Here is a 230,686-nt window from a genome sequence, read left to right as displayed (position 1 = left end):
AAATTCATTAAGCACATCTGGGTTGGCAAAATCAAAATCGACTTGGTCATGACTAAAGGTGCACCACACATGTTGCAAACCATCTTTAGTTTCAACTGCCTGTAAAAGAGGCGATGTGCGCGGGCGAACAACTTGAATAAGATCATCACTCGGACTCGCCGTTTTAAAATACCCTTTCCCAGGCTCTTTGCCTTGAATAAAGTTTTCAAACCAAACACTTCGACTTGAACAATGGTTGATCACTAAATCAGCCATCAACCTGACATCCTTCGAAATATCACGAATATGCTGCCAACTGCCTAACGCTTCATTCACTTGCACATAGTTCATCACCGCGAAGCCTTCATCTGAGCTATACGGGTAAAACGGCAAAATATGCAGGGCATTGAGTTCAGGCAAACATTGGTTCTTAACAAAGCGATGTAAGGTATACAAAGGCGGTTCTTCAGGCTTAGCTACCGCATCATCCGTATTAGCATGACGAATGATTGAATCACCGTAGGCAATTAAGATCATGTCTTGCTCATCCCAACGGTTTTTATGCGGCGTCGGGTCGCGGACAGGATCATCACCTTGCATGGTGTTGATTAGCCTGTTTGCGAGTTGTTCAAGGGTTGTTGGTAGTTCAACCTCGCCGTAGATACAGGTTAAATGCTGTATAACCCGTTGTTGTAAAAGCTCTAAAGTCACGCGCCTTCCCCATTAAATGTAATCTTTGTTATCAAGCTCTACGGCTTCTTCTAAGCGCGCAAACACATCTGGCATGGCAGAGGCAACACGGTTCCAGCTCGGCACAAAGGGGGCTTCCATTGGGTACTCTAGAAAGTGCTGACCCGCATTCATAATATTTTGCGCGAACATCTCAACAGCTTTTTCTTCTTGGTGAATATCGAGCGTTAAGCCATTCATGAGCGCATCGTTGTGATAGGTTTCAATAAAATCGAGTGCAATACGGTAATAGGTCGCTTTTAATGAGCGAATTGTTTCTGTTGTAAAGGTCACCCCTTGTGTAGCCAGCTTTCTAAATAAAGCTTTAGTGATATCAATCGACATTTTTGACAATCCGGTTGCTTGATTACTGAGCGATAGGTCTTGGTGTTTATGATCGTAATTATCGGCAATATCGACCTGACATAAACGGTTATGCGAGTAGTTTCGATACATCTCTGATAGCACACCAATTTCTAAGCCCCAATCACTTGGAATACGAATATCGTTGAGTACATCACGGCGAAACGAAAACTCCCCCGCTAGCGGATAACGAAACGAGTCCATATATTCTAAATAATCATTACTACCTAAAATTGTTTTAAATGAGCGCAATAACGGCGTTACCAGCAAACGTGACACGCGGCCATTAATTTTGCCCTCAGCGGTGCGCGGGTAAAACCCTTTACAAAATTCATAGTTAAAACGAGGGTGAGCAACAGGGTAAATTAAGCGTGCTAAAAGCGCTCTGTCGTAAGTCAAAATATCACAGTCATGAAGCGCAATTGACTCAACTTTTGACGTTGCCAACTTATAACCCATGCAATACCAAACATTGCGACCTTTACCTAGCTCTCGTGGTGCAACGCCCAGTTTTTGGAGTTCTTTATCGAGCGCTTGTAAACGCGGGCCATCATTCCAAAGTACTTTATGATGCTGATCAAGCTCAGCAAAAAACTGTAGTGCATGGCGATATTGGCTTTCGTCGGCGCGATCTAGGCCAATGGTAATTTGCGATAAATAAGGCACATGTTTGAGCTCAGCAATAATACTTTGCAAAGCGGGGCCTTCTAACTCACTGTAAAGCGACGGTAAAATCAGTCCCATTGGGCGTTGTTTTGAAAAGCCCAATAATTCTTTTTCTAGCTCTTCTACTGGGCGGTCAGCAATATTGTGTAAGGTCGTGATAATGCCATTTTGATAAAAATCAGCCATGAGATTGCTCCTGTTTTGCTGCAAAACGCGCTTTGATGATAGTTAACGCAGAAACTTCTTGAACCCAACCTGCTGGGGCTGGTTTTTCGCTGAGCTGCCAGGCTTTTTGTAATATTTGTGATTGCACCTGGCTGCCAGGATTATTGATTAGAATGGCGGTGTCGGCCGCTTTTAGCATGGCCACATCGTTTTGACTGTCGCCGAGGGCTATCACAGTAAATGGATTGCGATAGGCTTTTTTAAACTGATTTAACAGCCATTTTTGTGCAAGACCTTTATTGTTACCTTTGGTTAAATGAATAAAACGCCCGCCAACAAGCACTTCGTAGCCTGCTTGGCTCATAGCATCTATCAAGCCTTGCTTTTCTTCATCGTTGCCCGAGAAACAAACCGGATCTGAGTACTGGCGCTGTAAAGCCAGTTCACTTTTACCAACAGGTAGTCCTGTTAACTCGGCTATTTCTGGTGCACTAAATTGGCTAAATAAGCGCACACAATGACTGTAATCACTCGCATATTGCTTAAGATCTTCATGCAATTTATCGGTGCTTTGTGTCATAGCAAAGCGCCAATAACCTTTATATTCATCACAGCCAATCGGTTTTACTTTGAAAGTGTCTTTTGGGATATAAACGGCCGCGCCATTTTCAACAATAAAAGGATGATGATGATTTAAACCTTTTTGAATATCAGTAACTTCAGCAAAAGTTTTGCTGGTGTTAAAAATGACATTGACACCACTTTCATTCAACTTTGCCAAAAAAGGTTTGATTACCTCACACTCGTAACTATCGTGATCAAGTAATGTGCCGTCTAAGTCTGTAAAAATAAGTGGTTGTGCAATTTGGTCAGCCAGTAGTTCCATCTTGGTGATATCACGCTCGGTATCAAGCAATAATAACGCATCCACGCTGTGCGTAAGAGTGGCTAAGTTTTCACGCGTAATTCGTTCAAAATGAGAGATAAAACGCTTTAAACTCACTTCGTCAAAGGTGCCCTGCCCTTGGCCTTTTTTAGCAATTAACTTTTGCTCTTGCTCCAAGCGCCACGCATACACATCTTCAAATGAAGGCGCTTTTAACATAATGGTGTAATCAGCCATCGCGAATACATGTTGATATTCATTCGCTAAGCAACTATTGACACAACGGCGCCAAATGCCGTCGGCATCTTCTTGTTGTTCTAATTCATTAACTGGAGTTTGTAATTGATAAGGTTGCTGCGGTGTACTGGCTACACACCAGCCTTCAAAAAACACGATATCAATCGGCTTTTGGCTACTAGGCCATTGCTCTTTTGGCACTGGATCATCAGTTAGCTTATCAAATTGAGGTAATGGCACATCCACTTTACCTGCCAACAAGGCTGACAAGGTTTGCTCCATTAATTGCGTATCATGCGTCCCTGGTACCCCACGACTTGCAAACAAAGGATGAACGTCTTTAGCAAGCTCAGAGCGAGCATCGCGACTTAAATAAAAGTCATCGATTGATAATGACACGCTATTGAATTCGGTATTACTATTAACCCAGGTCACTAAAAAATCAGCGAGGGTTGTTTTACCTGAGCCTTGGCAGCCGTTGATAGCCACTAGCATAGGTTGGCCAGTTATTTTTGCACTTAAGATATCGTGCGCGAGGGGTATAAAAAACTGCTCACTTAAGTATTGATACTTCAGTGGTAACTGATGCTTCGCTAAAAACGGGGTAATATCCACAACATTTGCCTCTTGCATAATCGCTCCTACCAGTATGACATAGAGATAAATGCAGTTAGTAGACCAGTTTTATAATTCCTTATTTTTTAAATAGTTACAAAAAAAGCGCATATTTAACGCGCTTTTTTGGTGCAATATTCAAGCAGTTTCTAAATTCTAATCAGGTTGTTGCACTGCTTTGGGGAGAACAGCATTTAAGATAATCCCCAAGATTGCGCATAAGCTCACACCTTGCAAACTAAACTCGTTACCACCGATATGCATGCCACCAATACCAAACACTAAAATCAGTGCGATGATAGTCAGATTGCGAGGCGCGGTAAGGTCTTCACCCGATTTTACTAAGGTATTTAAACCAACCACGGCAATAGAGCCAAAGAGTAAAATCATAATGCCGCCCATCACAGGCACCGGAATAGTTTGTAAACCTGCACCCATTTTTGCTACAAACGCGAGCACAATCGCAATAATAGCAGTCCAAAGCATCACCCGTGGATTGAAGTTACGGGTAAGCATTACCGCCCCCGTTACTTCAGAGTACGTTGTATTAGGTGGACCACCAAAAACCGATGCCGCGGAGGTAGCGAGGCCATCACCTAATAAAGTGCGATGTAAACCCGGTTTCTTCAAATAGTCTTTACCCGTTACTTGGCTAATTGCCATCATGTCGCCAATATGTTCTATGGCTGGCGCTATTGCCACAGGTACCATAAACAAAATAGCTTGCCACTTAAACTCAGGGTAGGTAAATGCCGGTACTGCAAACCAGTTCGCTTGAGTGACCGGATTAAATTCAACAATACCTATAAATAACGAAGCGAGGTAGCCTGCGACCACACCGGCAAGAATAGGAATGAGTTTAAATACACCTTTACCCCATACAGCAAAAATCAGCGTAACCAGTAATGATAAAGCTGAAACCCAAATAGCTTGCTCATAAGGGATTAATTGCGCACTGCCATCACCAGCTTTACCCATTGCCATGTTCACAGCGACTGGCGCTAAAGCTAAACCAATGACCATAATCACAGGGCCAACAACCACAGGCGGTAACACTTTATGCAGAGCATTTACGCCTTTAAACTTTACAATTAAACTAAGCGCAAAATAACAAAAGCCCGCCACCATTAAACCGCCCATTGTTGCAGGAATGCCCCACATTTGTACCGAGGCGATAATGGGTGCAATGAAAGCAAAAGACGATGCTAAAAAGATAGGAACTTGGCCTTTGGTAACCACATGAAACAGTAAAGTCCCTAAACCTGCGGTAAATAAAGCCACATTGGGATCAAGGCCTGTCAGTAAGGGCACAAGTACCAGTGCGCCAAATGCTACAAACAGCATTTGCGCGCCGGTAAGAATGGTTTTTAACGAAAATGGTTGATGATTTTCCACGTGAGCGCCTTACACTGTGCCAAAAATCTTGTCACCGGCATCTCCTAAGCCTGGAATGATATATCCTTTTTCGTTTAAGTGACTGTCTAATGATGCGGTGAAAATTTCAACATCAGGGTGTGCCGCAAGGGTTTTTTCTACGCCTTCGGGGGCTGCCACTAATACAATGACTTTAATATCTTTACAGCCTGCTTTTTTCAACATATCGATAGTGGCGATCATTGAGCCACCTGTTGCCAGCATTGGGTCAATAACAAGGCTTAAACGCTCATCAATTTTGCCAACTAACTTTTCAAAATAAGGCACTGGCTCAAGTGTTTCTTCGTTACGTTGAAGACCCACAACACTCACTTTTGCAGCGGGTAATAATTGCATCACGCCATCCATCATGCCAAGGCCGGCACGTAAAATTGGCACAACAGTAATTTTTTTACCTTTAATGTGCTCTACATCTAATGTTGAACCATCCCATCCTGTGATTTGCACGCTTTCTAGTGGTAGGTTTTTAGTTGCTTCGTAAGTAAGCAAAGTACCTACTTCAGACGCCAGCTCACGGAAACTTTTTGTACTAATACCTTCTGCACGCATAAGGCCAAGTTTGTGTTGAACTAACGGATGAGTAATTACATTAATAGACATAAGTAGAACCTAAATGAAATAAATTACGCCTATTTTAGCGTATAATAGCCCGCGCTACCGCAAAAAATGCGTTGTTATTGCATTAATTTCGTTAATAGGTCTAATATTAATCAAAAGGCCGAAATATTAATTTTTTTGCAACAAACTGGTGTGGCACAACATCACAATTTATTTAATTTTTAGGTATCAACGTAGCATGAAAATACATTCGCTCGTTTTTTTAATACTATTTAACCTCGCTTTTTTAAGTCCGACAGCTAATTCTGAGCCTTTAGAAATAAAAGTGATGGATGACTTTATTCCGCAAGCCAGTGGTAAGCCGAGAAATGAAGCAACAATTTTCTTACTCGAAGCTGTAAAAGAAATACAAGATGAAATAAACATCCAGTTTGTTCCCGCAAGCAGATTACGAGAGTGGAAACAACTCAGTATGCTTCCTGATGTTTGCTTATACAATAAGTTAAAAACGCCTGAACGAGAGGCTAACGCCCTATTTACTCGCCACCCAATTATGGCATTTCCTGCAAATAGGCTCATTGTATTTAATATGCCTACCTTACCTGATTCACTGTCACTGGAAAAAGCAATCAATGACTACGACCTCACAATTGGCATAACAAGTGGGCGCTCGTATTCCGTAGATATAGATACCTTTATTAAAAATAATGAAAAACACTTTTTTAAACTTGAAGGCGCAACCAATGCGAGTCGTTTGGGGCAGATGCTCTTTCAAAACAAAATAGATGCCATTATTGAATATAGAGACGTGTTTATAGACAGATATCAACGCGCTACTAGTACGGATAAAATACGTTATTTAACCATTGAGCCTGATCAAGCAGCTGTTTTTGGTTATATAGCATGTTCACCTTCGCCGCAAGGAAGACAAGCCATTGCGTTATTTGACCGTGCTCTTCAAAGTGAAAGAGTCAAAACTCTTATTAGCAAGCGGCTATCGGAGCTGTTTCCAGCTCCTGAGCAAAAAGTCATTATTGAGGCATTTAATAATGCTTATGTGCATTAATTAGCTAAAATGTGTTCCATTACCCAGCTTGTATGAAGTGCGGATTCCCCTGTCGATGGATGTGGCGCCCCTTGGTCAAAAAACCTCGCTATATTTTCAACATGGAACTGTTGAATATGAACGGGGTTTTCGATGGAAAATTTACACTTACCAGCAAGGTTATTGAGCTCAATTGGTTTTTCATCAAATACACTAAAGCGTATTTCACCTTTGCTACCATAAATAACCACGTCATCGAAACGCTTAGCAGAGGCAAAATTCCAACTGCCAACACCTGTCACACCAGAACTGTGCTGCCAATGAGCCGTAACAGCATCAAATGCTGAGTACAACCCCTGTTGATTTGAACTAAAACCATGAACCCGAGTAAACTCGCCCAGTAAGTAAGCGAATAAGTCTAAGCCATGACTCGCTAAGTCATCAAAGTAGCCACCACGAGCAATACGTTTATCAGTGCGCCAATTATATTCACCAGACAAATCAAGCTCACTTGGCACTTTACTTAAGTGCCAACTTACATGGCGTACTTGGCCAATTTGGCCATTTTGAATAAGTTCTTTAACCTTATTAAACCGTGGTAAAGAGCGTCGATAGTAAGCGACAAATAATGGTTGCTTAGCATATTTAAACGCCTCAACAATTGCATAGCTCTCTTCGTAACTAGGAGCGAGTGGCTTTTCTATGCAGCAAGGTTTGCCTGCTTTGGCAACTTCGAGCGCCAATTCTTTATGACTATCGGGTGGCGTTGCTATATAAACAGCATCAACCATTTCATCGTTTATTAGCTCGCTGTTAGTTGCGAATACTTTGGGTACAGTATGGCGTGTAGCATAATCATGCGCTTTGTTTAAATCTCTGCGCGTAACGCCAATAAGTTCAATACCCTTTACTTGCTGATAAGCAGGGCCACTTTTTACCTCAGTTACCGCTCCACAGCCAATAATGGCAAAACGAATAGGCTTATTCATCGTATTCCTTATTTTTGTTCAGGTATTCATTGAATTGGTTTTGCATATAACCATTTATCTTTACATGCTGAGGGCTCCAACCTGCTAAAAACCGATAAAAATCAGCCCATGCATAACACCACAGTTCACGCCAACTACTGATCAAATCGTCTGCGTTTATAGTGCCCTGATACTGTTTAAGTGCTGTATTTAACTCTGCGAAATATCGATTTAGGTAGGTATGCGCATTTAACTTTAGTGCGCTCTCATTTAAACAACTTCCCAAAAAGTACATTACATCGATAACGCCAACCCCTTTTCCAACATATTGAAAGTCATAACCAAGTACATGATTAGTCTGTGAGTTGATAGCAAAATTAGCACGCTTTGCATCCCCATGTATTAGTGTTTGATATTTGCATTTATAAAGTGCGCAATCAATATGTACAGCTGCGGCTTTAAGAGGTGAGTCGGGCATTCGCGCGTATTCATCAGGACGCGTGGCTAAATGCCAATAACTGCCTCTGGGCCATAACCCCTCGCCTGGGGTTGATAAATGAAAAGCATGAAAGTGCGCTAACCATTTAAGTATTGCATGAATATGTTGAGTGTGGTCTTGAGCTTGCTGATAGCCAAACGCTGTAAAATCATCAAAAATTAAAGCAAATTGATTTTGCTTCTGTATCTGATTAAAACAAGGAATGGCGGCAGCTTGGTCTGGTAAAGATGAGCTGTATTGCTTATACCAATTGTATTCAACTAAATAAGATTGCTGCTTTCTGGCTAGGGCAAATTGACTTTGCTCAATTCGCGAGTGTTCAATGAAATCAGGCATAGAAATCAATTTAATGACCCGTGTTTCATCGTCTAATCGACAACGAATAATTTCGCCACAGCCGCTCCATAGAGTGCTAATCACATTAATAACTTCAATATCTTGATAGTTATTTTTTAATAAAGAATAAAATTCTGACATCAACAAACAATATAAAAATACACAGCCAGATTATGTCAGGCAAACCAATAAAAAAATAGGCCTGTTAAGGCCTATTCATTATGTGCTACCACGTGTGGTTTACAGTCAAACTAACGGTACGTGGATCACCCACAAATAACTGCCCGTAACCATAACCACCACTCCAGTGCTGTTTATCGAGTGCATTATCAACAAGCAATGCAGCACTCCAACTTGGTTTCTTGAAGTATATACCTGCTTGCAACAGTGTATACGATGGCAAAACAGCTTCGTCGGTTGTATTGCGCTTATCAACATAGCTTGCCCCCGCCGCTAACTGCCATGTATCGTTTAAGCTATATTTACTCCAGAGTGTAGCTGAATTTTTTGGTGCATTTTCTTTTTGTTTACCAATTAAAAGCGTATTCGTGTCTTCAGTTATTTCAGCCCTATTGTAGGCGTAATTAGCAATCACTAACCAATTATCAGAGAGCTGCCCATTAATATCGATTTCGAAACCTGTGGCTTGCTCCTCACCCCTTTGACGAAAAACTCGGTAACCTAATTGCTGTGAACGAGCAAAATCTTGTACTAACACATTCTGCTTTGTTATTTGATAGATGGACGTTGTTAGCAACACCTTTTCGTCAAATAACTTTGCCTTATAACCAATTTCGTAGAGGTAACTATCGATTGGTCCAAATGGCCCACCTTGCTCTTTGGTATTTAAAAATGTGGATGGGGGTTCAAAGCCAGTTACCCAACTGGCATAGACACTTGAGTCTTGAGTAAGATTATAAACAACACCTAAGCGAGGTAAGAAATCACTGTCTGAACTTTCATTGCCATTTAGATCTGTTAACTTATAATCTTCGCGACGTACACTGGCTAAAATTGACCAGTCATCGAATTTAATATGATCTTGAATGTAAAGGCCGTTACTTTTTAATCCACCACCAAATTCAAAACGGTCGCCTAAATTGTAACTTGCTATATCGGGTTGCTCATAGGTTGGATTTAAAATATCAAATGTACCTGCCGAGCGACTCATTCGTTGCGCATTGAGTTTATGGTTATCAATGTAATCGCCACCAATGACAATATTGTGCTCAACATCACCGATATAAACTTTGCCTGTTATGTAAGCAGTCACATTATCTGAATCGGCATCAATATCCCGGTCTGTATACCAAACATTAAATACGGAGTCTGATCCATCAACATATGTCGCTGCACGATGCTCAACCAGCTTTTGCTCACTATCTAAATGCATGTATTTAAAACCCAATGACCAGTAATCATTAAAATGATGGTCTAAAGTCACACTTGATGATAACGAGGTTGTATCTAGCTTATCCCCTGGCTGATTTGAGGATAAAGATATAGGCACCTGAGATAAATCGGTCGCGTTACGTAAATTGGGCTGACCGCGGTCGAGTAACCCCTTGCTGTCAGAGTAAACCACCTCAACATTAATTTTAGTATCGTCGCTTAGTAAATATGTAAAACTGGGTGAGAGTAATAAACTCTCATTAAAAATATTATCTCTGAACGTTTCTGAATCTTCGTAGCCAGCATTAAATCGATAAAGCCAACGATCATTGCTAGCTACCTTGCCTGTTGTGTCTAATGCGACATATTTATCAGAATAACTACCAAAGCGAGCACTAATGCTATGGCGGCTTTCACCAAGCGGTTTTTTAGTTACTGTATTAACCGTGCCACCAGGGCTTGCATCACCAAATACAGCAGAAGCAGGCCCTTTAATTACTTCGACACGTTCAACATGAGCAATTAAGGTTTGATTCCAAAAGTTATTATGAGTACGCATACCATTGACGCGGCGATCGTCTTGGCTGCGAAACCCCCGAATTGTAATGTCATCATACACAGAGTATTCATTCGCGCCGCTAATAAAAGATGTAACATCGTTTAAGCGCATCATTGCTTGATCCTGTATCACCTCCTTGGTTACTGCGCTTACTGATTGTGGGATCTCAAGAATATCAGCAGCAGTGCGGGTAACTGAATAACTGTAATCAGAGAATGTTGTTTGCGCGCTTCGCCCTAAAACCTCTATCACTTCAATATCAGAAAGTGCTTTTTTGCTTGGCTGCTTTTGAGTTTGCGACACGGCTTGTGTGGTAACAAATGCAGCTGATATTAGTAAAACCAATTTTTTAATTTTCATTTTCCTTCCTTGTACCTATAAAAGAGCAAGAGATTAATTAAAAATAATTATCATTTCAATTGTATTTTAGGTGTGTGAGAAAAAATGAAACCAAAAAATGAACTTAGTTAGTAATAACTTTTATAGAGAAAGTATGGGAAGTCCAAAAAGCAGCCGCGAACCTTTGATATCGGCTTGAGCTGCTACTTCTAGTTTGAACTCTCTACTATATGTAGACATAAAAGACCCCCCAGTGATTGGAATATTCAACTATTGGGGGTCACTTCACTATAAGACTTTGGACTCAATTAAGGTTACTTTAGCTGTGGTTTAGGTTTGCACAGATAAATGTAGCTCAAATACCTTGCATTACTATGTTTCAGAAAAATGTGTGAACTTTTTCAATGACGATATATCAGACAACTTTTTTTGAGATTGCTGATCTATTAATAAGATATTACTAGCTCTATCTTGGCTATCAAAAAAGCCGCCTGAATATTCCTGTAAGATACTAAAATCTTGATAATTCAAATAATTTAGAGGGTATAAGCCCTTAATTGCTCCTTGTTCTATGTCTTCTGGTTGTACTAACCACTTAGCTTCTTCACTTTCAACTGTTACCGATATACCGCCAAATAGTTTTTTTGCACTTTGTTTTCTGTAATAGGTAAATAGTCACTCCGCAAAACTCGACTATAACCATATACTAAATCCCCAGCACTTGAGATATCTTTAAACAGCTGCACTTCTTTTTTAAAGTTTAAATATGTGAATACCTTATTCACTGTCAAGATAGCCCTGCTTTTTACGTCATAAAATCCAAACTTTCTAAATGCTCAGCACACAACGTTACCTTCTTTTGAGAAAAACACTTTATTTCCTTTACTTCCTCATAATTTAAAGAAAATTGTACAACTTCAGAATCGCTATATTGCAGAAAAGTATCAAAGTTATCATACTATCTCAGTAAGCCATGTCACTTTAAAACAGCAGAGCAAGCTACTTGAGCCAGCGCCACTACATAGTGGCACTAACACAGATTGCACAGTCTGCTGCTAGTAAGTGCGCAGTTCTGCTGGGGTTGACTGCGCACTTAATAACTTTTAATTTTCCAAAAGCTTCAAACAATTAATTTTTGGTGAATCTACTAGCCTGAATTCAATAATATGGAGTAAATAGTTTCTAGTACCTCCATCTGATTTCCCTTTTCTGAAAGTCCCTGTCAATATTGCTTCCTGCTCAGTACATTCTGTAAAAAATTGCTCATTACCTTCGCCCTTTATTGAAACAAAAAGGAAGTGATCTCCAAAATTATCATAGTCATTTCTATTACTATAAATAGTGTCAAAACCGAAAAAACCCTCCACCGTTACTTGATGATCATTATACTTATCACGCTTATTGAGTAACTCATTAACAGAAAGAGCTCCTTGACTCTGACAACTTATTAAAACAAAAACAACGATTGAAAATACTAAAAATTTATTCATTTATTGTTTCATTTAGTTGATATTTGAATGCATAAAAACTTCTAACGCCTGAGAAAATAAAAATCAAGATTTTATTAATTCTATCTTTATACTTAAAATGGGATCACTCGGCCACAAACAGCTCGCAGCAAGAATCCTGAGAGCATAGTTTTATCTAGCCTGAGTTAGTCCCACGGCTCTAAAAAGTCTAAGCAATTATTGTTAGGTAAGTCTACCGGTCTAAATTCAGTAATATCAAATAAATAGTTACCCAATTCCCCCTTCAAATCCAATTTGGTATAAACACCTGTAATTAAAACATTTTTTGACTTGCAATGCTTATAGTACCCTTCTTTCCACTCACCAAGTATAGGAACTTTTAAAAACTCTGCGGTGAAGTTCTCATATGCATCTCTATTTTCATAGAAAATCCCAGCACTAAAAAAACCATTTATCGTGACTTTTTTGCCGTTTAACTCTTCAGCTCTTGAAATTACTTCATTGACTGTCAACTCTCCATAGCTTTTACAGCTAATAAAAGTCAGTAAAAAAGTTATAAGTATAATTTTTTTTGTCATTTGTTGCTCCTATCATTTTTTACATCTGAGTGAATAAATACTTCACTTCGTGAGTACATGGATGTTACATATACGGGAGCGTTCAGTCGTTTAGATAATCGCATATAATTTTCATATCGAGCTTTTACTGAACGCACTTTATAAGGGTTATATATAACGATTGCCTTCGCATTTTTAATTGGAACTGGTGATGCATCAATTAAATTCAAATGATTACTTCCAATAGCTTTTCCAGTTGGTACATCTGTACTGGGTCGAGAAGCGGTATACCCATCTCCATCTTGATAAATTGCAACTCCAACTTCCAACCCTAAACGAGCTCTATCTTTATTAGCTTTTGCCAATTCAATTTCTGCTGCAATATCTCCACTAGACCTAAGCAAAATTTTCTGGAATTCTTTATCTCCTGCATTTGGATCTTGGCTATACTTGCCAGTTTTACCTTCTGTAGGTCGTGATTGAATTCGAGTATCAAGAGGCTGGTCTTGAGAAGAGGCACTCATTTGGCCTATGCTATTGCCGCTATTTGAACCTTGAGTTCCTTCCTTGAGATTACCAATATCACTAATTGCTCCTTTATTCTTCGCTGTAATATTTATTGAAAAACTTCCATTCTTTTGTATCAGAGACTTAACTTTTTTAAAAGCAGCCTCAGTCATCTTAACTGCTACTTTCCCGCCACTCTCGGTTGTTACAACCGTATCTATGGGGCACGTCCCGCTAGAAGCACAGACTGCAGAATACCCTGTTGGGTCAGTTCCCGCTAAGGGGTTATTCATAATATATGAATAAGGGTTAATACTCTGGCTATTCGTTGGGCTTTGAATAACAGGGTCAACTGACATAAACCGACCAAGGTTATAATCGTACACCCGACCGTTCATATGAATAAGCTCAATATCATCCAAATGCTCGTGATCAGTAAAGCCACGTCGTGTTTTTGCATCTGCTAAGTCATTTAGCTTTGCGTTTCCAACCGGCATTAAGCCACCACTGGCTAAACGTGGTTTACCAAATGGGTCATAGTTGCGTTGAGTACTCACATAACCATTATAGTCTGTGATTATGCGCGCACTTTGTAAACGGTCTCTATGTGTGTAACGATTCTAATGCTTCTATTCTCTATTTAGCTTACTCAGATTGCGTATATTTTTACGGGAAGTTTAGGCAATAAAAAACCCGTGCTAAGCACGGGTTTTCGAAGATAAAGTCCTAATACTGCTCAGGACTTGCATTGTTGAATTACTCGTTTACCACACTTTTAAGTGGGTTAACTGGCTTTGCATTGTCATCAAGCAAGTTCATATCAAAGTCGAACTCATCAACACGAATCGCTTTTTCACGTTTCTTGTTGTAGTCAATCAATTTTGCATACTCTTCTTCGTTAATAACACTTGCCACAAGTGCATTATCAAGTGTTTCTGCAAAACGAACGCCCGGCTTGATTGTTTTAGCACGCAGTGCTTTTTTAACTTTTGCAAGTAAATCAAGGCATGCCATTTTCGCTTTGTACGCTTGCTCATTGATGTAATGACCATCACCTTCAATTGGTTTAACCAAATGAGTGATTTGCGCTTTAAATGCGGTATCCATTTGCGCTTGAGTCGCAAGTTCACGGATTAAATCATCGCTGATTTTAGGCATTTTCATTGAGTAGTTCATCGTAATGAAACGCATAAACTTACGAGTACCACTTGCAGGGAAGTTATCTAAAAACTTATGCAATGCTTCTTCTGCGCTTTGTAGTGCAAAGCGAGTCGCATAATGGAAGTAAGGTGCGGCTTGCTCACGTTCACTGCTTGCTACTTTTTGCTCGTAGTATTTAATCGACGCCATCGCTGCGTATAAGAAACTCATTACGTCACCTAAACGTGCAGATAACATTTCTGCTTGTTTAAGCTTGCCGCCAAGTACTAATAATGAGAAGTCAGCGTAAACTGCAAGTTTTGCAGATAGTTTATGTGCTGCTTTTTCGTATTCACGTACTTCTGGTAATGACGATTTAGCACCCGCAGTAAACGGTAATACACCTAAGCGGAAAGCACGCAAACTGTTAGATACGCTGTAGCCCACTGTTTTACGTAAGATGCTGTTGAATTCTTTATCTGCATTTTTGTCTTCGCTGTGGATAGACTCAACCATAGTTTGTAGATATGGGTGACAACGCATTACACCTTGACCAAAAATCATTAGATTACGAGTAAGAATGTTTGCACCTTCAACCGTGATTGCGATTGGTTGTGCAACATAACCACTTGCTAATGTGTTTTGTGGACCATTTTGAATCGCTTTACCCGCTTGAATATCCATTGCTGAATCAAGCACGTTACGACCAATTTCTGTCATATGGTATTTAGCAATTGCAGTGACTACAGATGGTTTTAAGCCCATGCCTAAACCTTCTGTTGTTAATACACGCATCGCTTCTTGAAGATACGTTTTACCCGCAATATCAGCGAGCTTTTCTTGGATACCTTCGAATTGACCAATCGCAAGACCGAACTGCTCACGGACTGCTGCGTACTCAGAAGCACCTTTAAATGCAACTTGCGATGAGCTAACACCTAGTGCCGGTAACGAGATACCACGGCCTGCACCTAAACAGCTAACCAGCATTTGCCAGCCACGACCGATATTCTTTTGACCACCAATGATGAAGTCCATTGGTACAAATACTTTTTCGCCGCGTGTCGTACCATTATAAAAACGGATACCCATAGGATCATGACGATTTCCAAGTTCAACACCTGGGTGATCTTTAGGAATAAGCGCACAGGTAATACCTAGGTTTTCTTTGCCACCGAGTAAACCATCAGGGTCAACGACTTTGAATGCTAAACCTAACACTGTCGCAATTGGCGCAAGTGTGATGTAGCGTTTGTCCCAAGTAATTTCTAAACCTAACACTTCTTCGCCATTGAACTGGCCACGTTTAACAACACCGATATCTGGAATGCCACCCGCATCTGAACCCGCTTCTGGGCTAGTTAGTGCGAAACATGGAATATCACGACCATTAGCAAGGCGTGGTAAGTAGTGATCTTGTTGCTCTTTAGTACCAAAGTGCAGTAATAGCTCACCTGGGCCTAATGAATTAGGAACCATCACGGTTACCGCAACCGCAGAACTCTTTGTCGCGATAGTCGCAACGATTGTTGAGTTTGCGTAAGGGCTGAATTCTAAACCGCCGAATGATTTAGGAATGATAAGCGAGAAAAAGCGCTCTTTTTTCAAGAAATCAAGAATGTAATCAGGTAGATGAACACCGTTTTGAATTTCAGAATCATCAATCATTGATAATAATTCTTTCACTGGACCATCTAAGAATGCTTGCTCTTCAGCACTCAGCTTAGCAGCTGGAACATCACGAAGTGCATCGAAATCAGGTTTACCTTGGTAGATTGAACCTTCTAACCAAACATCACCCGCATCTAACGCTTCTTGTTCTGTAATTGAAATACTAGGTAATACTTTTTTTAATTTTGTACGTAAGCTCATAATAAACTCATCCGACCAGATAGTAATACCTACATTACGTCATAAATTGAACAATAGATCAATTGGTCCAACCAGTTTTTTTAACATTTTTTTATATTTAATTTTCTTAATTATGCTAAGCACTTGAATATATTAAACTTACACGTGTACGCTCAACTGGCGTTTTTTATCCCGAAAATGTTAACAACTAAAGTATGAATACAAAAAAGCCCAACTAAAAAAGTTGGGCCGAAGATTAGGTTTGCAGTTATAACTAAAGTTCATCCTCAATCGGAAACAGCGATATAAACCAAACTTGAAAACGCCGCCACGATGAGGTTTGTGGTTCTTTTTCAAACTGTTTGTTGTTTACTGTATCAAGCCAAATTAGCTGGTCATCGTTTGGATTCTTCAATTCTACTTTCCAAGCATAGTCTGGCATTTTTTTATCAACCCAGTGCGCTAAAAAATGACTGAGTTTTTTACTATTAATTAATACGCCCATTTCAGTATTTAGGTCAAAAGAGCGCGGATCGAGATTCATAGTACCAACGAAAATTTTCTTATCATCGACCGTCATCGTTTTTGCATGAAGGCTTGCCTGTGATGAGCCCGTCACCTTACGCCCTGCTTTGCGTTTAATAGCAACTAAGTCGCTAGGTTTTAATTCCCAAAGTTTAACGCCACCACGAATTAAATCTGCACGATACTTCTTGTAACCCGCATGCACAGCAGAAACATCAGTCGCTGCTAATGAGTTAGTCAGTACGGTAACATCTACCCCTTTTTTTACCCAACTGGTTAGCAACTCAACGCCCTGTTCTTTAGGGATAAAATATGGTGAGACTATAATTGCTTTATGCTCTGGTTGGCCCATCTCTTTGAATAAAGATGGCGACATATTAGCTGATTTTTCACTCACATCATTGAGCAGCTTATCAGGGTGGTCGAAGAATAAAGTCGACTCTTGCCAATCAAACTGGATCTCATCGTTTTGTAAACGCTTCACAAACTCACTTTCACGAAGTTGCTCTACATAGTTGCTGTCTTGGTTTTGCAAAACATAGGCTCGTAAGCTTTCTGTGATATTAACAAGAGATTGTTCATCACGACTACCATGCAAATCTTCAACGGGGTACGATAATTGATGATTCCAATATAAATCAAACGCTTTTGATGCTTTGGGTACAATGTCACCTGCGCTCATTACGTCTAAATCAATAAACTCTGAGTGATCTTCCGCGGAAAAATATGCATTACCAATATTTCTGCCGCCAGTAATAAAAACTTTATTATCAACAATAAAGCTTTTGTTATGCATTCGTCTTGAAAGCAGGCTGTAATTACTCACAAAACCCAATGCTCTAAAGCGGCGATTAGGAAACGGGTTAAACAATCTCACTTCGATATTGGGATGGACAGCCAACGCTGCTAAATCAATTTCACTATCGGCTTGAGATAAGTCATCAAGTAGTAATCTTACTCTTACGCCGCGATCAGCCGCTTTGAGTAAAAAAGCGGTGAATAAAATTGTTGTTTGCTGCCTGTGATATAAATAATACTGCACATCAATGGTGTGCTCTGCAGAATCAATGAGCGCCAACCTTGCGACAAAGGCATCGACTCCATCTACTAAAGGATAAAACCCTGATAAACCAGGATGAACATTCCCCACTGCATCTCCTATTGTACTGGGTGTATCAGCTTTAATAGCATAACTTGGTTGGATAGACTCTCGAGAAGGTAATTGCGCACAGCCTGCCACTATCATAAAAAAAATTGCACAAAAAAGATATTTGGGAGAGTCAATTATCATGGCTTCCTACCCGTGACTGTGTGATACACACATTGCTTTGACATAACCCTAATAAATGAGGAGGTTAAAAGCAAATAAAACGCGTACGAAGTAATAAAGATAAGGCAGAAAGGTAAGAAAAATAGTTAAATAAACACGTTTAAGAGCAAGTAATTATGCTACTTGCTCTGTGATGTCTGCGATTTCAATGAGTTTACGGTTAAGAATCTTTTTACAGCAACCGCAACATTTACCACATTGGCTACCCACTTGTAGCTCTTTTGACAGATCGCGCATCGTCATTGCGCCATCATCAATAGTTTGTTCGATTTTTTTATCAGTCACACCATGGCATAAACAGATATACATGAATGCAAACCACTCTCATTTCTCTTGATGGTCAGCATATTAATCTAAACGGTAATAGTTCGCAATAGTGTTTTAGTGAAAATTTGTATAACTTTCATACTGGAACTTCCTAAATGGCATACAGCTGAAAAATTTCTTCTTATATTTTGAGTGGTTAGTTGATGACGAGTACACAAAAAAATTTTCAACGTTTAGATATGTTTTAGCTTATGAAAAAAGAGGTAATCAGGTTTTGTAAAGGATATAACGAATAGCTAAGCTAGAGTGAACAACTTTGAATGACAAAGCATACTCACTTTCAAGGGAGCAGTGTTAAGATAATAAACTCTTTATAAATAACAAACGATAGTTAACACTTTAGTTGATAATAAAACTCTGTTTTTGCTATTTTATCTCAAATGCTTGATTTTTAAACGAGGACACATGGAAGCGCCTACTATTGAATTAACACGCGACAATTTTAAATCCATCTTTTTTCAGACTTTAATAAAAACAAAAGTGCAGCCTGAGATACCGATTTTAAGATGTGCTGTGCCCTTACCTAATGCACAAAGATTAAAAGCAAAAATAATCACAGCTGCTGTATTCATTATTGCATGTCTACTTGTTTGGCAAACACAATCCGGTGCGGTCGCTATTGGCGCCGCGATCATTACCTATCTTAGTTACTTTTTAATTCAGATGTTTATTGCCAATAAACGTTACTTTATTCAAGAGTCCCCACTATGCGAAATTAAAATTAACCAAGAACAAATTTACTTACCAGCTCTTTTATTTGATGACAGAAAAGCACGGACACTTGAAAGAGAGGATTTACTTAATGTTGAAGCCGTATGGAATTTCACACGCTCCAAAAGCGGCTACGATATTAACGACCCAGAGCCAAGACGAGCCTACCTATTTTCTGTTATTTTCAAAACTCGTTATGGTAACTCGATCCCTTTAAATGACTGGAGTATAGAGCATCCTGAACTATTCAAAACACTTGTTGAATATAATTACCCAGTAACCATGATAAGAACAGCCAAACGCGGGTCACCTATAACGATTCACACTAAATGGTTCTTCCTATTTGTTTTTATGTGTATTCTCATACATTCACTTATAAAGTATGTTATTTAGCGAACGTATGAATATGCAATTGGCAAAGCAACTACAAATTACCAGTACTCTGCCTATAGTTATAGCGATAAAATTTTGTAGCTTGATGCTGAAACAATGCTTTCTAACAAAACATATCTGAAAAGACTACCACTTAACTTTAAAACTTATGCTTTATTATTGAACAGCATACCAGAGTGAGTACTGGACGTAGGTGCGAATAAAGAGTTAATCATCGTAGAAACATTCCTTTTTACTGTAAGCTGAACTGCATTGATTTCTTCATCAAGCTGTTTATTAAGTTCAAATAAATCATTTTCTCGTTGTTCTGGAGCTAGCTCTTCGTTACTTTTTAAACTATTAATCTTATTTTGTAACTCCTTTATTTTAGCTACTAGCTCTTGTTGTGTTTGTGATGTTTTCGATTTAGCCTCTACTTCAGGATCAGAATCGACATCAGTTGCTTGTTGTTTTGAGTTTTGAAGGTTTGTTGCTTTTTCACTTGCTGGGTTTAGCTCATTTTTATTCTGCTGGTCCAATTTTTTATTTTGCTGATCCAATAATGGCTCTGTTAGTAATGAAGATGTGTATGAAGTTAACTGCATAGTTTTCCTATCGCGAATTTTTTGACGTTTAACTAAGAAATTAAAAAACTAATGCATAACCCGTACCTATATCAAAACCTATCAGCACTAAATTAAACTGCTATAACTGTTCAAATTATCTTTGCATGTAATTGCTATCTAACTCTTACTTCTTAAATTCGTCAAAAATCAATCCTAAAGGGGTGTGTTTTAACTTTTTAATAACCTTTTGTGATCGCTTTTTAAACACCTGTCGTAAGCCTTATTGAAATGGACACGTCGTACCGTCCGAACATACAAAGATATAAGGAAGAACGATGAAATACATACTCTTGGTAAGCAGCTTACTTCTAGTCACTGCTTGTAGTGATGAGGACGACGATAATGAAGTGATTACCCCTCCCCCAGTACAAGAATTCAGTCCCAGCCAAACCTACTCTGTCACTTTGAGCGGCAAGCAAGAAGTACCAATGAATAACTCAATGCAAACCGCCACAGCAACCGTAGAGCTTGATGAAAGTTTAATGCAATTTCGTGCAACGCTAGATGCAAGCTCAGTAGAAGGGTTTAGTGCTGCGCACATTCATGATGGTGATTTGGGTGAGAATGGCGACGTTGCATTCGCTTTTGAAGCAACAAGTGAAGGTATGTATGAAGTGGCTATTACCGACCTTGATGAAAGCTCGATCGCTGATTTAATGGACGGGGATTGGTATATCAACCTCCACACTGAAGCATTTGCAGACGGCGAGCTCCGCGCACAAATAGTGCCAGATACAACGAGCATCATCACTTTCGCCTTAAATGGTAATCAGCAAGTTCCTATGAACGACACCGATGCGATGGGTTACGGTTACGCATCTTACGATAGTGCAAGTACAGAACTTAAACTTCGCGCAGTCACTATGGGTCTAGATGATGCAACAGCAGCGCACATCCACACAGGCAAATTAGGTTCAAATGGTGATGTGTTTGTGGTTTTAGAACAAGACGATGAAATTATGACTGATTGGGTTGTGCCTGAGGGAACCACCATTGACAGTGATACTCTTGCGGTGCTCTTAGATGGTGGACATTATGTGAACATTCACACCCCTGAATTTGCGAATGGCGAAATTCGCGGACAAATCCTGACTGATAATTACGCTGTGGCAACATTTGATCTTAGTGGTAAGCAAGAAGTGCCTATGGTAAACACCATGGCCAGTGGTGATGGCTACGCATTAGTAGACACAACTGACTACAGCGTAGAACTCACGGTTGTTACTTCAAACTTAGACGATGCAACTGCAGCACATATCCACACAGGTCGAATTGGCACTAATGGTGATGTACTCGTCGCTCTTGAACAATCAATGGGTGACAGTAACGTTTGGATGACTCCTGCAAATACCATGATAAATGCTGACATTTTTGCGGTGCTTGCTTCTGGTGGTCATTATGTAAATGTTCATACACCTGCTAATGCTGGCGGAGAACTACGAGGCCAAATACTTACCAACAACTTCGCGTTCACAAGCTTTACACTCAATGGTGAGCAAGAAGTACCTGCTGTTACCACCAATGCTAGTGGTGAAGCGTATGTTCTTATTAATATGAATAATTACGACCTCGAGCTTCGTGTAAACACAACAGGTGTAGATGACGCAACAGGCGCTCATATTCACACAGGTCGAATTGGCACTAATGGTGATGTACTTGTTGCACTTGAGCAGTCAACAACTGATGCCGGCACCTGGGTAACACCTGCCAATACAATGATAAACGCAGATATTTTTGCGGTACTTGCATCAGGTGGTCATTATGTAAATGTTCATACACCTGCTAATACAAGTGGTGAAATCAGAGGCCAAATTCTGACAGATAATTATCAATTAGTGACTTTCCCATTAACTGGCATGCAAGAAGTACCCGCAGTCGATACCATGGCGTCAGGCAGTGGTTATGCACTAGTCAATATGGATAATTACCACTTAGAGTTAAGAGCATTAACAGAGGGCGTAAGTGATGCAACTGCTGCGCACATCCACACTGGCCGCATTGGTATGAACGGTGATGTACTTGCGGCGTTAGAACAGTCAAGCGATAACATTAACCTATGGCAAACACCTGAAAACATCTTGATAGATGCAGATACTTTTGCAGTACTTTCATCAGGTGGCCACTACGTTAATGTGCACACGCCGGCTAATCCTAGCGGTGAGCTACGTGGGCAAATTTTAACTGATAACTATGTATTTGTGACCTTCCCGCTAAGCGGTGCACAAGAAGTACCAAGTGTTGTGACAAGCGCATCAGGTGATGGCTATGCATTAGTGAACACCCATGATTACAGTGTTGAACTACAAGTACTCACCTCAGGTGTGAGCGACGCCAGCGCAGCGCATATTCATACCGGTGTGACAGGTGAAAATGGCCCGGTATTGGTTGGCCTTGTGCAAGATAGCGATGATATGAATCGCTGGATGAGCAACGCTGGCTTGATGATTGATGCCGACACCTTTTCAGTACTCGCCTCTGGCGGTCATTATGTAAATGTACATACACCTGCTAACCCGAGTGGGGAAATTAGAGGCCAGATCCAGTAATCTATTCCTAATCCTGCTAATCCTAGTTGTTCTGAGGCCAATGTGATTTTGGCCTCTTTTTTTGTATCTGTTTGCTTAAAAGTTAAACTTAACCAATCTTACAATAACACCCTTTGGCATTAGAATTAACGAACTGACTATTAAAACCAGCACGTAAATTTTTAATTACCAACTCAACAAAACCGTTCTGACTCGAGCATGCTAAGCCTTTTGATAATGGCCCTGCATATGCCAACTCTTGATTATCTGAAATAAGTACCGCAGCCGGTTGCGCGGGTATAAGTGAAGACAAAGCCATACTCGGGGCTAGTTTTACTACTTTCACTCCCTGCTCGATAGCGTAGTCTGTTAAGCTCTGAATGTGCGCTTGTGAGCGCGCGGAACAGACACAGGTGTTTTCATCCACAATATACAAAGTATCGCCTTCGACTGCATTAAGCCCAACGGTATTTTGAAACAATGACAGCCAGTTTGGTTGCGACAGCGTGTTATCGGGGTCAAATGTTTCTGTTTGCTGGGTGTAAGCAAAAACTAAAGTAGCAAGCACAGTAACAACCCATAAAAGGGTCGCCACTGTTAATCTTATGCTATTTGAATTTAGCAATACCCTGCTCCAGCACATCAATACTGACATCAATTAACTGCACACGATCGGTTAGCTTTTCAATCATATGGTTATCATTGTCTTGATTAGCAATTAAGGCTTGTGAGTTCTCGGCAATTGCACGGGTGTTACCCGCTTGGTTTTGCACTACATGCGCAACCGATTGTGAGCTAGTGGCAGCACTATTTACTTGCTCCGTCATTTCAGTGATTTGTTGCTTCATTTGTGTGCTAATTGCCGATAGTTGCTCAATCAGAGTGATACTCCCTTGCATTGACTGAGTCGATGAAGCACTATTTTGCATCAAACTTTCAAGGGTTGTCGTTATTTTATCTGTGGTGTGTTTACTACGCGTTGCAAGGTTTCTAACTTCATCTGCGACCACAGCAAAACCGCGCCCCTGCTCACCGGCACGAGCCGCTTCAATAGCCGCGTTTAAAGCAAGGAGGTTGGTTTGCTCAGCAATCGATGAAATCTCATTCAGTAAGTCTGAGATATGGCTACATGCACTTACTAATAGTGCAATATTTTGATCTGCCTCTTTAAGGTTACTAGCAAGCTCAGCGGTTTTGTTGTCTGTATTCGCCACCTCATTTAATGCCTCGCTCGCACTTAAATGAAGCTTTTCAAACTGGGTTTGTAGTTCATTACTTTCTTGCTCAACATGGGCAAAGCCTTCAGCAACGCGCTCACCTGATTGTGCAATATCAGCCGATAACTGCTCTCGGTGCTGTGCTTGTTGGTGCAGTTCATCATGTACTTCAAGCAATTGTTTAGACTGATTTTTTAAAACACTACTTTGACTTTGTACATCACCAATTACACTTGAAACAAAACCAAGAAGACGATTGAAGCCCGCCACCGCTTCACTGTGACTCTCATCGGCTCTTAGACTAATATTAATACTGTTTTCATCCGCCATAATTTGCTCTGTAGTATTACTTAACGAGAGCCCTGCACTGCGTTCACGGTGCAATGTTTTAGCGATGTAGCCCGCAACAATAGCTTCAACAATGGCATATACAGCATGGATAAGTACGGTACTAAAATACAATCTGTCAGGGTCAAAAACATATAAACCCATTTCATTGATTTGTAAAAAATAAAAACTTAAATGATGAACGGCAACAAACGCAAGTGCAGTAATAAACACTCGCCACTCAACAAACATGATTAGCACAGCCATCAATATAAAAATTTCAAAGTGAACTTCAATAAGTCCATAGCTTTGTTGGATGTGTAAAAACGAAAACATCATGCAGCCAGCTGCAACCACATGAGCGGTCAATTTACTACTTGGGAAGCGGTACAGCATCCAAAGCGGCAAAGACAGCAAAAGTAAGCCTGTGACCACACCGGTTAACAAGGTTGAGTAGATAAACCCTAATACCAAAGACTCTACAAATAAAAGAAGAAACAAATAGGTAAAAAGGCGGCGCACACTTGTCATAGTTAAAGCCTTAATTATTAAATTATTTACAAAAATACAATTAACCGAGCCTATACGGTTTGATGCGTATCATGGTTCACTTTATTAATGGCAATAATGCTCTAAATTGTTCAGTTCCTGCTTTTTCTAACCATTGAAATAACACACTTTCGGTACAGGTTATTATAGCTCCAGCCTGCGTAAGTTGCTTTGTTGCTATGTTTTTATGGTGTGAGTTGCGCGATGCAATAGCGTCATCCACAATGAATAATTTAAAATCGGCAGTTAATAAATCTAAACACGTTTGTAAAACACAAACATGCGCTTCTGTCCCTGCAACAACAATTTGGGGACGATTAAAGCGCGATAGCGACTCTATAAAGTTTGGCTCTAAACAGGCACTAAAATGTATTTTTTCTATATTACAGCTTGTTGCCATAAAGTGGGCAAGCGATGGGTCGGTTGCACCCAGTTTTTCAGGATTTTGCTCCGTAAAAACCACTGGAATATCAAAAAGAGATGCCCCTTTTAAAAGCTTTTCGGTATTATTAACAACCTCTGCAAACTCGCTAATAACAGGAGAAAGCCCTGCTTGTTCATCAATGATAAGTAAAATCGTTTGCGTTTTTTGACATATAAATGGATGACGCATAAAAGGCCTTGGGTCATTTTTAATTAATGTATTTATAGCACATAGATACATTTGTGTGCCTTAATTAACATTATGCTAAATTATCTTTTCTTACACGTTAATTACGTGCATATTTGTGCTATATTTTACTAAAAGTTTTGTGCAAATAATCATTTAGGGTTCAACATTCGGTGCCTAAACACTTTCTCCTAATTTTCATTTTTACTCTGTTAGTATTCCCTAACGTTGCGAATGCGCAAAATTATGCTTTGCAAATTCAGCGACTTTCAACAGATGAAGGCTTAACTCAAGGCTCTGTTACTAAAGTTGTTCAAGATGATCTCGGTTTTATATGGATTGGTACTTACCAAGGTTTAAATCGTTATGACGGTTACCAGGTATCTCCATTTTCAGGAGAGCACATACTCGATCAGCGACAAATTGCCTTCATGGCAAAGACTAACAATGGAAAACTATTTGTAAGTACCGAGTTTTCAGGGGCTTTTTTAATTGACCCAAAATCTTTGCATGTTGAAAAAATCTATTCAGGAAAACTAAACCCTGAAGATAATTTTTTCTCACCTATATTGGCTTTCGATGAAAGTGATAACGATTACTTTTTCGCTATAAACCAACACGTTTACTCCTACCACAAGCAATCAAAAAAGTTTTTACATGAATTCTCGATAAATAAAGAGGAACATTTTGTTCGCTCTCTGAAACTCTATGAAAACTCTCTATTTATAGGTACCTCAAATGGGCTGTTTTCTAAGAATCTCGCTGATGAGCATATTTCGTATATTCCATTGGCAAGTCAAAAAACCATCAACGATGACAACAAAAACGTTAAATTTTTGCATATCGATAAACAGCTAGGACTTCTCGTCGGAACGGTGGAAGGAATGTATAACATCCCTTTTAACAACAAAGAGTTACTTGAATATGACAAAGCGAGGTTACTCATTCCAAAGCTCAATATATGGGATTATACCGACAGCCCTTTTGGTGAATATATAGTGACCGAAAAAGGCTTATTTGAATTTAATCGACAAACACTAGACGCTGAATTTGTTTTACGTTTCGACCAAAGCAAATTCAACATGACCGATAACACTATACCAGATGTCATGGTTGATAAAACGGGTCTGCTTTGGCTTGCGTCACGTTCGCAAGGGGTATTCACTTGGTCTACTTTGGCCAAGCGCTTTAAACATATCCAGTTGAAGAATGAACAAAGTTATTACGACAATAACATTTGGTCAATTATCCAAGATGACAATAATACCCTTTGGATTGGTACCGATAACGGCTTAATGAAATACAACCAGTTAACTAAAAAAACTACTGCGTACTTAGTTAACAATGATGAAAAAGCATTTCATGGTGAGCATGGTATTTATGGTATTAGCAAAGCACAACTAGATGATAATAACCGTTACCTATGGCTGATGAAGTATGTTGGATTGACGCTGTTTGACAAAAAAACAGGCAAGACAATACCCATTAACGGCAGTGAAAAAACAAAGGCATTTTTATCTACAGAGCCTAGTTGGGGTTTTCACGTTATAAAACCTGACCAATTTGCCTTTATAACGAATGACGAGTTTTACACTTATAACGGTAAAACTGGCGAATTAAATGTCATTAAAGGGCTTAAAGAGCAAGTAGATATAATCAATGCAAATTCATTTTTAAAGCCTTTCCCCAATTATCCTGATGAGTATGTGCTTAACCTGTCGGGTAAGCTCTATCGTTACAATGAATCCACCCAAAAGTTAACGCTAATATATAAAGTAGAAAACTATAACCCTTTAGCTTTCTTTCTAATAGATGACTGGGTCATCGATCACAATAATATGTTATGGCTAGCTTCATCACATGAAGGTTTAATAGGCTTAGACGCTGAAACCTATGAAGTTAAGCATCGTTTTGGGCAAGCATCTGGCTTACAGGCTAAATCAGTTTTTGGGCTTCAAATAGATCGTTTTGGGTTTTTATGGTTTAGCTCTCAAAACGGTTTATATCGTTTAGATTTGAGCTCATTTACGTTAGATCGCTATTTTATACGAGACGGTCTATCCGTTAACGAGTTTAATATAGATGCAGATACAACACTCGCTAATGGGCAAATAGCATTTGGTTCAACCCGTGGCGTCTTACTTGTCTCGCCAGAAGATTTTCTTTCTTCGCCAGTCAGTACGCAGAAAAACGCAACTGAAATTACCAGTGTTTCACTCTTATCAAGAGAGCTTAACTATCACCCCTATAAATACGCTGATAATGCGCTGCAACTCACCGCAGATGATATAGGCTTAGAGGTCACTTTTTCTAACTTTGACACATTAAATAAAGACACCACACGATATAAAGTGACTTTAGAAGGCCCTACGTCATTACAATACGACAAACTAACGACTAATAAGGTACTTTTTACAAAGCTTCCTCCTGGTGATTATGTGTTGTCGGTTTCATCTACTTCAGAGCTCACTAAAGCTGACACTGCAACCCGCCAGTTAAGGTTCAACGTGGCATATGCAATGTGGTCCTCTCCGTTTGCAATCGCTTGCTACACAGTGATTGTTTTGGCTATTTTATTTATTATTTTTTGGCAGTATCGTGCTCGTCAGCAAACAATCCGAAAAGCGCATGATGAGATCGTAAAATCCCAGCAACAAACTGAGCTTGCACTAAGTAGTAATAACAGTGGTGTATGGGAAGCTAACCTTAAAAATATGACTATACACCATAACCGTATAGCGGCTGAATTAGGTTATAAAGAATACGAGGATACAATTAAACTCACTGAATTTTTAAACCTGATTCACCCTCATGATCGACGCTTATTCATCAATCAATGGGACTCTTTTTCTAAACAGCTCAATCAACAACAGTGGAATGTAACCTACCGTCTAAGACACAAAGCAGGTCAATGGTTATGGTATCAAGATCTTGGCCGTGTCGTTGCAGCGGATGAAAATAATACACCGCTGAAAATATCAGGAATATATAGCAATATTACTGAGCAAAAAGCAAATGCACAGCAAGCCGCCGTGCTTGGGGAAGCCTTCGGTCAAATAAATGATTGGCTACTTATTTTAGATAATCAATTAAAGCCTTTTTCAGCTAATGCCAGTTTCAGCGAAGCCTTTGCCACACCGAATAACATTGCAGACTTGAGCTTAAAAGACTTCTTAGGTGCGATAGGAAAAGCGCACTACGTTGAGTTTTTGACTGTTTTAAAAACCCTCAAACCCAAACAAAACTGGAAGACAGAGGCATTTATCCGCACCTTAAAAAGTCCCGCTCACCCAGTACACATAAGTGTTACAGCCGTAGCAAAAGATCAGCAAACAATTAATTACTACGTTATCGTAATATCAGATCTAACAGAGCAAAAACGTGCCGAAGATGAGCTTAGATACCTAGCTAACTATGACCCTTTAACAGGCTTACCTAATCGTACGTTAATGCATTCTAAAATAAATATCTGTATTAATGAGGCCAGCAAAGAGAATAAATTAGCCGCTCTGTTGTTTATCGACCTAGATAAATTTAAACCTGTCAATGACTCTTTTGGTCATGCGGTGGGCGATCAGTTACTGTGCAACATCACCAGAAGAGTGAGTTTAATTTTACCTGACAATGCAATAATAGGCAGGCAAAGTGGTGATGAATTTTTAGTGCTAGTGCAAGACTTACACTCGCCTCAAAGCTTAAGTACCTTAGTTAAATCACTCACCGATGAACTAGGTAATAAAGTGGTTATTGAAGATTTTTCTATCAATATATCGGCCAGCATCGGGGTTGCTCTGTATCCATTTGATGCAACAACTGCGGATGACTTAATTCGCAACGCTGATATTGCAATGATGCATGCAAAACAGTCTGGCCGTAACAACTTTAAATATTTCACAGAGCAAATGAATAACCAGCTCACTAAAAAGTTGTTACTCGAAAACGCACTAAAAGATGCTTTTAAAGATGACGAGCTATTTAATAACTATCAGCCGATTGTTAATGCTAGGAATAAAACCATCAACGGTGTTGAGCTTTTAATGCGCTGGAAAAACGAGCAAGGATTTGTCTCCCCCGCCGAATTTATTCCTATCGCTGAAGAAATCGGTTTAATTGATGTCTTAACAGAGCAAGCACTTGAGCGCGCATTAACCGAGCTCAAGCCCCTTTTACGTGCAAACCCTCGCTTTTATTTGTCGTTAAATTTATCACCGATGCATATTTTGAAGTCAAACCTTACAGAGCGTTTGTTGATGATACTGAATAATCATTTGGTAAAACCAATTCAGCTGCGCTTGGAGATCACTGAGAGCACCTTACTTGAGGATAAAATAAAAGCATCAAAGCAGTTACAAAAATTAAAAAATGCGGGTTTTAAACTGTTACTGGATGACTTCGGGACAGGCTATTCTTCATTAACCTATTTAAGCCAATTTCCTATCGATGTTATAAAAATAGATCAAAGCTTTGTGCGTAACATTGGCCAAGATAAAAGTAACGAGTCAATCATCAAAACCATTCATGCGCTATCGACAAATTTAGGGCTTTATTGTATTGCTGAAGGTGTCGAAACCACAGAACAAATTAAGTTCTTAGAGAAGATGGGTTGTGAAGATCTACAAGGATATTATTTTGCTAAGCCCATGCTGATCGATGAGCTTAACAAGGAGTCTACCATCCAAGCTATTATTAGCCGTCTAAACGCGCTTTAAACCACTTATTTAGACAATTATATAGCTCATCTTTATTAATAGGCTTAGAAATAAAATCATCCATTCCTGCTTCAATGCAACGCTTTTGATCATCTTCAAAAGCGTTTGCGGTAATCGCAATTATAACAGCTCGCCCATAGCGTTCTGGCGCTAATTTAATCGCTTGAGTGCACTGATAACCATCCATATTTGGCATCTGACAGTCCATTAAAATAATGTCAGCCACAAAGCTCTCTAAGGCTTTAAGTGCTTCTACACCATCACTGGCTTGTTGAATTGTACACTGAGTTTCATGCATCATTTTATTGAGTACCAGTTGATTAACTGGATTATCCTCAACTATCAGTACATTGACACCTGCTAGCTCTGGCTTCTGAACAGATTGATTATCTACAAGCGTGGATTCACTTATTTGAGCAGGTACACAAAGTGTAAACACACTGCCCTTACCTTGTTCACTTTGAAGTTTCAGCTCACCTTTCATTAACTCTATAATACGCTTTGAAATCGCTAAACCAAGCCCAGTACCACCGTACTTTCGGGTTGTAGAAATATCAGCCTGAGTAAACTCAGTGAAAAGTATAGCTTGCTGGTCTGGCGAAATACCAATGCCCGTGTCACGAATACATACTTCAATTATTCCATCTTTGTAACGACTGGATAAAGTAATTTCACCTGAATCGGTAAACTTACCCGCATTACTTAAAATATTATTAATAACTTGGCTGAAGCGAAGCGGATCTAAGCTAACGTAATCGGGAATGTCTTTTGATATATCAAGTTCAAACGAAACGTTAGGCTTCACACACGTATTACTGAACACTTGCGCTAACTTATATAACAGCTTTTTCACCTCTACAGCACGATATTCTAATTTTAGTGCTCCAGCTTCAATTTTTGAAAAGTCTAAAATATCGTTAAGTATCAATAATAAATTGTTGGCACTTTGATGCACCATTGCCAGCTCTTCGCGTTCTTTTTCTGGTAAGGTTTGATTATCAAGAAGCAACTGCGTCATGCCTAAAATACCATTTAACGGCGTCCTTATCTCGTGGCTCATATTGGCTAAAAATTGCGATTTTGTTTTATTGGCATGATTTGCAGTTTTAACGGCCTCTACCAACTCATTTGTTTTATCACTAACTTGGCGTTCCAATTGTGCATTAAAGTCCTTAAGCTTGCTGTTAAGGTGCTCATTTTCATGGTTTACTTGACGTAGGCGGCTAAAGCTCAGTGTTAGTTTATTAGCTAAATTAGCAAACTGTGATTGCAACCTGCTTACTTCAAGCCAAGTATTAGGCAAATATGCATCTGTATTTGCCTGCTCAGGTTCAAATTTATCAATTTGTTCAGCTAACTTTGAAATAGGCGCAACCAACCAGCGGCTAAGCTGGGTTATAAAAATACTGGTCAATAAGATAATAAATACAATCATTACAATTGACTGCCCCCAAGCATGCACTGCAACATTGTTAGCATACTTGCGATTAAGCATAGTCAACACCACCCAGTTGTGCTCTGATGATCGTGCTTGACGAACATAAAACTGCTGCTCACTATCAGGGTTAAGCACCTTAAAGCGAGTCTCATCTGCAAACCCGCTCAACTCATTGTCTTTAATTTCCTGTAATTCAATAAAGTCATCTAAGGAGCTGTAAACCACTTTATTCATTGAATCTAACACGACTAACTCACCTTGATGGCTGAATAAACTAGGTCGTAACTTTGAAAAGTAATCAAACATCAATGAGCCTTCAACAATTCCTGTAAAGGTATCTTTAATATAGATAGGAGCAGAAACAGCCACGATAGGAAGCGCACCAAACCCACGTCCTTTAAAAATAGAAGACACATACCCAAGCCTATGGTTAGGAGCATTAATAAAGTAGTCTCTATCTGAAACATTTGGTTGGATCTTAGATTGCTCTAGGCTAATTGCTAAAGATTTAGGATAAAAATGAGTCACATCAGCAACTGCATTTGTAATGATTTGCGTTCTAAAATCAGGATATAACTGCGCCATGTTCTCTAACATTGCTTGTTTAGGAGCGCCTAAAGCAATACTTTTTGCAGTTAAAAGAACACCTTTTTTATGGTGCTCTAAGTGAGTATCTATGGTCTGCGATATTTCTTGTGCTTTTTCATAAAGTTGAGAATTGATCTCATACTCAATGCGTGAATAGTGATTATTGGTTAATACTATAGACGTTAAAATAACGACCAAAATAATGAGTAAAGTTACTATATAATTGAGTATTTTATATAACGAAGAATAGTATTTATACCATGAGTAACGGCTAAAGAAGAAGCTCAATAAATCAATGACAGACAAGTAAATCGCTGCATTGAGGCTGTATTTTGCCAAGGCTATGGCAATAGTCAAAATTGGCAAGCCCAATGTGAAATGACCAAAACTCCAAAGTAAGGGCAAGCCGACTATAAACCAAAATATCATACCGCGCAGGAACACAGGTCGGGCTTTACTTAAACAAAAAACGTGCAAAAAGATAAGTTCAAGAGCAAATACAACTGAGGGCCATGCATGCCCCCAACGATAAAAAATAAAGCCAGTGCTTATCACAAATGTGATAAGCGCAAATCGCCAACCAAATAGCAGTAAACTTAGGATGACAAAAAATTGCCCTAACAAAAATTCGGAGCTATCTAAGAAAAAGATAGGAAGTAGATTGGTAACACCCGCAACAGCTCCTAACAACACAGCTGCAAAAAAGCTAAAATATGGCGGTTTATGGACTAGCAAAGGCGGTACCCTATCTTATAGTGATACCTTTAAATTAAAAGAAAAAAAGGTAATTTGCCACCTTAATTAATAGGGTGGCATTCATGGCTTTCAATTTGTAAGACACTTTTCGCAACTTTAAAGCGCGAAAGTAAAAGCTTTTCGACTTTTAGGCGACACGCTTCATCATGTTTTTCTACTGTACAGTGTTGTTTTAACACGACATGCGCGCCGACAATGACAGTGTTATCCTGACGAACAACCGTTACATTATGCACATTTTCAACATGCTCAATTGAAGCTATGCTTTTTTCAACCTCAGCCACATTAGGCAGTTTACTATTATTTTCAACTAGGCCTTTAATGCAACGTATTATTACTTTAACACCCGTGAATAAAACGAAAGAGGCAATTAACATGCTCGAAATAATATCGATTTCAGCCCAGCCAGTAAGGTAAATCAAAATTCCTGCAAAAAAAGTTGAAACCGTTGAAATTAAATCAAAAAATGAGTGAAGAAACACCGCGTATACATTAATGCTCGCTTTGCGCCCTTTGTAAAGGACCCAAGCTGCGGCACCATGAAATAAAAAGCCAATAGCTGAAATAACAGACATTAGATAGCTATTAATTTCGAGATGGTTACCTTCATTATGGTGTAGGTATCGCTCACCACCTTCGTATAAAATAACCAAACTAATACTTAAGTACAGAATACCATTGATTAAACCGCCGGTTAGTTCTGCACGTTGATAACCATCATTAAAGTTTTTGGCAAAATGTATCGCCATTGACGACGCTATTAACGCGATAAATAAAGAACTATTATGGACAAACAAATGCCCCGCATCAGCAAGCACTGCTAACGAGTTTGAAAAATACGCACCAATGATCTGAATTACCATAAACGAGCAAGTAATGGCTAAAGCAATTAGCAAGCGACGTCTAGATGCTTGGTGAGTCGTAATATCTGTCATGAAGAAGAGATAAACCTATTCGCTGGAAAAAGAGTAATGATATACAGTCTCAATTGTAATACGTGACGCCACTAAACGCACTAAAAACTTATTTATCTCTTACGCTACGCATGTTTTTAGCTTTCTGATTGAGAGAAAAGAAAATTTTATATCAATATTTTGTTAAAAATTGTAACCTTATACCGTGTATTGGTTTTAGGTCGTTTTTTAATGAGTTCAATTGAGCAAACATGGCAGACTCTCGCAGCATTACCGATAGCTATCATCATGTTTGATCAGCAACACAATCGTTTCTATTTTAACTTACCTGCACAGTCGCTATTCTCAATTGAAGAGCAACTAAGCTCAGATGAACTCAACCTAACTCATCTTGCACTTAATAACGCGCTAAGTAGCGAATCACTAGGCATTACCGACTTATTGCCAAGTTCGTACAACAAATATCCCTTGTTTGTAACCCTCACCAACCGACGTACTCAGTCAGCCAAACTGCTCGACCTAAAATTTGCAACACTTTGTGATTCCCTTTATATCACTGTGTGTGAACCTCGTACATTACCTAGCCAAGCCCAAAGCCAAGACTTCGATGAGCTGATTTCTCAGATTTCAACAGAACTTATCGATATCCAAAACGAAAATATGAGTCAGCAAATAGAAAAAGCACTGCAAACAATAGGCTTAAACTGCCATGCTGACCGTACTTACATTTTTGAATTTAGTGATGACGGATTATCGATGAGTAACACCTACGAGTGGGTAAACGATGGTATTACGCCCTTTAAAGAGCACCTACAGAATATCCCAAAAGATTCTTTACCTTATTTTTTTCAGCAAATGCACACTCAGCATATTTTTAACGCATCAAACACCGCTGAATTACCCCCTGAAGCCAGCGCAGAGAAAATGGAGTTCACTAACGAGGGAATTCAATCTGTTATATGTATTGGCTTAGTCGTCGAAAAAACATTATTTGGCTTCATCGGTTGTGACTGCGTTAATAAAGCCCGTCAATGGTCTCAAACAGATTTGTTAAGAATAAAACTCGTCGGCGACATGATCACAAATGCATTAAAAAATATGCAATATAAAAATAAACTTGAAAAGATACAAAAGCTGTTACTTGCTGCAAATAAAGAGTTGCATGAGCAAGCTCATAGAGACAGTCTGACCGAAATTGCTAATCGTCGACAACTCGATACTACCCTACAACAAGAATTAAAACGCTGTGCCCGCAGCAGACTCTCGTTAAGCTTAATTCTGTGTGATATTGACTCATTTAAATTGTATAACGATACGCTAGGTCATCAACAAGGTGATCAAGCATTAAAGCGCGTTGCTAAAACCCTTGAAGAAAATTGTCAGCGTCCAGGAGACTTAGCAGCCAGATACGGTGGTGAAGAGTTCGCTATTATTCTCCCCGCTACTAATAAGCAAGAAGCCTTTTTATTCTGCCAAAAGTTACAGCTAGCGATTAAACGACTCGCAATTAAACACCCTAATTCTAAAGTGAACCCGTTACTAACATTAAGCTTTGGTATTTACTCATGCCAACCTAATGCGCACAACGTAGCTGATCATACGCTTATTATGGCCGACAAAGCACTTTACCGAGCAAAGCAAAATGGCCGTAACCGCATAGAAGAAATGGCTGAGTAATTTAACTTTGAGTTTTAAATTTTTTTACACTTTAAACTGGTTTGCTTATTATTCTTTTTATACCGATACGCTTAATTAAGCGAGCTATTTTCAGGCAATCAAAGCTCGTAGGTAACAAGGCAAAATTGCGTTCTTTAAATTGTGCTGTGCAATTGCTCCTACATTGCTGTATCTCCTGCATCCATACAACCCAAAATGAGAACTTTTTAACGCAGATAGCGAAAGGTTAACCCCATAAAACAATTAAATATTACTGCGAATTTGGTTTTAATTCTTGCCTGTATGTCTTTGGTGACACGCCATACCAACGATTAAATGCATGATAAAATGCGCTCACTTCTGAGTAACCACATAAAAACGCTATTTCAGTGAGTGATAAGTCTGTTTCAACTAAAAGTGTGGTGCTTCTTTGTTGTCTTAAGTTCGCCAGTTCTTGGCTGAAGTTAGTTCCTTCTTTAGCAAGACGCCGTTGCAAGGTTTTTTCACTCATATTGAGCGCCTTTGCCATATCTTTACAGCCAAACTCCCCTAGGGTTAAATGCTCTTCAAGTAAAATACGCAAAACATGACTGACATTACTTTGTGTAGCAACTTTGATTTGACCCGCAATAAATGGCTGCGCATCGGTTTGCTCACAAAAAAATAAGCTGTGAGTTTTGGCTCCATACTCGACAGGGCAATTAAAATGTTCATTTATTTCAGCAAGATGCTCTTTTCGCTGTAAACAAATACGCGATGGATGCCAGTTTTTTCCTTTTACAGTACGTGCTATTTTCAAACAAAATGCCATTGGTGCCTCATAACTTAACAATGACATATCACGCTCACCATCACTGAAATTAAAGCGCAATTCATACTCAGCACCATGATCAATTAACGACACATTATGCGTATCCCCCATCAACTTTTGATAGCGTAAAATAAGCCGAAAGGCACTGAGTAATTGCGTTGACTGAATAATCGCCATCCCTACCACAGGTATGGCTCGCACATTCATAGTACTACCAACATATATGCCTAAATGAATATCAGGCAACATCGCCTGAGCTTGCTTCCAAAGCGTACTTACACTAGCTTGCGGATAACGAGCTGTTTGGCTGCTTAGATCATTCAGCGATATATGGGCTTGTGAAAATAGCGCATTGATGGGTAAACCTTGCCACTTGAATGACTCAGCCATGGCGCGTAGCCACCAGCTTGATAAGGTACGCATACGTGTCTCTAACAAACAATTTAATGACCTATAATATCAAGTAAGTTAGAAAACAAAAGCCTATTGTTAACCTGTAATTAACAACGGAGACAACAATATGGGCACCGTCGCAAGTAAACGCGAGTTCGCAAACTTTAAAGAGTTTTACCCTTACTACTTACAAGAACACAAAAATAAGGTATGTCGACGCTTACACTTCATTGGCAGCTGGTTTGTGTTGGCTATCTTGTTTGCTGCACTTTACCAACAGCAATACAGTTTGCTCATTTTCTGCCCGCTAATCGGCTACGGTTTTGCTTGGGTAGGTCACTTCTTTTTTGAAAAAAACCGCCCTGCCACGTTTACTCACCCTTTTTATAGCTTTATTGGCGACTGGGTGATGTTTAAAGACATTATTGTTCGTAAGGTCCCATTTTAGGAAGTAACTATGACTATAAAATACACAGTATCAAAGCAAGAATGGCAAGCTCGCCATATTAATCGCCAGTAATAATGATGGGTTATGGCTATTCCTAGCGCTACATATAGCATAGTTATGTTCGTAACAGGCTATGTGTTTTGTACCTTGTTTAATGCCCATCCGAATATGCAAACTCCTATCTTGGGAAAACGCTAAAACTGATCACCTGCCTCTACTCATGCACCTAATTTGGGGTGCATTTACATAAATAAAGCCACATCTATTTTTTCAATATATTTATCTATTTATTTAAGTGCTTACGTTTTTTAGCTATTTAGCTTTAGCGTATTTAAGTAAATACAATTTTTACAACTAGAGCCAAAACTCTATTTTGTTTTTAGCCTGTGTTTGCTATGGTTTGGGTATAAACAGTTTGAAAGCAAGGTAGCTATTATGACAATTAACAAAGCTCTGGTTGTAGAAGGCGGCGCTATGCGCGGTATTTTTGCTACAGGGGTACTTGATGCCTTTTTAGAAGCGCACTATCAACCTTTCAAACAATGTTATGGTGTATCGGCGGGAGCAACAAATATTGCAGCTTACTTATGTGCTCAATACAAACGTAACCATGCCGTTATTACTGATTATTCATGCCGTCCAGAGTTCATTGATTTTGTTCGTTTTATTAAAGGTGGCCATTTATTTGATTTAGATTGGCTATGGCAAGAAACCATGCGAGATATTCGTCTCGATTTAGAAACCTTTGAGAAGCAAGCTGCTGAGTTTTATATTGTTGCCACCAACATAAACACTGGAAAAGCAGAATACCTAAAAGGTCATGCTCAGTCCCTCGAAGAGCAATTAAAAGCATCCTGTGCTTTGCCTATTGCTTATCGCCAATACCCAAGAGTTGACAATCTACAGCTTGCTGATGGCGGTGTTGCTGACTCTATTCCCGTTCGAAAAGCTTATGAGATGGGTAATAAAGATATCACGGTTATTCTCTCTCAACCTTTAGGCTACAAGAAAAAACCATCAAAAGCCCCTTGGCTTGTAAAACGCCTGTACAAAGAAAACCCCGCGCTTGCTATGGCCACGTTACATCGTGCCGAAAACTACAATCAGAGCATTGATTTTATAATGAATCCACCTATTGATTGCCATATTAATATTATTGCTCCGCCACCTACATTTGCTGTCGGCCGCACCACCAAGTCGTTTGCCAAATTATCATCGGGATACAATATGGGCATTGATGCAGGGCAACAATTTTTAACTCAAGCGGCTTAAAAATAAAATCAAAGCCATACAAATTAACCTAGCTTAGTCATATTTTGCGAGGCTGAGCTTACACTTAAGCCATATCATATATAAGGGGCTTAATTAGATGACGTTCCAAAAAGTAAAACTCTAAAAATAGAAGGGTTAGAAGAGATTAAATGAAAAAAATACTGCTTTTAGTATTAACCATGTTATTTCTCTGTGCTTGCGATGCTCAACAAATTGACCTTGATGTACCGAAAAAACCAAGTGCAGTACCAAATAAAGCATTTTGGGTGGGCGGTTTGGATGGCGGCGTATTTGTCTTAATTGCAAAAAATAAAAATTTAGAGCCAGATGAATACGTTGCCAAAATATATTATGCATCCGGAGATATTGCTTATGAGGGAGGAATGAGACTATCCCCTAGAGGAAGTACTGCCATAGACCACATTAACCCCGCGATTTTTCAAGGTTGGGATGGCGATAATTTATACATTGAAGGCAATAAGCAACTTAAAGCTCAAAACTAAAATTAGTACTTGAAGCTTTAGTTACCACCATCTTGTACACCGTCGATTCAACCACTTTCACATTTACTATTGCAAAAACTTGATTAAATACATTTCTCTATTAGCTTTAATAATACGTCCTTATTAAAGTTTGTATTCCTACCATGTTAAATAACTACACCGTTCGTACGCGATTAGCCGTTTTGGCTTTGTTACCGGTTACTGTTTTTGTGATCACTTCATTTTTTGCAATGTCTATAATGTCGAATATGGTCAAAGGGATAGACAGCTTATATGATGACAGGGTCGTCCCTCTTGAGCAGATAAAGTCAGTGTCTGACAACTATGCAGTTAATATTGTTGATTTATTTCATAAATACCGCGCGAATCAAATAGCTAAAAATGAGTTTTTGACTTCAGTTACTGAAGCAAAGAATATCGCTGATAGAAAATGGCAAAGTTACCTAAGTACAAAACTTACGACGGAAGAGACGCGGCTCGTTAGCGTTGTAGAAAAGCGCTTAACTGTGGTCCAACAAAAACTAACGGCTTTATTGAACCAAGTTAAAAATGATGAGTTTAAGGCAATCCCTTCAGATACATTCGTCAAAGAGTTATACGATGTATTTGATCCACTAAGTGCCAGCTACCAAGGGTTAATTGATTTGCAAATTACTGAGGCAAGTAAATTCAGAATGTCTGCAGACAAAGATTTTAGCCAAGTCAGTATTGCGATGACAGCATCCATTACAATACTTATTATTCTCTTATTATTTATAGCCTTTATTATTTATCGTTCGATTCATAATCCACTACTCTCGCTCAGTGAAACAATTGGTTCCATCTCTGAAAATGCCGACTTACGACTTCGCGCACAGCCTCATGGCAGCGACGAAATAGCGCAAGCCGCACACCATTTTAATGCCATGATGGAGCGCATTCACGCCCTTGTAAACGATGTAACAAGCGCAACGCTCACTCTCTCTTCTGCGGCAGAACAGATGAACTCAATCAGCGACCAAGTTGCCAGCACAGCCACTGAACAAGAGCACCAGTCTGCGATGATAGCGACCGCCATTACGCAAATGAGTAGTGCAATTGAACAAGTCGCGGCAAATGCATTGGCAACATCAGAAAAAGCATCTCACACAGATCATACTGCAAAGCTTGGACAAAAGTCGGTGCAAGAGAATATTGACGCAATCAATCATTTATCACATATCGTCAATGCCAACACCCAACTTATCAATGAGTTAAACACACAATCAACCGATATCAATCAAGTTGTTATGATGATTCAGGGTGTCGCTGAGCAAACTAATTTACTTGCTCTTAATGCAGCGATAGAAGCAGCACGAGCCGGTGAGTCTGGTCGAGGCTTTGCTGTCGTTGCTGACGAGGTAAGGCAATTAGCTCACAATACACAAAAAGCAACCGCAAGTATCAATGACATGATCACTAAGTTACAATCTATGGCACAACAAGCTGTTAGTGCGATGGGGAACGCAGATGACAGTGCAAAGCAAAGTGTTGAATATGCTGAACGATCATCACAACTTTTAGCCGAAATAACACAAGAGATGGCCCAAATAGCTGAGATGAATAATCAGGTTTCGACTGCAACCGATGAACAAACCACTGTCGCTAATGAACTAAGTTGTAATATTAACGAGTTTAGTAGTAGTATTTCATTGGTAAGCGAAAGCTCTCAGCAAAATGCGCAAGCAAGCCAAGAATTGGCTTCATTAGCATCGCGCTTACAGCAACAAGTACATGTTTTTAAAGTGTAAATTTAAATAATTTAGAAATCTTAACAAAAGTATAGCCATGAACAGAGCCATTTTATTGTGTATTTTTTATTTTGCTCTGTTCAACTTTTCAGTCACAGCTCACGAAAGGCTTGTTATTCAACTCGCCAAACCCAATTATACCGATGCTACTAAAAACCAATATATCCATGCAATTTTAGAAAAAAGCTTTGCCGTAATGGGTGCTGATGTCGCCTTAATGTATAACGTTAAACCCATGAACAATAAGCGAATTATAGAGCAGTTAAGTCATAATAAGGCGATTACTCTTGCATGGTTATCAATGCCTAATGAACAACCTCACGCGCTTATTAGAACATCAATTCCCTTGTACAAAGGGCTGCATGGAAAACGCTTATTAATTATTCGCAAACAAGACCAAGAAACCTTCAAACACATTACCCACCTTAACGAACTAAAACCATTTGTAGGTTTACAGCAACAAAGCTGGTCTGATTACACTATTTTAAAAGCGAATGGATTGAAAGTTAATGGCGAGTTAGACTACCAAGGAATGCTCAAAGCCTTAGAAGTGGGCCTTGGGGATTACTTCCCCCGCTCGGTGTTGGCTATCGAGTCAGAATTTAACAAATTAAATTCGTTTGATTTTGCTATTGCGCCGCAAATTATGCTGCAATACCCAAGTCACTATTATTTTTATTTAAGTAAAGAGAACGTTGAAGTTAGAGATCTTCTTGAGCAAGGCATGCAAAAACTCGCAAAATCGGGCGAGCTTGAAGCACTCTTCATACAGTATTTTGGTGATGTAGAAAAGCAATTTAAGCTCAATCAGCGACACGCAATAATTCTCACTAATATGGAGTGACAATAATGCTCAAAAAATTACTGATGTTGATAGCTGTCATTATCATTTTTGCAGCCGGTTTTTTCACTGGCATGTACAGCTTACCTATTTTGACTGAAGCACCCGCTCCTAGCTCAAGCACCCTAACGCAACACAAAAACCGTGCTTTATTCAGTGGTGAATTTAAACCTAACTTAGCGGGGTCTGATCGTTTTCACTATGGAAACGGCACAGTCTACTTAACGAATGATGCCATCTCAATGCAAGGTGAGCTATCACCTGGCCCTGATTACCAATTGTATTTTTCGCGCAATTTTATTGATAACGAAGCCGATTTCTTAGCACAAAAAGGCACCATGCAACGTGTTGCAGCCGTGCGTTCGTTTAATGGTTTTAAAGTGCAAATACCGCAAAGTATTAATATTTCTGATTACAATACGGTGATTATTTGGTGTGAAAGTTTTGAAGAATTTATTACTGCAGCGCAGTATCAATAGCTGTATTAATAAAAAGCAAAGCCGCCTTTGGAGAGGGCGGCTTTAAAACGGCAGCTATGGGTGTAAAGCTGCCTAATCAAGAGGCATTATTAATACAACTAATTAAGCTGCATCTTCCGTGCTTTGAGTCTCATCGCTGTGGCGAATTAAGTAATCAAATGCACCTAAACTTGCCGTTGCACCACTGCCCATCGCAATAATGATTTGTTTAAACGGCGTTGTTGTGGCATCACCTGCCGCATAAACACCCGGTAATGATGTTGCACCCTTGCTATCAATCTCGATTTCACCAAAGCGAGTCAATGATAGCTCTGAATCTTTTAACCATTCAGTGTTTGGCACCAAGCCGATTTGCACAAAGATACCTGCAAGCTCAAGTGATTTTTCATCGCCAGAGATGCGGTCAATATAGCTTAAGCCTGTTACTCGTTTACCATCACCAATAACTTCTGTCGTTTGCGCATTTTTGATAATAGTAATGTTGTTTAAACTATTTGCTTTACGAATAAGGACTTCGTCAGCACGTAAGGTATCGGCAAACTCCAGCACGGTGACATGTTCAACAATGTTTGCAAGGTCGATTGCAGCTTCAATACCTGAGTTACCACCACCGATAACCGCTACCGCTTTGCCTTTAAATAACGGACCATCACAGTGAGGACAGTAAGCAACGCCATGACCGCGATACTCTTTCTCGCCTGGTACATTCATTTCACGCCAGCGAGCCCCCGTTGCTAATACCACTGATTTAGCATTTAAAACTGCACCATTTTCTAGGGTGATTTGATAATTACCTTGCTTAGTCAATGATGCCGCACGTTGATTTTGCATCACATCAACATCGTATTCTTTTACGTGCTCTTCAAGTTGTGCAACTAATTTAGGGCCTTCGGTCGCTTTAATTGATATAAAGTTTTCAATGGCTAAGGTGTCTGATACCTGACCACCAAAACGCTCAGCAACCACACCTGTGTTCAAGCCTTTACGTGCTGAATAAATCGCCGCAGAAGCCCCTGCCGGACCACCACCCACAACAAGTACATCGAATAACGCTTTGTCGTTCAGTGCTTCGGCTTGGCGTGCAGCCGCTTTGGTATCCACTTTGTTTAAAATGTCGGTCAGGTTTACAGCACCTTGACTAAATAACTCGCCATTTAAGTAAACAGCGGGTACTGCCAACACATTACGCTCGTTCACTTCGTCTTGGAACAAGGCACCGTCAATCATAGTGGCCGTAATATTTTCATTGTGCGCCGCCATTAAGTTAAGTGCTTGCACAACTTGCGGGCATGTTTGACAACTTAATGAAATATATACTTCAAAGTTAAGCGGCGCAGGTAATGATTTAATTTGTTCAATTTCAGTCTCTGATGCCTTACTTGGATGACCACCTGTGTGAAGAAGTGCAAGGATCAAGCTGGTGAATTCGTGGCCCATAGGCACACCCGCAAATGTAATTTGCGTATTGTTTATAGGTGAAGACACCACCATAGACGGGCGACGCACGTCTTGGTTAGGGTTATCTCGCACCGAAAATTTGTCGCTTAACGAAGCTAAATCGTTTGCTAAGCTTTTAAGTTCTGTTGATTTATTGCTGTCATCCAAGGCGATAAGCAGCTCAACAGGGCTGGTAATAGAAGCAAAGTGGCTTGTTAATTGGTTTTTGATATTCGTATCTAACATGGCTTAGCCCTTGAGTTCAGAATAAATAATCTAGAATAAATTTAGGGATAACTGCCCATCACCCGCTAATGTGCTTAATGTGAGTTGTGATGGGCAATTAAGATTGCATTGGGATAGCAAAGCAAAACTTTGCTATCGTTTAATGCTATGGCAAATTAGATTTTGCCAACTAGGTCTAGTGAAGGAGCAAGTGTCTCTTCACCTGGCTGCCATGATGCAGGACATACTTCACCATCGTGGTCAGCAATGTACTGTGCAGCTTGTACTTTACGTACTAACTCTTTCGCGCTACGGCCGATACCTAAGTCGTGAGTTTCGATTACTTTGATTTCGCCTTCAGGGTTCATTACAAATGTACCGCGAAGAGCAAGACCTTCGTCTTCGATCATCACACCGAAGTTACGTGTAATGCGACCTGTAGGGTCACCAATCATTGGAAATTTGATTTTACCAATTGTGTCAGACGTATCGTGCCATGCTTTATGAGTGAAGTGCGTGTCAGTTGATACTGAGTAAACTTCAACACCCATTTCTTGCAGTTGCTCATAAAAGTCAGCAACATCACCAAGCTCTGTAGGGCAGACGAAAGTAAAATCTGCTGGGTAGAAGAAGAAGATTGACCACTTACCTAGCACATCTTTTTCAGTTAGCTCAACAAAGTCACCGTTGTGGTAAGCTGTTGCATTGAATGGTTGTAATTTTGTGTTAATTAATGAAGTGCTCATATTTTTCCTCATTGATGTATTTAAAAAGTTTAATTAACGCAGCCTTGCGTCTGCTTGATTAATACAATAGAGGTGTGAGCGAACAAAATAAAATTGATTGTTTAGATTAAAACGATTGATTTTTCAGATTAAACTGTAAAAACATAAAAAATAATTGATAATTCAAATAGTTAGATAATAAATAGCTTTGTTACTTCTGTGTAAAATCAGTAAAACCCACACCCATTCTCAGAATCCAGCATCAATGGGTAATGGATCGTTAAAGAAATCTTAATGATTAATAATGTCTGCCATGCCAAGGTCTGCCTCTCCAATGCTTGTTGGTAATGTAGTTTATTGTTGTCGTTGATGCATAGTTTGGCTGGTCACAATTTCGTTATTGTGGTTAGCCCAAACTTTGAAATGGACAGCCATTTGCTATTAATAATACCGATAAGAGTTTATACCCAAACCTTCACTCAGTCTAAGTCGCTAAGCAAATGTTACACAGCTTGGATAGACAAAAATCAATGGTGATCCTAGGCTTACAATCTAGACTAACCTCTATCATGAGGCGTTATTTGCCTAGTTGGATAATGGGTTCTGTAATGGATCGCCTCATCAAACAACAATTAATAAAAACAACACGCTAAGGAATACCCATGAACACACATGCTAATCTCGCGCAATTAATTGAGCATACGTGTAAAACTTATGCCAGTCTCCCCGCTTATAATAGTGATGATAAAACAATCACTTATGCCCAAGTAGAACAACAATCTCGTTACTTAGCACAGTGGTTTCAACAACTAAGTGGCTTAGTTACAGGGGATCGAATCGCCATTCAACTGCCTAATATTGTTGACTACCCTATCGTTACCTACGCAGCATTTCGTGCAGGGTTAATTGTTGTAAATACCAACCCACTTTATACTGCCCGTGAAATGCTGCACCAGTTTAATGATGCAGGCGTAAAAGCGGTTGTTATTCTTGATGCCCTCACCGACAAATTAGCCACCATTATCGATGGCACATCACTAGAAACAGTTATTGTTGCAGCCGCTGTTGCTGAACCGACACTGCAAGAAGGTCAGTTTTCGTTAAATGAACTCATTCGCCTAGGTGAAAGACTCGCACCACTCAACGCTCATCATGCAAGTCGCGATGATATTGCAGTTTTACAATACACGGGTGGTACAACAGGCATAGCCAAAGCTGCGATGCTAAGCCATGGCAATATTTTAGCCAATGCAGAGCAAATGAATGAGCGCTTTGACGACATTTTAAAGCCAGGTGTAGAAACAGGTATTTGCCCGCTACCGCTTTATCATATTTACGCCTTTACTGTGAATATGGTTGGCCTGTTTGCCATGGGGCAATTTAATGTACTGATTCCAAACCCTCGTGATTTAGATGCCTTAGTAAAGCAAATCGAACCGTTTGAAATTAATTACTTTTCAGGCATTAACACCTTATTTATTGGTTTGTGTATGCACCCAAGGTTTAAGGCACTGAATTTTTCGAATCTAAAAATGACAGTGTCAGGCGGCGCAGCCCTTACACATGCTGCTGCCGATGCATGGATGAGCACCACAGGCTGCACTATTACTGAAGGCTATGGCTTATCAGAAACCTCACCTGTTGCGACACTCAACGACTTTAAAAAAGAAGAAATTGGTAGTATTGGCCGCCCACTATCGAACACCACTGTCGAAATTTGGGATGAAAACGACGAGCCCGTTGCAGACGGTGAGTCTGGCGAGATAGTTGTTAAAGGTCCGCAGGTGATGATGGGTTACTGGCAACGCCAAGATGAGACTGATAAATGTATGAAACATGGTTTTTTCAAAACCGGTGATGTAGGTCTGAAACTACCAAGTGGTAATTACAAGATTATAGACCGTCTAAAAGACATGATTATTGTCTCTGGTTTTAATGTTTACCCTAACGAAGTTGAAAATGTGCTGTGTCAGCACCCTGCTATCTGCGAAGCGGCCGTTATTGGTGCGAAAGATGAAAAAACCGGTGAGCGTGTATGCGCCTACATTACCTTAAAAGAGCATATTGATGAGCAACAAGTGAGTGACTATTGCCGCGAAAACTTAAGTGCTTATAAAGTGCCTAAATCAATCATTTTTATGGAGGAGCTGCCTAAGTCAACGGTAGGCAAAATTTTACGTCGTGAGTTACGCCAATAACAAAGCGATCGTTTTAGCCGCATAACTGGTATAAAATAGTTAAAAGATAAAAGCATACCGTTAGGTATGCTTTTTTAATTTAAGCGGTTTTAAGGTCATTATGGAAAAGTTTATTAATCACATTCAACTCGGTTACTTAGGTTTACTGCCGTTTTTAGGCTGCGTAGGCTGGCCACTCATAGCAGGGAGTAATGCTGTCAACTTAGACTTTTTCACTTATTATAGCATTGCTATTTTAGCCTTTATGGCTGGTAACTTATGGCATGCTGGCCAACAGACGCATGCTGATGCCATTAAAGCCATTATCCCTATCTTACCGATTGGCTTTTTAAGCTTTTTACCAGCGACTTGGACACTGACTTGGCTCGCTGCGAGTTTTTGGTTAGTGCTTTTATTCGAAAAAAGCTCACCGCAGTGGCAAACCTATCATGTTGATTACCAAAAGATGCGATTCGTTTTAACCTCAGTGGTATTTGTATGTCATATATTTGTGATTGGCATGAGCATCTATCCTGAGTAGCCCTTTTCTTGCGTTTGCGGTAACATCCGCGGCTCAGATTTTTAAGGACTTGCTATGATAGATCAACTACGCGCCAAGCTAGACCACCTTGGCGAAAATTACGTTGAAAAAGGTGCTCACTTCAAAATTAAAGTGATCCCATTTTTTTGTGCGATTCACATCAAAAAAGACCACAAAAACCAAGGTTCTTTAAAGCTATATTCAAATCAGCTGATTGAAATATTTTTAGCAACCATGTTTTTGCTATTCGGATTAATGCTTTTTGATACAGATGCGGGCTTTACGCATGGTCCTATTCATATCGTTATTGCCGTTTTGATTAGTTTTAACTTAATCTTTAAGCAAATTGCCATTGAAGGTTTAAAAACTCGCTTAGCCCTTTGCCCTGAAATTGCAGTTGAAACACCGCCAGAACAAGGCAAATAACAGCATGTTTTTAAACCCTAGTTGGCGCATTTTAACGGTAGGCGATGGTGACTTGTCTTTTTCGCATGCTTTAGCGAGTCATTTAAAACCCAAAAAGCTTGTTGCTTCAACCTATGATGATGCAAAAACCGTAGAACAAAAATATGCCGACAATGCACTTAGCGCCTTGCAACAACTCGATATACAAACACTCACTGAGTTCGATGTAACAAAACCTAAGTCGTGGCAGCGCTTAGGTGGTGAATGTTTCGATGTGGTTATTTTTCAATTTCCACTTATACCTGCATTTGTAGGTGAAGCCGCATTTAAAGCAAATACAAAACACGGTGGTATGAATGTGCTAAACCGTGCCTTACTGCATCGCTACTTAGACTACGCTAGCCAGTTCGCATTAGATAAAAACGGCCCAATGCTATGTTACATCACCTCTAAGGATGTAAAGCCCTATCGCGAATGGAATATTGAAGGCAGCTTAAATCAAGGGCTCGATTGTCAATACTTGGGGCAAATGCCATTTGATATTAACCTGTTCCCTGGCTATAAGATTCGCAATGTTGACCGCGATAAGCACGTTAAAGACACCAGTGGCATTACCTATGTCTTTAGCGAAAAAACGGACACCGAGATTGCCTCTAAGCTTGCTTTACCTGCTTATTTAGGTGATAAACACTGTGCATTATGCCGCGTTGGTCCTTATATGGCACAAGAAGATGAAGACAAACATTTGTTAAGCAAAAAACATAAGCAAATGGAAAAATTTGAACAGGATTGGCAAGCATGGCTTGCACAAAACAACGAGGAGTAAATATGAACTTTGTGATTGTCGGTACCAATTTTATAAGCGACACACTACTCAGTGCAGCCAAACAAATTGAAGACTTCTCCTTATATGGTGTGTGCTCTCGAGAGCAGCAAACAGGCAAGGCTTTTCTTGCAAAACACGACATTACTGACGCTAAAGTGTTCACTAGTATTGAGCAAGTATGCCAAGACCCATTGGTAGACGCTGTCTATATAGCAGCACCAAATAGCTTACACAAACACTACGCTGTCATGTGTTTAGAAGCCGGTAAACACGTTTTAGGTGAAAAGCCTTCGGCTGCTAATAGCAAAGAGCTTGCGGCAATCATTCAAGCGGCAAAAACCCATCAACGCCTATACATGGAAGCGATGATGACCACGCATTTACCAAATTTTGCACGCTTAAAAAATGCCCTCATAAAAATTGGTACACCGCGCAAATATATTGGTCAATATAGTCAATACTCATCTCGTTACGATAAATATAAAAATGGCGAGCGGCCAAATACTTTCTTGCCAGAATTTGCTAATGGTGCACTGGTCGATTTAGGTATCTATCCGCTGTATATTTTACTCGCTTTATGGGGCGCGCCTCAAAGTGTAAAAGCCAGCGGTGTGTTGCTTGAAACGGGTGTTGATGGCGCTGGCGATGTGTTATTGAATTACGCCGATAAACAAGCAGTGATCAGCTACTCTAAAATCTCGCAAGGTGATAATTTTACTGAAATTCAAGGTGAAAAAGGCCGTATCCGTATCGAAGCAGTATCACTATTAAGACGTATGCAGTTTATTGGTAATGATGGCACGGTTGAAGAGCTCTCAGAACCATTTGATGAACACTTTATGCGCCACGAAGTGAAGCACTTTATTAATGCAGTAAAAGCAGGGCAGATTGAGTCGAGTGTAAATACACATACTTTATCAAAACAGGTTATGGCTGTGCTTGATGAAGCAAGAGCTCAATTAGGTGTTGTGTACCCTGCTGATAAATATAACTAAACTTTCATTTAGGCTTTATAGCTTTTAGTAAGCATTAAGTTTGAAATTATATTTTATTATTGTGATCGTGTTTACTCTCATTATTTTTGCACTATGGTTAATAATAACCGTTGTAAATAAATGAGAGTTTACCTTTGTCTATTAGGTATTTATTAAGAGCTGTTTTTGCAGCAACGATTACCCTAGCAGCTGGACTATTAATCATTATCCTAATGCTAAAGTCAGGTCAAACAGACAGCCAACAGGCAGCACAACAAAGGTATCAATTAAGTCACCTCGCTAAATTATCGTCGTCTAACTCTATCAAGTTAACAGAACTTGCTCGACAGTATGTTGTTACTCTGGAAAGCCAGTATAAACAACAATACTTTGAACTGGTTGGGCAAATACAAGGAGATATAGCTTGGCTCAATGGCGAAAAGAAAAGCTATTTAGCAAGGTTACAAGCCTATAATGTCGATAAATCTGATTTAGCATTACTCGCAGAGTCAAACGAGCTTTCCCTAAAATTGGTCAAAACAGAAGAGCAGGCATTCGCTCTAGTAGATCACCTTGTAGGGCAAGATCCTCATGTAATCAGTGAGAAAGACAAAAGCCAATGGATTGACGCTATCGCATTACTTACCGATGAAAATTACATGGCTGAAGTGGACAAAATCCAACAACCTGTCAGTGCATTTTTGTCTTCAATTGAGCGAAAAAGTGCCGAACAAGTCACACAAAACAATGATAAGGTTTCAACGTTCAGTATTATCAGCATTGCTTTTGTTATTGCAATTATATGCACTTTAATACTTTGCTATATTCAGCTAGAGAAAAAAGTGATTAAGGCCACACAAGGGGCTGATTAGTGAGGCAAACCGAATTTCACAAGGCGATTTATCACGCTATATTGACCATGTCAGCAATGATGAAATTGGTAAGCTTGCTGCCAGCTTTAACTTGATGGTTGATAAACTTTCAAACCTTTTAAAAGAGATTAACAGTCTTTCTGATCAAGCACAGATTTCAGCAGCTAACCTCGATAGCGTATCTCAGCAAGCAAAAATACTTAATGATAGACAAAGCCAAGCTATCGAAGTTATATCTAGCTCCGTTTATGAAAACTCCACAGCTGTGAAAGAAGTATCGCAAAACTGTGCAGAAGCAGCGCAAAGTGCAACAGCTGCTAATAACAAAACGCAAGAAGGCTTAGCCATTGTCGATAAAGGGATAAAGTCTGTTGAGTCCGTTGCCGCAACACTCAATCAATCATTGAATGACCTCAATAACTTAGAGTCATCAGTCAAAGAAGTGACCGTAATTCTGAGTGTGATCAGTAACATTGCAGAACAAACTAATTTATTAGCCCTTAATGCTGCAATCGAAGCTGCTAGAGCCGGCGAACAAGGTAGAGGATTTGCCGTTGTAGCCGATGAAGTGCGCACACTGGCGAGCCGAACTCAAAGCTCGACGCTTGAGATTCAAGATAAAATTGATTCGCTGCAAGCCGCGAGTAATGCCGTAACAAATCGCATACGCTCAAGCGATTCACAGATCAAAGAAGCTGTTGTTAATTCTGAAAATGTGGGGCTTATGCTTGAAGAAATAAGTACCCAAGCTCATTCAATTTCAGATGCAAACTTAACAATAGCGTCGGCTTCTGAGCAGCAATCTCAAGTCACTGAAGATATTGCTCAGCGTTTGAATGATGTTCAAGAAACAAGTAAAGAAGCTCAAATGCAAACTGAAAAAATTTCTGTTTCATCAAGTGAGCTTTCTAAGCTAGCCAGTAGCTTAAATGCACAAATAAACCGTTTCAAATTAAACTAGCCACCCAATGAGACTGGGTGACTAGTTTAATACCATTTAAAATCTATAGGTAACTGAAGCCCCTAAAGTTTGTGGGTTCACAACACCCACATAACCTTGCGGGTAACGACCACTGGCAGGCTCTCTTGCTGTGTACTCTTGCTCATCGAATGCATTATTAATAAATGCGCTCATCAACCATTGCTCAGTATCGTAAGTAATCGTTAAACGAGTAAGGGTATAATCGCCCGCAACGCGCTCTTCTGTGTTTGTTAAGTCACCATAAAACTCATCAACATAATTAGCGCTCAAATTAACTTTTAGGTTATCTGTAAACCAATGCGATAAACCTAAGTTTGCTGTTAATTCAGGAGCTGAGTTAAGGTCATTATCCACAGCTTCAGGAAATGCTGACGATTCATCGATTTTAGTTTTTAATAATCCTAAACCACCATGTAATTGCCATTGGTCGCCCAACATACTGTATGCTTCAAGCTCTAAGCCGTAGCTGTGTGCATCTTCAATATTAGTAATTCTCCGTGCTGCGCTCAGTGCCTGATAACCGTTAAAGTTGTTATAAAACACATTAGCACTAATATTTAGATCGCCATTATTTAAAACACTACGGGAGCCAATTTCATAGGTGTTTACCGTCTCTTCATCGTAGTAGTAATAATCTTCAGCAGTAAAGTCTAATGCGCCACCACCGGCGTTGTAACCTCTGCGAGCACTTGCAAATAACGTTGTTTCTTCGGTAATTTTGTATTGCAGCGCAAGCTTAGGTAAACGTAGAGTATGCGAATCATCTAACTGCTCAACAAGCATGTCACCGTGAAATGCCATATTGAAGTTACGTACTTGTTCTTCACGTTCAATACGCAGCCCTGCTGTTAAAGTAAGTTGGCTGTTTAAATTAAAGCTTGATTCACCGTAAATTGCCGTTGATTTACTGCTATCGTCACCGAAGTAATAGGTAGCCCCTACACTCTCAAAGTCTTGATCACGGTCAAAATAAGCTAGCCCGACAAAACCTGAGTAAAAATCACTATTTAAGCCAAAGTTTAATTTAGTATCTAGGGTTACATTTGATTCATCCATTGATACATCTGATTCCGCACTTTGCTGCGGCTCATAGGCATCAAATGCCCATGTATAATCCATATAGGCAACAAGCACATCCAACGAGAAGTTTTCATTAATTTTGTAGTCAACATTGATCTGTGTTGTATCTGATTCAGTATCCATAATCCGTTGAAAAAGCGGTATATAGTCGGTTGGCTCAGCAGCTTCAAAGTATTTACGACCAGCGTTACCCTTTTCGCTGTATGTTGAATAGGTTAGTTGTACAGATAAATCCTCGAATGGGGTATAAAGAAGCTTGGCACGCGTGCTACTAGTATCCAGCTTATTTAGCTCTTGATCTGTTGGGTTTGTGTCGTACACCGGTGGGTTAGAGAAAGTCTCGCCATCAATATATTGCGTTGATAAGCGAAATGCTAACACATCTTCAACGAGTGCCCCCGATATAACCGCCGCCGTATCAAAATAATTATCTTGATTACGATAACCAACGCGCACTGCACCCTCAAATTCTTGCGTTGGTGCTTTAGTTTTCATGTAGACCGCACCAGCAATACTATTTCGGCCATTGCTTGTAGATTGCGGGCCTCGGTATACTTCGATCTGCTCCATATCCCAAAGACCAGTATCACCCGTAAGATCTGCAACAAAGGGCTGGCTTACCCCATCAATTAATGTTGAGACACGCGCTTTCGAACCACCACTAAACGAGTTAAAACCTGTTGCACCGCCATTGCCAGACACACCCCGCATATCCGGAACTGCGCCAGTTAAAACAACCACATTAGCCATCTCTGAAAGTGCTTCTGATATAGATGCAAGCTGACCATTTTCAATTAATGACGTATCAACAACAGCAACTGATGACATGGTTTCTTTCAATGATTTTTCAGTTTTTTCACCGGTGACAACAATCGTATCCATCGATTTTCGATTACTTTCGTCATCAGCTAATACGGCTGTATTAGTAACAAGTAATGAAGCTGTAATCACAGCTGATAGTGAGTTTAATTTAAATGCAGTGGCCAATTTTCTTTCCCCAAAAAGAGATTATTAGTATTTATGAATGTTTGAGCTAATAGAAAAGCGCGAAAAATCTAGCACAACAAAAACGCTATTGCAATTGAGTTTAATTATCATTTAGAATTAGTGAAAATAACTACAACTAACTACCTATGTTTTTTACTTTATCAACCTTACTGCTTTCGCTCGCGGTGGGGATATTTTATTGCACTCGAAAGCAGCAACGCTTGTTAGTAAAACCTTTGAATAAACGTGTTCGAGGGGTCGCTGTGAGCTTAGTAATCACCGCTACTATTTTAACCTCTCAACAGTTTTCAAACATCGCAACTGTGTTTCTAGTCATTTTTACACTGATGATGATGTTAATGCTGATCCCACTTCTAAGCTTGTTCTATAAAAAGGATAATTCATGACTCGCCCTCAAAAATATCAGCCAACATGGTTAGGTAAGACCTTCGCAGGCGCACTACTAGGATTAGCGCTTGCTTTTATACTTATCGCTTTTTTTGCGTGGTATGGTCCAGGCGGGATTGATGCACGCGATAAAGTACAGTTCAACATGTGGATGATTCCCCCCTTGTGGTTATCTATTTTTAGTTTCACTTACTTATTTAATTCTGCAAAACAGGCATGGCTACTTTTAGGTGGGTTAACTGTACTGCTTTACACAGGCTTTTTTATGCTTAGAGGTGGGCTATGAAAGTAAGGTCTGATATTTTACGTACCTATCAAGGCGTACATACTTGGACAGGGATCATCGCCGGTTTAGTGCTATTTATTGGCTTTTATGCAGGCAGCTTAACCATGTTCAAGCATGAAATCCAACAATGGGCAGCTCCTCTGCAAGCTTCTAAAGTTACAGTTGAGAACTATGATTACCAACCTTTAGTTGATGCTGCAATAGCTGAAAAGCCAGCGCAACTGGCAAAAGGATTTAGTCTCGATTTACATACTGAGAATGCGCCTCTTTCTTGGTATGTGAAAGGTGGCCCACGGGGTATGCACCTGGATAATGAGCTACAAACAGCTTATTTAAGCGCAAAGGGACAGCTCACAATAGAACAACAAACAGAAAACAAACTCGCTGATTTAGTGGACTATTTACATCGCACTGCAGGCATTGCAGGCGAAATTGGTCATGATCAGTCAGGAGTTTATGTGTTAGGTATCGCTTCTGTCTTGTACTTTTTGGCGCTTGTCTCTGGTGTAATTATTTTACTGCCTACCTTAGTGAAAACATTTTTTGCCCTTCGTAAAGAAAAAGGCCCTAGCCGCTTTTGGCTCGATAGTCATAATCTAATCGGCATTGCCAGCTTACCTTTTCATTTAGTGATTGCATTTACTGTTGTAGTGTTTGCTTTTCACGACTTTATTTATGGTGGTCTTGCTCAATTTTATGGCGATAAACCTTTATTTGAACGCACTCCCCCAGCAGCACAAAGCTATCATATTAAAGATTTACCACGTATAAATGAGCAAATTTTAGCTGCTAAAAACTATGCACCAGGCTATACACCGATTCATGTCCGCTACAGTAACCTAAATTCAGCCACTCCATCCGCTGTATTTATGATGAGTAATAAACAAGCCGTCGTGCGCGGCCCAGTAACTGATTACTTGTTTATGAATCCGTATACTTTGGAAGTGGTAAACTCAAGCTACCCGCAAGGTGATGAAAGTATTTGGGGCAATATGGTCGCCAGTATATTTTCTTTACACTTTGGCACCTACGGTGGTGAATGGGGGCGCTGGGGCTACTTTATTATGGGCCTACTGGGCGCATTTTTATTCTATTCTGGTAATTTACTATGGATTGATAAACGTTTTAAAAAAGACCCGACTAAACGCAGTACTTTATTCATGGCAAAGCTTACAATTGGTGTGTGTTTAGGCTCGATGCTTGCTGTGGTAAGTACCTTGATCACCGCCAAATGGCTACCCAGCATTGTTGCGAATACTAATTACGGCACATTAATATGTTATTACGCAGTATTTTTTGTATTTGTTGGATTCACTTTTGTAAAAGGTACAAGTAGAGCAAGTGCTTTGGGCTTATATTTACTTGCAGCCTTATGCGCAATCATGGTTATTTCTAGTTTTGTAATATTGCTGACAACCCATAATGGCTTTGCTCTGTATTCAAGTTATTTAGTGGATGCTGTCGCCATGATATTTAGCGTTATTTTCTTTGCACTTGCTAAGCGAAACCAGCGCAAAGCAGAGCCTGACAGGATCATGCCTAGCTTCAATAAACTTAGTCAAGCTTAAGCTAGCACTTTGCTAGGGTAGTAAAGGAGTTTACTACCCTATTCACACTACTAATAACTGAATTCATTTAACGAAAAACATTTCTTAAAACTAAAAACATCAGTAGAATCGCGGCAAATTCAAGCTTAAAACTCTCATAAGGACAGTGATGCCGCGCACTATACCACCGTTTTTAATTGCTGTTATTTGCGTTCTTCTAGCCATGGTTACGATTCAATCAGGCGCTTCTGTTGCTAAGCAATTATTCCCTTTGATTGGCCCTGAAGGCACAACCGCTTTACGCCTTGGTTTTTCTGCCGCCATTTTATGTTTAATTTTTAAACCTTGGCGTGCCTTTCCTCCTGTTGGCCAAAGGATGCCTGTTATTGTTTACGGGCTGAGCTTAGGCGGTATGAATATTCTTTTTTATTACGCTATAGAGCGTATTCCTTTGGGTATTGGTGTCGCGCTGGAGTTTACCGGTCCACTAGCAGTTGCCCTACTCTCATCACGCAAAAAACGCGACCTTTTCTGGGTTGCCTGTGCGATTGCTGGCATTATTTTGTTACTACCCGATATGAAAGGCGAAGACAGTTTAGATCCTGTAGGTGTTATATTGGCATTAGCTGCCGGTGCTTGTTGGGCGTTTTATATTTTGTTTGGCAAAAAGACCGGTAATCAAGGCTCTGGCGGTATGACTGTAGCAATGGGTATGAGTGTTGCTGCTATTGTGTTAGTCCCCTATGGTGCAGCGTCACAAGGTATGGCCTTATTAAGCTGGGAAGTTCTGCCATTAGGTATTTTAGTTGCCGTTATGTCCAGCGCACTGCCCTATACCCTTGAGATGGTAGCACTAAGAAATATGCCAGCCCAAGGCTTTAGTATTATGATGAGTTTAGAACCTGCCATAGCGGCACTCGCCGGATTTATAATCTTAAGTGAATTTTTAAGTATATGGCAATGGCTTGCTATTTTACTTGTAATAACAGCATCAGTGGGCAGTTCAATGTCTCACAGTGACACTAAGAATTAACTTTACTCATAAGTAAATTATTGAAAAAAGACGCTCAAGAGCGTCTTTTTTGTTCATATTAATCACTCCTTTAAAATCTTTTAGTTTTTACTCTATTTAACAATTGTTAATAATAAGTCTCATTGATACAATGATAACGATTCTTATTACAGTACAAATGGAACCTACAATGCTTATTCTAAGAAAAACAAAGTTAGCTGCCGCTATAGCAAGTTTTTTAAGTGTCTCACTTCTTTCCCATACCGCGCTTGCTGATGAAGCTGATATTGAAAAAATTGTCGTTAAAGGCCAAAAAATAGATCGTACATTACAAGAAACCCCAGCAAGTGTAGCCGTTATTACAAATCAAACTATAGAACGTGAAAACCTAAACGACTTTTACGACGTGCTTGCTCGCACACCAAATGCCTCAGGCATGGACGGTGCAGGTTTCAATATTCGTGGTATTGACGCATTTAATGTTACTGGCGGTGGGTCTGGTGGCTTAGCAAGTGTGTATGTTGATGGTGCTCCTGTGCCTTATCGTATGATGCAACAAGGTGGGTTTTCGACTTGGGATATTAGCCAAGTCGAAATTTTGCGTGGCCCACAATCAACGCTTCAAGGACGTAATTCACTGGCAGGTGCGGTGGTAATGAAAACCCGTGATGCCATGCACGAATACGACTTTAAAGGACGTATTGGTGTTGGCGAATATGGCACACAAGAAGCCGCCGTTGCGTTTGGTGGGAGCCTTATCGAGGACGAACTAGCATTTCGTGTTAGTGGCGAAAAACGCGACTTTGATGGTTACAACACAAATGTAGCAACAGGTGAAGAGCCTGACTTTGATAACAACGAATTTTACCGTGCAAAACTACGCTATACCCCTTCAGCATTGCCCGAATTCGAAGCCCAATTAAGCTTTATGCACGGTGAAAATGAAAAAGGGATTGATTGGGTCATGGTCGAAAGTGGTCACGAGGACTTCCCTATTAACGATATTTATGACGACCGTTATGTATACCTCGACTCACCGACGTATGAATGGGTTGATACCGATTTATATATCTTAAATCTCGACTATGACATTAATGATCAATGGTCATTTTCATCAATCACCACTTATTCTGACGCCAAGTATGGTTATGAGTGGGATGGTGATGCCAGTATGAATCCGCCACAATCAACCCTAACAGATGTGCGAACAGATGAAACAAGCACACAAGAATTTCGACTAACCTACGACGGCGACAAACTTTCGGGATTAATCGGCTTTTATTACTCTGATCTTGATGTATTTGATAGTAGTGGTGGTGAGCGCGGTATTACATTCGCGGATTTAGGTGTGCGTTCGCTCTTAACAGCGCCCACTGAATTTGGAGGTCTAGGTCTACCAGATGCATTAGCGTCGCAAGTCTTACAGTTTTACGCTGGCGCAGATCCTGTCTTTATAGGTCAAAATTCTGATTACATTCAAAAAGTAAAAACAAAAGCTTTATTCGCCGATTTTACCTATGAAATTAACGAGCAATGGGATGTTTTTGCTGGTCTTCGCTACGATAAAGAAGAACAAGCCAACGGAACCATTGCTGATATTTACATCACAGAGCAAACCCAAAACGCTTTACCTAAGCCTGAAGATTTTGCGAGTAACCCAACGCTTGCGCAACTCATTGCAGGTATTAATCAGCAGCTTTTTGCAATGGCCGATGGCGCATCAGGGGATGAACCTGTAGAAGATGCTGATTTTGACTCATGGCTACCAAAACTGGGCGCAACATACCGCTTCAATCAAGATGTTTCTACGAGCTTCACTGTACAAAAAGGCTATCGCTCGGGCGGTGTTGGTACCAACGTAGCAAAAGCGACGCCATTCACTTTTGATCCTGAGTATACATGGAACTACGAATTAGCATTTCGCTCTGTTTGGCTTGATGAAAAGCTGGTAATCAACGCCAATGCGTTTTACTTAGATTGGACAGATCAACAAATTGCTGTGTTTTTATCTGGCAATCAATACGACAGAGAAACTCGCAATGTTGGTAAATCACATGTGCAAGGCTTTGAAACAGAAATTAGTTATGAGTTAACAAATAATCTTAACCTTTACGGCGGGTTAGGTTATTCAAAAACTAAAATTGATGAATTTATCACTGACGTGAATGGTTCAGACGAAGATTATCAAGGCCGTCCTTTTGCAGGGGCACCAGAGTGGACTGCACTTTTTGGTTTAGATTACTTTAATGAACAGGGTTTCGTTGCAAATATCAATGCAAGCTATACAGGAAGTTCACAACGTTTATCTATCCCAAAAGAAACAAGTGATGGCAGCGTTATCGATCCACGAAATGACGCTTATTGGTTAGTCAATACACGTGTTGGCTACCAATGGGATAACTACGGCATTTATGCACTTATAGAAAACTTACTTGATGAGAAGTCCGTGCTTTTAAAACCAGCAGGGCTTGGTAATCAAACTCTTACTTCACCTAGAACAGCGAGTCTTCGTTTCGAAGTAAGTTTTTAATTAAATGCGGCGGCTACGGCCGCCTTTTTCTTTGGGACACAATAATGACAAAAAACCACACATTTACTGCAACCAAGTTCCGCCATTTTATGGCCTGCTTACTCGCACTACTCACAGCAATTGTAATGATCCCAGGGATGACAACCTACCTCCCTTTTGCACTTGAAGAGCAGATCCTTATTCCTATTATGCTGTTTCCGCTAATTTGGGCAGGGTTATTTATTTACGCTTATATGGCTATTAAAACTTGGCACCCTTTTCTATTAATGCTGCTCATATTACTCAGCCATGGTGCTTTAAGCTATTTCGCTGTCTCAGGGGGGCAAGCATGAAATCGATCACGTTAAAAAAGCTATTTTTACTCCATAGTTGGGTAGGAATTATTACCGCTATTTTATTATTTATTGTTTGCTTTACTGGTGCGTTGGCTGTGTTAAGCCGCCCAGAATTAAAGATTTGGGCAAACCCTGAGCTGCATCAACTCAGTACACTTCCTAGCGAAAAAATTACAGAAATAATAAATACATACCATAAAACCGTACCAAAAGAGTTTGGTGAAAATATTCATGTGTATTTACCAACGGGGCACAATACACATTTACTGACCGTATTGTTTGAATCACACCATGGCGATGAAAACTACAGTGAAGCCGCTGCCTATGCTTATCAGTTTGATCCACGAAATTATCAACTAGTTAATGAATATTATGGAACAACGAGTTACTTTTATGAACACAGAAAAACTGATGCTCCATCATTTATCGGGCATTTTCACGCTGACCTGCACTTAGGTAGACCTATTGGCCTAATTTTAACCGGATTTCTAGGATTAACATTACTTGTTTCTACAGTGACTGGTTTATTTATACATAGACAATTCTTTAAAGAGCTATTCACGTTCAGACGCAAAAAGCCGCTTGATGTCATTATTAACGATGGCCATAAAATTATGGGGATTTGGGGCAGCTTATTTCATGCAATCATTGGTTTTACAGGTGCTTTTTTAGGTCTAGCAACTGTTATTTTGCTGCCCGCTGCGGCTTTTGTTAGTTTTGGTGGTGATCAAGATAAGTTAATAGAAAAGTTCACCGCCATACCAGAACCTGTCATAAGTGAGCAATTTCAAGCCACCGATATCAATACCATTTTGCACGATGCACAAACTCGTTATCCAAAAGCTAAAATCGTCGATTTAACAATCATGGCGCACAACGATGCAAATGCAGAAGTCTACATGCGACTAATTGGTGGTGAGCAAGTGGCTTCACAACTGTTGAAGTACCATGGTTCAGGCGAATTTGTGAAGTCGATGAGTCGTTTTGGCGATATACCAGGAACATCGATAAAGGTATTAGAGCTGCTATTCCCATTGCATTTTGGCAATTTTGCAGGGCTATTTGTAAAACTCATCTGGGTATTCTTGGGACTTACAACGGCACTTTTACCCTTGTCAGGCATGATGATGTGGTTATCTAAACGCAGTAGAGGTAATAACCCAACATTAAGCCAACAAGCCTACCAACGCTGGAACAGAATTATTATTGGTACTTGTGGTGGCCTTGTAACCGCTTGCGCAATCCTATTTCCTACTCAAGTAATACTGAATAACTTCGTTGACAGCGCATTACACAATAATTACTTTGCACCACTGTTCTTTTATAGCTGGGTAGCTTGGTGTTTAATTGCCTTTATACCACTAAACTACTATCGTTTTTTACAGCTGACACTACTCACTATAGGCCTAGCATGTTGTGCAATTTTGCCATTAAATTTATTGTTTTCGTCAAGCCATGCATTCACTGCAAATAACCTTTTAATTAGCGTTGTCGATATCAGCTTTTTTGTTATTGGCAGTGTAGTCATTTACTGTGCAATAAGTAAGTTATCGGCTCGACTAACCACTAAAAAAATGGCTAAACAGGGAGTTGTTGTATGAATGTTATTTATTTGCTGATTGCGATGATGCTACTTATCACTAGTAGCTTATTACTTAGAAATACAAAAAAGTCTCACAGTTACATTGCGCTTTGTCTGTTTGTGGGTGCAAATATCCCGCTCATAATACTTTATGGTGCTATTGGTGGTATTTTTATTTCTATTGCAAGTTTTCTCGTTATAGGCCTGTTTACCGCACTTATTATGGGGAAGGCACAATAGCTCAATTTATGCTTGTCTGATTAGGTAAGTTATTCAGCATCGACAATAAAAAGCCAACCATCAAAAAGCCTGGTGGTTGGCATCTTTATAACTTTAGTGCCTAGTTACTAACAATTAAAAACTAAACCCAAGTGATACCCAATAACGGCGACCATCTTCAACATAGCCGTATTCATCTTCAGTGATTTCTTTATCAAACAGATTATAAACACCAAAACCTAACTTAATGCTGCGGCTTAAATCATAGTTACCGCCAATATCAGCCAAGGTGTAATCTGGTGCTATTAGGCTGCTTTGTGATGGCCCTGTTGTTGGCTGGCTTTCTTCACCACGGTAATGAACGCGTAACCACGTGCCTAGCTTATCAACCGGACGCCAATTAACAGAGGTTTGGACAATATGCTTAGGTAATTGGTTAAGTGGACTGCCTTTATATTCACCGGTTTTTTGCTCTGAATCTGTGTAAGTGTAATTTGCACTTACATCAAGCTCACTGGTAATATCGTAAGATACAGATAACTCAAAACCTTGCGTAACGGCTTCATCCACATTGACATAGGTTGTTGGCATCGAACCAAACTGGTTTGGTCCATCGGTACACTGTGTTAATGGGCATGAAATACGGGTAATTTTGTCATCAAATTCGTTGTAGAAGATGGTGCTCGAAAGAGTTAAATCACGATTTGCATCATAATAAATACCCATTTCATAGTTTACTGACTTTTCAGGGTTCAAATCAGGGTTACCGTAAATGTTACCGCCACGGCTCACTTGCCCCCAAGCTGCGGTAGATTGACGAATATTCGGCGCTCTAAAGCCTGTTGAAATACCCCCTTTAAGTGTTATCGCTTTTGATGCAGTGTATACACCATATAATCGAGGGCTAAAGTGGCCTGCAAAGTTACCATCATGATCGTAACGAAGCCCTGTTGTTAGCTTGAAACGCGTGGTCGCACTCCATTCATCTTCAGCAAACACCGACCATTGCTCATTCTCCACATGGGTTAAATCACTAATGCGGTTACTGGTGTAATCGTCCAGCTCTTCTTTCAAGTAAGAAGCACCCAATGCGGCGTTATGATTGGTAAAAGGTAAAGTCCAGCTTGTTTGTGCATCCGTATTTTCAACGTACATTTCGCGAGACGTATTATCGAATTTATCGTACTTTAGGTAACTGCGTGATGAGCCAAAATCATAAAAGCCATTATGACTCAATGAATAGGTCTCTTGCTCATATTCAGTTGTTGATGATTCAGGGCAACCATTGCGCCCACAACTTTCGCCCTCAGCCAACGGCGCGACAGTTTTACCCAATGTTTCATCAAGCTTTTGTCGTGCGCCGCCTATCTCAAGCATCACTTCGTGACTATCTGATGGGGTTAAAATGAACTTCGCTTTTAAGTTACTTTGCTCTTTACCACGAAAACCGGCTTCGAAATCGTCTTCGTCACGCTTTGAAAATTGACCTGATAACTGCATCCCTAATAACTCAGGAATTAAGCCACCCGCAGTAAAGAAGCTGCCTTGATTGATATTACCCGACTCACTTGACTCTTGAATAGTGCTGTCTAAACGCAGTTCGCCATACCATTTTTCTGGTGTTTTGCGGGTAATAATATTGATAACCCCACCAATTGCATCTGAGCCATATAATGACGACATAGGGCCGCGAATAACTTCGATGCGTTCAATTGCCGAAATAGGTGGAGTCCACGCCCCTTCAACACCTGGGCCATCACTGTTTGGACGTGTTTCACGTGATGTTTGACGCTGACCATCAATTAAAATTAAGGTGTATTGGTTTGCCATACCACGCAGGCTAATGTCCTTTCGGTCCCCGCCGCCTGTTACAACAACACCGGGCACGTCAGTCATGGCATCTGTTAAGTCACGATAAAAGCGTTTTTCTAGTTGTTCACGATCAATCACACTAATACTCGCAGGCGCTTCTTTAAGCATTTGCTCATAGCCAGATGCTGATACCACGATGACTTCCATATCTTGTTTTTTATCATCTGCATTTGCGTAGCTAGACAATCCAGTTAACACTGCTGCGCTAAGTGGTAAAAGCGTAGAAACGACCCTCGACATAATAATACTCCGTGACATTTGTTTTATAAATGATAATAATTAGCGTTTGCGATATTAATGAGAAGTCCCTATTTCTACAATTTACGATTTCTTAAAACTGAATTAAGAAGGCCTGAACAATGAACTCAAAACTAGTTAAAACATTACGAGTATTTTCTCGAACAGTTGAAACAGGCAATATGAGCAGTGCCGCAACAGAGCTGGCAATGACCACCTCTGCGGTAAGCCAACACATCAAACATTTAGAACAAGAGGTTGGGTTAAGTTTATTTAATCGAAGCCCAAGAGAATTGACCCTAACAGAAGCTGGGCATGTGTATTATCAAAGCTGTTTGAAAATGCTCACGCTGGCAGAACATGCCAGTAGTCAATTGCAAAATTTGCAAAGAAATCCAAGTGGGGAGCTAAAACTGGTTGCGCCGGTTGGTTTTGGCAGTGGTTTATTGAGCGAGCCATTAAAACAGCTAATCCATCAATTTGATGATTTAAGCATTCAGCTTGTTTTAACAGATGAACCTGTCGATATGATCAAATCTGGCGCTGATTTGGCCATTGCAATCGGCCCTTTAACCGACTCTAATTTAGTGGCTCGTAAACTCGCAACATGGCCACTTAAATTATGCGCCCATAAAGATCACCCGCTTAGCAAACTTCAGCACGCAACATGGAATGATCTTGAATGCCATGCCAGAGTTGCCCATATCAGCGCAGACAGCAATGCATTCAATGCACTTACCCTTGACAGTAAACCATTACCTAAGGCAAAAATTATCGTCAATAATATGCAAGGCCTTACAAAGCTAGTATGTGATGGCGTGGGTTATGGTGTACTGCCTGAGCCTGAAGTGAGAAGTTTATTAAAAAGCAAAGAGCTTATAGAAATTGCTCCTGAGTGGTCTTTACCTGACTACACGGTGTACGCCGTTACACCCGCTAGAGATAGCCTTGCAGCGAAAACAAAAACAGCAATCGAGACACTAAAACAATGCTTTAATCTCGTAACCAACGATAAAGAACTCATTTAATTAGAAAAGTGTATGGTTAGCCCAAAGCTAACCATACACCAACAGCCATCATCAAAGCACCGGCAATACGGTTCAACCACTTAACGTTATCGCCTTTATCTAAAAACACCCGCAAGCTCTTACCACCCGTGGCATAAATAAGCATACAAATAAATTCACTAAGCATAATAATACTCAGCAAAATAGCTAACTGAGGCACAACGGCGGCATCAACATTAATGAAAGGAGGTAAGAGTGAGATCATAAATGCCCACCCCTTAGGATTCGCTATCGCAGTAATAAATCCTTGCGAGAATAATTGGCTACGCGCTATTTTCTGCTCAGCCTCGTTGCCAAGTTTAAAGCTTGTTTTTGCGCGCCACATATTGATGCCAAGGTAAATAAGGTAGGCCCCTCCTAAGTATTTTAAAACAGCAAATAACTCAGGGTAGTTAAGCATTATACTGGCAACCCCAATCACTGCAGCAATAGCAACCACTGCAACACCAAGCACTTCGCCTGCCATCATCCAAAGAGTACGTCTAACGCCTACACTCATACCGAGTGTCATGGCAAGTGTCATACACATTCCCGGCGTAATAGAAACAAAGAAAAAGGTCGGAATAAAAACCGCGAGTACTGCCAAATCGAGCATAAATGCAATCACATGTTCGTTGCTTAAAAAGAGAAAGCGATTAAATCACATTCATTTCAATAAGCAAACAAACACGCGATCACTGACATCACACTAGTTTGAGGATTATAAAAACATGCCACCCGATGCTTCAATACGCTGTCCGGTGACCCAACGATTTTCATCGCCGAGTAACTGCGCAATCATAGGACCGATATCATCCGCTTGACCAACTCGCCCCATAGCGGTAAATGAACTCACTAATTGCGCAACATCTTCATTATCACGCACAACACCACCCCCAAAATCAGTGGCAATTGCGCCAGGTGCAACGACATTCACTGCAATATTACGCCCTGCGAGTTCTTTTGCCATGTATTTGGTCATGACCTCAACAGCCCCTTTCATGGTGGCGTAAGCTGCCTTACCTTGTAAAGCAAACCGTGTCAGCCCTGAAGATAAGTTAATAATGCGCCCGCCACCGCTTATCATCTCATGCAGTGTTTGCGTTAAGAAAAACACTCCTTTTACATGTACATTCATCAAATTATCAAATATGGCTTCACTGGTATCAGCAAATGTACTGTCACTACCATGACCTGCATTATTGATTAAATAATCAAACCGAGATGTTTGCCATTGTGTTTTTAAAATGCTTTCAAGTGATTGTTTAAATTCAGCAAAACCTAAAATATCGCTAACATCAAGTTGCATAGCCACTGCTTTTGCCCCCAGCGCTGCAACTTCCTCTACGACTTGTTGCGCTTCATCTTTATGGCTTCGATAAGTAAACACACAATCAATATTCTTACGTGCCAAACTTAATACCGTATTTTTACCTAAACCGCGATTACCACCTGTGATCACTGCAATTTTGTTGCTCATCGTTGTTACCTTTTTGCTTTGAAGTAATTTTGAGCAACCAGTATATTTACACTGCAAAACTAGATAAACCATGTAAAATTGAAATAACTGTTCGTAAATAGCAAACAATCATGAATGAACTTAATGCTATGAAAACCTTTGTTCAGGTAGCTGAGCTAAAAAACTTTTCAGCTGCAGCACTTGCACTGAGCATGCCTAAGTCGTCTGTCTCGCAGTTAGTTAAACAACTCGAAGATACCCTAGGTGCTCGGCTCCTAAACCGCACAACAAGGCGAGTTACACTCACCAACGAAGGCACTGTTTTTTATCAGCGCTGTAAAGATATGCTTGCTGATATAGACGAACTACAAACTCTATTTCATAAAAATGACGAAGCGTTATCAGGGCGTCTTAGAGTAGATATGCCACAACCAATTAGTCGGCGTTTAGTACTGCCGAATCTAGAGCATTTTTTATCTGCACACCCACAATTAGAGATTGAACTGAGTAGTTCAGACAGGCGTGTGAACTTAATTGAAGAAGGGTTTGATTGTGTAGTGCGAGTCGGTAATTTAGAAGACTCATCGCTGATCGCTAAAAGAATTGGCCACTGCCCGATGATCAACTGTGTAAGCTCAGGTTATATTAAACAGTATGGCAACATCACTAAACTGGCTGATTTAGCCGAGCACTACATTGTTCGCTATAGTCAAACACTCGGTCAACTTGACCCAGGCTTTGAATACCAAGATACACAAGGTGATTGGCAAATTCTAGCCATGAAATCGCAGCTCACAGTTAACAATACGGATGCCTATAAAGCAGCGTGTTTAGCAGGGCTTGGCCTTATTCAAGTGCCACATCATGGAGTTATCGATGAGCTTAGCCGAGGTGAGCTTGTGCAAGTTTTACCTGACTATAACTTGCCGCCCATGCCAATTAATATCGTCTACCCGAATCGACGTCACTTACCAAGGCGTACTCGGGTGTTTATTGATTGGTTAAGCGAGCAATTACAACCTGTTATCGAGCAAAAATGATAAGCGTTCATCAGCTTTAGATGGCGCTAACTCAATGATTTTAGGTTTAACTACATTTTCGATTACAAAAGGATCTTCAGCGACAATTTCTTCGATCTCCTGCTTGGAAACATCGACTGCAATAATGCCGCCGCCTGCGTTAGGCTGTAAGCTTCCAGATAACACAAAGATACCTTTATCAAACCCCGACTGAAGCCATTTTTTATGGCCTTCCATGAAATCTTTAGCTTGAGATTTATTATCTGAGAACGTTAGTTGAATTATAAACATTTTTACTCCTTTTTACGTATTACTTGAATTCACTTTCAAAGTACCAGAACTATTTAAAGCACATAAACATACTAACTTTCATATGATGCTAGTTTGGAAAAACATAATATATTTTGTATATAAACATTACTCATGATACTTACGAATTACCGCAACTTTATCATCTTCTAGTTCAAGCACTTCCATCATTGTTTGAGAATATTCAATCAGCTGTTTACTTTGTGGGTGTACACCTTTTGCATAACTTTTGTATCGAATCGCAATGGCTGATTTGTTAAAAACAAATACGTCTAATAACGTCGCTTCATATTCAGTATGTGCTCCCAAGTAAAAAGTCATCCCCTTTCTCATCGACTCTTTGCCATCAGGTAATCTGGAATCATCAACAACATAAGGTAAATGGGAATGCCCAATATCGTCTGTTAGTAAAGACAGGTATTTTTCTAACTCAACACTAGATGCATTAGGAGACTGAGTAGCTGTCATAAGCTTGAAATATGTTTGTGCGAATTTTTCCAAATCTAACTCTTTAGAAGCTAAAGAAAAAGAAGAGGTTAATAATAAGGTAAGCAATAAAATATATTTCATTAAAACTCCATTTTTTAAATAAACTTAATATCAAGCCAATGGGCTTTTTCCATATCTAGCTCAATTTAATCTCAATATCTTTAACAACTAATTATTAATAACAGAAAATATTACCTCTATCTACAGCAAATAAATGGCAAATTGATATTTGGCTAATGTAGTAACAAAAACAACTGATTAAATCGATTTCTTTACTTTGAAAGAAACTTTACAACCATAAATACAAAAATCCCCGCTTCGAGGGCGGGGATTTTTAATATAAACATTTAACTAATTACTGAGTGACACTTTCAGCGGCAGCTGGCTCTGCAGGCTCTTCTTCACTTAGTAAGTATTTATCAAGCCATTGCTCTTGCTCCCACAGCACATGCAATAGGCTCTTACGAGCGCGGTAGCCATGAGCCTCATACGGCAGCATCACTAAGCGGGCTTCTTTACCAAGGCCTTTTAATGCCGCGTACATACGCTCGCTTTGCATCGGGAATGTACCTGAGTTTGGATCTTCTTGACCGTGGATCATTAGCATTGGCTCATTGATTTTCTCAGCATGGAAAAACGGTGACATAGCCGCATACACATCTTGGGCTTGCCAAAAATCACGCTCCTCACCTTGGAAACCAAATGGCGTTAAGGTGCGGTTATAAGCACCACTGCGAGCAATACCTGTTTTGAATAAATCACTATGAGCTAATAAGTTTGCCACCATGAAAGCACCATAAGAGTGACCAGCAATGGCAATGTTATCTTTATCTGCGATGCCCCTTTCAACTAACACATCAACCGCAGCTTTAGCACTTGCCACCAGCTGTTTACGAAATAAATCATTAGGCTCTTTGCCATCAACACCCACAATTGGCATTTTCGGGTCGTCAAATACCGCAATCCCTTTTGCAAGGTAAGGCATTGGCCCCCAATAACCAATATAGGTAAATTGATAAGGAGACTCGCGTACCTGTGAAGCAACCGCTTTATCTTTATATTCAAGCGGATAAGCCCACATTAATACAGGTAATGTGCCTTGGGTTTTATCATAGCCTGGTGGCAGGTATAAAGTACCGCTTAGCTCAACACCATCATCACGCTGATAACGAATAAGCTCTTTTGTTACCCCTTTAAACTCAGGGTAAGGATGCTCAAACGTCGTTAGTTGTGTCAGCGTATCGTCGCCTAAATCACGGATAAAAAAGTTAGGTTGCTCGGTTTTAGATTCTCTAATGGTAATGAGTCGCTCACCTTCATCATCCAGCATCGCACGAATACGTTCATAATAAGGTGCAGCCGATTGCCAAATACGCGTTTTTGAGTTCGTTTTTACATCATAGCGATCTAAAAATGGGATATTACCCTGTTCTGATGCCCCATTACCACGTAAGAAAATATAACGCCCGCCAACGACTTTGATAACACTTACACCGAGATCGTTTCGCTCATAAATGGGTTTACCTGGATCCTTATAAGCATCGTTATAGCTGCGCTCTGAAAATAACACGCGATTTCGATCAGCATTGCGCGGCTGAATAACGTATGTGCGTAACTGCCTATCACTAAAGCGCCATTCAGATAACAGTGCAACATTATTATTGCCCCACTCTATTGAATCAAAGCGACGTTCGACTTTAGCAAATAATTTTGGGTCACGTTTAAACGGTGCACGCAAGCTATAAAGATAGTCATGATGAGGCACGTCTGTTTTCATATTGCCGCCATCTTGCGCCTGTGCCCAAATAACTTCTGCACCTTGATCTGCACGCCATTGAAACTCACGAGGACCGGTACGAACACTGTCATAACCTTGTGGGATGTTGTCTGCTAGCGGCTGCTTAGCAAGTTCAGCTAAGGTATACCCTCGCATACCCCATATTTGCCATGTGGCTGCAAACCGGCTGTAAGGAACTTGATATGAGAATGGCTCATCAATCATGCCTACTAAAATATTGGTTGAATCAGGTGAGACTGAAAATGATTTAATTAAGCCTGGTTGGCCAATCGGCTGTGCCTGACCACTAAGCGGAATATAGGTAAGTTGGCTTTGTCCATAAAACTTAAATTGCGCCTCATCAAATGGGCTACTAAGTAAATTTTGATACGTACGCACAGGGGCTTTTTCACCGCTACTTTGTTGAATAACGGGTACTGCCCCCGTTGTGTCATTCGAAAGGCGTGCTTTGCCTAAATTAACGGCTGCATTAGCAAGCAAAGCGCTGCTATCAGGTAGCCAACTGTAGGGCGAACGAGTAAGCACTGAGTTTAAAGCAGTGTCACTTAACTGCCTTGCTTGTTTAGTACTGACATTATAAACCCATAAGTTTGCAGCGGACGCTTGTTCTACAACGAACGCTAAATACTGACTATCGCTAGACCAACTTGGCGCGCGAATAATGCCTTGAGGTAATCCTGTTACCTCTATTTCGGTGCCTGTTTCAACATGCTTTAGAACAATGTTTGTAAATTTTGTTCGCTCTCGAGAACGTGAGAAATTAGCAGGGTTAAGTTTTATACCCGCTAACTTAAGCTCCTCTTTTGACAGGTCTTGTAATGTTTCAATGCGTTTCCTATCGAATAACGCCAACCACTGACCATCATTTGATAGGTAGCTACTGGGCGCTAACTTGGCATCAACAACAGCCGCAAGAGCTGGTGACGGGGTTTGGTATCCTTCGTTGGCAAAACTTGAAGTACTCACGGATACGCCAATAACTAGCGCAAAAAGCAATTTAAATGCTTTCATATCGGTTCCTTTTTCGTTTTTATTCTCGATAATCTAGACAGTTTAGGGTAATTCATAAAGAGTTTCGACTCTTTTAGCTGCCAATCAGTGACTTAAACCTGAAAATTACGCTAAAATAAGCGTACTCTTTTCACTACTTCTCGCTAAATATAATGATTAAAAAAACAGGCAAAGTCACGATTTGGGATGTTGCTAAAGAAGCTCAAGTATCCAAATCTACCGTGTCTTTAGTCCTAACAAACAGTGATAAGGTCAGTAAAAAAAGTAAGGATAAAGTACTTAGCGCAATTGAAAAGCTGGGGTATGTATACAATCGTGATGCAGCGGCACTGAGAAGTAAACGCTCAAACTTGGTTGCCCTTGTCATTAATGACTTAACGAACCCCTATTCTGCGCAACTGGCAGTGGGCCTTGAAAAGCATATTTTAGCTTTAGGTATGTTGCCTATGTTGGTTAACATTGCTGAGGATGTTGAAAGGCAAAAACAGGTTGTAAAAACATTAAAAGAATACAATGTCGCTGCCTTTATAATGTGTCCGGCTCCGGGCACTGAGCAAAGCTGGCAAGATGAGCTAATAGAAAGCGGGTTTCCTGTTATTAATATTATGCGTGAAATCCCATTTTCGGCAGCCCCTTGTATTCTGCCGGATAATAAAAAAGGCACGCATGTAGCCACCTCCCATATTCTGTCACAGGGTATTGATGACATTGCTTTTTTAGGTGGTACTAGTGAAATATCTGATTACCATGAACGATTAAGCGGCTTTTTATCGGCTTTAAAACAATTTAACATTCATGATGAAAAATGCGTCATTGAAGCCCACACCAATCGCCAAGGTGGACGCGAAGCATTCGATAAATTGATTACGCAGGCACCCAGTACGCAAGCAATTATTTGTTTTAATGACGTGATCGCTTACGGCGTTATTGAGGCAATGCGCCAACATGGCCTTGAGCCTGGAAAAGACATCAAGGTCGTTGGCTTTGACGATCTTGAAGACTCACGCTTGATGCTCCCCTCTTTATCAACCATTGCTATCAATGCCGATGAAATAGGCAAAAGAACCTGCCAAGTACTCAACGAATTGCTCAATCAGTCGACTCCCCCTGTTCGAACCTTGGTGGACGTCAACCTACAAATAAGAGACTCAAGTAAATGAAAAAAGTGTTAGTGATCGGCTATGTGTGGCCTGAGCCAAACTCCTCTGCAGCCGGCACGCATATGATGTCATTATTGCGGGCTTTTCGCAGTGAAGGTTGGCAGGTTGAATTTGCAAGCCCTGCACAAAAAACAGAACACATGGTCGACCTCAGTGATGATGGCATTAGCACACAGGTTATTGCACTAAATTGCTCAAGTTTTGATGACTATGTGCAGTCTTACAATCCCGATATTGTGATGTTTGACCGTTTTATGATGGAAGAACAATTTGGCTGGCGTGTTGATAAATACTGCCCTAACGCCCTGAAAATTCTCGACACTGAAGACCTTCAATGTTTAAGAAACGCCCGCCACGAAGCACATAAAGCAGGGCGCGAGTTTACCACGGCAGATTTACACAGCGATATTGCAAAACGTGAGATTGCCGCCATTTTGCGCTCTGACATTAGTTTGATCATTTCACACTTTGAAATCCAGTTACTGAATGACGTATTCAACGTTGATGCAGCTTTGCTTCACCACCTCCCCTTTTTAGTTGACTTAACAGCATTGCCCCAAGCCACTAAGTCATTCAGTGAGCGCAAACATTTTATGACGATAGGTAATTTTCGTCATGCGCCAAATTGGGATGCTGTTTTGTACTTACAACAAATTTGGCCGCTTATTCGAAAACAATTGCCTGATGCCGAATTACATATTTACGGCTCTTATCCACCACCCAAAGCCACGGCACTTAATAATCCAAAAACAGGCTTTTTAATTAAAGGCTGGGCTGAAGATGCCTTTAGAGTAATGGAAGAAGCTAGGGTGTGCTTATCGCCACTGCGTTTTGGGGCTGGGATCAAGGGTAAATTACTTGAAGCGATGATTATGCAAACACCGAGTGTCACTACCCCAATTGGCAGTGAAGGCATGCACAAAGATGAACCTTGGCCGGGTGCCCTATGCGAAAGTACCGAGCAGTTTGCCGACGCAGCGGTTGCACTTTACAAAAGCGAAGCGCAATTTACTCAAGCCCAACAACATGGGCAACAGTTACTGCAAAAATATTATGATAAATCAAAGCTTCAAACCCAACTAATCGCTAAAATAAAGGCCGTGAGTGAATCTCTTATTAGCCATAGGCAAGCAAATTTCACGGGGCAAATGCTGAAACATCACACTATGCGTTCAACACAATATATGGCGCAATGGATTGAGGCAAAAAATAAGTAAATTCCTCTTAAATATTACTAGACATAGCGGCGTTTGCCGCTAAAATCGCGCTGGAAAATTTAACCGATATTGTCTTTAGCAATGACTATATCTTATTGAAATTTGGTCTATCCTTAACTGAACAATTTAACCTTTGGTTCAAAACACCTTTGAAAAACGCAACGTTTACTGAAAAACGAAAATTTATCGTTAAGCTGGGTAAAATGCTCCATAAATATGGCACACCTGCTTACCGACTTGAAGCGCACCTAATGGAAGTTGCTACATACCTTGGACTCAAGTCTTCCTTTGTTATGTCGCCCACATCCGTTACTTTTGTGATCTGGACAGACGGCCACGAAGAAGAATACACCCATGTTGCACGTGTAGATCCTGGCGATCACGATTTAGGCTCGCTGGCTGATACCGATGACTTAGTAAACAAAATGCTCAATGGCGAGTTAACATTACAAGAGGTTGATAAACAGCTCGACATTATTTACACCATGCCTAATCCGTACAACAAATTTACCACAGGTGTCGCGTTTGCAACCTCTGGCGGTGCATTTGCAATGTTAATGGGCACCAGCTGGAATGACGTATTTTGGTCAGCATTACTCACGCTCATTGTTTATTTATTTGTACTTTGGTCAACACGTTCTAAACGTGTCGCTCATATGCTCGAACCATTAGTCGCAATCGTTTCAGCAATTTTAGCCTGTGCAATTAGTGTCTATCTTGATGCCGAAATAAACATACGCTTAGTGGTGCTTTCTGCCATTATTGTGTTTATACCTGGGCTTGCCCTTGCCCTTGGGCTCGCTGAACTTGCAGCAAGACACTTAGTATCTGGTACAGCAAGGGTGATGGACTCCTTTATGCTGTTATTTAAGCTTTATTTTGGTGCTTTTATAGGGATTGGAATTGGCTTTGCCCTCTTTGGACAAACAGACTTTATACAACCTGAGCCATTACCCAAGTGGACAGCATGGCTGGCTATTTTTATGCTGTGTAGCAGCCTAATTGTCATTTTTAGAACTAAAATTAAACATGCCGTTTGGTCTATTGCCTCTGGCTTCATTGCTTATGGAACCAGTATCGGCTCGGCAATGTACCTAGATTACACATTAGGTACTTTTGTGGGTGCACTTGCTGTGGGTGTGTTTAGTAATTTATTTAACCGTGTAGCAAATGCGCCTGCTTCTATTGTTGCTATGCAAGGCTTAATTGTATTGGTTCCGGGCAGTAAAACTTATATTGGTCTTAACTCATTAATTGAGGGTCAAGATTTCGTATATGCTGATCACATAGGTCAACAAACCTTTTTGATCTTCATGTCGCTCGTGGCAGGCCTTATATTCGCAAACGTTGCGTTGCCACCGAAAAAGAGCTTGTAACACTATTGAGCCCTGGGTTCCCTAGGGCTTTTTGCCAAAAACAACTCATCAATATCAATACGAATAAAGGTTAAAAATTCTTTCCCCTATCGAGTGCTTCTTTACATTAGTCCATATTACTAGTTTACAAAAGCAGCATTCAATGAAAGTATAAATAAAGTACACATCGTCTTTAAAGATATAGTTATTTGCTTTATTTGCCATGTAACAAGGAGGTTTCATGTTCCCAATCGAGGTTTTTGTAACTTATACACTTGCTTGCTTATTGCTCGTTATCTCTCCTGGGCCAGATAATTTACTCGCGATTGGACGAGGATTAAGTCAAGGTCGAATGGCGGCGGTTATGTCGGGAGTGTCTTCTGGTGCGGGTATTTTATTTCATGTTATTGCCGCTACTTTTGGCCTGACGCTGTTAATTCAAACCTCTGAAGTCGCATTTTATGCCGTAAAACTAGTTGGTGCCGCTTACCTAATTTGGTTAGGTGTAAAAGTGCTACGTACGAAAAACCTCTTTTCATTAGAGCCTGCTAAGAAGCAATCTCTAACAACTATCTTTTCTACCGGCTTTCTTTCAGCTGCATTAAACCCCAAACCTGGGATCTTTGTTCTGGCATTTGTACCCCAGTTTGTGAACCCTAACTTGGGTTCAGTAACGATTCAAATGATTGGTTATGGAGTTTGGTTTGCGATATTAACAGCAATTGGCTTTAGCCTGATGGGTGTTTTTTCATCGCAACTCTTTAAATGGTTGAAAGATAAACCCAAGCTAGTCTCAGGGCTAAATATTGGGGCTGGGGTCACGTTTGTTTCTTCAGGGCTCGCTGTCGCATTTATGAAACAGCGATAAACAATTGGTAAGGAGTTAAAAATGAAATGTCCTGAGGATGGTCAACCATTAAAAGCTGATGAAGCTGAAGCGCATACGGGTTATGGATGTGCATCATGCAAAGGAGCCTGGCTACCCAAAAGTTACGTTCAATCCATTAAATTCACTAAAGAATTTGATCCAAAAGATTTTTTTAGTGCATTATCAATCTCTAAAAGCCAAACGAGCAACAACCAATGTCCCATGAATTGTGGCGCTTTACGTTCAACGAATAATCTTAGCTACTGCCCTTCTTGTCTAGGCGTTTGGTTCAAGCATAAAGCACTTAGAAAGATGCTTAACAACTACCAAACAAAAAGAGATAACGCAAACTCCGCCGATACGCCAATTATGGCTGAAGGTATTTTTTCTTTACTTGGGGCACTGTTTAAATAGCAGCATAGTATGCAGTAAGTTCGCGTAGATAGATTTTTAAAAAGCATCAATGAATCATTAATTTAGCATCTCCATATTATTGGTAATAACTAGCAGTTTTTGCACTTAATGAACGCCAAAATTAGTTCTTGCCGCATAAAAGTAGTGGACGAAGATAAAACAACTAACACTATCTCCACTCTGTCTTTTCATCAGCAAAGGAATTTCAATGAAAACGTTTTTATTAATCATAACCACATTACTTTATTCTCTCCCCTCATTAGCGAATAAAGCGTTAGCTCCCACATTCATCAACGTATTTAATGAAGGCCCGCGCCTTGAGGTCATTGATTATGTTTCTAATAATATGTCTGAAAATGTAATAGAAAGGTTTGGTATTGATGCGCATGTAGGCGACTTTCTAAACTCCCAAAATACCTATGGCAAGCTCAAGCTAATAAAGGTTTTACCACCCGAAGGTAACAATGAAATAGTCGAAGTTATATCCAGCAACAATAAGCTAAAATATAACCTAATTATCAATAAAGAAGAGAACCCTCCTCATAAATTTAATTATTTCACATTACAAGACCCTGAATCGCAGGAAATACCTAAACAGCCGATTTCTAAGCAAGAACTAAAAAAAGCACTGTCTAGCTTTATAAATAACCTAGCTGCTAAAGATGCTTTTTCAGGCTCTGTCTTAGTCGCTAAAGGTCGTGACATCATTTATCAAGACGCTGTTGGCTATGCAAATCGAACATGGAATGAAAAAAATAAAATAGATACACGATTTGCCTTAGGCTCAATCAACAAAATGTTCACTGCAATTGCGGCATTACAGCTAATCGAGCAAGGGAAATTAAAATTTGAAGATAAGCTAATCCAGTATGTTGATAAGAGCTGGCTACCAAAAAAACACGCTGATTTGATCACTATCAGGCAGCTCATGACACATACATCAGGGTTAGGAAACTTTTTTAACGACGAGTTTAATCAAAGTAATAAAGAAATATACAGAGATCTAGCTGCATACAAGCCACTCATATCAAAGAGCGAACTGCTATTCAAGCCAGGTACACGAAACCGCTATAGTAACTCGGGAATGTTAATGCTTGGCTTAGTTATCGAAAAAGTCTCTGGCGAAAGCTATTACGAATATGTTCAAAAAAATATTTACAATAAAGCAAATATGCCTAATTCAGGAAGTTTCGAGCTTGATTCGGTAACAAATAACTTAGCATCTGGTTATTTAAAAAGATCGTATAGCGACCAGTGGGTAGACAGCCGTTACACCAGAGCAGTTAAAGGCAGCCCCGCAGGTGGCGGTTTTTCTACTCTCGAAGATTTACATAACTTTTCTCTGGCTCTAACCGAGTTTAAATTACTCAGTAAAGCTTTTACCGAAGACGCTTACTCTGAGAAGACACAATATAACTCTGCTTTTTGGTATGGCTATGGTTTTTCTGTAAGTGGCGAGCCTAACAATCGTAAAGTAGGACACGGCGGTGCCTATTTAGGGGTTGATGCGCGTTTAGATATTCATCTTGATAGTGGATTCATTGTCGTCATACTAGCAAACCAATCAGATGTAGTCGCCCCAGTGAGAAGAAAAATTGACGAGTTAATCAACCGTTATAATCTATAGGCTAAAGTTTCCAAGGCTCAATATATCTTTCTTAAACTGCTATTGTACTTTGACACCAAACTTGATTAAAAAAGCCATAAGAATAAATAATCCTACGACTGCTAGAGATGAATATTTTATGGCTTTGCATACCCACACTTTATCTTCTCGATAGTATTTAGCTCTGAATAGCTTAAAACCATTATAAATAGCACCTGTTCCACTGTAATAGCTAGTGAAAAGCTCTTTCTCTGCGTATTTTGGAGCTAAAATAAACAAAACCATTAAGAATAAAAATAGAGTCGCTGAAAGTATCATTAGAATACTAAGAAAATAATCTATCATTTCATCTTACCGGTAAGCACCCAACCATTACTCTTGATAAATGGTACTAAAGCCCTTGTATTTACGATTTACCTAGATTTAAAGGCAAACAGGGAAAAGCCAGGCTTATTCAAATTTTAAAGAATTAGCGTAGAATTTGGTTATTTCCGTGTTGTATTCATGCTCAGTTGTGCTGAAACATTGTCATATAACTTTAGCCAACTGGTTTTGTAGCCCCATGTCTTATTAAAGCCTTCATCACTTCTTGAAGCTTCTAGCATCTCTTTGAAATCGAACACATCAGCAAAGTTTTCTTCAGTAACATTAAACCTGCCCCACCCCTTGTTTCCAAACACAATATTTTTTAGGTAACTAGACTTAAATTCATTAATAGCCGATGCTAAAGCTTCTGTGTTGTTTAGCTTGGTTTCTAAAAATTCTTTTTCATTGTCTGTAAGCGCACCCGTTGCTTCTAATTTGCCAGATTGATTAATAGCAATTCCCCAATCTTTATCCGCTAAAGCTGGCTGCTGCTGACTAATATCTGACATCAACCTGTCATAAGGCGACAACATCTTCTCCACAGCTTGTGGTACACTGCCACCTGGCAAATAAAGCTCCCCTAACGCAATCGCTTTTTCTCGCATCGCTTCATCAATTGTTTTGCTCAAATCAATCTTGCTAGCACTCATGGTAAGAGGCTTTGTGTATATTGGTTCTGTTTCAGGTGTTGCGCTTTTTTGAAAAGTATCTGTTGCAAGCTTACTTAACTCATCATTTAAGCGAAGCTCAGTATCGACAGGTGTTGCTAATTTAACTTGTTGATTGCTTTTGCTTTGTTTTAAGTCAAACAACATAGCGTCAGGATTAATCTTCATAATACGTCCTTGATTATATAAGATAGGTCTTTATCGGGGACATAAGCCATTACATTAGCTTATTTAAACTTTTACACCTCACATCACTCTCATAAAACCCATCACTTTTAAAAATACTCCTCCCTGCGTTATGATGTACCGAGCGCATTATTACCTCTTAATCTCATGATAGAAAAAACATTTAATCAGTTACTCGCCGCTTCCATTTCGGCAATTAATTCAGCCACGTTTACGCCTAAGTTAGTGGCTTTTATCAATCATATTGTAAATTTTGATTGTGCTGTTATAACGGGTTTAAGAGGTAATAAACATCCTATTTATTTGTATGACTCAATTAAAGAGTCACGTGAGCTACTTTTTGAGCGCTACTTAACGGCATCGTTTCGTGATGATCCCTTTTATCAGATGATTTTAAGCAACAAAAAACAAGGGGTTCATTCTTTAAAAGATATCATTAACAATAAAGCTAAAATCTCCTCAACCGATTACTCACATTTTTACTTACAAACAGGTTGGCAAGATGAACTTTGCCTCGTTATTGAGATAGAGCCTGAGCGCTGGGTCATTATTTACTTAGGTAAAACCAAAAAAGACCATGTATTTACTCGTGAAGATATAAACACATTAAAGTCACACTTCTGTCTAATTCAGTCACTATGTCAGCAACATTGGCTACAAGCAGAATTTCTTCTTGCTGAATCTTTATTGCAACCTGCGCTTCACACTGAGAAAAAACGCGAATTAATTAAGCGTGCTCTATTCACTTTTGGTCAGCACTTACTTACAAAACGTGAAAAACAAATCGTAACCTTAATTATTCAAGGCCTTGATAGCCAAGAAATAGCAACCCAGCTTGGTGTATCTGAAGGCACTGTTAAAAACCACCGAAAACGCATCTATGCAAAGTTACACGTGGCTTCATTAAGTGAACTTTTCCAACTTTTCTTAAACCACCTCATTACGCAATAAAGCTAAAACTGTCCCTTTTGAGATATACAAATCGCTGTTGTCTATTCGTACTCTGTCAATCTGATAGTAAAAATGAAGACAAGACAGATGACACTTATTCAACAATTAAATGATCGCGGGCTAATTGCTCAAGCCAGTAATCTCGAACAGATGCAGCAGCAACTCAATGATGCACCTCAAACTGTGTACTGTGGTTTCGATCCAACAGCGGGAAGCCTTCATATTGGTCATTTAGTACCACTTATTATGCTTAAGCGCTTTCAAGACGCGGGTCATCAAGCAATTGCGCTTATAGGTGGCGCTACAGGTATGATTGGCGATCCGAGCTTCAAAGCTAATGAGCGCAACTTAAATAGCGAGCAGATAGTCACTGACTGGGTTAAGGCATTAACAAGCCAAATTCAAAATTTATTATCACCTCATTTAGATAAACCCTTACTAACGGTTAACAATGCTGATTGGATAAAGGAAATAGATGTCATCACTTTTTTCCGTGATGTAGGCAAGCACTTTTCTGTCAATAATATGATTAACCGCGAGTCAGTAAAACAACGTCTGCACCGCGCTCAGCAAGGTATTTCGTTTACTGAATTTAGTTATTCTTTGCTACAGGCTTACGACTACGCACAGCTAAATCGTCAGTATGGTTGTAGTATACAAATTGGTGGTAACGATCAATGGGGTAATATTGTCAGTGGCATTGATCTTACTCGCAGGCAAAATAGCGCTCAAGTCTTTGGCTTAACCTTGCCGTTAATTACAAAATCAGATGGCACTAAATTTGGAAAAACAGAAGGAGGCGCGATTTGGCTTGATGCAACAAAAACGTCTCCTTATGCTTTTTACCAATTTTGGTTATCAACAAGCGATGCTGATGTTTACACGCTTTTGCGTTATTACACCTTTTTAAGCTGTGAAGACATTAATGCAATTGAACAACGAGACAAAGCAAGTACAGCTAAACCTGAAGCACAGCTGATCCTCGCAGCAGAAATGACACGCTTTGTTCATGGTGAAAAAGGACTTAAAAGTGCACAGCGCATAACACACGCTTTATTTACAGGTCATGTTCAGCAGTTGAGTTTAAGTGAGCTAAAACAATTAGAACTCGATGGTATGCCTTGCATAGCAAGTGCAACGCAAAACGTGTTAGCGTTATTAGTAGAGGCAGGCTTAGCTAAATCAAAGCGTATTGCGCGGGAGCTAATAGACAGTAACGCCATTAGTGTCAATGGCAATAAAGTAACCTCAGATAATCAAGAGCTTGATTTTGGGTTATTTGATCACTATTGGCTAATCCAACGTGGTAAAAAACACTTTTGCTTAATTAAGCGACAAGGTGCCTAGTAGCCTTCACTAAAATGCGGATAAACGTGCCTAAAGCAAGTTTGTTCGCATCGCCACAGCGCTGTTATTTTTCAAACTACCTGCACATGTTTACTCACAAGCGCCACATTCATAAAGAACTGTTAATAATTGCGAGTTCAAATAGCGAACATTTGCACACTTTTTCCTCTATAAGTTATGAATCGTGTGCTTATTTTTACCTTAAAATTAATAAGTAAATTTAACTTATTAAAGAAACGAAACTTTTTAAAAATTAAAAGCACCGTAAATTCAATAAAATAAAACTAAAATACCATTTAATTTAATCTATTTTTAACATTTCACAACTTTTCATTCAGATTCAAGACTCCCTTGCATTTAAAAGCGTTTAATAGCCTCTCAAACTTAAAATGACAGCGCTGCCTAAAAGCAGAGCAAGAAAAATAAGCAACCATTAAGTTGCGTTAGTTTGACAACAATTCAGTGTTATGTGCATTCACATAAGTACAAACACAAATGATAAGACAACAGTTCGAATTCAAGGGGATCGACGACAATGTTAAGCTTGAACAAAAATAAATTAAGTTTAGCTATCAGCTTGTCATTGGTGGGTGCGGGTATCAGTTTACCTGTATTTGCTAATGAGGCAGATAAAGCTACCACCGATGAAGTAGAAGTTATTCAAGTCCGCGGTATTCGCGGCAGCGTTGTAAAATCACTCAATACAAAACGCTATGCAAACTCAATTGTAGATGCCGTTACATCAGAAGATATTGGTAAGTTTCCTGATCAAAATGTTGCCGAATCGCTACAACGTATAACGGGTGTATCAATGAGTCGTGCGTTTGGTGAAGGTGAGCGTATTAGTATTCGTGGTACCTCAGAAAACCAAAACCGTACTTTATTAAATGGCCAAGCGGTTGGCTCTGCAGATTGGTGGGTTGATTCATCAGCAAGCAGGGGCTTTAACTATACGATGCTTCCTTCTGAAATAGTATCTGGTCTTGAAGTCTATAAATCACCTGAAGCCGACATTGATGAAGGTTCAATCGGTGGTACAGTAATTGTTAGAACACGCAAACCTCTCGATCTCGAAGCAAATAAAATAGCAGGCTCAGTGCTGATGCAACACAGCGAGGTTTCTGGCGAAACAGACCCACAACTTGCAGGCCTTTACAGCTGGAAAAATGACAACGAAACATTTGGTGCACTTGTCTCTGTTTTTAAACAAAAACGTAATCTTCGTCGCGATGGTATTGAAGCATGGAGTTGGACACACCGTGATGTAACCCTAGAAGATGGCTCTGTTATTGAAGATGTGTACACACCTGGTGGTGGTGGTTCAGCCATGTTCACCCAAGAAAGAATCAGAACAGGTTTCAATTTAACACTTCAATACCGCCCAACAGACGATATTGATATTACCTTCAATGCACTTGATTCAACCATGAAGGCCAATAATGCCAACCAAAACTTCCTTTGGTTACCTGGCTATGGTGGTTCACAATACACGTCTTTAGATGTTGTTGATCATGACAAAGTGGGTCGCTTCGCCCAAGCTGGTACCTTTGGTTTATCTGAAACTGGAAATAATGTTCTTGATGAAACAAAAGTTCGTAATTCAGAGCTAAAAACCAATTCATACGATATTAAACTGGTTCATGAAGGCGAAATGTGGAAATCGTCTTACCACATTGGTGTAACAGAAGGTTCAGGAGGAACTCAAACAGACCGAAGCGTTGGCTGGGAAGGTAACACTGTACATAGCTACAACGCGGCAAACACTGAAAGTATTGAAACAAGTTACGCCAACGATCCTGCCGATGGTAGTTTATGGAATTTAGGCTTTTTACGTTATGACTCAAATGATGCACTCGATAAAGAATACTATGCGCAAACAGATTTTGAGCGTGCAATTGATGTTGCAGTATTCAGTAAAATTAAGTTCGGTGTTAAATACCGTGATCACAAGCGTGAAAATGTTCGCTTGCAGTCACAAACTCGCACAGATCTAAACTGGAGCCTAGCCGACTATTCAAACCCTGCACCAAGCGATTTCTTATCGGATATTGGATCAAGCGGTACATTGCGTGATTATGCCATGACGGATCTTGGAAAAGTACGCCGTGATGGTGATGCCCTCGATTGGCAATATAACCTATTGTTCGATAGTAACTTTGCAATAGAAGAAAACATCTTCGCAGGTTATGTGAAAGCAGATATCGATGTTGAAGGTATGCGTGGTAATGTGGGTGTGCGTTTAGTTGAAACCAAACAAACCACAGGTGCTTATGTAGGGCCTGCTGATGCTAAAGTGTGGCAAGAAGAAGAAACCAGTTACTTTGATATTCTTCCAAGCTTAAACTTAGCAATTGACTTAAATGACGACATGTTACTTCGTATTGGCGCTGCACGTGTTATGACGCGCCCAGACTACGCCGCGATGACGAATGCCACAACCTATAACACAGAAACTCGTGTAGGTACGGGTGGTAACTCAAATATCGACCCATACCGTGCAACACAATTTGATGTTGGCTACGAGTGGTATTTCGCTGATGCAGGCATTTTTTCAGCCGCTCTGTTCTATAAAGATTTACAGTCTACTTTAGGCAATAACACTCAAACCGAAATATTTGACGGTGTGGAAATTGAAATAAGCCGTCCGATTAATGGTCCGTCAGGCACATTAAAGGGAATAGAGCTTGGTTTCCAAACAGAAATAACCGAAGGGTTTGGGGTCGCGGCTAACTACACATTTGTGGATGGAGAATCAAAAGACTTAGAAGGCAACGATGTGCTTATTCCTGGTATTTCTGAGCATACGTATAACATCAGCACTTACTACGAAACTGAACGTTTTGGCGGTCGAATTTCTTATAACTTCCGTACTGGTTACGACACAGGTCGTGCATGGCCTGGTTATCAAGATGATTACGGCCAAGTTGATGCCACTTTTAACTTTAATATCACTGAAAACATCACCGCTGTTTTCGAAGCAACCAACCTAACAGATGAGCATACCTTCAGCTATCAAGAGGAAGGCGTTAAGCAAGCACTTACAGGCGTATATGCTGACGGGCGTCGCTTTTCTGCTGGGGTTCGTTTCAATTTCTAGTCGACACACTTGCTAACACAGGTATCCGACTATCGCCATGGATGGTGAGCCTCAATGCCCTGAGGTCTTTGAGCGGTGGACTTTGTTCACCGCTTTTTTTATTGATTAAATAGCATGTGTTGTTCTAGCAATCATGGCTAAAACAAGTACAATCAACGACTAAAGAGCTTTTAAGAATCTTAAAATAAATTACCAGTGTCGCTCATAACCACTCACCCAAAAGATGCAAAACGTGCAACTCGAACCATGCAACTATTTGCATGGCTGGTCACTTATGCTCTTTTATCTTGTAGTGTAAAAGCCGATCTTCTCGATGCCACCTTAGCTTATCATCAAGGCGATTATAACAAAGCTCAGCAGCAGTTTTACGAGCTTGCTCAGTTAGGTAATGTAGATGCGATATATAATATTGGTGTTATGTATTTACATGGTCAAGGCCGTGAGAAAAACCCTGCCAAAGCCTATGCGTGGTTTAATTTAGCCGCAGATTTTGGCCTAGAAGAAGCACGCGATACTGCAAGGCTTATCGCCAAACAAAGTGAACAACAACACCAAGCATTTGAAGATGCATACGCAGCCTTGTTAACGAATATTAGTTATGAAAAGTATGATCAAGAACTGCGCCCAGAACTAACTGCAGAGCCTGTGCATGAACAAAGTGTGTATCGTAGCTATACCGTTGAACCAACCTACCCCGAACACGCCTACAACAATGGTTTAGAGGGTTGGGTTTGGTTAGAGTTTGATATTGATAAAAACGGCGCTGTTGGCGATATTACACTCGTAGACTCTTACCCTAAAAATACGTTTGACAAGCCTCTCATAAATGCCGTCAAACGTTGGCAATATAACGCGCCTAACGAGATAGAGCACGCATATTATAATCGTTCTTTGCTTTATCACTTTACAACCTTCAAAGGTGAGCAATACCAGCAAAGTTTTCAGCGTCAGCAAAAAAGTTACCAAAGTGAAATAAGTGAACTAATAGATGCAGCCGAACAAGGCAATGCGCTAGTTCAATACTATATTGCTAATTGGTTAAGCTCTGATAAGTACAATGCGAGTAAGTTATTGAAATATCATTGGCAAAAAGACACCGCCAGTAGTGAGTTATTACTTACCTCAGCTCGCAATGGTTACGCTAATTCTCAATACCGAATAGGCGCTAATTTGCTGCGCGGTGATTATGGTCGAGTAGACAGACAAAAAGGCTTAAATTGGGTTTTATTAGCCGCGCAAAATGGTTTTGCTAATGCTCAATATCGCCTTGGTCGTGAGTTATTAAACAAACAGTATGTTGATTATGCGCCTAACAAAGCACGAAAATGGTTAATTGCGGCAGCCGCACAAGGCCACTTTAGAGCTAAGCGCGATTTAGCAGCACTTCTTTTTGAATTAAACGAACCCGCCGCTAATATTCAACAGGCATTAGATGATGCATTAAAACTAGATAAAAGCCATCCACAACTATTGTTGCTACAGGCCAAACTCCAACAACAACAAAAACAAATCGAACAAGCTAAGTTCTCTGCACAAGCTGCGCTTAATGAAGCACGCGACAGAAACTGGAGTACTCAAGCCATTTCAGCCTTTTTAACGGTACTTAATTAACCACTTGATGTAACAAAATATCAGTTTCAATACCATCAACCTGACTAAACACCAATTGCGCTCCATCCACAGAGCTACTCATTGTCAAACTAACTCCTATGTCTAACCCATAAGCACCTAGCTTTTTAATAAATATATTTTCTTGTGAAGCAATAACATAACAATACAAAGATAACTGATGGCCTTCACGAAGAATATAATACATCCCTCCGTCAAATAACGCCGGCTTATATAAACTAAGTGATGGCAACAGTTGTGATAAGGGAATATGTTGTTCTAAAGCTGCTGACAGATAAACACGCAATGTGTGCTCATAGTTAATGTAAGACGGATTCAATTGCCACAGAGGCTGAGCTGGCGATAACCTTCGGGGTGTCACATTATTTGCCTTTAATGAGTTACTGCTCAGTTGCAAATCATACTGCCAATCTTGCCATTCCCCCTGCTGCGATTTTGCTTGATAAAAAATAGTTTGGCTATCATCAGACCAACGAACCGCATTCAATTGCTCAAAGCCTGAAATAACGGGGACCAATCGGCGTGAAAAAGAATTTATTAAATGCACATTTTGTCTTTCATCTAGCAACAATAATGTATCGCCATTAGGCGAAAATTGCAGGTATTTTGGCGTAATATGGCTGGGTAATTGAGCCACTCGATTGGCTCCTTTTCGGCGTTGATGTTTAATCCAAATCTCTGCTTGAGAATACCGAGTGACACCAGGACGCTGTACAGAAATAAATGCAACCTGCTCACCATTACTTGATACGGTAGGCATGAAGTCCATACGGGTTGAAGAGGCAAGCTGAGTGGTTTTATCAACACTTATTCCGTCACTGCCTTTATGTAAACTGAGTTGATAGGCATTTATTTGCGCTAACCCCTCTGCATGGGCAACGTCGCCATTAACAGGGTTTACATCTAAACTGGCAATAAACCCCATAGGTTTATGTAATGAGTGTTTTCCCCCCTGTAATGTGCTGCGCATCAGTTCATCTTCCACTGACCAAATATGTTTTGAAAACGCGCCATAGATGGGCTGTTGTTTATACTGCTGACGACTAACAATGCGCTGCTCACTCAGGTTATGCAAATTCACTTCGCTTAGTGTGTACCAAATGCCCTGCTTTTCAACAATCAGCATTTTTCCTTCGGCACTTATATCAAACGCGAGAGGTTTAAACTCCCCTATCAGGGTTGTATCTTGCACTCTAACTTTATCACCCAAACTCAGCGTGTATTTCATCAAACGGGGCTGGTTGTCGTGCCAAACAATGCCAAAAAGTGCATCTGGCTTATACCACTTGAGCCGTGTGGGAGCGCTACTGGGCTGGCACTGTGTTAAGGTATACTCTGGGCTCAAACGCCACGTTTCAATCGCGTTATTAACACCTATTATGCGAATATCACAGCGTAACGGATCATAACGATAATATGCCAACCACTGACCATCCGGTGACCATACCGGTGCTTCTTCGGAATAACCTGAGCTTTTAATATTATGAACTGTTTGGCTTTGTTGATCGAATACAGCTAAGTCAAACTGATTTTGTAATTCGTTTGACTGACTAAAGGCTAAATATCGTCCATCTGGGGAGTAACGTAAAAAAGCCTCAGTGCCTGGTGCAGATGTTACGCGAGCACGGTAATTAAACTCTGTCGGTTTGCCCTTTGACGTGAATAAATACTGTAAAAATAAAGTGCTAATTACACCTACAACAATACCTGTGAGCCCAAACAACGCCATCTTTTTTGGCGAATGTTGACGAGCCTTATCAAACAGTGTTGGCGGTTCACTCACATTGGCAATGAGCTGATAGCCGATGCGAGGAATCGTTCTAATAATTTGCGGTGGAGACTTATTGTCATGAAGGCTTTTTCGAAGTTGAGTGACCAATTGACTAACCGAGTTATCACTGACGATCACATCTCCCCATAGCGCATCCATAATCTGTTCTCGTGAAACAGCTTCGCCCTGTTTTTTTAATAACAAAGACAACAAGGCTAATTGCCTAGACTCTACATCAACCCATTCGTTCTGTATTTTTATTTTCAGGCTCACAAAGTCAACGATGACATCGTTAAGCATTACTTTTTGTTGGGTTGACATCGACATTTGTTCAATTGTTACACAGGTTAATCTATGGTTAAATTAATCGAGAAAGCGTAAAATATAAATAAGGTACAGACAACAAGCAACAAACTCTTGATTTTATTATCATGAGGCAACTTGAAGAACACATTAACCGCTTTATTGGATTTGGCATGGCTTTAATAACGCTCAATTTTATTAACATTTTTACCTATATTGGTTTTATTTTACTTGTATTTAGTTCAACGTACAGCGTTGCTCAAACAAGTGATAAAGAAAAGAACGCTTTAGAAACCATTCAAATTAGGGGTTTTCATGACAGCGCTGTCAAGTCACTCCATGATAAACGAAATAGCCAATCAATTATAGATACTATTAGCGCACAAGATATCGGTAAATTTCCTGATAAAAATGTTGCAGAGGCACTCCAACGTGTGACCGGTATTTCATTATCACGTATTCAAGGTGAAGGTGAGCGAGTGGGTGTTAGAGGAACAACGCCAGAGCAAAACCGTACTTATTTAAATGGTCAATCAATTGCATCAGCCGATTGGTGGATTTCATCGCAACCCAACAGAGGGTTTAACTATACCTTATTGCCCGCTGATTTAGTTGCCTCACTCGAAGTCTATAAAACACCACAAGCGGACCATGATGAAGGCTCATTAGGGGGAGCGGTTAACATAAAAACCATGCGCCCTCTGACAACACCGAATAAGCACTTTGTGATAAATACTCAACTGCAGTATAACGACCTATCAGGTGAGTTTGATCCACAACTAGCGAGTTTCTATAACTGGAAAAATAGTACACAGAGTACTGGCTTACTACTTACTTTTAGTCGCAATGAGCGCTCATTACGTCGTGATGGCCTAGAGTCATGGGGGTGGCACGAACAAAACTACACCTTGAATGATGATAACAGCCTCTCCCCTGTAGACAGGCTAGCCGATATAAATCGAGTTTGGACGCCTGGCGGTGGTGGGTCGGCGCTCTTTAAGCAACGTCGAATTCTTACCACTGCAACATTTGCTTTTGAGCACCAACTTAATTTTGATTGGAATATTCAACTAAATGGCTTGTATTCAGTGCTTGATGCCGACAATAGTAACCAGAACTTTTTATGGCAACCAAGTAGCGTTTTTGCCAGAGGAGGTCGTATTCATGACGCTGAAATCATTAACAATACATTGGCTTTTGCTCGTTATAGCAAAGTCACTGATATAAATAGACCTTATAGCACTGCAATGGAAGCTATTTGGCGAAAATCACAAATCGACACAAGCAGTATACAGTTGGTCGCATCGCAACAGGCTGATTTGTGGCATAATACTTACCAATTAGGCTATACGCATGGCGGTGGAGGCTCAAAGCAAGACTATACCTCTCAATTCTCAGCGAATACGGCGTTTAGTGTCGACACACGGCAACAACAAAATATCATTGCAGATTATGCCATTTCACCCCTTGATGCCGCACAATGGCAACTCACCGAGGCCAGAAACGACAGTCAAGATTCCACTGATCAAGAGCTTTATATACAAACTGACTTTGAACGTGCCGTTGATCATTCAATTATTTCTTCTATAAAATTTGGCGTAAAATATCGCGATCATCAACGTGACTTTATTCGCTTACGCTCAATTAATGGCTCATACGATCAACTAACAGAGCAACTTGCTTGGACACTTGCTGATTTTCCTGCTGCTATCCCAGATGATTTTTTAACCGATATTGGTAATCAGCACACTTTAAAAAACTATAGCTATGTTGATATCAACTTACTTGCAAAGCAATTTAATACACTTAATTTTGTACAGCAGGAAGAAAAAGCCAGTCGTTTTGATATACAAGAAAGAACGACTGCGGGCTATGTTAAGCTCAATTTAAATGGCGATACATACAACGCAAACCTTGGGCTACGAGTTGTTAATACTCGCCAAGATAGCGCTGCTTATGCTCGCATCGCATCGCCTATTGAGCTTCCGGACAGCTACCAATGGCAAACCCACTATAAAAATTACACAGACTTACTGCCGAGTATAAACCTCAACATTGATATTACCGATGATGTGATTTCTCGCTTTAGTGTAGCCAGAGTCATGTCTCGCCCGCAATATAATCACTTAATGCCTTCTACCAACTACAATGTCACCCAAGCACAAGGCCAAGGCGGTAACCCTGATTTAGACCCTTACAGAGCCAATCAATTTGATGCGAGCCTTGAATGGTACTTTGCTGATGCAGGGTTATTGTCTGCTGCTTTATTTAATAAAGATGTTGAGTCATTTATTGAATTTAACCGTGATGTTGAAGTGCATGAAAACATTGCTATGACAATAGACAGACCAATCAATGGCAGTGGTGGTACGATTCGTGGTTTTGAACTCGGTTATCAACAAGAACTATTTTATGGTTTCGGGTTAATTGCAAATTATACCTTTGTTGATGGCGAAAGAAGTAAACGTAATAATGCCAGCCTTAACGCCATTCCTGGTACTTCAAAACATACTATAAACTTAACCAGCTACTACGAAAACGAACGCTTTAGTGGCCGTTTAGCATATAATTATCGCACTGACTTTGCGACTGGCGTGGGTGAAACCATCATGGAAAACTTCGGGCAGTTGGACGGTAATTTAACCATAAAACTAAACAAACAATTCGATATTATTGTTGATGCAATAAACCTTAGCAACGAAACAACCTACACATATGAACGTAATCAGTATGCTCCTACGGGCATCTATAAGAATGGCCGACGGTTTTATTTAGGTATTCGTTACAGCCACTGATCGCATTTGTTACTAATGCGATTCCACACTGCTATAATCACCGCAGAACATAACAAGCGAAGGGAACTACTATGCTAAAAACTGCTTTAGCCTTAGCCGTTGGTCTTTCAAGTACACTTGCTACTGCCAACGACACAATTACAATTGACGACATTCCAACAATACAATCAGTTATCCAAACAAGCGTAAGCCCTGATGGTGACTCGGTTGCGTTTACCCGCTCAGTGCCACGTACACTGTACAAAGATGAAAATGGTCGTAATTACAGCGAACTTTACATTGTTGATGACGAAGGCGTTGAGCGTCCGTACATTACAGGTAACGTTAACATCGGTAGCATTCAATGGTCTAAAGATAGCAAAACCATTTATTTTCTTGCTAAATTAAAAGATGAAAAATTCACTTCACTGTATCAAATACCCGTTGACGGTGGTCAAGCTCAAAAAGTATTGTCTTTAAAAGACACATCAATATCAAGTTACGAGCTAAGCCCTGACAATCAAAAAGTTGCTATTTTAGCACTCCCTGCCAAAGATAAGTCTGAAAAAGAACTAAAGAAATTAGGCTTTATGGCAGAAGTATATGAGCTTGGTCTTGATAATAAACAGCTTTTCATTGTTAGTCTGGCAAAAACAGACACGCCATTAAAGCCAACGGCATTAAACGTTAGTGATTATGTTAGTGATATGAATTGGTCAGCTAACGGTGAAAAACTACTTGTTAAAACTCAACCAACTGCTCTTATTGATGACAAATACACCAAGTCAATGTGGCATTTATATGATGTTGCAAATGACCAAGTAACCCTATCTTTTAAAACCGAAGGTAAGTTAGGCGATGCTGAGTTATCTGCTGATGGTAAATATATCGCGATTTTAGGTGCTGAGGATAAGCATGATCCAGCTACTGGCCGCTTATTTATTGCTGATACAAAAACGGCTGAAATCACAGAGTGGCTACCAAACTTTATGGGCCATATCGTTGATTTTGAATGGTCTCATAAACGCAATACATTAAACTTCATCGCCAATGTTGGTACAGAAAGCTTTGTTGCAAGTATTAAAACGGGCAGTAAAAAATATAAAAAAATCATTGAAGAAGGTCGCTTTATTGCCAGCAACTTAAGTGTGTCTGATTCAGATAAAACCTTAACTGTACGCGCGAATACAGCAAAACATCCAAATGAAGTGTTTATTATCCGTGGTAATAAAGCAACCCGTTTAACTGATTCTAACCCTTGGTTAAATAATAAACGTTTTGCAAAACAAGAGACTATCTCACTTAAAGCACGTGATGGTGTCGATATAGAAGGTATATTGGTTTACCCTCTTGATTATAAAGAAGGTACCCGATACCCACTTATTATGTCTGTCCATGGTGGGCCTGAAAGCCATGATAAAAATGGTTGGGTAACCAATTATTCTCGCCCAGGCCAAATGGGAGCCGCGCGTGGTTATGCGGTTTTCTATCCTAACTACCGTGGTTCAACAGGTAAGGGGGTTGATTACTCAAAACTAGGCCAAAACGACTATGCAGGCAAAGAATTTGACGATTTGGTCGATTTTAAAAATCACCTTGTAGAAATGGGACTTGTTGATACAAAACGTGTTGGTATCACAGGTGGCTCATACGGTGGTTATGCCTCAGCGTGGGGGGCAACAAAGCTGACTGAACACTTTGCAGCAAGTGTGATGTTTGTGGGTGTATCTAACCAACTTTCAAAATTTGGCACAACAGATATTTCTAATGAAATGAATCTGGTTCACGCACGCTCATATCCTTGGGATAAATGGCAATGGTATTTAGAGCGCAGCCCTATTTACTGGGCGGGCCAATCTAAAACACCACTGCTTATCATGCATGGTAAAGAGGATCCACGTGTACACCCTGCTCAATCAATGGAACTTTACCGTTACATGAAAGTACAAGGCAAAGATGTACGCTTAGTCTACTACCCAGGTGAAGGGCATGGTAACCGTAAGGTTGCCGCTCAGTACGATTACAGCCTCCGTCTAATGCGTTGGATGGACAACTACTTAATACAGGGCAATAAAAACATGCCTGAATTTGAGATTGACCATGCAGCTAAACTAAAGGCCGCAAAAGATACAGATAAATAATCTAAACGCCTTGCTTTAAAAGCAAGGCGTTTTTCTTTTTGCCATTGGCTTTACTTACACTCTAAAACTAATATAACTGATTAAAAGTGTAGGCAAAAAGTAAAAGGAATTATTGAATGGTGCGTGTAGTATGCTTTTTTATTGGATTGACTATATTCAATTTACAGGCCGAACCAGAGTGCGCAAACTGCCACCAAAGCCAAGTACAAGATTGGCAGTCTTCGCACCATTTTCATGCAACGGAAACAGCCACTGCCACGACTGTGCTCGGTAATTTCAACGACCAAACCCTCGAATACGAAGGCCAGCAAGCGCGTCTCTACAAAGTAAAATGTACAATGCCGACGTAACCTGTACACAAAGCCAACATTATCAGAACAGGAATGCGTTATCTTATCGATGAATATTTTGGCATAGCTATCTGCGCATGGCCCTGAGCAAAATGCAATTTATATACAAGCTGGATCAACATGGTAATAAAAACACTCTGCTCATGACTCAAACCATCTCAATTTAGAGTATTAATATTAACCTTGTTGAATTCGCTGCTATTATCAAATACTAATAATTATTAACTAATATCAAAGGCTCAGGGATTGAACTAATGCACAGCATAGCCTCAACTAAATATTATCCATACGCAGATTTTAAGCCCCACGGCCTTGTTGAGTTTTATCAACGTCAAAATACACTTTTTACAACCGCAGTCGGCCCATTCAATGAAGAGATTATTGATGCCTTGTCATTTACTCAACACACTTATATTGAAAAAATCATCGCAGAGCATGGTGACTGGTGTGAATTAGTTGAGTTTGAAAACTCGTGCATGGCAACGCCTGGTGCCCTTGAAAAACTAATGATGTATTTAGCTGATTTAAAACGCCAGAATAGTGCACCGAAGAAAACAGCCTTTATCATTAAAGAGGGGCTTGAAGGTGGAAACCTGCTGAGTAATACATACTGCAATTTATATAAAAAAACAGGTATGACTATGCAGATATTTAAATCTAAAACAGCTGCGCTCAACTGGTTATCAAGCGAGACAACCACTGCAATAGCTTAGTTATTTAGCACATGTTTTTCTTCATCACGCAAAGTTAATACTTCCACTCCTCATGCATCACGGCTAGTATGCTCTCGCTGGGCAGAAAGTTTTTTACTTCTCGTAGCAACTATCCAGCCACTCAGCTTTAATTTAACTATTTCTCACTTTACAAAACACTTCGTGCAGCTCATCACTCATTTTTAAAGTGCCTTCAATGCGTGCAAAATACTCATGCACAAATCACATATGACAAGATCCAAAAAGAAAAGTAAGAACTTTTCATTACTTATGGATTGAAATAGCAAGTTTAACTCAGGCTTTTCTCTATAAGTTAAAAAAATTCATCTATCAGGTTTATTTTAATCGTTTGTCGATTTAGAGGGATTACTCTAAAGTTAACTCATCAGCAAACGATGCTGCGATTAACGAGGAAACTAATCATGGTTAAACCACTTTTAAAACGACTTGCTCTTAGCTCATTACTAACATGTTCAGCTTTTGCAATCGCTGAGCAAAGTGACTATAAACTGATGGTAATTAACGACTCAGATTCATCGCAAGCAATTATGCAAGGCCAATACGACGCGGTGTTAAATAGCACAGCGCAAGCAACTGATTTAAATAGTCAATATGAACTTGCATTCAATCGTTGCGCAGCAAGCGTGAAATCTAAAAATTTCAGCCACGCGGAATCTTTGTGTACCGAAGCTATCAAGCTTCTAAATAAAAGCGAAGTACGCGGCTATAAACGTCGAGAGCTTACATCATTCGCTTTAAGTAACCGTGGTATAGCACGCATTATGTCGAAAAACGACACAGCTGCACTATCAGATTTTTATGAAGCGGTAAAAATGTCGGGTAATGATTTAGTTAATCACAACCTCAACCGCGCTAAGAAAAACTTAGCACTTTAATCAAATTGTTGTCACAAAAAGCCTAGTTTGTGTGTTCTCTTGGCTTTTTTATATCCGAAGTCATTGCATACGCGGTGACTCAACCATATTGTTGTCGAAAGCTTAGTTTGTGTGTTCTCTAAGCTTTTTTATTCCGAGTCATTGCATACGCGGTGACTCAACCATATTGTTGTCGAAAGCTTAGTTTGTGTGTTCTCTAAGCTTTTTTATTCCGAGTCATTGCACACGCAGTGACTCAACCACATTGTTGTCGAAAGCTTAGCTTGTGTGTTCTCTAAGCTTTTTTATTCCGAGTCACTGCATACGCGGTGACTCAATCATATTGTTGTCAAAAGGCCCAGCTTGTGTGTTCGCTGGGCTTTTTTATTTCTAGCGCATTTAAATTTTATTAATAAAAATTTTCATTAAAAATCATTAATATGAAAATAATAAAAATGAATTTACCCTATTTAATTAGGCTAAGAGTATTTAAACTAGTTTATAAAATCACACTACATACTTCACATCTTCATCACGCATTAAATATAAAGTAAAACAGGCTGCCCACATTGGCCATGCAGCAAAGAAAAGTAAATTATTAAATCCATCTATATATTGAGCATACGAAGAAAGTGTGGATGCGCCGTGTAATAAAAAGATTAAACCGTAAGTGATTTTTTTCTTAAACCCCACTACAAAAGCAAACACTAAAATTATTTGCAAACTTCCTAGAATATAAGCAACTGTATCTGTTGAGCCGCTCAATCCATAGAAGTGTTCAAACACAATTGCACTGTGACTTGGATTTACAAATTTATCCAAACTCCACATTAACATAACCACAAATACGCCCAAACGTAATGATAAAAGCGACCATTGCAAGCGATTTTGTGTATCCGATGTAGTTGATTGAATCATTATTTTTTCCTTTGAACTATTCACGCTTAAAAACAACAAGACCGAAAATAAAAAGAAACATTACAAAAATAAAATAAAAATGCTTTGAAAGTATTTTTTCCGGCTGTTGGTCTCATTCATCGTCAATAAATTATTTAATCGCAGAGAGAACATTTTGAAATACGCATTTTTAGCGCTGAGTATTTGTGCAAGCTTTGTATCACTTGCTACCGAGAATAATGAGATTGAGGTTATTCAAATATCAGGCGAGCAATTAAAAAATACCCAAATTTCACCTAAAGATACGCCTATAAATGGACCTTTTGGCGATGATCTTTTTCTGCAAGATATTGCACGAAGTGTAACGCCAATCACCAGAGAAATGATCGAACAACTCAATATTACCACCCTGCAAGATATTTTATCTATTACACCTAATAGCTATTCAGCGAGCGGATTTGGTAATCCGAGCTTACCAACTTTAAGGGGGCAGTTAGGTGAATTATTTCAAGATGGCGTCCGCCGACAAGCAGGTAATAATGGTTTTGGCATTCCAATATCCTTCAATGCGATTGAGCAAATAGATGTAGTAAAAGGTGCACCACCCGTCTTATTTGGTAGTAGTCAACGAAATGGGGGCTTTGTAAACCTGAGCTCAAAAAAGGCAAATACTGAACAATCTCAAGGCAAACTAGTGCTTTCGGCTGGTCGCTGGGATCACTACTCGGCACAACTCGATTACACAGCGCCGATAGTAGAAGGTAAAAGTGGCTTCAGAGTAAGTGCTGAACATATTGATACTGGCAGTTTTTATGATTTTTCAGGTTATAAGAGCGATAGTTTATTTGCAGCTGTGCGCTTTTTGCCTGACGCACAAAGTAGTTTAGATATAAATTTCGAGCTCTATCAAGTTGAATTTACAGATAACGCAGGTATCAATCGCCCTACTCAAGCGCTTATTGATGATGGCCTTTATATTACTGGTCAAGGTATACAACCCAATGGCAGTGCTATTGCAAGAGCGGGGGCTATTATTTCACCCACAGGGCAAGTCCGTATACCGCGAAACCGAGTGTTAACAGACCCCGATAATATCAATGAAGCCACGACCTATTTACTTCACAGTATCTATAAACGTGAACTCAATGATAAAACGACGCTTAAAAATACAACTTATTTTCAGCACCTACAACGTGAAGAAGTCGCTCAAAATAGCTTTGTAGAGATCATTGATGGTGCTGACACAGCCCAAAACCGCACTGAGTTAAGCTACCAATGGAATGATAGTCAAAGCTCTATTTTTGCGTTTGATGTTCGCTTTAACAAAGTAAAAGGGTTCAGCCAATTTACCACAGAAGCAGATTTACCCATTGATTTAACAGGCCCGATTGAAAACCGTCGTATCCCGCTCACAACAGAGCAAAAAGCAAGATTAGTTGAATTAAAGCCAGGTGTATTTGTATCTCCAGGAGCCCAATACGATTTAGATAACGATGGTGTTGGAGATTTTTCACTCTCTGATACAACCGATTCGACCAGTTGGCAAACGGGGCTTGCTTTTGTGCATGACAGTCAATGGACTGAAAAATTGCGCACAAGTTTAGGCTATCGCCTTGACTATTATGATGTAGAAGCTCGGGATCCCATTGCACCACAAGGTCAAGTTGCAGCGCGCGATAATATTTATGAAACCCTGCATGCAGGGCAAATTAGTGTTAACTATAAACTCACTGCAGAATTAACCTCCTATATTACAGGGAACTATAACGAAGCGACCTCCAATAGCATGGCTGGCGGCAATGTTTTAGGAAGTGATAACCAAATTAGCGCACAAAATTTTGCAACCGATAACACCCTTGCTGAAATAGGTTTAAAATTTTCACCCACTGACAGCCCTTGGTATGTCGATGCGGCTTTATTTAATCAACGTCGTAGCCTCAGAAATCGTGATGGAAGTAACACGGGTATTCGTACAAAAGGCTTTGAAACGCAGGTGTTTTATGATGCTGGGCAATACTGGTTTAATGCCGGTTACAGCTATATAGATGCCCGCTACGATAATTCAGCAAGTAGCCAAGACTCAAACCAAGTCGCTGATGCATTTGATAATTCTCGTCCTGATATTATTAATGGTACAGGTATTGGCGCACCTAATTTCGCGTCTTTTCCGCCATCGACTAGGCGAGTGCAAGGTATTCCCGAACAATCATTTAGCTTTAACAGTGGTTTTTCTATCACTCCTCAATGGGATATTGGCTTAGGCGGTATATACACCAAAAGCTATCCGCTTGATTTTTTAGCAACCGTGCGTATTCGCGATCAATACACCTTGAATGTGAATACACGATATGCCTTCAGCGAGCAAACGTCTTTACGTTTAGATATTACAAATGTGACTAATCAAGATAACTGGCGTCCTGTTTTTGAAGGCGGTTACTTTGGCTCAACGTTAGTTTTTCCTGAGCTTCCTATTCATGCCAAATTGACCTTTCAACATACCTTTTAAGTAGGGCTACTCATGTTAAAGAAAATAATCTTACTCGTCGGCGTCTTGGTTGCCGTTACTGCATTTTTCTATTTCGATTTACATCAGTTATTAACACTGAATGGCTTAAAAGGTTCGATGGATCAATTTAGTCAGTGGCGTGAACAATCACCACTATTAGTGATAGGCGCGTTTTTTTTACTTTATGTTGTCGTTACTGCACTGTCACTGCCAGGTGCAACAATTTTAACGCTGGCAGCGGGTGCGTTATTCGGCCTCATTGAAGGTCTACTTATCGCTTCATTTGCTTCAACTGTGGGTGCAACAATCGCATTTTTGGTTTCTCGTTACTTACTGCGTGACGCAATAAAATTGCGTTTCCCAGAACGCCTTACAGCCATAGATGCAGGTGTTAAAAAAGAAGGTAGCTTTTATTTATTTACGCTACGTCTTGTACCTATTTTCCCTTTCTTTCTCATTAACCTTTTAATGGGTGTAACGGCGATTAAAGCTTGGACTTTCTTTTGGGTAAGTCAGCTAGGCATGTTGGCAGGCACGTTTGTCTTTGTAAACGCGGGTACACAACTCGCGCAGATAGAAAGCTTATCTGGAATCTTATCGTTTAACTTAATTTTGTCTTTTACTCTATTAGGTGTTTTTCCTTTTATAGCCAAAGCGTTATTAAATACCATCAAAAAGCGCAGAATCTATAAGAACTTTTCAAAACCAAAGCAATTTGATCGCAACATGATTGTCATAGGTGCCGGTGCCGGCGGATTAGTAACCAGTTATATTGCAGCTGCCGTAAAAGCAAAGGTGACATTGATTGAAGCAGGTGAAATGGGTGGTGACTGCTTAAACTACGGATGTGTGCCCAGTAAAGCGATTATAAAAAGCGCTAAAATTGTTGAACAATTTCAACAAGCTGACAAGTATGGCTTAGAAAAAAGCAGTGCCACCTTTTCATTCAAAAAGGTGATGGCTCGAGTACACCAAGTTATTGCCGATATTGCTCCTCACGACAGTGTTGAAAGATACACTAAACTGGGCGTTGAAGTTATTAAAGGTTATGGCAAATTAATCGATCCATGGACGGTTGAAATTGCTTTAAGCACAGGTGGTACACAAACTCTTAGTGCACGAACAATTGTGATTGCTACAGGTGCTCGTCCGTTTGTTCCACCTTTACCAGGCTTGGAAGAGGCAGGTTATGTCACCAGTGATACGCTTTGGAGTAAATTTGCTCAGTTAGATGAGCCGCCCAAAAAGCTCGTTGTTTTAGGCGGTGGGCCAATTGGTTCAGAGCTTGCGCAGAGCTTCGCTCGACTTGGTTCGCAGGTCACACAAGTAGAAATGGCTGAGCGGATCATGATAAAAGAAGATTTAGAAGTCTCTGAATTTGCTACTCAAGCACTGAAAAGCAGTGGCGTTAATGTATTAACCAACCACCAAGCACTTCGTTGCGAAGTTCGTAACAACAAAAAATACTTGGTTGTTCAGCATCAAGAGAAAGAGTTCGACATTGAGTACGATGAGTTACTATGCGCTGTGGGTCGAAGTGCTCGCTTAACAGGTTACGGCCTTGAAGAGTTAGGCATTGAAACCAACCGCACTATTCAAACCAATGACTATCTCGAGACCCTTTACCCTAATATTTTTGCCGCGGGTGATATTGTTGGTCCATATCAGTTTACCCATGTTGCTGCGCATCAAGGTTGGTATGCCGCGGTTAATGGTTTATTTGGCCACTTTAAAAAGTTCAAGGTCGATTATCGTGTTATCCCTTGGACGACATTTATCGACCCTGAAGTCGCCCGTGTTGGGCTCAATGAACAAGATGCAATTTCACAAAATCTAGACTACGAAGTAACTCGTTTTGAGTTTGCAGAGTTAGACCGTGCCATCACAGAAAGCGCAACGAATGGTTTCATCAAAGTACTTACACCTAAAGGTAAAGATAAAATTCTAGGCGTCACTATTGTTTCTGCGCATGCGGGTGACTTAATTGCTGAATTTGTCCTCGCTATGAAACATGGTCTAGGTCTGAATAAGATACTTGGCACTATTCACAGCTACCCAACGTGGGCTGAAGGAAATAAATATATCGCAGGCGAATGGAAACGTGCCCACGCACCCGAAAAAGTACTCAACTTACTTGAAAAGTATCACACTTGGCGAAGAGGTTAATATGCTGAAATTTATACGCTTTATTGGTTTTTTAATTTTACTTACTATGATTAATAGTGCCACAGCGAAGGATAGCCCTGCCCAACAAGAAGCATCATTACACTCTCCTTGGCAAGCGCTCCTTATCAAGCATGTCGTTGCAATTAATGACGCAACGAGTACGCAAGTTGATTATGCGGGATTTAAGGCTGATCAATCTCAATTGCGCAGCTACTTAAGTGCGCTTTCCCAAGTAAGCCAAGCAGAATTTAATGCATGGCCAAAGTCCAAACAGCTGGCCTTTTTAATCAATGCTTATAATGCCTGGACCATTGAGCTTATTTTAACTCGGTATCCAAAAATTGATTCCATAAAAGAGCTTGGCAGCTTTTTTAGCTCTCCTTGGAGTAAAGAGTTTATCCCTTTGTTAGGTGAAACACGCAGCTTAGATAACATAGAGCATACTTTAATCAGGGGGAGTGATACGTTTAAAGAACCACGCATACACTTTGCTGTAAATTGTGCCAGCATAGGCTGCCCTGCTCTGCGTAGTGAAGCCTATATCGCTACTCACTTAGATGCACAACTAGAAGAGCAAACAACACGCTTTTTAGCAGACACAACGCGCAACTATATAAAAGAAGATAAACTTCACTTATCGTCTATTTTTAAATGGTACAAAGAAGACTTTGAGCAAGAGTTTAGGGGTGCCCACTCGCTGAGTGAATTTATATTGCTTTACTCAGACGCATTAAATTTAACAAATAATCAGATAGCTAAAATAAAAGCAAACAAGGTGGCTATTAAGTTTTTAGATTACGATTGGGCACTTAATGATACTCAGTGATTTCCCTACATTAATTCGTTTTTTATTGTTTTTGGCAAGCATGGTTTATTCGGTTTTAAGCCATGCTCAAAGCTGGCAAAAAACAGTAAATGAAGGGGTAAATAACCCTGTTTACTTTCATGCTTGGGGTGGTGATGCACAGATTAATAGCTACATTCAGTGGCTTGGTGAGCAGGTTAAACAGCAGTACAACATTGACTTAGTTCACATTAAACTTGCAGACACCAGTGAAGCGGTAAGCCGAGTGCTTGCAGAAAAGTCAGCCGGTAACCACACGCAAGGTAAAGTAGATCTTATATGGATTAATGGTGCTAATTTTGCTGCTATGAGTAAACACGGGTTATTAAAAGCAGATTGGGCAACTAAACTTCCCAATTTCTACTTAACAAATCCGGCAAAAAATCCTGCTGTGACTCACGATTTTGGATTACCTACGCAAGGTATGGAATCACCTTGGGGGCAAGCCTCACTAACGTTTTATTATGATAGTAAAACCGTTATTCATCCCCCTAAAAACCTAAAACAGCTTTTAGACTGGAGTACAAAAAATAAAGGTCGCTTTACGTATTCGAAACCACCGGACTTTATCGGGATGAGTTTTTTAAAATATGCGCTTATTAACTTAACAGCGACAGAGCAACGCAGCTTACTTTATCAACCTGCCACTGAAAAAAGTGCAGCACAGTTATTGCCCGCTTTATGGCAATACTTAGACGAATTACACCCAACCTTATGGCGGAAAGGTACTTTTTTTGTACAAAACAGCGCGGCATTAAAGCGTTTGGTAAGCGATATGGAGCTTAGCTTATCACTCACATTTTCAGCCGCAGAAATACCAGCCGCTGTTGAACGATATGATTTACCCCTCGCTACTAGAAGTTACGCAATGCATGACGGCAGCTTGAGTAACACACACTTTGTAGCTATTGCGTATAACGCAAGCCACAGCGAAAGCGCAAAATTAGTCGCCAATTTTATGTTAAGTGTGAAAGCACAAGCCCAAAAACAACAACCCGCTAACTGGGGAGACAACACAGTGCTTGATTTATCTTTGCTCTCGCAAGATCAAGTAGCACTTTTCAGTCAACAAGCCCTCCACCCAAGTAGCTTAGCTACAAACAATCAAAGTCCAGCATTAGCTGAGCCACATCCAAGTTGGAGCACATTAATAAACCAACAATGGCAATTACGCTATGGCTCTTATAAACGCGGTACAGTAAAGTAATGATTAAAACTCATGACACATTCACGCGCTTAATTAAGCTTAGCCCAACACTCTTGGTCGCCTTATTAGTTATACCTGTTATAGGGGGATTAATCGGTGTGTTATTACCTGCTTTTGGTTACCTTCCAGCTTTGGGCATGAAAGAATTCTCTTTGCAGGGTTTTAATGCCTTGATACAAACTGATGGTTTTAGTCATATGGTATTTCTCAGTGCCAGCAGCGCACTGATTAGTACATTATTGGCACTTACAATGACCATATTGATCCTCGCTTGTTTTTTTAACAGCCCATGGCTGAAACGCATTCAACGCTTATTAGGCCCTATTTTAGTTATACCTCATGCCGCAGCGGCTATTGCGATTAGCTTTTTAATCACCCCTTCGGGTTTTATTTCACGGCTATTTTCTCCTTGGTTAACTGGTTGGGAATTACCGCCAGACTGGCTACTCCCTCATGATATATTGGGGGTAAGCATGATTTTGGGGCTTACGCTAAAAGAGCTCCCCTTTTTATTGTTGATGGCCTTAGCTGCATTTGCTCAAGCTGATTTAGGTGCAAAGTTGCGCGCTCAACATAAAGTTGCCATGAGCTTTGGCTACTGCCCTATGACTGCATTTTTTAAAGTAGTACTGCCTAATTTATACACTTATATTCGCCTTCCTGTTTTGGCTGTGTTGGCCTATGCCAGTGCCAGTGTTGAGATCCCATTAATTTTAGGCCCTAATGCACCGCCAACTCTCTCTGTTGCTATCATTAACTGGTTTAACGACATTGATTTAACGCTACGTATTAAAGCCTCGGCTGGCGCAATTGCGCAACTTATGCTCACCGCCACTTTACTAATAACTTGGTGGCTGTTAGAAATAATAGTGAAGCGCGTGTTTTATTTTTATGTGGCTAACAGAAAGCGTGACTATGCAGGTAATGCGATTATGCACTTAACTCGCATAGTAACGGTTATGTTAGTCGCGAGTATTTTATTATCTTTACTTGGCTTAGTGCTTTGGTCATTTGCTGGGTTTTGGCGCTTCCCTGCATTTTTGCCTGATCAACTTGTATTAATCCACTGGCAAAATGCGCTAACAAATATACAGCCTGCACTGTTAAATTCGTTATACATTGGCTTTGCTGCCAGTGCGATTGCGATCATTCTTGTACTCGTAACATTAGAAGCTGAGCAACAACGTGCCTACGCACTATCTCACCTCAGCAGCTTTATAATTTATCTCCCTTTACTTGTTCCTAGCGTTGCATTTTTATTTGGTTTAGTTTGGTTGCAGGAGCAAATAAGCAGTCATCATGCCTATATAAACGTTATCTTTAGCCATCTACTATTTGTACTTCCTTATGTTTTTTTGTCACTGGCAAGTAGCTACAGATGCTTTGACTCCCGCTTTTCAATTTTGGCAGCAAGTCTGGGAAAACCTCCGGCTAAGGTATTCTGGCAAGTAAAATTACCCATGCTAGTTACCCCAATATGCATCGCCTTTGCATTAGGCTTAGCAATTAGTTTTAGTCAGTATTTACCAACGCTACTCAATGGCGCTGGGCAAATAAATACAATTACTACAGAAGCTGTGGTGCTTGCCAGTGGCGCAAGTCGGCGTACCAGCTCAGTGTACGCACTCATACAAATGTTACTACCAGCTCTAGCATTTGTTCTTGCTTGGCTTACTCCTAAGCTGGTCTATAAATATCAAAACAAGGCTTAATATGCATTCCTCATTAGATATTAAAGAACTCACAATTTGGCGTAATAAAACAGCACTGCTGTCACTTAATGAATCTATTCAAGGTGGTGAGATCCTAAGCATTATGGGGCCATCAGGGAGTGGAAAGTCCACCTTGCTTAATTGGCTAACAGGTATGCTACCACCAACGTTTACTGCCCACGGTAATCTCTACTTAAACCAACAAAATATTACCCATACTCCCTGTCATTTGCGTCACATTGGCTTACTCTATCAAGACCCATTACTCTTTCCTCATTTGTCTGTTGAGGGCAATATTGCATTTGCTATGCCTAAGTTAAGCAAAAAGAAAGACCTTGAAAACGTGAGTCTTGCCTTAGAAAAAGTTGGCTTAGGCGGGTTAGAAAAACGCTCTCCAGCAAGCTTATCTGGCGGACAACAAGCTCGTGTGGCACTCCTGCGTGTTTTATTAAGTAAACCAAAAGCCATCCTTCTTGATGAACCCTTCAGTAAACTAGATAGTGAGCTTCGCCAAGAAGTTCGTGACATTGTTTTTAAACAAATCAGAGCACATCAATTACCCGCTATCATGGTCACGCATGATCACAGTGATGCCATAGCTGCCAGAGGAAATATTATTAACTTAGCAACTTTGGAAAAACGCTATGCTTGATAGATACATTACACCCGTCATAAAACCGCTACTAATGCCGATTGTTACGCAATTGGATAAACGAGGCGTAACGGCTGATCAACTCACTTTAACTGGATTCATTCTAGGCCTACTTGCCGTTCCTTTTATTGCCTTTAAATTATGGAATTTGGCGCTCGCTGCTATCATTTTAAACCGTATATTTGATGGTTTGGATGGCGCACTGGCCCGATATAGCAATACCAGCTCAAGTTCTGGTGGTTTTTTAGATATTACTCTCGACTTTTTATTTTACGCCGCGATCCCTTTCGGTTTTATCTTGGCTGACCCACAACAAAATGCGATTGCTGGCGCAATTTTACTAGTGAGTTTTATTGGCACAGGATCAAGCTTTCTTGCCTTTGCAGTTGCTGCTGAGAAGTTTCAGCTAGAGAAGCCTCAATTCAAAAATAAAAGCTTTTACTATCTGAATGGGTTAACCGAAGGGAGTGAAACCATCGCTTTGTTTATAGCATTGTGTTTATGGCCTAGCAGCTTTCCTGTGTTAGCGAGCCTATTTGCTGTTGCATGCACTATCACTATCATCACGCGCATCTATGGTGGTTACTTCACCCTAAAGCAACAAGAGCTAAACAATGACGAATGAACTATATTGGCGAGTCGGCTGCTTTCTCAGCATATTAATCATCATGATGTTACTTGAATGGAAAAAACCTGCAAGATTATCGCCTATTACAGCAAGGTATCGCTGGTTTGGTAATTTTTCATTGGTCATTGTATCTTCTATCATTGCACGTTTAGCGGTGCCGGTGAGTCTTACTACCCTCGCTGATTTTAATCACCAGCAAGCACTAGGGTTATTTAACTATTTAGAGCTGTCACTGTGGGTAAGTATTCCACTAAGTTTACTAATACTAGATATGCTGATTTACTGGCAGCATCGTTTATTTCATCGAGTCCCATTACTTTGGCGGCTCCATAAAGTGCATCATGCTGATTGCCACGTTGATGCCAGTACGGGATTACGCTTTCATCCAATAGAAATTGCCCTAAGTATTCTTGTTAAACTCATCGCTATAACAGTGCTTGGTGTTCCAGCGGTTGCCGTACTTATCTTTGAAGTTGCGCTCAATGGTTTTGCGCTATTCAATCATGCAAATATCTGTTTATCTGAAAAGCTAGAAAAAGCCCTGCACCTATTTATTATTACCCAGAAACTGCATCGCATTCACCATAGTACACACATCCATGAAACCAACAGTAATTACGGATTTAGCCTAGTTTGGTGGGATAAGTTATTTTTAAGTTATCGAAACGTGGCAATAAAAGGCGATGATTTACAAGACATTGGCCTGAGCCAATATAAAGCCACTAAGCAGAATACATCTTTAGCCACACTCCTAAGCATGCCGTTCAAATAACTCATTAAAAACGCCACTACTGAGTGGCGTTTGGTTAGCTTCGACAACAATAAGCAAGGGATTTAAAAGAAGCCTAACGGGTTTTCGCTGTAACTAACTAATAGATTTTTCGTTTGTTGGTAATGATCAAGGGCAAGTTTATGTGTTTCGCGACCAATACCTGACTTTTTATAACCACCGAATGCAGCATGAGCTGGATACATGTGGTAGCAGTTTGTCCAAACACGACCGGCTTCAATCTTACGACCAAAATGATAAGCACGGTTCATGTTCCGGCTCCATACACCGGCGCCTAAACCAAACTCTGAGCTATTAGCCAGCGCTAAGGCTTCATCTTCATCTTTAAACGTCGACATTGAAATGACAGGACCAAAAATTTCTTCTTGGAATACACGCATATCGTTAGTGCCTTTTAATAGCGTTGGTTGAATGTAATAGCCACCATTAAACTCATCCGACAGTTGTTCTACTTCACCACCAGCTAGCACTTCGGCCCCTTCTTTTTTACCGATTTCAATGTAACTTAAAATTTTATCAAATTGAGCTTGCGATGCTTGTGCGCCCACCATGGTTTCGGTATCAAGTGGGTTACCACGCTTAATTTGTAAAGTACGGGCAAGTACGCGCTCTATAAACTGCTCATAAATATCCTCTTGAATAAATAAACGCGATGGACACGTACACACTTCACCTTGGTTAAAGTACGCAAGTACCGCTCCTTCAACCGCTTTACTTAAGAACTCATCATCTTTTTCCATCACATCGTTAAAGAAAATATTTGGCGATTTACCACCTAATTCTACAGTTGATGGAATAATATTATCAGCAGCACACTTTAAGATATGCGACCCCACAGGCGTTGAACCTGTAAAGGCAATTTTTGCAATACGTGGACTTGTTGCAAGTGCTTCACCTGCCTCTTTACCATACCCGTTTACTATATTTAGTACACCCGCAGGTAATAAATCGCCGATCACTTCGAGCAACACTAAAATTGACGCGGGCGTTTGCTCAGCTGGTTTTAAAACCACACAATTCCCCGCTGCAAGGGCTGGAGCAAGCTTCCACGCAGCCATTAACAATGGAAAGTTCCAAGGAATAATTTGCCCCACTACACCCAGTGGTTCGTGAAAATGATACGCCACTGTGGTTTCATCTATTTCACCAATTGATCCCTCTTGTGCACGGATACAGCCTGCAAAATAACGAAAGTGATCAGCCGCTAATGGCACATCTGCGGCGAGTGTTTCACGTATTGCTTTACCGTTGTCCCAGGTTTCTGCCACTGCAAGCATCTCTAAATTTTGTTCAATTCGGTCGGCTATTTTTAATAAGATATTGCTACGTTCTGTGACGGATGTTGTTCCCCATGCGACTTTTGCATCATGGGCTTTATCAAGCGCCAAATCGATATCTTCTTTTGATGAACGAGGTATTTTACAAAATACCTTGCCGTTCACTGGGCTAATATTTTCAAAGTATTGACCCTTTACTGGAGCGACCCATTGGCCACCAATATAATTTTCGTACTGGGCTTTAAAATTGACTTTAGCGTCTTCGCTACCGGGATTTGTATAAATCATAATGTGTTCTCTCTTCAAATTGTTGTATTTTATTTAAGCGGTGAGTTATTGTTTGTATAACCGCTAACTATTTACGTTAGCCCAGTTACACAAAAGGCACTTGATTCTCAGTCCAGACTTTTTGACTATCTGTCCATAAATAAGGAATAGTGAGGCAACAATGAATACATCAATCACCCATAGTCACTTAGACAAAAAACGCCAACGTATTGATGTACTTATTGAAAATAAAATAAGCTTTGCTGGTAAGCATGCTGAATTAAGTATTTACGATACCTATTTAGATGCGCAGAAAGTGGCACTGCATTCCACTGAGTTATTATTCTGTGGCATGATCAGTGGTAAAAAAATCATGCATGTTGCCGACAGTGATTATCACAAAGAATTTCTACCTAACCAGTCGTTTGTACTTGCCCCAGAGCAAGGGGTATTAATTGATTTCCCCAATGCTTCACTCAATCAACCAACAACCTGTTTAGCAATTGAAATTAGTACAGATAAAATAAGCCAAGTCGTTGATAATCTAAATTTTAATCAGCAAATTACACAGGATGATTTTTTTCAGTATCAAGCTAAACTGGTGCATGCACAGCATAACCAACAAACCCAACAACTGCTTGAGCGAATGATCACCCTGTTTAGTGAAAATGAGCAGCACAGAGATTACTTAATTGATTTATCGCTTAATGAGCTAATAACCCGCCTTCTACAGCAACAAAGCCGAGATTTAATGATAGCAAGCTGCAAACAGGGTAAGCTTGCAACCCCTCTGAGCCATGTAATTAGCTACTTAGAACAGCACCTTGCTGAGAATATCGATATCGACGTGTTATGTAAGATTGCCTGCATGAGTCGCAGTAAGTTTTATCAGCAATTTAAATTGGCATTTGGTGTAACGCCAGCACTTTGGCAACAACAACTGCGCTTAAAAAAAGCCTATAAACTGCTGGAAAAAGGTGAGGCGATAAGCCAAGTATGTTATCAACTAGGCTTTAATAACCCCAGCCATTTTAGTCGTATTTTTAAACAAGCTTTTGGCGCAACACCAAAGAGTATCGCTAATCATTAAGTTGCGCTTCGATGGCTATAAACGCGATAGGTCAAGGCGAGTAAAATACAAATAGCACTTGGTACATAAAGTGCCGCAAAGCTCAATTTTGCAAATAACCATGCCCCTGCTAAGCCACCCAAAATAAAGCCTAATATAATAAGGCCGAAAAGTTTAGCCTTACGTTTATCAAGGGTTTCACCACGTAAAACCCGACCAAACATGATACCTAAATCAGTAAAGATACCTGTCACATGGGTGGTACGAACAATTGCGCCACTGTAAGTTGTTGCCAAGGCGTTTTGTAACCCACATGCCGCAGAGGCTAAAAAGTGCCCGTAGCCAGAGCCATTAAACAGTAACCAAAGTGCCCCCAATAAAAGCCCTGCCTCAATCAATAATGCCGTGTCGTAATGACGACCTAGTTTAAGTGCTGAGCTATGCAGTAAAAACCCAGCAATACCTGATCCGACTAAAAATGACAGTAATACGCCGAATAAATGAAAAGCATCAAGGCTGTTGCCTTGCATAAGATCTGCACCAAGCAAGGTGGCAGTCCCCGATAAATGCGATACAGCTTGATGCTCAAAACTAAGTAAACCAACTGCATTTACGCAACCTGCCACCAATGCCAAAATAAATGCGCCAATCTCAACCCATTTTGGTAACTTAGAAATCACTCGCTATTCGCCTTTTTCTCACACTCGAACTCATTCTCTTATGGTACGCCTAATTTAATGACTAAAAACACTTTTTTTCGACTCTTTATATGGTAATTTACCATTAAGTGAATCGATTAAGAACCGACAATGACAAAGCCAAAAAGTTGGACGCTGAAAAGTATTGCCAAAGAGTTAGGCGTTTCAAATGCCACCGTATCAAATGCGTTTAACCGCCCTGATCAATTATCGAAAGCACGCCGCGAAGAGATTTTGGCGGCCTGTAAAAAGCTCGGCTATTTTGGTCCTAACAAGGCGGCGCAATCATTACGCCGAGGCACCTTTAACATTGTTGCTTTAGTATTGCCAGACAGTGTTGAATATATGGTGTCAGATCCGGTTGCAAGCAGCTTTATGCGCGGTGTATCGGCGGTACTCGAAAAAAATGGCATTAATCTTTTATTATTTTCAGGTAACAACGATAACCTCAATAGCGTGGTTGATTTTGTTGATGGCTTTATTTGCTATGGTCGACCACGTAATAAGCAACTTGTTGAACAATTAAAACAGGTTGCTAAACATGTGGTGACGGTTGATTTTAACATCGGTCGCGATGCCTCAGTAAACGTAAACAACCAACAAGCCAGTTTCGATATTGCCAAGCATGCACTACAAGAAAATGATGATCGGGTGGCTATTTTAGGCCTGCGCTTACTCGATAACGACGTATTATGCCGTGTATACGAGCATCATGAATTTGAAGCGGGTCAGTCTATTGCTCACCAGAGGCTGCGTGGTTATCTCCAAGCGATTAACGATGCAGGCATCACCCTTGGCGATGATAGAACATGGAACATTCCAGAAAGTAGCGAGCGCTTTGCCAGTATTGCCGCCAAAGAAGCGCTAAGCAGTTCACCAAGACCAAACGTGTTGCTATGTATGAGTGATTTAATCGCCCTTGCCGCGATGCGCGAAGCATTAAAAATGGGCTTATCAATTCCTGAAGACATCAGAATTGTTGGCTTTGACGGTATAGATGAAGGACAACGATTTGTGCCAAAGCTCACGACAGTCCACCAAAACAGTGAAGAAAAAGGCCGTATTGCAGCGACCTTGTTTTTATCGAAAGAGCAGCAAACAGCCGAAATCGACTATCAACTGCAATTGGGTCAGAGCAGTTAAACTAAATAGTCAGCCAAATCGTTGATGCTTTGCTCGCCCTCTCGGTGATCGACAATGAGCACTTCACGGCTAGCAAAGTCAACTTTTAACTCGATGGAGCTGGTATCATCATGCCAGCTTAAACGACACACACTGCCTTCACCTTTCGCAATGAACTCACCGTTAAACGCTGGGTGCTCATTACGTAATTGAATCAACTTTATCAAACCTTTCACCACAGGTTTAGCAAGTGCAGCATCAATGTCTTGTGCATTTAAGTAAGGACGATTGATATCACGACCTACATTGGTGCGAGCCAGTAATTCCATATCGTTCTCACATGCAAACAGACCGCCATAATAAACTTGTGGGATACCTGGCGCGAAAAACTGAATCGCACGCGCTAATAGGTAATCAAAGTCATCTGCGCCCAAGGCATTGTAATATGTACAGTTTACTTGGTATAAATCAACATTACTTGCTGCTGCGCCGGTTGCTAGGCGGCTTTGTCCTTCACTCTTTTCATGAATAGTTTCGACCAAATTATCAATTTGCGCTGCATTTAATAAACCCGGTTTATCACCCATCGGGCCTGCGTCAATGATACCAATACCATCATGAGTATCGAGTACCGTTAAACAGTTACGCGGCGAAATTGTTAGCCAGTTCAATAAAGCTTGCGCATCATTACTGAACAAACTATGCAAAATAAGTGGCGGTAAGGCAAAGTCGTATACCATATTTACACGCTTTGCGACTTCAACCTGAGTTTGAAAATGGCTATGAATCTCCGCAATGGTTTCCATACCCGCTTCATTCGCTTGCGCGGAAAGCGTGTTCAAGTATTCAAAGGTTTCATCCAGCATAAAGCAGTTCGTGCCTGCTTCTTTAATCGCATAGCCCGCCGCATCTAAACGAATAATGTTGACATTATTATCAGCAAATTTTCCAAGCACCGTATTTAGATACTCGATACCCGCCGTTGATTTCACATTAATATCAATTTGGTTATCGGTAAATGTGGTCCAAAAATCATAGGTTTGGCCATCACCACACGCAATAGGTGTAAAACAACTACCTGGACGCGGACGATAAATTGCTTGTTGCTCAGCCTCAGACATGCCATTTGGGAATACATCGTCTTTGGTTAAAAATAAATCCCAAAATTCAGATTGCTTACCTTTTGCGAGTACATCTTTAAATTGGAAAGACTGTGCTGAAACATGGTTAACAATCAAGTCAGCCATTAAGTCATAGTTGGCACCAAGCACGTTAATATCGTTCCAGCTACCAAGGCGCGAGTCTACTTCACTATGATCAATAGGATCAAAGCCAGCATCACTGCCATCAATCGGATTATAAAATGGCAACAAATGTACACCTGCAAACACATTGTTAAGTGGGCCATTTAATAAATTACTTAATTCATCAATACCTTGACCAGTAATACGGTCTGCATAGGTGATTAATTGCACTTTATTGTTGATCATAATTGTTAATACCAAGTTGAAACTTAATCGATTAAGATATATCTTTAACCACGACAGCAAATTATTCAAGCAGTTTTTATCGTTTTTATACACTAATATACATAGTAAAGGTGCAGACCTTTCGGTGGGGATACAACAATGAATAGAACACACGATCCTTTGCAAACCATTAGATGGCTGACATACATGATGTTTTTTATGTTTGCTATGACCTCTGATGCGGTTGGTATGATCATTCCTGAGCTTATCAATGAATTTAACTTAAGCATGACCCAAGCTAGCGCTTTTCATTATGCACCTATGGCACTCATTGCGTTTAGCGGCCTATTTTTAGGCTTTTTGGCCGATAGTCTTGGCCGCAAACAAACCATAATGCTAGGACTAGGCTTATTTACGATTAGTTGTTTTCTGTTTGCCATTAGCAGCAGCTTTAGCATATTTGTGGTACTACTTAGCTGTATTGGTCTTGCTATCGGTTTGTTTAAAACAGGCGCCTTGGCGTTACTAGGTGATATTTCTAAAAACAATTTAGAACATACAAAAACCATGAACTTGGTAGAAGGTTTCTTTGGTATTGGTGCCATTGTTGGCCCTGCACTGGTAAGCTTTTTAATCACCCAGCAGGTAAGCTGGACTTACCTCTACGTTATCGCCGGCGTTTTGTGCTTAATTTTGACCCTAATCGCTTGGCGTGCAGATTACCCGACACCTAAAAAACTTGAAGAACACGCTAAACCTGCGTCATTTGCAACCACAATGAGCATGATGAAAAACCCTTACGCACTTGGCTTTTCATTAGCGATTGCCCTTTATGTTGCAACTGAAGTAGCAATTTACGTATGGATGCCGACTTTACTTGGCGATTACAACGGCCCGTGGCAATTACTAGCGACGTATGCACTGACCTTATTTTTTATTTTACGCGCGGCAGGGCGTTTCTTAGCGGTATGGCTTCTAAATCATTTAAGCTGGCAAGCGGCAATGCTGTATTTAAGCTTGGGAATTGCGCTATGTTATTTAGGGTTAATTTTTGGTGGTGTTGACTGGGCAGTATTCTTATTACCTCTATCTGGGCTATTCATGTCGATGATCTACCCAACTTTAAATTCAAAAGGTATTTCTTGCTTTGCAGTGCAGCAGCACGGTGCAGTAGCTGGGGTTATTTTGTTTTTTACCGCCCTCTCGGCCGCAGCAGGCCCCTTATTAATGGGTGTGATCAGTGATTACTTTGGCCATATTCGTTACGGTTTTTACCTCGCAACTGGCTTCGCATGTTTACTGTTTTTAGCCATGCTCTATAACTACTTACGTAACCCTGCTGAGCAAGCGTTAGCGCAGCACAGTGCGCTAAGTCACTAAATAAAAATCGTTAGAAATCAATTATCGGACATAAATCGTACAAGTTTTTTACTAAAAAAACTTGCACTATGTAAAATCATTGTTATCTTTACTTAATCGATTAAGATACAAATTTAGACAACAAACCATCTGGGATTGAAACGAGGCACATTATGACAACACACAAACATGCCCTTTACACTTTAAGCGCGCTTGCACTAGCAGTAAGTCAAAATTTACACGCCGAAGAGCAAGCACAACCGGAGGCCAAAAAAAGCGGCCTTGAAACGATTGTTGTAACAGGTGTACCGCGTCGTACAACTATTATGGCATCAAGTTCGTCGGTTAGTAGTGTTACGTTAGCTGAAATTGAAGTATCAACACCACGCTCTACCGCAGAAGCATTCAGAACTATTCCAGGTGTTCGTTCAGAATCAACAGGTGGTGAAGGTAACGCCAATATCGCAGTACGCGGTTTACCGGTCGCATCCGGTGGTGCTAAATTCCTGCAACTACAAGAAGACGGCCTACCAGTGATGCAGTTTGGCGATATTGCCTTTGGTAACGCTGATATCTTTATGCGGTTAGACTCAACTGTACAAAGTGTTGAATCAATCCGTGGTGGCTCAGCATCGACAGCAGCAAGCGATGCCCCTGGCGGTATCATCAACTTTATTTCGAAAACCGGTGAGAACGAATCAGGCAGTGTCTCAACCACTGTGGGTCTTGACTATGACTCGATTCGTACTGACTTTGAGTATGGTACTTATTTGAGTGACAGCGTGCGTTATCACATTGGTGGCTTTGTACGCCAAGGTGAAGGCCCGCGTGAAACCGGTTATACATCTAATAAAGGCGGCCAAATTAAGGCAAACCTGACGAAAGAATTTGATACAGGTTATGTGCGTGTTTACTTTAAACACCTCGATGATAAAAGTGTAGGTTATCTACCTATGCCTATGTATTCAAATGGTGACTCAATCCCAGGTTTTGATGCGCAATCAGATACGCCGCATTCAGCACTTTTCACACAAACTCTGCGTTTAAATGGTGATAACCAAATCAGCACGGGTGATATGACAGACGGTATGAACCCAGTGGTTACCTCAGTAGGTTTTGAAGCGGCCTTTGATTTAGACAACGACTGGCGCATCGAAAACCGCTTTAGAACATCATCAGTGAGCGGTAACTTTATTTCTCTTATTCCAGCTGAAGTTGCATCTGCAAGCTCTATTGCATCTAGTATTGCTGGAGATGGTGCATCACTTGTTTATGCAAATGGCGGCTCAGCAGGTCAAACTTATGGCAATGACGATTTAGCAATGCGCATTCACACATTCGATGTAACACTAAACGACATGGGTTCAATTGTTAATGACCTTAAGTTAACTAAGTCGTTTTCTGATGATACCAGTGTAACCTTTGGTTACTTTGCATCTAGCCAATCAATCGATATGTCGTGGCTTTGGAACTCGTATGTGATGGAGCTAAAAGGCGACAACGCAGCATTACTTGATGTTTTTGCAGCTAATGGTGATAGTTATTCTGATAATGGCTTGTATGCTTATGGTACTCCATACTGGGGTAATTGCTGTCAACGTAACTACGATACAGAGTACGAAACACGTGCACCTTACATTAACTTAGCCACTAAGTTTGGCGATTTAAGCATTGATGCAAGTGCTCGCTATGATTCAGGTGAAGCGCGTGGTACCTACGCAGGTGCCGTAACATCGACTATTGATATGAACGGCGACGGTACAATCTCAATTCCTGAGCAAAGTGTTGTTGGTATTGATAACGCAAATCCAAGCATTGTTAACTATGACTGGCACTACAGCTCGTACTCAATTGGTGCGAACTACCAAATTGACCCAAGTTTTGCGACATTCGCCCGCTTGAGTAAAGGTGGCCGTGCAAATGCAGACCGCTTACTATTCGGTAAAGTAGAAGCTGACGGTTCGGTTGCCAAAGCGGATGCAATTGATGAAGTAAATCAATACGAAATCGGTGTGAAAAAACGTTTTGATTCGCTATCAGTATTTGCTACAGCATTCTACGCAGAAACGGAAGAACAAAACTTCGAAGCCACATCGCAAAAGTTCTTTGACCGCGAGTATGAAGCAAAAGGTATCGAGGTTGAATCAACTTACTATGTAGGCGACTGGGATTTCCGTGGTAACTTTACTTGGACAGATGCTGAGATCGCCAAAGATGTGTTATCGCCAGAATTAGTCGGTAATACACCACGTCGTCAAGCTGACCTTATTTACTCTCTAATGGCCACTTACAACTTTGATAAAGGTGCAGCAGGCCTAAGCTTGATTGGTACAACAGATGCCTACGCACAAGATAATAACGACCTTAAGTTCGATGGCTATACACAAGTGAATGGCTTTATAAGTTACAACCTGTCTGAGAACTTAAGCCTATCGCTTAACGTGAACAACCTGTTTGACACTGTAGGTATCACAGAAGCGGAAGAAGGCTCGGTACCCAATAACGACATTATCCGTGCCCGTACTATTAACGGCCGTACAACGTCGCTTACTTTAAAATATTCTTTCTTTTAACTCTCCTCCCTCGTTTTAGCCCAGTATTTACTGGGCTTTTTCGCTTTAATAACCAGCTTTTTCACTTCTCTTAATCAAATACTCTTAATTACTCTCTTTCTAACAAAAACATTGATAATAAGTTAATACTTTGATCTATAATCAACTTGTGTAAGAAGTATCAACCATATGAATTAGGAACATACATGTTTGTCTCTAGCAAAAGCCACTCTTTACTCCAAGATCAATACAACGCGCTATTAGCTGAAGTTGAGGCACTTAAAGCCGACAATCACGTATTACGTGACGAAAACGAACGCTTAGAAGCAAAATTACATCATCAAGCTGATGATGCAGACCAATTGTTCCTAGCCAATTTATTAAATAGTTCGATTGAATGTATCACGCAAATTGAGGGTGTACGCCAAACTGTACTCGACTCATACCTTGTTATCGAAGAAGAAAGCCAAGTAACTTTACAAATAAGCCAACTCTTGAATGACTCAAATAATGCCCTGCAACATATTGTGAGTGAAATGGCGAATATGGCGAGCAAAATGGGTAGTATGACCAGTAACATTACCGGCCTATCTGATATGGCGGATAGCATCAATACCTTTGTATCAACCATTTCTAAGATTTCTGATCAAACCAACTTACTCGCGCTTAACGCTGCGATTGAAGCTGCCCGTGCGGGTGAGGCTGGTCGTGGGTTTAGCGTTGTTGCCGACGAAGTGCGTACGCTTGCAACCAACACCAATAAATCAGCACAAGAAGTGTCTGATCTAGTAAAGGAGATCATCAACAAAACCAGCGAAACAGTGACCTCGGTTGAAGATATCCAGCAAAACAACACTCAACTTTCAACAAGTTTTGATACGCTAAACAATGACTATGGTTCAATCATGAGCCACTGTGATTCAATGAAAGAAACGATTATTAATGCAGCCATACGCTCATTTGTGCAAACCGTAAAACTAGATCACATTGTTTGGAAAGGTGAAGTCTATGCGGTTGCTAATGGCACAAGTAACAAGTCGATTGATGACTTTTCAGACCATACTATGTGCCGATTAGGCAAATGGTATAATTCAGAGCAATCAAATGGCTTCAAACAACATAACGCATTTCGTCAATTAGAAGAGCCACATCATGAAGTTCATCGCAATGGTGTTGAGGCATTAGTCATGCTGCAAACTGGCAATAAAGACGCAGCGATTAATCACATTAATAAGATGGAAGCAGCCAGTGAACATGTGATGAATTTACTTGATCAACTCGCTAATGGCTAATGGGTCGTTACTCATAATTAAACCCCCCAGTAATTGGAATGTCCAACTATTTGGGGTCACTTCACAGATACTCGGTCTTTTATCTATTTAAGCTAATTACTCAACTAGGCCTTCTTGTCGCACTGGCATAACAGCTCCGTGTTGTTCTTGTCGTTTTACATAGCTAAACAACAGCAAACACCCTAATGCCAAGCTTGCAGCAACCATAGAACCAAGGGTTGCAAATCTAAAACTATAAAACTGTGCAATAACCCCTGTTGCCCCTGTCCCACACATAACGCCGAGTTTAATTGCGTTCGTGTAAAACGCCGAAGTAAAACCTATTCGCTCTGGAAGCTGATCTTGTAATACGGTTAAGCCAATGCCCGCAAAAACACCGTAAAACAGCCCGTTTAAACTTTGCAGCGCGATTAAATGCCACACTTGAGTGGCAAAAAACACTCCTAAATAAAATACAATGGCACAACAAAATGCCACCGAAAGCATCGAAACCTTGCTGTATTTTTTAGCAAGCCTTGCCCCATACAGCATGATAGGAATTTCTAACAGTGCCACCACACCCATAAATAGCCCTGGCGTATGCTGTGCAAACCTTAGTTCAGTAATGCTATAAAGTGGCAAGGCAGATGAATACATAATATTGCCCGTTGAACCAAGCGTAATGGCTAATCCCAACAACCAAAATGATAAACTCGCTGCGGCTGCCGGCTCTGAGCTGTGCTGTGACTTTTTCGCGCTGTAGTCAGGAATAAACTTAAATGCAAAAATAAGTGCAACCAATGCACACGCTGCAGCAAAGTAAAACGAGCGGCTAAATTCGCCTCCCGCAGCTAACAAATAACCAAGCGGCGGACCGCCCACCCAAGCAAAGGAAATAGCAGCACGTAAACGGGAATTAAAGCTGGTAATGTCGATGTTCTGTTGACGCCCTGCCCATTGTCTTGCCACGGTCATCATTTGCGGGATTGCTGCATTGCCCATCGCCAAAAATAGCACGCCTGCGAGCAGGACTTGCCAAAATGCAGTAGCATTCGCAAAGGCCACTAACGCGCACACCATACCTGATACAGCCACCATAAATAACTTACGCGCACTGGTGCCATTATCAGCCATGCCACCCAGCCACTGACTGATAACTAAACCCGTAATAGTGACCGCCACCATATAAACACCCAAATAAACGGGCGGTGTTTGCAGCCCTTCTACAATGAATAGGCTCATCAACGGGTTAACGAATGCTCCCATTAACCCGGTTAGCATACTTAGCAGAAAAAAAATTACACCATGCTGTTTCAGCAATGCTTTCACGACAACCCCACAACAATATGACACGTGAATAGATATAAAGGGCGCAAATTATACACCGTTTTAGCGAAAACTTCATTTTGTAATACAAATAAAAAAGCCCAGCGTATAAGCTGGGCTTTTGCGAAGTGGAACTCAATTAGTCGAACGATACCGTTACAGGGTTAGAGCAAACGGTTTCAGTCACACATACCTTGTACTCATAACTTGGTAACTCAGCATTACGCTCTACATCACGGTAGAAGCCGCGATCAGCTACTGTTTCAAGTAGTTCTCCGTTACGGTAGATGCTTACTTGATCAGCAACTGTTTGCCAGCTTAAATCAACACGCATAGTACCTAAACGCGTTTTACTTGAGCGTTTAAGCGATAACTCAATTTCAACATCAGATACGACGACTGTTTGCGTAAACGTATCTGTTTGGCCTTCGCTATCTGTTGCTGTTAGCGTCACTTCATAGCTACCCGCTTCGGCATAAGTATGTAGCGGATTTGCATCTGTCGATGATGCACCGTCACCAAAATCCCACGCCCAAGAAACAATATCATTATTGCTATCTGTGCTTGTATTGGTGAACGTTACATTTAAACCGGATGCTTCAAATGCAAAACCTGCTTGTGGTGGCTGCGGGCTTACCTCACCAATGGCGCTGAAAGTAAGTGACCAGCTGTTTAATGTACCTGTATCAGCAGCCAGTACATCTTTGACATTAAGTACCCAATCACCGGTTGCAACTTCGCCATTAAAGTTAGCCAGCGAATAGCTTTGTACTAAGTCATCTGCGCCACCTCCTGATTGGCTGTGAAGCGTGGCAGTTGTTCCTTGCGGCGAAGTTAACGTAACGATTAAATCACCAATGTAAGTATGAGCAATATCAATACTTGCATCCGTTGAGAATACTGTCAGCTCGTCAGCAACAGTTATTATTGAATCAATACCTGTGTCATCGTTATCTGGAATAGTCAAAGGTGTTTCATTTGAGTAAGTAAAATCATTTAAGCCAACAGGATTAACAAATAGTGACACAGTGCTTTGTTTTGCTAGTTCACCTGACGTTGCATCAACAACAAAACTATAGCTACCCCAAGCCGTTTCCTCTTGTGTGGGAACTGTTAATGTAACTAGATCACCCGGCACAGCTTCAGTTTGCGATAGCGTTGCACCGTCTAAATCAGCTTGAAGCGCTAGGTTAACAACGCCTTCCCACTCGGCAATTGAGCCAATTTCAAAGGTATAGGTTGCAGTTTCACCTGCGGTGATTTGTTGCGAACCTGGCGAAACCGAAATTCTGAAGCTTGGTGTCGGATCAGCTTGTTCAAGCGCTTGATGCACATTTAAACGATTACCCGATACCGTTTTACCTTGCAATGCTTCATTTTGATCACCACTATTCATTAACAGTTGTTTTAGCTCGAGCGCTGTTAAATCGGGGTTGATTGATAACACCAGTGCCGCAGCACCTGCAACATGCGGTGTGGCCATTGAAGTACCAGAATAGCTTGCATAACCATTACCAGGTACCGTTGATAAAATTGCACTACCTGGTGCACCTAAATCAACACTGGTTAAACCCCATTGTGAAAAGCTCGACATATTGTCTCTGCTATCAGTACTGGCAACGGATAACACACTCTCGTGCTCGTAGTTTGACGGGTAATGCGGGTTTTGATCGTTATCTACTGCATCATTACCTGCGGCTGCAACAAATAAAATATCTGCTTGCTCACTTGCAGTGATCGCATCTGCCAATGCTTGGCTAAAGCCACCACCGCCCCAACTGTTATTTAAAACACGTACATTGACGCCTTGGTTTTTAAGATCAACCATATAGTCGATACATTTTATCGCATCAGACGTTGAGCCTGTACCATCTGCACTTAAAAATTTACAACCTACAATTGATGCTTCTTGGTTTACACCGACGACACCTGTACTATTATTACCCGATGCACCAATAGTACCTGATACATGCGTACCATGACCCTGATCATCCATAGGATCACCTGCATCAGTGATTGCATTAATACCATGTACGTCATCGATGTAACCATTACCATCGTTATCAATACCATCACCTGGAATTTCACCTGGGTTGATCCACATATTGTCCGCTAAATCTTCATGGCTGTAATCAACACCAGTATCGATTACACCAACAACAACATCACGGCTCCCTGTGGAAATATTCCACGCTTCAACAGCATCAATATCAGCATCTTCTATACCACCGGTTTGACCTTCATTATGCAAACCCCATAATTGAGAGAAATCAGGATCATTCGGCACATTAGCTATCGACACACGATAGTCAGGTTCGGCATATTCAATTGCAGCATGGCTTTGTAGACGCTTGATAGCTTCTTTGCTGCTCATACCAACAATTTTAAATTTAGCTAAACGACCAGATAAAATTGCAGAGTAATTATCATCAACACCATCTTTGTTAACATCACTAATCGTCGCTTTCACTAGGTTGCGAGCATTTTCTCGCATCGCGACAGACGTACCAGCTTTATACATGACCAAAACTGAGTCTTCACTTGCACCGACTACGGTCGCTTTTGCTGGAGTGCTAATTTGCGCAGTACCTAAACATGGTAATAAAGCTAGGCTGAGTACAGATAATTTAGTTTTCATATTTTCTATCCATAATTAGTTAGGCTGGCCGAGAGGTAGGCTCGACCAACAAAGCTCATTACTTCTGAATGAATATCACATGGCATATTTTATAAATGGCAAATCACAATCAACTGGCAAGAAAAATACCTATCGAAATAAAAGATCCATACTTTTAAATGGGAAAAATGATAGAAAAAAGTGAAATGCAGCACTTTTTAACCGGTTCCAAATTCAGGAACCTCAAACACAATAACTAGCACTTTTTAACCAACCGATAAGCAGAAATTAAATAATAAATTAACAAATCAGACTTAAGCCATTGAAAATAAATAATATTAAAAACAGCAAAAAATGATGATTTTTTATTCCTAAAAATCGGCCTAGAGTAATTACTTGTTAATCTAAAATTCAGATTATCAACGAGTAGTAAATACGTTTCATACACTTCTGAACGTCACAAACGGAATATCACGCACTTAATCCGGCAAGGCATGCCGGTACATTGTTCTAAGCCAAAAATTGATTAGAACTTTGATTAATAATAACTGAAAGGAAATAATCATGAAGTTAAAAAAATCTCTACTCACATGCGCAATCACCTTCGCTTTAGGCTCAAGCTTTACTGCATTCGCGAATATTGATGATAAAGCTCAATCCAGCTCAGAGCTTGCTACGCAAGTAGCTGTACAAAGCACGACCAGCTCAGTCTCGATTGATCAAACATCGACATCGGGAGTCGGTAATTCACATGTTGTTATACAACAAGGTACTGGTCAAACTACTGAAACAGTGAGTGTTGGTGATGGCAACTTACTTGAAGTTACTCAAACACAAACTAGTAACTTATCACTCGTAAATGCAACGGGTAATTTTAATACCATAACCCACAATCAAAACGGCACACTCAATGGTGCTTTATCCGAAGTTACTGGTACAGACAATACAATTGATGTAACACAGCAAGGTGCAGGTTTCTTTGGCATTAATAATGAGTCGATAAATATCATCGAAGGTGATGCAAATACCATTGAAGTAAGCCAAGGTGATGGCGGTCACTGGTTATATAACTTCAATATGCAAGGTAACGACAATACAATTACCGCATCACAAGTAGGCTTATTAAATGAAGCTACATTCAATGTAGTGCAAGGTGATAACAATACACTTGAGGTAGCACAAGACGGTGTATTCAATGCGTTTACTTCGGATGAAATCGTTGGAAACAGTAATGAAATTATTATTGATCAAACAGGTTCTTTCAACAGCGCTATACTCACCTCATTGCGTGGAGATGCCAATGAAGTAGAGTTTGAACAAGATGGCGATTCAAATAGTGTTGTTATTGCTGAAATCACTGGCAATGATAATGCAATCAACGCTGATCAAGAAGGTAATAACAATAGCTTTGAGTCTGCTGTAATGATGGGTGATGGAAACTCTCTGCTAGTTAACCAATCGCAAGATGGTAATACCGTCACACTTGATGCCATTGGCAATGATAATGAACTAACAGCATTTCAAAATGGTAACGGCAATGGCGCTTACCTAGGTGCCGTTGGTGACGAAAATGAATTTACCAGCAATCAAATTGGTGATGCTAACAGCGCACATATCGCAAACTTTAATGGTAGTGATAATGACGTTGATATTAGCCAGGCTGGTAATGAAAACACTGTACTTGTGCAGTCGTCATACCCTGACACTTCTCTCACTTCAAATAACAACGAAATTACCGTTAACCAAGAAGGTAGCTTAAATGAAGCCGCTCTTACATTTGCAAGCGTTCTTGATAGTAACAGTAACCAAGTTTCATTTGCGCAAAGTGGTGAGTTGAATGCCATAGATCTCATTATGGAAGGTAGCGGCCATTCTGTTGATATCAGTCAGACTGGCTCTGAAAACTTTGTAGTAGGTGTTGATCAAGGTGCTTTTTTAATTGGTGGCGAGAATAACTCATTTGTTGTTGTGCAAGAAGGTAATGCGAACCTTGTTGAGGGCTCAATTATTGGTTCTAACAACGCAGTTATGATCACCCAAATTGGTGATGGCAATATCGCAACTGTCACTCAAGAATAAACTTTTAGGAGGGAGCTCTGCTCCCTCATTCAATTATGAAAACACAACTTTTAACCCGTATTTATTGCATTTTTTTAGCTTTCACTTGTTTTACAAGCCAAGCTAAAGAGCTAGAGATTGATGGCCTTGTGCTCGACAGGAGCATAAGCCGTTTTGGGCACCAATTTTATTTTGAATTTGCGAACCTCTGGCGCGATCTTCCTTCTACGGCTGGCTTTAATATCGAAATAAAAGAAACGGTATTACCACGAGCAGGCACACGACTCGTACTAAGAATGAATAATCAAATTGTGTATGTCACTTATCTAGGCCGTCGCCTTGAACCTTTGGATGAGCGTGTAAAACAAGCAATGTACAGTGTTATGGACGCGATGGCGCGCAGTCAGATGCAACAATCATCACCGGATATGGCAAAAAATGGATGGTAAAATGAAATATATCATTACCCTAATAATAATTTTCAACTTACAAACTAGCTGGGCGACCGAACTCGTTTATACCCCAATTAACCCCAGTTTTGGCGGAAGCCCGCTCAATGGCAATATGTTATTAAGTAAAGCACAATCACAGAATAAGCATAAAGCCCCCATTATTGAGCAAAATTATGCAGATAAATTTCAAGATTCACTTGAGCGTACTTATCTAAACCGTATGGTGAGAGAAATCACCGATATGGCATTTGGTGAAGAAGTAGATGACAGCATTTTCAATGGCGACTCGTCATTTATCACCGGAGACTATGAAATACAAATTATCACCAGTACCACCGATACCATCACTGTTAGAATAACAAGCATACTAGATGGCACTGTGACGGTTATTGAAGTACCGAGGTTTGAATGATGATTAAGGTAATTTTAAGTGCGATACTATTGATACTTACTGGCTGTTCATCAATTGGTAACCTTGTTCCACCAAGCAAGGAGTTAGCCGAAACATTAGAACCAACTGAAACATTTCAAGCCCTTCAAGCACTGCCTAATCCTATGGGCAGTATTCCTGTTTCTGTTTATTCATTTCGAGATCAAACGGGTCAATATAAACCGCAAGCCAATGTGAGTTCATTCTCAACCGCCGTCACGCAGGGTGCTAACTCAATTCTGGTACAAGCTTTACATGAATCTGATTGGTTTATTCCTGTGGAACGTGAAGGTTTACAAAATATCTTAACTGAACGGAAGATAATCCGTGCTGCACAAGCAGAAAATAAGGATTTACCAGATCTCCCCCTCTTACAACTGCAAAAATAATTCTTGAAGGAGGAATTATTAGCTACGATACCAATATTAAAACGGGCGGTATCGGTATGGAATATTTTGGTATTGGTGCATCAGAGCTATACAGAGAGGATGCGATTTCAATCTATTTGCGCGCTGTTGATGTACGAACAGGACAGGTATTACTCTCAGTCGCCACCAGCAAAAAAGTACTTAGCCAAGAAATGCGCGCAGGCTTTTTTCGCTATGTGAGTTATAAACGACTTGCCGAAGCAGAAGCAGGCTATACAGACAATGAACCCATGAGTATTTGTGTTACTCAGGCTATCGAGAAAGCCCTTAGTGACTTAATTCTAAAAGGCATCAATAAAGGTATTTGGTCAGCTAAAACGGTGTAAGCTAAATAATGGTGCTGATTATCAGCACCATTATTTATACAACGGCTTATAAAACCCAAGCGATGTCTTACTATCTTTGCAAAGATAAACTCACAGCCATATAGTTTTGTGCCCAATTAGCAAGTTCAACTCGATTACGCGACGCTGTTTTTTTGAATGCACTATAGAGATGGGTTTTTACAGTATGGTCACTAATATTCAAACTTTCAGCAATATCACGATTACTTGCTCCTTGTGCTAGCAAATGAATAACAGATTTTTCGCGTTTAGTAAGTGAGTTTAGCTCTATTGCTGTTCCAGCGGTCTCATTATTTGTATTAAATTGGTTTCGAGAAATAGCTGACCACATATAGTTAAACACAGTGGAAATGCTCTTTGAACTAAAAAGTAGCTCGCCATTAAGCACTTTCATCAGCCCAGCAAAAATATCTTCTGGCGATTGCTCAGCAAAAAAGACACCTTTAATACCATTAAGCAGTAAATTCTTTTCACACACAGAGTTAACTTCAGCATTGAAAATAACCACAGTGTGTTTTTTGGCAAGTTGAACTAACTCAGCTGGAAGCAAGTCGAGCCAATAAGACCCTGCACTATCAATAAGATAAAGATCAAACTCCTCTCGCATTGACTCTAATGGCAGCCGCGAATCAATTTTAACGCGCACGAAGAACGCATCTAACATTTTAATTAAATATTGATAATTATGACTGCGATTTTGTGACGTTGCTTGGGCTTTTAGGAATACAGAAGTTGGCTGAATCATTTTATTTCTTCCTTGAAATATTTTCTACACAATACCTAAATAAGACACAAGCATCAACATAAAAATAAACATCTGGCAACATAATTATTAAAAAAACTCATCCTTTAGGGTTTGTTAAAACCAACCAAATAAACGATGATTCATTAACCAGCAAAGACTCTCCCTTAGTAACATTAAAAGTTTCTTGTGCTAATTTGTTTAAATTTCTAAAAACAACTCTTTAATTAATACTCTATCGCTATTTTTAGCATGGGTTTGCAAAGCACGTATGAAATCCATAGAAGTTGCTGGCCGGTTAGGGTATGCATATTCTCTCCAAACAGACTTAAGTGCTTTTATAATGACTTCATCGCCCACTTTTTCTCTGAGTCTTGCAAAAACAATCGTTGCTTTAGAATATTGATCATAATTTTTTGTTGAGTTTACAAGTGCTTGTTTAGCTAAAGTGTCAACCCTTAAAGCTTGCTTATATCGCCTAGTTTCGTAGTCAACGAGTGCATTCATCGCCGCTTTTCCATAGCGTTTTTCTATCATGACCAACTCTATGTACTTCGCCATCGACTCAACTAAAAAGGCGCTGTCATCAGGAACGCTGTTACCTATATCGTGACCAAACCACTGATGAGCCGTTTCATGAACTGCGCGCCGATAGCGCTGATCAAAACCAGCATCAAAACTAGGGAATGCCCTAAACCCCACATTATTTTCAATAAGTATAATCTCAGGTAAAGCATAACCCGCTCCACCAAACTTGGGCGCGGCAACCATGCTCAATGTCTTTGCTTTATAAGCAACAATATTATCTTTAAACCAAGTCAGTGTATCTTTCATCGCCTGTAAATTAACGGCTATTGAATCGGCTGGTTCCGTAAGCGTTTTTCGATTTGCATATATTTGTAGTTTTACCTCACCTAGTTGCTCGCTTATCGGTGAGCTTGGAAGCGTAAGCCATGCAGGTAGATTATTAAATGCCGAATCGGTTTTAAACTTAAAAACTTCGCGATTATCTTCGCGTTGATGGGCTATTCGAGTGCCCTGCGTCACAACATAGTAGCCTGATGCGGTTGATACCGTACTCGACATAGTTATGCGATCATACCTTGATGGTCGATTTTCCTTAACAGCAAGCAGCTCTGAAGGTAAGGAACTTGTCCTAGCGAACAAACCATGCTTTTCCCTAAGGTGCTTGTCTATTAGTTCGTAATTAACCTGATACCCAATCGTTGGCAACACAGGAACAGCACGAATATAACTAAACTCAGGAGTAATAATTTGATGCCCCACTGCGGGCCAAAGCTTTGCTTGGTGAATTTCAAACTGCGTGGTGAGTATTTTTATTTCACCGGGTTTTATAGCATCCTCAAACTCATACACCGCTTGATTTAATGATGGGTAAAAAGCAGCTTTCCTTGCACCAGTTATTTTTATGTCTGCCCATTTATAAAAGCCTGCGCGACCAACTAGGATACGTTTTATAGCAGTAGAATGAGGGTTGGTTAGAGTATATTTAAGTTCAAATTGTGCAAACTGTTTGTCAGGATAAAAGTCTATATTAGCATCAATATGACTAATGATTGGTTGCTCTTTATATTTCCAATTCACAAATGTGCTTTCATAGTTGGCTTTAAATGCTTCACGTTTATGTGAGTTAGTTAACGGCTTTTCTGCCACTAAATTAAAATGCAACTGCGCAAATAAATAAACAGATAAAAAGACTGGCAGCGCTAACCATGTGTCTTTCACTTTTACGGCCCGTCTTCCAAGCCCAGCCCCACGATGATTATAAAGCTGGCTTATGACAACAAAACTGAGTATCGCGACAATCCACACGCTCATATATGGCCAATAACTGTTTAAACTAGCTCTGTATCCCCAAAACTCGCTAGGTGCTTGTAATGGTGTCCAAGCTAAGCTCCAAAAAGTATGTGTGAGACCAAAGGAAGTCATTACTGGCGTAAACTTGAGTATTAAGATAACAATAACAACTAAGCCAGCGACTAAAGGCGAACGGCAAATATTGAAAATGCACACGCTCACCCAAGCAACGAATGTAAGTGGTAACAGCATTAGAGCGAGTATATAAATATGCTGACTAGCATGGTACTCACTGCCAGCAAACCACTCAGCAAAAGAAGCTCCTAAAAAGCTCATCACAGAAAAAACAATTGCTAAAGTCGCCACCGTGAATAATTGGCTGTGTAAGAGCGTTGCCGTTTTTACTGGCGATGCAGCAATCAGTTCAGCCATATGAAACCGTTTTGCCGCACAACTAACCTGCCAACTCCAAAGGACAAGTAATAAACAGCCAATGAGCAAATGCATATCAAACGCATAATGATTAATTGCATCGATACTCGTAGGGCTAACCACACTCATTGCTTCTGCATATTCAAAAGAAGACGCAACGCTGTTAAATACAATGACTGACCACAATACTAAAGTCAGTTGTGTTATAGGGAGCTTGAGTACATTTAAAATTGAAACTTTATAAAGTGTTAAAAATATGAAGCAATTATGCCCTTTTGGGGCAATACCCTTGTATAGCACTTGTAAATTTAAGACTGGCTCTGAGGCCTTTGTACCTTGTTTAATATTTTTCTTAGTGGTGCGAACTGCCACAATATAGATAACAATTGTAAGTGTTACTACCATCAACCGATTTATTACAAGCGCCCAATATTGAGGCTCTACGAAGCCCGCAATAATCGTGGAGTAAGCAAAAGGATCAAGCCAAATAGATGCCTGATATAAAGACTCACTTATAATACCACTACCTGCCAAAATGGGATTGCCGGTAATACTTGCGAAAAACAAATAACCAACCCATATGGCACCCAGAATAGTGTAAGTTACCAATGTACTTTGAAACCGCTTACAAACCCAAAAAGCCAAAACCACTAAAAAGCTGCAATTTGGAATAAGTAGCAAAAAACTATTTAACAATAGAGAGTTAACAGCTTCCCAATCCAAGCCTTGCACTCTTAACTGCCAATGCCAAACTATCAAAGATCCAATAAAAGAAATCATGATAAGACATAGTAGTAAACTCACTACACGAAACAGCTCTCTGTATTTTGACGTAATCGGGGTGACACCTATAAGCTCATCCATGTTGTGTAGTTGATCCCGTAAAAAAATAGCGGGGGCAAGTATTCCCACTAGTACGGCAAGCTGCATCATGTGTATTGATATTAAGTGTAAAGAAAATTGTTTAAGGGTATCTCCCTCTGCAATAGCCAAACCGGAAGATAACGTAAATGCAAAAAGTGGCGCAAACACACAACATAACCAAACAATAGGTTGAGTAAAAAGGTACTTTAATTCATTACGAAGTCGCATTTTTAGCCCCTTGCGATTTCAACTCATAAAAGTATTTATCTTGTAGCGTCGCAGTTGCAGCGACTGCCTCAGGTTCTGGGCATTGAGGGGCGTAAACACGAAATATAGGCTTACCATAACGATAACTTTTGCTTAATACTAAGGAGCCTGCAGGTAGCTCTGATGGTAAGCGTTTCAATAACCAAACATTACCTGCCAGTTGATTCACTAGTTCATCAACACTGCCACTTTGAATGAGTTTGCCTTGATTAATCATTGCGACAAAGCGGCACTGATTTTCTATATCTTCAACAATATGGGTAGATAATAAGACTAAACGCTCTTTGCTAATTGAAACCAATAAGTTATTAAGGCTCTCACGCTCGGCAGGATCAAGGCCTGCGGTTGGCTCATCTAAAATAATGAGTTTAGGATTACCCAGTAAGGCTTGTGCGATTCCGAAACGCTGCTTCATACCACCAGAAAATTTACTTACTTTTTTGTTTGCAAACCCTGTTAAATTTAAAAGTGACAGTAATTCATTAATTTGTCGCTTTCGTTGCTCTGAATTAAGGCCTTTCAATATGGCAATATGCTCTAACAAAGCATGACAACTCATTGCAGGATAAACACCAAACTGCTGTGGTAAATAGCCAAGCTGCTTACGCAATTCATCTGGGGACTCTAAAATATTTAAACCATCAAAATTAATATGACCTGTGTCTACATTTTGTAAGCAGGCTAATGTTCGCATTAAGCTTGATTTTCCTGCTCCATTTGGCCCAAGTAAACCCACCATTCCTTTGGGCAAATGGATTGTTATGTCATTTAATGCATGTGTGCCATCTGCATATTTCTTATTAATATTTGTGAGTGTAAGCATAGGTACATTCCTTAATTAACGAATCGTTACATTAAGTGACTGTAACCAAGTCGGTAAGGGAATTATGATCAAACTATAAAAGCACAGGATGAAAGTAAGTATTTAGCGTTCATCAGTAAAAATAGTACGTTCATCATTACATTCGTGCATCAACAACGAAAATCATTAATCTTACTTAGGTATATAAGGGCATGAAATAGAATGACTTTAACTATGCTCATAGGTCATCATGTATTAAGCTGGTGTGTTAGGTTGTAAAAATAAAATGGAGTGGCGTTTGCGGGCTATTTTTTCTCTTCTATCAGGCAATTCAAATAACAAATATTTGGTTGCTTTGCTGCCAGTATTTGCAGCCATTTTGCTTGAAGGTCATACACGCTACCTGTCGTTAAGGCTTGACTCCCCTGCTTTATATTTAAAAATAAATCTGCAACTGTTATTGGAATGCCTGCCCTTTTTAATTGCCCATCTTTTAACATTCAAGGGAACATATAAAAGCCCAACCTTGGTGTGGCTTACAGGCTTCACTCTGTATCCGCTCAGCATATATACACTTGCTCTAGTTTCTTCAACTTACGCTCAATGGCAATACTTAAGCGTACAATGTTGGATTTTGTGCTCGTTAGCCAGCTTACTTTGGCTGGTTTCACAGCGTAATAAGACCAATAAAAACAGCTTAATTGCTAGGTGGTTTATCTCTTTTATATCATTAGATAACGTGGTGCTGATGATACTGATTTGCTGGGCTTTTTTGTTCGCAGGTATACTTAATAGTCATCAAGACCCTTTATTAAATCAACCATTCGAACTAATTTTTGATGTTGGCAAATTCTTTTCAGAGCTTAATCAGTTTTTATTTTACTTTCTTCAACTTGGCGTTTATGCCGTTATCATATACAGCTTATATTTAATAAATCGCTACGTGCTTATTCGTCATTTATTAGCAAACTACGGTGTCTTCACTTTTGTGGCCTCATGTCTCATTTTTATGGCTACACTAACCCCGTTACTTATCGCACTGGTGCTAATATTACCTATTAATGATTTACCACAACATATTGCGAATCTAACACCCAGTGGTAACCAAAATATTTTTGCTAAATATAATTATCAGTTTATGTTTTTCTTTTTGATCATTACTACACCTATCATCCTTGCTTTTGAAAGACAGCAACAGCAAAGTAAATTAAATGAAATAGCAAAACAGCAAACCAAAACCGAATTAAAACTTCTTCAACAACAAGTTAACCCACATTTTTTATTTAACACCCTAAATAATTTATATGCACTCACGCTCACAAAATCAGAGCATGCGCCACAGTTGGTTATGCATTTAGCAGATTTATTAAGATACACTGTCTATGAAGGACAAAAGCCAGTGGTTTTATTAGAAAAAGAATTAGCATACCTAAAAAGCTTTATAGAGCTACAAAAAATTAGAAGCGCAAACAAATACTTATTTAACCTAACCTGGCCTGATAGAGTCGACGAGCTTCATATAGCGCCTTTATTACTGATTATAATCGTCGAAAATGCCATTAAACACGGTGTAGAACCTGCATCGGACTCAACAAAAGTAACACTCGCAATTACTATAAATGACACTGTGCTAACACTCTTTTGTGAAAACTCTATAAATACCCAAACTGAAAAAAGCCACCTAGGCATGGGGCTTAGTAATCTGCAAAAAAGACTAGAACTGTTATACCCAAATAAACATACCTTAACAGCTAAAAAACACGCGACACATTGGCAGACAACCTTAACTTTGGAGTTATCATAATGATAAGAGCAATCATCGTTGACGATGAACCCCTTGCCCATCAAGTGATTGAACATCACCTACAGACACATTCTGATATTAAGATTATAGCTCAATATGTTAGCGCAAAAGATGCCCTTTATGGGTTAGCTAAATCCACTGTTGACTTAGTGTTTTTAGATATAAATATGCCAGAGCTAACAGGAATCGAATTATTAAGAACTTTGGCACACCCTCCCCAAGTCATCATTGTAAGCGCGTACCAAGAATACGCTATAACAGGGTTTGAATTGAATGTGACAGATTACTTACTCAAACCCGTGTCTGCGCCAAGGCTTGAACAGGCTCTCAATAAGGTGCGTGAGCATTTAGTTAAACCAAATATAATTGAGCCTAATAACATTACGCTTAAAGTAGATAGAGAAAAACGAAAGTTTAACTTAGATTCTATTGAGTATATTGAGGCATATGGCAACTATGTGAAGGTGCATCAAGCTGAGCAAGTAACACTTGCGAGCACAACACTAAAACAGCTTAGTGAACAGCTATCCCATTCATTTACCCAAATTCATAAATCGTTTTTAGTAAACAAACAAAAGGTGATAGCTGTAAACAGTGAATTTGTTGAACTAAATACAGGTAAAACCCTGAAAATAGGTAAATCTTTTAAAGATCTTTCACAAACTCTACTTTAAAGGTATTCAAATAAATAGTCGGCAAGTAACTTATGCTCTTGGGCTTGCCAATGCACGCCCTCTGTTTGGCAAGGAATAAGGAGGGCATAACCATTTATAAAGTGACACTCATGGCGTTCTGTGACTAATTTATACTCAACTGTTAATTGCTTCGCTTTTTTGGCAGCGCCCGCATAGATAGACTGATAAGCCCCAACCTCATAAACCGCAGATGGACTCAGCACCACTATTTTAGGCATCTCTCGATGCAGATAATGATTTTCGATGTCGACTATTAACGTATCCAGTGCTTTGGCAATATCATCGGCTGCTAATCCAAAACGACGCTTTAAATCATTTGTACCTAGCTGAATAATGATGACATCAACATGATACGCTCTAAGATATGGCTCTAAGTACTTAACACCTAATTTATCACCACTAAATGGTGGCTCATCAGCTATCGTACGATTTGGTAGTCCAGCTTCAATAACCAAATGCCCTGCACCGAGCTTGTCTGCAAGCAAACATGGCCAACGTGTATGTTCGTCAAAGCGCTTACCATCTAACGGTGAAATCCCATAGGTATTAGAATCACCAAAACAAAGAATATTCATTAAAATGGATTCAGGGTATAGCCCTGCTGCTGTAGTTGTGCGTGCGCTGTCATGGCAGATAATGCCATTTGCACACCAGGCATCAGTTGCTCTTGCTTAACTTGCATATGTGTTGCCGACTGACCACATACATAAACAACGGTGTTGTGCGCGAGTAATTGTGAGATCAATTGTTGGTTTTTATTATCGCTATTAAAACGTTGCTTATAAGCACCCGTTTTGAGTAGATCCACACTTGCACTGCCATGCACAACCAAAGCAAGTTGAATGTTTTCTGGTTTCACACCATGAGCAATGTGCATATTAATAAAACGTGCTAGCGAGTTAATACTGTTATTTTGCTTACCTTTTTCTGCAGCATCGGCCACATCAAAGGCAATTTTAAACCTTGTTTGCTCATCAATAGCCGTATGATTTGGCACAGTATAATAAAAACCAAATCCTTTAATCGTGGGCTCTTTTTGCTCTGCATGACTTAAACTTGCTACCAATGCGAGAGATAAACCCAACAATGTTAATTTCATAAATAACCCTGTTGTTTTTTATCTCTAGCCTAACCTTTTTTTCTGATTTTAACTAGCCTCAATATGCTGATGCGCTTTAAAGGTCATGCCTAAATAATTAAAGGTATTTTTAAACATATCTATAAACGCACTTGGCGCGTTAACCGAACCTGCATTTGATAGCAGTGAGAACTGTTTTTCACGAAGCGTTCTAAGCTTAGGTCTGAGAATTTCATCGTCCATATAATCAGTAATACGGTCTAAAAAAGCTTTAAATTGTGGTGTTGTGTTATACCAATAAACAGGAGAGGCTATCACCCAATGTTGATAGCTTAAAAGAGCCTCAAAAACGGCATAAAAGTCATCATTTTTATACTGTTTATCGTAGCGATAAGCTGAAATAATGTAATCATCAAGACAGATGATATCTCCTCCATATTGCTTTTTATAATCATTAACTTGTAAGCTCGTATTTCCTTGTTTTCTTGCACTTGAATAAATGATTACTGTATTCTCAATCGGTTTTTGTTGCATTATTATTGCTCCTTTTTTTATGATGTGCGCAGCGTAAAACCTCAAGCTAACTTTAGGTCAACACTTTGGAGCAAATTATGTCAGGATCAGAAAAAAAACTCGTTGATGCAAACCTATCGGTTGGCTTTGTGGCTAAGCGCAGTGGCGTTAAAGTCTCAACGCTGCATTTTTATGAAACAAAAGGCTTAATCCGTAGTTGGCGTAATAATGGCAATCAGCGTCGTTATAAGCCTGACGTACTGCGCCGTATCGCCGTGATAAAGGCAGCACAGGCCATGGGCATTACCCTAGAAGCTATAAAGCACACACTAAGTACTCTACCTGAGCAACGCACACCAACGAAACAAGACTGGGCAGAACTTTCAAAACGCTGGCAAACTCAATTAGATGAAAAAATTCACTATATGCAACGACTCAGAGATCGAGTCAACGGCTGTATTGGCTGTGGCTGTTTATCTATGGCTAAGTGCCCTATTTATAATAAAGAAGATCATTTAGGTGAAGAACACTCGGGTGCCGTACTTTTAGAAAGAGATTAGCTTTGTTATCTGGTGACTAAACTTTCTTTATATATTACAATGTTTTAATAGCATAAATGAAAGGAATCTAATCATGGATAACAGTAATAAAAACCCACCGAAGATCAGCAATGCCCTTAAAACAGTGGATAACAAAGAGCTAAAAAGTACCGGCTTTTGGCTCAATCAAGTTTTTTTAGTGCTATCAACTGTTTTTGGTGTTTATCTCGCAGCGCAAAGTGGTTTAGAACAAGCGCTAAAGTTTGATACTTTTAGCAAGATGGAAGATAACTATTACCTTCGTATTTCTTTGTACGATGAAGTGAAGGATAATGCAGATAATCTTAGTAAGTTTGCGGCCTTATTGGCTAAAAGCCCCCCCAAGTCTGAGCTTGAATATAATAAGCCAACAATCGAAAAGTATATTTGGCAAACAATGCAATATTCGCCCACAACATTAGAAACACCGAGCGAGTTTCTAACTCAAGTGCGTCGCTTTTACAGTAAGAGTCAATTTATTATAGATGCCGCAATAAACCGAAAAATGTCAGCCAAATATGCATCTGAAGAGCTGAAAAAAGCAGTAGCGATAATTGAAAATCAAACCTTGCCGAACCTACAAAGCAGTGCAGCATTACTTAAAACTGAGCTAAGTAAAAACGGGATCGATATCGGCACGTTAAAAGGGAATAACAACTAATAAAAAAGGGCATGCACCGCATGCCCTCAAATATTTTAGTCTAGGCCGTTTAAACCATCTCTTGCAGCTTGATATAAAGCGCCCAGCGTCGAGTCGAATGCCCATTTAATCACACTGTATGTTAGCTCCACTGCCTTACCAATCACTTTCCCAGCAAAAACCAGCATATGACCAATTAAGCCCAAAGTCTGAGATGCAAATGAAGCAGACGCTTTAGCAATCTTATCTAATGTGCGAGCCAACATATCGTAAAAAGTTAAACCCGTACCAATTGCCGCTTGTGCCGCCACAGCACTGTAATAACCCGCATCTTTTAATAAAGTGACTAACGCAGCTCCTAATTTATCGGCCCAATGGGCATTAAATGATGCTTGGTTTCTATCTTCAAAGTTGAGTCTTACCGGCGTATTAAGGTAATGGTTTGCTTTAACGGTTAAGTTATTCCAATCACTACTATTGGCAGTATTTACGTAACCTGGGTTTCCGCTAAGCTTATGTGCCGCACCTTTAAGACCTTGGCCGCTGTCTAGGCGTATTTCTTGACCGTTATAAGGTGCATGAGAAAATGGCCATAACGGTACTTTAGTTACCGGATCAGCACCATGCGTACATCGGTAAATGTGATCTATTCTTGAAGTAGCCGATCTTGAGAAGTCTTCTAAACCTACCCTTGGCGAACCAAATGTATAAAGTTTTACTGGTAACGAATATTCGGCTTTAATCCAATCGGCAGCCAGCGTTGCTAAAGCGCCCCCTAAGCTGTGGCCAACTAAATGAACACCCGCTGTAATTTTATCTCTTACATTCGCTGCCATAAACTCTTGAAGAGCTGGCTTCATTGTATAAAACGTTTTATTAAAACCAGCATGAACCATGCTGCCGTTAGCGCCACCACTTAAACCGAAATGTGCATCAGTTAGGCCGTCTCTCAGTGAAGCAGTTCCGCGAATGGTAATAACTGAATGCCCTTGGAATGCATTTTTACCATGTGCAACCAGACCAAAGCCTGTGCTTAAGCCAAATAGGTGAGAGAAAAAGCCGCCTGAAACGCCCTGTATAGACTTACTATTGATAGAGAAATCAAACTGGTCTCGCAAAGACGCATGCAACAGCCCATTTAAAAGTTTTGTATTTTTTAATTCTTTAGCATCATAGGCAAGTGACGCTAATTGAACTGCTTGAGTAGGTGTTAACGTATTCATTTTAAATCCCTTTATTGGTTTTAAACGTTAGAGCTTACAAGTGGTAAAAACAGCAAATGTATGCTGCTTATCTTCTTTAGCCGCTATATCATATGTTTGTGGTTCATGTGCGATATCACACACCAAATCATTCAAGTACTCGGTGAGTGTATCTTTGTGCTCATAAGGAAATACTCTAACAGCCCAAATAGTTACTTCCTCTGCATTTTCATCTAATGTGTAAATATGTTGAATAACAGATTCATTGTCGAACATGTTTGATGGCTTTGATGTTTTGATCACTTTTTCAGGAAAAGAAAAACGGCCATCAGTACCCGTTGTTACTTCATCAATATAATCATCGCCATAATTTAGTTTACGAAATACCTTTTTACCAGCAACAGGCTGCTCTTCGTATAGCAAACGACCTTCAACCGACGCTGATAGTTCAAACTCTTCCTTACTAAAAAAACCAAACATATTTGCAAAAACCTGTGTTGTAGTAAATAAAATTAGCAACGCCACTGCTGCAATAAGCATTGGCAATTTAAATCGCTCTATTAACAATATAATCTCCTTAAAATCACAACTCACAAGCGCCATAGATTGTAAAATAATGATCTAATGCTTCTTTAATAGGCACATCATAGGTGTGTGGTTTCTTAGCAACATCACACCGTAACCCATTAAGAAGCTCCCTTAGCGTTTCACTATTTTCATAAATTGAAATACCCGCATACCACAGTACAATGCCTTCGGGTGTGCCATTTTCAAGGTACACATGCTGAATTAGTGCATCATTATCAAACATATTTGATTTCTTCGAGGTGTGAATTCGCTTTTCATCAAAGGCGAAAAAGCCGTCATCATTTGTTATTGTTTCATCTATGTACTCGTCGCCATAGGTGAGTGAACGAATAACTTTTGTATTTACAACGGGCACCCCGTTATCTAATAAAACCCCCTTAATAGGAGCCGATAACAAAAAATCATCTTTATTAAACAAACCAAAAATATTTGCAAAAGCGTGTGAGCCAGAGAATAAAGCCATAATAGCCACGATTATTCCCAACAATGAACACTTTAACCGCGGCAACAGCAAAACTCCTTTTTAGCACTCAGATAAAAATAGGCTCTGTAATTAAGCTACTTTAAACGTGAAATAAGAATCTATAATGACTTAAGTACGCTTTAAAGGCTAAACACACTAATACAGCTAAAAAATATAATTATTTATTCTAATAAGGTACAAGTCGGATAACAAGCAAATTGCGCAAAAAAGATACTGAAAATTTACTTAAACTTAATTAAAAAACAGCTCATAAATAACTTTGCATATCACACTAAAGCCTATTCCCATCATGAGTATATACCCAAAAAACAGCCCAATAGCCCCTGCTGATGGATCCTTTTTTACATCAATTTTTAAACACAAGGAGCAAAAAACAATAAAGATAATAAAGTTAGCAATAATCCCAACAATATAAGCTTCTCCAAATAACGGGGCGACCCCCGCCAGCGCTGCACCCAGCGTAATAAGCAGGCCAGAAGGTGCTTTTTTAAATGAACTATGATGTTCAATAACCTTTATCACAAGCGTTATTATCATGAGGATTAAAAAGTACAATGTAGGCCACAATGCGTTATATAAATAATCTACACTAAATAGCTGGCTCACTGTAAAAGCGCTTTCATCGTTTGCAGGGGGGATAGCAGTCTGTGCGGCCTCTACGGGGTCATCCATAAAAAAGTACGCAATTGCCATAGCAATTAATTTTATAATCCCAAAAAAGATAAAGCCTGCAATTGTAAAGCTGATCGCATCATCCTTTGTGACAGGTTTTTTGGCTTTACTTGCCAAAATTACAGCGAGTAATAACCCCAATACCCAGACCCCACCTAGGTAAAGTAGCGCCTCAAAAAACTGGCTAAAATAGAAAACAGATACCCCAGGGGTGACAAACAAAAATAGAGCATCATCATTTTTGACCGGTGTATCTGTCATAGGGTGAAATTCTGGCTGTTTAAACAGAGCCAAATAAACAAACAACGGCTGTAAAACCAGCATTAACATACATGTATTAATTAATGTCACACATCATCCTTGAAACTAAGTTTTTTGCTAGCAAAGGCCTGTCTAAATTCCTGTTAAAGATTAATCTTTTGAAAGTAGGTTTTTAATTTTAACAACCCAGATTCAAGCTCAAACTGTTGTATTTTAGGGTTTTTAAACTTAAATCCATTGGAAATATGCGTATTAATCATAGCAGCCATGCCTTCAAAGCCTAAAGGCGCACTCGCGACTAAATCAGTCAGCAAAGGCTCAATTAGTGGCTGATGCTCTTCAATTAAATCAGGCTTGTTGTAAACATCGTTTACAAGCTGTGTGAGAGTTTGTTGGTGTTGTTGTTCCATAATTGTCTCTATAACTCCATGTTATTTAATTTTTTATGTTGTTTTGTTCAGCAAGTGCAAGTAACTCCGCGGCACGCTCTTTGTGATAGTTAATCAACGTGTTTTCATATACATACTGAGCATGTTCACCCATTGCAGCCCAGTTCTGCTGGGCCTTATACAAATATGCTAATTCCAAATGTGCAGCGGTTATTAAAGAGTTCGGCCGCTCGATATCTAATGTGATAAGCTCTTTATAAAGTGACATGGCATAATTTATATCTTGCTCCACAAACGTACCTGTCCTATATAACCATGCAAGTATTGAGTATGCTTTGGGTTCTTTTTTTTCCATTCTTTTTTTGGCTTCAGCAATTAAACGAGAGCCATCACCAATATGCATACTTAATGTTACTAAAGAATTCCAGTATCCCATCTCAATCGCTTTCTCACACCAAAGCTCTAGTTTTTCAGGTGCATTAATCAAACTTTTGTGGCATTGCTCTGCGGCTACTTCTCCCGTTAAGTCTGGATCATTAATATCTATTGAATTATCCCATCTTGGGCCTGCGGCATATAGGAGGGGCGAAAATACACACAGTAAAAAAAGAATTCTAAACATATTACTTCTCAAGCAACTTTTTTTCGGGAAGATGTACTGTATAAGAAGAAAAAGGAGAAGGTATGAAAGATCCCTTTCTTGAAAAGTAAACTTTTCTCAAAGATTTATCAGCATTAGACTGGCCTTCACAAACCCCATTATTAAAGCACGTTACTCCACCAATATACTCTATAAGACTAATGCTACTTACATTTAAACCTAGCATTATTGAATCGATACCAATATGTTTATTACCTGCGTTAAATGCGTGATATCGATGCATAAAAGCAACAATACGGGTACTTTGAGTTCGTTTTAATTCGGCATTAAAAATATTCGCCCACATTTGATTTCTTTGAATATGAGAATCCATACAGGTACTGTTGTCTGCTTGCTCCCAGTTACAGCGTCCATCGATTTCATCCATCATTTCAGTTGACATATCTAATGGAACAATCTTCATCCCTAATGAGTTGGCCGCTCTCACTAATTCACTGTAACCAGTACTCGCAGCATCATTCCAGTTCCAGTCTTCTTGGAAATGTTTTTTTATAGCATCAAAACCCTTTCCAGTTCGCTGATAGAACTCTATTTTATCTTTAATGTATAAAGGCAACATTTCCATTGCAAAGTGGGTAAAACCTGCAGTTTTTAGCTGTTTAAGTGCCTTAATTGCCTCATATTTATACGATAGAGGATTGTGACTAGACTCTGCAATTATCACCAAGCGGGCATTTCCTGCCATTGTTTTATAGTTAACATCCGTGTTTATTTTACTCATATATTCCCTATCCATTTTATTAAAGCTCTTCAGTAAGCTCTTAGGTATTATTTACACCAACCAATACTGTCGCTTATTGTGGCTACCTCTTTTTTATGTTCAGTCAGCCAAGACTCGATAGCTAATGACGATTTAAATTCAGACCCTGTACCTGGCCAGTAAAAATTTCCACTTTCATCAACACAAAGTGCTATATAGACAGGCTCTGAATTAAAAATAACATCTTCTCCAGCCTCAACATACATATCATAGTTTAAGCTCTTGATAGGTTTGCCTTTGTAAGTAGAGAGTACATCCGCATAATAAACATGCTTTTCCGAATTATCACCTTCTTGAAAAGCCTCTACTTTAGTGATTTTAACTTTAGCAAGAAACTGAACATTTTCTGATGCTACTTTGAACCCATTTAGCTCTAAGCTTTCAGTAACGTTAGCTAATACAGGCTTAGTTAAAGCCAAAAAAGCGAATACAATGATAAATATTTTTTTCATTAGGCCTCACTTCCTGCGACTGATGCATTTTGTGTATAAATAGGCAAACTCGCTGACAATGAATCAAAGCTAGTCGGAACTACAAAGTCATCCCATACATCCTTTTTATACTTTGCTACATTAACACTGTTACTTTGATTGCCACCCAACATATATAAATAATTACCATCAACACTTTGACCTACTACAAACGCAACATGACCCCCACCCTTTCTAGATTTTATACCTATAGCGCCGTAAACTGGTTTACTAATAGGTTTGCCAAAGTTGATCCACTCTTTAGCTCTGAAAGCATTTTTTACCGGGTCCATGTTATTTTGCTGCATAACCCAAGCAACAAACGAGCCGCACCAAGCATTTTGCCCACCACTATCATCAGTACCCCAAAACTTTGATGCCTTGAAATACTCTAAGATACGCGGATTTGCTTTTTTGCCAGCGACTTCTGTCTCTCCAACTTCAGCATAAGCTGTTTTCATCCAAAATGCAGTTGTCACTGGCATAACTGGAGGCGTTTTAACTTTACTTAGCAAAGCCAAACCCGCTAGTTTCTCGTTGATCTTTTTGTGAGTTCGGCCATTTGGGTCTATTTTTCCATCTGGACGCACCATACCTAGAACTTTGCTTTGAAACTGTTTAATTGCGGCAACAGTTTTAGAGTTTTCTGGGCGAGAACCTAAACGTCCGTCCACTGCTAATGCGTTTGTTGGTGAGATAAGTTTTAGTAATTTATTTAAAGCGGTTTGTACTGTTTTTACATCGACTGGGGTATTAACACCACCTAGTCCAACAGATTGGGTTATTCTTATTGCTGACATGTGAAGGTCCTTTTCATGTATTTATTTTCAAAGCCATTTCATATTAACGTTCGACGAAATGGCTTATTTAGTACCTAGGGATACTCAATTGATTATTAATTAAAGTAGTTAACCGCCTGAAGCATTAATTCTTATGTAGTTCATTAGACATAGAGACAATATCTGCCATTATGCGTTTCTCGCCCAATTCAGCCAGAAAGTTCAAATGCTCAATCGCCTTTACTTTCTGCAAATTTTCAAGCTTATTTACACCACCAAGAGCCAACGCGGGAACAAACGCATACATTTCATCAGCTTCTAAGGGGCCAAGCTTCTTAAGTGCTTGTTCAAACAAAGGCTTTTCGTCAACACCTTTTTGATCAAATGACTCTTTACTTTGAACTGCAAAAAATAAGTCAATTGAACGTTCCTCCCCTCGCTCCTTTAATTTTTCAGAGTAATCTGTTGGGAAAATCATGCCAAAGTTTGAATTAACATCTATACTCTGACCTGATGTCTTCCCCCAAACAATTAAATCTCCAAAGGCACCGCGGCCAATAACATAATATTTATCTAACCCGTTTTTTTCACGTTCAGCGAATTCGGTGCCCTCAAGCCATGTTTGTAAAATATCATGGTAATCCTGTGGGTTAACAATCCAAAAAATGCCATCACCCCAGCCACAAAAACCATACTCTTGCCAGTATTCAAGCAAACGTTCAGGAAGTTTGCCTTTAAAAAATTCAAGCGTTTCATTGCTTGGCATTGTCGCTTTTATCGCGGGACCAAATCCCGCATAATTGTAAAAGTTATCAAAAAACTTATTCATTTATTTACACCTATGTAAATCTACATTCATCTTAGCATCTGGTCCTATCTCTTCGAGTGCTTTTTGAGCCTGAGCATCCATTTTTGCGACACGGCTTCCATCTAATTTATTGCCTGCAGTATCTCTACCATTATTCTTCCACTGTGAACCAATTGACTTATTGACACTTGCATCGCCTAAGTCCACTACACTATCATAACCGCCAGCTATCATATCAGGGTTGTGAAGAGCATTAAGGGTTTTCATGTCTACTTCAGCTAACTCTTTAGCCTTGTGAGCAGCTTCATCACCAAAAAACTCTCCACTAGCAATCAGTTCATCCTTATATTTATTTATCAATTTAAATCGGAACTTTTCTCGTGCCTCTTGTTGAGCAGCCCCCGTGCCTTGACGGCCAATTTTTTTGTATGCCTCACGATTATCTAAGTACTCTTTAACTGTCATGTCGTTAATACCATCTTGCTGGCCTTTCAATTGACGATCATACTCAGCATCTGTACCTTTTTTATTCTTTTTGAAACAAGCAACTTTATGTAAGTCCATTTCTCTAGCTGCTTTTTTAGCTGCCTGAGTCACCGTTGTTTGTGCCGCATCTGCGACATCATCTAACTTTTTAACCGCAGGCTCGAGTGCTTTGTCAGCTACTCTCCCAGGTATAAGTGCAATACCCGCTGTTGCAACCCCAGCGGCTGTGACGCCTGTTTCTACCATTTGGGTTATTGCCTCAGCAGCATCTGCAAACCCTTCTACGAACCACTCTACGGGCACAATTGCAACTGGGGTTATTGCATCAGCCATAGGGTCGTTATGATCATACGCAGGCACTTCAATTGTTTTAGTTTCCTTACAACTCAACCCCAACGGATCCACCCAATTCACTGGATTAGGCGCATACTGATAATGATTAATACCACCAACCAAGCCAATCGGGTCTTGGTTTATAAAACGTTGTTGTTTGGGGCTGTAATAGCGGTAGCGGTTGTAGTGAAGGCCACTTTCTTCATCAAAATACTGCCCTTGAAAACGTATTGGTTGAGTGAAGCTGTTTTTAATAGATGCCTCAGGCTCTTCATAGCCATACACATCCGCGTGATTTTGCCATACCACTTCTGCGTTGTTGTTAGTTACAAAACGTGGGGTGTTGAGCTGGTCTAGGTGGTAGTAATACACCTCACCTTGTTTAATCAGTGCGATTGGGTGAAATTGATTGGGTAGGTTGATGTACCAGGTATATTCGCCGTGTTGGTATTCGCCAATTAGCTGGTCGTTATCCCAAATGTAATCAATCTTGCCATGCTCGGTATGCTTGGCAATGCGTCGACCCAATGGGTCGTAGTCGTAATGAGTGAGCGTACCATTGTTATTAAAGCTGCTTAATTGGTTGAACGCATTGTATTCACGGTGTGTTTTAATACCTTTACCGGTTTCACGAATTTGGTTACCACATTCATCGTAATGAAAGTCGCTGTCGCCAAAGTGTGTTAGGCGGTCTGCTTCGGTTGCAGTTTGAATGACAGTATCATCGGTTAAATCACTATCATCTGATGCTCTAACCGAATCATTATTTTCAACGAGATTAATTACATCACTGGTATCAGCTTGCTGGTCGGTTAATTCGCCATTTTTTAGTTTTGATTGGCTAACAGGGTTACCAAAGCTGTCCCACTGGTATTGGGTAGTCGTATCAACCTCAGCGCTTGCTAGGTTTTGCTTAATTAACTGACCAAGGCTGTTGTATTCAAAATTAATGTTATGACTACTAACCCCTTCTTCTTTACGCGCAATTAACTGGTTAACACTGTCGTAATTGTATGTACAGGTATCGAATAGTGCTTGCGCAGAATGGGTTAACTGCTGCTGTGTTAAGCGGTTGAATACATCAAACTGTTGAGTAAGGGTGACCTCATTACCAAAGTGCTGTGTTTGAATGTTATTTTGGCTGTCGTAACCAAGTTCAACCAGTTTTGTTAAATCGCCACTGGCCTGTTTTACTTGAATTGCACTAAGCTGACCAAATTCATTGTAGTGATAATCAAGCGTTGTTGAGTCTGGCAGAGTGAGAGACTGCCTTCTACCATAGTCATCATAGGTGTATGCAAGTTTATGTGTTTGATGTTGATTATGAATTTGCTCAACACCGATTAATCGCCCACCTTTATCAAACGCTTGTTTTATCGTTGATTGCGCATTATGAGCGCGAGCTATTTTGCCTTCTGCCGTGTAGGTGTAATGGTTAGCGTTATTAATGATTTGTTTGCCTGTGGCAAGGCTTGCGTGCTGCGAAATTATGCGGCCTAGTTTGTCACGCTTAATTTTTACATGGCGTTTATCGCTTTGTGTTACTGACACTAAGCGATTACAAGCATCATACTTGTATTGTTGTATCGTGCCATCAAACCCCGTTACCTGAGTTGGGTTTTCATTTGCATCGTAGTTTATACGGTATACATGGCCGTCACTGCGCTCAATTGCCGTTAAGTTGCGCTCTTTATCATAAGTTAAATGCAGTGCGCTGCCGTCGGGTTGAATAACACAATGCGGCTGGCTTAGCCCTTCAAAGTGTTGTTCTGTGGTATCGCCGTTGCTGTTTTGTGAGCTAACTAACCTACCCGCTTCATCGTATGTGAAGTATTGCTGTTGTTTATTTTCTGGATCATTTTGAGCAAACGCGGTGGTTTGCACAAGTTGCCCCTGCTCATTGTATTTATACTGAGTAAGCAGCCCTGCTTGGTTTATTGTTGCATTAATGCGGCCTAAGTTATCGTAGCTATAACGAATAAGCTCATTATTATGCTGCTTAGCAAGTAACTCACCATGCTCGTTCCACGTATATTTTAAAACATGACCGTTAGGCGTGATATGTTGCGTTAAGTTACCTTGTTGATCGTAGCTATAAAGCGCAATTCGACCATCTGCTAGGGTTTCGCTTTGCAGTAATCCAGAGGCACTGTACTTACGTTGGATCTTGTCGCCATTTGGCAAGATAGTTAACACTTGTTGGCCGAGTTGGTTATAGCCAAACTGAGTACGAGTACCATCAGGTTGAGTGACAGAGGCAAGCTGACCATACTCTGTATAGGCATACTGAGTTTGATTGCCCAAGGGGTCTGTTTGTGTCAGCTTTTGTCCAAGCGCATTGTATCCGTAGGTTGTGGTGTGACCGTTGGCATCCGTATGCTCAATCAATTTACCTTGTTCGTTATGAACAAAATGCTCTTGATTACCGCGAGAGTCGATACTGGTTGTTTTATTCCCTTGATACTCAAACTCATAGCAATAGGTATTGTCATCACCCCATTGTTTTATACATTTGGCATCGTAACCGTATGAATCCCATTCAAAATGATGACTAAAACCGCTTGCTCTGGTCCGCTTTATTAATAAATGCGCAGCATTGTACTCATAGCGCTCTTGCTCACCATGTTGATTTGTTGCCGCAACTAAATTTTGCTGTTCATCATATTCATAACGTGCCAGAGGCTGATCAATCTGAACAAGCTTATTTTGTTCATTTGTTCTATAAGCATGAACTGTTTTTAGCAGCCCTTGTTTATTATATTTTAAAACGCAACCACGTGCTTTATTCACCTCAATACGCTCTAAGCGCTCTTGAGAGTCATAATAAAAACGTGTGCTTTGGCCTTTTTCGTTAATGATCTTTTCAAGTAACCACGCAGACTCACTAGGCATAAACGTTAAGTGATGGTCATTCGGTGTTACCAACACTTGTTTGCCATTTGTTTTGTAATGTAAGGCAAGGTTACTGCTCAGCTGGTAGCTAGACTGGCCTGGTTTTACTTTTTCAAATCGATGAGTCGCACCATGTTCATCATGGTACTCTAACCAGTAAGTGCCTTTTTTCTTCGGGCCAACTTTTGGGGGTGGTAAGTAATGCTCTGTTAATTTCACCATGTAATCATGGCGCCACCCATTACCGAGCAGTGAGCGTTGATTACACTTTGATGAGCGATACAAACGTCGCCAATTAAGTGGCTTATTCGCAGCGAGCGTAAAATCCACTAACGGCAGTATTTCCTCACCCGTCAACATTGAAACAGGGTCTGAACGACATTCTTGCTCTGTAATCGGGGTTTCACTGGCAGTGGCATTGCTTGCCCCCCCGCTATTACTTGCAGGTGCTTGCGTTGCTTTTTTACCGCTACTTGAGCTGCTTTTTGATTGTGATTTTTTGGCTTGCGATGAACGAGTATTATCGCTCACTTGAATAACTGTTTTCGCTTTTTGTCGGTAACAGCTCACTGCGCCTGAGGTAAGCGCACTCACTAAGGCTGTGGCGGTTTCACGCGCCGATGCCTGCCTTGGACAATGAATACCCGCAGCTTGTAGTAGTTGAATGAGATCTAGACGTTTCGATGCATCACCACTTAATGCCGTGCCTAACTCAGCAACGTACTTGTACGCACTATCCGGCGTGCTCGTCGAAACAGGCTCAAAGCCACTGGGGGCTTTTTGCTTAGCTAACACCACACAAATTGGGTAGCTTATTCCTTGTAAAACAACTGCTCTGCTATCCATTAGTTGCACACTTCCTTACTTGTCCATAAGTATGACGCGACGGCTTGGTACTTGTTACTTTCTTGAGTTATCACTAACGCCTGAGACAAACTGTCATTGTAAAATGGGCTATTTGTCAGCGTTGCAAGGTTGATAATCCCTTCTAATGCACCTAGTTTTCCTAATTTATAATTAGGTAATTGAAAAATCGTCTGTTCATTAATTTTGTTACTTAACACTGGTAAATAATTTAACCAGTCATCACTTTCTACGCCATTTCCTGGGGCGAAAATTATATCTATTGGCTGCTCATTAAGCGATAAAACACGCTTTAGCTCCCCTTGAATAGGGTTATGCTTAGCAAGGTCTATCGAAGCAACCATCTCTGCTGATTGTAACATCCAACCAGTATTTATAAACTCGATATTAGCCGTGCTTGCAGCAACACCTAAATAATCAAACTGTTCGCGCTTATTTGCCTTAAAAACACCATCAATGGCAATCACTGTTACATTTTCAAGGCTGCTCTGTTGAGCCAGCATAAGTGCTGAATGTATACCATGACAACCTTCAAAAAACAGATGCTCTAAGGGCGTGCCAAAGCATTGCTGTAAGCTCGTTGCAAAAAGTGTTTTTAGTTCACCTTGAAACGGCAACGCAGGTAAAAGCCACATTACAGTACCATTTTGCGCGAAATCCGTTTTAAAAACAGACTTAGCTTTCATGATGCAGTCATACACAAACGCATCAGTTGAATGCCAAGGAACTACACAGCCTTCACTAGAGCCACCCTCTAATAGTAATTCTTCAGGACTGAGCTTGTACGGCGTTTCAAACTGATCAATGTTAATTTTAAATGCACTCAATGAACACTCTCTTGATAGTTTTTACTATCCAACTTAAGTGCATTTAAAATTGCTAATACTTGCCAGCTTTGTTGATCAACACCTTGCTGTTTTACTTTATCAATCGGTTGATTTAATGCATAGCCATATACTAAAGTCTTGCCAATGTAATATGACTCGTGCTCAGGCCAATGCTGGTTAAACTGCTGTTGAAAATCAACGATCGCTTGTGCATCTGTTTGTGCTTGCACCTGAGTTTCATAGGCCACTAAATTATCTAATTCAGCCCCCAAACAACGCTTTATACCATTAATAAGTGGCTCTGCATCCTCAACATCCGATAACAACGACACAACTAACGGAACATATTTAGGCATGCCTGTATGCAACATCACTTGTAACGCCTCTTCTCGAGACAGTGCTTGGCTTGCAAAGTTGCACACATGATTCACGCGTTGTTGATCCAGCAATAATAAATAAGCAGACATTAACGGTGAATTAATTAAATTTAGCTCAGCAAAATCGTTCGTGGTTTTAAACAACGCCTTTGTTGTTGGTAATTCTATAGCGGCTTGTTTAAATGCTTTAAATAACTCAGCATGCTGAGCAGACTGACTAAAGTAAATCGGCTTAAGTGCATCAAATGTCTGCGCATAAGCCATTTCTGTACGACCCCGATAAATTGCTAACTTTTCAATGAGTAGCTGTTTAACTGGCAGCTCTTTTTCGTCATTTTCATTTAACTGCGCTACGCACTCATGGGTTAACTTTTTAGGTGACGTTAATAACGTGACCAAGCATGCTTCAGCCAATGTGCTTGCTAATACTTCGCCAGTGTTCAACTCTCGAAGTGCTTGCAGTAACTGGGCGGCTGACAATGTAACTGGCAGAATCTCAGAATCGTAAGCATGAAGTTTTAATATAAGTTGCTGACGAGCTTGCATCAAATAGTCAACAGAATAAAAAGGGTTCTGTTGTGCATTGTGTAGTTGATTTAAAGTATTTGAATGCGCTTTTAGCAACATAGCAAGCATGATTAACCGCCGATCAACACGGTTGGATTACCAACGATAATTTTGCCGCCATGAGACGTTCCGTCTCCCATTCTAGCTGCTGGCTTTCCGTTTATTTTAACGGTAGATGATCCGCTATTGATGCTATCAGGAGGGCCAACACAAATCAGCATATCCCCTTTTCTTGCTGCTGGCATACTACCAATTAATACATTTGATGAACCCGCCACAATTGGGCCACCAACGTGAGGAACTTGTGCAGTTACTTTAGGACAAAGGTGCATATGACCAATTGTTGAAGCGGGTTTACCCATAACCTATTCCTTGTTTTCACATCCATTAATCGTACAGAGGGATAACTTGTAACTTATTAACACTCACAAGCTTCGCCAGCTCTTCTACGATATCATCATACGATAAATCGTTTATGATTGAGCTGGTCTGTGTCGCATATTGATATACATAAGAAAGCACATTACTACTGTTCAAATTAGGGTGAAGGTTATAAAAAAATTGCTCAGCAAAATAACCATCATGGCCTTTAAAGTAATCAATTGGCAGACTCAAAAAAGGATCATCCGGACGGTTTACCGATAAACACACTAAATGCGGTAAACCATAGCGACAATACACGGTAAAGCCGCTGCTAGCAGCTCCATGAACAGCACCTGTTTGAAAAGTTGTAATCAGTTCCATAGCTTAATTCAGCTTAATCATACCGGCAGAGAGTGTAATTGCACTGCCATCTACTTTTACATTACTGCCTTTGATATCAATATTTGTGCCTTCAATGGCAATATTACCACTGCTGCTCATCGTTATTTTTGCTGAGCCCGTTTTAATAACAATTTCTTTTCCAGCTTCAATGTTAAGTGTTTTACCCACTTTTAAAGTGTCATTATCGCCAATATCAACCGTACGATTTACTTTTATTTTCGCGTCATCGTTGTTGCCAACTTCTAGAAAACGATCGTTATCAATTTTTTCTTTTTGATCGTTCTTTACATACAATTGTTTGTCTTTTTCTGCTTGCATGTAAACTAATTCGCTGCCTTTTTTATCTTCAAAACGCAGCTCATTAAAGTTATCGGCCCCACCTTCTTTTGTAGAGCGAGTTTTTATACCACTTTGTGTTTTTTCAGCAGGTAAAGCATACGGAGGCATTAGATCGGCGTTATAAACCGCGCCGCTAATAATCGGTTGGTCAGGGTCACCATTTATAAAGTCGACCAACACCTCTTGTCCAACGCGAGGGAAAAAGAATGCGCCCCATTTTTTACCGGCCCAATTTTGAGCAACCCTAATCCAACACGAGCTTTGAGAATCTTTTTTACCTTCACGGTCCCAATCAAATTGCACTTTTACACGACCATACTGGTCGATCATAATTTCATCGGCACTATCACCCGTCACGATGGCCGTTTGTACACCGTTTATAACAGGTTTATTTTTAATATGGGCTGCACGGTAAGGCACATCTTTTGGAACACATTCAAAGTGATTAGAAAAAACCTCTTCAGTTTGAGATTGTTGTCCGCCAGATTGGTTTGGCACCGTGATCGCGGTTAGCAATGAGGTAATTGCAAATGTTTTGCCCTCTAGGCGCGGATCTTCATGCTTTTTAAAACTGAACAGTTTACCAACAGAAAAAGATCGGCAGTCACTTCGACCACTACTTAATTTCATATTTCGCTGTAGTGACTCTAGCTGTAACGCTGCTAAATTTGCAGCACGAGGATGCGTTTCTGCTTCGCCTGTGTATTCAAATACTTCGGCAACCGACTGAGTGGGTAAATCAGCTTTAGCGTGATCACCATCAGGATATCTTGGCGGTTGCTTAAAATCATAACCAATTCGTTTGTAGCTGCCTGGTGCTAAACTTAAGCCACCTTGCCATTTATTGACATGGGACTCGCTTAAATGGCCAGAGCTAAACACAACTTTAGCCTCCGCGCACTCTTCATAGGCAGTGATATCATCCGCAAGAACCAAAGTATGATTACTTTTACTGTGTTCGAAGAAGTAAAAAATCCCTTCTTGTTGTAGTAATCGCTGAATAAAGTCAAAGTCAGATTCTTGATATTGAACACAATATTCATACTTAGGGTACGTTTTAGTGGTGTTATCTTTGAATGCAACATTATGCTGACCAAATAAATCAGCAAAAATATCTTGAATGGTTTTCTTTTGAAAAATACGACTGTTCTTTCTGTTACGCATTGACGCTGCGTAAGGAACAATCGTTGCGTGATAATCAATATAGTTCTTTTGTTCGTCAACATCAGCCGTGCGGCTTCCGTTAGATACCAACTGGCTAACAATACCATGAAAGTATCGCTCACCTGCACCGTCGGCATTTCGAACTTTTATGGAAACAGGCTTACCAACAAGATCTTCATGTGCGATTTGCGTCCCAATAGTGAACATATTCACTGACATCACAAACAAATCTGACATCGATTCTTGTGCGACAAGTCGAGTCAAATACAGTGCGTCTTTGCCTGCTGGGGTGTTTATCTGAATTACATTTTTATCTTGTGTTGCTTTTTGCATTCCTTGCTTCCTATTCCTACAGATCAAAAAAGCTCTGAGTAAAACTCAGAGCTAGTCGGTTTTGCAAAAAATTACATTTGCTGACCTTTAACGCCACTGTAACCATAAACAAGTGGTGCAGTGATGTTGTTTTTATCATCAGTAGGCGTCACTGTCATCATCATTTCAGTGTAGCTGATAGTGATAGTTTCAATTGGGCGATCGTTTTGAACTGATACAGAGTAGCTAGAAATCATTGCATCTGTTAATTCGATTTTCATGATTTCTTCAACTTTATCACCTTGTTTAGTGATATGGAAAACAGCCGGTAAGCCTTTACCAATAGTTGCTTCTTTGAATAAGTCCGGAGACGCTTTATCTTGAAGTTTAGTGATAGTTACATCGCCTAAACGAGTTGAGCTAGACTCACGGTCCATTGCTGTACCAGTGTGAGCTGAAATTTCACGACTTACATTCCAATCTAGTGATAAAACCGTGATTAAGTCTTTGAAAGACTCAGCTGTAGTTTCACCTTTAATTGAACCGTATTTTAAATATGTATTTGCTTGCATATGATAATGCTCCTTTTTAATTTATAAATTTTATCCATTAAACTGGATTATTTACTTTTGGTTACCCAAAATTCCTTTGAAATCACTATCTTTAACTGCGCAACGAAAGGGTCTTCTCAATCCTTTCCCTAGACGAAGACAATGTCTCAATGTTCCATCAATTAATGAAGACGGAGAAATTATAATCCGACTCAAAAAAAGAAACAAGAAAACTTATGATTAATAATTAACTTACTTTAAAATCAAAGTGACCATCATTAATAAATAATGATATCTCATTTAACTGCTCACCTGAAACTATGTTATCAAGTAGTCTCTTCGATAAAAGTGGCAATACATTATTTTGCAACAATGTATGTATATTCCTAGCACCCGAACCAGAGTCATTGCAATTACTAACTATATAATCAATAACGCAATCAGAGTATACAAGCTCAGAATTATAATTATTCTTAACTCGCTTACATATTTTATTCAACTGTAGTCTTGCTATATCTGCAAGAGTACTCTTACTTAATGGAATGTAAGGAATAACATTTATGCGGCCAAGAAACGCTGCTTTAAACACATCTAACAAATCATTTTGTAATGCTTTTTGCAGACCGGCAATGCTTGGTGCAGTCTCCTCATCCTCAAATAAGCTCATTGTGGTGTCGGTACCCACGTTAGAAGTCATGATGATGATGGTATTTTTGAAGTCGATATCTCTACCTTCACCATCCTTTATCGTACCTTTATCAAATACTTGATAGAAAATATCGTGAACACCTGGGTGTGCTTTTTCTATTTCATCTAACAAAATTACGCTATAAGGTTTACGACGAATAGCTTCTGTTAGTACACCGCCCTCACCGTAACCAACATAACCAGGAGGAGAGCCAAGTAACAGCGACACTTTATGCTCTTCTTTATACTCAGACATATTAATGATGGTGATATTTTCTTCACTACCATACACTTCGTTCGCTAAAGAAAGCGCAGTTTCTGTTTTACCTACCCCGCTTGGGCCTGCCAACATAAAGATACCATTAGGACGGCTTTCATCGGCTAAATGTGCTTTCGATGTTTGCACAACTTTCGCAATCAGATCGAGTGCATGGTCTTGGCCTACAACACGTTGTTTCATAGTATCAGCAAGTTTTAAAACACTGATAACTTCATCTTCATGCATTTTACCTACAGGAATACCAGTCCAATCAGAAATAACTTGGGCAATTAATTCATCATCGACTTGCCAATGCACCATATTCGAATCAAATTGTGCAAGGTTCTCTTTATACTGCTGCAGTTTCTGAATTTCCTCAGCGTTGTCATTGTCATCATCGTTAAGCGCAGTAAGTACTTCTTTTACGTCTTTAATTAATGACATTTCACTCTCAAATTGCGCTTTTAGAGGTTCAAGCTGCTGAGAGATTTGTTCACTTTTTTCGTTAAGTGTTGCAAGTATCTCGCTGTGATCAAGGCCTGTACGCTGTTCACGGCTTAACATAGCAATTTGAGATTTAATTTCTGACTGCTCGTTTTCTAGCTTTTCAATCGAGTTAGGTTTAGATGCTTGGCTCATAGCAACGCGCGCGCATGCAGTATCAAGTAATCCAACCGCTTTATCTGGCAGTTGTCTGCCAATGATATAGCGATGAGATAAGTTAACAGCGCTTTCTAATGCTTGCTCAGAAATAAATACATTATGGTGTTTTTCCATCACTGGCACTAAGCCGCGTAACATAGCAATGGCTTTTTCTGGTGTTGGTTCTTCCACTTTAACGACTTGGAAACGTCTTGCTAATGCAGCATCTTTTTCGAAAAACTTCTTATACTCAGCCCATGTTGTTGCAGCAATCGTTCTTAACTCACCACGCGCTAATGCAGGCTTTAATAAATTTGCCGCATCATTTTGACCCGCTTGGCCACCGCTGCCGATCATGGTGTGTGCTTCATCGATGAAAAGGATGACTGGGTAAGGGGCATTTTTAATTTCTGAAATAAGTGACTTTAAGCGATTTTCAAACTCACCTTTCATACCTGCGCCAGCTTGTAATAGTGCAAGATCTAAAGTATGGATTTTTACATTTTTTAATACTTCAGGAACACTTCCTTGCGCTATACGCAGTGCTAAACCTTCAACTACCGCAGTTTTACCTACCCCTGCTTCGCCCGTTAAAATTGGGTTGTTTTGTCTGCGGCGGGTAAGAATATCGACCATTTGGCGGATTTCAAAATCGCGGCCTAAGATAGGATCAATTTTGCCAGCTTTAGCTTGCGCCGTTAAATCAACTGTAAACTGATCGAGATTAGGTGTTTTCGATGACACATTTACCGGCGCATCTTGTTGTGTCTGTGAAGCAGGGTTTACCTCATTCGACTTAGTAACAAGTTCTGGCCAAGCATGTAAAAGTTGCCCTGCATCAATTTTATTGAACTCTTTACTACAACGGCTGACAACGCTTGCTAACGTATCGTCTTTCACTAGCGTATAAATAATGTAGGCACTGCGTATTTGTGTGTCTGTAAACTCAATGCTTGTACTTAGCCAAGTTTGTTTCAATAAGCTTGTTACATGAATTGATAAACTAGGTGATGAGTTACACCCTGTTTTATGCGATTCAAGTGACTTATTTAAGTCGTGCTTAAGTTTGTCTTCATCAATATCGTAAGCACTTAAAATGAGTCTAAGGTCATCAACTTGCTGTTCAAGCAATGCTAAAATCCAATGCTCTAGTTCAACAGTAAAATGGCTGCGGCTATTACAAATAGCAACAGCTAGCTCAAGACTTTTTTTACATTCAGGACTTAGCTTTTCAACTAGTTTATTTAGTGTCATGGTAGACATAATATTTCCTTGTATTTATTTATCCTTTAAACGACAACTCAGTGACGTTTCCCTTACGAACACCACTTTGCGGTAAAAGAAAGCTATTACAGCCTAATTGAAAACGCTCTTCTTTTAGTTGTGTTGCATCTAATTCATAAAAATTCGACTTAATAACCAGCTCATGTTGAACTTGATTACCGAGAAAATCTTTCGTTATTTTGTGTGCCAGATCGTATAAATCTCTGCGCGGTAAAAGACGCGTTGTTTGCTTTGCATCTTTTGGTTTAACAATCACTTTTACTTTTGTAGAAATATCCCATACTTGCTTTCCTGCCATCGCATCAACACCTAAACGCGCATGCTTTGCATTAAAACCCGTACTGGTTATTTGTGTTTGTTCGCTTTGTTTTAATGGTTGCCACTGGCCAACAAACTGCGCAATCTCAACATCACAATCGAGATAGAAAGCGAGAATATTTCGCAAATCAGCAGCATTACGTGCTCTTCGGCTAAATAAGCCACCAAAATACAACTGGTGCGGGGCACGACCGCCGCTTAGCAAAGATAAGATCTTTGTATGTTGATCATGCTCTTTATTGGCAAAGTTAAGTGTGGGCTTATACTTCTTCCAAGCACGATAATATAAAGAGACTAAGCGATGATTAAACATGTCATAGAAATCACGCATGGTTGTATCTTTAAAGCGCAACCTTTGCATCACCAGCTCACTATAAAAATGAGGCAACGCACCAGAGCATCCCGTCATTCCCATAAATGAGACTTCCATATTAAATTTTGTGGCGCCTTCGTATGTTCCTGATGATTTTAGGTTTGTGATCGCATTGCCGGCAAAACCAAATTTTTGAGTGGCCGAAAAACGAATAAGTTCTAGTTTAGGGTGACTGTCATAGCCAACCTTACGATACTGCTGCGCAGATTCTTGTAACTGTGATTCAATAATGAATACGGCTTTATAAAAATCAGTTTGAGTTGCACTGTGCAGTAACTTATCAATCATAGTAAAACCCCAGAACCAACCCGAGCAGGCCATTGATGGTAAACTCGATCTTGCTCTTTGAGTTTTAAACTCAAACGGGTGAAGCTATTAATTGAAGCAAATTGTGAGAAAAAACAATCTAAAACAGATGCAAAAAAGAATACACCACTGCCCGAGAAGTCATCATTTGCAAAGGTAATTTCGATATCTGTGCCAGATGCAAACGCCACTCGACCATTTTGCACTACACGCGCCGTTGCTGGCTCAATCTTTACATTGTAGATATTATCGATCATGCCTTTTGATTGTGGCGTTGCTTTGAAATCATATAATCGAAGTGTTTCTTTCAACTTATCGACTGCGTTTTCACCGCTAAATGAATCAATGGTAAGGTGATTAATTAACTGCCAACGCGTGCTACTTCCTAATACCGGTCTGACTGCGTGAGTAGGTGCCACTAAACACCTAATTTTTTTAATTACATCGCCCCGTTTTGGCATAGACAAACCAAGTTCATCATCACCAAACGGTAAGCTTGCTGGCAGATTTCGGTTACTGCATTGAGCGCGCACGGTTAACACACTATTGCCTTCACTCAGCTCTTGGGCGCTATTTTCAAAGCCACCATTAACTAAAGATAAATAGGTTTCTGTCCCCGCCTCTGCATAGCCGCCAGCCCATAAAGCGGTTTCACGGCGTGTATGCCAAAATAGATCTTTATGTTCTTGATATTTAGGGTGTGTTTGCCCATAAAAAGGCGTAACGATTTGTTTATTACCTTTATGGTCAAATGCCACGACTTCTTCAATGCTTATGATTTCAGATATTTCAGAATCGATATAACGTGGTGCAAGCTTGTACTCGTACTCACTTAGCTCAGGTCTGATCGGCTCAATTTCTTGTTCAAACATATTAATAATGGGTGTGCATCCCAATAAGAACATGTCTTTATCAACCTGTTTTTCTAACTCTGTAGATTCTGTATCTAAATAGAAATACAAGGTCGTTGTGTTTGAATCACGCGGCAACACATGGCGAATATTTTGTAATTCGAAAAATTTAAACTTTTCAGGAAAGATAAAGTGTTCAACCAATAACCTAAAGCCAGATGAAGAGCGAAATGAATAAGGCACTACAGCCTCATCGTGCTCAAAACCAACAGGCTTTAAATGCTCATTTGACAGATAGTGAACACCTTCATCGCCATTATCAACGGCAATACCAATACAGTGTTTAAATAATAATTCGTACACTTTTAACGAAAAATGCCACTGCCCGTGTATAAATACTTTTAGATTATTAAGCTCAGTCTCATGCAGCGGTACTCCTTCGTACTCACCTGTGAGCTGTACTTTGAAAATGGCTTTTGCAGGCTCATTCCAAGTTGGTTTTGGTGCAATAAACGGACTATTATCAAATTGAGCCGCCGTGATTTCAACTGGCCAAAGGTTGGTGTCAAAGCAGCTTTTAAACTTACACTGCTTCATGTTTTCAACATTAGTCTCGACTTCACTTCCTCTCGGTATGACGATACCGGTTGTCGATAAGTTTTCTGACTCAAGCTTAATAACAGACAATGAAGGGATAGGTGCTTGGTAATCGGGATAGAGCTGACCTAATAGTGCATCTGTAAGTTCAGGAAAACTATCATCAAGCTTTTGTCTGATGTTGGCTGTCAAAAACGCAAATGATTCAATCAACCTTGAAACATGAGGATCTTCAATCGTTTCATCACTGAGCTTTAGTCTTCCAGCAACCTTTGGGTACTTCTCAGCAAAGTCTTTACCTAAGTGGCGAACATACGCCAACTCACGGTTGTAATATTTTAATAATTCATCATTCATAGTGAAGACTCGAAAATTTTCATGCCAAGGCTAACCGGCTCAACCTCAGAGTTAAAACTAATAAACTCAGGCTCAGGATCGGCATATAACAATGCATTTATTCTTAGGTTTAAAACACGATTAATTGGCAACTCTTCGTCAACTAACACTTCAACTTCAATGAAACGCGGCTCAAATCGTAAAATGGCATCGCGTACTTTTTCGCACAACACGAGTCGCCCTTCATGAGAGCTCACAGACATACTCGAAAAGTCGGGGAGCCCATAAGATAAGCAAGATGTCGCAAGCTCAGTATACTGACTAGGCCATGTATGCCATTGAATACGAGCATTAAGCAAAGCTTCCATATCTCGTCGCACTGAATTTTTTAACTGAGATAAACTAATTCCATCCGTTCTTTGTGGCGACTCCTGAATTTCAGGTTCATCGTCAATTAAACGGTCTAGAATCGAAGCTTTAAGTGACTGTTTGCTTTCAATCATGATTATGCGAACACTGCTTAAGCGATGAAACGACCAAGGTCAGAAATAAGAATAGCTTCATCATTTGCATAAAACATTTTCATTCCTTTACCTTGAATCAAGTTTTCACTTAATTCTTGCCATTCAGTCACTTGCCCTAGCTTCTCAAGCTCCGTTTCAGAGTACGGGTAAACGAGAGGGATATGAGCTGTACCACTTGGGCCATTCTTGATGATAACTTCAGCGCGCAACCAAATTTGTTCAACAATTGAATCAACAGGTTCGAACTCAAGCTTTTCAATTTCATCAAAGCGAGCTAAATAAAACTCACCGTTCGTTCCAAGTATCTCTAAATACGGATTAATCGAATCATCTAGGTCACGGATGGCAGCTTGTTGATCTTCAACCGTGTTAGTACGAAGCTGCTCAACTTGCGCTGCAATTTCAGTTGCTTTATCAATATCATTAGCTAGTAAGTTGATATGCATTTCAAGAAAAGCTTCATCTAGCTCATTCGCATCATGAAATAACTTGGGTGCAGCTTTACCCGCGTAAAAGTCTTGTCTTGCTTGCTCTGCTCTAATCAGGTGTCTTAAATTAACAGCGCCTACAGCAAATTCTGGTGACTTGGTGACCATAAAATCAAGCTGTTTATCTGCCTTTTCTAATTCACCATTGACACATAACAATTCCGTGTAAGCACTTCTGATGTCAAAATTAAGCGGATCATCTTTTAATTTTTCAGCACAATACTCAAGTGCTTCTGTTAATTTTCCGTTTCTGATGAGTGCATGGATCTCTCTCATTTTTATTCCTTTATTTGGTGGTGAGGACTGAGCTCAGTCACTAATTTGATACTCGATATCATTTGATCAAGTTGAAAATGCGGCTGTAGTTGCAAAACTGAAAAATAATGCCCTGGCCTCGATTTATTTTCGGTCACTCTCACTTTTGCATTCGCAAGTGGGTATTTACTACGAATATGCTCAGACGCGGAGTCAGACGCCGTAGTGTAATTATTGACCCACGATTGCAACCCTTGCTCACATGCTTGTGCTGTGCTGTACGAGCCAACACGGTCACGGGCAAGTAATTTTAAATAATGGGCAAACCGTGACACACATAAAATATATTGCAGCATGGATGACAGGCGCGCATTGACAGTTGAAACTTCACTGTCGTAGTACTTAGCCTGTTGTACCGAAGCATTACTATAAAAAACTAAGTGTTCAGTATTTGTCACAGATGATGCAGGGATAAAACCTAACTCAGAGAATTGTTTTTCTAATTTACTCGTTACAATTAAATCCAGCGGTGGTTTCGCTTCTTTTCTGTAAACATCTGTCGAATAATAGTTTTTCGTAAGGCCGGTGACGATGCCTTTGGAAACCTTACCAGGCTCAATACCACGAATTTGACCAAACCAACCACTTTCAGAGTAAGCACGCACAAGCGTTAATACAAACTGATAAGCTGCATTGCCCCAAAGCATTTCGGTTTCTGGGCTGGTTATTCGTTCTTGATAAGCAAAATCTTGGTTGCGAGTGCCATCATTTTTATAAGGGGCACGCGCCAGCACATGGGGTAAAACAAGGCCTACAAAGCGTGAATCTTCCATCTGCCGAAAGCTTCGCCATTTAACATATTCAACTTGTTCGAATTGATTATATAAGTCGAAGTAATAACCAAGATCAGCAAAACTATCGGCACCGAATAAGTTTGCCGAAGCTGAACTTATAAACGGTGAAAAAGAGGCAGCGGCTACTTTAGATATTTCTTTTAACGTATCTATGTCGTTATAAATCGTCCCTTTTGTATACCCATTGGTAATTTCATAATCACCAATAAGCACACCAAATGGCTCTCCACCTGGACGGTCAAATTCATTTTGATAAATAAGTTGAAAGAAACTACTTTGATCAAAGTCGATTGCTTTATTTACATCACGAGATAGCGTAATCCAATCGCAATTAAGTACACGCAACTTCACTTTTTTTCTTTGTCGTGAAGTTCGGTTTGTCCTACTAACCACCACAAATTACGCCAACTTGCTTCTAAGCGTTGTAATTGTGGGTGATGTAAAATGTGATCCAATTGCTTAGATATAAGTGCGTCTATTTTGACAATGGTATGTTGTAAATACGAACCAACTGATTCTTTGTTCCATATTAATGGTGAATCTGATGAGCCTTCAAGCCATAGCAACAGTGCCTTATAGGTGTCTTTCTCGTTGAGAAAACGTTCCAATAAAGCACTATTATCACAAATATTAGATGCTGTATTGTGATTCAATACAGCATCTGATTCTATGAATGAAAACTCTTCGGAGTTCATTTTGCATCATCCTTAATGCACATAGGTATTAGCCAATCTCAGGGATCTTCGCTACTAATCTTAGTGACGACGTTAGCTCTTCCATTTGCAACCATGGACGTAACCACGCAACAGCGTTGTACGCACCAGGTTGACCTGGTATTTCTTTTACAGACACTTTTGCATCCGCTAATGGGTAACGTGCACGGATATCTTGACCACCACCCTCAGTCGCATTCACGTATGACAGGATCCAACGGTTTAACCAAGACTCAACGTCTTCTGCTTCCATGAAGCTACCAATTTTATCGCGTGCCATTACTTTTAAGTAATGAGCAAAACGAGATGTTGCCATCAAGTAGGGTAGACGTGCTGAAATTGCAGCATTTGCTGTTGCATCTGGCGTTGAGTAAACTTGTGGCTTCTGACAAGACTGGCCACCAAAGAATACCGCATAATCAGTATTCTTATAATGACAAAGCGGTAAGAAACCAAGTTTGCTTAGCTCTGCTTCACGACGGTCAGTAATACCGATTTCAGTTGGACATTTAAGATCCGGATCACCATCATCGCTTGTGAAAATATGGGTTGGTAAGCCTTCAACTTTACCACCACCTTCCGCTCCGCGGATAGCTGTACAGAAGCCATACTGAGAGAAAGCTTTTGTCATGTTAGTCGCCATTGCGTATGCCGCATTACTCCAACAGTAATCACCATTATCAGTATTCACAGAGCGACCATCAATCGGATCAACAGTGAACTCTTCAAAGTTAAACTCTTCTACTGGCTTAGACGCCGCACCGTAAGGTAAACGAGATAAGAAGCGTGGCATAGTAAGCGATACAAAGCGAGAATCATCGCTGTCTCTGAACGAGCGCCATTTAGTGTATTCAAGTGACTCAAATACTTTTTCTAGATCTCTAGGTTTTGTTAGCTCTTCCCAGCTGTCAAAACCGAATAAAGAAGGTGATGACGCAGAAATAAACGGACAGAAACCTGCTGCTGCAACATTAGACATTAAGCTTAATGTTTCTACATCTTCTGGGTGATTTGTGAATTCAAAGTCACCAACAATCGTGCCGTAAGGTTCACCACCTGGTGTACCAAACTCTGATTCATAAATCTTTTTAAATGTCTGGCTTTGGTCAAACTCAACCGCTTTACTTAAATCTTTATGAAGTTCTTTTTTCTTCATGTTAAGCACGCGTATTTTAAGCGTTGAGCTGGTCTCTGAGTTCATCACTAAGTGACTTAGACCACGCCATGAACCTTCAAGCTTTTGGAAGTCTTCGTGGTGCATAATGACGCTGAGCTGTTTTGATATTTTTTGATCAATCAGCTGAATGGCTTCATTAAACGTCACTGTCATGTTTTTATTCCATTGCACAGTGCCCTTCAATGCTTCTTCAGTTAGCGTACGTAATAACTCTTCAGCTCTGCTTGCATCAGTTTGTTTTGTTGCGCCAATCGCTTGCGTTAATAACGACGCCGACTCAGTTGTTGCTGTATTTTCTACATCTTGTGCTAACGTTTCGGTGCTCATTTTTCAGACTCCTCAACTTTTAATTCCTTCGCAATAGAGTCAAGACTCGCCGTGTTGCTCAGTACTTCTTCTAACACATTCTCTAACTCTTCAGAGCGGTCAATCTTTGTCATTAAGTCACGTAACTTGTTGCGTGTTTCCATTAGGTTACGTAATGGTTCAACTTGGTTAACAACAGCCGCAGGCTCAAAGTCATCAATCGTTTTAAAGTTCAGATCAACACTGAATTGTGAGCCATCATCCGTTAAAGTGTTGTCTACATTTAACTGCAGCGAAGGGCTCATTTTCTTTAAAACATCATTGAAATTGTCACGGTCAATTTGAATAAATCGTCTGTCTTTTAATGGCTTTAATACTTCTTTATTGTGGCCAGAAAAATCACCCATTACACCAACAACAAAAGGGAGTTCTTTTTTTACAACTGCGCCTTCAGTTTCTACATCATAGGTAATGTGGACTCGTGGTTTACGAACACGTTTTAATTTGTCGTGGATACTCATTCAAAACTCCTTTTACTCGGTTTCTGTTTCGCTAACTTTGATGCCAGACAGCTTAAAGTATCCAGTCCTAGCATCACTATCGGTTATTAATTCATTTAATAGCTCTGGTAACGACAATTCGCTCCATCGAATAACTTGCTCAATGGTATAAGACATAGGTGAATGTGGTTCTGTCTTTCTAAAATAGAGAGCTATTTCTTGTAATTTTTTAATTGCGCCTTCGCGGCTGGTGATTGCACCATTATCACTTTTGCTAGTGCTCACTGAAGACGACTCTTGAGACTCATCTTCCTCAGCAATATCTTGTTGTTCTTCTAAAACTTGCTGTTCAAGCGCAGACAGTTTATCTGCACCAAGATGAAGTACAGCATTTAAACATTGTTCAAGCGCTTGTTTAATATAAGAAGTTGGCTGTGATTGGTTTGTTGCTTTATCAAGTGATGCACTCAGTTGTAAAAACTCTGTCAGCGCATTTTCAATGCCATTCTTTAAATCAACAAAATACTCAACGGGCGTTTCTTGGGCGCCTTTTTCGATGACATCAAAATCAATAGCACCTTGCGCTATTTTCTTTTCACGTTTTTCATCACTTAACCTAGAGGTGTCATAAGCTTGTTGATATTCCCAGAAAGTAAAAGGTTCATAGTTATGGCTTTCTGTCAGAGGAATACTTTTAATAGGGATAATTAGCGCACCTTCACTGGCAACACCATTTAAACCTATTAATGCAGAGACTTTATCTGATATCTCGTCGTCTTCATCCAGTAATGGGTATAATTCGTCGAAATGATTTTCGATAAGCTCATGCGCGGCACGAAAAGCAAAGGCTAAGCCTTTGAAACCGTGCACTCTACACATTGCTTCAATAAACCAAGCTAAGTATTCAATATCTTTACTTTCGGTTTTTAACGCATTGCTACATTGGTCAAGTAATGGCAACCAATCACGTGCTATAGATGCAATTCCTTCATCATCAACAAGCGCTAAGCGCTCAGCCGCACGCAACTGATTTCTTAAATCTTTCAGAGAATAATACGTTGATGTTGGAGACACATCTGAGCGAGGTTCAATACCCGCAAAATGATCTTCTGAGATGGGGGCTATATATTCTTCAAGTGTGAACATTCCATTGCCTTTATTACCTTCCATTTTACACCTAAAAAAGAAACGATATGGTATATTACATTTCTTATTTAAGATTACAAGAGAACATCGCTCTTATAAATACACAATTTCAATTATAACAACCAAAATAAATAATAAAACCATATTTATGATGGAGTTAATAAAAATAACAAAACTTACTTTCTTGACAACATCGGGATAGTCAAATCATCAAGCGTTAACTTTTGATTAGCACAAGAGTTAACCCCTTCATTCTTCACTAAAATAAATGTCACATTATCTTTTGCGCCACGCACAAGCGAAGAGTGAATTAGTGCCATGCCAGAATCAATAATATTTTTTGGTTCTAACGCCAGACTTATCTCTGAGTCGTTCAGTTCTCCAGTTAAGCCATCCGAACAGAGCAAAAAGATGTCTTCGCTGCGCAAATCACCTTCTTTAAAATCAACATCAACTTCGTCTTGCACACCTACAGCACGCGTTATCACATTCGCTAGAGGGTGATGCCTTGCTTCTGCTTCAGATAAAACACCTTCATCGATAAGGTCATTGACTTGACTGTGGTCCCGAGAGACTTGTGATAAGCCACCGTTACGGTATAGATAAATGCGACTATCCCCCACCCACAGTACATAGTATTTGTCATCCTTCAACAGCAAAACGGTGACCGTGCTCCCTGCGGTTTTATTCGATAGGTAGTCAGTGCTGTACTCAAACAACTTTTGGTTTGCTTTTTTTATCGCGTTAATAAGGATGACTGTTGATATGGAAGAAGCAGGTAATGACTCTACTTCATTTTTAATCACATCAACAACCATTTGGCTTGCAAAATCACCAGCCTCATGGCCGCCCATACCATCAGCGACAACCCAAATATTAAACTTATTTAGCTCAACATAAGCATCTTCGTTTAACTGCCTTACTGCACCTCGATGAGACACCGCATAACTTGTATAATTTTTATTCACGCTCTCTTACCTGAGTATAATTCCACTCCCAATGCTGCCATCGGCCATCTAGCATTGCTGCAACCTGATTAACAGGCGGTAATCCAGCAGTAATAAATACCACTGGTTTGATGTTTATCGAACCATGTGTCCACCAAACACTGTAATCGCCATACTTACTTGAGAGTAAGCTATGTAAAACGTCCTCTAATGATTCGTCGCCAAGCTCAACCCCTTGAAACTCAAAAGCTATCGCTGATTTGTTTTCATCTGGTGAAGTATGCTTACTAAAACGTTTTTTAGTCACAGGCGTATTTTGCAATGTACCCAGCACTTTTTTACGCCACACGCTTAAGTCAACGCTCTCTTCAAGAACAGATAGCACTGCATCCTCGTACTCCAATGAAAGCAAGTTTGAATGTAAAGCCTTCATTGGTAACTGCTGCGTGTCTATCACGACGGTAAACGGGTAATGCCTGCCAACGGCATCAACACTTGGCAGTAATGTGCCTACTTTTCTATCCTCAGTGACGACATTTTCACATAATGCAAAATGCCACACAGGGCTGGTCAAGTATCGCTCCTGCCACTGTGAACCGAGCTGCTCTTTGCTTACAGCAATAGCAGCTTGTAACCAATGTTCCCAATGCTCACTAAATTGCTGACAAATGCCATCTTGGACAAAATCACCTAGAAAAGGGACCTTACCCAAGTAGCCTAACTTTAAAGCCTGGTCGGACATGAAAAACTCTCTATACTTGCGTTCCAGAATGGATGTCTAATCGATTTTGGCAGTAACTCAACTGTCGCATTATTTCCTTGCAATGAAAATTGCAGCTGTAAATCCTTTTCTGTCTGTGCTCTTTTCGCCTGTAAGTCATCTAACATGCGATACAAAGACCATTCACCCTCGTAGCTGGCATTGATAGTGCGTCCTCCATATGGTGGAGTAAACACAATACGCGTTTTATTTTGAGCGACATCACCAGGCCAAACGATGCTTTTAACTTTAGGTGGACCATGACGATAAATCATTGATTGACCATCTATCTCAAGCATGAAACTGGAAACTGTTTGATCTAACTTTAATGGTTTTAAACCAAACTCAATGCGCGGTGTTTTGCTGTTACCATCAAAAAATACTTCGCGAATTTTGGCGGCTTTTTCAAACATTTCTAATGCTGACTTGCTTACACCGATATTCTTTTCGAATCGCCAAGGGCTCTTACTGGTGTCGACACTTGGTGCGATATAAGTATTAAAAAAGCTATCGATTGTGCCATCTGGACCAAAAAAGTCTGAGAAATCTTTAAGATTTACCTCTTTAGATGAAGTCGAAACAAACGGATAACGACCCACAATTGCATCGTTGTACTCACGTAAAACAGTACTTTTCCATATTTCATTCAAATGACGATTTGCACTGCTTCTGGTGATATTTGATGTATCTTGACTGATATTCAATAACCAATTGTTCGCAGGATAAGGTAACCCTTTACTCTGGAACTCTAATTGACTAAGGAACTCAGGCTTACTCTTACCACTTAATTGATTTTTTACAGATGATTTTAGTAACCCGCCTCTATCAAGTTGATTTAAGTAAATATTTAACTCTCTTAAACTTGCTTGAATTTGCTCAAGTTGCTGCTCATCAATTTCTAAAATATCACTAAAGGCTTCTTCAACCTGATAACCCGGAAGCTTTATATCAAACTGTGGTGCTTCATTTGGCAAATAACGCTTAAGTCTATTAGCCTTAGTATGCATTGCAACTTCAGCGGCATTCGCCGCAACCTTACCGGCTGCCTTTTGATTTTCTGAAATAGGTAGCTTAGTTAAACGCACATTCTTTTGTACGGTGGTAATAATATTTTTTATTGGAGTTTCTGGACCCGCCAACACATCAGTAACTCTGACGCCTTCATTAGGTGAGTTAAACTCATTTAGCGAAAGTTCATTAATAAACGAGCGCCAATAATAGATGTAATCTTGGAAATATTTCTGTTCAAGCTTTTTCTCTATATCTGCTTTCGAAATATCATAGGTCCCTGACGCTTCTTCACCATACACCCAGCTACTTGCCATCAAGTTACCCAACATCTTACTTTTCTCAACATTGAAGATGCCATGATAGCCATTATAAGTATAAAGACCTGGGATACTTTTCATGATTGAGTCTGAGTTTTGGAAGCTAAACTGTTTCGCACTTTCATAGCTGATAATGTCAGTTAATTTGAAAGGCGGAATGCTGCTGTCGATAAAGTCAGCTTGCAACCTTTGATAAGCACGCTCTGCAATAGGTAACTTAGTTAGCTCCGCTCGTGCTAATCGCACAGCTTGATGATCAATTTCTGATTCAGAGAAACCATGCTCTAACAATGCTTTTGTATGCTCAAATAATTCAGCACGTGTTTGGAAATTAACATCGCCTGGTAAGTTTCTCTCGTAATATGCACTAAACCAAGCAAGCACATCTTCATTATTGTAATGCTCAGGTTCAAAGAACATTAAATAACAACGTAAGGTTTCGTAGAGATAACTTAAATAATCAGCCTGCTCTGTCATCTCAGAGGTCAGCGCATTTAATAAGTAAGGCTCTAAGTATGTTTTTAATGAACGTATATATGCTTTTTGCGAAGCCTCCGTGAGAGGTTCTACTTTGCTAAAGCCATAAGCTTCAAAATCATCGGCTTCTAACTGATTAACCGGGAAATTTTTAAGCATATTAAAGCGCTGATTTAGCACAATTAAGTTCGCTTTATCGACCGTATTTTGATCAAGAGCTTGATACTCACTGAGCGCATTATCGGTTTTGCTGATAAGCTCATTGTTCCACGAAAAGCTCACATACCAAGAAATACTCAAGCCTAATAAAACAACACTCGTTACGGCTAAGCAAGATATACGTAGCCACTTGTTCTGCTTTTCATGGTGTTTGTTAGTGCTTGCTAAGTTTTGCTCAGGAAAAATGACTTTTTCTAATAAGCGTTTAATAAAGAAGCTTCTTGTCTGATTAATATAATCTTTCTTTACCGTACTTTGCTCGTTTAACAGGTTTGAAGGCACGCCTTCTTGAGTCGAACTTGTTAAATAAACACCGCGGAATATTGGCAGGCTCTCGTATGCATTAGGTGTGAAAATTTCTTTTAAGAATGAATAACCGACATTTTGTAAAACACGAAGCTGTTTAGGAAACTCAAAGATCTTCGATCTATTCGTTAGATCATGTTCATTGATCAAACGTCGATTAAGTAATGTTGTTAAATTAGAGATAAGCGCGTGAAACTCTTTATTAAATGCATCCATTTGATTGTCAGAGTTAGCATCAAGCTCGAAAGTAACACCCCAAACTTGCTCACACTCTTCATCGCTGAGTTCACAAAAGAACTCTCTAAACCCTTCAATTAAGTCAACTTTTGATAAAATAACATACACGGGGAATGTCATTCCAAGTTGACTTTGTAGCTCTTGTAAGCGCTGTTTAATGGCGCGTGCGTGTAAGTTTCTCTCTGTTTTTGTTTGGTTCATTAATTCAGAGATGCCCATACTAATCACCACACCATTAATAGGTCTTTTCGGGCGGTACTTTCTTAATAAGCCTAAAAATCCTTGCCATGCTTTCGCATCATGTAGAGCATGACTATTTTGTGTTGTATAGCGCCCTGCAGTGTCAATAATCACGGCTTTATTGGTGAACCACCAGTCACAGTTTCGCGTTCCGCCCACACCATGCACTAAATCAGTGCCAAGCTTATCTTTTAACGGAAAATCAAGACCTGAGTTATTGATGATATTTGTTTTACCAGCACCAGGAGGGCCAATCATGATATACCAAGGCAATTGGTAGATGTTTCGCCCGTTGAATAACTTAGCATTCTTAAGTAATTCAATTGCCTCAACCATACGTGCTTTTAATGTTTTGATCTCCTCTTGGATTTCATCGCCAGCACCTTCATCAACCTCAATTAGTTCTTCGGCCATGCTTTCGTTGCGTTTATTTTGCTTTCTTAGATGCAATAGCTTGGTTAAGGTATAAATTAATAAAATAGCAAGTATCAGAATCGCGCGTGCCGCAACACTTGCCAAAGGAGTGTAATCAGCAATAGAGATCAATGGACCGCCAAACCAGATCAACAAGAAGAGCGCTATAAAGCCAATTACAATCATAACTTTACGAGAGGTAAGCGCGTACATAGCACGCTTGCACTTTTGAATAAAACTCATTGCAACTCCATTAAAAAAGTAAGTCGATTTCAATTCTGCGATTCAATGCTTTCTGATTTGAATCGGCATTACTCACCAAGGGCTCCGCAGAACCTCTTCCTTCTGGCCATAACCTACCCATTAAGCCTGTATTTTTGGCCATAGAGTTTGCAACTTGCGTTGCTCTTGCTAATGACAGGTGCCAATTTGAGGGGTACTGGTTGGTACTTATTGGACTGTCATCAGTGTGACCTGTTATTAAAATTTTACCTTTTGTGCCCTCAAGGCTCAGCGCAAGCTTTTCTAATATTGGTTGGAATGAAGGACGTAACGACGCTTCACCAACATTAAAGAGGCTTTCGTTATTAATGGTAATTCTAATTCGATCCGATTGACGCTCAATACTAACTACACCACGTTGTATTTCGGTGTGCATTAACTGTGTTAGTAGATCAAGCTGTGTATTTTTAGTGTCTTCGGTTTGTGAAGATGAAATAGGGTGTACTAAATTTAAATTATCCGTAGTCGTTGCCACTTTTTCATTTAAACGCATATTAAAAAATAAATACACGGCCAATGTGAGTAGGGTTAAAACAGATACAACGACCCAAAGTGGGATCTGGTTTCTTAACTCCATACCGGCTGCAACACGGCTCTTCCAAGACGGTGTTAGGTATTTACTTTGAGGTCCATCTAGTTGATTTAAAATGTGATATACGCGATTTCGATAATCATCTATCTTACTATCGCCGCCAGTATCAACCCGATACTTACCTTTAAAGCCTAAATTTAGACAGTGGTACTGTAATTCTAAAAATTCTTTGTTTGCTTCAGGGTGTAGCAAGGCATCATCTAGCAGAGTGAAAAAGTATTCTCCGCCAAACGTCTCTTTATGGAATGTTGATAGTAAGCTTTCTTCCGCCCACTCCAGTGAGCTCCACTTAGCATTTAACGCAGCTTCATCCAATGCAGCACACAAACAATAGCGGGCATTATTTATCACTGACAAATCGATAGATTTGGCACGCAAAGTACTTTCAAAACGTTTAATCGACTCAATGGCTCGGTGCTTCAAGGCCGCTAAATTTTCAACTTCCGAAGATTGGTTGATGAAAATCACTAAAGAAAAGCAGTCATTAGCGGCTTCAAGTAAACCATTTTTGAATATTGAAATATTATTTAAAGGCGCACTTCCACTTTCAGATTGACTCAGTGATACGACTGTTTTATCTGAATGCGATTTTGAAGTATTTGCATCCTCCATGCCTCGACTCAAACGGCCTGGACGTGGTTTAATTATTGTTTCATCCATTGAAACTTCCCTCTGTTAGCTTCTAATAGCCCATAAAACCAAGTTAAGATCCGGATAGTTACCGGACAAGTGAATTGCAATCCCACCGCTTGATTTTAGCTTATTCCAGTGTTCACTTTGTTTGTTAAGCTCAAAGTAATGATAACCCGCATGATATGGAACCTGACGCGGTGCTGTTGGCAGACTGTTAATCGATATCCCTGGTATTTGGTTATTAACCAAGTCACGAATTGTCTCCACACTACCTATCTTAATTTGTGAAGGTAGTAATTTACGTAATTCTTCATGCGGCACGCTGGCTTTAACTGCAAGCACAAACTGAGACGAATCAAGAATACTTTTATCTTTTAAGGCACCAAAAGAAATACCAAACTTGCTTTGTTCAAGCTTAATTTCGGTTGCAGTTTGTTCAATAACTTGACTCAGAGATTGATACAAGAAGCTTACAACCTCTGAAAAGACGAACTGTAAATTTGCATGATCATACTTAGGTAAGACGGGCACACGCTTATTGGCTGCACTGAATGTTGCAAGTTCGCCAGCCATCTCAATTAAGCGCGTGTAAAATGCTCTTGGATGAACGTGAGAATGATTTAATAAGCTTTCAAAAACAGCGTCGTATTTGTTAAGTGTTTGAAGCATGATGAAGTCAGCCACAGACGCACTGCCAGCATACCCTTGACATAATCTTCCAGAGATACTTTCAGCGCGCTGTTTTATCAAACTGCCAATCTCTCTTACAAGACCAATTAACGGTTTACAATGAGTAATTTGCAAGCAGGGTGGAACGTATTTAGGGTCAAGCTTAATCGCCCCCTCGTTCGTTACTTCACTAATACGCGCAACGGGCAATGTTACGTAACCTGCTGTATCATCAGACATTAACATTAGTTTGCTATGAAGCTGTGCCACCTGAATAACTTCTTGCGCTTGAGAACCTAAGTTATCATCACTAATCGATAAATCGGCAATTCGATATCGCGTAACTAGCTCATCTTCTTCAGTCGCTAAATTTATACCACTGCTTTTCAACGCTGGAACAGCTAAACATACAATTTCATTGTAGGTATTTTTTGGTACAACAAGCGGAGCAGGCAACTGCTCATTACTTGGCATGTTAATTGGACACAAATCAGAGGTAACAGCCGTTAGACTGTCAATAGCAAACTGCCCTGTTACCAATAAACCGGTATCAATATCGATATCAACAACGCCCCACGAGTCAGCAACATTCGCTTCTATAATTTTCCTAATCGTGCTGAAGGTATGCTTGTCTGCTTGCTGGAAATGTTGGGGCCTTAAAAACATGCCCTCAGTCCATGCGACCCGCGTGTAATCACTCATTTTAATTCCTTTTAATCATCTCATGTAAGTCGCTAGCGACTCTACATTCACATCGATATCGTCGTAACCTGTTGGATCTACTTCAATAACTGAACGCCAGCGTGCTTTTTCAATATCTCTATACGCCAACACAACGCCAATGAATCGCGTGTTCCTATTTAAGCTCATTTTATACTCAAGCTTAGATCCTGGCTGTAACTCTAACTCATCTTTCTTTAGGAGATCTGGTCCTAAAATTTCTTCTGGTGTATCGTAAAGACTGAAAAAGTCTTGCGTATCAAAAATAGTTCGCGAACTAAGTTCAAACACTTTTAAAACTACAGGAGAAGGACGTCCTGAAATATCAGGGTTAACGTCAGCGGCAACATTAATATTTAGATCAGTTGACGGTGGCACAAATTTATTAACCGTTGAGCAGCCAACTAAAAAAACTAATAGAGCTCCAGCAAAAGTAAGTTTGGACTTTAACATGCTTTTATTCCCTTATATCACGCTTTACTGTGATTATTGTACGCTCGCAAAAATTCTTCAGATAATGCTAATACACCTTTTGTTTCAACATCTTCAATAATTTCAGCGTGTAATTTTTGATATATATCCCAACTCGATGAGTCAGAATAAGTTGGTAAGTAATTTAAAATACTCTCTTTGTTACGCACTTGCTGCTTGATGCCATCAGGAGATAATTGCTCTAATGCACCAGAAAGCGCGCCGGTGGCACCTGCTAACAGCCCTTTTTCATGGGCTTTGGTGTCGATAAAACTCTCTTGAACCGCTTTATTTGCCTGTAAGTAGCTTGAACTTTTACGAATAAATAAGTTTTGAATAGCATCATCAAGCGTGGCAGAGAACTTCAAAGGGTTATTTTGTTCAACCTGAAATGTCGTGTGGTTCAACTTGAGTTGATTTTTTAGTAAAGAACGTTGGCGAATTAAATCCATAGAGCCGACTAAAAAATGTCTCAAGCTCTCGCCCATTTGTGCCCAAACACGTTCATCGTTTAATTCATTCGCAAGTTCATCATTCACTCCCAAGCCTTCTAAAAAAGCAGCAACTAAAGGCGAATCACCATTGCCCGTAACCGGTTTAGGTGCTTTAGCAGGTTGAGTAGCGCTATGCTGAGCTGGCTTTTGTTGAACTTGCACAGGCGGTTCAGCAACAGGTGGACTAGCCAAATGTTGGCTACTTTCACTTACTACTTCGTTACTTGAACCCATAAACGCTATTTCATCCCAGTCTTCAGGGATTGGTTGGCTTAATGAGCTACTGTTAACTGGCTCTGAAATAGGTGCTTGCGGTTGCTGGAAAGAAGGCGCTATCATCGCTTCGTCCATGCCACCAGCAAATTCATTGCTTAGCGAAGAATTCGCCATGTCATTATTCTGGTTATAGTTCTCTACTGACGGACTGGGCTGACTAAAAGCAGCAGCAGATTGATGTGAGCTTTGCTTTTGAAGCTGATTAGACAACTTAGCTTCAATTTGAAAATCACCAATGGATAGTACATCACCATCCGATAGCAAATGTTTATTTTCCTTACCCAGCGGTGAAACAGAATAGTTAATAAATAAACCATTCGTAGAGTAATCATAAACGTAGAAGCCATCTGCTTCTTTGACAACTTTACCGTGTTGACCAGAGATGACCTTTTCAGGGTCAGGTAAATGCCAATCACATTGATCAGAGCGGCCAAAAGTTAATTCCTGTTCTACTGTTTTTGTAGCCTCAATCTCAGGTGAAAGTCTATGATAGCTGGTAACATTTAAAACCACTTCCATTTGATTGTTAGTCCCATAAATCTAAACATTCTAATAGAATAAAATACTTCGTTAACCAAAGTCAACGCTGTCTAATATACAAAAAACCAATTTAATTATTTCATAAAACTAAACAATAGGCGTTCTATCTAATAAAAATAACTCAAAAATAGTTAAACAACATAGTTCCTTGTTTATTTATACTAGCTGAATGATTGCTTATTATTTTGTTTTTTGTAAAATACACACCAATCAAACAGGAATGTTGATTTCAAAAAAGGAATTTAAATGACGACCGATAACGATAAAACACGCATTGCTTCAATTGAAACTAAAGGCAAAAGCCACAATTCAAATAAACTTCATCTTATTGGTAAGAAGTTAGCCCAGCGATACCTAATTGAAGAGTTAATAGGCGAAGGCGGTATGGGCCACATATATCGTGCCCGCGACATTCACCTAGAAACAAGCACCCATCAAGATAACTTTGTAGCAATTAAAGTTTTACATGAGGAGCTGTGTGATTCTGAGGAAGCCATTTCGCTTCTAAAAGATGAAACAGTCAAAACTCGTTCTTTATCTCATCCAAATATTGTAAAAGTATTCTCTGCATCTTCAGATGAATCGCATCACTTTGTTGTTATGGAGTGGGTTGAAGGTGAAACATTAGAACAGCTTATAAAAAGAAATAAACCTAATGGCCTCACTCAAAAGCGTGCCAAACCTATTCTAAAACAGCTTATTGATGCATTGTCATACGCACATGCAAAAGGGATCATTCACAATGATCTTAAACCGTCTAACGTCATGTTTGATTCTCAAGGCAATCTAAAAATTTTAGATTTTGGTATTGCAAAAACACATAGCCATGAAGATCTATATGCAGCACCTAGCCTAAATGATGACAAACCAACCAGTACTGGTTATACCCCGACCTATGCAAGTCCTGCACAGCTAAATGGTAAAGAAGCTACCAAGAAAGACGATATTTTCTCTTTGGGCTGTATTGCGTACGAACTTTTAACCAGCAAACATCCTTATAACAGAAAAGCCGCTAACACGGTTAGCAAAGACACCACGGTTAAAAAACCAAGCAACTGCTCAGTCTTTCTCTGGTCAAAATTAAAAAGATGCTTACAGCTTGATGAAGCTAAAAGAGCTGAAGCTTTAACTGAACTTAATAATGAGCTAACTAACAGCAGAGTTCCTTTACTTGCGCATGTTGCATGTTATTTCATTATTATTGCGGGTAGCTTTTTCTACATCAACTCGGTTCAAGAGCAGCAAACAACATTGGATGCTAATTTCAAGAACTCAGTTGCTAAAGTTGAACAGCTAGAAGCATGGATGACTTGGGGCGGCGATGAGTTGCCTCAACGATTAGATGAAATACCTCCACAATATAATGTTTTAAAAGAAGGTCTTTTAAAAGTTCATCAAAACAAAATAGTTGGTAGGTTTGAGCAACGAGTCGACAACTTAGCTCGCACGTCACTTAATACAAAAGACTATGACAAAGCGATAGACATTTATAATGAGGCACGGGTGTATTACCCAGATTCACAATTATTAGCTAGCAAGCTTGATAGCCTACTAACAGAAAGACAGTCTATTATCTCAGATTTAAGCTACCGCTTAGATGTGCTGCTTGCCCAAGCTAGATATGATGAAGGTGGCGAAAACAGTATTGAAAACTTGATGAAGCAGCTTTCAATTATTGACCAAAGTTACCAGTATAAGCCAAGCGAAGAGTACGAGAATGTTTATAAATTAGCGGTAATGGATGCGATTGAAAACGATGACTTCGCAATGCAAAAAACACTGTTAAATGTTGGTGAGCTCGCATTTAAAAATGCTGACAATCTTCAACCTCTGCTGATTGCACTTAGGAAGAAAGAGTCAGCAATGACTGCACTTATTAGCTACAACAATAAAGTAAGCAACGGTCAATCAGCAAGTTACCCTTCTGAAGATGCGCTTATTTTTTATCATGAAAAACTAGAAGGCTTCAAAACTCGTTTAGCTGAAATAGAAGACTATAAAGAGCTAATGGAGTTCGATGAAGCATTTTCTAAACAAGCTGAGATTTTCCCAGACACATTTGAGCCTATTTTATTAATTAAAGATGAAATTGCGAGCAAGTATATTTCTATGGCAAGTCAACTAATGAAGCGCAAAATGTATAGAACCGCGGAAAAATTAGTCGAACGAAGTGAAGTAATAAGAAAAAGTTTAGAAAATACAATTTAGTGCTATTTATAAATTAGCCAAACGTCAAGGAAGACTCAATTTGCACATCTCACGTGCTGGTTTTCCTTGTTGTTACATTTAATTTTAGTCTATGCAGTCAACGTCAATACAACAGAATATGGAGTAGTTATGAAAAAGTTAAGTACGTTATGTGTCATGTTATTTTTAACAGGTTGTTCGACAACCTCTACCGAAGTTGCTCCTAAACCCGAGCCTGTAGTAGAGCCAGCGGCGACAGCCATTGTAGCAGAAGAGACAGCAACCTCTTTAACTGTTATCACAACACCTGACGATGCGCGTGTGCGTATTATGAATATTAAGCCTGTTTACCAAGACGGTATTGAGCTTGATGAAGGTAAATATGATATTGAGGTAAGCAAACCTGGCTTCTTAACTTATCGTAAATGGGTCGAAGTAAATAAAAAGACTGTATTAACTGTTGAGCTTGATAGCGTCCCAGCAACTGAATCAGCACAATAACGTATCGTTACTTTTTAACAACCACAAAGGAAAGCTTAGCTTTCCTTTTTTATGCTCCACTACATATATTGCAAATAACACAACAATGATAAAGCACATCCATTTGCAATAATTGTAAGCCAAAGCACAAAGATAAAACGGCGCTTTTTAGATTTATGCCTTAACCATTGCTGAGCAACTAATGAGCCTGGCCAACCGCCGAAAACACCTAAAATATGTAAGGTACGTTCAGGGACTCTAATCACATTCTCACCATGTTCAGCTGCTAAACGTTTATCCCAGCCATACACCAAAAAGGTTATCAGACTTACTACCGAGTAAATACCAGCAATCAAGTAAGATAGATTTAGCTGCCAAGATGCAACCCATAAAAATAGTAAAAAACAAACAGCAAAAAATGTTAGAGCTTTCTTAATCAAAGAATTATCACCTATACTAGACAAAATTATAACTAAACGAGGCATTATTATGGCACATCTAAAATCGCTTTTACTATCAATGTGCTTGTGTACTTTTTCGGTATTGTCGGCAGAGCCGCAGCTATCAGAACATTTGCAAGTTTTTAAACCTTATTTAGGCACATGGCAAGCTGACTTTGATGTTGCACAAGGTAAGCCAGCTGTTCAGGATGTAAGTACTTGGCAACGCGCACTCAACGGCATGGCAATAAAAACCATTCATTCAATAAATGAAGGTGAATATGGCGGCGAGTCGATGATTTTTTGGGATAATAACAAGCAGTCTCTGGTATTTTATTATTTCACGACCGCAGGGTTTTACACAAAAGGAACGATGAACGTCCTCAGTCCTACTCAATTTGTTGCTTACGAGAATGTGACTGGCAGTCAAGAAGGTATCACGAAAGTAAAATCGACCAGTGAGTATAAAGATAACAGCTTTATTGTTTCAACGTCATACTTAAAGAAAGGGCAATGGACAAAACCTGAAAAGCGTATCTATACCCGAAGTAATAAAGAGGTGAAGTTTAAATAATCACTCAGTTTGAGCACGGTCTAAGCGAGTAAACCTAAACCGTGCTCAGTAAACGCTATTTTGCAAACTTTTTAAAAGGTTCATCAATCTCAGTGTTAGCAAGATGATTAGTATAGTTACTCATCACTTTTTGCGATAAGCCTAATACAATTTCTAATAACTGCTGATTCGAATAACCTGCATCAAAAAAAGCGTCTAGTTGCTGTTTATCAATAACCCCTCGATTCCGCGTCATCGCTAATGTAGTACCACGAAGGATCTCGAGCTTAGCACTCGCTAAAGGGGTTTTATTAACAAGCGCATCCACAATTGCTTGATCAACTTTCATACTTGCCGCTATTGCACTATGTGCTGGCACACAATAGTGACAATCATGTTCTACATTAATCGTCTGCCATACAACCGTTAGTTCCTCAGCCGTGAATGATGTTTTTTGGAATAGCTCATGCAACACTTGATATCCCTCAAGTAATGTTGGTGCTTCAGCCATTACAGCATGCAAGTTAGGGATCATCCCAAACGCAGACACTGAATTATCTAGAAGTGATTTTGCCGCTTCTGGAGCCGTATCTTTAGTATGTAACGTAAAGTTTGACATGTGTTCTCCTAAGTCTTTTTTAAGTGATGGATGCATAGCCTAGTTGTTTTTGAGCACTCGCTCAAGTTAAAATTGAACAAGTGCTCAAATTGGTGTTAAAAATGGTAAATAAAGTTAAGTTCGACCGAGAAAAGGTAATAAAAAAGGCGGGGATTCTATTTTGGCAAAAAGGCTTTTCGGCCACCTCAACGCGGGATTTACAAACGACCGTTGATATGCGCCCTGGGAGTATTTATGCCGCCTTTGGCTCAAAAGAAGGTCTATATAGTGAAGCGCTTAAAAACTACGCTGAACAACTTAAGACATTACTCGCCACACACTTATCAAGTAGTGCTAGCATACTTGAAGGGTTGCACTCTTTTGTTCAAGCTGTATTGGAAGATTCAGAACCCGGTTGTGAAATATGTATGTTAATTAAAGCGAATGCTGAATTTGACTACTCACAGCCACTACTGAAAAACTTAACGAATGATCTACTGCAACAGTTTGAATGTTACCTAACAGATATTTTTGACACTGCACAAAAACAAAATGAACTAGCAACTAACCATGCACCGCTAGAATATGCGCGTTTGTTTCAAATCCAATTTACAGGTCTAAGAAGCTACATGCATAGGTCCCAATCAAACACTATAAGCAATGAGCTAGTAGAGATGATGTTTAAACTAATTAAAGATTTTTAACTAAGCAAGTTAGGGCAAGACACTCAGCTTGCCCTTAAAAATTAATGTCTAAAGTCAGCCATTAACGCTGGAATACCAGGTAGCATACCCACAATAGCCATCACACCAGTTAAAATAACGAACATCACCAGTGGAATAATCCAACGGCTCATTGGGGTTAACTCAGAGCTACGTTCTTTACAGCCAATCAAACCCAAGTTATCTAATAACATAGTCAGTGACCAACCAAACGCAGGATTCACTAAGGCAGAAGAAAACACCACAATTGCTGCTGACTGGGTAGTTTTGCCTTCTCGCGTCATTTCCATACCTGCTTCAAGTAATGGAATAAACACCCCGACAATCAGTGCCACACATAATACCGGTTGCCAAATGGCTAAATCCATTGGGTAGCCCCAAATACCTGCAATGATACAAAATAAAGCCGTCAACACCGCACCGGCTGGTATCGGTCGCTTCGCGATGGCTGCTGGCACAATGTAAGTTCCCCATGACGAGGTAAAGTTTGAACCACCTAACAACGAACCAAAGGTCTGACGAATTGAGGCGCTAAACATTGTATCATCTATGTTCATTTGAACCTTTTCAGTGCGCTCAGGGTAACTAATTTTTTGAAACACTTGATGCCCCAAAAAGTCAGGAGACCACATCGCAACCGCAAGCACCGCGAATGGCAATACCACTACAAAGCTCTCAAGTGTTGGTAAGCCAAGCATCCAGCCGGTGTTTTCACCCCACCAATACATCGGGTTCATATTAGGCAATCCAGGAGCTGTTTTAAACTCAAACGGCGCGCCCAGTAAAAAGGCGATTAAACCACCCAACAAACAACTTAACGGTACGGCTAACCAACGCTTTTTGTAATGCTCAAGCAGTGCATACAAAACAATAGTCGATAAGATCACAATAAAGGCAATGTGAGTCATATCGATGCCCTCAGCCCATGCAAACAGCTTTTTAACCTGTGAAATTGTACCGATAAAGCCAAGGTAAAGCAGTAATCCCCCACACACACCACGGCTTGTTAAGCCCGCCAGTAAACTGCCTCCTTTACTGAGTGCGAGCAATAAACCAAATGCCCCGATCAGTAATCCAAACGCCATAGGATGACCACCCGCAGCAACCACTATAGGTATTAAAGGGATCAGCGGCCCATGCGTACCAGCCAAGTTTGCTGTAGGTAAAAAGAATCCTGAAAACAATAAGATAAATATAGAAACAATTAATAGCTCATAACGAACATTTTCTAAAATAAATGCTTCGCCAAGGCCAAGCGGGGCTGCAAATGTGGCAGCAATTGCACCCACCATCACCACTTTACCAATCGTGCCTGCCATCGCGGGGATTGAATCTTCTAACTCAAAACGATAATCCCGAAAGGGTAAGTTTGGTCGCCAACGCTTAGGTTGCATGATTTGCAGTTCATTCTCGAGGTATTCATCGCGGCTTGAAAATTCGCTGCTAGGTTTGTGGAGTGCTTTATAGCTTTGCTGGTCGAGCTCAGCAGGCGCAGTTGATGCTTGATGCTGCGTCTTATTCATGACTTCTCCTACTACTTAATCTTGAAAATTGTGTGAGTCTTTATTCTGCATTTAGGGTAAAGCAGCGAGGTACAAAACACGATTAAGCAAAAGGTAGGGTATGAATTTGTAAAAAAGGCAGTTTTAAAATATAGAACATTAAGAAAGAAAAGTTAAACTCATGAAATCAAAAAACTTTTTAATATCTAGTTTATAAAAAGGCAGGCAAACAATAAGTAACTGCTTACTTTTTAAGCATATTAACTATTAGTCTAATAAATTGTATGAATAGCAAACAAGATAGATAACAGTCGAGAAATGGGGTGCAAGATACGAACATCTAGCAGCGATTTCACATCGCGTTTGTCCCATATTTCACTCATTGCATCTTGTTGTTGTTCACTTATGACGCGGTATAAAACCGCTGCTACATGCAGGCGTAAGACAAGTTTCACGCCTGCATTTAATACCTAATTTAACACCTATTTGGTTTTCAACTTATTCAATTCATCATCTTGCTGTGCAACGAGTGCATTAAGCGTTTGACTACCATCTCCAGCTTGTGTTGATAGCTCGGCTAATTGCGATGCGGCATCTGAAATTAAGGTAAGATTACGATTTATCTCTTCCGTAACTGAGCTTTGCTCTTCTGCTGCCGTTGCTATATGGGTAATTTGTTGTGTAATTTCATCAACTTTTACCACAACTTCATGCAGCGCATCAAAAGCGACCGAGGTTTCATCCACCGCAGTTTGAGCTCTCACAACCCCTTGCTCAATAACTTTAGAGGCATTGCCCACTTCAAGCTGCAAGCTGTCGATAAGACCACTGATATCATCCGTTGAAGCGCGTGTTTTAGACGCAAGCGCCCTCACTTCATCGGCAACCACAGCAAAACCACGGCCTTGCTCCCCTGCCCTTGCCGCTTCAATTGCTGCATTAAGCGCAAGCAAGTTAGTTTGCTCTGCAATTGTTCTGATCACGTCTAGAATTTGTGTAATATCGTTACTTCGCGCCGCTACTTTCTCAACGGCTTGATTAGCTTCTTTTATCTCGCTCGACATTGTTTTAACTTGTGTCACCGCAGACGATAAGCTTGACTCACTGCTGACCACTAACCCGTTAATTTCATCAGCTTGTTGAGCTGACTGCTCTGAAGCTCTCGCTACTTCCAGTGCAGTCGCACTCATCTCATTCATTGCAGTTACTACGCTCTCAATTTCTTGGAACTGAGCTTGAACATTGTGTTTGGTATCAACGGCAACACTGGTGGCAAGCTCTGCCTGTTGCTTTGTTTGAGTTGATACGTTTTTTAGCTCGCTAATCAGTGTTCGTAGTTTGGCAAGAAACGCATTAAAACCTGTAGCCAAAGCAATAAGCTCTTCGTGGGTCTCAACATGCAAAGTCTGCGTTAAGTCACCTTCAGCACTGGCAAGATTATCGACCCGTTGCTGAATTTGTTGCAATGGTGCAACAATCGTTCGTATTACTAGCAGCATAATCAAAAATGCGGCACCAGCAATGATTAGTCCTGTAACCAGTATTAAACCGCCTAACGTATTTGCATTTTCACTCATCGTATTAGCAAGAGCTTGCGGACCTTCAAGAGCAAGCTCTGCCGGCACCTCTATTAATAAATTCCACTGTGTGTTTGCAAGCTTAATGGTGATTGGATAATTAACTAAATACTCTGCGCCCACCTTAAAAATACCACTTTGCTTTTTTAACTTATTGTAGTTTTCAAGCATATTTTTTGGCACCGCTTCTTTAAGAGGTCTGCCAAGTTTATCTTTGTAATGACTACTGCCAACGACTAAATCAAGCGAGCTTAATAAAGTAACCCGGGCTTTGCCGCTATAAAGCTCTTTTGACAACTTTTCTGTCATTTTTTGGAAAACAGGAAGGGTTAAATCAACACCTGCAACGCCTATAAACTTTTCACCTCTAAGAATTGGAACTGTCAGAGAGGTCATCATTTCTGAATACCCAGGCGAAATTTCATAAAGATACGGCTCCATAATGCAAGGGACTTTCGTGTCTTTCACACACAGGTACCATTCAGCTTCTCGTTGACCAAATTCATTGAGTGTGTCTACGTATTTTTCTTTAACATCTTCAACAACTTGCTGTTCAATAGTACCATCACGATTACGGGTAAAATAAATTTCAAGCGTCCCCGCCCCTGCAACTGAGTGATCATAACCGCTGATAAAATTTGCATCGCGGTTATCAAACCCATTGCGCTCAAATTGAGTATAAATAGACGACAGTAAGGTGTTTTTTTCAAGCAATGAGCGGTTTAACTCCACAACAGCTTCACGCGTTAGCGTACTCGCGGCTTTTTCATCACCCAACATCGCAGCATAAGAGTATGGCACACGATACGCTTCATTAATAAACCCAGCAACTTGCTCACCATAGGCTGCTGCATTAGAGGCAAGTTTATCTTCAACCTCAGCAACAATCAGCTTTTCAGATTGCGCAGATAGCTGTTGGTTACTGCTTGATAACTGCCACCATAAAACACTCGATAGAACAAACACAGTAATAAAAATACTGCCAACGGTAAGCCATAATAATTTCTTTGCTAATGCTAACTGCCGCATTGATTTTTCCCATTTTTATTGTTGGTTTGCTAATAGTTTAGACCATTTGCATGACAACAGAGAGACGAATAGAAAAAAAGTGTGAATTTAAGGCTCATAACCCCATCTAAACGAATTAACTGTAACTGCTTTGCTATGTTGGCTGCCAACACTCCTTATAACAATTAATCAGCTGTATTTAGATGGTTATTTAACTTTTTCAAATTACGTTCTATCTTTATCCAGAAATCTTTTTAAATAAGCTCATAATAATAAACACCTACAGGTGACAATAATGCAGCAACACACATTTGATTTTGATCAAATTATCATAGGCTCTGGATTTGGCGGTTCTGTCAGTGCGCTACGTCTAAACGAGAAAGGTAACCGAGTTTTAGTACTCGAAAAAGGCCTGCGCCGCGAAGATAAAGCGTTTCCAAAGACCAACCTAGATATAAAAAACTATATGTGGCAGCCTGAAATTGGTCTAAGAGGCTGCATTCAACTTTCACTTACCAGCAAAGTGACTGTGCTGCATGGCGTAGGTGTCGGCGGTGGCTCACAAATTTATGCTAATGTGCACCTTATTCCTGATGATGAGGTCTTTCAATCTCCAGCGTGGACGCGGATAAAGCCAGACTGGAAAGAAAGCCTAATGCCCTACTATGGTCTTGCACAGCGAATGTTAGGCAGCGCCAAAAATACCTACACTAATGTTGCGGATGACACGCTTAAAGATATTGCTGAGCAGATGGGTCAAGGTGACTCATTCAAAACCGTGAACACTGGGGTGCTTTTTGCAAAACCTGGCGAAGCCTATAACAAAGAGCTACCAGACCCTTACTTTAATGGCGATGGTCCAAGGCGAAATACCTGTCATTACTGTGGTAGCTGTATGACAGGTTGTCGCCATAATGCCAAAAATACCCTCATGAAAAACTATCTTTACTTTGCCGAGCGCAATGGCGTAGAGATAAGAGCTAGCTCTGAAGTAATAAAAATCACCCCGCTCAATGCAGATGGCAGCGCCGGATACAAAATTAAGATTAAAGATACCAGCCATCGCAATAGCCATATTTATACGCTAACAACACGAGGCGTTGTGCTAAGTGCTGGGGTGATGGGCACTGTTCCTTTGCTTTTAAAAATGCGCGATAAAGATAAAACACTACCCAACATTTCGCCATGGCTTGGTCAGCAAATTCGCACTAATTCTGAAACACTTACCACAGTGAACAACACCACTAAAAAAGTTGATGACGGTGTTGCGATCAGCTCATTTATTTCGGCCGATAAAGACACCAACATCGAAATTTGTCGGTTTCGAGAAGGTGCTGATGGCACGTGGCTTTATTTACCTTACGTTCCCATGGTCACGGGAAAAGGCCTCAAGCGTATTACTAAGTTTTTAGTTAATACACTTCGCCATCCAATAAAAACGGCCAAAGTATTACGCTCAAAAGGCAAAGCCCGCAGCTCAATTGTATTTTTAGTGATGCAAAAATCAGAGGCGTTTATTCACCTTGAATGGCGACGTAAATGGTATCGCTTATTTAAAAATGGCATTACTGCCGTGCAAAAAGAAAATGACACGCCGCTTAGCGTTAGCTTTCCAAAAGCAGAAGAAGCAACCAAACTTTACGCCGAAAAACTCGGTGGTGTACCAGGTTCAGCCTTAACTGAAGTGCTCTTTGGTGTCCCGATGACGGCGCATATAATGAGTGGAGTTGCCATGGGTACTGATGCTTCTAACGGCGTCGTTGATAGCTCTGGTGAAGTCTTTGGGTATCAAAACCTACGTGTTATCGACGGCTCAATCATACCAGGTAATTTAGGGGTAAACCCATCATTAACCATTACCGCATTGTCTGAGTACGCGATGAGCCAAATACCCGTATTCGATGAAACAAGAGCAAGTAAGATTAAGCCAATAGAATTTAGTAAACCACGTGAAGGCCTAGTATCAGCGCTTACTGGTTCAGGTGATTTAGCAAAATCGATTGCTGAAAAACAAAAAAGCCGTGCATAAAGCACGGCCTATTTTGATAAATAGCAATTAGATCACTGATAATTCTACAGCAATGTTACCACGCGTTGCGTTTGAGTATGGGCATACTTCGTGCGCTTTATTAACAAGTGTAAGAGCGGTGTCTTTATCAAGATCACCCACTGATACCGCAAGCTTAACAGCAATACCAAAACCACCTTCGATAGGACCAATTGATACTTCAGAGTTAATGTGAGTATCTGCTGGTAATTTAATTTTTGCTTGGCCAGCCACTAATTTTAATGCGCCGATAAAACACGCTGCGTAACCTGCTGCAAATAACTGCTCAGGGTTAGTACCTTGACCATCATCACCACCTAGCCCTTTTGGTGTTGATAGTGCCACATCTAAACGACCATCATCTGATTTTGCTATGCCTTCACGGCCACCTGTTGCTGTTGCTTTAGCTGTGTATGCGATGCTTTGTAGTTCTTTCATGATTACTCTCCTAATTGAGTGAAAATATATTTTGTATGCAAAATATATTAGATCAGCTTTTCCGGGATTGCAAATACTTTGCATGCAAATTAAAATACTCGTATTGAATTTTGAGGATCGAGTATGAAATACCCACAACTAAAATTAGATAACCAGCTATGCCACCGCTTATATATGGCATCGAATGGGATTGCCCGTGCGTATCGAGATTCTCTCAATCAATTAGATTTGACCTACCCGCAGTACGTAGTAATGATGGCGCTGTGGGAAAAAGATCAGATCAGCATTGCTGAATTACTTGAAAAAACCGCTATTGATGGCGGTGCGATGACGCAAATTTTGAAAAAAATGAGCGATAAAGCATTGTTATCGATCACCAAAGATAGCCAAGATAAACGCAAACGACTCGTGCAGCTCGAAGCCAAAGGCAAGGCGATGCAAGATCAAGCTGCCGATATACCGTCGCAAATTCGTTGTCGCTTCCCAAGCGTGAGCGAACCACAAGCGTTGCAACTGATTGAGTTACTCGATTTAGTAAATAGTGACCTTAATTAACAAAAATTATTTGAAAGTGAATTTGGATTACACCGCTTTTTAATAAAACTAGATGCGCTATAGTGTTCAAAACTCATCAATACGGACACCATCATGAAAGCATTTGGATACACTACAGCAACCCCAACGTTATCAGACTCTTCATTACAAGCGATTGAATTACCTGATCCTGTTGCCACAGGTCACGACATTCTTGTAGCCGTAGAAGCAATTTCAGTAAACCCTGTTGATACTAAAATTCGCGCTAACGTGTCACCAGATTGTGGCTACAAGGTTATTGGCTGGGATGCCGTGGGGACGGTTAAAGCTGTTGGCGACAAAGTTTCGTTATTTAATGTCGGTGACCGTGTGTTTTATGCTGGCGACTTAACGCGCCAAGGTAGCAATGCTGAGCTGCAACTTGTTGATGAGCGCATTGTCGGTCTTGCACCAACAAGCCTTAGTAATAGTGAAGCAGCCGCCCTGCCATTAACCAGTATTACAGCGTGGGAGTTACTGTTTGACCGCTTACAGATTGAAAAGTGTAAGAATAATAAGCCAGCTTCAGTATTAGTGATAGGTGCCGCCGGTGGCGTGGGCTCAATTTTAGTGCAACTTGCCAAACAGCTTACCAATTTAACCGTTGTTGGTACCGCCGCACGAGAAGAAAGCGCCAACTGGCTTAAAGATTTAGGCGTTGATCATGTGCTTGATCATAGCAAAAACCTTAATCAGCAACGCCTTGCAGCCGACCTGAATGAATTTGATTACGTAGTGAGCTTAACGCACACCGACCAACACCTTGATAGCATTATGGAAGTGATCAAGCCACAAGGTAAATTGGCACTGATCGACGACCCTGCAAGCTTTGATATTTTAAAGTTAAAGCGTAAAAGTATTTCCCTGCATTGGGAGTTTATGTATACCCGCTCAATGTTCCAAACCGATGATATGATTGCCCAGCATCAGCTTCTTTCAGAGCTCGCGACCTTAGTGGATAACGGTACAATCAAAACAACATTGGGTGAGCATTTAGGTAAGATAAACGTAGCAAACCTTATTAAAGCCCATGGGATATTAGAGTCTCACAAGGCTCGTGGAAAGCTTGTATTAGAAGGGTTTGAGTAACAAGCATGTAGGTGGCGCAAGCATCTAGCGGCGATTTCACATCGCGTTTTGCCCTCGTTTCTTCCCTACCGCACCCAGGACGACCTCTAGGCGTCACGCTTGCTTGGCGCGCGAAACAAGTTTCACGCCTTCGTCCAGGGGTTTTACCTTTGTGTGGTAGTTAATAATTCATGACTAAAGTCATTCCTAGGAGGCGCGAGTATGTAGCAGCGATTTCACATCGCGTTTTATTCTCATTCATTAACGATAACAGGATAGGTCTTTCATACACGCATCATTAAAGTGCACAGAATAAAACTTATTTCCCTATTTTAGTGCTTGGAAAAATTACTTATAACAACAAAAATCACAACATATTGATTTAAAACAAATTTAAATCATAAAACAGTTTGGCACAGATCTTCCAATAGTGAGTATGAACAGGCACTAACAAGGAGACTAACGTGACTCACTTCTTTCACACTCTTTATCTACTTTGGCGATTAGACATCAGCACATGGCATATTCATGAGGCTCACGATCCGCATAATGTTGCTGATTTGGAGCGTCGCTATGTTAAATAATGATCCGACTTTTATCGAAGCATTACAAAAGGTTTCTGTACATCAACTTACAATCACCGAGGCAGCAGAACAATACGACATCCCTAAAAGAGCTATTTACAAAGCAGTAAGGCAGCAACAGACCAAGCTAAACAAGCAAAAGGCATATTTAATTGCCGCTCAGAAGCGTCTTAAGCAAAACCTACGTAATGTAGAAATGGAGTTAGCTAGCTTCAGCTAAATAACTTCTGTATGGTTAAAATACACGCACAATAATGACGGATTAAGTATGCACGCAGTAGAAGTAAACTTTGATGGCTTAGTGGGGCCTACCCATAATTACGCGGGATTATCGTATGGCAATGTTGCTTCGCTAAGTCACGCCTCTTCGCATTCAAACCCAAAAGAGGCGGTGCTACAAGGCCTTGAAAAAATGAAGGCGATGCACGAATTAGGACTTGAACAAGGTATTTTTGCACCTCATGCTCGCCCCGACATTAACGTGCTAAAACGCTTAGGTTTTACAGGCACTGATAGCCAAATTATTGAAAAAGCATTTAAAGCCGACCCAGTTTTGCTACGCGCTTGTTACAGTGCATCGGCCATGTGGACAGCCAATGCTGGCACTATCTCGCCTTCAGTCGATACCCTTGATGGCAAAGTGCATTTTACGGCTGCAAACTTAAATAATAAGTTTCATCGTTCGTTAGAGCCAGTAACAACATCCGCGTTGTTAAAAGCCATGTTTAACGATGAGCGTTACTTTAGCCATCACCCACACTTGCCAGATCAGGGCTTTTTTGGTGATGAAGGTGCTGCAAACCATAATCGATTATGCGACAGCCATGCAGATACAGGGCTTGAGATTTTTGTGTATGGGGCCAGTAGCTTTAATAGCGCCCTACCAAAACCCGTTAAATTTCCTGCAAGACAGTCACTTGAAGCATCACAAGCCATTGCCCGCTTACATCAACTAAAGCCTGAAAATCAGTTATTTATTCAACAAAACCCTGATGTGATAGACCAAGGCGTGTTTCATAACGACGTGATTGCAGTAGCCAATGGCAATGTACTTTTATGCCATGAACAAGCCTTTTTGAATCAGCCTGAAACGCTAAAACAAATTAAACACGCCTACCTTGGTAACAAGCCGCTGCATATTATTGAAGTGCCGACCAATAAAGTAAGCATTACAGATGCCGTAGGTAGCTATTTATTTAATAGCCAGTTAATTACCTTAAGTGATAACAGCATGATGCTGGTTGCACCTAAAGAGTGTGAGCGCAATCAAGCCGTTCACGATTACATTCAAGAAATGATTGTGGCAAATAACCCAGTTCAACAAGTGCGCTTTTTTGACTTGCGCCAAAGTATGCAAAATGGCGGTGGCCCTGCTTGTTTGCGCCTACGTGTTGCGCTCAATACTGATGAATTGGCAGCAGTCAATCCAGGAGTAAGATTCAGTGAAGAAAAATATAACCAATTAGTAAGTTGGGCAAATAAGCATTACCGTGACTCTTTAAGTAGTGACGACTTTGCCGATCCATTGCTTTTAACCGAAAGCTATCAGGCACTTGATGAGCTAACCAGCTTACTTAACTTAGGCTCTGTTTATCCATTCCAACAAGAATAAATAATGAAAATTAAAGCAGTACATTCTATTAAAGGTGTGTCTAAATCACTTAACGCATTGCTGATTGATAGCGTCACCAATGGCGCATCAATTGGCTTTATAGCCCCGTTATCATTACAGTCGGCACATGACTATTGGCAAGCAGTCGATGCCGATTTAGCCACTCCCTATCGTCGTTTATACCTTGCTTTCGATGGTGAAGATGTAATTGGCTCTGTGCAACTTTCTTTATGCGCTAAGGCGAATGGCAGCCATCGAGGTGAGGTTGAAAAGCTGATGGTACATAGTGATTACCAAGGCAAAGGAATTGCAAAAAAACTTATGAATAGCCTTGAAACAGATGCACAGGTGTTAGGTCTAGCTTTGCTTGTTCTAGACACACGACTTGGCGATACTGCATCACATCTATATCGAAAACTAAGCTACATAGAAGCAGGCACAATTCCTGGGTTTGCTAAAAGTTCAACAGGGGAGTTTGATGCGACTGTGTATTTTTACAAACAGGTCGTTTAATTTAGCCAATTCAGGTGAATATAGCCATAAAGTCGACTTATAAAATTTTATAAACCCACTACACTAGTAGTAAGAATTATATAAGGAGAAATTAATGGCGCTATCAATTCAGCAAAGGGTACTGCTTCTTGCCCTTCTTCCACCTTTACTCATTGCGATTATGCTCACTATTTATAACTATGTGCAGTCAAAAAATAGTGGTGCTCAAACAGTGGAAAGCTTTGCTTCACAAATGAAAAATGATCGCAAAGCAGAAGTGAGTAATTACCAAAAAATTGCCATGAGCTCTATCTCTCACTTAGTAGCGCAGGATAACGGTACAAATACTCAACAATTACAAGCTCAGGCTAAAGATATTCTTAGAAACTTACGCTTTGATGACGCAGGCGATACTGGGTATGTGTTTGTGTATGATCTGCAAGGTGTCAGCGTTGCCCATGGTGTAAACGCATCATTAGAAGGCAAAAACTTATATGACTTTAAAGATCCCAATGGGGTTTATTTAATTCGAGAGCTCATTTCATCAGCCAAAGAAGGGGGTGGCTTTGTCGAGTATGCATGGAAAAATACCCAAGGTGTTGTTAGTCCTAAACTTGGCTACGCCGCACTCATCCCAAAATGGAACTGGGTGCTAGGTACCGGATTTTGGATAAGCGGCCTTGAGCAACAAGTTGCCAGCACAGAAACAAGAGTTAATGACGCGATTGATAATGCATTTGTAAATACCATTATCGCCTCTATTCTTGCTGTTGCTGTAACAGCCGCAATTGCCGTTGTAGTATCTCGCAGTATCACAAGTCCGTTACATACAACTGTACTTGCCATGAATGATATATCTCAGGGTGATGGTGACCTCACTCGACGACTCATGGAAAAAAGAACTGATGAGCTTGGCCAGCTTGGGAGTTCATTCAATCGCTTTGCCGATGATGTTGGCAAAATGGTCATCGATATCCGCCAATCATCACAATCAATGAATCACGCCTCACTCAAGCTCAATGAGCTACTTGCTAATATGCATACGGGTATTAATCGTCAACATGAAGAAAGTGAGCAAGTTGCAACCGCTATAAACGAAATGTCAGCGGCGTCAATGGAAGTTGCACGGAGCGCACAAGAAGCATCGACCGCGGCTGAACATGCCGACCATCTGGTAAAACAAGCTAATAATCAGCTTCTTATTGCCATAAAAGTGATCAACGGACTTGCTAAACAAGTCGACGAAGGGGCGAATGCGGTTGACCAGCTCAATCAACAATCAAGTCAAATAGGCAGTGTGCTTGATGTAATCAGAAATATTGCTGAGCAAACAAATCTATTAGCACTCAATGCAGCGATTGAATCAGCACGCGCAGGCGAAGCTGGTCGTGGCTTTGCAGTAGTAGCTGATGAAGTTCGTACGCTCGCAAAACGCACCCAAGACAGTACCCATGAAATTGAAAGCATGATTGAACAAGTTCAGCAAGGTACAACAACGGTTACAAGTATAATGCAGGCAATTAAGAGTGGTAGCGCAACCAGTGTTTCTGAAGCAAGTGAAGTAGAAAAAGCTTTAAATGAAGTGTTGCACTCGGTTAACACGATTACATCACAAAATGCACAGATAGCCACCGCAGCTGAAGAGCAAACATCGGTCTCTGAAGCGATAAACCAAAACATGACAACTATTGTTGAAATTGCAAATAAGACGGCCAGTGATACTGATGTAGCAACCTCTTATATGCACGAGCTTACTGATACAGCTACGCAATTGGAGCAGAACGTTAGCCGTTATAAGGCTTAGGTTAGGTCGCACTTTTCAGCTAAAAAGTTATTTTTCTTAAGTTCAAGTTGCATTAAGTTTAATTCATTACACTTAATGCAACATTTAGAACACAAAAAGGGATCAATCATGAACTTCAAAACAACTTTATTAAGCAGCGCCATTTTATTTGCACTTGTAGGTTGTGGCTCAGATAGCGACGATAACGACACGCCAGATCCAACACCACAAACAGCTCAGTTCACACTAGGTGTATCGGATGCGCCTGTAACAGGTTTAAAAGCGGTTAACGTTGTCTTTGATTCAATCACACTGAGAAGCCAAGGCGGTGAAGAGTTTACATTTGAGACTCGTGAAGACAGTGATGACACACTACCAGAGATGGTTAACTTACTCGATTACACTGGCGATGATGTTTTCTCACTACTTGATGATGAAGAAGTACCCGCTGGCGACTATCAATGGATACGTGCTGATGTAATCAATGGTGACAGCAATAACCTAACGATGACTTCACATGTTGTATATGAAGATGACAGCATCGCGCCACTGGTTGTAAAACGCAAAGGCAACGATGGTGTAGGCGAAATCCAGCTAGATGGTTTTACACTTAACCAAGCTGGTAACGATTTTGTAATGGAATTTGATCTTAAAAAGTCATTGGTTGATCCACAAAATAGTGACGAGATTTTCTTGAAACCTCGTGGCGTACGCTTAGAAAACCTTGCTGAATCTGAAGATATTGAAGGTACAGTAAGCGACGTATTAATCGCTAACTGCGAAACAGATAATATCGATATCGCTCTTGAAGATGGCTCGTTTGGCCATGCTGTTTACCTATACAGCAGTGACGTAGAAGTCCCAATGGATAACTACGAAGTCAATGAAGATGAGACCCCTGCTGATGCCCCGCTTGCAACAGCTGATGTGGTATTCGATAGTGATGACAATCAATTTGAGTTTGAGCTTGCATTCGTACAACCTGGTGATTATCAATTAGCATACACATGTGCAGCACATATTGATGATGCAGAAGCGCAAGACCAGGCTTTCACTCTTTATCAGGTTAAACCTGTAACAGTCACTTCTGGCGACGACTTAGAGGTTTCATTCACTGTATCTGAATAATATCACAGCTTGCAAAATAAGCCCGCTATGCGGGCTTAATTACTTGCTATCCACTTAGCTACACCCAATGCTTCCATTACAAATTCAACAGACAAAGCGGCCAAAATCAACCCCATAATACGTGTTAGAATTGACGCACCGCCAGTGCCTATTAATTTTAAAATGCGACCACTGAGTAATAACAACACAAGCGTTATTAACAACACCCCTAGCATATTTAGAGCCGTTATAACTTGCTCTTTTATGGTGTATATATGGTTATCCGTTATTAAGATAACTGCCAATATTGCTCCAGGTGAAGCCGTTGCTGGGATAGCTAAAGGAAAAACGGAAATATCATGTTGCGGTTCAATATCCCCCTGTGAAGAATCATCAGCAAATATCATTTGCAGGCCAAATAAAAATAAAATGATGCCACCAGCAACCTGAAATGATAACAAGCTAATGCCCATTGCACTCAATAGTAACTGACCAATAACTATGGCGCCTATAAGTACAATGGCTGCATATCCCACCGTTTTAAAGGCTGTTTTGCGCCGCTTTTTAGCAGGTAATTTTGCCGTTAGAGCAGCAAACAGTGCCATCGTGCCTATTGGGTCAATTGTGGCCCAAATAACTAAAAAATCATGCAGTACTTTATCTAACATACACACCTTAACATTTAAAAGCTGTGCTCTTAGATTAGCAATAAAGCATGGGGATAAATATCAAAAGTGACTCTTTTTCATACTTTCGCAATGGTTGCTTGCTTCTTTGTAATGATTCAATGAAGCGATAACATGAGCAATAGTGCCATTATTATTCGCAATAGGTTGAACATCACTCGTGTTAAAAGATGCCTCTATTTGCTTGTAAACCTGCTGCCACTCAGGAATTGATTCAATAACCTTTTGCTGGTCGGTTATAAATTCTCTCCAACGACTGACTTGTGACTGCAACGTTTCTTTTAGCTCTGTAGCGCATTGCTGTCGAAAGTCTTCAACTTGATAATTAAACGCACGTAGCTGCAAACTTTCAACAGGGAGTACATCAACAAGCTTATCAAGTGGCGCATCATGGTGATATTCATTTCGCAAATAGGCTAAATGGTGCAAAGTATAATAATGTGCAGGCTCAATAAACGTACTAAATGTTAGTAGTGTATTGATATTAGCCTGATTGGCATTATCAGCTAACACGTTTTCAAGACGAGAAATAAATTGCGCCTTATGTTTACTACCATGTTGTATAGCAAATTCATCCATAATCGCTAAACGGCGATACATATCTCGCTCATCGGTCATACTCTTGGGTGACCAAAAACGCTCAGCAATAGCATAAACGCGTGGCCAAAGGCGTGTATCTATGGTGTCTGTCGTGATTAGCTCCGCCCATATTGTCGCCTCACCGCCCAATACTTCGCCTGACTTTTTCACCTGCTGCGTATCGTGTAATGTTTGATTAAGCACTTGAATACTGGGTTTCTCATCAGGTTTAGTCTGTAAGTCATACGGGGTATTGCCAACAAATGCTGGTAAGTTACTCACTTTGTTAGTCGCAACAACCAGCATCGTAGGCCCCATCCATGTATCAATTAATACTTCGAACCCTGCTGCTCGTTGTTTCACATTTTTTGTTATAAACGCCCCTTTGCCTGTTATCGTAACTAAAGCGGCAAGCTCTGAATTGGCAGTTGTAAATACACTTATGTCGCCGGTAACAGCACTGCCCTTAAGGCGTGTTAGAGTGAACTGTGCGCTGCTTAAAATGTTGCTTGCGGTTAATGAGTCACGCTTTATAGGCTCAGGGTGATTACGATAATGGTAATTTGTCCATTGTGGCTGATCGATGTAAAAACCACTGGATAATAAACCGTCAAACCCTGCCTTTTGAATGGCAGCAAGAGAATGATGACCACGCCAAGACTGCACTAATGTTTGCTTAGGTAGTGTTGGATGTAATACTTCATCCCAACCAATCATTTTGCGATTATATTTAGCTAAGATTTTAGCAACACGTTGATTAAAATAAGCATGTAATGCGTGGCTATCTGGTAAGTCATGCTCAGCCATAAACGCTTGTATTTTTTTATTTTCTTGCCAGTCACGCGCATCCACTTCGTCACCACCGATGTGTAAATAAGCGTCGGGAAATAACTCCGTTAGCTCTTTTACAACGTCCTCTACAAATGTATACACTTTCGGGTTACTAGGGTCTAATAAGGGTCTAAATACCCCCCAATGGCGCTCTATCGACGTAGGAGTTGTCCCACTGCCGAGCTCAGGGTAAGCAAGCACAATACTGCTCGCGTGCCCTGGCACATCAAACTCCGGCACCACTCGAATACCTAACTGTGCGGCATAGCTAACCACGTCTTTAATCTGCTGCTGTGTGTAATAAAGCCCATCCGAAGCATGTTGATGTAATTTAGGGTAACTTTTAAGCGCTATACGCCAGCCTTGATCATCTGTGAGGTGCCAATGAAATACATTCATTTTTGCTAAAGCAAGCCCTCTAAGGGTACGCTTTACATCTGCAATTGGTAAAAAGTGTCTAACGCTATCAAACAGTAGTCCTCGCCACGGGTACGCTGGCGTATCATCAATTTTTATCGCACTCAGTAAGTAAGGCTGCTTTGTTGAAAACACTAACTGCGACAAGGTGCTAAATCCTCGAAGCATACCAAACTGAGTCGCGCTCTTGAGTAAAATACCTTGCGAACTAATACTCAACTGGTAACTTTCATCCACACCTAAAGTAGGGACTGCGGGTAGCCAGTTATCAACGTCGATAACCAGCTGTGCTTTATTTTTTTCTACCCAATTGACCTTTGCAAACTGCTGAATAAACGCAGCGTGCTCAAATAACCCTTCACTAGGGTCTCGGTATTTCTCAGCTAAATAGACAGTTAAGTTTTTTTGATCTAATTGAAACTTGCCTTCAAGCTCTGTGATATTTGCAGGCATCGGCATTAAAGGTAATGATTTAGCATGCGCGACACTTAGTATCCAAAGACTACAAAATACAACGCGTAAAATAAATGACATGGTTTAACCCTCACTATGCTCTAATTGAATGTTGGTTGCGACTATCGCCCCTTTAGCAACGATAACTTGACTCGCCAATTGCTGAGCAATCTCTACGGCGTATGTAATGGATCCCGTGTGTAAAAAAGCAGCTAAAAAGCCAGCACTAAAAGCATCTCCAGCTGATGTTGTATCTATAACCTGTGTTACAGGCGTCACAGGAAAGCGTTGCAATGTTCCATGCTCAAGCACCAGTGTATCTGCCAGTCCTTGCTTTATCACAACAAGGTCAGATGAACATTGTTGATAAAACGCAACTAACTGCTGCTCTGTGCATTCACCAAACACCCCATAATGATCATCATCGGTAACAAACAAATAATCAGCAAGCTGGAATGCTTTTTTAAAGTACCCAGCAGCATCGTCTGATTGCCAAAGTACAGACCGATAATTACTATCGAAAATCACTTTGCCGCCTGCCGTTTTAAAGGAATGCAATGCATCTAATAATAATTGTCGGCTTGGTGTATCTAAAATAGCTATACTAATCGCTGAGAAATAACAATGACTCATATTTCCTTCGCGCAAGGCATTAACGAACCTGTGCTGTGTATCTAAATAAAAATACTGCTTGGCAGCGCTGTCATCACGTTCATAACTAAAATTACGCTCTCCTTTTGCATCGGTTGTTATACCGTAGCTACCAAGGGTTTTATTCGCTGCTATTTGCAAGTAGTCAAGCGACAAGCCCTGCTTCTGCCAAAGGCAACGTGCAACGTCACTTACTTCATCACTACCCAGCGCCGTTACAAAGTTTACCTTCGTATTTTTTAATTGTAAGCGCTTAAAATACACCGCAGTATTATAAACATCGCCACCAAATCGAATGCTGTTATCACCGTCAAGCTCTTGCATTGCTTCGCCAAAAAAGGCCACATTAATCATGATGCATCGCCTCTCTTTGCTTATTTAAAATTGCTAATGCTTGTTCGCTACTGCAGCGCTGTTTTGGGGTAAATAAGGTCACAATAATACAAAGCAGCATTGATGCAGATGTTGCTGGAATAATGGGGTTACTCCAATAAGCTTGCCAACTTGGCGTTAAAATTACCGCCATTGACACAATAAATGACACTAATAATGCCGTCATAGCGCCCTGCCAATTAAATCGGGGCCAAAAATGCCCAAGCAGTACACAAACACACAACCCCGACATCAATGTCGCAATCATATTGGTGATGTAACCAATGACATCGTTAGTAAGTAACGCCAAAAGTAAAGCCGTGCCAATTGTTAGCACTAAACCTATGCGTGATAGCAAAACGACCTCACTGGCATGTGGCATCCGTTTAAATACCAGCATATAGATATCACGAATCAATACACTTACCGCCGCAATGGCATCGGAACTGGCACTTGAAATAGTGGCTGAGAGTCCAGCAATTATTACCAACGCCGCCAAGCCAAAAGGAAGAAGCTCAAAGGCCATATAAGGAAATGAAAAGGCACTATTTTCAAGGGTTGGGTTGAGCTTGTATGCAGCCATACCTATTATGGCAGGTACAATTGCAAACAGCAGATATAAACCGCCAGATAAATAAAATGACTGACGAATACTGCGAACATGCTTGCCAGAATATATCCGTTGGCGAAATGACGGTGCAACGAGTACGCCAACCAAGACTGCAAAAAACAACGAAATACCATGTACAACACCTATTTTATCGAGTGATAAAAAGCTTTGATTCAGTACAGGTTGTGCTTCGTTGATCATCATCAAACCATCCGCTTGATAGAGCGCAACACCCGCCATCAAGAAAAACCCTATAAACAATACTAGAGCTTGAATAGAGTCTGTCCACACAACGGCAACATAGCCACCTATTACCACATAAATACTAAAACCAAGAGCAATGAACAATTTAGCACTCAGTGGTGATAACCCCGTTAACCAAGCCAAATACATTCCGCCGCCTAGAATATGAGCGCCAAGCCAGCCAATACTGGCTACAAAAATGAATATAGCGATAGTATTTTTAACAAGCGGATCAGCCCCAACATAAAAAGAAACCTCTTCGCTCATGGTCATAAATTCATGCTTTCTGACAGGTGCAAATAGCTTTGCTAGCAGCAATATGCCGCATGCTCCACCAAGCCCATAAATCATCCCCGCCCAGCCATTGTTATAAGCAAAGCCAACTGCCCCCATTGAGGAGCCCGTGCCAACCATAGTCGCAACGGTTGTACCCAAGGTTAAAATAAAAGGAAGATTTCGTCCGCCTAGTAAAAAGTCGTCACCGGTTTTGCTATTACGACTTACCCACCAGCCAAACCAGATCATAAAAATCAGGTAGCCTAAAAAGGCCATTAGTAATTGCCACTTCATACAACATCCTGCTTCACCTCAGCCAAATTATTATCATTGCTTTATGCTTATTAGATGGCTTTGGTGCTTATAATTATTTTTATGTATGAGTTCAACAGCCTAAGCTGTCGAACTTTTTTAATTTATGGGGCTTTATAACACGTCACATCGACTTCAACTTTGCAGTCAACAACAAGGTCTGCGACGGCACAAATTCGAGCAGGCGGGTGCTCACCAAAAAACTCTTTAAACACCTTATTAAATGATTGAAAGTAACGCGCATCCGTTAAAATCACTTTGACATGCGCAACATATTCAAGGCCATAACCCGCTTCATCCATAATATCGATGCAGTTTTGAATCGCTAAACGAGACTGATCGATAATGCCACCTTCAACCACTTCACCGTCTTTCATTGGCGTTTGCCCAGACACCATCAACCAGCCCCCAGCTTCGATGGCTCGTGCAAAAGGTAAATGCTGACCACCGGTGCCTGTACCGCCCTCTGTTCCTATACGTTTAATCATATTACTCTCCAGTTGAAGTTAAAAACTTGCCCGAATATGCAGGCATTACTTGGTCATCAATAAAGGTTGGTTGACCATTGGTCCATACTCTGTGAATACCTGATGCTGGTAATTCAGAGTCAATAAATGTGGCGTTATCGCAAATAGCATCACTGTCAAAAAGCACCAAATCAGCAAACTTTCCTACGCTAATCTCACCACGGTCAGTTAAACCGTAATTACGAGCACTGAGTCCTGTCATCTTATGTATTGCTGTTGCGAGTGAGAAAATGCCCTCATCACGTGCGTACTTACCTAATACACGAGGAAACGATCCCCATAAACGAGGATGCGGATGGGGATCACACGGCAGACCATCGGAGCCAATCATGGTTTTTTCAAAGGCTAGAATCATTGCCACATCTTGCTCATCAAGCCCATGATAAACAGCACCAGCCGGTTGCAGCTTTTTAGCACTTTCAAGTAACGACAGCTGCCATGTATCTGCAATATCTTGCAGCGAACGCTCCGCCATTTCGGGGTGAGGATCTGACCACGTTATAAAAATTTCGAAGTCGCTGGTCACTTGTTTTAAGTCCAAAGTGCTTGAACTGGCTGCATAAGGGTAAGCATCGCAACTGCAACGAGAGTGCGAACCTTGGTTTGAAAACCGATTAATCAGCTCTGGCGCACGTCCCCAGTTATTTTTACCAGCGCATTTCAAATGCGAAATAATAACTTTTATATCAAAAGCTTGCTCCATCGCAAACGCTTCATCCATCGCCTCAATGACAGCGTCAAACTCAGTACGCAAATGAGTTGTATAGATAGCGTCATGGGCTTTTAAAACAGGGCCAAAGGCTTGAACTTCATCACTGGGTGCCTGATTCGCATTTTTATAAGCAAGCCCCGTACTCAAGCCAATCGCGCCAGCTGCAAGAGCAGCATCAAGCTCTTTACACATATGCTTAATCTCTGCATCATTTGCACCTCGCAAAAGATCATCCATGACATTATTACGCAATGTAGTATGGCCCACTAAAGCCGCTACATTCACATTTGCAGGTCTTGCTTGCAAAGCGTGAATATAATCAGCCATGGTGGCAAATTTAAATTCACTAAGTGCCCCCAATAAGTTCATCGGATCTGGGGCTGCTTCATTTAGCACAGCAGGGGCTGCACTGATCCCACAATTTCCAGTAATGACCGTTGTGACACCTTGGCTGATCTTCGCAGCCATATTAGGATTGCGCAGTACTTCCAAGTCATCATGGGTATGTACATCAATAAAACCAGGCGCTAAGCATAACCCTTTTGCATCTATAACTTGTTTAGCAGGCAATTCGTTGAGCTTGCCAATTGCTATTATGCGATCATCGCTTATCGCTACATCAGTGATTGAGGCTTCATTACCTTGGCCATCAAATACCTTCGCGCCTAGAATCAATGTATCCACAGGTGGTGAGTCTTTGCTGTGCATCATTAATCTCCTAGTGGGGCGCGATCAGGTCCTTGGCGATATTCATCTAACTCGTGTTTAATACGACGTAGTTTTTCGCGTGATTTTTTCTGCGTTAAAATGGCCACTTCACTTGCTAGCACATCGACTGCGGCTAACATGGCATAACGCGCTGTACTCGGTGTGAAAATATAGTCAGATTCATTTGTTTTTATTGGTAAATGAATGGAGGCAGTGTTAGCAAGTTCACTCTCTGGGCAAATAGCAATCACTTTTGCTCCATAATCTTTCGCGATATTCGCTGCATCAATTAAGTCTTTGGTATAGCCTGTTAGTGATAACACCACCACAACATCACTCACATCGACACTTGCTGCTGTCATGCGCATCATTACAGGGTCACTGTAAGCATTGCTTAAAATATCAAGCCTGAATAATCGGTTGTGGCACTCTTGAGCAACCACTGAGCTTCCTCCACCCACACCAAAAATTAAACTATGGCGACTATTTGCAATGTAATGAGCTGCTTGCTCAACATCCGTTTGATTAATTAGCCCTGCATTGACATCTAAAATGTCATGAATGGCCTGATAAATTGCCGGTATATCTTCACGCTGAGTGTTATTTTCAGTGATAAAACGCTCACCAACCGCTAAAGATTGCGCTAACTGCAACTTCATATCACGGACATTATTACAACCAAGCGCTTTCGCTAGACGCGTAATTGATGCATGACTCACGTTTGCTTTGTCAGCCAAATCACTAATGCTTGCCGAGGCTGCAAATTGCAAATCAGCTAAAATTAACTGAGCAACAGCTTGTTCTGATTGGCGTAGATGACCCAAGCGCTCTTTTATTCTTGAAACTATATCCAAACGTCTTTCTCCTAAAAATAAGTCTCGACGACATCAACCACATTGTAGTTATCGTCTATTACGTTGATGTAGCGCCACTTATCGAATGTTAAGCACGGATGAGAGGTAGCAAAGGCTACAATGTCGCCAACACGAAGTGTGGTATCATTGGGTACTTTCATCATGGCATGCTGGTCCATCATTTTTTCTATTTTCCAGTTGCTATTTGCAGCGCTTATTTGCCCTTGTTGATCAACATGAAGTGTTGGGATTGGAAACCCTGCATCAAACGCTGCATCTCGTTTACCAAAACCTATTATGGCCCTTCCTGGCTCGGGCATTGACTGCACATACGCCCAAATTTCTAAGCAAGATGTCAGCTCACTCCCCAAAGAGCATGCCAATTCATTGCGCGCTAATATTTGCTGTTGAGCTTGCTCATAAATTCCCTGATCATGAGTGACATAACAACCAGGTCGCAACACGGCTAGCATATTCTCGGTTAAATTATCTGGATGAAATGCCTCACACACTAAATCGTAGTAAGCCGACCCACCAGCGGTGATCATCACTTGCTTAGTATCAAACGCATTATCGGCGATAAGCTGTTTGCAGGTCGCAACCGCATACTCAAGAAATTGACTCACGGCAAGGGGATCGCCCAGCACACCTTCATAAACCTCTATACCCGCTAGAGCTAATGAATCGAATTTTGCTATTTCTGCGATCAACTCTGCCAATAATTGACTGTTAACCACACCACAGCGGCCATCAGGAACGCCAAGCTCAATCAGTACATGAATGGTGTGCTGAGTATTAGCAAAGTACTCACCAAGCATGCGTACGTTATCAAGGTTATCGACCAAGCAATAAAATACAATCTCATTGCTACTGAGCAAATCATCAAGCTGTTGATAGTTTGCCCGACCAATCAATTGATTTGCCATCAAAACTCGCTCAGCGCCACTCGTTACTGCTGCAACAGCTTGAGCTGTGGTTGCCACAGTAATTGCATATGCTCCAGCCGCTAATTGTTTTTTAAAGATGGCAGGTGTCATGGTTGTTTTACCATGCGGAGCAAATAACACATGGCTTTGGTTGGTATAGTCAGCCATCCAGCTAATGTTATTCAATAGGCGTGATTCATACAGACACAAGCATGGCAAACTGACATCTTGCTGTGCAATGTTCCACCCTGATTTGTGAAGCTGCTGAACATTACCGAGTCCTTTATTGGCTCGGCTTACGGTTTCCAAGTTTGCAACGCTTAATTTTTTCATTCAAAAACTCTTCATATAAATCAGCTGGTTAATTACTTTTCATTAAAAACCATACAAAAAATGTGACTTATTTAATGTAATGGGTATTGCAATTTTGTTAAATCTAATGTTAATTAATAACACAGCAACAGTCAATACATGTTACAAATTAACAGAAGATAATAATTAACTTTAAAAATACAGGATGAGGAACGTTTAAAATGAAAACTAAAACCCGTCACCAACATACACTCTCGCCAAGCATAACGGCTAAGGCTGTGGCAGCTGTCATTTGTGGGCTAAGTGGCCTAAATACAGTAGCCGCACAGCAAAGTGATTTGACAAACGATGAAATAGAAACCATCGAGGTACGTGGTATTGCAGCCAGTAACAAGCAAGATATTAATAACAAACGCTTTAGTACTGGTGTGATGGATTCAATCACCGCTGAAGATATTGGTAAATTACCCGATGTGACCATTGCAGATACTCTACAACGTATACCCGGTATTCAAATTCGTCGCTCAGCAGGCGAAGGATCAACGATTAATGTTCGTGGTATGCCGCAAGTGACAACGCTGTTAAATGGCGAACAATTTTTAAGTGCAGGCTCAATTACAACACTTCAACCTGACTTCACTGACGTACCTGCTGCGCTTTTATCGGGTATTGATGTACTCAAGTCTCCGCAAGCCGATATTCTCGCTGGTGGTATTTCAGGCACATTAGATCTAAAAACTCGCCGCCCATTCGACTTAGAACAAGGCACGACTTTTTCATTTACAGGCGAAGCGACACGCGGCAGCTTATCAGAAGAAACCGATCCTAAATTAGTGGCATTTGCGGGCTATAACAATGACAAATTTGGTATTATTTTCACTGCCGCTTATGATGAAAGTACACTTGCTAACTACCGTAATGGCACGATTTTAACCTCCAACGAGATTCAAAATGAAACCTCACGAGATTTCAATGGTGATGGAGACTTAAACGACAGTTACTACAGCCAACGTTTTTATGGCGTAATGCACCGAGAAACCGAACGAGATCGCCTCGGCTTAAACACCACTGTGCAATATCAGTTGTCTGATTCACTGACTTTTACCGGTGATATATTCTATACCGACATGGATGATGCGGATCGCAAGCAAGGGATGATGGTCGATAATGCCCGCGGCGAAATTTGGGCTTATTCAGATAACTTTATACCACGCCTCGACAACGACCGTGGTGGGCAAATTTACACTGTTAACAACGCCACATTAGAAGCACGACGTGTCAGTGCTTATTCAGAAAGCTTAACCAATGATCGTGAATCAACTAACGCAAGCTTACTCTTTGAATACCAAGGAGATGGCCCTCTTTCAGGTGAGTTCAGATACATACATGGTAGTGCCGAGCGCGGTCATACCGAAAATGTAGCGCATGGTTATTTAACCTCTGGCGCACAACATGGCCTACTTAGGAACGACGGCACAGGTGCAACACCGGTTAACCCAAATGGTGTTGGCCCAGATCCTGTCATGGTTGATTTCTCTCGTACTGGCGAGTACATCACCCTAGGTTTTGAGGAAGGCTTTGGCAGCGATATCAATCAATATAACCTAGTATCAACTTACTCAGAAAATAACTTCGAAGAAGAAGCAACGCTTGATGTTGCTAGACTTGATGGCCGTTATGAATTTTCAACAGACCACCTCACTAACGTCGATTTTGGATTACGGGCATCAAAACGCGATGTCGAGCGGGAAACGTATATTTTAGTGGCACCATTTACATCTGGTGATATTACCGCTGATGTCATGTGGAAAGACTCTGGGGCCTCTTTAGGCGATACCAATGGCGATGGTGAAAACAGCGTTGCGGGTGGTGATTTAACGATTGGTCATCCCAACTATTTTAGTGATTTACCAGACGGCTGGGTAAACCAAATAAATGACTTTGGACCAGGTGGTGTAGGACAAGGGTTTTATCTTATCGATCCGAAGGTAATGGATGACCCTATGGCATTCCAAAATGCTATTTACCGAGGCAATAAACGACTGGCTAACCCATCACGCACTTACAAAGTAAAAGAGCAAACCCAATCAGCTTACTTTAAATTTAATTTTGCAGGTGAGTTGGCTGAGATGAGTTACACCGCAAATATTGGTGCGCAATACATCAAAACAGAACTCGACATGTTACAAAACCAACTCGGTTCAGCACGTCCATGTTCATTATGTACCGCGAGTGAAAAAACAGGTGAAAAATGGTTAAGTCGTGATTATTCAGACTTCTTACCATCAATGAACTTTAATTTAAACCTCACTGAAGATTTCATTCTACGTGCTGGTTACGGCAAAACAATGACAACGCTGGACATTGGTAAACTTGCAGGCGGCATCAGTGTTGGTCGTACTCGTGCTGGTGATATCCTCGCAGCTGAACTCGGTGTGAGCCCAGACTTACTCGTTGCGGTACAAGGCACGCAAAATGGTAACCCAGATTTAGAGCCTTGGCGCGCAACTAACTATAACTTATCTGCCGAGTGGTATTTTAATGAAAGTGGCTTATTAAGTATTTCTGCTTTCTTAATGGATATAGAATCATTTGTCGAAAGTGGCACTGTAATGCTAGGTCTGCCAGACATTGACGGCGTAATTCGTCGCGAAGTACCTGTAACGACCGAAATTAATGGCGAAGGTGGTGAAATCAAAGGCTTTGAAGTTACCTATCAACAAGCATTCGACTTCTTACCAGAACCTTTTGATGGTTTAGGTACATCTCTAAACTTTACCTATGCCCCAAGTGACAGCGCTAACGTCGATGTTTACGGTAAGAGCTTACCAATTCAAGACAACTCTGAAAAATCAGCTAATGCTGTTTTATGGTATGAAAAAGGCCCATTACAACTTCGCTTAGCTGCAAACTATCGTAGTGATCGTCTCGATAGCTTAAGCTCCGCTATGGGCGAAGGCGTGGTGCCATTTTGGACTAAAAGTACACTGTATTATGACATGTATGCTGGTTATGAATTTGCAGAAGACACGAGCATTTATACGTCAATCAGCAATTTAACCGAAGAAAAAGAAGATATATACGCCCAGTGGTCAGATAATGTGATCACTCAAAATATCTTTGAGCGTCGTATTACGCTAGGTATTCGTACACGCTTTTAAGCGTTAACTAAATTTGGCTCACTTCTGCCCAAGTGATAAAAGACTAACTTAGTCTTTTTAATGAACAACGCGCCGCGTGGTTTAGCCAAATACAAAACCAGTACAGACTCCCCTTGGTGCTGTACTGGTTTTCTCGTTGTTACTGTATGAATATGTTAATATTATAAGCCTAACCAGTTCTACCTAGGCTATGTGATGACATCTCGTTTTTTTAACTCTATGCTGTGTGCTTCTGTATTACTAAGCTCAGCTCTTTTTTTACAAGGCTGCCAAGAGCAACCTAAAAGTAACAATATCAAAGTCGATGGTGGATTAATCCAAGGACAGCAACAAGGTCGCGTAATAACTTATAAAGGCATTCCTTATGCAGCTCCCCCTGTCGGTGATTTACGCTGGCGAGCACCGCAGCCTGTGCCAAAATGGCAAGATGTGAAAGTGCTTAGCAATTACGCCCCTGACTGTATGCAAAAACCATTTGCTGGCGATGCTGCACCGCTTACAACAACGCCATCGGAAGACTGCCTTTATTTAAATGTATTTAAACCCACTAAACACAGCGATACTCCTTACCCTGTTGTAGTATGGATACACGGTGGTGGCTTTGTAAATGGTGGCGCATCTCCCGCTGTTTACTCAGGCGAAAGCTTTGCTAAACAAGGCGTTATTTTTGTTAGCTTTAATTATCGATTAGGCCGATTTGGCTTTTTTGCCCACCCTGCTCTTACTCGTTTTGAAAACGATGCACTGGGCAACTACGCATTAATGGATCAAATTGCCGCCCTTGAGTGGGTAAAACAAAATATCGCTCAATTTGGTGGTGATGCTTCTAAAGTGACACTTATGGGTGAATCTGCTGGTGGCGCATCGGTGCATGCAATGATGCAAACCCCTGCTGCCAATGGCTTATTCCAACAAGCGATTATTATGTCAGCCGGCGGACGAGAGCTATTTAAGCAGTTGCCGCTTAAGAGTGATGACAACACTGTATTAAGTGCCGAAAAAATTGGCGAAAACTTTGCCAAGCAACACACCATTTTAGGCAGTGATGAAAATGCCCTTGCGGCGCTACGTGAATTATCTGCCGAAGACGTGGTTGATAACCTCAATCTGAGCACATTAAACCGACAAAATAATGATCAGTCTACTTACGTTGGCGGGCCAATTATTGATGGCACAATCATCAATTCGGCCACTGAAGCGCGCTTGAGTAAAGGCACATTTAGCCATGTTGCAACCATGGTTGGCACCACAGATATGGATTTAGGCTTTGCTAATTTTGCTTCAAAAGAGTCACTGTTCGCAAGCTTTGCTCCGCACAGTACACAAGCAAAAATGACTTACGATGCAAATGGCAAAACACCATTACCTTTACTCAATTACCAAGTAGGTCAAGATGCTTTAATGCAAGAGCCAGCAAGGTTCGTTGCAAAACGTGTGACAGATATGGGTAAAAATGCCTTTTTATATCGTTTTGGTTATGTTGCACAAACCTTAGATAAACCTGGTGCAGAGCACGCCAGCGAAATCCCGTACTTTTTTAATACTGTGGCAGCTAAATATGGGCATGTCACCACCGAGCAAGATAAGCAAGCCGCTAAAATAATGCACCGTTATGTGACTAATTTTATTAAATTAGGCACACCAAATGACCCAGGTTTACCAACATGGCAAGCATATAAAAATGATGAATCTTTTATACTGCAAATGAGCAAGTCTGGGACTGCAGAATTTTTACCTGATCCCTTACAAGCGCGCTTAAACATCACAGCAACAAAAGCTGAACAGCAGTAATATAAAATAAATAAGACGCTTAATATAAGCGCCTTATTTTTTACCCTTGCTGCTGCACATACTCAAGCGCAGTCATCTTGTGGTAGGTTACATTAGGATGAAATACGTGAGTAGGATCGGGGTCAACCACGTCAATTGGTGTGCCTTGGCTGCGTGCAATATCAAGTGCCATTTGCGTAATATTGACGCTAAACGAGGTGCCGATAAACACGATTTTATCGGCATCGAGCATGCGCTGTTGCGCCTCAGAAATTCGATAAAGTTCAGTGTAGTATTCATCAAATAACAATACGTAAGGCTTAAACGATTCGTTAAGCTTGGGGCTTTCATTACTGATATTGAACACCTCAAGCAATGAGTTGTGTAGATTGTCTTCGTTGACCTTATCCCACGGTGCGTTAAACGCCATTGCATCGTCACCTTGGTGGTGAAACAGTGTCATTTGATCTAAGCGACCATGAATAGCAATAAAATCGGTGTTACCTGCTTTGCCATCAAGACCATCTATATTTTGCGTAATGAGATTTTTATCACTCAACCAATGATGTACCTCATTGGGACCGTGATGCCGATACGTTGCAAAACGATGATAGTACCAAGCTAGAAACTCGCGGGGATTGTTTTCGTACATAGCACGGGTTGCCATTTCCATCGGCGTGTAATTTTTGCTACCAATGGTCCAAAAGCCATCTTCGCCACGAAAGGTCGGTATACCGCTAGCGGCACTCACTCCCGCCCCAGTAATATAGAGTGTATTCATAAAGAAAGGGCCACCTTGTAACCAAGTGCATCGGCTGTCACTTGTTGATTATTGTCCATACCACCAAGACGATACAAACTTCCTTGGTGCTCTAATAAACCTCGATGATCCATGCTCGCAGTATCGGCTTTTGGCATCACTTGCCAACTGTTTTTATCAACATCAAAGCGCCAAACATGATCACTCGCTGGCGCTGGTTTACCGTCGTATCCCATGCCATTGTAGTTATATGGGTTATCAGAGCCGCCCATCATATAAATGTCGCCATTAAAACTGGTTGCAGCCATACGGTAATGGGCAACACCTGTTGGATGTGGCACGGTACGCCAATCTATTTTTAATGGGTTATTTGCATCAATCGTGCCTTTTAAACACTGTGCAACCGTAGCAAAAGAACGACGCTTATCTGCATTCGCCTGTGTTTTTACACCATCACACACCAAAATTGTGTTACCACTAATTGCCGCCGCTTGGCCAAACACCGGTCGACCTAAAAAGGGCGAAGCCTGTTGCCATGTATCTGTTTGCGTATCATACACTTGTACAAGGTTAACATTGCCATCGTTATGCCAACCACTGACTAAATAGATATAACGCTGCTTATATGAAAGCGCCACACTGTCATCCACCGGCACTGGCATATTAGCAAGTTGCGTATATGAATTAGAGCGCACATCATAGCGATATACATCGGGTGTAGAGATTTCTTGATGATCGGCGCTAACGGTATAGCCACCAAATACATAGGCATGTTGACCAACACCCACTGCGGTACTCGCTAAACGACCAGTAAGGGGCAATGTACTTGGCACCGCTTTAGCCGCTTGCCACGCGTTATCGCCCACTTTGAGTACCCATACTTTATTGTGAACATCATTGTGTGCTTTGCCTGCCCCCAAGCCCATAAAGCTTAAAAAGTAGGCGTGTTCATCAATAACAACTTTGGCTACAGCGTTGTTGGCAACGGGCTCAGGTAAGGCGGGTATGGTTGCAAGTGCAACAGAAAATAGCAGGCTCATAAAATAAATAGATAACTTAACACATCGCTTAAGAATACCACTTTATGAGCCTGAAGAAAGACTCGTTATTAGTAAGCAATACTAATGCATTGATTTAAATGTGCTGCCGACTGTGCTTCATCAAGCATTGCTTTTGCATAATCGGTGACTGATATTTTGCTTTCGCCGTTTGCATCAGTAAAAAAGCTATCGCCACCGACACGGTATGGACCTTCTGACTCACCAGGGTAAATAACCGCAGCGGGTGACACAAATGTCCATGGTGTATCTGTTGTTGATGCTCTAAATACATCAAGTGCCTCACCTTGAGCAATAGCTTCTGCTTTGTATTCAGCAGGAAAATCAGGGCTTGATACCAGTGTTACACCGGGTGCCACTTCTAAGCTACCAGCACCGCCCACCCATAAAATGCGTGTGCCAGTACCTGCAAGCGCGTTTAGTAATTGCTTTGCTGTGTTTGCCACAATTTCATGGTTACCTAAAGCACGCCCCCCAATTGCAGCAATAACAACATCGCTCCCCGCTGCTGCGCTTGCGATATCATCGTTTGTTAAATCAAATTCAGTCACAGTAACGTTATCTTGGGTTACTTTACCTGCGTCTCTAACTAATGCATTTACTTGATGACCACGTGCGATTGCTTCTGAAGTAATGTGACTGCCAATCCAACCAGTTGCGCCAATAACTGCTAATTTCATGAGGAATGCTCCGTTGTTTGTTTCAATGATTGCAGTTTACTTGTTCACTAATTACTGATAAACACACTATATAGATACACATTGTTTCAGTTGAAGATACCAATGGACAAACTCAATTCAATTACTAGCTTTGTCGAAGTTGCCCGTACAGGCAGCTTTACTCAGGCCGCTGAACATTTAGGCTTAAGCCGGTTACAAGTGTCTAGGCATATTCAAGATATTGAAAAGTGGCTAAATTTAAGGTTATTTCATCGCACAACACGAAAAGTAAGTTTAACAATTCAAGGAGAAGAAGCCCTTAGCTACTGCCAGCAAATACTAACTCAAGTGTCTGATTTACAAAGCCGTGCACACAGCCATAACAATGAATTGGTGGGGACTATTCGCGTTGCCTCCCCTATTGGGCTTGGCCAACATAAACTGTTTGATGCCATTGAAGTGTTTACCAAACGCCATCCACAGACGCGATTTGAGCTGTTACTTTCAGATAGTTTATCGCAGCTTGTTGATGACCGCGTTGATATCGCTTTGCGTTACATCCATCAGCCAGATGAAGGACTCATTGCCCGCAAGCTCATGTATATCGCAACCGCTGTGTGTGCATCACACGATTATTTAGCTGCAAACCCACCAATTAATGAACCGAGTGACTTAACTGCACACAATTGCCTTATTCATAACAAACACAACATTTGGCAATTTCAACGCGGTGACAACACACAAAAAGTCACTGTTAAGGGCAACATTGTTGCCAACGATATGGGCGTACTTCTAAAAGCAGCAAAACAAGGCATGGGGGTGGCTCACCTACCTTGTGACCTTGCTAATGACTATTTGGCATCGGGAGAGCTTGTTAAAGTACTGCCAGAGCATACAACTATAGGCTCTCACTTATGGGCAGTGTATTTATCACATAACTTCCAACAAAATGTGGTCAGAGCGTTCATCGACTTTTTAGCAGAGCACTGGCAACAGGATATCTTATAATCTAAATCTGCTGCAAATACGTATAGGCTATAAAAAGGAGCCGTAATGCAGCATTTAGATCATGAAATATCTCGTATTATAGAAATGGCGTGGGAAGACAGAACCCCATTCGAAGCGATAAACCGACAGTTTGGCTTAAATGAAAAAAGCGTTATCGCGTTAATGCGTGAGCAATTAACAAACTCAAGTTTTAAACTTTGGCGAAAACGCGTATCTGGGAGGCAAAGTAAACATATAAAACTTCGCCACCCTGATATTCTACGTGGTTATTGCAAAACTCAATATAAGCACAGGTAACATTATTTAAGTTGGTCAGCAAACTGACCAACAGCATCCACCACTTTTTGCGCGCCGTTTTGAATGTCACTCATTACTTTTCCAGATTCAGTTGCAAGGCTGTAACCTTGCTCAGCTTTACTTTTTCCTTGCTCAATTACCTCTACCGTATTTTGCGTCAGCGCTCTGTTTTGCTGTACAACATCAACTATTTCAACAGTCGCTTTCGAGGTACGCGAAGCTAACTGTCTTACTTCGTCGGCAACAACTGCAAAGCCCCTGCCTTGCTCACCCGCCCTTGCAGCCTCTATTGCTGCATTAAGCGCAAGTAAATTAGTTTGATCTGCGATACTGCTAATACTTTGTACAATATTAGCTATATGCTGAGATTGCTTATCAAGTGCAGCTATTTCCGTTGCTGCTTGCTCCATTTTTTTTGCAAGTTCATCCATAACATTCACCATATCGCCTAACACCTCAGCCCCCTGATGAGCAATTTGGTCAGTTTCTGTCGAGGTACTATAGGCAATCTCAGCAGCTTGAGAGACTGCCATTTCACGATTAACTTGCTCTGTAATGACTGTTGCAAATTTTACGATTTTATAAAGCTCCCCTTGCTCACAAAAAACGGGGTTATAGCTTGCCTCAAGCCAAACAGGTTCACCATATTTATTAATTCGTTTAAAGCGAGACGCAATAAACTCGCCCTTTTGAAGCTTTTTCCAAAAATCGGCGTAGTCTGCTGAGTTTGCCTCCTCGGGCTCGCAAAATATACTGTGATGCTTTCCCACTATTTCTTGTTTTGCGTAGCCCACACCTTGTAAAAACTGTTCATTCGCAGTAATTACATGGCCAGATAAATCAAACTCAATCACTGCCATTGAGCGATGAATCGCTTTTACTAAATCTTGGTTTTCTCTTGACGTTTCTATAGTTCGGGTAAGTGCACTGGCATGCAAAGTGAACTGCTGGAACTGCTGCTGCCTATTAATAACGGGATGCAAAATAACCCGCAACCACGCCTGTTCATTGTGGGCATTTACAAGTTGTACAGCACCGACCCATGCCTCTTTATCATCAAGCGCTTTTTTAAAGCTCTGGTAATGACGGGTCGTTCTTGCCAGTTCAGGCACTAAACTAAGAAGTGATTTGCCTATCAGTTGATTTTTCTCATAACCTAGTTCAACGGTTGCTTGCTCATTCAGTGACAAGATATGTGCATTTTTATCTAGTTCTAAAGTAAGCATTTTACTATCGAGCGTATTTTTTACTTGTGAAACAGTAAACAACTCATCGTCTAATTCAGTAACTTTATTCTTTAATGATTGACTAAAAAACATGGGACTCTTCACGTTAAGGTAAGAAAAAAATACACCTTGGTCTGATGTATAGGCGCGCACATAGCAAAATAGTATATGCATGCTTACTTTAACGTATTTGTTACAGTAAAGTCCCTATTTTTGCGATAATAGGAAAATTCTTAAGACGAAATAAGAATTAACTTAACAATTTGAATATAAATGAGAAAAACACATCTTTAACTTGTTAGTTGATTAGCAAACTGCCCAACGGCATCGACAACCTCCTGCGCTCCTTGCTGAATATCTTCCATGACTTTTCCTGATTCATTCGCTAATACTTGCCCCTGTTCAGCCTTAACTTTACCTTGCTCTATCACTCGCACGGTATTTTGCGTAAGAGACTGATTGTCTTTTACGACATCAACAATTTCTTCTGTTGCTTTAGACGTACGAGACGCCAATTGCCTGACTTCATCAGCTACAACAGCAAAGCCACGCCCTTGCTCTCCGGCACGAGCAGCTTCAATCGCGGCATTTAACGCTAATAAATTGGTTTGTTCAGCAATACTACTAATACTTTGCACAATATTGGCTATCTGTTGTGATTGCTTATCAAGCGCTGCTATTTCCTGTGCAGCCTGTTCCATTTGCTGCGCAAGCTCATCCATCACAGCCATAGTGCTTTGTAAAACGTGTGCACCTTGTTTGGCGAGCTTGTCTGTTTCTGTTGAGGTGCCATAAGCAATTTCTGCTGCTTGAGAAATAGCATGCTCACGGTTCACTTGATCAGTAATGACAGTGGCAAACTTCATTACCTTATACAACTCACCAAAATCATTCGTAATAGGGTTATAAGACGCTTCAAGCCATACGTCATTGCCATAGCGGTCCACTCGTTTAAAACGCTCAGCAATAAATTCCCCCCGTCTGAGGCGCTGCCAAAATGCTTCATATTCTGCGGAGTTAGCGACCTCGGGCTCACAAAACATACTGTGATGTTTACCTACAATATCGTCTTTTTTATAACCCATAGCCGCTAAGAAAGGCTCATTTGCATTAAGCACAACCCCTTCTAGATCAAACTCAATAACGGCCATTGAACGGTAGATAGCATTAATAACATCCCGTTGCTCGCGAGAGCTGGCAATGGCATCAGTTAACACAGTGCCATAAATCGCAAAATAATCCAGCTCACCTTCTGCGGTATGAACTGGGTGAGCAATTAAACGTAACCATTCGAGCTTGCCATCGAATCGAGCTATTTGTAGATGACCGACGCCATGCTCTTGACAGTCAATTGCGCGTTTTAACGCTATAAATTGATCACTACTTTTAGATTGAGGTGTAACTATGTTTTCAAAAGGAGAGTTGATTAGCTGCTCAAGAGAGAAACCTAATTCATCTAGAAAGTTTTGGTTAATATAAGCCATATCCCCATCAGCATTAAGCCTAAGAACTAACATTTCTTCATCAATGCCTGCTGTTAGATCTTTAAGCGGGTAGAGCTCTGCTTTTAATGCTGCAATTTCAGCTTCTAAAGACTTACCAAACCACATAACACACCTTAATTAATAACGTATTGTTGTTCCTAGAATTGTAGAACAATTAACGCAAGGTGCTACTTTAAAACCATTAAAAAGAATGAGTGTACAATGACTAAGACGTTTGAGAAGTGAGTTTGACGTACTTATCAGCAAGTTCATCGAGTGATTCTCGATGATTTGGATCGGGTTTAATGCAATCAATAGGGCAAACACTCACGCAAGTCGGATTATCGTAATGGCCAACACACTCAGTGCATTTATTAGGATCGATTTGATAAATCTTCGCGCCCATATAAATAGCCTCATTCGGACACTCAGGATCGCACATATCACAGTTAATACATTTGTTATTGATGAGTAATGCCATGACACACCTTTAAGCACGATAATGAGTATTGCCATTAAAATCCACATTATGGATTTCGGACGCGACGAAATTGCAGCCGCGTAATATAGATTGCAGCGAATGAAATTTCCTTGATCTAGATCAACCTTAGAAGTACCAAGAATTTTCTTCGACCGATGTTCTAGAGTTACTGCATCAGCGGTTATTTACCGAGCTAAATTGTTTGATGAGGAAGTAAGATGCTTTTTATGGAAGCTAAACAGATTTTTAGTGTCTGCAACAGTTATTAGGAGGTAACTCGTTTCTGTCCCAAAATAAGTCAGGGTAAATGCTCTAACGACTGCTTTGTGCGTGTAAAAATATAGTTGCTTATCTAGCCAAACTTAGGTGTAATGGAAGCATAATAATGACTGAGTAACGCAGGGATAGCTTAGCGTTGGCTTGATATCGCTTAGGCCAGAAAAAACAAATTCCCATAGCATAAACAACACCAACTCTGACACACCGAGCAGGTAGCGGCTCAGTCCAACAAGCTACACTACAACACAAACTGCGTGTCGCATAAATACTAAAATGTTAGTTTTTTTAAATATATCGGTAAAAATAAGGTAAACTATGAAGCATGATGTTTGGGTTTTAGTATTGGCTCCTGGTGATAAAGATTACTCAGATTTTTGTTTTGATACGGGTATTATCGGTACTGGTTGGGCTAGCGTAGATGGTTACCACCATGTATTAGCAAAAAGCGAACAGGAAATTGGACAAGGCTATGATCTCGCATACTCTGGTGAGGATTGGGCGGATAATGACAATCGCAATAAAGCAATTTATGCGTTAAATAAAATAGCAAATGAAATAAAAACTGGTGATAAAGTCCTAATCCGAAAAGGCAATAAAAAACTTTTAGCAGTTGGTGAAGTTACTGGGGATTATAAGTTCAAGAAAAATTGGGTTGGCAGAGATCTTAGTCATATCCGTGATGTTCGATATACAGCCATCGCAAGAGAACAAAATCTATTCGACATAATGGTTAAACACCTAGGTAAGCAATTTTCTATGGGGCATACTATTTACTACTTTGGAGAAATCGATCACAGCGTATGGGGTGGTTTTGTAGAAGGTTGTCGTGATAAATTGATGGAAACGCTATAAACCTAACAAGCAATTTAAGAGTGATTCCCAAGGCTTGGCACTTTTCATTCCATCGTTGGGTTTTGCGTTTAAGGTGGTATGGTTCGGTTTCGGGGTAGCGTTGCTCACACCTTAATTGGGCGTCACCGAATAAATACTCAAACTCATTTCTGTCCAAAAATGAGTTGTTTACCTGTTTACTCATCCCAATAAATTAGAATACATTGAGAAGCGACTCAATGTATTCTAATGATAAGCGCTAGCCTTGAGAGAGAAGCCATTCTACAGCTGCGTCAAAACCTTTATCAGTTCCATTTACGCGATCTTACAGGTTAAAAAATGACGTTTGAATCATCGGTGGGATACCTGTTTGCTCGTATAACACGCGCTGATTTGATAATTGTTTCATGTTAGAAAGCCCAAAGATAAAACCATTCGGTAACGATTTAATTAAACTACCCGATAACATTCCTTGCGTTGCCTCTCCTATTAATGTCACTTTTTCTGATGTACTAAGCATCAAAGTTGCAAGCTCAGCAGCAGAAGCCGTTGTGTTACTTATCAGCACTACAACGGGTTACCATAATTGTGTGCTGCGGGTGTGAGTGTTACAAACTGCTCAGGGGCAAACTGATTTCCGTAACGAGTACTTTTAATGTAGCCCGTTTGTGGGCTGGCAATAAAATACTCAGCGAGTACTTTTGCCAAATAAGTATAGCCGCCACCGTTAAATCTAAAATCAATAATCACACCATCTGTTAATTCGAAATCAGCGATAACTTGCTTCATTGTACTGTGCAGTAAAGCAAGTGCTTAAGGGTGCTTATTCCCTTCGGTATAGTCGTTAAAACTATCAATAAACAGATAACCTAACTTTTCGTGCGTCCCCCAAATAATGTGGTCATTAGCTGCAAATGATAAAGTGTCTGAAGATAAATTACTTAAAATAGCAGCCTGAATGAGGTCTTCACTCTCTTAGATGTACTGTGCTAAGACTGCCTATGAATAGCCACTTTATCGCCGTCTGAGATAAAAGTATATCCATTTAGCAAGGGCTTAATTGCCGCAGATATAATTTCAAGTAACACTGCTTGAAGATGTAATAAATCGATAAAGCGCATCGAGCGGAAGTGGTTTACTAAAATAATAACCTTGTACTTGTGAACACGCGAGTTCCTTAAGTATTTTCACCTGCTGCTGGGTCTCGACCCCTTCGGCAATTGACTCCATATTTAACGCGCTGGCTAAATCAATCATGGCTTTAACGATTGCTTTGTCTGCATCGCTGGGGTTTTCTAAATCATCAATAAACGATTTATCTATTTTGAGCTTATCGAGTGAAAAGTCTTTTAAATAATTCATCGACGAATAGCCTGTGCCAAAATCATCAATCGACATTTTAAAGCCGGCCTCACGTAATTTAGAAATGGTGTTTAATGCAAATTTGGGATTACCAATGGCAATGGTCTCGGTCAACTCAAGCTCGATACATTCAGGGTTAACGGAATGTGTTTGTAAAACCGCAATTAAATCACTAAGCAAATGCTTTTTAATGAATTTAGTCGCCGATAAGTTAATCGCAAACGTCAGTTTTGGCATATCACTTTCTTGCCATTGACGAACAGTTTTAACGGCATTTTCAAATACCCAGTCATCAATTTCACTGATGCGCCCGCAACTTTCAGCAATAGGAATAAATTCGGCGGGTGATACATCACCCAGTATTTCTGAGTGCCAACGAAGTAACACTTCTGTGGCAACGGTTATACCCGTTGCAAGTTCGATCTGTGGCTGAAATACCAACGAAAACTCATTATGTTCAATCGCATAATTAAGCGCATTTATAATCTGTAGCTGTCGCAGTCCAGACTTATTCATCTCCTCAGCGTAAAATAGCGTATTATTACGACCTAGCTTTTTAACTTCGAACATTGCTGACTCGGCCATTTGCAATAACGGCTCAAACTCTTTGCCATCAATAGGATATAAAGCAATACCAATAGAGGCCGTAACAACAATTAACTCATCATTGACCAATAACGGCTCGCTTATCACCCTTAATAATTCTTGTGTGCTTTTATTTATGGCGCCTGTTGATGTATAGGGAGTAATAAACGCAAAACGATCGCTTTGTAAACGCGCCACCATTATATGCTCCCCTAAAAAGCTACGAATTCTGGCGCTTAACTTTTGCAAAACTAGGTTACAATGAGCTATCCCCATTGCTTTGTTTAGTATTTTAAAGTTATCTAAACCAATCAATATGAACGCAGCTTTCGAATCTTCGTGTGGCTTGGCAATTCCTTCAAATTCCATTTTTAATCTGTCTTGATTTGCCAGTCCAGTTAGTTGGTCAAAATAGGAAAGTTGATGAATGCGTGTTTCACTCTCAACTTCTTTAGTCATATCGTGTTGAAATGATATGTAATTGCTCACCTTGCCTTGTTTGTCGAGAATGGGGTAAATTGTTGTTTGCTCAACAAGGGTTTTGCCATGCTTCGTCATATTAACTAACGCCCCTACCCAAGCTTGTTTATTTTTAAGTTGCTGCCACATTTCTTCATAAACAGAAGATTCTGTTAGCCCTGCACTTATTGTTTGAGGGCTTTGCCCTATTAGCTCATCGTAGTCATACTGGCACATGTCTAAATAAGCACGGTTCATATACTCAATTTTGGCATCTGTGTTGGTAAACATGATGGGGTGTGGGTTTTGTTCAACTGCTTGTGACAGAATATGCATGCGTTTATTTAGGTTTATTTTATTAAACCACTGCCACACTGACTCAGCCCATACTGTAAGCATGTTTTTGTCATGCACTGTGAACACTTTTTCGATATGTTGCAAAATGATAGCCATATGACATTTTCCATAGCGAAGAATTGGCACAACTAATAAAGAATTTGAATCACTCGGTAAACCAAATTCTTTTGCTTGTTTACGATTAACAATAACCGCTTCACCAACGGCTACTTTTGCTTGTAATTTTTCGGTACACACGGCAAATGTAGAACCATGTTCAGCTCTATAGGTAAGTTGCTTTTGTTCATTACAGATAAACAGTGCAGCACCATCACAGTTTGTTATCGCACGTGCATGCTCGACGGCATAATTTAGCAATACATCTTGGTCATCTTGAAAAGAGATTTCGGTCAAATGTAACAGACCTCGATTAAACTTACTCTGTTGTATCAGTGCAGCTACGCGGCCAACTTTTTCAGATACATCGCGAGCATTCACTAAATAGGTAGGGCCATTATTATCATATTCAAATAATGTAATAGAAAACTCAAAATGAATCACACGTCCGTTAAATGCAATAGGTAATGGATTCAACAAACACACCCCCGAACGTTTTGACTCTTTTAAACCTTTTATAAACTCTTGCGCATCTGAATCTGAAAATAACTCTAGGATGCTCTTCCCTACTATACTTTTAATGAAGATATGATTATCAGAATTATCACTAAAAACCTCACTAAATGTGCCATTTTCTTCAAGCTCGAATACTGAATCGGGTAATGCAGTCAGCGTTGCTGATAATTGCTTAGTTGAGTTTTCAAGTGCCGCATAGGGCTTAATAACGGTTTCTACAAAGAGAATTTTATAGAGTAAGAAATAAGTTAACCCTTTATAAACGTGACCAAAAAAGTTAAAGATATTGGTCGTGTGTGAGGTGTCATTAAATACTACAAAACATGTTTCGCTCAAAATAGCGATTACGCATACAAGGGTTTTGTCTGCTATGTTCAAATTTGCTCTAGGCTTGCTTAACTGAGAGGCGAACATAAAAGCTGCACTGGTATAAAGGACTAATACACTCAGCTCTATGATAAATTTTACGTGGCTTGCCCCTTTTCCTTGAATGTATATAGCTGATAACCATTGGGGCGAATAGAACATTATACTAGCAATACAGAAACTGAAGAACAGTAATGAAATTAATAATATATTGGCATTAAGAGGCTTATATTTAAACCAGATCCCCATCGCGATAATTAGAAATGCTGCGGCATTAAAAAGTCGTGCAATTAACCAAAAATTAAGCACTAAACTCATTTGCTCTTCACTTTCATGCATATTGTCATAAGCTAAAAAGTGCAAGGAGTCGAAAATAGCAACACACAACATTGTGCATGCAAGCAACAGCAACTGATAATTTTTAGTAAAATGCCAAGTATTCCAACCAATGGCAAAAATCAAAAACGAGATGACAACCGAAAACAGCTCTACGCTGGTGTGCATAGCAACATAAAACGGTATTTCAGCAATTAAACCAAACCACTCTAATAGCAATACAACGGCAATCAAAACAATACCCGCAACAATATATGGCAGCGTGTGTAAAAGCTCTCGATGATGGGATTTATGGACTAAAAATTTCACCATAACTTTTAATTAAATTTGTTAGTTGCCTTATAAAAAGGATAGTAAAAATAATTATTAGAGACAGTGAAATAGCAAAAAAGGTGAATAAAATGCGCTAAGTATGACCTAACGCATCTTGTTGTTAAGCTTTATTGAATGGGTTACGGGTATCTTGGTCGGCATCAAGGTTACGCATCAAAATAGCGTGGTCTAAGTCGATGTCTTCTGGCAAAGGAATTTTTACAATATGACCCGAGCCTTTTGCATCACTGATAGCCTCGCCTTTTTTATTTTCCATGAACTCAAGGTTAAAATTGATATTGCCTTTTGGCGTCATTAGTTCAAGTGAATGACCAGTACAGAATTTATTTTTCACATCAATTTCAACTAAGCCATTACTGTTGCGACCTAATACTTCACCAACAAACTGCTGCTTATCAGAGACCGAATGACCGTACTCATAATTTTGATAGTCTTGGTGCGCATGGCGCTTTAAAAACCCTTCGGTATAACCGCGGTGTGCTAAGTTTTCGAGGGTTTTAAATAAGTTTGCATCAAATGGACGGCCTGCAACCGCATCATCAATCGCTTTACGATACACTTGCGCAGTACGTGCAACATAATAGAAAGACTTAGTACGGCCTTCAATTTTTAAACTATGCACGCCCATTTTAGTAAGCTGATCAACATATTGAACTGCACGTAGGTCTTTTGAGTTCATAATGTAAGTACCATGCTCGTCTTCAAAAGCAGGCATGTATTCACCTGGTCGGCCTTGCTCTTCCAGCATAAATACTTCGTTACTGGGTGCGCCATCTCCCAGTGTTGGGATCACCGCTTTAGGGTCAATTTTATGTACCATTTCACCGGTTTCATTTTCGGTGCCTGGTTTTACATCGTAATTCCAACGACATGCATTGGTACACGTTCCTTGGTTTGGATCGCGTTTATTAATATAACCCGATAACAAACAACGACCAGAATATGCCATACAGAGTGCACCATGAACAAACACTTCAAGTTCTGTATTCGGGCATAGCTGGCGAATTTCAGCGATTTCTTCAAGCGATAATTCGCGCGATAAAATGACTCGTTCAATACCTTGCTTTGCCCAAAAGTTCACTGTGGCATAGTTCACCGCATTAGCCTGCACAGATAAGTGAATTGGCATATCAGGCCATTTTTCACGAACCAGCATAATAAGCCCAGGATCAGACATAATTAGCGCATCAGGTTGCATAGCAATAACAGGCTCAATATCGCGTAAATAGGATTTTACCTTGGCATTGTGAGGAGCAATGTTCGACACCACATACAATTTTTTATTTTGTGCGTGCGCTTCATTGATACCTATTTGTAGATTATCTAGGTCAAACTCATTGTTACGAACACGAAGGCTATAACGAGGCTGACCTGCATAAACAGCATCTGCACCATAGGCGAAGGCATAACGCATATTCTTTAAACTACCCGCAGGTGATAACAACTCAGGCGTAAAAGGACGAGGGGTCAAAATAGGTGACGACATGAAAGCTCCACACATCGAACCGAGTACAAGTCGGTTGCATGAATTAATAGAATAATTGAGCGCGGGAGTATAATAATCTGCCTATTTTTTTTATTGATCTAGATCATAATTGGCGATAACTCAGCAAGGTTGCAATGAGTCTATAAAAGACGACTGACTGTAAGATCCGCTTTTTTGTTCAAACTCAACTAAGTGCCCAAGATAATTGATTTTTGAGTTTACAATATGCACAAATAGAAAAGCCGCTACATGTGTACTTTCCCCTCAATAGTAATGTAAATTCCTAAGTTAAAATTAGCCCACAAACCGCGCTGAATCATCAAATAAAAACTGACCAGCAATAATCCCTCAGGTAAGGTCATGAAAATGACATGGATGCACTATTTAATAAAATTAGGAATTTTAACGTAAAGCGCGTATAATTCGCGGCCGTTAATATTTAACCTTTTAAATTTAAAATTATTGGAGCATAAAGATGGCTTTAGAGCGTACTTTTTCAATCGTAAAACCTGATGCAGTTGCTAAAAACCACATCGGTGCTATCTACAACCGTTTCGAAACTGCGGGTCTTAAAATCGTTGCAGCTAAAATGGTTCACCTTTCAAAAGAAAAAGCTGAAGGTTTCTACGCTGAGCACAGCGAGCGTCCTTTCTTCGGTGCTTTAGTTGAGTTCATGACATCTGGTCCAGTAATGGTTACTGTTCTTGAAGGTGAGAACGCAGTTCTTAAAAACCGTGAAATCATGGGTGCTACTAACCCTGCTGAAGCACTAGCTGGTACATTACGTGCTGACTACGCAGACAGCATCGACGAAAACGCTGTTCACGGTTCAGACGCTGTTGAATCAGCTGCACGTGAAATCGCATACTTCTTCGCTGACGAAGAAATCTGCCCACGTACTCGTTAATTTCGAGTTCACAGCTAAGTCTGTGATGCAGAAGAAAAAGGGCTTTCGGGCCCTTTTTTAGTCATTAGCTAAGCCTGTTATAAATCTGTTTAGCTAATGACTAAAGCGATTAAATAATATACAATCGCGCACCCAAATTATTAATACCATCACCGTCACTGATTGAGGTTGTTTCATGGCCACTGAAAAAAAGATTAACTTATTAGATTTAAACCGAGATGCAATGCGCGAGCTATTTGTATCGTTCGGTGAAAAAGCCATTTCGTGGCGATCAGGTGATGAAATGGATTTATCATTTTGGTGTAGACAATTTTGACGACATGACGAACGTCAACAAAAAGCTGAAAGAGAAGCTTAAAGCTGAGTGTGAAATTGTCGCTCCTGAGATCTCAGTTAAACAAGTAGCAAGTGATGGCACCATCAAATATGCTCTTTTGTTACAAGGCGGCCAAGAAGTTGAAGCTGTGTGGATCCCAGAAAAAGATCGTGCAACTTTATGTGTTTCATCACAAGTTGGTTGTGCGCTTGAATGTACATTCTGCTCAACAGCACAACAAGGCTTCAACCGTAACTTAGCGGTGTCTGAAATCATTGGTCAAGTTTGGCGTGTCGCCAAAGACATCGGTTTAGATGGCGACAGTACTAAACGCCCTGTAACTAACGTTGTAATGATGGGCATGGGTGAGCCATTGCTTAATCTTAAAAACGTTGTGCCAGCGATGGAGCTGATGATGGATGATTGGGGTTTTGGCCTGTCAAAACGCCGTGTAACATTAAGTACATCAGGTGTGGTGCCTGCGCTTGATTTATTAAAAGAGAAGATCGACGTCGCACTCGCTATTTCACTCCATGCGCCAAACAATGAGCTGCGTGATGTACTTGTACCAATTAATAAAAAGTACCCAATTGAAGAGTTTTTAGCGGCGTGTCGTCGTTATATTGATGGCTCTAAAGCAAACAAAGACGTGACAATTGAGTACGTCATGCTGCAAGGTGTCAACGACAGCACAGATCAAGCCCATGAACTAGTTAAAACACTCAAAGGCACACCATCGAAAGTAAACCTGATTCCATTTAACCCATTCCCAGGTAATGAATATGGCCGTTCGAGCAATAGCCGCATAGACCGTTTCTCTAAAGTATTACAAGCTGCAGGTATTACCTGTATTGTTCGTCGTACTCGCGGTGATGACATTGATGCAGCATGTGGTCAGTTAGTAGGTGATGTTGTTGACCGCACCAAACGCCTAGCGAAAAAGAAAATGCGTGAAGACAATGCAATTTCGGTGAACATTCACCAAGCATAAACACGAAAATAAAAGATAAGCCTTTGTAGCAAGCCTGTTATTTTTAAAATAATAGATGCAACACAAAGGCTTTTCGGTAAGATAGGCATACGGAATCAAACAAGAGATTAGGTAATGCGATCTTTACTTGCCATAACTGTTAGTACTTTAGCATTAACAGGATGTGTCACAGAAAACAGCTATAACGGCAGTAACAAACCGGTTGTAGAGAACAAAATCAACAACACAGGTGCGGCACGCACACGTATAGCACTTGCTCTACAGTATTTAAAAACTGGCAATAACTCGCAAGCAAAATATAACCTAGAACGTGCTGCTGATTTTGCTCCTGAGCTCCCTGAAGTTCATTACTCTCTTGCTTATTATTATCAACAGGTTGATGAACCTGAACTTGCAGACAAAGCTTATCAACAAGCATTACGCATTGACCCTAATGATCCTAATACATTAAATAACTATGGTGTGTTTTTGTGCGGTATTGGTGAATATGACCGCGCAGCCGAAGAACTGCTTAAAGCTATTTCAATTCCGAGCTACATCCGAGTAGCAGAAAGTTATGAAAACTTAGCCTTGTGTGCTATTGAATTTGATGACTTTGAAAATGCAGAAAAATACTTAAAATCGGCCCTGAGTCATAGTTCACAACGCCCTTCTTCGCTGATCAGCCTTGCTGGTTTATATTATGCAAAAAGCGACTTGCATAAGGCACAAGAGGTCGTCGAAAAATATGAAGCGACCGGCAGAGTGACACCACGCGCGCTCATGCTAAGTTATTTAATTCAGCAACGCATGGGACATATAGAAAAAGCCCAAACCACCGCAGGGATTATTTTACAAACGTACCCAGGTTCAACTGAGGCCAAAGCAATTTCATCGGAGCAACTAAAACGCACTGAATTTGAAATTTTGCGCGAAAAGTATCGTCAATCACAGCTCAAAGAGCTACAGGTCTCAAACAACACCTTTGCTGTCAGTAAAGATCAACCCAAAATACGCATTGTGAAGAAAAAAGCACCGCCAAAAACTTCGCAACCACAAGTGATAGCAGCAAAAGTAGCAGCGCAACCATCAGCTGTAAAAGCTGAAAGTGCGGTTGTTCAAAATACGCCAACCGATAATTCAGTAAACCAAAAAATAACAATAGAAGAGCCAACTAAAGCAGCAACTTCGCCTAGCACCACAGCAGCAGCTCCCCTTGCAACACAGAGTGACGATATTACTATTGTCTCGTTTGGCGCGCCAAAAAAACCTGCCACCAAGCAGCAAACAACAGCGAAGTCTCAAGCGAAAAGTAATGACGCGAGCACGGTTGTTTTTTACGAAGCAGAAAAAGATGAAAGCGTGTTTAGTGCAAACTCAAAAGAGACTCAAAACACCACCCAAACGCACTTTAGTGTAACGAACGAGCATACAAACTTACCGATGCTGAACCCAAGTGTACCTGCGCTGAATATCCCTTATCATATTATTCAAAACGGTGAAAACCTGTTTAGCATTTCGGTGCGATACAATGTTAAACTACAGAAAATTTTGCAGTGGAATGGCTTAAAGGAATCGGATCGTGTGCAAAACGGCACAAAAATCTATTTAAATGATCCGCACATTTATCACAACATAAATACCGGTGATACCCTTTTTGGCATTGCCACTGAGCACAGCGTGTTGATCGATCAATTAATGCGCTGGAACAAATTAAGTCCAGATGTTGCCCTCGAACCTGGACATAGACTCTTATTGGTAGACCCTGACTCATACGCATTATGAATGAAGAAAAAAATACAGAACAACCGCAAGAAACGCTCGGCCAAGTACTAAAACAGCACCGCGAAAAAGCGGGAATGAGCCTTGAGCAGCTTGCAGGTGCATTGAAATTATCAGTGTTACAATTACAACGTTTAGAAAATGACGAGCACACACTTCTTGGCCCTGCTACTTTTGTAAAAGGCTATGTAAAAAGCTATTGCCGAGAGCTAAAACTAGACTGCCAAGAGATTCTCACTCTCTTACCAGAACATGTTGAACCAACTAAAAAGTCCAACATGCAAAGCTTTTCTCGTCGCACAGAAAAAGAAGCGCACGACAGTCGATTAATGCTATTCAGCTATTTTATTTTAGCAATAGTCATTGGCTCATCCGTATTTTGGTGGTGGCAAAATAGCGCACCAAACTTAGAAGAGCCAGTGAATGCAGCCATGCCAAATCAGCTTGAAAAAAATGAGCCTGCGAGGCCGACTGAAGAGACGACAGCAGCTGTTCAGAATACAGAGCAAACAACTGGTTTATCTGAGCCACAAAACACATCGTTAGATGAAACACCTGCGACACAAACTGTGGAACCGTCAAAACCTACGGTGTCTACCGCAATTGAAAAAACGAAAAAAAATGACCCTGAACATAGCACCATTGTAATGAACTTCAATGAAGATAGCTGGGTCGAAATACATGACGGCAATGGCGATCGTGTAGCCTTTGGTGTAAAAAAGGCAGGCTATGTGATGACAGTAACTGGCGCACAGCCTTTTAATATTGTGTTAGGCAAGCATCAAGTTGTTGATATTACTTTCCAAGGTGAAGCTATCGACACCTCGCACTTTGCCAAAAATCGATTAGCTAAATTTACTTTACCGTTATCAGAGTAACCACAATGTTTTCAGAATCTCCCATTAAACGCAGAAAATCGACACGTATCAATGTAGGTAACGTTCCGATTGGTGACGGCGCCCCGATTGCTGTTCAGTCAATGACAAATACTGATACGCTTGATGTTGATGCCACTGTGGCGCAAATCCAAGCTATTCAAGATGCAGGCGCCGATATTGTTCGTGTTTCAGTCCCAACGATGGATGCTGCTGAAGCGTTTAAAAGCATTAAAGAGCAAGTGACTATTCCACTTGTGACGGATATTCATTTTGACTACCGAATTGCGCTAAAAGTAGCACAATATGGCGCTGACTGTTTACGTATCAATCCTGGTAATATTGGTAGCGAAGAGCGTATTCGTGCTGTCGTTGATTCTGCGCGCGAGCATAATATTCCAATTCGTATTGGTGTAAATGGCGGCTCATTAGAGCGTGACTTACAAGAAAAGTACGGTGAACCAACACCAGAAGCCTTGCTTGAATCAGCAATGCGTCATGTTGAAATTCTACAACGTTTAGACTTTGATCAATTTAAAGTGTCGGTTAAAGCATCTGATGTATTTTTAGCTGTGGGTGCGTATCGATTACTTGCGAAAGAAATTGACCAACCGTTGCACCTAGGTATCACTGAAGCAGGCGGTATGCGTTCTGGCTCTGTTAAATCAGCCGTAGGTTTAGGTATGCTACTTGCCGAAGGCATTGGTGATACATTACGTGTTTCCCTTGCAGCAGATCCCGTGCAAGAAATTAAAGTGGGTTTTGATATTTTAAAATCACTGCGCATTCGCTCACGCGGCATTAACTTCATTGCCTGCCCTAGCTGCTCACGCCAAGAGTTTGATGTGGTAAGTACCATGAACCAGCTCGAAGAACGTTTAGAAGACGTTGTTGAACCCATGTCAGTGTCAGTTATTGGCTGTGTGGTAAATGGCCCAGGCGAAGCACTTGTTAGCGATATTGGTCTTGCAGGCGCAAACCGCCGTTCAGGTTTATACATCAACGGTGAGCGTCAAAAAGCACGTATCGATAACGACAACATTGTTGAGCAACTTGAGGGGTATGTGCGTGACTTTATCGCTAAAAAAGAAAAAGAAACGCCAATCGACATCAAAATAGTAGAATAATTAGCATATAGTCGGCAAACCCTTGGGTTTGCCGTTTACCTTTACCGTCCAAACGGTATAATAACGGGTCAATTTTTCAGTTTTCTTGATGCGCAGAACATTTTTGCGCAAGTACAGTATTTAGGATTTATCAGTGGCAAAACAAATTCAGGCAGTGCGTGGTATGAACGATTGTCTGCCAGGCGATACGCAAATTTGGCAGAAAGTAGAAGACATTTTACGTGAAACAGTTTCATCGTTTGGTTATCAAGAAATTCGTTTTCCTATTGTTGAGTCGACCGATCTTTTTAAGCGTTCAATCGGTGAAGTAACCGATATCGTTGAAAAGGAAATGTACACTTTTGCTGACCGAAATGGTGATAACCTAACTCTTCGCCCTGAAGGGACTGCGGTATGTGTGCGTGCAGGTAATCAAAATGGTTTACTGTACAACCAAGAACAACGTTTATGGTACATGGGCCCGATGTTTCGTCACGAGCGTCCACAAAAAGGCCGTTACCGTCAATTCCACCAATTTGGCTTAGAAACATTCGGCATCGCCACTGCTGATATCGATGCAGAAGTTATTTTGCTAACAGCTCAATTATGGAAAGAATTTGGTATCAGCGAGCACGTTCGTCTTGAGCTTAACTCACTAGGTTCTAACGAAGCGCGTGCTGAATACCGTGATGCACTTGTAGCTTACTTAGAGCAACATGTCGATGTGCTCGATGAAGACTCAAAGCGTCGTATGCACACTAACCCATTACGCGTTCTAGATAGTAAAAACCCTGATGTACAAGCTATTTTAACAGATGCTCCTAAGCTATCTGAGCACTTAGACGCTGAATCAAAAGAACATTTTGAAAATTTATGTGAACGTTTAGACGCCGCAGGCGTCGAATACACGGTAAATGAAAAGCTCGTGCGCGGCCTTGACTACTACAACCGCACCGTTTTTGAGTGGGTGACAGATAGCCTAGGCGCACAAGGAACGGTTTGTGCCGGTGGCCGTTATGATGGCCTAGTTGAACAACTTGGTGGTAAAGCCACGCCAGCGGTTGGTTTTGCAATGGGTCTTGAGCGCTTAGTACTGTTACTTCAAGCGTTAGAATCCGTTGGTGACATTCGCCGTAGTGCTGATGTATATTTGGCAGCCATGGGCGATAAAGCCAGTATTCAAGCACCGCTTATTGCCGCTCAATTACGTAAAGATGTTGCGGGCTTACGTGTGATGGTGCACGCTGGCGGCGGCAACTTTAAAAAGCAATTAAAACGCGCAGATAAGAGCGATGCATTAGTCGCGGTAATTATCGGCGAAGATGAATTAGAACAAGGCGTTGTGACTATTAAGTACTTACGAGAGCGTAAAGAACAAGTCACCCTAAAATTAGAAGAAGCGAAGACGCTACTTGCTGCGCTTATATAAGCCCAGTGAGCAACAGAGGTAAGCATGGATATTTATTCAACAGAAGAACAACAAGCAGAAGCGATTAAACGCTTTTTCCGTGAAAATGGTGTCGCACTAGCTATTGGTATTGTTGCTGGTTTAGGTGGTTTATACGGTTGGAAAGCGTATAACCAAAACCAAATCACAACAGCTGAAACAGCATCAGACTCTTTCACTAAACTTGTTGATAGCGGCGCAGTGTTAGACAAAGCAGATACGTTTATCAATGAGAATAGCGAATCAAGTTACAGTACTCTAACAGCATTTGTTGCAGCAAAAGAAGCAGTAGAAAAAAATGATCTTGATGCAGCAAGCGAAAAGCTTAACTGGATCATCACGAATGAGAAAAACCCTGAGTTAAAAGCAACGGCTGCAACACGTCTTGCACGTGTTCATATTGCCCAAAAACAATATGACCAAGCGCTGGCTACTTTAAACTCGCAGTTACCTGAATCATTTGCAGCAACTGTCGCTGAACTTAAAGGTGATATTTTTTCTGCGCAAGGTGATAAGGCTCAGGCACGTACACAGTATCAAGCAGCTGCTGACAAAGGGGGTCTTGAGAATAACCCTTTATTACAAATTAAACTTGATGACTTAGCACAAACTAGCCCAGCGGCGTAAGGGGTTAAGATGAAGAAGTTAACAGCGGCTACACTTGCTCTGTGTATTGCAACCCTAACAGGGTGTTCGTCAAGTGATGACGAAGAAGAATTAGTGCTGCCAGAAATCGTTAATCAATTTGAAACAGACATCATTTGGCAAGAATCAATCGGTGATGGTGTAGAGCATTACTTTTCTCGCCTGACACCTGCAGTGCATAATGATGTTGTGTATGTAGCGAACCGTGAAGGTGAAGTTGAAGCCCTATCGCTTGAAAATGGCGATACACTATGGCAAACAGACGTACGTGAAAACCCAGCATTTTGGCCATGGGAAAGTACAGAAAGCGCGAAGCTTTCAGGCGGTATTTTACAAGCATACGGCAAAATTTTTGTTGGCTCTGAGCACGGCTACTTAACCGCGCTTGATCGCGAAACAGGTGAAATTGCCTGGCGTAAAACCATGCCTGGTGAAGTGCTGTCTAAACCAGCCGCCGGTGATGGTCTGGTGTTCGTTAACTTAGGCTCAGGTAAACTATTAGCTGTTCACCCAGATACCGGTGAAGAGCGTTGGCGCTTTGAACAAGAAGTACCCCCCTTACGTTACGCGGGCAAAGCTCTCCAACCGTTGCAAATGGTGGCGTTCTACTTGGCCTTGAAACGGGCCGATTAAGCGTGCTTATTTCAGAAAATGGCTACTCTGCATGGAGTGCTGAAATTGCAACGCCAAAAGGGGCTTCTGAATTCGAGCGTCTTGTTGATGTTGATACACAAGCATTAATTAGTGGCCCATATGCTTACGCTATCGCCTATAATGGTAACTTAGCAGCTGTTGATATTCGTTCTGGTAATGTTGTCTGGAAACGAGAGTACAGCAGCTATCGTGACTTATCTATGGATAGCCAACACATTTACGTTGTCGATAGCGATGGCGTAATTTATGCTTTAGATAAATCATCAGGCATTGAACGTTGGAGTCAGCCAGCACTGCGCGGTTGGTACCTTACAGGACCAACCATTGCAGGAAATTATATAGCCCTTGGCGACCAAGAAGGTAACCTACATTGGCTAAATAAAGAAACAGGTGAGCTTGTTTCTCGTGAAGACTTTGACAGCTCAGGTTTCTTCGTTGAGCCTGTTGTTGCTGGTGACAAATTAATTTTATACACCCGAGATGGTGAAGTTAGCGCGGTCAAAATTCCAGACTAACTTATTAATATTACTTGTACTTTTTATAAGGCTTCGCTTAGCGAAGCCTTTTGTTGTTTTTTTAAGAGGTAGTTTATGCTTCCCGTGATCGCTCTTGTTGGGCGACCCAATGTGGGCAAATCCACATTATTTAACCGTTTAACACGTACTCGTGACGCCCTCGTTGCCGACTTTCCTGGCTTAACACGAGATAGAAAATATGGCCAAGCTGATTACGATGGCTATGAATTTATCGTGGTAGACACGGGCGGTATCGACGGCTCAGAACATGGTATCGAAACTGAAATGGCTGAGCAGTCGCTACTTGCGATTGAAGAGGCTGATATCGTCTTATTTTTAGTTGATGCCCGCGCGGGTATGACTGCCGCAGACCAAGCAATTGCTAATCACTTGCGTAAACAGCAAAAAAAATGCTTTGTTGTTGCCAATAAGGTAGATGGTATTGATGCAGACTCCTACTGTGCAGAGTTTTTCCAATTAAGCTTAGGTGATATTCATCATATTGCGGCGGCTCACGGCCGTGGCATCACGCAACTACTTGAAACAACTCTACAACCTGTGATCGCTGAACTGGCAGGTGAAACAGAAGAGCTTGAAGAAAGCGATGACGAACTCGTTGATCTTTACAGTGAAGATGAAGAAGGCGAAGACAATGCGCAAGCCTTTGCCGACAAGCCTGTAAAGCTCGCTATTATTGGTCGTCCTAATGTAGGTAAGTCAACACTAACAAACCGTATCTTAGGCGAAGAACGTGTTATTGTTTACGATATGCCAGGTACAACACGCGACTCTATCTACATTCCGATGACCCGTAACGATAAAGAGTACATCTTAATCGATACCGCCGGTGTTCGTAAGCGCAAGAAAGTAAGCGATGTAGTTGAAAAGTTCTCAGTGATCAAAACCCTTAAAGCAATTGAAGATGCTAACGTTGTATTGTTAGTAGTTGATGCGCGCGAAGGTATTTCTGATCAAGACTTAAGCTTACTTGGCTTTGCTCTTAATGCGGGCCGCTCGTTGGTTGTTGCGGTAAACAAATGGGATGGCCTTGACGATTACGTGAAAGAGCGTATTAAATCAGAACTTGATCGCCGTTTAGGTTTTATTGACTTCGCTCGTTTACACTTTATATCTGCGCTACATGGTACCGGTGTTGGTCACCTGTTTGAGTCAGTGGACGAAGCGTATGAGTCAGCAACTAAGCGTATCAGCACAGCAATGCTACGTCGTATCATGGATATGGCACAAGCAGACCACCAGCCGCCACTCGTTCGTGGTCGTCGTGTTAAACTTAAGTATGCACATGCCGGTGGTTATAACCCGCCACGTATCGTTATTCATGGTAACCAAGTGCATGACTTACCAGACAGCTACAAGCGCTACCTAATGAATTACTATCGTAAAGCATTAGGTATTATGGGCACGCCAATCAAAATTGAATTCAGAGAAGGCGATAACCCATACGCAGGCCGTACCAATAAAGTAACGCTATCGCAAAAACGTAAAATACGTGCCTTTGCAAAAGAAAACCGTAATAAATCTTAACGACGGTATCTATTAAGATGAAAACCTTGTAATTAACACTTACAAGGTTTTTTTATCTCTGCAAAATCGTAAAAAGTATGCTTTATTTAAAGAATCAATAATCACTTTGAGTGTACAAATGGAGTTTATAAGTCAGGTTATTTACGTCGATAACGTAGAGGAAGTACTCGACTTTTACTATCAAGCATTTGCTTTAAATACCAATCATATCAGTGATGATGCAGAGTATGGCGAGCTCGTAACGGGCACGGTAAAACTAGCATTTGCCACTCACCCATATGCCCAATCTTATTTTAAACAAGGCTACATTCGCGCCCATCCAAAGCAACCTGCGCTTGGCTTTGAGCTACGTTTTAGTTGTAAGAACTTAGTTGAAAGCTACGATAAAGCGGTGCTCGCAGGGGCAGAGCCTTTATGCCCACCAACCAAAAAAGATGCTCAACACTATGCCTATGTT

191 protein-coding genes and 6 pseudogenes (2 of these 197 only partly in view) are annotated in these 230,686 nt (G+C 40.4%); 92 read left to right on the top strand and 105 right to left on the bottom strand.

Annotation, left to right across the window (positions count from 1 at the left end):
* The 5 genes from L0Z67_RS18210 to upp form a co-directional block, all read right to left on the bottom strand.
* Positions 1–690 carry the beginning of a sugar phosphorylase gene (locus L0Z67_RS18210; protein ID WP_237115343.1) on the bottom strand. 1,080 nt of this gene lie to the left of the window's left edge, so the window shows 690 of its 1,770 coding nt (coding positions 1–690); it begins with the start codon at positions 688–690; the stop codon falls past the left edge of the window.
* Positions 691–702: 12 nt separating this feature from the next.
* Positions 703–1,923 carry a glycosyl transferase gene (locus L0Z67_RS18205; protein ID WP_237115344.1) on the bottom strand — a complete coding sequence of 407 codons (1,221 nt, stop codon included), beginning with the start codon at positions 1,921–1,923 and terminating at the stop codon, positions 703–705.
* Positions 1,916–3,658 carry an HAD-IIB family hydrolase gene (locus L0Z67_RS18200; RefSeq protein ID WP_062567152.1) on the bottom strand — a complete coding sequence of 581 codons (1,743 nt, stop codon included), beginning with the start codon at positions 3,656–3,658 and terminating at the stop codon, positions 1,916–1,918. Before L0Z67_RS18200 ends, L0Z67_RS18205 begins: the two co-directional genes overlap by 8 nt.
* A 138-nt stretch (positions 3,659–3,796) precedes the next feature.
* Positions 3,797–4,984: a uracil-xanthine permease family protein gene (locus L0Z67_RS18195; RefSeq protein ID WP_392353839.1), complete on the bottom strand. Its 1,188-nt coding sequence runs from the start codon at positions 4,982–4,984 to the stop codon at positions 3,797–3,799.
* A gap of 60 nt (positions 4,985–5,044) precedes the next feature.
* Positions 5,045–5,674: a uracil phosphoribosyltransferase gene (gene upp, locus L0Z67_RS18190; protein ID WP_062567154.1), complete on the bottom strand. Its 630-nt coding sequence runs from the start codon at positions 5,672–5,674 to the stop codon at positions 5,045–5,047.
* A 196-nt stretch (positions 5,675–5,870) separates the two neighbouring features.
* On the opposite strand from upp, the gene L0Z67_RS18185 reads away from it, so the two are divergent.
* A complete protein-coding gene (locus L0Z67_RS18185; protein ID WP_237115346.1) occupies positions 5,871–6,698 on the top strand; it encodes an ABC transporter substrate-binding protein in 828 nt (275 codons plus the stop codon).
* On the opposite strand, the gene L0Z67_RS18180 is transcribed toward L0Z67_RS18185, so the two are convergent.
* The 9 genes from L0Z67_RS18180 to L0Z67_RS18140 form a co-directional block, all read right to left on the bottom strand.
* Complete coding sequence (locus L0Z67_RS18180; RefSeq protein WP_062567156.1) at positions 6,695–7,666, bottom strand: Gfo/Idh/MocA family protein; 972 nt, start codon at positions 7,664–7,666, stop codon at positions 6,695–6,697. The genes L0Z67_RS18185 and L0Z67_RS18180 overlap by 4 nt on opposite strands.
* Entirely contained in the window at positions 7,659–8,621 is a 963-nt protein-coding gene (locus L0Z67_RS18175; protein WP_392353721.1) for a kinase, read from the bottom strand. The genes L0Z67_RS18180 and L0Z67_RS18175 overlap by 8 nt, the downstream gene beginning before the upstream one ends.
* Positions 8,622–8,706: 85 nt before the next feature.
* Positions 8,707–10,791, bottom strand: a complete 2,085-nt coding sequence (locus L0Z67_RS18170; RefSeq protein WP_392353720.1) for a TonB-dependent siderophore receptor — start codon at positions 10,789–10,791, stop codon at positions 8,707–8,709.
* Between the two features lie 1,082 nt (positions 10,792–11,873).
* The gene (locus L0Z67_RS18165) at positions 11,874–12,260 is read right to left on the bottom strand and encodes a hypothetical protein (protein WP_237115349.1); all 387 of its coding nucleotides are present in this window, start codon (positions 12,258–12,260) and stop codon (positions 11,874–11,876) included.
* A 164-nt stretch (positions 12,261–12,424) separates the two neighbouring features.
* Entirely contained in the window at positions 12,425–12,817 is a 393-nt protein-coding gene (locus L0Z67_RS18160) for a hypothetical protein (protein ID WP_237115350.1), read from the bottom strand.
* Positions 12,814–13,860 carry an RHS repeat-associated core domain-containing protein gene (locus L0Z67_RS18155; protein ID WP_346657790.1) on the bottom strand — a complete coding sequence of 349 codons (1,047 nt, stop codon included), beginning with the start codon at positions 13,858–13,860 and terminating at the stop codon, positions 12,814–12,816. Before L0Z67_RS18155 ends, L0Z67_RS18160 begins: the two co-directional genes overlap by 4 nt.
* A 199-nt stretch (positions 13,861–14,059) precedes the next feature.
* A complete protein-coding gene (locus L0Z67_RS18150) occupies positions 14,060–16,315 on the bottom strand; it encodes an acyl-CoA dehydrogenase (protein ID WP_237115351.1) in 2,256 nt (751 codons plus the stop codon).
* Positions 16,316–16,568: 253 nt separating this feature from the next.
* Positions 16,569–18,110 (bottom strand): phospholipase D family protein, encoded by a 1,542-nt coding sequence (locus tag L0Z67_RS18145; RefSeq protein ID WP_237115352.1) that lies wholly within the window; start codon positions 18,108–18,110, stop codon positions 16,569–16,571.
* 153 nt (positions 18,111–18,263) lie between these two features.
* Entirely contained in the window at positions 18,264–18,458 is a 195-nt protein-coding gene (locus L0Z67_RS18140; RefSeq protein ID WP_054554573.1) for a (2Fe-2S)-binding protein, read from the bottom strand.
* Between the two features lie 531 nt (positions 18,459–18,989).
* On the opposite strand from L0Z67_RS18140, the gene L0Z67_RS18135 reads away from it, so the two are divergent.
* Entirely contained in the window at positions 18,990–19,580 is a 591-nt protein-coding gene (locus tag L0Z67_RS18135) for a hypothetical protein (RefSeq protein WP_237115353.1), read from the top strand.
* Positions 19,581–19,726: 146 nt separating this feature from the next.
* Here the strand turns inward: L0Z67_RS18135 and L0Z67_RS18130 are convergent, their stop codons facing one another.
* Complete coding sequence (locus L0Z67_RS18130; protein WP_237115354.1) at positions 19,727–20,164, bottom strand: hypothetical protein; 438 nt, start codon at positions 20,162–20,164, stop codon at positions 19,727–19,729.
* A 296-nt stretch (positions 20,165–20,460) separates the two neighbouring features.
* On the opposite strand from L0Z67_RS18130, the gene L0Z67_RS18125 reads away from it, so the two are divergent.
* Positions 20,461–22,731, top strand: a complete 2,271-nt coding sequence (locus tag L0Z67_RS18125) for a CHRD domain-containing protein (RefSeq protein WP_392353713.1) — start codon at positions 20,461–20,463, stop codon at positions 22,729–22,731.
* A gap of 88 nt (positions 22,732–22,819) precedes the next feature.
* On the opposite strand, the gene L0Z67_RS18120 is transcribed toward L0Z67_RS18125, so the two are convergent.
* The 3 genes from L0Z67_RS18120 to L0Z67_RS18110 form a co-directional block, all read right to left on the bottom strand.
* The gene (locus L0Z67_RS18120) at positions 22,820–23,305 is read right to left on the bottom strand and encodes a DUF6436 domain-containing protein (protein ID WP_062567560.1); all 486 of its coding nucleotides are present in this window, start codon (positions 23,303–23,305) and stop codon (positions 22,820–22,822) included.
* A 13-nt stretch (positions 23,306–23,318) separates the two neighbouring features.
* The gene (locus tag L0Z67_RS18115) at positions 23,319–24,785 is read right to left on the bottom strand and encodes a methyl-accepting chemotaxis protein (protein WP_237115356.1); all 1,467 of its coding nucleotides are present in this window, start codon (positions 24,783–24,785) and stop codon (positions 23,319–23,321) included.
* A gap of 76 nt (positions 24,786–24,861) precedes the next feature.
* Positions 24,862–25,416 carry an isochorismatase family protein gene (locus tag L0Z67_RS18110; protein WP_167346329.1) on the bottom strand — a complete coding sequence of 185 codons (555 nt, stop codon included), beginning with the start codon at positions 25,414–25,416 and terminating at the stop codon, positions 24,862–24,864.
* A 170-nt stretch (positions 25,417–25,586) separates the two neighbouring features.
* Between L0Z67_RS18110 and L0Z67_RS18105 the strand changes: the two genes are divergently transcribed.
* Positions 25,587–30,122, top strand: coding sequence for an EAL domain-containing protein (locus L0Z67_RS18105; RefSeq protein WP_405128747.1), 4,536 nt, complete (start codon positions 25,587–25,589; stop codon positions 30,120–30,122).
* Here the strand turns inward: L0Z67_RS18105 and L0Z67_RS18100 are convergent.
* Entirely contained in the window at positions 30,100–32,883 is a 2,784-nt protein-coding gene (locus tag L0Z67_RS18100; RefSeq protein WP_237127339.1) for a response regulator, read from the bottom strand. The two genes, L0Z67_RS18105 and L0Z67_RS18100, sit on opposite strands and share 23 nt — an antisense overlap.
* Before the next feature lie 62 nt (positions 32,884–32,945).
* On the bottom strand, positions 32,946–33,839 hold the full coding sequence (locus L0Z67_RS18095; protein WP_392353708.1) for a cation diffusion facilitator family transporter: 894 nt from the start codon (positions 33,837–33,839) through the stop codon (positions 32,946–32,948).
* Positions 33,840–34,049: 210 nt separating this feature from the next.
* Here L0Z67_RS18095 and L0Z67_RS18090 point away from each other — a divergent pair, with 210 nt between their 5' ends.
* Positions 34,050–35,495 carry a sensor domain-containing diguanylate cyclase gene (locus L0Z67_RS18090; RefSeq protein ID WP_237115359.1) on the top strand — a complete coding sequence of 482 codons (1,446 nt, stop codon included), beginning with the start codon at positions 34,050–34,052 and terminating at the stop codon, positions 35,493–35,495.
* A 250-nt stretch (positions 35,496–35,745) separates the two neighbouring features.
* Here the strand turns inward: L0Z67_RS18090 and L0Z67_RS18085 are convergent, their stop codons facing one another.
* On the bottom strand, positions 35,746–36,708 hold the full coding sequence (locus L0Z67_RS18085) for an AraC family transcriptional regulator (RefSeq protein ID WP_237115360.1): 963 nt from the start codon (positions 36,706–36,708) through the stop codon (positions 35,746–35,748).
* Positions 36,709–36,805: 97 nt separating this feature from the next.
* Here L0Z67_RS18085 and L0Z67_RS18080 point away from each other — a divergent pair, with 97 nt between their 5' ends.
* The 6 genes from L0Z67_RS18080 to L0Z67_RS18055 all read left to right on the top strand — a co-directional run bounded on the left by L0Z67_RS18080 (position 36,806) and on the right by L0Z67_RS18055 (position 41,990).
* A complete protein-coding gene (locus tag L0Z67_RS18080) occupies positions 36,806–37,126 on the top strand; it encodes an Mpo1-like protein (RefSeq protein ID WP_392353705.1) in 321 nt (106 codons plus the stop codon).
* A 435-nt stretch (positions 37,127–37,561) separates the two neighbouring features.
* Positions 37,562–38,398 (top strand): patatin family protein, encoded by an 837-nt coding sequence (locus L0Z67_RS18075; RefSeq protein ID WP_392353703.1) that lies wholly within the window; start codon positions 37,562–37,564, stop codon positions 38,396–38,398.
* A gap of 149 nt (positions 38,399–38,547) precedes the next feature.
* On the top strand, positions 38,548–38,901 hold the full coding sequence (locus tag L0Z67_RS18070) for a hypothetical protein (RefSeq protein WP_392353702.1): 354 nt from the start codon (positions 38,548–38,550) through the stop codon (positions 38,899–38,901).
* Positions 38,902–39,044: 143 nt separating this feature from the next.
* Positions 39,045–40,670: a methyl-accepting chemotaxis protein gene (locus tag L0Z67_RS18065; RefSeq protein ID WP_062567569.1), complete on the top strand. Its 1,626-nt coding sequence runs from the start codon at positions 39,045–39,047 to the stop codon at positions 40,668–40,670.
* Positions 40,671–40,707: 37 nt separating this feature from the next.
* Positions 40,708–41,514 carry an ABC transporter substrate-binding protein gene (locus L0Z67_RS18060; protein WP_237115362.1) on the top strand — a complete coding sequence of 269 codons (807 nt, stop codon included), beginning with the start codon at positions 40,708–40,710 and terminating at the stop codon, positions 41,512–41,514.
* 5 nt (positions 41,515–41,519) lie between these two features.
* A complete protein-coding gene (locus L0Z67_RS18055) occupies positions 41,520–41,990 on the top strand; it encodes a DM13 domain-containing protein (RefSeq protein ID WP_392353699.1) in 471 nt (156 codons plus the stop codon).
* A 102-nt stretch (positions 41,991–42,092) separates the two neighbouring features.
* Here the strand turns inward: L0Z67_RS18055 and ahpF are convergent, their stop codons facing one another.
* On the bottom strand, positions 42,093–43,673 hold the full coding sequence (gene ahpF, locus L0Z67_RS18050; RefSeq protein ID WP_392353697.1) for an alkyl hydroperoxide reductase subunit F: 1,581 nt from the start codon (positions 43,671–43,673) through the stop codon (positions 42,093–42,095).
* Between the two features lie 155 nt (positions 43,674–43,828).
* The gene (gene ahpC, locus L0Z67_RS18045; RefSeq protein WP_062567573.1) at positions 43,829–44,398 is read right to left on the bottom strand and encodes an alkyl hydroperoxide reductase subunit C; all 570 of its coding nucleotides are present in this window, start codon (positions 44,396–44,398) and stop codon (positions 43,829–43,831) included.
* Between the two features lie 641 nt (positions 44,399–45,039).
* On the opposite strand from ahpC, the gene L0Z67_RS18040 reads away from it, so the two are divergent.
* From L0Z67_RS18040 to L0Z67_RS18005, 8 genes and pseudogenes are all read left to right on the top strand, one after another.
* Complete coding sequence (locus L0Z67_RS18040; protein ID WP_392353695.1) at positions 45,040–46,575, top strand: AMP-binding protein; 1,536 nt, start codon at positions 45,040–45,042, stop codon at positions 46,573–46,575.
* Positions 46,576–46,675: 100 nt separating this feature from the next.
* Entirely contained in the window at positions 46,676–47,095 is a 420-nt protein-coding gene (locus tag L0Z67_RS18035) for a DUF3429 domain-containing protein (RefSeq protein ID WP_062567575.1), read from the top strand.
* Positions 47,096–47,149: 54 nt separating this feature from the next.
* Positions 47,150–47,521 carry a hypothetical protein gene (locus L0Z67_RS18030; RefSeq protein ID WP_062567576.1) on the top strand — a complete coding sequence of 124 codons (372 nt, stop codon included), beginning with the start codon at positions 47,150–47,152 and terminating at the stop codon, positions 47,519–47,521.
* Between the two features lie 4 nt (positions 47,522–47,525).
* The gene (locus L0Z67_RS18025; protein WP_237115367.1) at positions 47,526–48,326 is read left to right on the top strand and encodes a class I SAM-dependent methyltransferase; all 801 of its coding nucleotides are present in this window, start codon (positions 47,526–47,528) and stop codon (positions 48,324–48,326) included.
* Between the two features lie 2 nt (positions 48,327–48,328).
* Positions 48,329–49,321 (top strand): Gfo/Idh/MocA family protein, encoded by a 993-nt coding sequence (locus tag L0Z67_RS18020; protein ID WP_392353692.1) that lies wholly within the window; start codon positions 48,329–48,331, stop codon positions 49,319–49,321.
* Between the two features lie 134 nt (positions 49,322–49,455).
* Positions 49,456–50,172 (top strand): hypothetical protein, encoded by a 717-nt coding sequence (locus L0Z67_RS18015; protein ID WP_392353691.1) that lies wholly within the window; start codon positions 49,456–49,458, stop codon positions 50,170–50,172.
* Positions 50,165–50,224: pseudogene (locus L0Z67_RS18010) on the top strand (hypothetical protein); the annotation flags it as partial. The gene L0Z67_RS18015 and the pseudogene L0Z67_RS18010, both read left to right, overlap by 8 nt.
* 42 nt (positions 50,225–50,266) lie before the next feature.
* The gene (locus tag L0Z67_RS18005) at positions 50,267–51,133 is read left to right on the top strand and encodes a methyl-accepting chemotaxis protein (RefSeq protein ID WP_392353689.1); all 867 of its coding nucleotides are present in this window, start codon (positions 50,267–50,269) and stop codon (positions 51,131–51,133) included.
* 36 nt (positions 51,134–51,169) lie between these two features.
* On the opposite strand, the gene L0Z67_RS18000 is transcribed toward L0Z67_RS18005, so the two are convergent.
* Positions 51,170–53,221: a TonB-dependent receptor gene (locus L0Z67_RS18000; RefSeq protein ID WP_405128746.1), complete on the bottom strand. Its 2,052-nt coding sequence runs from the start codon at positions 53,219–53,221 to the stop codon at positions 51,170–51,172.
* 403 nt (positions 53,222–53,624) lie between these two features.
* Between L0Z67_RS18000 and L0Z67_RS17995 the strand changes: the two genes are divergently transcribed.
* From L0Z67_RS17995 to L0Z67_RS17965, 7 genes are all read left to right on the top strand, one after another.
* The gene (locus tag L0Z67_RS17995) at positions 53,625–53,915 is read left to right on the top strand and encodes a hypothetical protein (protein ID WP_062567582.1); all 291 of its coding nucleotides are present in this window, start codon (positions 53,625–53,627) and stop codon (positions 53,913–53,915) included.
* Complete coding sequence (locus L0Z67_RS17990) at positions 53,912–55,483, top strand: PepSY-associated TM helix domain-containing protein (RefSeq protein WP_392353685.1); 1,572 nt, start codon at positions 53,912–53,914, stop codon at positions 55,481–55,483. Before L0Z67_RS17995 ends, L0Z67_RS17990 begins: the two co-directional genes overlap by 4 nt.
* 148 nt (positions 55,484–55,631) lie before the next feature.
* A complete protein-coding gene (locus L0Z67_RS17985) occupies positions 55,632–56,495 on the top strand; it encodes a DMT family transporter (RefSeq protein WP_237115373.1) in 864 nt (287 codons plus the stop codon).
* Positions 56,496–56,664: 169 nt separating this feature from the next.
* A complete protein-coding gene (locus tag L0Z67_RS17980; RefSeq protein WP_392353682.1) occupies positions 56,665–59,004 on the top strand; it encodes a TonB-dependent receptor in 2,340 nt (779 codons plus the stop codon).
* A 44-nt stretch (positions 59,005–59,048) separates the two neighbouring features.
* A complete protein-coding gene (locus L0Z67_RS17975; RefSeq protein ID WP_392353680.1) occupies positions 59,049–59,336 on the top strand; it encodes a hypothetical protein in 288 nt (95 codons plus the stop codon).
* A complete protein-coding gene (locus L0Z67_RS17970) occupies positions 59,333–60,940 on the top strand; it encodes a PepSY-associated TM helix domain-containing protein (RefSeq protein WP_392353678.1) in 1,608 nt (535 codons plus the stop codon). Before L0Z67_RS17975 ends, L0Z67_RS17970 begins: the two co-directional genes overlap by 4 nt.
* Complete coding sequence (locus L0Z67_RS17965; protein WP_237115377.1) at positions 60,937–61,161, top strand: hypothetical protein; 225 nt, start codon at positions 60,937–60,939, stop codon at positions 61,159–61,161. The genes L0Z67_RS17970 and L0Z67_RS17965 overlap by 4 nt, the downstream gene beginning before the upstream one ends.
* 114 nt (positions 61,162–61,275) lie before the next feature.
* Here the strand turns inward: L0Z67_RS17965 and L0Z67_RS17960 are convergent, their stop codons facing one another.
* On the bottom strand, positions 61,276–63,252 hold the full coding sequence (locus L0Z67_RS17960; RefSeq protein WP_392353676.1) for a ligand-gated channel protein: 1,977 nt from the start codon (positions 63,250–63,252) through the stop codon (positions 61,276–61,278).
* 119 nt (positions 63,253–63,371) lie between these two features.
* Here L0Z67_RS17960 and L0Z67_RS17955 point away from each other — a divergent pair, with 119 nt between their 5' ends.
* Positions 63,372–64,277, top strand: coding sequence for a LysR family transcriptional regulator (locus tag L0Z67_RS17955; RefSeq protein ID WP_062567586.1), 906 nt, complete (start codon positions 63,372–63,374; stop codon positions 64,275–64,277).
* Between the two features lie 16 nt (positions 64,278–64,293).
* On the opposite strand, the gene L0Z67_RS17950 is transcribed toward L0Z67_RS17955, so the two are convergent.
* Both L0Z67_RS17950 and L0Z67_RS17945 read right to left on the bottom strand, forming a co-directional pair.
* On the bottom strand, positions 64,294–64,911 hold the full coding sequence (locus tag L0Z67_RS17950; RefSeq protein WP_392353674.1) for a LysE family translocator: 618 nt from the start codon (positions 64,909–64,911) through the stop codon (positions 64,294–64,296).
* Between the two features lie 105 nt (positions 64,912–65,016).
* A complete protein-coding gene (locus L0Z67_RS17945; protein ID WP_237115378.1) occupies positions 65,017–65,775 on the bottom strand; it encodes an SDR family NAD(P)-dependent oxidoreductase in 759 nt (252 codons plus the stop codon).
* 110 nt (positions 65,776–65,885) lie between these two features.
* Here L0Z67_RS17945 and L0Z67_RS17940 point away from each other — a divergent pair, with 110 nt between their 5' ends.
* Positions 65,886–66,794: a LysR family transcriptional regulator gene (locus L0Z67_RS17940; protein WP_062568144.1), complete on the top strand. Its 909-nt coding sequence runs from the start codon at positions 65,886–65,888 to the stop codon at positions 66,792–66,794.
* Here L0Z67_RS17940 and L0Z67_RS17935 read toward each other — a convergent pair.
* From L0Z67_RS17935 to L0Z67_RS17925, 3 genes are all read right to left on the bottom strand, one after another.
* On the bottom strand, positions 66,768–67,064 hold the full coding sequence (locus tag L0Z67_RS17935) for a YciI family protein (protein WP_392353671.1): 297 nt from the start codon (positions 67,062–67,064) through the stop codon (positions 66,768–66,770). The genes L0Z67_RS17940 and L0Z67_RS17935 overlap by 27 nt on opposite strands.
* A gap of 126 nt (positions 67,065–67,190) precedes the next feature.
* Positions 67,191–67,652 (bottom strand): nuclear transport factor 2 family protein, encoded by a 462-nt coding sequence (locus tag L0Z67_RS17930; RefSeq protein ID WP_392353669.1) that lies wholly within the window; start codon positions 67,650–67,652, stop codon positions 67,191–67,193.
* Positions 67,653–67,926: 274 nt separating this feature from the next.
* Positions 67,927–70,380 (bottom strand): S9 family peptidase, encoded by a 2,454-nt coding sequence (locus L0Z67_RS17925; RefSeq protein WP_392353667.1) that lies wholly within the window; start codon positions 70,378–70,380, stop codon positions 67,927–67,929.
* A gap of 152 nt (positions 70,381–70,532) precedes the next feature.
* On the opposite strand from L0Z67_RS17925, the gene L0Z67_RS17920 reads away from it, so the two are divergent.
* From L0Z67_RS17920 to L0Z67_RS17895, 6 genes are all read left to right on the top strand, one after another.
* A complete protein-coding gene (locus tag L0Z67_RS17920) occupies positions 70,533–71,540 on the top strand; it encodes a LacI family DNA-binding transcriptional regulator (RefSeq protein WP_237127322.1) in 1,008 nt (335 codons plus the stop codon).
* Positions 71,537–72,757 (top strand): glycosyltransferase, encoded by a 1,221-nt coding sequence (locus L0Z67_RS17915; RefSeq protein ID WP_392353662.1) that lies wholly within the window; start codon positions 71,537–71,539, stop codon positions 72,755–72,757. Before L0Z67_RS17920 ends, L0Z67_RS17915 begins: the two co-directional genes overlap by 4 nt.
* Before the next feature lie 149 nt (positions 72,758–72,906).
* Positions 72,907–74,133, top strand: a complete 1,227-nt coding sequence (locus L0Z67_RS17910; protein ID WP_083515266.1) for a threonine/serine exporter ThrE family protein — start codon at positions 72,907–72,909, stop codon at positions 74,131–74,133.
* Between the two features lie 220 nt (positions 74,134–74,353).
* Positions 74,354–74,980: a LysE family translocator gene (locus L0Z67_RS17905; RefSeq protein WP_062567593.1), complete on the top strand. Its 627-nt coding sequence runs from the start codon at positions 74,354–74,356 to the stop codon at positions 74,978–74,980.
* 21 nt (positions 74,981–75,001) lie between these two features.
* Entirely contained in the window at positions 75,002–75,394 is a 393-nt protein-coding gene (locus L0Z67_RS17900) for a hypothetical protein (RefSeq protein ID WP_062567594.1), read from the top strand.
* Between the two features lie 208 nt (positions 75,395–75,602).
* The gene (locus tag L0Z67_RS17895; protein WP_392353659.1) at positions 75,603–77,021 is read left to right on the top strand and encodes a serine hydrolase domain-containing protein; all 1,419 of its coding nucleotides are present in this window, start codon (positions 75,603–75,605) and stop codon (positions 77,019–77,021) included.
* 39 nt (positions 77,022–77,060) lie between these two features.
* Here L0Z67_RS17895 and L0Z67_RS17890 read toward each other — a convergent pair whose 3' ends face one another.
* Positions 77,061–77,318: a hypothetical protein gene (locus tag L0Z67_RS17890; RefSeq protein WP_392353657.1), complete on the bottom strand. Its 258-nt coding sequence runs from the start codon at positions 77,316–77,318 to the stop codon at positions 77,061–77,063.
* Between the two features lie 167 nt (positions 77,319–77,485).
* Complete coding sequence (locus tag L0Z67_RS17885; RefSeq protein WP_392353656.1) at positions 77,486–78,202, bottom strand: hypothetical protein; 717 nt, start codon at positions 78,200–78,202, stop codon at positions 77,486–77,488.
* Between the two features lie 165 nt (positions 78,203–78,367).
* On the opposite strand from L0Z67_RS17885, the gene L0Z67_RS17880 reads away from it, so the two are divergent.
* The 4 genes from L0Z67_RS17880 to L0Z67_RS17865 all read left to right on the top strand — a co-directional run bounded on the left by L0Z67_RS17880 (position 78,368) and on the right by L0Z67_RS17865 (position 85,226).
* Positions 78,368–79,171, top strand: a complete 804-nt coding sequence (locus tag L0Z67_RS17880; protein WP_392353654.1) for a response regulator transcription factor — start codon at positions 78,368–78,370, stop codon at positions 79,169–79,171.
* 87 nt (positions 79,172–79,258) lie between these two features.
* Positions 79,259–80,518, top strand: a complete 1,260-nt coding sequence (gene tyrS / locus L0Z67_RS17875) for a tyrosine--tRNA ligase (RefSeq protein ID WP_237115388.1) — start codon at positions 79,259–79,261, stop codon at positions 80,516–80,518.
* Between the two features lie 535 nt (positions 80,519–81,053).
* Positions 81,054–83,615 (top strand): TonB-dependent receptor, encoded by a 2,562-nt coding sequence (locus tag L0Z67_RS17870; RefSeq protein WP_392353652.1) that lies wholly within the window; start codon positions 81,054–81,056, stop codon positions 83,613–83,615.
* A 195-nt stretch (positions 83,616–83,810) separates the two neighbouring features.
* The gene (locus tag L0Z67_RS17865) at positions 83,811–85,226 is read left to right on the top strand and encodes a TonB family protein (RefSeq protein ID WP_245219875.1); all 1,416 of its coding nucleotides are present in this window, start codon (positions 83,811–83,813) and stop codon (positions 85,224–85,226) included.
* Here L0Z67_RS17865 and L0Z67_RS17860 read toward each other — a convergent pair.
* Entirely contained in the window at positions 85,219–87,336 is a 2,118-nt protein-coding gene (locus tag L0Z67_RS17860) for a winged helix-turn-helix domain-containing protein (RefSeq protein ID WP_392353650.1), read from the bottom strand. The genes L0Z67_RS17865 and L0Z67_RS17860 overlap by 8 nt on opposite strands.
* A 155-nt stretch (positions 87,337–87,491) precedes the next feature.
* On the opposite strand from L0Z67_RS17860, the gene L0Z67_RS17855 reads away from it, so the two are divergent.
* From L0Z67_RS17855 to L0Z67_RS17835, 5 genes are all read left to right on the top strand, one after another.
* Positions 87,492–90,113: a TonB-dependent receptor gene (locus L0Z67_RS17855; RefSeq protein ID WP_405128745.1), complete on the top strand. Its 2,622-nt coding sequence runs from the start codon at positions 87,492–87,494 to the stop codon at positions 90,111–90,113.
* Between the two features lie 71 nt (positions 90,114–90,184).
* Entirely contained in the window at positions 90,185–92,233 is a 2,049-nt protein-coding gene (locus tag L0Z67_RS17850; RefSeq protein ID WP_392353646.1) for a S9 family peptidase, read from the top strand.
* 116 nt (positions 92,234–92,349) lie between these two features.
* Complete coding sequence (locus L0Z67_RS17845; RefSeq protein WP_392353644.1) at positions 92,350–92,583, top strand: multiheme c-type cytochrome; 234 nt, start codon at positions 92,350–92,352, stop codon at positions 92,581–92,583.
* 254 nt (positions 92,584–92,837) lie between these two features.
* A complete protein-coding gene (locus L0Z67_RS17840; RefSeq protein WP_062567603.1) occupies positions 92,838–93,296 on the top strand; it encodes a hypothetical protein in 459 nt (152 codons plus the stop codon).
* Between the two features lie 422 nt (positions 93,297–93,718).
* A complete protein-coding gene (locus L0Z67_RS17835; RefSeq protein WP_062567604.1) occupies positions 93,719–94,192 on the top strand; it encodes a hypothetical protein in 474 nt (157 codons plus the stop codon).
* 486 nt (positions 94,193–94,678) lie between these two features.
* Here the strand turns inward: L0Z67_RS17835 and L0Z67_RS17830 are convergent, their stop codons facing one another.
* Positions 94,679–95,089: a hypothetical protein gene (locus L0Z67_RS17830; protein ID WP_062567605.1), complete on the bottom strand. Its 411-nt coding sequence runs from the start codon at positions 95,087–95,089 to the stop codon at positions 94,679–94,681.
* 154 nt (positions 95,090–95,243) lie between these two features.
* On the opposite strand from L0Z67_RS17830, the gene L0Z67_RS17825 reads away from it, so the two are divergent.
* The 8 genes from L0Z67_RS17825 to L0Z67_RS17790 are packed head-to-tail and all read left to right on the top strand — an operon-like array spanning position 95,244 to position 105,555.
* Positions 95,244–97,574, top strand: a complete 2,331-nt coding sequence (locus L0Z67_RS17825) for a TonB-dependent receptor (protein ID WP_392353641.1) — start codon at positions 95,244–95,246, stop codon at positions 97,572–97,574.
* A gap of 12 nt (positions 97,575–97,586) precedes the next feature.
* The gene (locus L0Z67_RS17820) at positions 97,587–99,740 is read left to right on the top strand and encodes an FAD-dependent oxidoreductase (protein ID WP_392353639.1); all 2,154 of its coding nucleotides are present in this window, start codon (positions 97,587–97,589) and stop codon (positions 99,738–99,740) included.
* Between the two features lies 1 nt (position 99,741).
* Positions 99,742–100,566: a DUF547 domain-containing protein gene (locus L0Z67_RS17815; RefSeq protein WP_392353637.1), complete on the top strand. Its 825-nt coding sequence runs from the start codon at positions 99,742–99,744 to the stop codon at positions 100,564–100,566.
* A gap of 40 nt (positions 100,567–100,606) precedes the next feature.
* A complete protein-coding gene (locus tag L0Z67_RS17810) occupies positions 100,607–101,791 on the top strand; it encodes an ABC transporter substrate-binding protein (RefSeq protein ID WP_392353838.1) in 1,185 nt (394 codons plus the stop codon).
* Positions 101,791–103,503 carry an ABC transporter permease gene (locus L0Z67_RS17805; protein ID WP_237127307.1) on the top strand — a complete coding sequence of 571 codons (1,713 nt, stop codon included), beginning with the start codon at positions 101,791–101,793 and terminating at the stop codon, positions 103,501–103,503. Before L0Z67_RS17810 ends, L0Z67_RS17805 begins: the two co-directional genes overlap by 1 nt.
* Position 103,504: 1 nt before the next feature.
* Complete coding sequence (locus L0Z67_RS17800; RefSeq protein ID WP_392353635.1) at positions 103,505–104,155, top strand: ATP-binding cassette domain-containing protein; 651 nt, start codon at positions 103,505–103,507, stop codon at positions 104,153–104,155.
* Positions 104,148–104,780, top strand: a complete 633-nt coding sequence (locus tag L0Z67_RS17795; RefSeq protein ID WP_062567611.1) for a CDP-alcohol phosphatidyltransferase family protein — start codon at positions 104,148–104,150, stop codon at positions 104,778–104,780. Before L0Z67_RS17800 ends, L0Z67_RS17795 begins: the two co-directional genes overlap by 8 nt.
* Positions 104,770–105,555 carry a sterol desaturase family protein gene (locus tag L0Z67_RS17790; RefSeq protein WP_392353633.1) on the top strand — a complete coding sequence of 262 codons (786 nt, stop codon included), beginning with the start codon at positions 104,770–104,772 and terminating at the stop codon, positions 105,553–105,555. Before L0Z67_RS17795 ends, L0Z67_RS17790 begins: the two co-directional genes overlap by 11 nt.
* Before the next feature lie 62 nt (positions 105,556–105,617).
* Here the strand turns inward: L0Z67_RS17790 and L0Z67_RS17785 are convergent, their stop codons facing one another.
* Positions 105,618–107,138 (bottom strand): aldehyde dehydrogenase family protein, encoded by a 1,521-nt coding sequence (locus L0Z67_RS17785; protein WP_392353631.1) that lies wholly within the window; start codon positions 107,136–107,138, stop codon positions 105,618–105,620.
* 160 nt (positions 107,139–107,298) lie between these two features.
* Between L0Z67_RS17785 and L0Z67_RS17780 the strand changes: the two genes are divergently transcribed.
* Positions 107,299–108,207 (top strand): helix-turn-helix domain-containing protein, encoded by a 909-nt coding sequence (locus L0Z67_RS17780; RefSeq protein ID WP_062567614.1) that lies wholly within the window; start codon positions 107,299–107,301, stop codon positions 108,205–108,207.
* On the opposite strand, the gene L0Z67_RS17775 is transcribed toward L0Z67_RS17780, so the two are convergent.
* A complete protein-coding gene (locus L0Z67_RS17775) occupies positions 108,204–108,866 on the bottom strand; it encodes a YoaK family protein (RefSeq protein ID WP_062567615.1) in 663 nt (220 codons plus the stop codon). The two genes, L0Z67_RS17780 and L0Z67_RS17775, sit on opposite strands and share 4 nt — an antisense overlap.
* 129 nt (positions 108,867–108,995) lie before the next feature.
* On the opposite strand from L0Z67_RS17775, the gene L0Z67_RS17770 reads away from it, so the two are divergent.
* Entirely contained in the window at positions 108,996–110,027 is a 1,032-nt protein-coding gene (locus L0Z67_RS17770) for a LacI family DNA-binding transcriptional regulator (RefSeq protein WP_392353628.1), read from the top strand.
* On the opposite strand, the gene gtfA is transcribed toward L0Z67_RS17770, so the two are convergent.
* Positions 110,024–111,496 carry a sucrose phosphorylase gene (gtfA, locus tag L0Z67_RS17765; protein ID WP_392353626.1) on the bottom strand — a complete coding sequence of 491 codons (1,473 nt, stop codon included), beginning with the start codon at positions 111,494–111,496 and terminating at the stop codon, positions 110,024–110,026. The two genes, L0Z67_RS17770 and gtfA, sit on opposite strands and share 4 nt — an antisense overlap.
* 138 nt (positions 111,497–111,634) lie before the next feature.
* Here gtfA and L0Z67_RS17760 point away from each other — a divergent pair, with 138 nt between their 5' ends.
* The 3 genes from L0Z67_RS17760 (at position 111,635) to L0Z67_RS17750 (ending at position 116,678) form a co-directional block, all read left to right on the top strand.
* Positions 111,635–112,855, top strand: a complete 1,221-nt coding sequence (locus L0Z67_RS17760) for a sugar MFS transporter (RefSeq protein ID WP_062567618.1) — start codon at positions 111,635–111,637, stop codon at positions 112,853–112,855.
* A 152-nt stretch (positions 112,856–113,007) separates the two neighbouring features.
* Positions 113,008–115,407: a TonB-dependent siderophore receptor gene (locus L0Z67_RS17755; protein WP_237115402.1), complete on the top strand. Its 2,400-nt coding sequence runs from the start codon at positions 113,008–113,010 to the stop codon at positions 115,405–115,407.
* 185 nt (positions 115,408–115,592) lie between these two features.
* Positions 115,593–116,678, top strand: coding sequence for a methyl-accepting chemotaxis protein (locus L0Z67_RS17750; RefSeq protein ID WP_392353623.1), 1,086 nt, complete (start codon positions 115,593–115,595; stop codon positions 116,676–116,678).
* A 96-nt stretch (positions 116,679–116,774) separates the two neighbouring features.
* Here the strand turns inward: L0Z67_RS17750 and L0Z67_RS17745 are convergent, their stop codons facing one another.
* Both L0Z67_RS17745 and L0Z67_RS17740 read right to left on the bottom strand, forming a co-directional pair.
* Positions 116,775–117,986 (bottom strand): sugar efflux transporter, encoded by a 1,212-nt coding sequence (locus L0Z67_RS17745; RefSeq protein ID WP_392353622.1) that lies wholly within the window; start codon positions 117,984–117,986, stop codon positions 116,775–116,777.
* Positions 117,987–118,122: 136 nt separating this feature from the next.
* Positions 118,123–120,621 carry a S8 family serine peptidase gene (locus L0Z67_RS17740; RefSeq protein ID WP_392353620.1) on the bottom strand — a complete coding sequence of 833 codons (2,499 nt, stop codon included), beginning with the start codon at positions 120,619–120,621 and terminating at the stop codon, positions 118,123–118,125.
* Between the two features lie 543 nt (positions 120,622–121,164).
* On the opposite strand from L0Z67_RS17740, the gene L0Z67_RS17735 reads away from it, so the two are divergent.
* From L0Z67_RS17735 to L0Z67_RS17720, 4 genes and pseudogenes are all read left to right on the top strand, one after another.
* Complete coding sequence (locus L0Z67_RS17735) at positions 121,165–122,679, top strand: curlin (RefSeq protein ID WP_392353618.1); 1,515 nt, start codon at positions 121,165–121,167, stop codon at positions 122,677–122,679.
* Between the two features lie 35 nt (positions 122,680–122,714).
* Positions 122,715–123,107 (top strand): curli production assembly/transport protein CsgE, encoded by a 393-nt coding sequence (locus L0Z67_RS17730; protein WP_062567623.1) that lies wholly within the window; start codon positions 122,715–122,717, stop codon positions 123,105–123,107.
* Position 123,108: 1 nt separating this feature from the next.
* Positions 123,109–123,522, top strand: a complete 414-nt coding sequence (locus tag L0Z67_RS17725; RefSeq protein WP_237115406.1) for a curli assembly protein CsgF — start codon at positions 123,109–123,111, stop codon at positions 123,520–123,522.
* Positions 123,522–124,294: pseudogene (locus L0Z67_RS17720) on the top strand (CsgG/HfaB family protein). The gene L0Z67_RS17725 and the pseudogene L0Z67_RS17720 overlap by 1 nt, the downstream one beginning before the upstream one ends.
* A gap of 70 nt (positions 124,295–124,364) precedes the next feature.
* Here L0Z67_RS17720 and L0Z67_RS17715 read toward each other — a convergent pair.
* From L0Z67_RS17715 to L0Z67_RS17700, 4 genes are all read right to left on the bottom strand, one after another.
* The gene (locus L0Z67_RS17715; protein ID WP_062567626.1) at positions 124,365–125,057 is read right to left on the bottom strand and encodes a helix-turn-helix transcriptional regulator; all 693 of its coding nucleotides are present in this window, start codon (positions 125,055–125,057) and stop codon (positions 124,365–124,367) included.
* 198 nt (positions 125,058–125,255) lie between these two features.
* Positions 125,256–128,396, bottom strand: a complete 3,141-nt coding sequence (locus L0Z67_RS17710; protein WP_392353614.1) for a M1 family aminopeptidase — start codon at positions 128,394–128,396, stop codon at positions 125,256–125,258.
* Entirely contained in the window at positions 128,383–129,258 is an 876-nt protein-coding gene (locus L0Z67_RS17705) for an ABC transporter ATP-binding protein (protein WP_392353612.1), read from the bottom strand. Before L0Z67_RS17705 ends, L0Z67_RS17710 begins: the two co-directional genes overlap by 14 nt.
* Before the next feature lie 284 nt (positions 129,259–129,542).
* Positions 129,543–129,737, bottom strand: a complete 195-nt coding sequence (locus tag L0Z67_RS17700) for a hypothetical protein (RefSeq protein ID WP_237115409.1) — start codon at positions 129,735–129,737, stop codon at positions 129,543–129,545.
* 248 nt (positions 129,738–129,985) lie between these two features.
* On the opposite strand from L0Z67_RS17700, the gene L0Z67_RS17695 reads away from it, so the two are divergent.
* Both L0Z67_RS17695 and L0Z67_RS17690 read left to right on the top strand, forming a co-directional pair.
* Complete coding sequence (locus tag L0Z67_RS17695; protein ID WP_392353610.1) at positions 129,986–131,041, top strand: sensor histidine kinase; 1,056 nt, start codon at positions 129,986–129,988, stop codon at positions 131,039–131,041.
* The gene (locus L0Z67_RS17690) at positions 131,041–131,715 is read left to right on the top strand and encodes a LytR/AlgR family response regulator transcription factor (protein WP_392353609.1); all 675 of its coding nucleotides are present in this window, start codon (positions 131,041–131,043) and stop codon (positions 131,713–131,715) included. The genes L0Z67_RS17695 and L0Z67_RS17690 overlap by 1 nt, the downstream gene beginning before the upstream one ends.
* Here L0Z67_RS17690 and L0Z67_RS17685 read toward each other — a convergent pair.
* From L0Z67_RS17685 to L0Z67_RS17675, 3 genes are read right to left on the bottom strand one after another with little or no spacing between them, the layout of a single operon-like run.
* A complete protein-coding gene (locus L0Z67_RS17685) occupies positions 131,712–132,311 on the bottom strand; it encodes a GDSL-type esterase/lipase family protein (RefSeq protein WP_392353607.1) in 600 nt (199 codons plus the stop codon). The two genes, L0Z67_RS17690 and L0Z67_RS17685, sit on opposite strands and share 4 nt — an antisense overlap.
* Complete coding sequence (locus tag L0Z67_RS17680) at positions 132,311–132,835, bottom strand: DsrE family protein (protein ID WP_392353605.1); 525 nt, start codon at positions 132,833–132,835, stop codon at positions 132,311–132,313. The genes L0Z67_RS17685 and L0Z67_RS17680 overlap by 1 nt, the downstream gene beginning before the upstream one ends.
* A gap of 48 nt (positions 132,836–132,883) precedes the next feature.
* Positions 132,884–133,348, bottom strand: a complete 465-nt coding sequence (locus L0Z67_RS17675; protein WP_392353603.1) for a flavodoxin family protein — start codon at positions 133,346–133,348, stop codon at positions 132,884–132,886.
* Positions 133,349–133,425: 77 nt separating this feature from the next.
* On the opposite strand from L0Z67_RS17675, the gene soxR reads away from it, so the two are divergent.
* Together soxR and L0Z67_RS17665 are read left to right on the top strand one after the other, a co-directional pair.
* Entirely contained in the window at positions 133,426–133,887 is a 462-nt protein-coding gene (gene soxR / locus L0Z67_RS17670; RefSeq protein ID WP_237115415.1) for a redox-sensitive transcriptional activator SoxR, read from the top strand.
* Between the two features lie 73 nt (positions 133,888–133,960).
* Entirely contained in the window at positions 133,961–134,566 is a 606-nt protein-coding gene (locus tag L0Z67_RS17665; protein WP_392353601.1) for a hypothetical protein, read from the top strand.
* A 35-nt stretch (positions 134,567–134,601) separates the two neighbouring features.
* Here the strand turns inward: L0Z67_RS17665 and L0Z67_RS17660 are convergent, their stop codons facing one another.
* From L0Z67_RS17660 to tagH, 34 genes are all read right to left on the bottom strand, one after another.
* Positions 134,602–135,768: a lipase family protein gene (locus tag L0Z67_RS17660; RefSeq protein WP_062567636.1), complete on the bottom strand. Its 1,167-nt coding sequence runs from the start codon at positions 135,766–135,768 to the stop codon at positions 134,602–134,604.
* Between the two features lie 27 nt (positions 135,769–135,795).
* Entirely contained in the window at positions 135,796–136,314 is a 519-nt protein-coding gene (locus tag L0Z67_RS17655; protein WP_405128744.1) for a DUF6795 domain-containing protein, read from the bottom strand.
* A gap of 16 nt (positions 136,315–136,330) precedes the next feature.
* The gene (locus tag L0Z67_RS17650) at positions 136,331–136,798 is read right to left on the bottom strand and encodes a DUF6795 domain-containing protein (RefSeq protein WP_392353836.1); all 468 of its coding nucleotides are present in this window, start codon (positions 136,796–136,798) and stop codon (positions 136,331–136,333) included.
* Between the two features lie 252 nt (positions 136,799–137,050).
* Positions 137,051–137,842, bottom strand: a complete 792-nt coding sequence (locus L0Z67_RS17645; protein WP_062567638.1) for a hypothetical protein — start codon at positions 137,840–137,842, stop codon at positions 137,051–137,053.
* 53 nt (positions 137,843–137,895) lie between these two features.
* The gene (locus tag L0Z67_RS17640; protein ID WP_062567639.1) at positions 137,896–138,162 is read right to left on the bottom strand and encodes a hypothetical protein; all 267 of its coding nucleotides are present in this window, start codon (positions 138,160–138,162) and stop codon (positions 137,896–137,898) included.
* A gap of 25 nt (positions 138,163–138,187) precedes the next feature.
* Positions 138,188–138,763, bottom strand: coding sequence for a hypothetical protein (locus L0Z67_RS17635; protein WP_237115418.1), 576 nt, complete (start codon positions 138,761–138,763; stop codon positions 138,188–138,190).
* A 1-nt stretch (position 138,764) separates the two neighbouring features.
* Positions 138,765–139,523 (bottom strand): hypothetical protein, encoded by a 759-nt coding sequence (locus L0Z67_RS17630; RefSeq protein WP_237115419.1) that lies wholly within the window; start codon positions 139,521–139,523, stop codon positions 138,765–138,767.
* Positions 139,524–139,570: 47 nt separating this feature from the next.
* Positions 139,571–140,014, bottom strand: coding sequence for a hypothetical protein (locus L0Z67_RS17625; RefSeq protein ID WP_237115420.1), 444 nt, complete (start codon positions 140,012–140,014; stop codon positions 139,571–139,573).
* Positions 140,014–140,832 (bottom strand): TIGR02594 family protein, encoded by an 819-nt coding sequence (locus L0Z67_RS17620; protein WP_392353595.1) that lies wholly within the window; start codon positions 140,830–140,832, stop codon positions 140,014–140,016. Before L0Z67_RS17620 ends, L0Z67_RS17625 begins: the two co-directional genes overlap by 1 nt.
* Before the next feature lie 124 nt (positions 140,833–140,956).
* Positions 140,957–141,640 carry a GAD-like domain-containing protein gene (locus tag L0Z67_RS17615; RefSeq protein ID WP_237115422.1) on the bottom strand — a complete coding sequence of 228 codons (684 nt, stop codon included), beginning with the start codon at positions 141,638–141,640 and terminating at the stop codon, positions 140,957–140,959.
* Complete coding sequence (locus L0Z67_RS17610; RefSeq protein ID WP_392353593.1) at positions 141,641–146,176, bottom strand: polymorphic toxin type 15 domain-containing protein; 4,536 nt, start codon at positions 146,174–146,176, stop codon at positions 141,641–141,643.
* Positions 146,176–147,021 carry a hypothetical protein gene (locus L0Z67_RS17605; RefSeq protein ID WP_392353591.1) on the bottom strand — a complete coding sequence of 282 codons (846 nt, stop codon included), beginning with the start codon at positions 147,019–147,021 and terminating at the stop codon, positions 146,176–146,178. The genes L0Z67_RS17610 and L0Z67_RS17605 overlap by 1 nt, the downstream gene beginning before the upstream one ends.
* Positions 147,018–148,034 carry a hypothetical protein gene (locus L0Z67_RS17600; RefSeq protein ID WP_392353589.1) on the bottom strand — a complete coding sequence of 339 codons (1,017 nt, stop codon included), beginning with the start codon at positions 148,032–148,034 and terminating at the stop codon, positions 147,018–147,020. The genes L0Z67_RS17605 and L0Z67_RS17600 overlap by 4 nt, the downstream gene beginning before the upstream one ends.
* Positions 148,035–148,036: 2 nt before the next feature.
* Positions 148,037–148,327, bottom strand: coding sequence for a PAAR domain-containing protein (locus tag L0Z67_RS17595; RefSeq protein ID WP_062567648.1), 291 nt, complete (start codon positions 148,325–148,327; stop codon positions 148,037–148,039).
* A 25-nt stretch (positions 148,328–148,352) separates the two neighbouring features.
* Positions 148,353–148,709, bottom strand: a complete 357-nt coding sequence (locus L0Z67_RS17590) for a hypothetical protein (RefSeq protein WP_062567649.1) — start codon at positions 148,707–148,709, stop codon at positions 148,353–148,355.
* A gap of 3 nt (positions 148,710–148,712) precedes the next feature.
* Positions 148,713–150,566 carry a type VI secretion system Vgr family protein gene (locus tag L0Z67_RS17585; protein ID WP_130151803.1) on the bottom strand — a complete coding sequence of 618 codons (1,854 nt, stop codon included), beginning with the start codon at positions 150,564–150,566 and terminating at the stop codon, positions 148,713–148,715.
* 71 nt (positions 150,567–150,637) lie between these two features.
* Positions 150,638–151,117, bottom strand: a complete 480-nt coding sequence (locus L0Z67_RS17580; protein WP_062567651.1) for a type VI secretion system tube protein Hcp — start codon at positions 151,115–151,117, stop codon at positions 150,638–150,640.
* 226 nt (positions 151,118–151,343) lie between these two features.
* Positions 151,344–153,947 (bottom strand): type VI secretion system ATPase TssH, encoded by a 2,604-nt coding sequence (gene tssH / locus L0Z67_RS17575; protein ID WP_062567652.1) that lies wholly within the window; start codon positions 153,945–153,947, stop codon positions 151,344–151,346.
* A 19-nt stretch (positions 153,948–153,966) separates the two neighbouring features.
* A complete protein-coding gene (tssG, locus tag L0Z67_RS17570) occupies positions 153,967–154,947 on the bottom strand; it encodes a type VI secretion system baseplate subunit TssG (protein ID WP_062567653.1) in 981 nt (326 codons plus the stop codon).
* A complete protein-coding gene (tssF, locus tag L0Z67_RS17565) occupies positions 154,944–156,770 on the bottom strand; it encodes a type VI secretion system baseplate subunit TssF (protein ID WP_237115426.1) in 1,827 nt (608 codons plus the stop codon). The genes tssG and tssF overlap by 4 nt, the downstream gene beginning before the upstream one ends.
* Complete coding sequence (gene tssE, locus L0Z67_RS17560; protein ID WP_062567655.1) at positions 156,767–157,252, bottom strand: type VI secretion system baseplate subunit TssE; 486 nt, start codon at positions 157,250–157,252, stop codon at positions 156,767–156,769. Before tssE ends, tssF begins: the two co-directional genes overlap by 4 nt.
* A gap of 17 nt (positions 157,253–157,269) precedes the next feature.
* Positions 157,270–158,037 (bottom strand): type VI secretion system accessory protein TagJ, encoded by a 768-nt coding sequence (locus L0Z67_RS17555; RefSeq protein WP_062567656.1) that lies wholly within the window; start codon positions 158,035–158,037, stop codon positions 157,270–157,272.
* A 2-nt stretch (positions 158,038–158,039) separates the two neighbouring features.
* A complete protein-coding gene (gene tssC / locus L0Z67_RS17550; protein ID WP_392353585.1) occupies positions 158,040–159,221 on the bottom strand; it encodes a type VI secretion system contractile sheath large subunit in 1,182 nt (393 codons plus the stop codon).
* A complete protein-coding gene (locus L0Z67_RS17545) occupies positions 159,218–159,565 on the bottom strand; it encodes a type VI secretion system contractile sheath domain-containing protein (RefSeq protein ID WP_392353583.1) in 348 nt (115 codons plus the stop codon). The genes tssC (L0Z67_RS17550) and L0Z67_RS17545 overlap by 4 nt, the downstream gene beginning before the upstream one ends.
* 28 nt (positions 159,566–159,593) lie before the next feature.
* Entirely contained in the window at positions 159,594–161,087 is a 1,494-nt protein-coding gene (gene tssC, locus L0Z67_RS17540) for a type VI secretion system contractile sheath large subunit (RefSeq protein ID WP_062567658.1), read from the bottom strand.
* Positions 161,084–161,587, bottom strand: a complete 504-nt coding sequence (tssB, locus tag L0Z67_RS17535) for a type VI secretion system contractile sheath small subunit (protein WP_062567659.1) — start codon at positions 161,585–161,587, stop codon at positions 161,084–161,086. Before tssB ends, tssC (L0Z67_RS17540) begins: the two co-directional genes overlap by 4 nt.
* A 12-nt stretch (positions 161,588–161,599) precedes the next feature.
* The gene (tssA, locus tag L0Z67_RS17530) at positions 161,600–162,712 is read right to left on the bottom strand and encodes a type VI secretion system protein TssA (RefSeq protein WP_405128752.1); all 1,113 of its coding nucleotides are present in this window, start codon (positions 162,710–162,712) and stop codon (positions 161,600–161,602) included.
* 176 nt (positions 162,713–162,888) lie between these two features.
* Positions 162,889–163,680 (bottom strand): Stp1/IreP family PP2C-type Ser/Thr phosphatase, encoded by a 792-nt coding sequence (locus L0Z67_RS17525; RefSeq protein ID WP_062567660.1) that lies wholly within the window; start codon positions 163,678–163,680, stop codon positions 162,889–162,891.
* Positions 163,673–164,401 carry a type VI secretion system-associated protein TagF gene (gene tagF, locus L0Z67_RS17520; RefSeq protein ID WP_237115429.1) on the bottom strand — a complete coding sequence of 243 codons (729 nt, stop codon included), beginning with the start codon at positions 164,399–164,401 and terminating at the stop codon, positions 163,673–163,675. Before tagF ends, L0Z67_RS17525 begins: the two co-directional genes overlap by 8 nt.
* On the bottom strand, positions 164,383–167,883 hold the full coding sequence (gene tssM, locus L0Z67_RS17515) for a type VI secretion system membrane subunit TssM (RefSeq protein ID WP_062567662.1): 3,501 nt from the start codon (positions 167,881–167,883) through the stop codon (positions 164,383–164,385). The genes tagF and tssM overlap by 19 nt, the downstream gene beginning before the upstream one ends.
* Positions 167,884–167,893: 10 nt before the next feature.
* Positions 167,894–169,174: a type VI secretion system protein TssL, long form gene (tssL, locus tag L0Z67_RS17510; protein ID WP_062567663.1), complete on the bottom strand. Its 1,281-nt coding sequence runs from the start codon at positions 169,172–169,174 to the stop codon at positions 167,894–167,896.
* 15 nt (positions 169,175–169,189) lie between these two features.
* Positions 169,190–170,518 carry a type VI secretion system baseplate subunit TssK gene (gene tssK, locus L0Z67_RS17505; protein ID WP_062567664.1) on the bottom strand — a complete coding sequence of 443 codons (1,329 nt, stop codon included), beginning with the start codon at positions 170,516–170,518 and terminating at the stop codon, positions 169,190–169,192.
* Positions 170,519–170,533: 15 nt separating this feature from the next.
* Entirely contained in the window at positions 170,534–170,989 is a 456-nt protein-coding gene (gene tssJ / locus L0Z67_RS17500; protein WP_062567665.1) for a type VI secretion system lipoprotein TssJ, read from the bottom strand.
* Positions 170,990–171,006: 17 nt separating this feature from the next.
* Positions 171,007–172,296: a type VI secretion system-associated FHA domain protein TagH gene (gene tagH, locus L0Z67_RS17495; RefSeq protein WP_237115430.1), complete on the bottom strand. Its 1,290-nt coding sequence runs from the start codon at positions 172,294–172,296 to the stop codon at positions 171,007–171,009.
* Positions 172,297–172,563: 267 nt separating this feature from the next.
* On the opposite strand from tagH, the gene L0Z67_RS17490 reads away from it, so the two are divergent.
* The gene (locus tag L0Z67_RS17490) at positions 172,564–174,525 is read left to right on the top strand and encodes a serine/threonine-protein kinase (RefSeq protein ID WP_062567667.1); all 1,962 of its coding nucleotides are present in this window, start codon (positions 172,564–172,566) and stop codon (positions 174,523–174,525) included.
* Between the two features lie 129 nt (positions 174,526–174,654).
* Entirely contained in the window at positions 174,655–175,005 is a 351-nt protein-coding gene (locus tag L0Z67_RS17485; RefSeq protein WP_237115431.1) for a PEGA domain-containing protein, read from the top strand.
* 59 nt (positions 175,006–175,064) lie between these two features.
* On the opposite strand, the gene L0Z67_RS17480 is transcribed toward L0Z67_RS17485, so the two are convergent.
* On the bottom strand, positions 175,065–175,424 hold the full coding sequence (locus L0Z67_RS17480; protein ID WP_237115432.1) for a DUF1294 domain-containing protein: 360 nt from the start codon (positions 175,422–175,424) through the stop codon (positions 175,065–175,067).
* Positions 175,425–175,473: 49 nt separating this feature from the next.
* On the opposite strand from L0Z67_RS17480, the gene L0Z67_RS17475 reads away from it, so the two are divergent.
* Positions 175,474–175,998 (top strand): hypothetical protein, encoded by a 525-nt coding sequence (locus tag L0Z67_RS17475; protein WP_062567669.1) that lies wholly within the window; start codon positions 175,474–175,476, stop codon positions 175,996–175,998.
* A 55-nt stretch (positions 175,999–176,053) separates the two neighbouring features.
* Here the strand turns inward: L0Z67_RS17475 and L0Z67_RS17470 are convergent, their stop codons facing one another.
* Complete coding sequence (locus tag L0Z67_RS17470) at positions 176,054–176,596, bottom strand: carboxymuconolactone decarboxylase family protein (protein WP_237115433.1); 543 nt, start codon at positions 176,594–176,596, stop codon at positions 176,054–176,056.
* Positions 176,597–176,697: 101 nt separating this feature from the next.
* Here L0Z67_RS17470 and L0Z67_RS17465 point away from each other — a divergent pair, with 101 nt between their 5' ends.
* Positions 176,698–177,279 carry a TetR/AcrR family transcriptional regulator gene (locus L0Z67_RS17465; RefSeq protein WP_237115434.1) on the top strand — a complete coding sequence of 194 codons (582 nt, stop codon included), beginning with the start codon at positions 176,698–176,700 and terminating at the stop codon, positions 177,277–177,279.
* A 41-nt stretch (positions 177,280–177,320) separates the two neighbouring features.
* Here L0Z67_RS17465 and L0Z67_RS17460 read toward each other — a convergent pair whose 3' ends face one another.
* From L0Z67_RS17460 to L0Z67_RS17450, 3 genes are all read right to left on the bottom strand, one after another.
* Complete coding sequence (locus L0Z67_RS17460) at positions 177,321–178,820, bottom strand: DUF3360 family protein (protein ID WP_130151820.1); 1,500 nt, start codon at positions 178,818–178,820, stop codon at positions 177,321–177,323.
* 251 nt (positions 178,821–179,071) lie between these two features.
* Positions 179,072–179,254, bottom strand: a complete 183-nt coding sequence (locus L0Z67_RS17455) for a hypothetical protein (protein ID WP_237115435.1) — start codon at positions 179,252–179,254, stop codon at positions 179,072–179,074.
* A gap of 27 nt (positions 179,255–179,281) precedes the next feature.
* On the bottom strand, positions 179,282–181,405 hold the full coding sequence (locus L0Z67_RS17450; RefSeq protein ID WP_237127291.1) for a methyl-accepting chemotaxis protein: 2,124 nt from the start codon (positions 181,403–181,405) through the stop codon (positions 179,282–179,284).
* Between the two features lie 274 nt (positions 181,406–181,679).
* Here L0Z67_RS17450 and L0Z67_RS17445 point away from each other — a divergent pair, with 274 nt between their 5' ends.
* Positions 181,680–183,413, top strand: a complete 1,734-nt coding sequence (locus L0Z67_RS17445) for a GMC oxidoreductase (protein WP_237127290.1) — start codon at positions 181,680–181,682, stop codon at positions 183,411–183,413.
* A 27-nt stretch (positions 183,414–183,440) separates the two neighbouring features.
* Here L0Z67_RS17445 and L0Z67_RS17440 read toward each other — a convergent pair whose 3' ends face one another.
* Positions 183,441–183,869, bottom strand: coding sequence for an organic hydroperoxide resistance protein (locus tag L0Z67_RS17440; RefSeq protein WP_237127289.1), 429 nt, complete (start codon positions 183,867–183,869; stop codon positions 183,441–183,443).
* 123 nt (positions 183,870–183,992) lie between these two features.
* Between L0Z67_RS17440 and L0Z67_RS17435 the strand changes: the two genes are divergently transcribed.
* The 7 genes from L0Z67_RS17435 (at position 183,993) to L0Z67_RS17405 (ending at position 191,109) form a co-directional block, all read left to right on the top strand.
* Positions 183,993–184,424 (top strand): MarR family winged helix-turn-helix transcriptional regulator, encoded by a 432-nt coding sequence (locus L0Z67_RS17435; RefSeq protein WP_062567676.1) that lies wholly within the window; start codon positions 183,993–183,995, stop codon positions 184,422–184,424.
* Positions 184,425–184,517: 93 nt separating this feature from the next.
* Positions 184,518–185,531, top strand: a complete 1,014-nt coding sequence (locus L0Z67_RS17430; protein ID WP_237115439.1) for a zinc-binding alcohol dehydrogenase family protein — start codon at positions 184,518–184,520, stop codon at positions 185,529–185,531.
* Between the two features lie 552 nt (positions 185,532–186,083).
* The gene (locus L0Z67_RS17425) at positions 186,084–186,314 is read left to right on the top strand and encodes a helix-turn-helix domain-containing protein (RefSeq protein WP_392353575.1); all 231 of its coding nucleotides are present in this window, start codon (positions 186,084–186,086) and stop codon (positions 186,312–186,314) included.
* Positions 186,315–186,362: 48 nt separating this feature from the next.
* A complete protein-coding gene (astB, locus tag L0Z67_RS17420) occupies positions 186,363–187,706 on the top strand; it encodes an N-succinylarginine dihydrolase (RefSeq protein WP_237115440.1) in 1,344 nt (447 codons plus the stop codon).
* A 3-nt stretch (positions 187,707–187,709) separates the two neighbouring features.
* Positions 187,710–188,219, top strand: a complete 510-nt coding sequence (locus L0Z67_RS17415; RefSeq protein ID WP_237127287.1) for a GNAT family N-acetyltransferase — start codon at positions 187,710–187,712, stop codon at positions 188,217–188,219.
* A 94-nt stretch (positions 188,220–188,313) separates the two neighbouring features.
* A complete protein-coding gene (locus L0Z67_RS17410) occupies positions 188,314–190,002 on the top strand; it encodes a methyl-accepting chemotaxis protein (RefSeq protein WP_062567681.1) in 1,689 nt (562 codons plus the stop codon).
* Between the two features lie 108 nt (positions 190,003–190,110).
* Positions 190,111–191,109, top strand: coding sequence for a DUF4382 domain-containing protein (locus L0Z67_RS17405; protein WP_392353572.1), 999 nt, complete (start codon positions 190,111–190,113; stop codon positions 191,107–191,109).
* A gap of 35 nt (positions 191,110–191,144) precedes the next feature.
* Here the strand turns inward: L0Z67_RS17405 and L0Z67_RS17400 are convergent, their stop codons facing one another.
* The 8 genes from L0Z67_RS17400 to L0Z67_RS17365 all read right to left on the bottom strand — a co-directional run bounded on the left by L0Z67_RS17400 (position 191,145) and on the right by L0Z67_RS17365 (position 200,578).
* Positions 191,145–191,756 carry a MarC family protein gene (locus tag L0Z67_RS17400; RefSeq protein ID WP_062567683.1) on the bottom strand — a complete coding sequence of 204 codons (612 nt, stop codon included), beginning with the start codon at positions 191,754–191,756 and terminating at the stop codon, positions 191,145–191,147.
* Positions 191,757–191,816: 60 nt separating this feature from the next.
* On the bottom strand, positions 191,817–194,135 hold the full coding sequence (locus L0Z67_RS17395) for a family 20 glycosylhydrolase (RefSeq protein WP_392353570.1): 2,319 nt from the start codon (positions 194,133–194,135) through the stop codon (positions 191,817–191,819).
* Positions 194,136–194,138: 3 nt separating this feature from the next.
* Complete coding sequence (locus L0Z67_RS17390) at positions 194,139–195,059, bottom strand: sugar kinase (protein WP_392353568.1); 921 nt, start codon at positions 195,057–195,059, stop codon at positions 194,139–194,141.
* On the bottom strand, positions 195,052–196,500 hold the full coding sequence (locus L0Z67_RS17385; protein ID WP_392353566.1) for a sodium:solute symporter family protein: 1,449 nt from the start codon (positions 196,498–196,500) through the stop codon (positions 195,052–195,054). Before L0Z67_RS17385 ends, L0Z67_RS17390 begins: the two co-directional genes overlap by 8 nt.
* Before the next feature lie 122 nt (positions 196,501–196,622).
* On the bottom strand, positions 196,623–197,006 hold the full coding sequence (locus L0Z67_RS17380; protein WP_392353564.1) for a RidA family protein: 384 nt from the start codon (positions 197,004–197,006) through the stop codon (positions 196,623–196,625).
* Position 197,007: 1 nt separating this feature from the next.
* Positions 197,008–198,468 (bottom strand): amidohydrolase family protein, encoded by a 1,461-nt coding sequence (locus tag L0Z67_RS17375; protein ID WP_392353562.1) that lies wholly within the window; start codon positions 198,466–198,468, stop codon positions 197,008–197,010.
* Positions 198,468–199,319, bottom strand: coding sequence for a MurR/RpiR family transcriptional regulator (locus L0Z67_RS17370; protein ID WP_062567688.1), 852 nt, complete (start codon positions 199,317–199,319; stop codon positions 198,468–198,470). Before L0Z67_RS17370 ends, L0Z67_RS17375 begins: the two co-directional genes overlap by 1 nt.
* A gap of 11 nt (positions 199,320–199,330) precedes the next feature.
* Positions 199,331–200,578: an amino acid deaminase gene (locus tag L0Z67_RS17365; RefSeq protein WP_392353561.1), complete on the bottom strand. Its 1,248-nt coding sequence runs from the start codon at positions 200,576–200,578 to the stop codon at positions 199,331–199,333.
* A gap of 200 nt (positions 200,579–200,778) precedes the next feature.
* Between L0Z67_RS17365 and L0Z67_RS17360 the strand changes: the two genes are divergently transcribed.
* Together L0Z67_RS17360 and L0Z67_RS17355 are read left to right on the top strand one after the other, a co-directional pair.
* Positions 200,779–203,718 (top strand): TonB-dependent receptor, encoded by a 2,940-nt coding sequence (locus tag L0Z67_RS17360; RefSeq protein WP_392353560.1) that lies wholly within the window; start codon positions 200,779–200,781, stop codon positions 203,716–203,718.
* Between the two features lie 195 nt (positions 203,719–203,913).
* Positions 203,914–205,509 (top strand): carboxylesterase/lipase family protein, encoded by a 1,596-nt coding sequence (locus tag L0Z67_RS17355; protein ID WP_392353558.1) that lies wholly within the window; start codon positions 203,914–203,916, stop codon positions 205,507–205,509.
* 40 nt (positions 205,510–205,549) lie between these two features.
* On the opposite strand, the gene L0Z67_RS17350 is transcribed toward L0Z67_RS17355, so the two are convergent.
* From L0Z67_RS17350 to L0Z67_RS17340, 3 genes are all read right to left on the bottom strand, one after another.
* The gene (locus L0Z67_RS17350) at positions 205,550–206,269 is read right to left on the bottom strand and encodes a Sir2 family NAD-dependent protein deacetylase (RefSeq protein WP_062567692.1); all 720 of its coding nucleotides are present in this window, start codon (positions 206,267–206,269) and stop codon (positions 205,550–205,552) included.
* Positions 206,266–207,288 carry a kelch repeat-containing protein gene (locus L0Z67_RS17345; RefSeq protein WP_062567693.1) on the bottom strand — a complete coding sequence of 341 codons (1,023 nt, stop codon included), beginning with the start codon at positions 207,286–207,288 and terminating at the stop codon, positions 206,266–206,268. Before L0Z67_RS17345 ends, L0Z67_RS17350 begins: the two co-directional genes overlap by 4 nt.
* 68 nt (positions 207,289–207,356) lie before the next feature.
* On the bottom strand, positions 207,357–207,986 hold the full coding sequence (locus L0Z67_RS17340) for an NAD(P)-dependent oxidoreductase (protein WP_062567694.1): 630 nt from the start codon (positions 207,984–207,986) through the stop codon (positions 207,357–207,359).
* A 102-nt stretch (positions 207,987–208,088) separates the two neighbouring features.
* Here L0Z67_RS17340 and L0Z67_RS17335 point away from each other — a divergent pair, with 102 nt between their 5' ends.
* Complete coding sequence (locus L0Z67_RS17335; RefSeq protein ID WP_392353555.1) at positions 208,089–208,973, top strand: LysR family transcriptional regulator; 885 nt, start codon at positions 208,089–208,091, stop codon at positions 208,971–208,973.
* A 45-nt stretch (positions 208,974–209,018) separates the two neighbouring features.
* Positions 209,019–209,270 (top strand): TIGR03643 family protein, encoded by a 252-nt coding sequence (locus L0Z67_RS17330; protein WP_062567696.1) that lies wholly within the window; start codon positions 209,019–209,021, stop codon positions 209,268–209,270.
* 2 nt (positions 209,271–209,272) lie between these two features.
* On the opposite strand, the pseudogene L0Z67_RS17325 reads toward L0Z67_RS17330, so the two are convergent.
* The 4 genes and pseudogenes from L0Z67_RS17325 to L0Z67_RS17310 all read right to left on the bottom strand — a co-directional run.
* Positions 209,273–209,701 (bottom strand): annotated as a pseudogene (locus tag L0Z67_RS17325) (methyl-accepting chemotaxis protein); the annotation flags it as partial.
* Positions 209,702–209,863: 162 nt separating this feature from the next.
* A pseudogene (locus L0Z67_RS17320) lies at positions 209,864–210,496 on the bottom strand (PAS domain S-box protein); the annotation flags it as partial.
* A gap of 290 nt (positions 210,497–210,786) precedes the next feature.
* On the bottom strand, positions 210,787–212,106 hold the full coding sequence (locus L0Z67_RS17315) for a PAS domain-containing methyl-accepting chemotaxis protein (protein ID WP_062567698.1): 1,320 nt from the start codon (positions 212,104–212,106) through the stop codon (positions 210,787–210,789).
* Between the two features lie 100 nt (positions 212,107–212,206).
* Positions 212,207–212,461 (bottom strand): YfhL family 4Fe-4S dicluster ferredoxin, encoded by a 255-nt coding sequence (locus L0Z67_RS17310; RefSeq protein ID WP_062567699.1) that lies wholly within the window; start codon positions 212,459–212,461, stop codon positions 212,207–212,209.
* A gap of 594 nt (positions 212,462–213,055) precedes the next feature.
* On the opposite strand from L0Z67_RS17310, the gene L0Z67_RS17305 reads away from it, so the two are divergent.
* Entirely contained in the window at positions 213,056–213,592 is a 537-nt protein-coding gene (locus tag L0Z67_RS17305; protein ID WP_062567700.1) for a hypothetical protein, read from the top strand.
* Between the two features lie 304 nt (positions 213,593–213,896).
* Here the strand turns inward: L0Z67_RS17305 and L0Z67_RS17300 are convergent, their stop codons facing one another.
* The 4 genes from L0Z67_RS17300 to yegQ form a co-directional block, all read right to left on the bottom strand.
* Positions 213,897–214,139, bottom strand: coding sequence for a S41 family peptidase (locus L0Z67_RS17300; protein WP_062567701.1), 243 nt, complete (start codon positions 214,137–214,139; stop codon positions 213,897–213,899).
* Positions 214,139–214,360, bottom strand: coding sequence for a S41 family peptidase (locus L0Z67_RS17295; RefSeq protein ID WP_062567702.1), 222 nt, complete (start codon positions 214,358–214,360; stop codon positions 214,139–214,141). The genes L0Z67_RS17300 and L0Z67_RS17295 overlap by 1 nt, the downstream gene beginning before the upstream one ends.
* 288 nt (positions 214,361–214,648) lie before the next feature.
* Entirely contained in the window at positions 214,649–217,960 is a 3,312-nt protein-coding gene (locus L0Z67_RS17290; RefSeq protein WP_392353552.1) for an EAL domain-containing protein, read from the bottom strand.
* A gap of 121 nt (positions 217,961–218,081) precedes the next feature.
* Positions 218,082–219,467 carry a tRNA 5-hydroxyuridine modification protein YegQ gene (gene yegQ, locus L0Z67_RS17285; RefSeq protein ID WP_062567704.1) on the bottom strand — a complete coding sequence of 462 codons (1,386 nt, stop codon included), beginning with the start codon at positions 219,465–219,467 and terminating at the stop codon, positions 218,082–218,084.
* 475 nt (positions 219,468–219,942) lie between these two features.
* On the opposite strand from yegQ, the gene ndk reads away from it, so the two are divergent.
* The 11 genes and pseudogenes from ndk to L0Z67_RS17230 form a co-directional block, all read left to right on the top strand.
* Positions 219,943–220,374 (top strand): nucleoside-diphosphate kinase, encoded by a 432-nt coding sequence (gene ndk, locus L0Z67_RS17280; RefSeq protein WP_036972405.1) that lies wholly within the window; start codon positions 219,943–219,945, stop codon positions 220,372–220,374.
* 175 nt (positions 220,375–220,549) lie between these two features.
* Positions 220,550–221,681: pseudogene (locus tag L0Z67_RS17275) on the top strand (bifunctional tRNA (adenosine(37)-C2)-methyltransferase TrmG/ribosomal RNA large subunit methyltransferase RlmN).
* A gap of 114 nt (positions 221,682–221,795) precedes the next feature.
* Positions 221,796–223,445 (top strand): type IV pilus biogenesis/stability protein PilW, encoded by a 1,650-nt coding sequence (gene pilW, locus L0Z67_RS17270; RefSeq protein ID WP_392353549.1) that lies wholly within the window; start codon positions 221,796–221,798, stop codon positions 223,443–223,445.
* Positions 223,442–224,320: a RodZ domain-containing protein gene (locus L0Z67_RS17265; protein WP_062567707.1), complete on the top strand. Its 879-nt coding sequence runs from the start codon at positions 223,442–223,444 to the stop codon at positions 224,318–224,320. The genes pilW and L0Z67_RS17265 overlap by 4 nt, the downstream gene beginning before the upstream one ends.
* Positions 224,321–224,325: 5 nt before the next feature.
* The gene (gene ispG, locus L0Z67_RS17260; protein ID WP_237127577.1) at positions 224,326–225,444 is read left to right on the top strand and encodes a flavodoxin-dependent (E)-4-hydroxy-3-methylbut-2-enyl-diphosphate synthase; all 1,119 of its coding nucleotides are present in this window, start codon (positions 224,326–224,328) and stop codon (positions 225,442–225,444) included.
* Between the two features lie 133 nt (positions 225,445–225,577).
* Positions 225,578–226,852 (top strand): histidine--tRNA ligase, encoded by a 1,275-nt coding sequence (hisS, locus tag L0Z67_RS17255; RefSeq protein ID WP_062567709.1) that lies wholly within the window; start codon positions 225,578–225,580, stop codon positions 226,850–226,852.
* A 24-nt stretch (positions 226,853–226,876) separates the two neighbouring features.
* Positions 226,877–227,497, top strand: coding sequence for a tetratricopeptide repeat protein (locus L0Z67_RS17250; protein WP_062567710.1), 621 nt, complete (start codon positions 226,877–226,879; stop codon positions 227,495–227,497).
* Positions 227,498–227,506: 9 nt separating this feature from the next.
* Positions 227,507–228,421, top strand: a pseudogene (locus L0Z67_RS17245) (PQQ-binding-like beta-propeller repeat protein); the annotation flags it as partial.
* A gap of 17 nt (positions 228,422–228,438) precedes the next feature.
* Positions 228,439–228,684, top strand: a complete 246-nt coding sequence (locus L0Z67_RS17240) for a PQQ-binding-like beta-propeller repeat protein (protein ID WP_392353834.1) — start codon at positions 228,439–228,441, stop codon at positions 228,682–228,684.
* A gap of 75 nt (positions 228,685–228,759) precedes the next feature.
* The gene (gene der / locus L0Z67_RS17235) at positions 228,760–230,229 is read left to right on the top strand and encodes a ribosome biogenesis GTPase Der (RefSeq protein WP_062567712.1); all 1,470 of its coding nucleotides are present in this window, start codon (positions 228,760–228,762) and stop codon (positions 230,227–230,229) included.
* Positions 230,230–230,347: 118 nt separating this feature from the next.
* Positions 230,348–230,686, top strand: the 5' portion of a protein-coding gene (locus tag L0Z67_RS17230; protein ID WP_237115451.1) for a glyoxalase. Its footprint extends 42 nt past the window's final position; the window shows 339 of its 381 coding nt (coding positions 1–339); the start codon lies at positions 230,348–230,350; its stop codon lies off the right edge, out of view.

It is taken from the genome of Pseudoalteromonas sp. PB2-1, assembly GCF_045040605.1.
Classification (GTDB): domain Bacteria; phylum Pseudomonadota; class Gammaproteobacteria; order Enterobacterales; family Alteromonadaceae; genus Pseudoalteromonas; species Pseudoalteromonas arabiensis.
Note: the sequence above shows the minus strand (reverse complement) of the source record. Positions and strands in the feature narration are given on the sequence as shown.

Excerpts from the sequence above, each read along its gene's own strand:
- L0Z67_RS18205 (WP_237115344.1), bottom strand. The coding sequence starts at position 1,923 with ATGGCTGATTTTTATCAAAATGGCATTATCACGACCTTACACAATATT.
- L0Z67_RS18200 (WP_062567152.1), bottom strand. The coding sequence starts at position 3,658 with ATGCAAGAGGCAAATGTTGTGGATATTACCCCGTTTTTAGCGAAGCAT.
- L0Z67_RS18195 (WP_392353839.1), bottom strand. The coding sequence starts at position 4,984 with ATGCTGTTTGTAGCATTTGGCGCACTGGTACTTGTGCCCTTACTGACA.
- upp (WP_062567154.1), bottom strand. The coding sequence starts at position 5,674 with ATGTCTATTAATGTAATTACTCATCCGTTAGTTCAACACAAACTTGGC.
- L0Z67_RS18185 (WP_237115346.1), top strand. The coding sequence starts at position 5,871 with ATGAAAATACATTCGCTCGTTTTTTTAATACTATTTAACCTCGCTTTT.
- L0Z67_RS18180 (WP_062567156.1), bottom strand. The coding sequence starts at position 7,666 with ATGAATAAGCCTATTCGTTTTGCCATTATTGGCTGTGGAGCGGTAACT.
- L0Z67_RS18175 (WP_392353721.1), bottom strand. The coding sequence starts at position 8,621 with ATGTCAGAATTTTATTCTTTATTAAAAAATAACTATCAAGATATTGAA.
- L0Z67_RS18170 (WP_392353720.1), bottom strand. The coding sequence starts at position 10,791 with ATGAAAATTAAAAAATTGGTTTTACTAATATCAGCTGCATTTGTTACC.
- L0Z67_RS18165 (WP_237115349.1), bottom strand. The coding sequence starts at position 12,260 with ATGAATAAATTTTTAGTATTTTCAATCGTTGTTTTTGTTTTAATAAGT.
- L0Z67_RS18160 (WP_237115350.1), bottom strand. The coding sequence starts at position 12,817 with ATGACAAAAAAAATTATACTTATAACTTTTTTACTGACTTTTATTAGC.
- L0Z67_RS18150 (WP_237115351.1), bottom strand. The coding sequence starts at position 16,315 with ATGAGCTTACGTACAAAATTAAAAAAAGTATTACCTAGTATTTCAATT.
- L0Z67_RS18145 (WP_237115352.1), bottom strand. The coding sequence starts at position 18,110 with ATGATAATTGACTCTCCCAAATATCTTTTTTGTGCAATTTTTTTTATG.
- L0Z67_RS18140 (WP_054554573.1), bottom strand. The coding sequence starts at position 18,458 with ATGTATATCTGTTTATGCCATGGTGTGACTGATAAAAAAATCGAACAA.
- L0Z67_RS18130 (WP_237115354.1), bottom strand. The coding sequence starts at position 20,164 with ATGCAGTTAACTTCATACACATCTTCATTACTAACAGAGCCATTATTG.
- L0Z67_RS18125 (WP_392353713.1), top strand. The coding sequence starts at position 20,461 with ATGAAATACATACTCTTGGTAAGCAGCTTACTTCTAGTCACTGCTTGT.
- L0Z67_RS18115 (WP_237115356.1), bottom strand. The coding sequence starts at position 24,785 with ATGACAAGTGTGCGCCGCCTTTTTACCTATTTGTTTCTTCTTTTATTT.
- L0Z67_RS18110 (WP_167346329.1), bottom strand. The coding sequence starts at position 25,416 with ATGCGTCATCCATTTATATGTCAAAAAACGCAAACGATTTTACTTATC.
- L0Z67_RS18095 (WP_392353708.1), bottom strand. The coding sequence starts at position 33,839 with ATGACAGATATTACGACTCACCAAGCATCTAGACGTCGCTTGCTAATT.
- L0Z67_RS18090 (WP_237115359.1), top strand. The coding sequence starts at position 34,050 with ATGAGTTCAATTGAGCAAACATGGCAGACTCTCGCAGCATTACCGATA.
- L0Z67_RS18085 (WP_237115360.1), bottom strand. The coding sequence starts at position 36,708 with ATGCGTACCTTATCAAGCTGGTGGCTACGCGCCATGGCTGAGTCATTC.
- L0Z67_RS18080 (WP_392353705.1), top strand. The coding sequence starts at position 36,806 with ATGGGCACCGTCGCAAGTAAACGCGAGTTCGCAAACTTTAAAGAGTTT.
- L0Z67_RS18075 (WP_392353703.1), top strand. The coding sequence starts at position 37,562 with ATGACAATTAACAAAGCTCTGGTTGTAGAAGGCGGCGCTATGCGCGGT.
- L0Z67_RS18070 (WP_392353702.1), top strand. The coding sequence starts at position 38,548 with ATGAAAAAAATACTGCTTTTAGTATTAACCATGTTATTTCTCTGTGCT.
- L0Z67_RS18065 (WP_062567569.1), top strand. The coding sequence starts at position 39,045 with ATGTTAAATAACTACACCGTTCGTACGCGATTAGCCGTTTTGGCTTTG.
- L0Z67_RS18060 (WP_237115362.1), top strand. The coding sequence starts at position 40,708 with ATGAACAGAGCCATTTTATTGTGTATTTTTTATTTTGCTCTGTTCAAC.
- L0Z67_RS18055 (WP_392353699.1), top strand. The coding sequence starts at position 41,520 with ATGCTCAAAAAATTACTGATGTTGATAGCTGTCATTATCATTTTTGCA.
- ahpF (WP_392353697.1), bottom strand. The coding sequence starts at position 43,673 with ATGTTAGATACGAATATCAAAAACCAATTAACAAGCCACTTTGCTTCT.
- ahpC (WP_062567573.1), bottom strand. The coding sequence starts at position 44,398 with ATGAGCACTTCATTAATTAACACAAAATTACAACCATTCAATGCAACA.
- L0Z67_RS18040 (WP_392353695.1), top strand. The coding sequence starts at position 45,040 with ATGAACACACATGCTAATCTCGCGCAATTAATTGAGCATACGTGTAAA.
- L0Z67_RS18035 (WP_062567575.1), top strand. The coding sequence starts at position 46,676 with ATGGAAAAGTTTATTAATCACATTCAACTCGGTTACTTAGGTTTACTG.
- L0Z67_RS18030 (WP_062567576.1), top strand. The coding sequence starts at position 47,150 with ATGATAGATCAACTACGCGCCAAGCTAGACCACCTTGGCGAAAATTAC.
- L0Z67_RS18025 (WP_237115367.1), top strand. The coding sequence starts at position 47,526 with ATGTTTTTAAACCCTAGTTGGCGCATTTTAACGGTAGGCGATGGTGAC.
- L0Z67_RS18020 (WP_392353692.1), top strand. The coding sequence starts at position 48,329 with ATGAACTTTGTGATTGTCGGTACCAATTTTATAAGCGACACACTACTC.
- L0Z67_RS18005 (WP_392353689.1), top strand. The coding sequence starts at position 50,267 with ATGGTTGATAAACTTTCAAACCTTTTAAAAGAGATTAACAGTCTTTCT.
- L0Z67_RS17995 (WP_062567582.1), top strand. The coding sequence starts at position 53,625 with ATGACTCGCCCTCAAAAATATCAGCCAACATGGTTAGGTAAGACCTTC.
- L0Z67_RS17990 (WP_392353685.1), top strand. The coding sequence starts at position 53,912 with ATGAAAGTAAGGTCTGATATTTTACGTACCTATCAAGGCGTACATACT.
- L0Z67_RS17985 (WP_237115373.1), top strand. The coding sequence starts at position 55,632 with ATGCCGCGCACTATACCACCGTTTTTAATTGCTGTTATTTGCGTTCTT.
- L0Z67_RS17980 (WP_392353682.1), top strand. The coding sequence starts at position 56,665 with ATGCTTATTCTAAGAAAAACAAAGTTAGCTGCCGCTATAGCAAGTTTT.
- L0Z67_RS17975 (WP_392353680.1), top strand. The coding sequence starts at position 59,049 with ATGACAAAAAACCACACATTTACTGCAACCAAGTTCCGCCATTTTATG.
- L0Z67_RS17970 (WP_392353678.1), top strand. The coding sequence starts at position 59,333 with ATGAAATCGATCACGTTAAAAAAGCTATTTTTACTCCATAGTTGGGTA.
- L0Z67_RS17965 (WP_237115377.1), top strand. The coding sequence starts at position 60,937 with ATGAATGTTATTTATTTGCTGATTGCGATGATGCTACTTATCACTAGT.
- L0Z67_RS17960 (WP_392353676.1), bottom strand. The coding sequence starts at position 63,252 with ATGTCGAGGGTCGTTTCTACGCTTTTACCACTTAGCGCAGCAGTGTTA.
- L0Z67_RS17955 (WP_062567586.1), top strand. The coding sequence starts at position 63,372 with ATGAACTCAAAACTAGTTAAAACATTACGAGTATTTTCTCGAACAGTT.
- L0Z67_RS17950 (WP_392353674.1), bottom strand. The coding sequence starts at position 64,911 with ATGCTCGATTTGGCAGTACTCGCGGTTTTTATTCCGACCTTTTTCTTT.
- L0Z67_RS17945 (WP_237115378.1), bottom strand. The coding sequence starts at position 65,775 with ATGAGCAACAAAATTGCAGTGATCACAGGTGGTAATCGCGGTTTAGGT.
- L0Z67_RS17940 (WP_062568144.1), top strand. The coding sequence starts at position 65,886 with ATGAATGAACTTAATGCTATGAAAACCTTTGTTCAGGTAGCTGAGCTA.
- L0Z67_RS17935 (WP_392353671.1), bottom strand. The coding sequence starts at position 67,064 with ATGTTTATAATTCAACTAACGTTCTCAGATAATAAATCTCAAGCTAAA.
- L0Z67_RS17930 (WP_392353669.1), bottom strand. The coding sequence starts at position 67,652 with ATGAAATATATTTTATTGCTTACCTTATTATTAACCTCTTCTTTTTCT.
- L0Z67_RS17925 (WP_392353667.1), bottom strand. The coding sequence starts at position 70,380 with ATGAAAGCATTTAAATTGCTTTTTGCGCTAGTTATTGGCGTATCCGTG.
- L0Z67_RS17920 (WP_237127322.1), top strand. The coding sequence starts at position 70,533 with ATGATTAAAAAAACAGGCAAAGTCACGATTTGGGATGTTGCTAAAGAA.
- L0Z67_RS17915 (WP_392353662.1), top strand. The coding sequence starts at position 71,537 with ATGAAAAAAGTGTTAGTGATCGGCTATGTGTGGCCTGAGCCAAACTCC.
- L0Z67_RS17905 (WP_062567593.1), top strand. The coding sequence starts at position 74,354 with ATGTTCCCAATCGAGGTTTTTGTAACTTATACACTTGCTTGCTTATTG.
- L0Z67_RS17900 (WP_062567594.1), top strand. The coding sequence starts at position 75,002 with ATGAAATGTCCTGAGGATGGTCAACCATTAAAAGCTGATGAAGCTGAA.
- L0Z67_RS17895 (WP_392353659.1), top strand. The coding sequence starts at position 75,603 with ATGAAAACGTTTTTATTAATCATAACCACATTACTTTATTCTCTCCCC.
- L0Z67_RS17890 (WP_392353657.1), bottom strand. The coding sequence starts at position 77,318 with ATGATACTTTCAGCGACTCTATTTTTATTCTTAATGGTTTTGTTTATT.
- L0Z67_RS17885 (WP_392353656.1), bottom strand. The coding sequence starts at position 78,202 with ATGAAGATTAATCCTGACGCTATGTTGTTTGACTTAAAACAAAGCAAA.
- L0Z67_RS17880 (WP_392353654.1), top strand. The coding sequence starts at position 78,368 with ATGATAGAAAAAACATTTAATCAGTTACTCGCCGCTTCCATTTCGGCA.
- tyrS (WP_237115388.1), top strand. The coding sequence starts at position 79,259 with ATGACACTTATTCAACAATTAAATGATCGCGGGCTAATTGCTCAAGCC.
- L0Z67_RS17870 (WP_392353652.1), top strand. The coding sequence starts at position 81,054 with ATGTTAAGCTTGAACAAAAATAAATTAAGTTTAGCTATCAGCTTGTCA.
- L0Z67_RS17860 (WP_392353650.1), bottom strand. The coding sequence starts at position 87,336 with ATGTCAACCCAACAAAAAGTAATGCTTAACGATGTCATCGTTGACTTT.
- L0Z67_RS17855 (WP_405128745.1), top strand. The coding sequence starts at position 87,492 with ATGGCTTTAATAACGCTCAATTTTATTAACATTTTTACCTATATTGGT.
- L0Z67_RS17850 (WP_392353646.1), top strand. The coding sequence starts at position 90,185 with ATGCTAAAAACTGCTTTAGCCTTAGCCGTTGGTCTTTCAAGTACACTT.
- L0Z67_RS17845 (WP_392353644.1), top strand. The coding sequence starts at position 92,350 with ATGGTGCGTGTAGTATGCTTTTTTATTGGATTGACTATATTCAATTTA.
- L0Z67_RS17840 (WP_062567603.1), top strand. The coding sequence starts at position 92,838 with ATGCACAGCATAGCCTCAACTAAATATTATCCATACGCAGATTTTAAG.
- L0Z67_RS17835 (WP_062567604.1), top strand. The coding sequence starts at position 93,719 with ATGGTTAAACCACTTTTAAAACGACTTGCTCTTAGCTCATTACTAACA.
- L0Z67_RS17830 (WP_062567605.1), bottom strand. The coding sequence starts at position 95,089 with ATGATTCAATCAACTACATCGGATACACAAAATCGCTTGCAATGGTCG.
- L0Z67_RS17820 (WP_392353639.1), top strand. The coding sequence starts at position 97,587 with ATGTTAAAGAAAATAATCTTACTCGTCGGCGTCTTGGTTGCCGTTACT.
- L0Z67_RS17815 (WP_392353637.1), top strand. The coding sequence starts at position 99,742 with ATGCTGAAATTTATACGCTTTATTGGTTTTTTAATTTTACTTACTATG.
- L0Z67_RS17810 (WP_392353838.1), top strand. The coding sequence starts at position 100,607 with ATGGTTTATTCGGTTTTAAGCCATGCTCAAAGCTGGCAAAAAACAGTA.
- L0Z67_RS17805 (WP_237127307.1), top strand. The coding sequence starts at position 101,791 with ATGATTAAAACTCATGACACATTCACGCGCTTAATTAAGCTTAGCCCA.
- L0Z67_RS17800 (WP_392353635.1), top strand. The coding sequence starts at position 103,505 with ATGCATTCCTCATTAGATATTAAAGAACTCACAATTTGGCGTAATAAA.
- L0Z67_RS17795 (WP_062567611.1), top strand. The coding sequence starts at position 104,148 with ATGCTTGATAGATACATTACACCCGTCATAAAACCGCTACTAATGCCG.
- L0Z67_RS17790 (WP_392353633.1), top strand. The coding sequence starts at position 104,770 with ATGACGAATGAACTATATTGGCGAGTCGGCTGCTTTCTCAGCATATTA.
- L0Z67_RS17785 (WP_392353631.1), bottom strand. The coding sequence starts at position 107,138 with ATGATTTATACAAATCCCGGTAGCGAAGACGCTAAAGTCAATTTTAAA.
- L0Z67_RS17780 (WP_062567614.1), top strand. The coding sequence starts at position 107,299 with ATGAATACATCAATCACCCATAGTCACTTAGACAAAAAACGCCAACGT.
- L0Z67_RS17770 (WP_392353628.1), top strand. The coding sequence starts at position 108,996 with ATGACAAAGCCAAAAAGTTGGACGCTGAAAAGTATTGCCAAAGAGTTA.
- gtfA (WP_392353626.1), bottom strand. The coding sequence starts at position 111,496 with ATGATCAACAATAAAGTGCAATTAATCACCTATGCAGACCGTATTACT.
- L0Z67_RS17760 (WP_062567618.1), top strand. The coding sequence starts at position 111,635 with ATGAATAGAACACACGATCCTTTGCAAACCATTAGATGGCTGACATAC.
- L0Z67_RS17755 (WP_237115402.1), top strand. The coding sequence starts at position 113,008 with ATGACAACACACAAACATGCCCTTTACACTTTAAGCGCGCTTGCACTA.
- L0Z67_RS17750 (WP_392353623.1), top strand. The coding sequence starts at position 115,593 with ATGTTTGTCTCTAGCAAAAGCCACTCTTTACTCCAAGATCAATACAAC.
- L0Z67_RS17740 (WP_392353620.1), bottom strand. The coding sequence starts at position 120,621 with ATGAAAACTAAATTATCTGTACTCAGCCTAGCTTTATTACCATGTTTA.
- L0Z67_RS17735 (WP_392353618.1), top strand. The coding sequence starts at position 121,165 with ATGAAGTTAAAAAAATCTCTACTCACATGCGCAATCACCTTCGCTTTA.
- L0Z67_RS17730 (WP_062567623.1), top strand. The coding sequence starts at position 122,715 with ATGAAAACACAACTTTTAACCCGTATTTATTGCATTTTTTTAGCTTTC.
- L0Z67_RS17725 (WP_237115406.1), top strand. The coding sequence starts at position 123,109 with ATGAAATATATCATTACCCTAATAATAATTTTCAACTTACAAACTAGC.
- L0Z67_RS17715 (WP_062567626.1), bottom strand. The coding sequence starts at position 125,057 with ATGATTCAGCCAACTTCTGTATTCCTAAAAGCCCAAGCAACGTCACAA.
- L0Z67_RS17710 (WP_392353614.1), bottom strand. The coding sequence starts at position 128,396 with ATGCGACTTCGTAATGAATTAAAGTACCTTTTTACTCAACCTATTGTT.
- L0Z67_RS17705 (WP_392353612.1), bottom strand. The coding sequence starts at position 129,258 with ATGCTTACACTCACAAATATTAATAAGAAATATGCAGATGGCACACAT.
- L0Z67_RS17700 (WP_237115409.1), bottom strand. The coding sequence starts at position 129,737 with ATGTTAAAAGATGGGCAATTAAAAAGGGCAGGCATTCCAATAACAGTT.
- L0Z67_RS17695 (WP_392353610.1), top strand. The coding sequence starts at position 129,986 with ATGATACTGATTTGCTGGGCTTTTTTGTTCGCAGGTATACTTAATAGT.
- L0Z67_RS17690 (WP_392353609.1), top strand. The coding sequence starts at position 131,041 with ATGATAAGAGCAATCATCGTTGACGATGAACCCCTTGCCCATCAAGTG.
- L0Z67_RS17685 (WP_392353607.1), bottom strand. The coding sequence starts at position 132,311 with ATGAATATTCTTTGTTTTGGTGATTCTAATACCTATGGGATTTCACCG.
- L0Z67_RS17680 (WP_392353605.1), bottom strand. The coding sequence starts at position 132,835 with ATGAAATTAACATTGTTGGGTTTATCTCTCGCATTGGTAGCAAGTTTA.
- L0Z67_RS17675 (WP_392353603.1), bottom strand. The coding sequence starts at position 133,348 with ATGCAACAAAAACCGATTGAGAATACAGTAATCATTTATTCAAGTGCA.
- soxR (WP_237115415.1), top strand. The coding sequence starts at position 133,426 with ATGTCAGGATCAGAAAAAAAACTCGTTGATGCAAACCTATCGGTTGGC.
- L0Z67_RS17665 (WP_392353601.1), top strand. The coding sequence starts at position 133,961 with ATGGATAACAGTAATAAAAACCCACCGAAGATCAGCAATGCCCTTAAA.
- L0Z67_RS17660 (WP_062567636.1), bottom strand. The coding sequence starts at position 135,768 with ATGAATACGTTAACACCTACTCAAGCAGTTCAATTAGCGTCACTTGCC.
- L0Z67_RS17650 (WP_392353836.1), bottom strand. The coding sequence starts at position 136,798 with ATGGCTTTATTCTCTGGCTCACACGCTTTTGCAAATATTTTTGGTTTG.
- L0Z67_RS17640 (WP_062567639.1), bottom strand. The coding sequence starts at position 138,162 with ATGGAACAACAACACCAACAAACTCTCACACAGCTTGTAAACGATGTT.
- L0Z67_RS17635 (WP_237115418.1), bottom strand. The coding sequence starts at position 138,763 with ATGTTTAGAATTCTTTTTTTACTGTGTGTATTTTCGCCCCTCCTATAT.
- L0Z67_RS17630 (WP_237115419.1), bottom strand. The coding sequence starts at position 139,523 with ATGAGTAAAATAAACACGGATGTTAACTATAAAACAATGGCAGGAAAT.
- L0Z67_RS17625 (WP_237115420.1), bottom strand. The coding sequence starts at position 140,014 with ATGAAAAAAATATTTATCATTGTATTCGCTTTTTTGGCTTTAACTAAG.
- L0Z67_RS17620 (WP_392353595.1), bottom strand. The coding sequence starts at position 140,832 with ATGTCAGCAATAAGAATAACCCAATCTGTTGGACTAGGTGGTGTTAAT.
- L0Z67_RS17615 (WP_237115422.1), bottom strand. The coding sequence starts at position 141,640 with ATGAATAAGTTTTTTGATAACTTTTACAATTATGCGGGATTTGGTCCC.
- L0Z67_RS17610 (WP_392353593.1), bottom strand. The coding sequence starts at position 146,176 with ATGGATAGCAGAGCAGTTGTTTTACAAGGAATAAGCTACCCAATTTGT.
- L0Z67_RS17600 (WP_392353589.1), bottom strand. The coding sequence starts at position 148,034 with ATGCTTGCTATGTTGCTAAAAGCGCATTCAAATACTTTAAATCAACTA.
- L0Z67_RS17595 (WP_062567648.1), bottom strand. The coding sequence starts at position 148,327 with ATGGGTAAACCCGCTTCAACAATTGGTCATATGCACCTTTGTCCTAAA.
- L0Z67_RS17590 (WP_062567649.1), bottom strand. The coding sequence starts at position 148,709 with ATGGAACTGATTACAACTTTTCAAACAGGTGCTGTTCATGGAGCTGCT.
- L0Z67_RS17585 (WP_130151803.1), bottom strand. The coding sequence starts at position 150,566 with ATGCAAAAAGCAACACAAGATAAAAATGTAATTCAGATAAACACCCCA.
- L0Z67_RS17580 (WP_062567651.1), bottom strand. The coding sequence starts at position 151,117 with ATGCAAGCAAATACATATTTAAAATACGGTTCAATTAAAGGTGAAACT.
- tssH (WP_062567652.1), bottom strand. The coding sequence starts at position 153,947 with ATGTCTACCATGACACTAAATAAACTAGTTGAAAAGCTAAGTCCTGAA.
- tssG (WP_062567653.1), bottom strand. The coding sequence starts at position 154,947 with ATGATTGATAAGTTACTGCACAGTGCAACTCAAACTGATTTTTATAAA.
- tssF (WP_237115426.1), bottom strand. The coding sequence starts at position 156,770 with ATGAATGATGAATTATTAAAATATTACAACCGTGAGTTGGCGTATGTT.
- tssE (WP_062567655.1), bottom strand. The coding sequence starts at position 157,252 with ATGATTGAAAGCAAACAGTCACTTAAAGCTTCGATTCTAGACCGTTTA.
- L0Z67_RS17555 (WP_062567656.1), bottom strand. The coding sequence starts at position 158,037 with ATGAGAGAGATCCATGCACTCATCAGAAACGGAAAATTAACAGAAGCA.
- L0Z67_RS17545 (WP_392353583.1), bottom strand. The coding sequence starts at position 159,565 with ATGAACTCCGAAGAGTTTTCATTCATAGAATCAGATGCTGTATTGAAT.
- tssC (WP_062567658.1), bottom strand. The coding sequence starts at position 161,087 with ATGAGCACCGAAACGTTAGCACAAGATGTAGAAAATACAGCAACAACT.
- tssB (WP_062567659.1), bottom strand. The coding sequence starts at position 161,587 with ATGAGTATCCACGACAAATTAAAACGTGTTCGTAAACCACGAGTCCAC.
- tssA (WP_405128752.1), bottom strand. The coding sequence starts at position 162,712 with ATGTTCACACTTGAAGAATATATAGCCCCCATCTCAGAAGATCATTTT.
- tagF (WP_237115429.1), bottom strand. The coding sequence starts at position 164,401 with ATGTCCGACCAGGCTTTAAAGTTAGGCTACTTGGGTAAGGTCCCTTTT.
- tssM (WP_062567662.1), bottom strand. The coding sequence starts at position 167,883 with ATGAGTTTTATTCAAAAGTGCAAGCGTGCTATGTACGCGCTTACCTCT.
- tssL (WP_062567663.1), bottom strand. The coding sequence starts at position 169,174 with ATGGATGAAACAATAATTAAACCACGTCCAGGCCGTTTGAGTCGAGGC.
- tssK (WP_062567664.1), bottom strand. The coding sequence starts at position 170,518 with ATGAGTGATTACACGCGGGTCGCATGGACTGAGGGCATGTTTTTAAGG.
- tssJ (WP_062567665.1), bottom strand. The coding sequence starts at position 170,989 with ATGTTAAAGTCCAAACTTACTTTTGCTGGAGCTCTATTAGTTTTTTTA.
- tagH (WP_237115430.1), bottom strand. The coding sequence starts at position 172,296 with ATGGAAGTGGTTTTAAATGTTACCAGCTATCATAGACTTTCACCTGAG.
- L0Z67_RS17490 (WP_062567667.1), top strand. The coding sequence starts at position 172,564 with ATGACGACCGATAACGATAAAACACGCATTGCTTCAATTGAAACTAAA.
- L0Z67_RS17485 (WP_237115431.1), top strand. The coding sequence starts at position 174,655 with ATGAAAAAGTTAAGTACGTTATGTGTCATGTTATTTTTAACAGGTTGT.
- L0Z67_RS17475 (WP_062567669.1), top strand. The coding sequence starts at position 175,474 with ATGGCACATCTAAAATCGCTTTTACTATCAATGTGCTTGTGTACTTTT.
- L0Z67_RS17470 (WP_237115433.1), bottom strand. The coding sequence starts at position 176,596 with ATGTCAAACTTTACGTTACATACTAAAGATACGGCTCCAGAAGCGGCA.
- L0Z67_RS17465 (WP_237115434.1), top strand. The coding sequence starts at position 176,698 with ATGGTAAATAAAGTTAAGTTCGACCGAGAAAAGGTAATAAAAAAGGCG.
- L0Z67_RS17460 (WP_130151820.1), bottom strand. The coding sequence starts at position 178,820 with ATGAATAAGACGCAGCATCAAGCATCAACTGCGCCTGCTGAGCTCGAC.
- L0Z67_RS17450 (WP_237127291.1), bottom strand. The coding sequence starts at position 181,405 with ATGCGGCAGTTAGCATTAGCAAAGAAATTATTATGGCTTACCGTTGGC.
- L0Z67_RS17445 (WP_237127290.1), top strand. The coding sequence starts at position 181,680 with ATGCAGCAACACACATTTGATTTTGATCAAATTATCATAGGCTCTGGA.
- L0Z67_RS17440 (WP_237127289.1), bottom strand. The coding sequence starts at position 183,869 with ATGAAAGAACTACAAAGCATCGCATACACAGCTAAAGCAACAGCAACA.
- L0Z67_RS17435 (WP_062567676.1), top strand. The coding sequence starts at position 183,993 with ATGAAATACCCACAACTAAAATTAGATAACCAGCTATGCCACCGCTTA.
- L0Z67_RS17430 (WP_237115439.1), top strand. The coding sequence starts at position 184,518 with ATGAAAGCATTTGGATACACTACAGCAACCCCAACGTTATCAGACTCT.
- L0Z67_RS17425 (WP_392353575.1), top strand. The coding sequence starts at position 186,084 with ATGTTAAATAATGATCCGACTTTTATCGAAGCATTACAAAAGGTTTCT.
- astB (WP_237115440.1), top strand. The coding sequence starts at position 186,363 with ATGCACGCAGTAGAAGTAAACTTTGATGGCTTAGTGGGGCCTACCCAT.
- L0Z67_RS17415 (WP_237127287.1), top strand. The coding sequence starts at position 187,710 with ATGAAAATTAAAGCAGTACATTCTATTAAAGGTGTGTCTAAATCACTT.
- L0Z67_RS17410 (WP_062567681.1), top strand. The coding sequence starts at position 188,314 with ATGGCGCTATCAATTCAGCAAAGGGTACTGCTTCTTGCCCTTCTTCCA.
- L0Z67_RS17405 (WP_392353572.1), top strand. The coding sequence starts at position 190,111 with ATGAACTTCAAAACAACTTTATTAAGCAGCGCCATTTTATTTGCACTT.
- L0Z67_RS17400 (WP_062567683.1), bottom strand. The coding sequence starts at position 191,756 with ATGTTAGATAAAGTACTGCATGATTTTTTAGTTATTTGGGCCACAATT.
- L0Z67_RS17395 (WP_392353570.1), bottom strand. The coding sequence starts at position 194,135 with ATGTCATTTATTTTACGCGTTGTATTTTGTAGTCTTTGGATACTAAGT.
- L0Z67_RS17390 (WP_392353568.1), bottom strand. The coding sequence starts at position 195,059 with ATGATTAATGTGGCCTTTTTTGGCGAAGCAATGCAAGAGCTTGACGGT.
- L0Z67_RS17385 (WP_392353566.1), bottom strand. The coding sequence starts at position 196,500 with ATGAAGTGGCAATTACTAATGGCCTTTTTAGGCTACCTGATTTTTATG.
- L0Z67_RS17380 (WP_392353564.1), bottom strand. The coding sequence starts at position 197,006 with ATGATTAAACGTATAGGAACAGAGGGCGGTACAGGCACCGGTGGTCAG.
- L0Z67_RS17375 (WP_392353562.1), bottom strand. The coding sequence starts at position 198,468 with ATGATGCACAGCAAAGACTCACCACCTGTGGATACATTGATTCTAGGC.
- L0Z67_RS17365 (WP_392353561.1), bottom strand. The coding sequence starts at position 200,578 with ATGAAAAAATTAAGCGTTGCAAACTTGGAAACCGTAAGCCGAGCCAAT.
- L0Z67_RS17360 (WP_392353560.1), top strand. The coding sequence starts at position 200,779 with ATGAAAACTAAAACCCGTCACCAACATACACTCTCGCCAAGCATAACG.
- L0Z67_RS17355 (WP_392353558.1), top strand. The coding sequence starts at position 203,914 with ATGACATCTCGTTTTTTTAACTCTATGCTGTGTGCTTCTGTATTACTA.
- L0Z67_RS17350 (WP_062567692.1), bottom strand. The coding sequence starts at position 206,269 with ATGAATACACTCTATATTACTGGGGCGGGAGTGAGTGCCGCTAGCGGT.
- L0Z67_RS17345 (WP_062567693.1), bottom strand. The coding sequence starts at position 207,288 with ATGAGCCTGCTATTTTCTGTTGCACTTGCAACCATACCCGCCTTACCT.
- L0Z67_RS17340 (WP_062567694.1), bottom strand. The coding sequence starts at position 207,986 with ATGAAATTAGCAGTTATTGGCGCAACTGGTTGGATTGGCAGTCACATT.
- L0Z67_RS17335 (WP_392353555.1), top strand. The coding sequence starts at position 208,089 with ATGGACAAACTCAATTCAATTACTAGCTTTGTCGAAGTTGCCCGTACA.
- L0Z67_RS17330 (WP_062567696.1), top strand. The coding sequence starts at position 209,019 with ATGCAGCATTTAGATCATGAAATATCTCGTATTATAGAAATGGCGTGG.
- L0Z67_RS17315 (WP_062567698.1), bottom strand. The coding sequence starts at position 212,106 with ATGTGGTTTGGTAAGTCTTTAGAAGCTGAAATTGCAGCATTAAAAGCA.
- L0Z67_RS17310 (WP_062567699.1), bottom strand. The coding sequence starts at position 212,461 with ATGGCATTACTCATCAATAACAAATGTATTAACTGTGATATGTGCGAT.
- L0Z67_RS17305 (WP_062567700.1), top strand. The coding sequence starts at position 213,056 with ATGAAGCATGATGTTTGGGTTTTAGTATTGGCTCCTGGTGATAAAGAT.
- L0Z67_RS17295 (WP_062567702.1), bottom strand. The coding sequence starts at position 214,360 with ATGAAGCAAGTTATCGCTGATTTCGAATTAACAGATGGTGTGATTATT.
- L0Z67_RS17290 (WP_392353552.1), bottom strand. The coding sequence starts at position 217,960 with ATGGTGAAATTTTTAGTCCATAAATCCCATCATCGAGAGCTTTTACAC.
- yegQ (WP_062567704.1), bottom strand. The coding sequence starts at position 219,467 with ATGTCGTCACCTATTTTGACCCCTCGTCCTTTTACGCCTGAGTTGTTA.
- ndk (WP_036972405.1), top strand. The coding sequence starts at position 219,943 with ATGGCTTTAGAGCGTACTTTTTCAATCGTAAAACCTGATGCAGTTGCT.
- pilW (WP_392353549.1), top strand. The coding sequence starts at position 221,796 with ATGCGATCTTTACTTGCCATAACTGTTAGTACTTTAGCATTAACAGGA.
- L0Z67_RS17265 (WP_062567707.1), top strand. The coding sequence starts at position 223,442 with ATGAATGAAGAAAAAAATACAGAACAACCGCAAGAAACGCTCGGCCAA.
- ispG (WP_237127577.1), top strand. The coding sequence starts at position 224,326 with ATGTTTTCAGAATCTCCCATTAAACGCAGAAAATCGACACGTATCAAT.
- L0Z67_RS17250 (WP_062567710.1), top strand. The coding sequence starts at position 226,877 with ATGGATATTTATTCAACAGAAGAACAACAAGCAGAAGCGATTAAACGC.
- der (WP_062567712.1), top strand. The coding sequence starts at position 228,760 with ATGCTTCCCGTGATCGCTCTTGTTGGGCGACCCAATGTGGGCAAATCC.